The sequence below is a fragment of the Nocardiopsis oceanisediminis genome (assembly GCF_048595525.1).
Lineage (GTDB): Bacteria > Actinomycetota > Actinomycetes > Streptosporangiales > Streptosporangiaceae > Nocardiopsis_A > Nocardiopsis_A oceanisediminis.
The window spans coordinates 6425632-6653382 of record NZ_JAFMZJ010000001.1; the positions used below are offsets into that span (position 1 = coordinate 6425632).

Below are 227751 nucleotides of genomic sequence, written 5' to 3' on the forward strand. Positions count from 1 at the left end.
CTCGACCGCCATGACCGGCTCGAGGATGACCGGCTTCGCCTTGCGAGCGGCGTCCTTGAAGGCCATGGAGCCTGCGACCTTGAAGGCCAGCTCGGAGGAGTCCACGTCGTGGTAGGCGCCGTCCTGCAGGGTCACCTTGACCCCGACGATCGGGTACCCGGCGAGGACACCGAACTCGGCGGCCTCCTGGCAGCCGGCGTCCACGGACGGGATGTACTCCCGCGGGATGCGGCCGCCGCTGATGTTGTTGACGAACTCGTAACCGGCGCTGTCGCCGTCTTCCTCGGCCGCGAGCGGCTCAAGGTCGATGATGACGCGGCCGAACTGGCCCGAGCCACCGGTCTGCTTCTTGTGGGTGTACTCGACCTTCTCGACCTTCTTGCGAATGGTCTCGCGGTAGGCCACCTGGGGCTTGCCGATGTTCGCCTCGACCCGGAACTCGTCCCGCATGCGGTTGACGAGGACCTCGAGGTGCAGCTCGCCCATGCCGGAGATCACGGTCTGGCCGGTCTCCTCCGAGGAGGACACCTGGAAGGAGGGGTCCTCGTCGGCGAGCCGCTGGATCGCGATGGAGAGCTTCTCCTGGTCGCTCTTGGTCTTCGGCTCGATGGCGACCTCGATGACCGGGGCCGGGAAGGTCATGGACTCCAGGACGATCGGCGACGCGGGGTCGCACAGGGTCTCGCCCGTGGTGGTGTCCTTGAGACCCATGACGGCGACGATGTCGCCGGCGCCCACGCGCTGGATCTCCTCCCGCTTGTTGGAGTGCATCCGGTAGATCTTGCCGATGCGCTCCTTGCGGCCCTTGAGGCTGTTCAGCACCTGGGTGCCGGCCTCCAGGACACCGGAGTAGACGCGCACGTAGGTCAGCTTGCCCAGGTGCGGGTCGCTCATGATCTTGAAGACCAGGGCCGAGAGCGGCTCCTCCTCGCTGGGCTTGCGCTCCAGCTTGGTCTCCTCGGTCTCGTCCTTGGGGTCGTGGCCCTCGACGGCCTCGACGTCGGTCGGGGACGGGAGGTAGGCGACGATCGCGTCGAGCAGGGGCTGCACGCCCTTGTTCTTGAACGCGGTGCCGCACACGACCGGGATCGCGGTGCCGGCGATGCAGGCGCGGCGGATGGCCGGGACGATCTGCTCCTCGGAGGGCTCGTCGCCCTCCAGGTAGAGCTCCATGATCTCGTCGTCGGCCTCGGCCAGCGTCTCGATCATCTTGTCCCGGGCCTCGCGAGCGGCGTCGACGTGGGTGTCCGGGATGTCGATGGTCTCGTAGGCCTCGCCCATCTTGGCGTCTTCGGTCCAGACGTAGGCCTTCATCCGGACCAGGTCGATGACGCCCTTGAAGTCGCCCTCGGCACCGATCGGCAGCTGGATCGGCATCGGGTTGGCGCCAAGGCGCTCGGTGAACATGTCGACGCAGCGCTGGAACTCGGCGCCGACCTTGTCCATCTTGTTGACGAAGCAGATCCGCGGCACGTTGTACCGGTCGGCCTGGCGCCACACCTGCTCCGACTGCGGCTCGACGCCCTCCTTGGCGTCGAACACCGCCACCGCGCCGTCCAGCACGCGCAGCGACCGCTCGACCTCGACCGTGAAGTCGACGTGGCCGGGCGTGTCGATGATGTTGATGGTGGTGTCGCCCCAGTGGGTGGTGGTGGCAGCAGAGGTGATGGTGATACCCCTCTCCTGCTCCTCCTTCATCCAGTCCATCGTGGCGGCGCCGTCGTGGACCTCGCCCACCTTGTGGGTCACACCGGTGTAGAAGAGGATCCGCTCAGTCGTCGTGGTCTTGCCCGCGTCGATATGAGCCATGATCCCGATGTTGCGGACCTTGGCAAGGTCAAGAGCAGTGGTAGCCATGTGGCTCGTCTTCTCTCGGTCTCAGGTATCGATTCGCCCGCGGGGGTTACCAGCGGTAGTGGGCGAAGGCCTTGTTGGACTCCGCCATCTTGTGCGTGTCCTCGCGGCGCTTGACGCTGGCGCCGAGCCCGTTGCTCGCGTCGACCAGCTCGTTGAGGAGCCGCTCGGTCATGGTCTTCTCACGGCGCTGCCGCGAGTAGCCGACCAGCCAGCGCAGCGCGAGGGTGGTGCTCCGGGAGGCGCGGACCTCGACCGGGACCTGGTAGGTGGCGCCACCGACGCGGCGGCTGCGCACCTCCAGGGAGGGCTTGACGTTGTCGAGCGCGCGCTTGAGCACGACGAGCGGGTCCTGCCCGGTCTTCTCCCGGGCGCCCTCCAGCGCGCCGTACACGATGTTCTGCGCGATCGAGCGCTTGCCGTCCAGCAGCACCTTGTTGATGAGTGCGGTGACGAGCGGCGATCCGTAGACCGGGTCGGTGATCAGCTGGCGCTTCGGCGCCGGCCCCTTGCGCGGCATGCTTACTTCTCCTTCTTAGCGCCGTAACGGCTGCGCGCCTGCTTGCGGTTACGGACGCCCTGGGTGTCGAGTGAACCGCGGACGATCCGGTAGCGGACACCCGGCAGGTCCTTCACACGGCCGCCGCGCACGAGCACGATGGAGTGCTCCTGCAGGTTGTGGCCGATGCCGGGAATGTAGGCCGTGACCTCGATCCCGCTGCTCAGCTTCACACGGGCGACCTTGCGCAGCGCGGAGTTCGGCTTCTTCGGCGTAGTGGTGTAGACACGCGTGCACACACCACGACGCTGCGGACTCCCCTTCAGCGCCGGGGTCTTGTTCTTTGCGACCTTGTCCTGTCGGCCCTTGCGGACCAGCTGCTGGATGGTGGGCACCGCGTCTCCGTCTTCCTCGTGACCTACGCCGGTTCTGTAGCCGTTGTCGCTATCGACCTGCTGGATTTCCCGTTCCCCCCGACCCCCGCATCCGGGCGTGTCGCGCTCTATCCCGAGAGATGGCCGACAATCGAATGCGCCGACCTGACGGCCGGTCGTCCTGGGAGGAGGTGTCACGCGGCGCCGGATCCGCGAGGCGGGGGATCCCCGGATTGCGAATTGGGCGCGCACGTGTGACCCGTTGGCTCACGGGCACGAAGTTCAAGGGTACCGAAGGGGTCCTGCCCGGTCAAAACGGAAACCGACGCCCTCGGTACCGCCGCTTCGCGCCTTGATGCTGCCGTAGGCCTCTACCAGTGTACGACCTCTGAGCAGTGCTCGCGTTGAATATTCGAGCCCCCGGAGCACGGCGGACCGCCCGTTCCGCCCGGGAAACGCCGACGGCGCCCGCCCGCGGCCGGATGGTCCGCGAACGGGCGCCGCTTCCGGGGGCGGCGCGGCCGGAAAGCGTGTCCAAGGACACTCCGGCCGCGGCGCCCCGGGCGCCGCCGGAGCGGGCGGCGCCTCAGATGAGGAAGAGCACGGCCAGCACCGCCTCCACCACGAACAGCCCGATGCCGGCCCAGGCCAGCACCGTCCCGGTCCGGGCCAGGCCCTCGCCCTCCAGCTCCCCCTCGGAGTCGCGGATGGCGCGGATCGCCCCGGGCGCGGTGACCAGCGCGAGGACCGCGGTGACCAGGCCGACCACCGGGACCAGCGCGATGACGCCGAACCACAGCGCGCGCACCGCGCCCGGCTCGTTCTCCGGCCAGTCGTCGATGTTGTCGTAGCCGGGGTAGGCGTCCCCCGCCACGGCGCCGGGCGGGCGGTCGTCGAAGCCGGGGAAGTCCTCCTGGACCGGGTCCCGGCGCGCCCGGCGGCCGCGGGGCTCGCCGGGGCCGCCCGGACCGGCCGGGTCGTAGCCGTCCTCGCCGTAGGGCTCCCCGTAGGGGTCCCCGCCGTAGGAGTCCTCGGCGCCGTAGGGTCCGGCCGGACCGCGGCGGCCGGCGTCCCGGTCGTCCCACTCCTCCGGCCCGCCGGGCCCCTGGAGGTCGCCGTACCGGTCGTCCGGCCGGTGCTCCTCGTAGGGCCCGCCGTAGGGGGAGCCGTCCCCGGGGCCGCCGTAGGCCTGGTCGGGCCTCCGGTCGTAGCGCTCATCGTGGTCGCCGTCCCGGTGGCCGCCGCCGTAGTACTCGTCGTACCCGCCGTCGTAGCGGTCCCCGTACCGGTCGTCCTCGCCCCCGTCCGGCGGCGCCGTGCCGCCGATCGGGACGTCCTGCAGCGCCGGCATGGCCTGGGTCCCCTCGTAGGAGGGGCCCTGGGCGGCCTCCGACCCCCAGGCGCCCGGCGCCGGGCCGGCCTCCGGGGGCTCGGCCGGGAAGCGGTCCTGCCCGGAGGCCTGCTGCGCGGCGATCGCGCCGAGCGGCCCGAGCGGGTCCTCCTCGGCCGCGGCGGCCTTGCGGCGCTCGTCGGCGCGCTGCGCGGCCTCCCGGACGCTGTCCGGCAGCGCCGGATCGTCCCGGCTGAACGCCCAGGTGTTGCCACTGCCGCCGCCCAGGCCGCCGTCACCGGGGGCAGGAGCCTCCGGCGCAGGCGGAGCCGGCGGCTCCTCCCCCAGCGAGGGCCAGGCCCCGGTACCGGCCGGATCGGCCGGGCCGTCCTCGGTGACCGGGCTGAACATCGCGGTGGACTCGGCCGCGGCGGCCTTGCGGCGCTCGTCGGCGCGCTGCGCGGCCTCCCGGACGCTGTCCGGCAGCGCCGGGTCGTCCCGGCTGAACGCCCAGGTGTTCCCGCTGCCGGTGCCCAGGCCGCCGTCGCCCGAGGCCGGGGCCTCCGGCGCGGGCGGAGCCGGCCGCTCGTCCCCGAGGGACGGCCAGGCCCCGGTCCCGGCGGGTTCTCCGGAGGGCGGGGGGAAGTCCTGGAACGGTCCGCCGGCCGGCCGCTCCGGCTCGGAGCGGGCGGACGGGCCGAGCGGGTCCGCGTCGGAGCGCCCGCCCAGCGGGTCGGCGTCGGCACGGCCGCCGAGCGGCCCCAGCGGATCCGCGCCGGGGCGCCCGCCCAGCGGGTCCGGGGCGGGCCGGCCGGCCGGCGCCCCCTGCGGGCCGGTGTCGGGGCGCCCGCCGGCGGGGCCCAGCGGGTCCTCGTCCGAGCGCCCGCCCAGCGGGTCGGCGTCGGCACCGCCGCCGAGCGGCCCCAGCGGATCCGCGCCGGGACGCCCGCCCAGCGGATCCGGGCCGGCGTCCGGACGGCCGCCGCCCAGCGGGTCCGAGCCGAACGGGTCCGTACCGCCCGCCGAACCGGAGGACGGACCGAACGACGGCCACGCCCCGGAGACGGAGTCCGAGGGGCCCTGGCCGCCGGGGGCCGGTCCGGCGTCGGGCACGGGCCGCTCCGCGGAGAGCGGGTCGGGTCCGGGGCGGCCGAACGCCGGCTCCTGGCCCAGCGGGTCGGGTCCGGGGCGGCCGGCGGCGGGGCCCAGCGGGTCCTCGTCCGGGCGCCCGCCCAGCGGGTCCGAGCCGAACGGGTCCGTACCGCCCGCCGAACCGGAGGACGGACCGAACGACGGCCACGCCCCGGAGACGGAGTCGGAAGGGCCCTGGCCGCCGGGGGCGGCCGGGGGCGGGGCGGGCTGCGCCTCGAAGGATCCGGGGTCGGCGGGGGGCGCGGAGGGGGGCGGACCGCCTGCGGGGCGGGCGGCCGACGGGTCGGTTCCGGGCGCGCCGAAGGGGTCGCGGCCGGCGCCGGGGGCGGGCTCCTGGCTCTGCAGGCCGCTCTGCGGGGTCCCGGTGCCGCCGAACCGGTAGGGGCTGCCGTCCGGCGGGGACGGCGGCTCGGCGGCCGGCGGGCGGCCCGGGATGTCCACCGGCTCGGGGGCGTAGGGGCGGCTCAGCGGCGGCTGCGGCCCGCTCGGCTGCGCGGCGCCGGGCTGCGGCGCCGGGCCGGGACCGGGCTGCGGCGCCGCGGGACCGCCGAGGTCGCCCAGGGCGGAGGGGTAGGGCTCGGCCATCGGGGGGCGCTCGCCGCCCATCCCGGGGTAGCCCCCGGTGTTCGGGTATGCCGGACCGGCGCCGGGCTCGGCCGGACGCGGCGCTTCGCCGCCGGGCGGCGCTCCGTCCCCGGCCTCCTCCTCGCCCTCGTACGGGTCCTGGTACTCCGACTGCGTGCGGTACCGGTCGCCGCTGGGCCGGAACCACGAGCCCGCCCCAGAGGCGGGCCCGGGCTCGCTCCCCGGCCTTCCGTACCGGTCTCCCCCGTTTTCCGTCACTGCTTTCGCTCTCCAGACCGCGCCTGAGCGCTCGTTTCCCCTGACCGGTCCGGTTCCGCCGATCCGGTCAAAGCGAACGGCGGCAGCCCGCCCCCGCAGGGGCGGACCGCCGCCGTCACCGGATCAGTCAACCGATCGCACCGATCGTCCTCGGGCCCTACCTGTTGTAGGGACCGAAGTCGTACTCCTCCAGCGGAACCGCCTCGCCCGAGCCCTGGCCGAACGTGTACTCGCTCGGCTCCTCGTAACCCGAGACGGAGTACATGGAGGCCTTGGCCTCCTCGGTCGGCTCGACCCGGACGTTGCGGTACTGCGGCATGCCGGTACCGGCCGGGATGAGCTTACCGATGATGACGTTCTCCTTGAGGCCCAGCAGCGGGTCGCTCTTGCCGTGGATGGCGTTCTCGGTGAGCACCCGGGTGGTCTCCTGGAAGGAGGCCGCCGACAGCCACGACTCCGTGGCCAGCGACGCCTTGGTGATGCCCAGCAGGACCGGCCGGCCGGCGGCCGGCTGGCCGCCTTCGGCCACCACCTGGCGGTTGGTGGACTCGAACTTGGGCCGCTCCACCATCTCGCCCGGCAGCAGGTCGGTGTCGCCGGACTCCAGGATGTTCACCCGCTTGAGCATCTGCCGCACGATGATCTCGATGTGCTTGTCGTGGATCGAGACGCCCTGCGACTTGTAGACCTCCTGCACCTCGTTGACCAGGTGCTGCTGGACGGCGCGCGGACCCTGGATGCGGAGCACCTCGTGCGGGTTGATCGCACCGTCGATCAGCTGCTGGCCGACGGTGACCGAGGAGCCCTCCTCCACCAGGAGCCGGGCGCGCATCGGAACCGGGTAGGCGATCTCGTCGGAGCCGTCGTTCGGGATCAGGATGATCTTCCGGCTCTTCTCCGTCTCCTCGAGCCGGATCCGGCCGTCGAGCTCGGCGATGGGCGCCACGCCCTTGGGGATCCGGGCCTCGAAGAGCTCGGTGACACGCGGCAGACCGTGGGTGATGTCCTGGCCCGCCGAACCGCCCATGTGGAAGGTCCGCATGGTCAGCTGGGTGCCCGGCTCACCGATCGACTGCGCGGCGATGATGCCGATGGCCTCGCCGACGTCGACCGGCTTGCCGGTCGCCATGGACCGGCCGTAGCAGGTGGTGCAGACGCCGATCTTGGCCTCGCAGGTGAGCGAGGAGCGGATCCGGACCCGCTCGACGCCGGCCTCGACCAGCTTGTCGATGACGCCCTCGGAGGTGTCGGTGCCGGCCGGGAAGAGGACCTCCCCGTCCACCGCGACGTCCTCGGCGATGGTGCGGCCGAAACCGGTGTTCTCCACGTTGTGCTTGCGCACCACGGTGCCGGCGGCGTTCTTCTCGCCGATCTCGTGCCAGAGCGACCGGTCGGTGCCGCAGTCCACCTCGCGGACGATGACGTCCTGGGCGACGTCGACCAGGCGCCGGGTGAGGTAACCGGAGTCGGCGGTCCGCAGCGCGGTGTCCGCCAGGCCCTTCCGCTGGCCGTGGGTGGAGATGAAGTACTCCAGCACCGACAGGCCCTCGCGGTAGGAGGCCTTGATCGGCCGCGGGATGGTCTCGCCCTTGGTGTTGGAGACCAGGCCGCGGATACCGGCGATCTGCCGGACCTGCATCGGGTTGCCTCGGGCACCGGACTGGACCATCATCCACACCGGGTTGTCGGCCGGGAAGTTCTCCTCCATCTCCCGGGCGACCTCGTTGGTGGCCTTGGTCCAGATCTCGGTGAGCTCGCCGCGGCGCTCCTCGTCGGTGACCAGGCCGCGGTCGTACTGCCGCTGGATCTTGTCGGCCTGCTTCTCGTAGGCCTCCAGGATCTCGCCCTTGCGGGGCGGGGTGAGCACGTCGCCGATGCCGATGGTCAGGCCCGAGCGGGTGGCCCACTTGTACCCGGCGTCCTTGAGCGCGTCCAGCGTGGTCGCGACCTGGACCTTCGGGTAGTTCTCCGCCAGCTCGTTGACCAGGGCCGAGACCTGCTTCTTGCCGACCTGGTAGTTGACGAACGGGTAGTCCGTCGGGGTGGTCTCGTTGAAGAGGTACCGCCCCAGCGTGGTCTCCAGCACGTACGGCTCGCCCGGGGTGTGGCCCTCCGGCTCCACCCAGTCCCGCGGCGGGACGGTGTCGCCGGCGACCCGCAGCCGGATGGTGGCCTGCAGGTCCAGCTCGCCGCTGTCGTAGGCCATGATCGCCTCGGCGACGTCGCGGTAGGCGTGCCCCTCGCCCTTTCCGCCCTCCTTGAGGGTGGTCAGGTAGTACAGGCCGATGATCATGTCCTGGGTGGGCATGGTGACCGGCTTGCCGTCGGACGGCTTGAGGATGTTGTTGGTGGCCAGCATCAGCAGCCGCGCCTCGGCCTGGGCCTCGGCGGACAGCGGCAGGTGCACGGCCATCTGGTCGCCGTCGAAGTCGGCGTTGAACGCGGTGCAGACCAGCGGGTGGATCTGGATCGCCTTGCCCTCGACCAGCTGCGGCTCGAAGGCCTGGATGCCCAGGCGGTGCAGGGTCGGGGCGCGGTTGAGCAGCACCGGGTGCTCGGTGATGACCTCTTCCAGGACGTCCCAGACGACCGGGCGGGACCGCTCGACCATCCGCTTGGCGCTCTTGATGTTCTGCGCGTGGTTCAGGTCGACCAGGCGCTTCATCACGAACGGCTTGAACAGCTCCAGGGCCATCTGCTTGGGCAGGCCGCACTGGTGCAGCTTGAGGGTGGGGCCGACGACGATGACCGAGCGGCCGGAGTAGTCGACGCGCTTGCCCAGCAGGTTCTGCCGGAACCGGCCCTGCTTGCCCTTGAGCATGTCGGACAGCGACTTCAGCGGACGGTTGCCCGGCCCGGTGACCGGGCGGCCGCGGCGGCCGTTGTCGAACAGCGCGTCGACGGCCTCCTGCAGCATCCGCTTCTCGTTGTTGACGATGATCTCGGGCGCGCCCAGGTCGAGCAGGCGCTTGAGCCGGTTGTTCCGGTTGATGACCCGGCGGTACAGGTCGTTCAGGTCGGAGGTCGCGAAGCGGCCGCCGTCCAGCTGCACCATCGGACGCAGGTCCGGCGGGATGACCGGGACGCAGTCCAGGACCATGCCCATCGGGCTGTTCCGCGTGTTCAGGAACGCCGAGACGACCTTGAGCCGCTTGAGGGCGCGGGCCTTCTTCTGGCCCTTGCCGCTGCGGATGGTCTCGCGGAGCTTCTCCGCCTCCGCGTCCAGGTCGAAGTTGGCCAGCCGCTCCTGGATGGCCTGGGCGCCCATGCCGCCGCGGAAGTACTTCCCGAAGCGGTCCCGCATCTCGCGGTAGAGCATCTCGTCGCCCTCGAGGTCCTGGACCTTGAGGTTCTTGAACCGGTTCCAGACCTCTTCGAGGCGGTCGATCTCGCGCTGGGCCCGGTCGCGGAGCTGGCGCATCTCGCGCTCGGCCGACTCGCGGACCTTGCGCCGCGCGTCGCCCTTGGCGCCCTGCTCCTCCAGCTCGGCCAGGTCGGCCTCGAGCCTCTTGTGCCGCTCCTCCAGCTGGGAGTCCCGGCGCTGCTCCAGGTGCTGGCGCTCCACGGAGACGTGCGCCTCCAGGGAGGCCTGGTCCCGCTCGCGGGCCTCGGTGTCCACCCAGGTGACCATGTAGGCCGCGAAGTAGATGATCTTCTCGAGGTCCTTGGGGGCCAGGTCCAGCAGGTAGCCGAGCCGGCTGGGCACGCCCTTGAAGTACCAGATGTGGGTGACCGGGGCGGCCAGCTCGATGTGGCCCATCCGCTCGCGGCGCACCTTGGCGCGGGTCACCTCGACGCCGCAGCGCTCACAGATGATGCCCTTGAAGCGGACGCGCTTGTACTTGCCGCAGTAGCACTCCCAGTCCCGGGTGGGACCGAAGATCTTCTCGCAGAAGAGGCCGTCCTTCTCCGGCTTCAGGGTGCGGTAGTTGATGGTCTCCGGCTTCTTGACCTCGCCGTGCGACCACTGGCGGATGTCGTCGGCCGTGGCCAGGCCGATGCGCAGCTCGTCGAAGAAATTGACGTCGAGCACTTAATTCGTCCCCTGCTCTCGAAGCTTGCGGAAGTCAGACCTCTTCGACGCTGCTCGGCTCGCGCCGACCCAGGTCGATTCCCAGTTCTTCCGCGGCACGGAAGACGTCTTCGTCGGTGTCCCGCATTTCGATGGACATACCGTCACTCGACAGCACCTCCACGTTCAGACAGAGCGACTGCATCTCCTTGATGAGCACCTTGAACGACTCGGGGATGCCGGGCTCCGGGATGTTCTCGCCCTTGACGATGGCCTCGTAGACCTTGACCCGGCCCAGGACGTCGTCGGACTTGATGGTGAGCAGCTCCTGCAGGGCGTAGGCGGCCCCGTAGGCCTCCAGGGCCCAGACCTCCATCTCCCCGAACCGCTGGCCGCCGAACTGCGCCTTACCGCCCAGCGGCTGCTGGGTGATCATCGAGTAGGGGCCGGTGGAGCGGGCGTGGATCTTGTCGTCCACCAGGTGGTGCAGCTTGAGGAAGTAGGTGTAGCCCACCGCGATCGGCTCGTCGAACGGCTCGCCGGTGCGGCCGTCGAACAGCCGCGCCTTGCCCTCGGAGTTGATCAGCACCTGGCCGTCGGCGTTGGGCCGGATGGAGCCCAGCAGGCCGCTGATCTCGTCCTCGCGCAGGCCGTCGAAGACCGGGGTGGCGACCTTGGCGCCGCCCTCCACGGAGTCCGCTCCGATGTCGCGGAGGCGCTGCTTCCACTCCTCCGGTCCGCCGTCGACCTGCCAGCCGTTGGCCGCCATCCAGCCGAGGTGGATCTCCATGATCTGGCCGACGTTCATCCGGCCGGGCACGCCCAGCGGGTTGAGCACGATGTCGACCGGGGTGCCGTCCTCCATGAACGGCATGTCCTCCTGCGGCAGGATCTTGGCGATGACGCCCTTGTTCCCGTGCCGGCCGGCCAGCTTGTCGCCGTCGGTGATCTTCCGCTTCTGCGCGACGTAGACCCGGACCAGCTCGTTGACGCCGGGCGGGAGCTCGTCGCCGTCCTCGCGGCTGAACACGCGGACGCCGATGACCTTGCCGGACTCGCCGTGCGGCACCTTCAGCGAGGTGTCGCGGACCTCGCGCGCCTTCTCACCGAAGATCGCGCGGAGCAGCCGCTCCTCGGGGGTCAGCTCGGTCTCGCCCTTGGGGGTCACCTTGCCGACCAGGATGTCGCCGTCGACGACCTCCGCACCGATCCGGATGATGCCGCGGTCGTCCAGGTCGGCGAGGACCTCCTCGCTGACGTTGGGGATCTCGCGGGTGATCTCCTCCGGGCCGAGCTTGGTGTCGCGCGCGTCGACCTCGTGCTCCTCGATGTGGATCGAGGAGAGCACGTCGTCCTGGACCAGCCGCTGGGACAGCACGATGGCGTCCTCGTAGTTGTGGCCCTCCCAGGACATGTACGCCACGAGCAGGTTCTTGCCCAGCGACATCTCGCCCTGGTCGGTGGAGGGTCCGTCGGCCAGCACCGAGCCGGCCTCCACGCGCTGCCCCTCGGCCACCACCGGGCGCTGGTTGAAGCAGGTGCCCTGGTTGCTTCGGCGGAACTTGCCCAGCCGGTAGGTCTTCCGGGTGCCCTCGTCGGCGAGGACCGTGACGTAGTCCGCGGTGACGTCCTCGACCACGCCGGCCGCGTCGGCCAGCACCACGTCGCCGGCGTCGGTGGCGGCGCGGTACTCCATGCCGGTGCCCACGATCGGCGCCTCGGCGCGGAGCAGCGGCACCGCCTGGCGCTGCATGTTGGAGCCCATCAGCGCGCGGTTGGCGTCGTCGTGCTCGAGGAACGGGATCATGGCGGTGGCCACCGACACCATCTGGCGCGGGGACACGTCCATGTAGTCGACGCCGGAGGCGTCGACGGCCTCGAACTCGCCGCCCTTCATCCGGACCAGCACCCGGCTCTCGGAGAAGGTCCCGTCCGCCTCGACCGGGGTGTTGGCCTGGGCGATGACGAAGCGGTCCTCCTCGTCGGCGGTCAGGTACTCGACCTGGTCGGTGACGCGCCCCTCGACGACCTTGCGGTACGGCGTCTCGACGAAGCCGAAGGAGTTGACCCGGCCGTACCCGGCGAGCGAGCCGATCAGACCGATGTTGGGACCCTCAGGGGTCTCGATCGGGCACATCCGGCCGTAGTGCGACGGGTGCACGTCGCGGACCTCGAAGCCGGCGCGCTCACGGGACAGACCGCCCGGGCCCAGCGCGGACAGGCGCCGCTTGTGGGTCAGCCCGGCCAGCGGGTTGGTCTGGTCCATGAACTGGGACAGCTGGCTGGTGCCGAAGAACTCCTTGATGGAGGCGACGACCGGCCGGATGTTGATCAGCGTCTGCGGCGTGATGGCCTCGACGTCCTGGGTGGTCATCCGCTCGCGGACGACCCGCTCCATCCGGGCCAGGCCCAGCCGGACCTGGTTCTGGATCAGCTCGCCCACGGTGCGCAGCCGCCGGTTGCCGAAGTGGTCGATGTCATCGGTCTCGACCGGCCGCTCGCCGATCGCGGTCTCCATCGACTCCTCGCCGGCGTGCAGCCGGACCAGGTAGTCGATGGTGGAGACGATGTCCTCTTCGGTCAGCGTGCCCTGGGTGAAGGGGGCCTCCAGGCCCAGCTTCTTGTTGATCTTGTACCGGCCGACCTTGGCCAGGTCGTAGCGCTTCGGGTTGAAGTAGAGGTTCTCCAGCAGCGCCTGCGCCGACTCCTTGGTCGGCGGCTCCCCCGGGCGCAGCTTGCGGTAGATGTCCAGCAGCGCGTCGTCGGTGCCGGCGGTCGGGTCCTTCTCCAGCGTGTTGCGGATGGACTCGTAGTGGCCGAACCGCTCCAGGATCTGGTCGGTGGTCCAGCCCAGCGCCTTGAGCAGGACGGTGACGCCCTGCTTGCGCTTGCGGTCGATGCGGACGCCGACGAAGTCGCGCTTGTCGACCTCGAACTCCAGCCAGGCGCCCCGCGACGGGATGACCTTGCACCCGTACAGGTCCTTGTCGGAGCTCTTGTCGACCTGCCGGTCGAAGTAGACGCCCGGGGAGCGGACCAGCTGCGACACGACGACACGCTCGGTGCCGTTGATGATGAACGTGCCCTTGGCGGTCATGAGCGGGAAGTCACCCATGAACACCGTCTGGCTCTTGATCTCACCGGTGTCGTTGTTGATGAACTCCGCGGTCACGAACATCGGCGCGGAGTACGTCATGTCCTTGTCCTTGCACTCCTCTTCGGAGTACTTGGGCGGCTCGAACCGATGGTCGCGGAACGACAGCGACATCGTGCCCGAGAAGTCCTCGATGGGACTGATCTCCTCGAAGATCTCTTCGAGACCGGACTGCTCCGGGACGTCCTTGCGGCCGGCCGCGAAGGCCGCCTCGACTCGGGCGCGCCACTTCTCGTTGCCGAGGAGCCAGTCGAAGGACTCTGTCTGCAGGGCGAGAAGGTCGGGGACCTCGAGTGGTTCCTGAATGCGAGCGAAAGTAACGCGGTTCGGACCAAGGGCGTTAGCGGAGGCGTTGCGCGAGGCTGCCAACAGGGGTCCTTCCGAAGGCTTGTGGCGGTTGATGCGCGCGCACGCCGGACGACCCGAGATGTCCATTGGAGGGCCACCGGGCTCGGAGGCCTTCCCGACGTGGGGTACGTGCTGGTATGAGGGCCGCGACCAGGTGGGGTCGGGGCACGGAACGCACGGACACCGGAACAGGGATCGTCAAAGGGCAGCGCAAAAGGGCAGTGTAGCCGAATACTACACCGCTGTCCAACCGCATCCCCCGGAGCCGATCACGACACCACGCAGCATCGCCCCAACGGGCGGATCCGTCAAGCCCAGCGGGCTTCCGGGGGCCCTTTCCGGACCCGTGAGAGGTCCCACAGGACGTGCGGGGTGTGAGCGACCCTACAGCGGGGAAGACTCCTCCGTTCCGGCGGAGTCTCCCGGCAGGGCGGGCGCCAGAGGCGGGGGGTGCGGCGGCGGGGGATGCAGCGGCGGACGAACGACGACGAGCGGCGGCCGCCCCGAGCGGGGCGGCCGCCGCCGTCTGCGACCGGAGAACCGGTGCTACTTCAGGGTCACCGTGGCGCCGGCGCCCTCCAGGGCGGCCTTGGCCTTGTCGGCGGTCTCCTTGTTGACGCCCTCCATCAGCGGCTTCGGGGCGTTGTCGACGAGGTCCTTGGCCTCCTTGAGGCCCAGGCTGGTGAGGCTGCGGACCTCCTTGATGACCTGGATCTTCTTGTCGCCGGCACCCTCGAGGATGACGTCGAACTCGCTCTGCTCCTCCTCGGCCGCGGCGGCACCGCCGGCGGCACCCGGAGCAGCGGCGACGACGGCGGCCGGAGCCGCGGCCTCGACGTCGAACTTCTCCTCGAACAGCTTGACGAACTCGGAGAGCTCGAGCAGGGTCATCTCCTCGAAGGCGCCGAGGAGCTCTTCGGTGCTGAGCTTCGCCATGGTGCGTTCTCTCTTTCTGTGCGATCACGCGCGCCGCGCGGCGCCGTGCCGAGCCTTGCGTGGTCCGGCGCGCCCGCGCCGGCAAGGATCGTGGTCTTTTTAGGCCTCGTCCGACTTCTTCTCGTGCAGCGCCTGGGCGAGCCGCGCGAGCTTGGTCGGGAGAGCCTGGAACGTGGCGGCGGCCTGGCCCTGCTTGGCCTTGAGGACGCCGGCCATCTTCGCGAGGAGAACCTCGCGGGACTCAAGGTCGGCCAGCTTGATGATCTCGTCCGGGGTCATCGCCTTGCCGTCGATGACGCCGCCCTTGATCACCAGCGGCGAATTCGCCTTCGCGAAGTCACGAAGCCCCTTCGCGGCCTCGACGACGTCCCCGCGGACGAAGGCGACGGCCGAGGGGCCCTCGAAGAGGTCGAGGACCTTCTCGTCAAGGTCGGCCTCCTGGGCCGCGATCTTGCCGAGGGTGTTCTTCACGACGCGGAAACGCGCGTTCTGGCCGAGGCTGTTGCGCAGCTCACCGAGCTGGGCGACACTGAGCCCCCGGTATTCGGTCAGCACGGCGCCCTGCGAGCCCTGGAATTCCTCCTTGAGCTCGGCGACCGCGGCTGCCTTATCCGGCCTCGCCATGGGACTCCTTCCAACAGTGAACGCCGGTGGATGCCAAGGGTCGCCATGGACGGAGCGGCAGGGAATGAAAAAAGCCCCGGCGCGGGCGCACGGGACTTGTCGGGCCGCGGGCACCGGAAGGGCACCCCGCCTCGAAAGAGTTCTCGTCACACCTGCGCTGGCCGCCCATGTACATGGGACCTTGGGCCACCCGAAGGGTGGCGACCGGCGGTCTTCGGCAGTCCCCCATCCTACGGCATCGCCCGGACCGGGTCGAACGGATTCGGCCGGCCCCCGGCGTGACCCTCGGCACCGCTCCCCGCCACCGGCGGCCGGGCCCCTCGGGGCCCGGGGAAAGCGGGGCGCCCCGGACCGGGGGTCCGGGGCGCCGAGGCCGTGCTGGGACGGCGGGTCAGGCGGCGGCGCCGGAGCGCGCGGCGCTCGGGTCGACCGGGATGCCCGGGCCCATCGTGGTGGTCAGCGTCGCCTTCTTGACGTACCGGCCCTTGGCGGCGGACGGCTTGAGGCGCAGCACCTCGTCCAGCGCGGCGGCGTAGTTCTCCACCAGCTGCTCCTCGGTGAAGGAGAGCTTGCCGACGATGAAGTGCAGGTTGCCGTGGCGGTCGACGCGGAACTCGATCTTGCCGCCCTTGATGTCGGAGACCGCCTTGGCGACGTCCGGGGTGACGGTCCCGGTCTTCGGGTTCGGCATCAGGCCGCGGGGGCCCAGCACCCGGCCCAGCCGGCCGACCTTGCCCATCAGGTCGGGGGTGGCCACGACCGCGTCGAAGTCCAGGAAGCCCTTCTGGATCTCCTCGACCAGGTCGTCGTCGCCGACGAAGTCGGCGCCTGCGGCACGCGCCGCCTCGGCCTTCTCACCGGTGGCGAAGACCAGGACCCGAGCGGTCTTGCCGGTGCCGTGCGGGAGGTTGACGGTGCCGCGGACCATCTGGTCGGCCTTGCGCGGGTCGACGCCCAGGCGCAGGGCGACCTCGACGGTCGGGTCGAACTTGACCTTGGAGGTCTCCTTGGCGAGCTTGACGGCCTCGAGCGGGCTGTACAGCCGCTCGCGGTCGACCAGCTCGCTGGCCTTGCGGTGGTTCTTGCTGCGCTTCACGTGGATCTCCTCACGAGATTGTGGTGCTCGGGCCGGCGCAGGGCCCTGCCACGGTCGTCCGGGGGGCGCCTGGGCGCTACTTGACCTCGATGCCCATGGAGCGGGCGGTGCCGGCCACGATCTTCTCGGCGGCGTCCAGGTCGTTGGTGTTGAGGTCGGGCAGCTTGGTCTGCGCGATCTCGCGAACCTGGTCGCTGGTGATCGAGGCGGCGGTGCTGCGGCCCGGGTCGGTGGCGCCCTTGTCCACGCCGGCGGCCTTGAGGATCAGCTTCGGCGCCGGCGGCGTCTTGGTGATGAAGGTGAAGGAGCGGTCCTCGTAGATGGTGATCTCTACGGGGATGACGCTCCCGCGCTGGGCTTCCGTGGCAGCGTTGTACTGCTTGCAGAAGTCCATGATGTTGACGCCGTGCGGACCCAGCGCGGTACCGACCGGCGGGGCCGGGGTGGCCTGGCCGGCGGGCAGCTGAACCTTGACGAGCGCCGCGATCTTCTTCTTCGGAGGCATATCGGGTCCTTTGCCTGATCTGCGTTGGTCGTTGGTCCCGGGCTCCTGAGACGCCGCGCGTGCGGCACCACGCGGGCGCGCCCTGGGCGGGGCTGGTTCGGAGCCGGCCGCCCCGGTTCGGGGCGCCGGACCGCAGGGACCGGTGCGGACCGGGGCGCCCGTCCGCGGGCTGGGCCGGCGGGCAGGGCGCGGGTGGGCCCGCCCGAAGGCGGACCCACCAAGTCTACGTGCTCAGCGAAGCGCTCGGGCCTGGGCTCAGATCTTGGAGACCTGGTTGAACCCCAGCTCGACCGGGGTCTCCCGGCCGAAGATGGAGACCAGCACCTTGAGCTTCTGGGTGTCGGGGTTGATCTCGCTGACCGTCGCGGGCAGGGTCGCGAACGGCCCCTCCATGACGGTGACCGACTCGCCGACCTCGTAGGCCACGTCGCTGCGGACCTCGGTCTTCTCCCCGGTCCTGGCCTGCTCCGGCTCCTTCTCCGGGGCGGGCGCCAGCAGGTCGGCGACCTCCTGGATGCTCAGCGGGGCGGGCCGGTTGGAGAGCCCGACGAAGCCGGTGACGCCCGGGGTGTTCCGGATCGCCGACCAGGACTCGTCGGTGAGCTCCATGCGCACCAGGACGTAGCTGGGCAGGACCTTCTCGGTGACCTGCTGCCGCTTGCCGCCCTTGACCTCGGTGACCTCCTGGGTGGGCACCTCGACCTGGAAGATGTAGTCCTCCATGTTGAGCGACTGGGTGCGGCTCTCGACGTTGGCCTTGACCCGGTTCTCGTAGCCGGCGTAGGTGTGCACGACGTACCAGTCGCCGGGCAGCAGGCGGAGCTCGATCTTGAACTCCTCGACCGGGTCGAGCGCGGGGGCCGCGGGCTCTTCGGCCTGCGCCTCCTCGGCGCCCTCCTCCTCCGGGGCGTCCTCGGCGCCGTCGCCGGCGCCCTGCTCCGCCTCGGCGGTGGCGGCCTGCTCCTCCTCGGCGCGCTGGCCGGCCTCTTCCTCTGACGCCTGACCCAGGTCCTCGGTGGGGAGGTCGTCAGAGGTCAGTGGGGACTCGGACACGGCAGCTCTTTCTCTCGACGGTTGCACCGTAGGTGTTTCTCCCTGCGGACCGGCGCGGCCGCGGGCGGCCGAGGGCACCGGTGCCGGTCGTGCCAGCTTACGTTCTCAGCGGGCACGATGGGACCAGGCCGGACCGGCGGAGGGGAAGATCGGGGCGGGGCGCTCGGGCCGTTCGGCGGAGCGGAGGCTCCGCGGGAGGTCAGAAGGGCGGGGCCGCGCCGGCGCCGCTACCGCCGCCGAGGGTGCTGTAGAGCCAGGTGACGGCCTCACCGAAGCCGAAGTCGAGCAGCGTGACGTAGCCGACCATGATCACCACGAAGACGATGACGACCACGGTGTAGGTGAGCAGCTCGCGCCGGGTGGGCCAGCGGACCTTGCGGAGCTCCCCGACGACCTGCTTGGTGAAGGTCACCGGACCGGTACGACGCTGCGGGCCCTTCTCGGGCTTGGCGTCGGCGTCAGTCTGCGTCACCTGTGGTCCTTAAGGTCGTGGCTGGCAGGGACGGCCGGGCCGCACCGCCCGGCGCCGGTTCCGCTCGGCGAACGGCGCCGGCCTTTCGCCGCCGGACCCCCGGCCGACCGCCGCCGGGAGCGGTGCGCGTCTGTCACGTTCCTTGCAGGGCAGGAGGGACTCGAACCCCCAACCGCCGGTTTTGGAGACCGGTGCTCTACCAATTGAGCCACTGCCCTTCGCGGGTACCGCTTGCGTACCCACCATAGCCGGATTCCGCCGTGCTCGCGCCACCGGCGGCGCACTGCGGAGGATCCGGCTCCGGATCGAGGGCGAGTCTATGCCCTATCGGCTCCGGGGGCCAACCGGAAAACCGGGCCGGGGTGCCGTTCGCCCCCTTCCGGGGCGGTCCGGTGCGCCCCGTGAAACGATGGGCCCATGAGTGAGCGACCCCGTATCTCCGAACGCATCGGCGGCATCTCCGAGTCGGCGACGCTGGCCGTGGACGCCAAGGCCAAGGCGATGAAGGCGGAAGGGCGCCCCGTCATCGGCTTCGGCGCCGGCGAGCCGGACTTCCCGACCCCGGACTACATCGTCGAGGCCGCGATCAAGGCCTGCCGCGAGCCGCGCTTCCACCGCTACACCCCGGCGGGCGGCCTGCCCGAGCTCAAGGAGGCGCTGGCCGCCAAGACGCTGCGCGACTCCGGCTACCGGGTCGAGCCGTCCCAGATCCTCGTCACCAACGGCGGCAAGCAGGCCATCTACGAGGCCTTCGCCACCATGCTGGACCCGGGGGACGAGGTCATCGTGATCGCCCCCTACTGGACCACCTACCCCGAGTCGATCAAGCTGGCCGGCGGCGTGCCGCGGTACGTGGTGACCGACGAGTCCACCGGCTACCTGGCCACGGTCGAGCAGCTGGAGGCGGCCCGCACCGAGCGCACCAAGGTGCTGCTCTTCGTCTCGCCGTCCAACCCGACCGGCGCCGTCTACACCCCCGAGCAGGTCCGCGAGATCGGCCGCTGGGCCGCGGAGGCCGGGCTGTGGGTGCTCACCGACGAGATCTACGAGCACCTGGTCTACGGCGACGCCCGGTTCAGCTCGCTGCCGGTCGAGGTGCCCGAGCTGGCCGAGCGCACCGTGGTGGTGAACGGCGTGGCCAAGACCTACGCGATGACCGGCTGGCGGGTGGGCTGGGTGATCGGCCCCAAGGACGTGGTCAAGGCCGCGGGCAACCTGCAGTCGCACGCCACCTCCAACGTCGCCAACGTCTCCCAGGCCGCCGCGCTGGCAGCCGTCTCCGGCGACCTGTCCGCGGTGGCCGAGATGCGCACCGCCTTCGACCGGCGCCGCCGCACCATCGTGCGGATGCTCAATGACGTCCCGGGCGTGGTCTGCCCCGAGCCGCAGGGCGCGTTCTACGCCTACCCCTCGGTCAAGGGCGTGCTGGGCAAGGAGATCCGCGGCCGCCGCCCGCAGAGCTCCACCGAGCTGGCCGAGCTGATCCTGGAGCAGGCCGAGGTCGCGGTGGTCCCGGGCGAGGCCTTCGGCACCCCCGGCTACCTGCGGCTCTCCTACGCGCTGGGCGACGCCGACCTGGCCGAGGGCGTGGGCCGGATCCAGAAGCTGCTGGGCGAGGCCTCCTGAGGCACCGCCGCGCACCGCGCGGCCCGCGCGGGCCCGGTCTCCGGCTTCGGGGACCGGGCCCGCGCCGCATACGGCACCATTGGGTCATGGAACGCCCCATCGACCGGCTGCCCAAGGCCCATCTGCACCTGCACTTCACCGGTTCCATGCGGCACACCACCCTGGTGGAGCTCGCCGAGGAGCGCGGAGTCCACCTGCCGCAAGCCCTGGTGGACGACTGGCCGCCCCGGCTCAGCGCCGCCGACGAGCGGGGCTGGTTCCGGTTCCAGCGGCTCTACGACATCGCCCGCTCGGTGCTGCAGCGCCCCGAGGACATGTACCGGCTGCTGCGCGAGGCGGCCGAGGACGAGCGCGCCGCCGGGTCCGGCTGGCTGGAGATCCAGGTCGACCCGAGCGGCTACGCCTCCCGGTTCGACGGGCTCACCGCCACCCTTGAGCTGGTGCTGGACGCGGCGCGCGCCGCCGAGGCCGAGACCGGGGTCCGGATCGGGATCATGGTGGCGGCCAACCGCACCCGGCACCCGCTGGACGCCAAGGCGCTGGCCCGGCTGGCCAAGCAGTACGCCGGGCGGGGCGTGGTCTCCTTCGGGCTCAACAACGACGAGCGGCGCGGGCGGGCGCTGGACTTCGAGGGGGCGTTCCGGATCGCCGGGCGGGCCGGGCTGCTCTCCGCCCCGCACGGCGGCGAGCTGGCCGGGGCGCGCAGCGTCCGGGAGTGCCTGGACGAGCTGGGCGCCGACCGGGTCGGGCACGGCGTCCGCGCGGTGGACGACCCCTACCTGGTGGAGCGGATCGCCACCCAGGGCGTCACCCTGGAGGTCTGCCCGTCGTCCAACGTGAGCCTGGGCGTGGCCGGCCGCATAGAGCAGGTGCCGCTGCGCCGGCTCTTCGACGGCGGCGCCCCGATCGCGCTCGGCGCCGACGACCCGCTGCTGTTCGGGCCGCGGCTGGCCGAGCAGTACGAGATCGCCCGGACCGTGTTCGGCTTCACCGATCCGGAGCTGGCCGAGCTGGCCCGGATGTCGATCCGCGGCTCCGGCGCCCCGGAGTGGCTCCGCAAGGAGCTGCTGGCCGGGGTGGACGACTGGCTGGCCGCCGAGCCGGTGCAGCGGGCCGGCTGAGCCCGGCCGGGCCCGCCCCAGGCGATGATCTTGACGTTGCGGGGGTGTCAGAGCGCTCTGACACCCCCGCAACGTCAAGATCATCGGGGGAAGGCAGGGCGCCCCGCCTAGCCGGCCACCGCCAGCAGCCCCTGGAAGGTCATCACGGTGCCGGCCAGGAAGAACAGCACCGCCGCGCCGAGCTGCACCGCCCGCTCCGGGAGCCGCTTGCCGAGCAGCGAGCCGAGCCAGATGGCCAGTGCGTCGGCGGCGACCATGCCCACCGTGGAGCCGATCCAGATCGGCAGCCAGTGGTACTGGGTGCCGACGGTGATGGTGGCCAGCATGGTCTTGTCGCCGAGCTCGGCGACGAAGAAGACGGTGGCCACGGTGAGCAGCCCGGAGCGGATCCTGCGCGAGGCCGTGCGCTCCTCGTCCTTGTCGGTCAGCTCGTCGCCGCGGAGCGTCCACAGGCCGAAGCAGAGGAAGGCCAGGCCGGCGATGAGGGTCACCCAGTCGGTGGGGACCGCCAGGCCGAGCCCCTCGGCGATGAGCACGCTCAGCCCGTGCACCGCGACCGTGGCCAGGGTGATGCCGAGCAGGACGGTGCGCACCCGGTACCGGGTGGCCAGTGACATCGCGACGAGCTGGGTCTTGTCGCCCATCTCGGCCAGGAAGACCACCCCGGTCCCCGCCGCGAGTGCCATGAGGAATTCCACGCCTGCCGCCCCTTCGCCGTCGTCGGATCCGTCCGCCCCGCGGGCGGCGCCGGAACCGATGCGGGCCTTTTTCGGGCGCGGCGCTTCGGCCCGGCGTCTCCTGCCGGGCCGAAGGTCTCGTCCGCCCGGGACGTGCGCAGGGCCCGCCGGGCTCCTGCGGCCGGGCCGGGGGCCGGTGTGTCGACCGCAGGGATTGGGGACTACTCCCCTTCGACGGAGAAAACGGTAGCAGCGCGTTTTTTCGGAATGCAATTCATGGATACGGCGATCGTTTCGCCGAATTCCACCTAAAAATAGAGTTAGGCACACCTAATTCAAGAGATGAGAAAGGCGCCCCGCATTCGCCGCCGAGGCGAATGCGGGGCGCCTTTCCGGTGCGCCGGTCCGGGTCAGAGCGAGACGCCCACCATGACCGGTTCGTTGACCAGGGTGACACCGAACGCCGCGGCCACGCCGGAGCGCACCTCGCGGGCGAGTTCGAGCAGGTCGGCGGTGGTACCGCCGCCGGGGTTGGTCAGCGCCAGGGTGTGCTTGGTGGAGATGCGCACCGGGCCGCGGGCGTGCCCCTTGGCGAAGCCGGCCCGGTCGATGAGCCAGGCCGCCGAGGTCTTCACCCTGCCGTCGCCGGCCGGGTGGGCCGGCGGCTCGGTGTCCGGGCCGAGCCGCTCGGCGACCCGCTTGCGCAGGTCGGCGAAGTCCTCCTCGGTGAGCACCGGGTTGGTGAAGAACGAGCCGGCGCTGCGGGTGTCCGGGTCGGCCGGGTCGAGCACCATGCCCTTGCCCCGGCGCAGCTCCAGCACGGCCTCGCGGGCCCGCTCCGCCGGGACCCGCTCCCCCTGCGCCGCGCCGAGCCGGCGGGCCAGCTCGGCGTAGGCCACCGGGGCGCTCAGCCCGGACTCCTCCAGCTCGAAGACGACCTCGCAGACCACGTAGCGGCCGCGGTCGGCGCCCTCCCGCTTGAACACGCTGTCCCGGTAGGAGAAGCCGCAGTCGGCGTTGGAGAGCGCGCGGCGCTCGCCGGTGCGCCGGTCGTACACGACCACCTCGGCGATGGTCTGCGCGACCTCCTGGCCGTAGGCGCCGACGTTCTGGATCGGGGTGGAGCCGACCCGGCCGGGGATCCCGGAGAGGCACTCCACGCCGCTGAGGCCCTCGGCGACGCAGCGCGCCACGAACGGGTCCCACTCCACGCCGGCCTCGGCGCGCACCCGCACCGCCCCCGGGGCGCCGCCCGGCTCCCGGGCCGTCCCGGCCGCGGCGACCTGCACCACGGTGCCGGGGAACCCCTCGTCGGAGACGACCAGGTTGCTGCCGCCGCCCAGCACCAGCAGCGGCTCGCCGGCGGCGTCCGCCGCGGCCACCGCGGCGATCAGCTCATCGGTGCCGGCGGCGGCGGTGAACCGGGCGGCCGGGCCGCCCAGGCCCAGGGTGGTGTGGTCGGCCAGCCGGACTCCGGCGGCGGGAGCAGCGGTCATGGGGCGCCCTCCAGGGGACGTGCGGGGGACCGGACGGTCGGACTGCGTTCTCCCCGCCGCTCCCGGCCCCGCGCCCGGTCGGAGCGGCGGGGCGCCGGGGCCGGCGCGGGGAGGAGCGGGGGTTCTAGGCGAGGCGGACCAGCAGAGTGGGGCGGGCCAGCACCCGGGTCCCCGCGGCGCGCACGGTGAGCGCGACCAGGACCAGGTTGTCCTCGCGCTTCTCCTTGACCGTGCCGGAGACGGTGATCTCGGCGCCGGTGTCGTCGTCGGGGACCACCACCGGGGCGGAGAACCGGGTGCCGTACTCCACCACCGCGCCCGGGTCGCCGGCCCAGTCGGTGACCAGCCGGGCCGCCTCGGCCATGGTGAACATGCCGTGCGCGATGACCCCGGGCAGGCCGACCGCCTTGGCGGTCCGGTCGTTCCAGTGGATCGGGTTGAAGTCGCCGGAGGCCCCCGCGTAGCGGACCAGGTCCACCCGGCGCACCGGGAAGGTCCGCTCACCGATGGCGGTGCCGGCCTCGACGTCGTCGTAGCGGACGGTGGCGGTCATGCGGCGCTCCCCGCTTCCTCGGCCCCGCCCCGGACGACGAGCATGTTGACCGCGGTCACCACGTGCTCCCCGTCGAGGTCGGAGATCTCGCTCTCCAGTGTCACCAGCTCGTTGCCGGCCAGGCTCTTGATCTCGGTGATCCGGGTCACCGAGCGGACCAGGTCGCCGGCGGCCACCGGGCGGCTGTAGCGGAACCGCTGCTCCCCGTGGACCACCATGGAGAAGTCCAGACCCAGCTCGGGGTCGGTGACGGCCTGCCCGGCGCCGGCCATGCTCAGGATGATCGGGAAGGTGGGCGGGGCCACGACGTCGGGGTGGCCGGCCTTCCGGGCCGCCTCCGCGTCGGTGTAGACCGGGTTGGCATCGCCGATCGCCTCGGCGAACTCGCGGATCTTGCCGCGGGTCACCTCATAGGGCTCCGGCGACGGGTACTCCCGCCCGAGCAGCTCGCGGTTGATCGCCATGGAATCCCTTTCGAACCGTGTCCGATCCGCGCGGCCGGTTCCGCCGGCGCGGTCCGCGCATGGGTATGGCCCAGCGAGCCGGGGCTCACTGGGCCATGTGCGCTGCTTGCTCATCCGAGCGACCGCCGCGGGCGGTGCGCCGGGGACTAGCGGGTCTCGCGGTGCTCGTTGTGCCGGCGGCAGTTCGGGCAGTACTTCTGCAGCGAGAGACGGTCGGGGTTGTTCCGACGGTTCTTGCGCGTGATGTAGTTGCGGTGCTTGCACTCCTGGCAGGCCAGGGTGATCTTCGGCCTCACGTCAGTGGCAGCCACGTGGAGTGCCTTTCTGCTGGTGACGAACACTGAAAAAGACCCGCGTTGACCCCTGTCATCGCAGGGCAGGGGTCGCGCAGGTAGTAGCGGAGGCCGGACTTGAACCGACGACACAGCGATTATGAGCCGCTTGCTCTACCGACTGAGCTACTCCGCCGCGACGGTCCTCTTCGGAGCCGACGTATCCTTCTCCAGGATACCGCCCCGGGACCTGGGCACCGATTCTACCGGCACCCGGCCACCTGGTGGGTCGGGAACCTCATCAAGTGGTGGAGCCCCTTTACGGAATCGAACCGTAGACCTTCTCCTTACCATGGAGACGCTCTGCCGACTGAGCTAAAGGGGCACGCTCCTGCGGCTTCCCCCCTTCCGGGGTTCCGCCCTTCGCGTTGGTCATGACTATACAGGTCTTCGGGGGTGGTCTGCCAAATCGGAAACCCGCTCCCGCCCGTCACCCGCCACCCCCCTCAACGGAGACCCTCCGGGACCGGCACCTTCACCACGCCCGCCGGCGCCCTCCGCCCCGCTCAGGCGTCCTCTCCGCGGACGGCGGCGGCCGTCCGGGCCCCGGCTCCTCCCGCCGCGACCGGGCGGCCCTCCGGCCCGCTCAGGCCGCCGGGTCGGCGACCCGGACGTTGGACGACGCGTCCCGCTCGATGCCCCGCACGTCGGCCGGGAGGCCCAGCCGGTGCAGCGCCTCGGGCAGCCGGGTGTCGTGCGTGAACACGATGATCTGGCGGTGCGCGCCGACCTCGGCCAGCACCCCGGCCAGCCCTTCGACCGTCTCGGTGTCCATCGCCTGGACCGGGTCGTCCAGCACCAGGAACCCGAACGGGTTCCCGGCCGCCAGGGTGCGCGGCAGGCAGATGGAGAGCGCCAGGGCCTGGAACTCGCCCTGGCTGAGCAGCCCCGGGGCGTTCTGCTCCGCCTCGGCGCCGTCCACCGCCACGTCCACCTCGACCCGGCGCCGGGCGCCGCGCCCCACCAGCCGGAGCGACTCCAGGTCGATGTGGCGCTCCTGGCGGAGCCGGTGCCAGACGTGCTCGGTCTGCGCGGCCAGCGGGCCGAGCCGCTCGTCCCGCACCTCCTTGGCGAAGCCGGAGAACCACTCCAGCGCCTGCTCCGCGGCGCCCAGCCGCTCCCGGGCGGCCACCGCGGCGTGCGCGTCCTCCACCCAGGCGCCGAGCATCTCGGCCAGCCCGCCCCAGCCGTCGTCCGGGGCGTCCAGCCGCCGGCCCGCCTCCTTGCGGGCGGCGAGCGCGGCCGAGCGCAGCCGCCGGCCGACGCCTTCGATGTGCTCGGCCAGCTGCACCGGGTCGGTGATCTCCGCCCCGGACTCCCACTCGGCCCAGATCCGGCCCAGCTCGCTCTCCTCCGGCAGCCAGGAGGGCTTGGGGGCCATCAGGAAGCGGGCCTGGTCCCGGGCGTCCTCGACCCGCCGGTAGGCCGCCGAGGCGCTCTCCGCCACCGGTTCCAGCCGGGCGATCTCGGCCCGCGCCCGGCGCGACCAGTCCCCGCCCAGGGCGCCGCCGGTGCCGCAGGCCGGGCAGTCGGTCTCGGCCGGGTGCCGCTCGTGGTGCTCCAGCGCCTGGCGGAGCAGGAGCACGGTGCCGCGGGCCCGGTCGCCCTTGCTCCCGGCTGCCATCGCCAGCTCCATGGCGGCGCCGCGCAGCTCGTTGACCACATCGGTGATCAGGGCCCGCTCCGGGACCGCGAGCCGGCGCAGCCGGCGCAGCACCCGCTCGGCGGCCGGATCCGCGGGCCCGTCGTCCGCGGCGACCTCGGCCAGCCGGCCCAGGTCGAGGTCGCCGGAGCCGAGGACCTCCAGGGCCCGGGCGGCCCGGTGGTCGCTGGACTCGCGCAGCCGGGCGACGAGGTGGTCCAGGTCGTTGCGGGGGCGGTCGCGCAGCTTGGCCAGCCGGGCGCAGGCCCTGGCCAGGGCCCGCTCGGCGTCGGCCACCCCGGTCAGGCCGAGCAGGGTGGTGATGGTGTCGTAGAGCTCGGCGGCGCGGCCGTTCACCGCCCGGCCGAGTTCGTCGTAGGAGAGGAACGGCCGGTAGCGCTCCAGGTCCGGGCCCCAGCCCAGGGAGCGCAGCGGGCCGTCGGTGCCGTCCGGCGCGATGACCCGGCCGCGGGCGGAGCGGACGCTGTCGCCGGCCCAGTACCGGGTCACCCGGGTCGGGGCGGGGTCGCCCGCGTGCACGATGTCCACGCTGACCTCGGTGCGCTCGGTGTAGTGCAGGTTGCGCCACCCGTCGCGCCAGCCGGCGGGCAGCGCGTCCCAGCGCATGTTGCGCCCGGTCAGCGCGGCCTCGGCGGCCTCGGCGAAGCTGGACTTGCCCGAGCCGTTCCGGCCCACCACCACGGTCAGCCCCGGCCCCGGGCGCAGCCGCAGCTCGGCCGGGCGGCCGATGCCGCGGAAGCCCTGCACCTCGATCCGGGAGAGGTAGCCCTGGCGGCCGGGGTCGCGGTGCGCGGGACGCTCCTCGGCGCCGCGCAGCAGCGACGCCGGGTCGGGGGCGGGCTCGCCGCGGCGCAGCCCTTCCAGCGCCTCCTCGCCGTGCAGGGAGGCCACCACCCACTGGCGCGCCTCTCCGTCGAGCGGTGAGCGGGCCAGGCGGCCCAGCACGGTCCGGACGGTCCAGTCCGGGCCGGAGCCGCCCTCCTCTCCGGGGTCCCCGGCGATCGCCTCTGCCGTCGTCACGGTCGTCACCACACCCGCCTCATCAGTCGCCGCAGAGTTAGCAGATTAGGACAGCCCCGAAGAAAGCGGCACCTCCCCCGTCACACTCCGAGCAGGCGCCTGCGCGCCCCGTCCCAGCTGAAGTGCAGGGTGGCGATGCCGGGAACGGCCGGATCCCGCAGGCACTCGTAGATGTGCAGCCCCGGCACCGAGGCGAAGCAGCCCCACACCCGCTCGGAGGTGAGCACGAAGTCCAGGTCGAGCTGGACCAGCAGGCCCAGCAGCCGGCCGTGGGTGGGCTCGTCGACCTTGGCGAAGGCGTCGTCCAGCAGGATGAGCCGGGGCGCGGCCGGCGCGTTGGCCTGCACCGCGTCGAACTGGGCCGCCGCCGCGGCGAACAGCACCAGGTAGGCGACGACCCGCTGCTCGCCCTGGCTGAGGCCGGTGCGGTGGCTGAGCCTGCGCTCCCGCTCCGGGCGGGCCGCGTCGGTGATGTGCACGGTGAACGCGAACCAGGAGCGGTAGTCCAGCGCCGCGCGGAGCTGGGCGCCCCCGGTGGCGGTCGGGTCGAGCCGGCGGATCGCCTCGATGCAGCGGCGCAGCGCGTCGCGGAGCCGGGTGGTCTCCAGCCGGGTGCGCCGCTCCGCGGGCCGGGCGAGCAGCGGCACCACCGCGCGCACGTCCTCGTCGGCGTCGGGCGCCAGCCCCCACTCGATGCGCACCCCCAGCCCCTGGGAGGTGGTGACGTCGCCGAGCACCTCGTTCATGGTGGCGATGAGCGCGCGGGCCTCGTCGATCTGGCGGGCCAGGTGCCCGGCGAGCTCGCCGAGGAGGTGCCGCTCGTAGGCCTCCTCCTCGCGGAGCAGGGCCGCCTCCTCGGCGTCGGCCTCCGCCTCCGCCAGCCGGGCGGCGTAGGCGGTGACGTCGTGCGCGCCGGCGTCGTCGTGCACGGTGACCCGCTTGACCCCGGCGTGCTCGGTGAGCTCGGTGCGGGCCCCGACCGAGGAGCCTCCGGCCAGCAGCCGGTGCAGCGCCTCCCGGCGGCGCAGGATGCCGCTGTCGTCGACCTCCTCCTCGGGGGCCTCCGCGGCGCCCAGGCCGTCCTGGACCGCGGCGGTCAGCTCCTCCAGGGCGGCCAGCCGCTCGCCCTCCTCGGCGGCGTCCGCGGCGACCAGCCGGTCCAGCGGCTCCGCGGCGCCCTCCAGCCCGGCGGCGGCCAGCAGGTCCGGGTCGGGCGCCGCGTCGGCGCCGGTGAGCGCCGCGCGCAGCGCGGCGCCGGCCGCCAGCGCCCGGCGGGCCTGCTCGGCCCGCTCCGCGGCGGCCGACCCCAGCCGGGTCTCGGCGGCGACCCGCTCGTCGCGCGCCCGCTGCGCGGAGCGCTCCAGGTCGGGGACGCGGTCGGCGGCGGCCTCCATCCGCTCCCGGACCTCGGCGACGGCGGCGCCGATCCGGTCCGGGTCGGCGGCGCGCGCCCGGTCGGTGAGCTCGATGTCGCGGCGGACGGTGATCATGTCGCCGATGGCCGCGGTGCGGGCGTCCTCGGCGACCACCCGGTCGCCGCGGGCCTGCCGCCACTGCTCGGTGCCGTCGTGCGCCCGGTCCAGCAGGGCGGCCAGCGCCTGCAGGTCGCGCAGGGCGGCGGCGAGCCGGACCCGCAGGCCGTCCAGTGCGGCGGCGGTGGCGTCCAGCTCGGCGGCCTCGGCGGGCAGGGCGGCCCGCTCCGCCTCGGTCCGCACCGAGCGGCGCAGGGCCAGGGCCCGGGTGCGGGCCTCCTCGGCGGCGCGGGCGGCGGTGCGCTGCTCGGCCTCGGTGCCGGCCAGCCAGCCGCGGGCGTCCTCCAGTGCGGCCCAGGCGGCCGCGAGCCCGCCGGGGCCGGGCAGGCCCCTGGAGATCCCGACCAGTTCGTCCTGGGCGCGCTCGGCGTCGCCGCGGCGCTCCCCGGCCTCGGCGAGCAGCGCCTCGGCGATGTCGATCCGGCGTTTCACGTTGGCCAGCGACCGGTCCCGGGCGGTGTCGCGGGCGGCGGTGCCGATGTGCTCGACGGCGGTCTTGCGGTGCGCGCCGGAGAGGGCGCCCAGCCGCCAGCGGCCGTCCAGGGCGACCGCGCACGCGGGGCCGGCCTGCTCGCCGTCGCGGCGGCGGCGGTGCCTCGGCTCGGCCCCCGGGCCGCCGTCCGCGGGCAGCAGGGCGACGCCGGCCAGCAGGGCCTCCACCCGGTCCCGGCCGATCCCGGCGCGGTCCTCCTCGGCGCCGTCGGGGAGCGGGGCGAGCACGTCGAGCAGCGAGGGGCCGGGGGCGGGCCGGCCCGGGGAGAGCACGATGTCGGAGGTGTCGGCGGAGAGCGCGCTGCCGTCCGCGGCGACCCAGGCGTTGAGCAGGCCGGAGGCCTCCAGGGCGCCCTCCAGCCCGGCCTGCTCGGCGGCGCTGAGGCCGTCCGCGAAGTCGACCAGGGCGTACAGCGGGGCGCCGGCGCCGCGGTCGCGCACCGCGGCGGCCCAGGGCGGGGCGGGCGGGGCCGGGTCGGCCGCGCCGCCGGCCTTGCGCTCGGAGAGCTCGTCGAGCTCGGTGACCAGCTCGCGCTCTTCGCCGAGCGCGGTGTCCCGGCGGGACCGGAGTTCGCGCAGCAGCGGGTCGACCGCGGCGTGCGCCGCCTCGGCCACCCGGTCCGGAACGTCCGGGCCGAGCAGCCCGAGCGCATCGTCGTGCGGCGGCTCGACCAGCTGCTCCAGGGCGGCGGCCGCGGTGTCCAGGTCCGCGTCGGGGGCGGCTTCGCGCAGGTCGGAGAGCCAGGTGCGGACCCGGGCGGCGTAGGAGGCGCCGGCGGCGCGCACCGCCTCCACCGCGGTGCGCTCCCGGGTGCGGGCGCGCTCCAGCGCGGCGTCGGCGGACTCCGCCTCGCCGCGCAGCGCGGCCTCCCGCTCCTCGGCCCCGGCGCACTCGGCCGCGGCGGTGCGCAGCCGCTCGGCCAGTTCGGCGCGCTCCGCGGCGGCCTCGTCCGCGCGGCTGAGCCGGTCGTGCAGGTCGGCGAGGCCGTCGCGGAGCGCGTCCAGGTCGACGCCCGGGACCGGGTCGCGCTCCACGGCCCGCTCCAGGCCCTCGAAGTCGACGTGGGTGACGCTCTCCCGGGGCGCGAGCACGGTGCGCACCGGCTGCGGGACGGTGCCGAGCGGTTCGGGGTCGATCCCGGCGGCCCGGGCGGCCTCGGCGGCCTCGGCGTGCAGCGCGCGCAGCGCGGCGATCGCGTCGTCCACCGCGGCCAGGCCGCCGGCCAGGGTCTCCTTGGCCCGCTCTTCGGCGGTGAGCGCGTACCCGGCGGCGGTCCAGGCGGCCTCCGCGGCGCGGATGTAGGCGGTCACCGCGGCGTAGCGGGCCTGCAGCTCGTGGTCGGTGGCGGTGGGGGCGGCCTCGCCGGCGGCGGTCAGCGTCGCGGCGTCGGAGCCGGCGGTGTCCCGGGTGCGCCGGGCCCGGTCGCGCTCCTCCTGGACCGCGCTCTCCTCGGTGACCAGCCGGTCGAGCTCCTCTTCGAGGCGCTCGGCCTCTGCGGCGCGGCGGCCGTGCTCGTCCAGCCGGGTGCGGACCTCGGCGGCCCGGTCGCCGAGCACCCGGTGCAGGTAGCCCCGGTAGCCGGTGAGGAACTCCTCGACGTGGCCGCGGGCGCCGCGGAGCGCCTCCAGCCGGCCCCGGGCCTCCTCCAGGTCGGCGACGTTCCGGGCGACCTGGTCCAGCACCGACTCGTCCATCGGCGGCAGCGCCTCGGCGAGCACCGAGACCAGTTCGCCGGCCTCCAGCCGCTCGCCGATGGTCGGGCGGCGCAGCCGGTACAGCAGGTGCACCAGGTTGCGGTAGCGGACCGGGTCGTCCAGGCCGAACAGGTCGCGCATGACCCGGGTCCGGTAGGGGCCCGCGGTGTCGTAGCAGTTCTCGGCGCCGACCTCGGCGCGGAGCCGCTCGACCGGCATCGGCCGGCCGTCGCGGACCAGCTCCAGGTCGGTGCCGACGCGGCGCTCGGTGACGAAGTGGGTGCAGCGCACGTCCCGGCCGGGGGCGGCGGTGACCGCGGCGCCCAGGGTGACCGCCGGGGCGTCCTCGCCGTCCTGGGCGAACTCCACCCAGAGGTAGCCGATCCGGACCGCCTCGTCCGGCCCCTCCCCGGGGGCGGGGTCCTCTCCGTCCGGGGCCTCGGCGGCACCGTCCGGGCGGGCGGGGGCGGCGGCCCGGCCGTCGGCCATCAGCCAGCGGAAGCCGGTGCGCCCGGTGCCGGTGGTGTCCAGCCGCCGGGCGTCCCCGTCGAGCAGGAACGGCAGCAGCATCTCCAGCGCCTTGGACTTGCCGGCGCCGTTGCGGCCGCGCAGCAGCAGCCGCCCGTCGGCGAAGTCGAAGACCTGGTCGTCGTAGTGCCAGATGTTGTGGATCCCGGCGCGGTGCAACCGGTTTCGGTTGCGTCGCTCGACCGGTTCCGGTCGCTCTTCCCCGGAGTCCGGGGCGGTGGCCTCGCCGGTCCGGTCCCCGGCGGACTCCGCCGGGGCGTCCGGAGACGCGGCCGGAGCGTCGGCGCGCAGGCTCGGCTGCGCGCCGGTGGCCGTCCCCGCGGCGGAACCGGGCGGGTCGGCGCCGAGGGCCCGCTGCGGACCGGTGGACCCTTCGGCGGCGGGCTCTCCCGAATCGGCCTCAGCGGCCTCCGCAGGCTCACCGCCCTGGTCGGCGACGGGCGGCACCGGACGGCCGTCCTCCCGCCCCTGCACCGCACCGGCACCGGCGGAACCGAGCAGATCCGCGCCGAGAACCCGCTGCGGACCCGTGGATCCTTCGGCGGCGGGCTCTCCCGGAGCGGCCTCGGCGGCCTGGCCGTCCTCCGGACCCTGCACACCGAGCAGATCGGCGCCGAAGGCGCGCTGCGGGCCGGTGGCCCCTTCGGCGGCGGGCTCTCCCGAATCGGCCTCAGCGGCCTCAGCGGCCTCCACAGGCTCACCGCCCTGGTCGGCGACGGGCGGCACCGGGCGGCCGTCCTCCCGCCCCTGCACCGCACCGGCACCGGCGGAACCGAGCAGATCCGCGCCGAGAACCCGCTGCGGGCCCGTGGGCCGCTCGGCCTCCGGCCCGGCGCTGCGGGCCTCGGCCCGCGCGCCGCCCTGCTCCTCCGAGCGCTCCTCCGACGACGGCGCGGACCGGCCGCCGGGCACGCCCTCCCCGTCGGCGGGCGCGCCGAGCAGGTCGGCGCCGAGGGCCCGCTGCGGGCCGGTGGGCCGCTCGGCCGCGGGACCGGCGGAGGCCGCCCGCGCGGAGTCGGCGCCCTGCTCCGGGGCCTGCGCCTCGGGGCCCGCCGCGCTTCCGGCGGAGCCGAGCAGGTCCGCGCCGGGGCCGGGCTGCGGGCCGGTGGCCGGGGAGCGGGGGGCGAGCGGCTGCTGCGGACCGGTCAGGGCCGAGGGGAGCGCCCAGTCCTTTCCGGCGGCCGCCCCGGCGGAGCCGGCGCCGGGCTCCGGACGGGAGGCGGCCGGTTCCCCGCCCGCGGCTTCCGGGGCCTCCGCGGGCTCCGCCGCCCCGGGGGCTCCCCCGTCCGCGGCGCGCTCCCCGGCGGGCCGCTCCGGATCCCCGCCGTCCCGCTCCTCCGCGGCCTCGGGACCGGCCGGGTCCTCGCCGCCGGGCGCGTCCTGCGCATCGCCGACGACCGGGATGGGCGCGGTGACCTGCTCGTCGCCGACGGCCCCGGGCTCGGCGGGGGCGTCCCAGGGCCGGGGGCGGCCGGTCGGGATCGGGCGGGAGGCCAGCGGGCGGCCGGGCGGAACCGTCGGCGTGCGGGCCTCGGTCTGCCGGGTCGTGCTCGCGTCGCTCATCGACCGCCCTCCGGTTCTCTCGGTGCCGCTCGGATCGCCTTCCCGGGTGAGATTCAGGCGATCTGCGTCATTCTCCCGGATCCCCGGAGTGCGCCGGGCGCCCCCGGCCGACGTGCGCTCCTCGCGGAACGGATCCATCTCACACCCCGTCCCGGGTCTCCGCGGGCGCGAACCGGGCGGCGGCCGCCCGCAGCGCCCACCCTCCCCCGGCCCCCGCGCCGTCCGCCGCGCCGCGGTCGCGGACCAGGCCGGCCGCGGCGAGCAGTTCCAGCGCCCGCCGGCCGAGCGCGTCCTCGTCCGGCAGGTACTCGGCGGCGCCGAGCTCCCAGCGGCGGCGGTGCGCGGAGTCCGCGCCGACCACCGCCTCCAGCTCCTCGGCCAGCACCTCCGGGGGCACGGGGGCCTCGTGGGCGGGGGTGTTCTCCGGGCGGATCCGCGCGGCCAGCCTGCGGACGAGCAGCAGCGCCGCCTCGGCGGCCGGGCCGGCGGCCGGCAGCAGCGGGCCCGGCACCTCCCCGGCGCCGTCCGCCTCGTCCGGCAGGATCACCGCCATGCCCTCGGCGCGGACCTCCGCCTCGGAGCCGAGCAGGTCGGCCAGTTCCGCGGCGGCCCGCCACTGGTGCCGGGCCAGCCGCCCGCGCTGCCGCTCCGGCAGGTCCTCCCGGTAGACCACCGCCTCCTCGGCGAGCAGCCTGCGCAGCGCCACCTCGCCCGCGGCGTCGCCGTCGAAGTCGTCCGGCGCGGCGTCCCGGACGAAGGAGTCCGGGTCGGCGGCGGCGTGCGGCGGGTGGGCCACCGCGAGGGCGGCGAGTTCGCGGTCGACCATGAGCCGGACCTCCTCCCCCTCCCCCGCGGCGTACTCCGCCAAGGTGCCCTTGCTCTCCGCCAGCACGCCCCAGTCGGCGAGCAGGCGCAGCGCGGAGGCGAACGCGCGGCGCTCCGCGGCCCGCCCGGCCGGGTCCGCGCGCAGGCCGGCCTCGCGGGCGGCGTCCCGCACGCCGGCGGCCAGCCCGTCCAGCGGGACCTCCTCGTCCCCGCCCTCGGCCAGGACGGCCAGAACGAGCGCCAGGTAGGCGTAGCCGCGCGGGGTGAACGGGGCGCCGCTGGCCCGCCGGGCGGGCCCGGTGCCGCGGACCCGCCCGGCCTTGGCCAGCCGGGCGTACTCGGCGCCGACGGTCAGCTCGTAGCCGAGCACCCGGCGGAAGCGCTGGGTGAGCCAGTCGGAGTGCGCGCGGATCAGCGCGAACGCCTCGGGGTCGGTGCGGGCGGTGACGAACGGGGTGGCCAGCAGCCTGCGGGCGGCGGCCCGGCGCTCCCCGATCAGCGCCACGTCGTCGATCAGCACGGGCGGTCCTCCTCGCCGGCTCCGTCGGCCTCCGGTTCGGGCAGCGGCCCCTGCTCGGCGTGGTCGGTCACCCGCAGCCACACGTCGGCGAGGTCGAGGCCGCCGCCGGGGGAGGCGATCGCGATCCTGGTGCCGGGGGCGGAGCCCACGTGCAGCCGGACGCCGAGCTCCAGGTCGCCGGCGGTCACCTGGCGGGCCTCCGGGGAGCCGGAGCCCAGGGCGGCGGTGAGCAGCTCCATCAGCACGTCCAGCGCGGGGGTGGACAGCTCCAGCCGCTCCGCGCCGCCGGCCAGGGCGGTGCGCACCTCGGCCGCGGCCGAGCGGCGCCAGTGCGCCCGGGCCTCGGCCGCGTCGCGCAGCCTGGCCCGCTGGTCCGCGTGGTCCGGGACCGGGGCGGTGGGCAGCGGGCCGTCCGCGGGGGCCGCGGCCACGTGCGCGGGGGGCGAGTTCCACCAGCTCGCCGCGGCGGGGGCGGCCTCGTCCCCGGCGCCGCCGAGGAAGCGCGCCGGGTAGGCCGCGAAGGCGGCGGCGTAGACGTCGTGCGCGGCCGGCGCGTCGGCCTGGTCGAACCATCGGGCGAGGCGCAGCAGGGCCGCCCGGCCGCGCCGGTGCGCTCCCTGTCCGCCCGCGTCTTCAACTGCTGAGTCACCCACAACCCAGCAGACTAGAGACCCCTGGCCACCGCCGGGCCCGGATCGGCCGGTCCGACCGGCCCGGCATGCCCGAAATCACGGTCGTGAACTGGACCTTCCACGGTCCGTATCGGGGCGGTTTTTCTCCCGGCGGCCCCTCCCCGGGGGCGTCCTGCCGGGCGGCTCAGGGGCGGACCAGCATCCCCTGGTCGGCCTCCTCCATCGCGGTGCGGTCCGCCTTGCTGAGGCCCTCCGCCTCGGTCACCCGGTAGGTGGTGAAGTAGAGCGTCCCGCCGACGTTCTCCGGGTCGCCGAGCTCGACGGTGGCGGGGTAGGGGTCGTCCTGGCATTCCGGTAGGCACCAGGTGCCGGAGAGCCCCCCGCGGCCGACCGCGGAGTCGGTGCCCCACTCCTGCCACTCCAGGCCGGTGAAGGAGGTGAACTCCGAGGCGACCAGGTCCTCCGGCCGCTGCTGGGGCCGGCCCTGCTCGTCGCCGTGCGTGTTGAACACGTAGGCCCCCTCCCCGGTGCGCGCCTCCTCCTCCGCCGCGGCCCGGTCCTCTTCGGTCCTTCCTTCTCCGGCCCGCTCCTCCGCGCCGTCCTGCCGGTCGGTGCCCTCGGCGGGCGGCGGTGAGGACTCGGGGCCCGACGGGGCCGGGGCGGGGTCGGGCGAGCCTTGCGCGGAGCCTCCGGCCCCCGCCGAGCACCCGGCCGCCAGAACGGCGACGCACGCCGCTCCCAGGACCGCCGCCTGCGCAGTGCCTCCGGACATGGTCGCCTCCTCTCCGCGCGGCCGCCCCCCGGCGGACCGGCAGGGGGATCGTTCCCGCCATCGGCCCTGCTCAAGCAGGGCGTTCGGCGGCCGCGACCGGGGGAAAGCGCAGGTCCCCGGCGCGCACGCGGCGCGCCGGGGACCTGTTCGAGCGGTGCGTCCCGGTCCGGGCGGCGTCGTTCCGGCGGAGGCCTCCGCGCCCGGACCGCCGACCGGTGGCGGTCGGTCAGTAGCCGCCGTGCCCGTCGTCCTCGACGTTGGTCTGGACCGGGCCGTTGGTGCAGTCACCGGTGGTCTTCGGCGACAGGACCGGCACGTTGGCACCGAGCACCGCGACGTCGGCGTTGCAGACCTGGACCGGCAGGACCTGCAGGTTCTGGTTGAACTGCTGGTCGCTGCTGTCACCACTCGCCTGGGCGGGGCCCGCCATCAGGACGGAGCCCAGCGCGGCACCGGCGACCAGGCCGGCGACGGCGAACTTGCGCAGCATTCCCGGACCCCTAGTCGTCGACGTTGGTCTGGATCGGGCCGTTGGTGCAGTCGCCGGCGGTCTGCGGCGACAGGATCGGCACGTTGGCGCCGAGCACCGCGACGTTCGGGTTGCACAGCTGCACCGGGACCAGCTGCAGGTTCTGGTTGTACTGCTGGTCGCTGCTGTCGTGCGCCTGGGCGGGGCCGGCCATCAGGACGGAGCCCAGGGCGGCGCCGGCCACCAGGCCGGCGACGGCGAACTTGCGCATCATGGCTGCTGCTCCTAGTCGTCGACGTTGGTCTGGATGGCGCCGTTGGTGCAGTCGCCGGTGGTCTGCGGCGACAGGACCGGCACGTTGACGCCGATGACCGCGCCGATGTTGGCGTTGCAGACCTGGACCGGCACGCCCTGCAGGTTCTGGTTGTACTGCTGGTCGCTGCTGTCGTGCGCCTGGGCGGGGCCCGCCATCAGGACGGAGCCCAGCGCGGCGCCGGCCACCAGGCCGGCAACGGCGAACTTGCGCATCATTGAGATTCTCCCAAGTTATTGTTAAAGCCGATGAATGCCGTATTCGGGCGCGCGATGCCCGTTTTTTGGCGAAATCTAGTCGTCGACGTTGGTCTGGACCGGGCCGTTGGTGCAGTCGCCGGTGGTCTGCGGCGACAGGATCGGCACGTTGGCGCCGAGCACCGCGACGTTGGCGTTGCAGACCTGGACCGGGACCAGCTGCAGGTTCTGGTTGAACTGCTGGTCGCTGCTGTCGCCGGCGTGGGCCGGGGCGGCCATCAGCACGGAGCCCAGGGCGGCACCGACGAGCAGGCCGGCAGCGGTGATCTTCTTCATTGGGATTCCTCCGGAGAATTCCGCGGGAGGTTGATGAAAAAGCGCAGTGACGCGCCTTCTCGCGGTGGACTGCCGTAATCATCGGGCTACTCACCGTATTTTGTCAACGCCGAAACAGGGGAAGGAGAGTGCCTAATCCGGGCATTCCGGGGCCATCCATCGGCAAAGAAATTCCCGGCCGCCTGGATATCCCCGGATATTCCCCGCCGAACAGCCGAACCGGAAGAATCGGATCTCCTCCGTCGAGTCGGATACGCCGGGCGGCGGAGGCGTGGAGGGGCCCCTGCGGAGGCGGGGCGGCGGGAGCCGGCCGGGAGCGGCGGCGCCGCGGACGGCTGATCCGGCGGGCGCGGGCTTCGCGCGCCGCGGGCGGTCCGGCGGGGCGGGCAGGCGGCCCGCACGGCGCCCGGGTTTCGGTCACGCCCTATACGGTCACCCAGCGCACACAGCCCCTGCCCGGGAAGACCGCGGGGGCGCCGGGGGCGGTCCGAGCCTAGCCCGCTCCGGCGCGCACCGCCCGGTCATCGCCGAAAACGGGCGGAAGAGGACGGGGCGCTGCCGCCAGGGAGGGAGCGGGGCGGCCGGAGGGGGCCGTGGAAACGAGAACGCCCCCGGCCTCTCGGGCCGGGGGCGTCCCCCTGGTGTGGCAGGTCAAGGATTCGAACCTTGGAAGGCTGAGCCGGCAGATTTACAGTCTGCTCCCTTTGGCCGCTCGGGCAACCTGCCTGGGATTTCGCCGCTCTTGGCGGCGCACGAACGATGATAGCGGACCTGCCGGGCGGGCGCGAATCGATTGCGCGGGGCGGGCCGGGGGCCGCGCGGATAAGCTCGGTGCCTGCCGAGGACGGGGCCGCTCCGGGCGGGACGCCCGGGACCGGCCGCCGCGGCGATGAACGACTCCGAACCCGAAAGTGTGAGCGCACGTGGCCGCTGAATCCAGTTTCGACATCGTGTCCAAGCTCGACCGCCAGGAGGTCGACAACGCGCTGAACCAGGCCGCCAAGGAGCTCTCCCAGCGCTTCGACTTCCGCGGCACCGGTGCGCAGATCACCTGGTCCGGCGAGCAGGGCGTGGAGCTCAGGGCCAACTCCGAGGAGCGGGTGAACGCCGCCCTGGAGGTCTTCAAGGAGAAGCTGATCAAGCGGAACGTCTCCCTGAAGATCCTGGACGCCCCGGACGAGCCCAAGGTCTCCGGCAAGGAGTACCGGCTGCCGGTCGCGCTGAAGGAGGGCATCACCTCCGAGGACGCCAAGAAGATCTCCAAGATCATCCGGGACGAGGGCCCCAAGGGCGTCAAGGCGCAGATCCAGGGCGACGAGCTCCGGGTCAGCTCCAAGAAGAAGGACGACCTGCAGGCGGTGATGTCCCTGGTCAAGGGGAAGGACCTGGACGTGGCCCTGCAGTTCGTGAACTACCGCTAGCCCTTCGGGCGGCGGGGCCGCCATCGGGCCCGGTGGCCGGACTCCGGGGACCGGGCCCCGGCGGCGGATCCGCCGCTCAGCCGATCCGCCAGCGCTCGTCCAGGGCGCGCAGCCGGCGGATCCGCTCCGGGGTGGGCGGGTGCGCGTCGAACAGCCGGCACATGCCCCGGCGCGGGAACGGGTTGGCGATCATCTGGTGCCCGGCCGCGAGCAGCCGCCGCTCCATCGGCAGCGGGTGCGTCCGGGCGCCCACCTCGATCTTGCGCAGCGCCGAGGCCAGCGAGAGCGGGTCGCCGGTGAGCCGGGCGGCCGCCTCGTCGGCCCGGTACTCCCGGCCCCGGCCCGCCCCGCTCCGGATGACCAGCGCGGCCAGCGGCCCCAGCCCGAGGAAGAGCAGCCCCTCCAGCAGCCCCGGCCCCTCGTCGTCGGAGTCGCCCAGCGGCAGCAGCAGCGCCAGGGCGGTCAGCGAGACGATGATGGTGGCCAGCCCCACCGCGACCGAGGAGACCAGGGTGTCCCGGTTGCGCACGTGCGCGAGCTCGTGCGCGACCACCGCGCGCAGCTCCCGCTCGCTGAGCAGCCGCAGCAGGCCGGTGGTGCAGCACACCCCGGCGGAGCGCGGGCCGCGCCCCACCGCGAAGGCGTTCGGCGCCGGGGTCGGCGACAGGTAGAGCCGCGGCATCGGCTGCCGCGCCTCGGTGGCCAGCTCCCGGACCACCCGGTGCAGCTCGGGCTGCTCGAACTCGCCGACCGGGCGGGCCCGCATCGCGCGCAGCACCAGCGAGTCGCCGAAGAAGCAGACCAGGCCGACCACGCCGAGCACCAGCACCACGCCGGAGCGCAGCCCCTCGTCGCCCCAGATCAGCCAGGCGGCGAGCACGATCAGCGCCGACGGCACGGCGATCAGGGCCGCTGCCCGGAACGGGTTGCGCAGCACGGCTGTCCTCTGCCTCCTTCGAGATCCCGGCGGCGCCCCGACCGGGGCCGCCCACTGTTACGAACGCGCGGACGCCCGCGGCGCGTTCCCGGCCTCCGCGATCCCGGCCCGCCCCGACCGGACTGTGATTCCGCACACCCGCCCCGCGTCCGCCCGCGAGGGGGCACCTATAGTTGCGAGAGTGGCCGTTATCACTCCGCCCACCGCTCCGCCGGGTCCGCCCGGCGGGCGGCGGCACGTGGATCTCGCACACGACGACAGCGCCCTGTGTCGGCTCCGCCGGGCACCCGGGCGGGTCGGGCGTGCGGCGGCGGCGATCGTCCCCTGAGCCGGCGTGGCCACCTGGTCTCGGCCCCGAGGCGCGCGCCAGGCGCCCCCGGGCCGGCCGCCAGGTCCCCACTCAAGCGACAGCGGTCCGCCGCCGGCGCCGAGTCCGCGCTCGGCACCCCTCCGGCTGCGGGCCGAGGCAACCTGAGCCGCCGCAGGGCGCGGCGGTTCGTCGAGGAGGTCGGCGATCTCAGTGACCAAGAAGGTCGAACGTCTTGATCGGGTGATCATCCGATTCGCGGGCGACTCCGGCGACGGCATGCAGCTGACCGGCGATCGCTTCACCCAGGAAACCGCATCCTTCGGCAACGACCTCTCCACGCTGCCGAACTTCCCCGCCGAGATCCGGGCCCCGGCCGGCACGCTCCCCGGCGTCTCCAGCTTCCAGCTGCACTTCGCCGACCACGACATCATGACCCCCGGCGACGCCCCGGACGTCCTGGTGGCGATGAACCCGGCGGCGCTCAAGGCCAACATCGGCGACCTGCCCCGGGGCGCCACCGTCATCGCCAACACCGACGAGTTCACCAAGCGCAGCCTGGCCAAGGTCGGCTACACCGAGGACCCGCTCTCCGACGGCTCGCTGTCGGAGTACAAGGTGAGCCGGGTCCCGCTGACCTCGATGACGGTCAAGGCGGTGGAGGAGTTCGACGTCTCCAAGAAGGACGCCGAGCGGGCCAAGAACATGTTCGCGCTCGGGCTGCTGTCCTGGATGTACAACCGGCCCACCGAGGGCACCACGTCCTTCCTGAAGTCGAAGTTCGCCGCCAAGCCGGCGATCCTCGCCGCCAACCTGGCGGCGTTCCGGGCCGGGTGGAACTTCGGTGAGACCACCGAGGACTTCGCCGTCTCCTACGAGGTGCGGCCGGCCCGGCTGCCCTCGGGCACCTACCGGAACATCACCGGCAACCTGGCCGTCTCCTACGGCCTGGTGGCGGCCTCCCGGCTGACCGGGCTGCCGCTGTTCCTCGGCTCCTACCCGATCACCCCCGCCTCCGACATCCTGCACGAGCTCTCCCGGCACAAGCGGTTCGGCGTGCGGACCTTCCAGGCCGAGGACGAGATCGCCGGGGTCGGCGCGGCGCTGGGCGCCGCGTTCGGCGGGTCGCTGGGGGTCACCACCACCTCCGGGCCGGGCATGGTGCTCAAGGGCGAGACCCTGGGCCTGGCGGTGATGACCGAGCTCCCGCTGATCGTGATCGACGTGCAGCGGGCCGGGCCCAGCACCGGCATGCCCACCAAGACCGAGCAGGCCGACCTGCTGCTGGCGCTGTACGGGCGGAACGGCGAGTCGCCGCTGCCGGTGCTCGCCCCCCGCTCCCCCTCGGACTGCTTCGACATCGCGATCGAGGCGGCCCGGATCGCGGTGAAGTACCGCACCCCGGTCGTGGTGCTCTCCGACGGCTACCTGGCCAACGGCTCCGAGCCGTGGCGCGTCCCGGACACCGCCTCGCTGCCGGACCTGTCGGTGGAGTTCGCCGCCGAGGCCAACGGGGAGGACGGGGAGTTCCTGCCCTACCTGCGGGACCCCGAGACGCTGGCCCGGCCGTGGGCGGTACCGGGCACGGCCGGGCTGGAGCACCGGATCGGCGGGATCGAGAAGGCCGACGGCGCCGGGGGGATCTCCTACAGCCCCGCCAACCACGACCTGATGGTCCGCTCCCGGCAGGCCAAGGTCGACGGGATCGCCCGGGACGTCCCGCCGCTGGAGGTGGACGACCCGGACGGCGCCGACGTGCTGGTGCTCGGCTGGGGCGGCACCTACGGCTCGATCGCCGCCGCGGTGCGCCGGGTGCGCCGGGCCGGCTCCCGGGTCGCCCAGGCGCACCTGCGCCACCTCAACCCGTTCCCGGAGAACCTCGGCGAGGTGCTGCACCGCTACGAGCGGGTGCTGGTCCCCGAGATCAACCTCGGCCAGCTCTCGCTGCTGCTGCGCGGCAGGTTCCTCGTCGACGTCATCGGCTACACCAAGGTCCGCGGCCTGCCGTTCAAGGCCGAAGAGCTCGCGGGCGTGGTCCAGGAGGTCATCGATCGTGCCGAGTGAGAACGGCTCCGCCCGGGGCTTCGAGGGGCTCAAGCTGGTCCCGCGCTCCGAGGCCGCCTACAAGATGAAGGACTTCAAATCCGACCAGGAGGTCCGGTGGTGCCCGGGCTGCGGGGACTACGCGATCCTCGCCGCCTTCCAGGGATTCCTCCCCGAACTGGGGGTGCCCCGGGAGAACATCGTGGTGGTCTCGGGGATCGGCTGCTCCTCGCGGTTCCCCTACTACCTGAGCACCTACGGGATGCACTCGATCCACGGCCGGGCGCCGGCGATCGCCACCGGCCTGGCGGCCTCCCGCCCCGACCTGTCGGTCTGGGTGATCACCGGGGACGGCGACGGGCTGTCCATCGGCGGCAACCACCTGATCCACGCGCTGCGGCGGAACGTCAACATCAACGTCCTGCTGTTCAACAACCGGATCTACGGGCTGACCAAGGGGCAGTACTCGCCCACCTCCGAGCCCGGCAAGGTCACCAAGTCCTCGCCGATGGGGTCGCTGGACTCGCCGTTCAACCCGGTCTCGCTGGCGCTCGGCGCCGAGGCGGGGTTCGTGGCGCGCACCGTCGACTCCGACCGCAAGCACCTGACCGGGGTGCTGCGGGCCGCGGCCGACCACGAGGGCGCGTCGTTCGTGGAGATCTACCAGAACTGCCCGATCTTCAACGACGACGCGTTCGAGCCGCTGAAGGACCCCGCCGAGCGGGACCTGCGGCTGCTCCGCCTGGAGCACGGCGAGCCGCTGCGGGTCGGCCCGGAGCGCGGCGTGGTGGCGGGCGAGTACGGCGGGCTGCGGGTGGCCGACGTCGCCGAGACCGGTGAGGACGCGCTGCTCCGGCACGACGCGCACCGGGAGGACCCGGGGTACGCCTTCGCGCTGTCCCGGCTGGACTACCCCGCCTTCGAGCACGTGCCGATCGGGGTCTTCCGCGACGTGCGGCGGCCCGCCTACGACGCGCTGATGAACGAGCAGATCGCCGAGGCCCGCGCCGGGCAGGGCGAGGGCGACCTCGCCGCCCTGCTGGCCAGCGGCGACACCTGGACGGTGGAGTAGTCCCCCGGCGGGCGGGGCGCCGCGGCGCCCCGCCCGCGGCCGCGGACCCTCGGCGCGGTCGCGGACGATGGCCCGCGGCCGCGCCGAGGCGCTGGCACGGCGGGTCCGGCGCCCTCTAGGTTGGTGACATCGGTCACGCCGAGCGGCGGCGTGCGCGTTGTCTTCCAGGAGGAGCGATGAGCGGCCAGGTCCCTGCGGCGGTCTCGGCGAGCACGGTGGACGGCGTCCTGCGGCGCACCGCCGCGCGCATCCCGGACCGCACCGCGCTGGACTACGGCGACCGGCGGTGGAGCTACGGCGAGCTGGACCGCGGGGTGAGCAGAGTGGCCGCCTGGCTGCTCGGCCTGGGGCTGGCCCGCGGCGACCGGGTGGCGGCGTTCGGCGGTAACTCCGACGCCTACCTACTGTCCTACCTCGGCTGCGCGCGGGCCGGACTGGTGCACGTCCCGGTCAACCCGGCGCTCCGCCGCGACGAGCTCTCCTACGTGCTCGCCCAGTCCGGCGCGACCGTGGTGCTGGCCGACCCGCACCTGGCCGGCGCGGTGGAGGAGGTCCGCTCCGCCCTGCCCGCCCGGGACGTGCTGGCGCTCCGCGGCGCACTGGAGTCGCTGCTGGAGGTCGCCCGCGATCCGCACGCCCCGGTCGGCGAGGGCCCCGAGGCCGCCGACGGCGACCTGGTGCAGCTGCTCTACACCTCCGGGACGACCTCCTCGCCCAAGGGCGCCATGATGACCCACCGCGCCCTGGTGCACGAGTACGCCTCCTGCGTGCAGGCGCTGGACATCGGCTCCGGCGACCGCATCCTGCACGCCCTGCCGCTGTACCACTCCGCGCAGATGCACGTCTTCCTGCTGCCCGGGCTGGCGGTGGGCGCCCGGAACGTCCTGATCGACTCCCCCGACCCGGCGGAGGTGCTGCGCCGCGTCGAGGAGGACGGCGTCACCTCGTTCTTCGCGCCGCCCACGGTGTGGCTGGCGGTCAAGGACCACCCCGATTCCGCCTCCCGGGACCTGTCCGGGCTGGCCAAGGCGTACTACGGCGCCGCGGCCATGCCGGTGCAGGCGCTCACCGAGATCCGGGACCGCCACCCCGGGATCGGGTTCTACAACTGCTTCGGGCAGAGCGAGATCGGGCCGCTGGCCACCGTGCTCCGCCCGGAGGAGCACGTCCCCGGCCGGATGGACTCCTGCGGCCGGCCGGTGATGTTCGTGGAGGCCCGGGTGGTCCGCGAGGACGGCGCCGAGGTGCTGCCCGGGGAGACCGGCGAGGTGGTCTACCGGTCCCCGCAGCTGTGCACCGGCTACTGGGAGAAGCCGGAGGAGACCGCGGAGGCGTTCCGCGGCGGCTGGTTCCACTCCGGCGACCTGGCCCGGCGGGACGAGGAGGGCTACCTCACCATCGTCGACCGGCTGAAGGACGTGATCAACACCGGCGGGGTGCAGGTCGCCTCGCGCGAGGTGGAGGAGGTCCTCTACCGGCACCCGTCGGTGGCCGAGGCCGCGGTGATCGCGCTGCCCGACGAGAAGTGGGGCGAGGCGGTGACCGCGGTGGTGGTGCCCCGGGCCCGGGTGGCCGGGGACGAGCTGATCGCGTTCACCCGGCGCCACCTGGCCGGGTTCAAGGTGCCGAAGAGCGTGCACCTGGTCGAGGACCTGCCGCGCAACGCCAGCGGGAAGCTGCTCAAGCGGGTGCTGCGCGAGGAGCTCACCGGCGGGGGCGGGCAGGGCGGCTGAACCGGCCCCCGCCGCCCGGGGCGTAGCCTGCTCTCATGCGTATTGTCATTGCCGGAGGCCACGGCAAGATCGCGCTGCGCCTGGAGCGGCTGCTGGCCGCCAGGGGCGACACGCCGGTGGCCCTGATCCGCGACCCCGCCCAGGCCGACGACGTGCGCGCGGCCGGCGCCGAGCCCGTCGTGATCGACCTGGAGAAGGCGACCGTCACCGAGCTGTCCGAGAAGGTCATGGACGCCGACGCGGTGGTGTTCGCCGCCGGCGCCGGGCCGGGCAGCGGCGCCGAGCGCAAGCGGACGGTCGACCGGGACGGCGCGGTGCTGCTGGCCGACGCCGCCTCGCTGGCGGGGACGCGCCGCTACGTGCTGGTCTCGGCGATCGGCGTGGACGACGGCCCCGCCCCCGGCTCGGAGCCGGTCTGGGCCGCCTACGTGCAGGCCAAGAAGGAGGCCGACGACGACCTGCGGTCCCGCGGCGAGGTGCTGGACTGGACCATCCTGCGCCCGGGGCGGCTGACCGACGGGCCCGGCACCGGGCTGGTCCGGCTGGGGCCGTCGGTGCCCAAGGCCGAGGTGGCCCGGGACGACGTCGCCGCGGTCATCGCCGCCCTGCTGGCCGAGCCGGCCTCGTCCCGCTCGGCGGGCCGGGTCCTGGACCTGGTCGGCGGGGAGACCCCGGTCGCCGAAGCCGTGGAGGGCGCGCTGTCCTGACCGGTCGCGGCCTGTCGCGGCCACGTATGGCAGAGCCGCCCCTTTCCGGGCATCATGGGACGCGGACGGCCCGGCGGGGCCCTCCTCATCCGCGGCGCACGCGACGTGGACGACGGGCCGCGGCGAACACGGGCATGGCAGCGCCGCGAGAGCAGATAGGTACGGTTCATTCATGAGCGTCACGCAGGTCGTGAGAGACAGCACCGTCGTCGAGCACGCCAAGGTCGCCGCCCAGCAGAAGCGCAGGATGTTCATCGTGCGGCTGGACGTCAACGGCTATGACGAAGGCAGCAGCAAGGTCCGTCCGGGCCTGACCCGCATCCTCGAGGGCATCGAGGAGGCCGGCTGGCTGCTCGACCAGATGATCCCCGCCCAGGACGAGGAGGACGGGGCCACCCACCTGTGCCTCTTCCGGCCGGCCCCGGACAAGGGCGACTCCTCCGCCGCCGAGGCCCAGCAGGACTCCAACTCCGGCCAGCAGCAGTCCCACCAGCAGCCCACCGGCGGCCAGCAGCAGGACCCCTACGCCGCCGCGTACCAGCAGCAGTACGCCACCGGCCAGCAGCAGGGCTACGGCCAGCAGGGGTACGGGCAGCAGGGCTACGGCTACGGCCAGCAGCCCCAGCAGGGCTATGGCCAGCAGCAGGGGTACGGGCAGCAGCAGGGCTACGGCCAGCAGCAGCCCCAGCAGGGGTACGGCCAGCAGTACCCGGGCTACGGCCAGCAGCAGGGCTGGTAGCCCCCTCCCACTCCGGGCGGCCGCCGGCCGCCGCGACGGGCCCGTGCGCATCGTGCGCGCGGGCCCGTCGCCGTATGCCGGGAAGGGCGGCGCGGGGCTGAATCCGAGCGATCGGCGATCCGTTTCGCGGATCTGCCACACGAGGCGGAGCCGCTACGCTAAGTTACCAATCGCGGACAACGGGTTCGCCTAGATTCAGCCTGTCCGAAAGGAACGCAATGAAGCGCATCGCCGCCGTCTCCGGCCTCCTCGCCACCACCGCCCTCGCCCTGGGCGCCATGACCGGCACCGCCTCCGCCGACAACAACGCCGAGGTGCAGAACATCACCGTGCCGATCTGCGCCGACGTGCTCTCGGTCAGCGGCATCGACGCGGACGGCTGCTCCAAGGTCGACATCCACACCGAGAAGGGCGTCGGCGTCCAGTAGCCCGGCCGCGACCACGACCGCTCCATCCGCCCCGAACCCACCCGGAACCACCCGAAAGGAACGCAATGAAGCGCATCGCCGCCGTCTCCGGCCTCCTCGCCACCACCGCCCTCGCCCTGGGCGCCATGACCGGCACCGCCTCCGCCGACAACAACGCCGAGGTGCAGAACATCACCGTGCCGATCTGCCTCGAGGTGCTCTCCGCCGAGGGCAAGGCCCTCAACGGCTGCTCCAACTTCGACCTGCACACCGAGGAGGGCACCGGCGTCCAGTGACCCCGGCGCCTCCGAACGGCCCGGCGCCCCGGCGCCGGGCCGCCGCCGTGCCGGGGACGGAACCCGGCCTGCGGGACCCGGCCTCGGTGCCCCGCCCCCAGAAACGAAGGGACTTCTCCGATACCCGCGGGTAGCCGAGGCTCCGCGCGGAATACTGGCCGCCGTGAATACGAGGAGGCAGTATGTCTGTCATGAGCATCGGCAAGACGGAGCCCCGGCCGCTGACCGTCGACGACCTGGCACGCACCCCCGACGACGGGCGCCGCTACGAGCTGGTCGACGGGAGGCTTGACGTGTCGCCTGCGCCCGTTTTCCTGCACACGCTCGTCGATTCCCGGCTGACAACGCACCTGAACAACATCGGTCCAGATGACCATGTGGTCCTGACCGGCCCGGGGATCAACTTCAACGCGGACCGGACCCACCACCGGATCCCCGATCTGGCGGTGATCCGAGCGGAGGACGCGGAGAGCCCCTACCTCACCCGGCCGCCGCTGCTCGCGGTGGAGATCGTCTCCCCGGAGAGCGTCATCCGGGACAACCACACCAAGCGGCGGGAGTACGCCGAGTTCGGCATCGTGTCGTACTGGATCGTCAACCCCGCGCCGGACAAGACCGGCCTGGTCGAGTTCCGACTGGAGAACGGCGGCTACCGCGAGGTCACCCAGGCCTACGGGGAGGAGGTCTTCGAGACCGAGCTCCCCTTCCCCCTCCGGATCGTCCCGCACTGGCTGACCGCGGACGGCCCCTGGAAGAAGCAGATCGGCGGCGACTGAGGCCTGCGGCCCGCCCCTCGCGGCGGGCCCCGGGCGCGCATGCCGCCGACCGCCCGACGGCGGGAACGGCGGCGGGCGGTGCGGCGTCCTAACCGCCATGGCCGACTACTCCCCTGCCGAAGACCGCCGCTCCCCCGCTCCGGAAGCGGACCCGGAGAGCACCCTCGCGGAACTCCTCCGCATCGACGGAGCCGCCCGCGAGGAGTACGAGGACCTCGCCGAGGACCTGAACGGCTTCATCGACGACTACCCGACCGGGGACCCGTTCCTGGCCATCGACTGGCTGGCCGGCTGCACGGAGAGCGCCGCCCGGAGCGGCTCCGCGATCGTCCTCCCGCTGCTCGGACTGGCCGCCTCCACCCCCTACGCGGTCTGGCGCTCCGACAGCCGGCGGCTGATCCGCGAGGTCCGGGAGGCCCTGGGGGCGGCCGCGGACCGCCTCGCCCGAGCGGAGTGCCGGCACGAGTGCCCCGTGTACCCGGGGGAGACCGACCCCGACGACCTCACCAACCGGATCGAGCAGATCCTCGACCCCGAGGAGTACGAGGCGGCCGACCCGGAGACCGGGGAGTGGGCGGAGGAGGTCCGCGTCTGGCTGTGCGCGGAGAACCTGCGCCGGCTCGCCGCCGAGCACGCCGATTTCATGGACGAGGCCCTGGCCGAGGACGGCCCGGTCGCCGCAGAAGGGCTCGGGATCCACTCCCCCGAGCTGAAGGACCTCCCGGACCTGCACTTCCACAACCGGGTGTACTGGAAGGGGCGCGTCGTCCGCAGGCAGGGCGCCTTCCACACCGACTCCCTCTATTGGGGCCTGTCCAAGCTCGCCGCGGGCGGGTCCGCCTCCGACGACCCCGAGACGGACCCGCGCACGGAGCTGCTCTGGTGCGCCCGCGACCTGCGCGAGCACGGCGGCGGCTCCGCGGACTCCGCCGCGCAGGTGCTGCTGCTCTCGGCCTGCCACCGGACCGCGCTCTCCGACGAGACGCCGGAGCGGGTGCTGCGCGAGGAGGTGATCGAGGCGCTCTCCGAGGCGCACCGGGCCCGGGCGGACGCGGTCTGCACGCACCCCGGCCACCCGCTCGCCGAGGCGCTGGGGCCGCTGGACCGCGTCGCGACGGCGTTGCGCTCCTGGCGGCCGGACTTCACCCACAAGTGGCTGGAGGTCCCGCCGCCGACCGGTCCGGCCGCCGCCGAGCAGGCGCTCTGCCCGGTCTTCCTGCGCGGCGAGGCGCTGTCCGTGCTGGCCGCGCTCCGCGCCGACCTCGCCCGCCGCGCGCCGCTGCCCGCGGGGCCGGACGGCCTGGACGCCCGGTACCTGGACGGCGGCGCGCTCCGGCTCGACGTACTCGGCCGGGACGTGCGCTTCCACCGCACCGCGGCCGCCCCGGAGGGGACCCCGGCGGTGTGGTGCGCGCGCCGGCTGGCCGGCGCCTCGGCCCCGGAACCGGGGACCCCGGAGTACGCGGGCCTGGTCCTGGCGGTCGCCCACGCCGCCCGGCACCCGCTCTGGTACGCCGAGGTGCCCGGCGCCGCGGAGGAGCTCGCCCGCGCACTGGCTCCCATCGCCGAGGACGCTCCGCCCCTCGACCCCCGCTTCACCGACCTGGGCCGCCCCCGGCTCGCCTCGGCGATCCCGTTCCTCCGCGACGGCCGCGCCTCCCACCCGCTGATCCGCCGCTTCAACGGCAAGGAGTGGTCCGACCCGGCCCTCCTCGCGGCCTTCGCCCGCCTCGCCCTGGCCGAGGCCGCCGCCTGACCGAACCCGCCTGCGGCCCGGAGGACCCGGGCCGCAGGCGAACCGGGCCTCCCGGGCCGACTCAGGCACGCCGCCGGTGCCGCCGTACTTCCTCCATGCTCGCGAGGTAGGCCGGGTGCAGGCAGTTGTCCCAGTCGTCGGCGCTGCGCTGCTCCCATTCACGCCCTTCACCGCAGACGTCGGGCTCCGGTCGGGCCCTGCGCACCACTCGTCCGCGCCAGAGGAGCTCCACCCGCTCCACTCGGGGCTCTCCTCCGGCGTCCCGGTCGCCGTGCTCCAGCAGAGGGCGGAGTCCGTCCGGTTCCGACCGAACCGTCTCGGCGCGGTCGTAGGTGGGAGTCGTCGGCGTGACCAGACCACCGGGGGCGACCTCGGTGACCGGCGGATCCCACTCGACATCCATCGCGCACGGGCCCGCCTTCCCGATGTCGGTCCGGTCGTTGCCGGTCTGGTAGCGGCCGGCCACTCCGGCGCGCCAGAGACCGTCGCCGACCGGCTCCCAGGAGGCGGACGGCGCACCGAGACCGGGAAGGCGGTCGGCGGGTCCGGCCACGCGCACCTCGTCGAACCCGTACCAGACCGGACCGTGGTCGCCGCTCTCGCCGTCCTGCCCGTGACGGCTGATGACGTCCTGGGAGCCCCCCTCGTCGAAGAACCGCTCCCACACGCAGGCGTACCGGTCGGGATGGTCGTACCAGAAATCGTAGAAGTCCGGGTTCTTCCCGGGCCCGGCCTGGACGTCCAGGAGGCTCCCGTCGGCCGCCGGCCGGACCGCCACCGGCACGTTGTACGACCCGCGGTCGTTGAGGATCAGCCCGATGATCCGCTCGGCCTCGCCGCGGTCGATACTCCGCCCTGGAAGGGCGGGGATGCGCAGGAAGCTCGTATAGATGTTGGACACGTGCCTTCTTCCTGTTCACGGATGGAATCCGTGTCAGTCGAGCCCCGGCTCCCCGGTCATCGACGAGAGCTCATCGGCGGCCTCGCGCCGCCGCCGGTCGTCCCGGCGTTTGTAGTCGAGTAGGGAATCCGCCCGGACCCGGCGGTGGGTCCCCACCTTGCGGTAGTCGATCTCCCCTGCGTCCAGCAGGCCGATGAGGTGCGGCCGGGAGACGTTGAGCATGTCGGCCGCCTGCTGTGTGGTCAGCTCGGCATGTGCGGGGACGATCGAGACCCCTCTGCCCGCGGCCATGTGCGCGAGGATGCCCTCCAGGAGCTCCAGCGCCGCGCGCGGCAGTACGAGCCCCTGGCGGCCGTCCTCGTCCGCGACGGGGATCCCGGTCAGCCTGTCGGGGTGGTCCTGCAGGTAGCGCCGGATCTTCGGCAGGGCCTCCTCGGCCGCCTTCGCCTCATCTGCGGCGGGGGTGAATGCCTTCGGCGCCATGCCCGCTCCTCTCTGAAGCCGTCGCCCCTCTCAATCGAATTATCCGCAATGAACGCAGCAAACGCAAGAACGTGGCGCGTCGCCTCCGCGTTCCTCGCCGAACAGGGCGGGCGGCCGGTTCCGGTTCCGGCCATGGGAGGGCATTGCCGGAGTCGTCCGCCCCCGTTTGGATGGGGCCGTGGGCGATGGACGGGCGGAGAGGAGCGTGCCGTGAGCGGAGATGCCGCCGGGGCCGGGGGCGGGCGTGCCGCGCCCGGGATCGACGCCTCGGTGCCGCACCCGGCCCGGGTCTGGAACCACTGGCTGGGCGGCAAGGACAACTACCCCGTCGACCGGCGGGTGGGCGACGAGGTCCTGCGGGTCAACCCCGGCATCGTCGACATCGCCCGGCACTCCCGGGAGTTCCTCCGCCGCGTCGTGCACCATCTCGCCGCCGAGGAGGGGATCCGCCAGTTCCTGGACGTCGGCACCGGCCTGCCCACCGCCGACAACACGCACGAGGTGGCCCAGCGGGCGGCGCCGGAGGCCCGGGTGGTCTACGTGGACAACGACCCGCTGGTGCTGGCGCACGCCCGCGCGCTGCTGGTGGGCTCCCCCGAAGGGGCCACCGACTACGTCGACGCCGACGCCCGCGACCCCGGCCGCGTCCTCGCCGAGGCCGCCCGCACCCTCGACTTCTCCCGGCCGGTCGCGCTGATCATGATCGGCATCATGGGGAGCATCACCGACGACGTCACCGCGCACGGCGTCCGGGACCGGCTGGTCGGAGCGCTTCCCGGCGGCAGCCACCTGGTCGTCAGCGACGGCTCCAACGCCGTCCACCCGGAGCAGGCCGCCCGCTCCGAGAGGGCGCTCGCGGAGAGCGGCGAGCCCTACCGCCTGCGCAGCCCCGAGGAGCTGTCCCGCTTCTTCACCGGCCTGGAGCTGCTGGACCCCGGCGTGGTCTCGGTGTCCCGCTGGCGCCCGCCCGCAAGCCCCTGGGGCGAGCCGCCGGAGGTCGACGCCTTCTGCGGCGTGGCCCGCAAGCCCTGACCCGCGGCACCGCCCCTCCCTCCCCGCACAGGGGCGGAGGGGCGTCCGGGAGCGGTCAGCCCTGGGGGCCGTCGTCGGTGCGCGCGACGCCGATCGGGCAGGACGCGCCCGTGCGGACCGGTCCACCCCACCCACGCGCGCGAGACGCAGCATCTCACCCCCGTTAATGTTGACTTATCGGAGGCCAGACCCGGGCGATTCCGCCGGATGGCAACGGCTCCGGCGCCGCTCTCGCGAGGGCACCGGAGCCGTCTTCCTTCCCGCCCGAACGGCCGAGTCCACCGACCGCGGCCGCCCGTGCGGCTCCCCTTTCCCTCAGGTCATCGGGCGCAGCTCCGCGAGCGGACCGGCGAAGCCGCGCGGCGGGTCGCCCATCTGGGCCTCAAGCCGTTCGGGGGTGGTCTCGTGCAGCGTGGGCGCCGCGCCCGGGACGCCGAGGTTGGTCGCGACCCACGCGACCGGGCGCCCGAATTCGTTGGTGGAGCGCCACACGTGCCAGCGGCCGGCGTGCTCGGTGTTGAGCCGCCGCAGGGCCGCTTCGTCCTGGGGCACCGGAACCCGGCATTCGGCGGTGGCGTGGTCGGCACGCGCGGCGTAGACGTCGGCGTCGGGCGCCCGCTCGACCAGCTCGACGGGGGCGTCCATGGCGCGCGCCCAGTCTTCTAGGTCGGCGAAGTCGTCGAAGCGGAGCGGTTCGGGGACGGCGGTCATCGGACACTCACCGTCGCGGCGCCGCGCGGGCGCGGCCGGTTGGTCCGCCGCCATGCCAGCTGAGCGAGCGCGTCGAGCGTGGGGCGCTCGTGCAGGCCGGCGGCGTCCATCGCGTAGAAATGACCGGAGGTCTCGCCGAACCAGATCACCATGTGCGGGTACCGGGCTTGCAGCCGAGCGGCCCCGGCGTGGTGGTCGGCGTGCTCCGGCGAGCGCCCCCACAGCGTCGCACCCTGGCCGGCGTTCCGGCTAGTGTCTCCCATGTCATCAGCTCCCTGTAGCTGGTGGCCACGCCCCCGGACGCCTTGCCCGCGTCGCGGGGGTCTTCGTGTCCGCCAATGCTCGTGCGCTGAACAACCAGGCGGGAGTGTGACCGTGTTGCCTACTCTGGAGACGGCAACGGTCAACACCCCCTGGGAGCGCTGCCCTATGACCGATTTCGGAGACTTCGTCCGCCGCACCATGACCGAGCGGGGCCTGTCCCTGCGGGCGCTCTCCCGCGCGGTCAACTACGACCCGGGGTACGTCTCGCGCGTGCTCTCCGGAAAGCAGCGCCCCTCTCCGCTGCTGACCGAGCGGCTCGACCGGGAACTCAGAGCGGAAGGCGCCCTCACCGCACTGGCGAGCACGCTCACGCCCGATGACCGCGACCGGGTGAACGGCGCGCTCGACGCGCCTTCCCGCCTCGATCAGGCCACGGTCACCGCTCTGGCCGACGTGCTCGCGGCGCAGCGGCGGCTCGACGACGTGATGCCCGCGGTGGCGATGCTGCCCGCGACGACCGCGCAGTGGAAGCAGGTGAAGCGACTGGCGGGTGAGGCACGCGGCCCGCACGCCGGCGCGCTGCACCGGGTCGCGGCGGAGTGGGTGCAGTTCATCGGGTGGCTGCACGCGGAGGCCCGCAACGACCCGCAGGCGCTCACCTGGCTCAGCGAAGCCGAGGCCCGCGCCGACGACGTCGGAGACGGCGCCCTGGCCGCGCAGGCCGCCAACTTCAAGGGCTACCTCGCGCGCCAGCAGGAACGCCCGCACGCGGTGGTCCGCTGGTTCCTCGCGGCGTACCACACACCCGGCGCGACGCTGCTGCAACGGGTCGGCGACGCCGTTCAGGCCGCGCACGGGTACGCGCTGCTCGGCGAGCGGGACGCGGCCCGCCGGCTACTCGACGAAGCGACCGCACTGACCGACCGGGCGGCGACCAGCGAGCCGCCCGGCACCGCCTACTGGCTGTCGCCGACGTTCTCCCGGATGGGCATCGGGCTCGCTCTGCTCGCGCTCGCCGAGTACGCCGACGCCGCGGAGAACCTCCGGACCGGTCTCGACGGACTCCCCGCCGACCAGCGGGGAGCCGAGTGGGCGCGAGAGTACCGCGACGCGCTCGAATGCGCCCGGGAAGCGGCCTAGCCGTCGGTGCCGTCGTCGGTGCGCGCGACGCCGATCGGGCAGGTCGCGCCCGTGCCGCCGACGCCGCAGTAGCCGTTGGGGTTTTTGGCGTCGGAGAGGTACTGCTGGTGGTAGGCCTCGGCGAAGTAGAAAGGGCCGGCCGGGACGATCTCGGTGGTGATGGGGCCGTAGCCGGAGCGGGAGAGCACCGGCTGGAAGGCGTCCCGGGTCGCCTCGGCGGCGGCCTTCTGGGCGTCGGAGTGGTAGAGGATCATCGAGCGGTACTGGGTGCCGACGTCGTTGCCCTGGCGGAAGCCCTGGGTGGGGTCGTGGCCCTCCCAGAAGGCCTTGAGCAGCTCGGTGTAGGAGATCTTCTCCGGGTCGAAGACGACGCGGACCGCCTCGGTGTGGCCGGTGGCGCCGGTGCAGACCTCCTCGTAGGTCGGGTTGGGGGTGTACCCGCCCTGGTAGCCGACGGCGGTGGTGATGATGCCGCGCTCGGCGCCCAGCCGCCAGAAGGCGCGCTCCACGCCCCAGAAGCAGCCCATGCCGAAGTCGGCGGTCTCGCTGCCGGGCGGGTAGGGCGGTGCGAGCGGGGTGCCCAGCACCTCGTGGCGGTCCGGCACCGGCATCGGGGCGTCCCGGCCGGGGAGCGCCTGTTCCGGTCCGATCATGGTGGCCTTGCGCCCGAACGTGAACATGGCTCCAGCCTATCCGGCGGGGGAAGCGGCGGCCGGGGGCGGGCGGGGGCGGTCCCGGCGGGGGTTCAGCGGAGCTGAACCCCCGTCCTTAGCAGAACTCGCTACTCATTCATGGGATGAATCCCTTAGGGTGACGGCGTGTCCGAGCTGAACCGGGGCGTGCTCTACGGGGCGAGCGCCTACCTCATGTGGGGCCTGTCCACCCTGTACTGGCCGCTGCTCGCCTCCTCCGGGGCGCTGGAGATCCTCACCCACCGGATGGTCTGGTCGCTGGTGGCCGTGGCGGCCGTGCTCGCGGTCCGGCGGCACTGGCGCTGGCTGCTCGGCGTGCTGCGCTCGCCCCGGACGCTGCTGCTGCTCACCGCCGCGGCCCTGGTCATCTCGGTGAACTGGGGGCTGTTCATCCTGGCGGTGAACTCCGGGCAGACCTCCCAGGCGGCTCTGGGCTACTTCATCAACCCGCTGGTCAGCGTGGTGATGGGGGTCGTGGTGTTCGCCGAGCGGCTGCGCCCGGCGCAGTGGTGCGCGGTGGCGCTCGGCGCGGTGGCGGTGGCGGTGCTCACCTTCGCCTACGGCGGCGTGCCCTGGTTCTCGCTGGGGATGGCGTTCTCCTTCGCCACCTACGGCCTGGTGAAGCGGTTCGTCTCGCTGGACGGGCTGGAGAGCCTGGCCGTGGAGACGCTGCTGATGTTCGCGCCGGCCGCCGGGTACGTGGCGTACCTGGAGGCGACCGGCGCGGGAACGTTCGCCTCGGTGTCGCCGGGGCACACCCTGCTGCTGATCGGCAGCGGCGTGGTGACCGCGGTGCCGCTGCTCTGCTTCGGCATGGCCAACCGGCGCATCCCGCTGAGCATGATCGGCCTGCTCCAGTTCGTGGTGCCGGTGATGCAGTTCCTCTTCGCCTGGCTGGTGTTCCACGAGGACCTGCCGGCCAGCAGGTGGGCCGGGTTCGCGGTGGTCTGGGTGGCGCTGCTGGTCTTCGCCGCGGACATGCTGCGCAACGCGCGCCGGCCCGGTGAGAGGGCGGAGGCCTCCGCCGGCCCCGCGGCGCGGCCCGCCGGGGGCGGGCATGAGGAAGGGCACGGCGCCGGCGGGCGGCCCCGTGCCCTGGACACCGGGTCTCAGCCCGGCTGACGCTCGCTCTGCCCCTCCGGGTCCGGGCGGCGGTGCCGCCCGCGCGGGCGGGTCTCGGCCGGGCGCTGGGCCGGAACCCCGGGCTCCGGCGGCAGCCCGTAGTGGTGGTAGATCATGTCCTCCTGCTCGACCGATATGTGCTGGTCGATGTCGAAGCTGGGCGCGCTGCGGATCGTCTCCAGGTCGAAGGGCACCTGCACCCCGTCCCCGAGGGCCCGCGCGCCCCGCAGCGGGACGAAGCTCTCGCTGGTCCCGAACAGGCCGGTACGGACGGTGATCCATGTCGGGGCGTCGGTCTGGTCGTCGTAGAAGACCTGGCCGATCCGGCCCACTCCGGCTCCGTCGCGGTCGAACAGCCGGTGCCCGATCATTCGCCCTGCTCCCGTGTTCTCCCCCACGGCGGTTCACTCCCCCCTGTCACGCCGCAGCACTGCGGCGCTCGCCTGCGGCGATACCTGGTGGGTACCCACGATGTAGGCGAAGAGTAACCAATCTGCACATTTTGATTTCGGAGAGTGACGGTCATGGGGTTCCCGATCCTCCGGAAAACACGCAGGCCCGCCCCGGGCGGGGCGGGCCTGCGGGGGTCCGGCGGGTCAGCCGCTGCGCTCCACCACGTAGTCGCAGAGCGCCTCGAAGGCCTCCCGGGCCGCCCCTTCGGGCAGCGACGCCAGCTCGGCGCGGGCCTTGCCGGCCCAGCCCTGCAGGTCGGCGCGGGCCTCGGCCATCGCCGGGTGCGGGCGGAGCAGGGCCAGCGCCTCCTCGGCCTCGGCCTCGCTCAGCGGGCGGCCGAGCAGCGAGCGGAGCCGCTCGCCGCCCGGGTCGGTGCCGCGCAGCGCGTGGAACATCGGCAGGGTCAGCACGCCCTCGCGGAGGTCGGTGCCGGGCACCTTGCCGGACTCGGCCGACTCGCTGGCCACGTCCAGGATGTCGTCGGAGAGCTGGAAGGCGGTGCCCAGCGCGTCGCAGGCGCGGGTGAGCGTGGCGGTGACCTCCGGGGCGGCGCCGCCGAAGGTCGCGCCGAACTCCGCGGAGGAGGCGATCAGCGAGGCGGTCTTGTCCGCGATGACCTGCATGTAGTGGCCGAGCGGGTCGGCCCCCTCGGCCGGGCCGGAGGTCTCCAGGATCTGTCCCTGGACCAGCCGGCCGAAGGTGCGGGCCTGCATCCGGACCGCGTCGGTGCCCAGGTCGGCGAGCATCTCCGAGGCGCGGGCGAAGACGTAGTCGCCGGTGAGGATGGCCACGGTGTTGCCCCAGCGCTGGTTGGCGCTGGGCTCGCCGCGGCGCATCTCCGCCTCGTCCATGACGTCGTCGTGGTAGAGCGTGGCGACGTGGGTGAGCTCGACCACCGCGGCGGCCGGGATGAGCTCGGGCACACGGGGGTCGCCGAACCGGGCTGCGAGCAGCACCAGGGTGGCGCGGAAGCGCTTGCCGCCGGCCGCCAGCAGATGGCCGGCCGCGTCGGTCAGCAGCGGGTCGCTCGCCTCGACCGACTCGTGCAGCAGCGCCTCGACCTTCTCCAGGTCCTCCTGGACCTCCCGGGCGAGGGCCGCGTCGACACTCGGCAGAGCGAGGAAACCGCTCGGGACAGCACCGCTCACCTGAAAGCTCCACACGTCAACGGGCGCGCGTGACCCCATTTCCGGCGTATCGCGCGCTCTCGGGATGAACATCGACCGACTAGCCAAGTTATCGGACCCGGTTTCAACCGCCAAAGCCGCGGAGCGCACCCGCTCCGCGACTCGGAGGCAGGCGCCGGAAGGGCCGGCGGAACACGTCCCGCCGGCCCTCCGACGCCTTCGGTCGTACCTGAAAAGGTACCCCTACCTGGTGAATCCGTCGGCGGTGGCCGCCACTTCGGCGTCGGTGCCGCCGCCCGGCGCCGGGATCAGGTGGTCCAGCACCGGGGTGGGGTAGACGCCGAGCAGGAAGGTGGCCGCCACGCCGATCGAGATGACCGACCCGGTGAGCAGCCCGGCCGGGACCACCCGCGGCCCGCCCTTCTCGGCCGGCTCGGAGAAGTACATCAGCACGATGATGCGCACGTAGAAGAACGCGGTCACCGCGCTGCTCAGCACGCCGACCACCACCAGCGGCGCGGCGCCGGCCGCCAGCGCCGCCTCGAACACCGCGAACTTGCCGATGAACCCGCTGGTCAGCGGGATGCCGGCGAAGGCGAGCAGGAACAGCGAGAGCGCCCCGGCCAGCAGCGGCGAGGTGCGGCCCAGGCCGGCCCACTGCTCCAGGTCGCCCGCCTCGGCCCCGCTCTCGTGCGTGCGCACCAGGGTGACCACCGCGAACGCGCCGATCGTGGTGAACCCGTAGGCCGCCAGGTAGAACATGGCGCCGGCCAGGCCCGCGGAGTCGGCCGCGACGACCGCGGTCAGCACGAACCCGGCGTGCACCACCGAGGAGTAGGCCAGCAGCCGCTTGATGTCGCGCTGGGTGACCGCGACGATCGCGGCGACCACCATGGTGAGGATCGCGACGACCCACAGCATCGGCCGCCAGGACTCCACCGAGCCGCCGAAGGCGGTGAAGAACACCCGGAGCAGCGCGCCGAACGCGGCGACCAGGGTGCACGAGGCCATCAGCGCGGTGATCGGGGTGGGGGCGCCCTGGTAGACGTCGGGCTTCCAGTTGTGGAAGGGCACCGCGCCGACCTTGAACAGCAGGCCGACCGCGACCAGGCCGATGCCCAGGAGCAGCAGCGGCTCGCCGTTGCCGCCCTGGAAGATCTCCGCGCCGCCGGCCTGCACCGCCTCGTCGACCCGGGCGAAGTTCACCGAGCCGGCGTAGCCGTACACCAGGGCGATGCCGAACAGGAAGAACGCCGAGGAGAACGCGCCGAGCAGGAAGTACTTGACCGCGGCCTCCTGGGAGAACAGCCGGCGCCGCCGGGCGATCCCGCACAGCAGGTACAGCGGGAGGCTCATCACCTCCAGCGCGACGAACAGGGTGAGGAAGTCGTTGGCGGCGGGGAAGAGCAGCATGCCCAGCACCGCGAAGAGCACCAGCGGGTAGACCTCGGTGTGCTCGGACCCGGCGAGGACGTGCTCGCGCTCCTCCTCGCTGCCGGGCACCGCCGCGGCCTGCGCGGCGAACGCGTCCTCGCCGCCGTGCCGCTCGGCGATCAGCAGCAGGCTGATGAAGGCCAGCACCAGGATGGTGCCCTGGAGGAAGAGCGCGGGGCGGTCCACCGCGACGGCGCCGAGCGCCAGGGTGGTGCCGGCCTCCCCCTCGGGCAGGGTGAAGGCCTGGGCCAGGGTGAGCACGAACGCGGCGAGCACCCCGCCCAGGGCCAGCAGCAGCTGGACCGGGCGGCGCCGGGGGCGCGGGACGAAGGCCTCGGCCAGCACGGCCAGCACCCCCGCCGCGAAGACCACCAGCATCGGCGCGAGCAGCCAGTAGTCGATGGCGGGCGGGGAATCGGTGATGACCGGTGCGGCGAGCGCCGCACCCGGTACCGCCTGGGTCGCGGAGATCACTCGGAGGCTCCTTCCTGGCCGCCCGCCGTCGGACCGGTGCCGCCGACCGCGGGCGCGGGGTCGGTGGCGTCCAGCTGCTCCATGGTCCGCTCCACCGACGGCTCGACCGCGTCGAGCAGCGGCTGCGGGTAGACGCCGAACAGGATGATCAGCGCGACCAGCGGCGCGATCGCGCCGAGTTCGCGCCGGTCCAGGTCGGCCAGGCCGGAGAGCCGCTCCGGCAGCGGGCCGGTCATGGTCCGCTGGTACATCCAGAGGATGTAGAGGGCGGCCAGCACCACGCCCACCGCGGCGATGACCGCCGGCACCGGGTTGAACATGTAGGCGCCGATGAACACCAGGAACTCGCTGACGAACGGGGCCAGTCCGGGCAGCGAGAGCCCGGCCAGGCCGGCCACCAGGAAGGTGCCGGCCAGCACCGGGGCGGCCTTCTGCACGCCCTGGTAGTCGGCGATCAGCGAGGAGCCCCGGCGGGCGATGAGGAAGCCCACGATCAGGAAGAGCGCGCCGGTGGCGAAGCCGTGGTTGACCATGTACAGCGCCGCCCCGGAGTGCCCCTGGGTGGTCATCGCGAAGATGCCCAGGGTGATGAACCCGAAGTGGGAGACCGAGGTGAAGGCGACCAGGCGCAGCATGTCGCTCTGGCCGATCGCCAGGATCGCGCCGTAGACGATGCTGACCAGGCTGAGCGCCACCGCCGGCCAGACGAACCAGGCCGCCGCCGAGGGGAACAGCTCCAGGCAGTAGCGGAGCATCCCGTAGGTGCCGACCTTGTCCAGCACGCCGACCAGCAGCACCGCGGTGCCCGGCCGGGACGACCCGGCGGCGGTCGGCAGCCAGCTGTGCAGCGGCCACATCGGCGCCTTGATCGCGAACGCGATGAAGAAGCCGAGGAACAGCCAGCGCAGCACGGCCGGGTCCAGCTCGGCCAGGGCCCCACCGGAGACCAGGTCGCTCCAGAGGAACGTGCCGCCGTAGACGTAGACCCCGATCACCGCGACCAGCATCAGCAGGCCGCCGGCCAGGCTGTACAGCAGGAAGGTGATCGCGGCCCGGCGGCGCTGCTCGCCGCGGCCGTACCGCCCGATCATGAAGTAGACCGGGATCAGCATGGCCTCGAAGAAGACGTAGAACAGGAAGACGTCGGTCGCGGCGAAGACGCCGACGATCATCGCCTCCAGGGCCAGGATCAGCGCGAAGTAGCCCTTGCCCCGGTCGGGGGCGTCGTCGTTCTCCCGCCAGGCGGCCAGGATCACCAGCGGGACCAGCGCCGCCGACATCAGGATCAGCAGCAGCGCGATCCCGTCGACGCCCACCGCGTAGCTGACCCCGAACCGCGGGATCCACGGGTGGACCTCTTCGAACTGCAGCCCCGCCGCCGAGGTGTCGAACCGCGCCGCCATGACCCCGAGCAGGGCCAGCACGGCCACCGAGACGGCGAACGCCGCCCGCTTGGCCTGCTCGGCCCGCTCGACCGGGGTGAGCGCGACGCCCAGCGCGCCCAGCGCCGGCAGCGCGATGGCGAGTGTGAGCCAGGGGATGTCGGTCATCTAGATCCTCACAGCCAGCGTTGCGACGACGATGGCGGCGCCGAACAGCATGGTCAGCGCGTAGGTTCGGGCGAACCCGGTCTGTGCCCGGCGCAGCCGCGACGAGCCGTCCCGGACGCTGTCCGCCACCCCGTTCACCGCGCCGTTGACGACGTGCGTGTCGATCGCCACCAGCGCCTCGGTGACGACCTGGCCGGGGCGCATCAGCAGCCCTTCGTTGATCTCGTTGCCGTACAGCTCGTTGCGGGCGGCGGCGGTGATGAAGTTGCCCGCGGGGGCGGTCACCGGCACCGGGCGGCGGCCGTACATGAACCAGGCCACCGCGACGCCGCCGGCCATCAGCGCCAGCGCGGCCAGCGCGGACGGGGCGGTGAACATGGCGGCCAGGCTGAACTCGTGGTGCTCCGGCGGGGCGCCGACCGCGGGCTCCAGGAAGTGCGCGAACCGGTAGCCGAAGACCAGCGCCGCGCCGAGGAAGACCGATCCGATGGCCAGCACCACCATCGGCCCGGTCATCGAGGCCGGGGACTCGTGCGGGTGCACCCCGTCGTCCCAGCGCTTCTCGCCGAAGAAGGTCATGATCATCACGCGGGTCATGTAGAACGCGGTGAGCGCCGCGCCGACCAGCGCCGCGGTGCCGAGCAGCTGCCCGGTCAGCCCGCCGGCGCCGAACGCCGCCTCGATGATGCCCTCCTTGGTCCACCAGCCGCTGAGCAGCGGGAACCCGATGATCGCCAGGTAGCCCAGGCCGAAGGTGGCGAAGGTGACGGGCATGTACCGGCGCAGCGCGCCGTAGCGGCGCATGTCGACCTCGTCGTTCATGCCGTGCATCACCGAGCCGGCGCCGAGGAACAGCCCGGCCTTGAAGAAGCCGTGCGTGATCAGGTGCGCGATGGCCACCGCGTAGCCCGCGGGGCCCAGCCCGGCGGCCAGGGTCATGTAGCCGATCTGGCTCATGGTGGACCCGGCCAGCGCCTTCTTGATGTCGTCCTTGGCGCACCCGATGACCGCGCCGGCCAGCAGGGTGGCCGCGCCGACGACGGCCACCGCCGTCTGGGCGGCGGGGGCGGCCTCGAAGATCGGCCCGGCCCGCACGATCAGGTAGACGCCCGCGGTGACCATGGTCGCCGCGTGGATCAGCGCGGAGACCGGGGTGGGGCCCTCCATCGCGTCCAGCAGCCAGGACTGGAGCGGCAACTGGGCCGACTTGCCGCACGCGCCGAGCAGCAGGAGCAGCCCGATCGCGGTGAGCACGCCCTGCCCGGCGCCGTCCAGGCCGCCGAGCACCCCGCTGAACGCGACCGTGCCGAAGGTGGAGAACATCAGCATGATCGCGATCAGCAGGCCCAGGTCGCCGACCCGGTTGACCAGGAAGGCCTTCTTCGCGGCGACGGCCGCCGAGGGCTTGTGCTGCCAGAACCCGATGAGCAGGTAGGACGCCAGGCCGACGCCCTCCCAGCCGAGGAAGAGCAGCACGAAGTTGTCCGCCAGGACGAGCACCAGCATCGCCGCGACGAACAGGTTGAGGTAGGCGAAGAACCGGCGGCGCCGCTCGTCGTGGGCCATGTAGCCCACCGAGTAGATGTGGATGAGCGAGCCGACGCCGGTGATGAGCAGGACGAAGCTGATCGACAGCGGGTCGATCAGCAGGCTCGCCCCGACCTCCAGGTCGCCGGAGGAGAACCAGGTGTAGACGTCGACGCCGACGCTGCGGTGGTGGGCGTCCATCCCGAGGAGCCGGACGAGCGCGAGCACCGCCCAGGCGAAGCTCGCGAGGGGCAGCGCCGTCGCCAGCCAGTGTCCCCAGGCGTCGGTCCGCTTCCCGCCGATCAGCAGGACGGCCGCCCCGATCAGCGGGAGCGCGATGAGCAGCCAGGCGTTGCCCAGTACCGCCCCTTCGGCCGGGGCGGTGACCGCCGGTTGCGCGTCGGCGGCGAGGAGGGAGTCGGTCATAGACACGGCCACGTCGCCTTCTAGTACTTGAGCAGGTTGGCGTCATCGACCGACGCGGACCTGCGGGTGCGGAAGATCTGCATGATGATCGCGAGCCCCACCACGACCTCGGCGGCGGCCACGATCATCACGAAGAACGCGATGACCTGCCCCTCGATGTCGCCGTGCATCCGCGCGAAGGCGACGAACGCCAGGTTGCAGGCGTTGAGCATGAGCTCCACGCACATGAAGACGATGATCGCGTTCCGCCGGACCAGCACCCCCAGGGCGCCGATGGTGAACAGCAGCGCGGCCAGCGCGATGTAGTTCATCGGGTCCACGAGTGCTCGGCCTCCTCTCCTTCGGCCTCGCCGTTCCCGCCGTCCCCGCGGTCCTCGGCGTCCCCGCCGGTCCCGCGCTCTTCGGCGCCGGGGCCGGACTCGGGCGGCTCGCCCTCGGCGCGGCCCTCCTTGGACCGGGCCGAGTCGGAGGCGCCGCCGGGGCTGGGCACCGCGCCCAGCCGGATGTCCCGGGGGACCTGCGACTGCAGCTCGGGGTCGCGTGCGGTGAGCACCGGGTTGAGCGAGAGCCGGGAGACCGACCCGTCGGGCAGCAGCGCCGGCATGTCGATGGCGTTGTGCCGGGCGTAGGTGCCCGGTCCGGGCAGCGGCGTCGGGTGGTCGCCGAGGATCCGCTCCCTGGCCATCTCCCGCTGGGTCCGCCGCGGCTTGGTGCGGGCGCTGTGCGCCAGGACCAGCGCGCCGAGCACCGCGGTGATCAGCAGCGCGCCGGTGGCCTCGAAGGCGATGACGTAGCGGAAGATCACCTCTCCGGCGATCCACTGCACGCCGCCGCCGGCCGCCGCGACGCCCGCGGCCAGCCCGGCCGGGTCGCCGACGGAGATCCGGGTCAGGCCGAAGCCGAGGGCGAGCAGGAAGCAGAGCGCCACGGCACCGGCCAGCACCCGCTGCCCGCGGATCGTCTCCACCAGGGAGTCCGCCGAGCTGACGCCGACCAGCATCAGCACGAACAGGAAGAGCATCAGCACGGCGCCGGTGTAGACGACGATCTGCACCACCATCAGGAACGGCGCCTCGTTCATGCCGTAGAACACGGCGAGGCCGAGCATGACGGCGGCCATCATCATCGCGGAGTGCACGGCCTTGCGGGAGAGCACCACGCCGAGCGCGGCGAGCAGCACGATCCCGCCGAGCACCCAGAACGCGGCGGCCTCGGTGCCGGAGACCGGGGCGGCGAGCACGGTGCCCGCCGCGGTCGCGGGGGTCATCGGGCCACCTCCCCGCCGGCCGGCTCCCGCTCGGCGGCCGAGGAGCGGCCGGACCGGTAGTAGTCCTCCTCCGTCTCGCCGAGCCGCATCGGGTGCGGCGGCGCCTCCATGCCCTCGCGGAGCCCTGCGAGCAGCTGCTCCTTGGTCCAGATGAGGCTCTCGCGGTCGTCGTCGGCGAGCTCGTACTCGTTGGTCATGGTGAGTGCGCGGGTCGGGCAGGCCTCCACGCACAGCCCGCACAGGATGCACCGCAGGTAGTTGATCTGGTACACCCTGCCGTACCGCTCACCGGGCGAGTACCGCTCCTCCTCGGTGTTGTCGCCGCCCTCCACGTAGATGGCGTCGGCCGGGCAGGCCCAGGCGCACAGCTCGCACCCGATGCACTTCTCCAGGCCGTCCGGCCACCGGTTCAGCTGGTGCCTGCCGTGGAAGCGCGGCGCCGTGGGGCGCTTCACCTCCGGGTATTCGATGGTGGGCACCTTCTTGAACATGGTGTGGAAGGTGACGCCGAACCCCTTCACGGGGTTGAGCCAGTCAAGCACCGGTTACCTCCTCACGCTCGCCGCGCTTCTCGCCGGCCGGGGCCGGTGCGGGGTTTCGGGGCGGCTCGGCGGGGACGCTGCTGCCGTAGTGCGGTGCGCTCTGCGGCGGCACCGGGAACCCGCCGGCCGCCGGGTCGGCATGGATCCGGCGGGCCTCCTCGGCGCGCCGGGCCTCCTCCGCGGCCCTGCTCCGCCGGGCCGACCGGGCGTAGCCGGCGAAGGCCGCGATGGAGACCAGCGCGAACGCGGCGCCGGCCCCGGCGGTCGCGCCGAGCGGGGCGCCCTCGTTGACCATCAGCCTGAGCACCGCGACCGCGGTGATCCAGACCAGCTGCACCGGGATGAGCAGCTTCCAGCCCAGCTGCATCAGCTGGTCGTAGCGGATCCGGGGCACCGAGCCGCGCACCCAGATGAACAGGAACATCACGGCGAGGAACTTGAGCAGCCACCACAGGACGGGCCACCAGCCCTCGTTGGCCCCCGGCCAGAACGCCGTGATCGGCGGCGGCGCCAGCCAGCCGCCGAGGAAGAAGGTCACCGAGACCGCGGCGACCGTCACCATGTTCACGTACTCGGCGAGGAAGAACATGGTGAACTTCATCGACCCGTACTCGGTCATGAAGCCGCCGACGATCTCGCCCTCGCCCTCGGCCAGGTCGAAGGGGAGCCGGTTGGTCTCGCCGACCATGGTGACCAGGTAGATGAGGAAGGACGGCAGCAGGAGCACCGCGAACCAGAGCGACTGCTGCGCCTCCACGATGCCGGAGGTGGTCAGCGTCCCGGAGAACATGAACACCGCGACGAAGCTCAGCCCCATCGCGATCTCGTAGCTGATCACCTGGGCCGAGGCGCGCAGCCCGCCGAGGAGCGCGTAGGGCGACTGGGAGGCCCAGCCGCCGAGCACGATGCCGTACACGCCGACCGCCGCGGTGGCCAGCACCAGCAGCGCCGCGATCGGCAGGTCGGTGAGCTGCAGCGGGGTGGTGACCCCGAACATGTTCACCTCGGGCCCCACCGGGATGATGGAGAACGCGATGAACGCCGGGACCGCCGCGATCATCGGCGCCGCGATGTAGACCAGCCGGTCCACGTTGCGCGGGATCACGTCCTCCTTGAGCGACAGCTTGACGCCGTCGGCCAGCGACTGCAGCAGGCCCAGCGGGCCGAACCGGTTGGGGCCGTGGCGCTGCTGCATCCGCCCCATGACCTTGCGGTCGGCCATGATCATCATCAGCACGCAGACCATCAGGAAGACGAAGATGACCAGGGCCTTGATCAGGGTGATCCACCACGGGTCACCGCCGAAGGCCTCCAGTCCCGGCTCCCCGGCCGCCGCCTGCGCGGTGCCGGCCGCGGCGGCCGGCCATCCGGTGGGCATCACTTCGCGCTCCCAGCACTCGCGGTCTCGGCGGCGGCGCCCGCGGGGCGCAGCCGCACCGTGTCCCCGGCGGACGCCCCCAGGTCCCGGCGGACGTCGCAGTCGCGGGCGGCGGCGGGCAGCCACACCACCCCGTCCGGCATCCCGGCGGCGACCACGGCCGGCACCGAGACCGACCCGGCCGGGCCGGCGACCTCCAGCCGGCCGCCGTCGGCCAGCCCGATCCCGGCGGCGGTGGCCGCGGAGAGCCGGGCCAGCGCCGGCCGGGCGGTCCCGGCCAGGTAGGGCTCGCCGTCCTCCATCCGGCCCCGGCCGAGCAGCTGCTTCCAGGTGGCCAGCAGCGCCCGCCCCGGCCCCGGTTCGGCGACCGGCGCCGGCCCGGTCAGCGGGTCGGGCACCCGCTCGCCGGCCCAGGCGCCCAGCGCGGCCAGCTCGCGGCGGGCCGCGGCCGCGTCCGGCAGCCCCAGGTGGACGTCCATCTCGTCCGCGACGGCGGAGAGCACTCGCAGGTCGGACAGGGCGCCGGGGATCTTCAGCGCGTCGCCGAACGGCCGCTCGCGCCCCTCCCAGTCGACGAAGGTGCCGGACTTCTCCGCCACCGCCGCCACCGGCAGCACCACGTCGGCGCGGTCGGTCACCTCGCTGGCGCGCAGCTCCAGGGAGACGATGAACGGCACCTCGGCCAGTGCCGCGCGGGCCGCGTCCGGGTCGGGCAGGTCGTCCAGTTCCACACCGGCGATGACCAGGGCGTCCAGGTCGCCGGCGGCCGCGGCGGCGAGGATCTCCGCGGTGTCGCGGCCCTCCCGCTCGGGCAGCGAGGCGACCGACCAGGCGCGCGCGGCCTCGGCGCGGGCGTGCGCGTCGCCCACCGGCCGCCCGCCGGGCAGCAGGTTGGGCAGCGCCCCGGCCTCGATCGCGCCGCGCTCCCCGGCCCGGCGCGGGATCCAGCCGATCCGGGCGCCGGTCCGGTCGGCCAGCCGGGCCAGCGCGGAGAGCGCGCCCGGCGTCCGGGCCAGCCGCTCCCCGGCGAGCAGGACCGCGCCCTCGGCGCCGAGCGCGCGGAACGCCTCGGGGGACGCGTCGGCGAGCCCGTCCAGCACCCGCGCCTCGGCGCCGGGGGCCGCCGGGATCAGCGTCCCGTCGGCCTTGGCCAGTCCCCGGCTCGTGTAGGGCGCGACCGCGTACAGGTCGAGTCCGCGCTTGCGGGCGGCCTTGCGCAGGCGGAGGAAGACCGAGGGCGACTCGTCCTCGGGCTCCAGGCCGGCGAGGAGCACCGCGGGCGCCTTCTCCAGGTCGTCGTAGCTCACCTGGACGCCGGTTCCGGCGACCCGGGCGGCGATGAACTCGGCCTCCTCCTCGGAGTGCTCCCGGGCCCGCATGTCGATGTCGTTGGTGCGCAGCGCCACCCGGGCGAACTTGGCGTAGGCGTAGGCGTCCTCCAGGGTCAGCCTGCCGCCGGTGAGCACCGCGGTGCGGCGCGCCCCGCGCAGTCCGCGCGCCGCCTCGGCCAGCGCCTCCGGCCAGGAGGCGAACTCCAGGGCGCGGGTGTCGGCGCGGCGCAGCAGCGGCCGCTTGAGCCGGTCGCTCTGGGTGGCGTAGGTGAAGGCCCAGCGGCCCTTGTCGCAGTTCCACTCCTCGTTGACCCGGGGGTCGTCGCCGGCCAGCCGGCGGGTGACCTTGCCCCGGCGGTGGTCGGTGCGGAGCGCGCAGCCGGACGCGCAGTGCTCGCACACGCTGGGCGTGGAGACCAGGTCGAAGGGGCGGGAGCGGAACCGGTAGGCGGCGCCGGTCAGCGCGCCGACCGGGCAGATCTGCACGGTGTTGCCGGAGAAGTAGGACTGGAACGGCTCGCCCTCGGCGATGCCGACCTGCTCCTGGGCGCCGCGCTCCAGCAGCTCGATGAACGGGTCGCCGGCGATCTGCGCGGAGAACCGGGTGCACCGGGCGCACTGGATGCACCGCTCCCGGTCCAGCAGGATCTGGGTGGAGAGCGGGACCGGCTTGGGGAAGGTGCGCTTGGTGTCGGTGAAGCGCGTCTCCCCCTGCCCGTTGGACATCGCCTGGTTCTGCAGCGGGCACTCGCCGCCCTTGTCGCAGACCGGGCAGTCCAGCGGGTGGTTGATCAGCAGGAACTCCATGATGCCCTGCTGCGCCTTGTCCGCCACCGCCGAGGTCAGCTGGGTCTTGACGACCATGCCGTCCATCACGGTGATGGTGCAGGAGGCCTGCGGCTTGGGCATGCCCCGGCCGTTGCCCGCGTCGGGGATCTCCACCAGGCACTGGCGGCAGGCCCCGACCGGGTCCAGCAGCGGGTGGTCGCAGAACCGCGGGATCTGGATGCCCAGCAGCTCCGCGGCCCGGATCACCAGCGTCCCCTTGGGCACCCTGATCTGGAACCCGTCGATGGTGACGGTCACCAGGTCCTCCGGCGGGACCGCCGGGGCGCCGCCGGACGGGGTGTTGGTCGTGACGGTCACTTGCTCCCTCCCCACACGGTCGACTTCGAATGGTCGAACGGGCAGCCCCGCTGCTCCATGTGCGCCACGTATTCGTCCCGGAAGTACTTGATGGACGACATCACCGGGCTGGCCGCGCCGTCGCCGAGGGCGCAGAACGAGCGGCCCAGCAGGTTGTCGCAGATGTCCAGGAGCTTCTCCACGTCGGCCTCGGTGCCCTCGCCGTTCTCCAGCCGGTCCAGGACCTGGACCATCCAGAAGTTGCCCTCCCGGCAGGGGGTGCACTTGCCGCAGGACTCGTGGGCGTAGAAGGCGATCCACCGGCCGACCGCGCGGACCACGCAGGTGGTCTCGTCGAAGATCTGCAGCGCGCGGGTGCCGAGCATGGACCCGGCGGCGCCGACCGACTCGAAGTCGAGCGGGGTGTCCAGGTGCTCCTCGGTGAAGATCGGGGTGGAGGAGCCGCCCGGGGTCCAGAACTTGAGCCGGTGGCCGGCCCGGATGCCGCCCGCCATGTCGAGCAGTTCGCGCAGCGTGACGCCGAGCGGGGCCTCGTACTGGCCGGGCCGGGTGACGTGCCCGGAGAGCGAGAAGAAGCCGAACCCGGCGGACTTCTCGGTGCCCATCGAGGTGAACCACTCGGCGCCGTTGGCCACGATCGGCGGGACGCTGGCGATCGACTCGACGTTGTTCACCACGGTCGGCGAGGCGTACAGCCCGGCCACCGCGGGGAACGGCGGCTTGAGCCGGGGCTGGCCGCGGTAGCCCTCCAGGGAGTCCAGCAGCGCGGTCTCCTCGCCGCAGATGTAGGCCCCGGCGCCGGCGTGCACCACCACGTCCAGGTCGAACCCGCTGCCCAGGATGTCGGTGCCGAGCAGCCCGGCCTCGCGGGCCTCGTCCACCGCCTGCCGCAGCCGGCGGATGACGTGCAGCACCTCGCCGCGCACGTAGATGAAGGCGTGGCTGCTGCGGATCGCGTAGGCCGAGATGATCACCCCCTCCACCAGCGCGTGCGGGTTGGCCATCATCAGCGGGATGTCCTTGCAGGTGCCCGGCTCGGACTCGTCGGCGTTGACCACCAGGTAGCGCGGGTTGGGGTTGTCCGCGGGCAGGAAGCCCCACTTCATCCCGGTGGGGAACCCGGCGCCGCCGCGGCCGCGCAGGCCGGAGGCCTTCACCAGGTCGACCAGCGCGTCCGGCTCCATGGCCAGGGCCTTGCGCAGCGCGCCGTAGCCGCCGACCGCCCGGTAGCCGTCCAGGGTGTAGAGGTCTTCGCGGTCCCAGTGCGCGGAGAGCACCGGGGTGAGCGTCGTCCCGGTCATCGGTCGCCCCCTTCGGTCGGGGCGGGGCCGGACGCGCCGGGGGGCGGCGCCGTCCAGCCGCGCTCGCGGGCCAGCTTCAGGCCCTCCAGGGAGGGGCCGGCGGCCTGCGGGCCCTCGCCGGCCCGGCCGTCGGAGAACCCGGCCAGCACCCGGGAGGCCTGCTTCCAGGTGCAGACCGGCCCGGCGCCGCGGGTGGGCACCACGTCGTTGCCGAGCCGCAGGTCGTCGACGAGCCTCTTGGCGCTCTCCGGGGTCTGGTCGTCGAAGAACTCCCAGTTGACCATCACCACGGGGGCGAAGTCGCAGGCCGCGTTGCACTCCAGGTGCTCCAGCGTGACCTTGCCGTCCTCGGTGGTCTCGTCGTTGCCGACGCCCAGGTGCTCCTTGAGCCCGGCGAAGATCTCGTCGCCGCCCATCACCGCGCAGAGCGTGTTGGTGCAGACGCCCACGTGGTACTCGCCCATCGGGCGGCGCTTGTACATGGTGTAGAAGGTGGCCACCGCGGTGACCTCGGCGGCGGTCAGCCCCAGGGTCTCGGCGCAGAAGCCGATGCCCGCCCTGCTGACGTAGCCCTCCTCCGCCTGGACCAGGTGGAGCAGCGGCAGCAGCGCCGACCGCGACTTCGGGTAGCGGGCGATCACCTCCTTGGCGTCGACCTCCAGCCGCGTCCTGGTGGCGTCGTCGAAGCGCTCGCTCATGCCGGTGCTCCCCTCCTCGCTCGTTCCGTCACCGGTCCACGCCTCCCATCACGGGGTCGATGCTGGCCACCGCGGCGATGACGTCGGCCACCGTGCCGCCTTCGCACATCGCGGCGACCGTCTGCAGGTGGGTGAACGAGGGGTCGCGGAAGTGCACCCGGTGGGGCCGGGTGCCGCCGTCGCTGACCGCGTGGCAGCCCAGCTCGCCCTTGGCGCTCTCGACCGCGGCGTAGGCCTGGCCCGCCGGGACCCGGAAGCCCTCGGTGACCAGCTTGAAGTGGTGGATGAGCGCCTCCATGGAGCCGCCCATGATGTGCGCGATGTGGTCCGGGGAGTTGCCCAGGCCGTCCGGGCCCAGCGCCAGCTTGGCGGGCCAGCCGACCTTGGGGTCGTCCACCATGACCGGGCCGGGGGCCAGCTTGTCCAGGCACTGCTCGATGATCCGCAGGCTCTGCTCGACCTCGGCCATCCGCACCCGGTAGCGGGCGTACACGTCGCCGCCGTCGGAGACCGGGACGTCGAACTCGTAGTCCTCGTAGCCGCAGTACGGCTTGGCCTTGCGCAGGTCCCAGCCGAGCCCGGAGGCGCGCAGCAGCGGGCCGGTGACGCCCAGCGCCATGCAGCCGGCCAGGTTGAGGTGGGCCACGTCGCGGGTGCGCGCCAGGTACAGCGGGCTCTCGTCGAGGAGCTTGCGCATGATGGCGAGGCGCTTGGGCATCTCCTCCAGCAGCTCCTTGACCTTGCCGACCGCGCCGGAGGGCAGGTCCTGGGCGACGCCGCCCGGCCGGATGTAGGCGTGGTTCATCCGCAGCCCGGTGATCAGCTCGAAGATGTCGAGGACCATCTCGCGCTCGCGGAGGCCGTTGGTCATCACGGTGGTGGCGCCGAGCTCCATCCCGAACGTCGCCATCGCCACGAAGTGCGAGGACATCCGGTTGAGCTCCATCATCAGCACCCGGATGACGCTGGCCCGGTCGGGGATCCGGTCGGTGAGGCCGAGCAGCTTCTCCACCGCCAGGCAGTACGCCGTCTCATTGAAGATCGGCGTGAGGTAGTCCATCCGGGTCACGAACGTGGTCCCCTGGGTCCACGTCCGGTACTCCATGTTCTTCTCGATGCCGGTGTGCAGGTAGCCGATGCCCACCCGGGCCTCGGTGACCGTCTCGCCGTCGAGGGTGAGGATGAGCCGGAGCACGCCGTGCGTGGACGGGTGCTGCGGGCCCATGTTCACCACGAGCCGCTCGGCGCTGCTGGCCTGGGCGGCGGCGACGACCTCGTCCCAGTCGCCGCCGGCGGCGTCGATGTAGTCCTCGGTGGTCGGGGTGGTCACTGGTCTGTCCCCCTCGTCGCCCTGTTCCCCCGGCGCGCGGGCGCGCCGGCGCCCGCGGGTGCGGTGCGCGTCATGCGTAGGACCTCCGCTCGTCGGGCGGCGGGATCTTGGCGCCGCGGTACTCCACCGGGATGCCGCCCAGCGGGTAGTCCTTGCGCTGCGGGTGGCCGTGCCAGTCGTCGGGCATCTCGATCCGGGTCAGCGACGGGTGGCCGTCGAAGACGATGCCGAAGAAGTCCCAGGCCTCGCGCTCGTGCCAGTCGTTGGTGGGGTAGACCGCGACGAGCGAGGGGATGTGCGGGTCGGCGTCGGGGCAGGCCGTCTCCACCCGGATCTCGGTGTTGTGCGTGATGGACCGGAGCATGTAGACCGCGTGCAGCTCGCGCCCGGTGTCCTCGGGGTAGTGCACCCCGGTGACGCCCAGGCAGAGCTCGAAGCGGAGCGCCGGGTCGTCGCGGAGCCGGCGGGCGACCTCGGCCAGGTGCTCGCGGCGCAGGTGGAAGGTGATCTCGCCGCGGTCCACCACGACCCGCTCCACCGCCTCGCGGTAGCCGACCGGGGCGTCGCGGAGCGCCTCCTCCAGGGCGTCGGCGACCGCGTCGAACCGCTCGGTGCGCGGGTCGCCGGGGTCGGTGTAGGGCCGCTCCGCGGCGGGCGGTCCGGTGCGGCGGACGCGGAGGCCGCCGTACCCGGAGGTGTCGCCGCTGGTCTTCGCGCCGAACATGCCGGTCCGCTCGACCGGGGCGGCGAGCCGCTCCCGCCCGGCGACCTCGGGGAGGTTCTCCTCCTCGTGCCCGCCGCCGCTGCCGTTGCGCCCGGGCTCTCCCAGACTCATCGGGCCGCCCCCTCGTCCTGGCTCACCAGCGGCAGCGAGCGGCGGAGCGCGCGCTCCTCCAGCTCCTCGATCTCGCGCTGCCGGTGCGCGCCGAGCTTGGTGTTCTGCACCTTGTCGTGCAGCTTGAGCACGGCGTCCAGGAGCATCTCCGGCCGCGGCGGGCAGCCGGGCAGGTAGATGTCGACCGGGACGACGTGGTCCACGCCCTGCACGACGGCGTAGTTGTTGAACATGCCTCCGCTGGAGGCGCAGACGCCCATCGCGATGACCCACTTGGGCTCGGGCATCTGGTCGTAGATCTGCCGCAGCACCGGGGCCATCTTCTGGCTCACCCGTCCGGCGACGATCATCAGGTCGGCCTGGCGCGGCGTGGCGCCGAACTTCTCCATGCCGAACCGGGCCAGGTCGTAGTGCGGTCCGCCGACCGACATCATCTCGATGGCGCAGCAGGCCAGGCCGAAGGTGGCGGGCCACATCGAGCTCTTGCGGGCCAGGCCCGCGACCTGCTCGACGGTGCCCAGGATGACCCCGCTCGGGAGCTTCTCCTCAATCCCCATGCGTCGGCCCCCCTTTCCGTTCGCTCGATCCGTTGGCGGTGCATCCGCGGGCGGGGCGCCCGGGGCTCCTCGTCAGTCCCATTCCAGTCCTCCGCGGCGCCACTCGTAGGCGTAGGCGATCGACACGTTCACCAGGAAGAGGACCATCGCGATCAGGCCGAACAGGCCGAGTGCGTCGAAGTGCACGGCCCACGGGTAGAGGAAGATGATCTCGATGTCGAAGACGATGAAGAGCATCGCCGTCAGGTAGTACTTGATGGTGAACCTGCCGCCGCCGGCCGGCTGCGGGGTCGGCTCGATGCCGCATTCGTAGGCCTGCAGTTTCGCCCGGTTGTACCGCTTGGGGCCGGCGATGCTGCCGACGACCATCGATACGACGACGAACGCGGCGCCGATCGCACCGAGTACGAATACGGGCGTGTACAGCTCCATCGTGGGTCGTTCCCCTTCATTGCCTGGCGGGACCGCGGCGCCCGGCCGGGTGCGCCGCCGGGTCGGCCCGGGGGCTTGTGAACGCATTCACGTGCCCGGGGTGCGCGGTGCTCCGCTTCGCCGTCGCCATCGCCTCGCCGTCCTGCGCGTGCCCGGTCCGCCTATGCGGCGGGCGCCATCCGGGAGAGCCCGTTGATCACCCGGTCCATCGCATCGCCCCGGCTCGGCTCGGTGAGGTTGGCCAGCATCTTCAGCACGAACTTCATCAGGGTGCGCTGGGGCAGGCCGTACTTGGTCGCGTACTTCATGAAGTCCGGGTTGCCGATCACCTTCACGAAGTAGCGGCCCAGCGTGTAGTAGCCGCCGTAGACGTCGGAGAGGATGTCGGGGTAGCGGTGCAGCGCCCGCTCCCTGGTCTGCACGGTGGTCCGGGAGAGTGCCTGCACGGCCACCTCCGCGGCGATCGCCCCGGCCTCCATGGCGTAGGCGATGCCCTCGCCGTTGAACGGGTTGACCATGCCTCCGGCGTCGCCGACCAGCATCAGCCCGCGCGAGTAGTGCGGGGTGCGGTTGAAGCCCATCGGCAGGGCGGCGCCGCGGACCGGCCCGGTCCGGTTCTCCTCGGTGAACCCCCACTCCGCGGGCATGCTCTCGGTCCAGCGGCGGAGCAGCCGGCGGTAGTCGACGTCCTGGAAGGCCGCGGTGGAGTTGAGGATGCCCAGGCCGACGTTGGAGGTGCCGTCGCCGACCCCGAAGACCCAGCCGTAGCCGGGCAGCAGCACGTCCTTGCCGCTGCTGGAGTCCCACAGCTCCAGCCAGGACTCCAGGTAGTCGTCGTCGTGCCGGGGGCTGGTGAAGTAGGTGCGCACCGCGACGCCCATCGGGCGGTCGTCGCGCTTGCGGATGCCCAGTGCCACCGAGAGCCGGGAGGAGTTGCCGTCCGCCGCGATCACCAGCGGGGCCCGGTAGACGACCCGCTCGCCCGCGGGGTCCTTGGCCACCACGCCCTGCACCCGGTCGGTCCGCGGGTCCAGCAGCGGGGCCTGCACGGTGGTCCGCTCCAGGAGCTTGGCGCCCGCGGCGCGGGCGTGCTCGACCAGGATGCGGTCGAAGTCGTAGCGGGTGCGGACCAGGCCGTGGCCGGGGTACTCGGCCAGCTCGGGCCAGGGGAGCTCGAGGCGGACGCCGCCGCCGATGATGCGCAGCCCCTTGTTCGGGATCCAGCCGGGACCGTCGAAGGGGACGCCCAGCGCGGCCAGCTGCTTGACGGCGCGCGGGGTCAGGCCGTCGCCGCAGACCTTCTCCCGGGGGAACGAGGTCTTCTCCAGGACGAGGACGTCCAGACCGGAACGGGCCATGTGGCAGGCGGCGGTGGAGCCGGCCGGTCCGGCCCCGACGATGATGACGTCGGCTTCGAGGTCTGCGGTGCCCCGCTCGGTGGGCGGGGGCGGTGCTGTGGCGCTCACGAGTGGTTCCCTGCGGCTGTGGGGGTGCGCGGATAACGCTTTTCGGTTGTTCTTCAGGGGGTTCCGGCTATGTGGCTCAACGCCTTTTATCCGCCGCGGGCCGGCTCGGCGAGCCGGAACGGCGACGAATCGCACGTACGCTTGTGAAGGGCTTCACAAGGCTGCTGCCCCGAAGTCTAGACCTTTCGCGTTCCACGGGCGACCCCCAACCGCCATTCATCTTGTTAGGGCATTTTCGCCCCCAAACCGGACGTAGCACGCTTTACCTCGGTTAATAAGGTAAACCTACGTCCGTTTCATCCTCGTAAATCACTTTTCAGCCTTAACAAGAGTTAAAGGCACCGAAAAGTGCTCTTCGGTGCCTTTGTTGCTGAAGTGAATTGAGTTGTTCAGGGGGCGGGGGCGATCAGGACTCCCGGTAGCCGCGGTGCAGCGCGACCACCCCGAAGGTGAGGTTGCGCCACGCCACCCGGGACCACCCGGCGCGCTGCAGGCGCGCCGCCAGGGCCGGCTGGTCCGGCCACTCCGTGATGGATTCGGACAGGTACGCGTAGGCCCCGGTGTTCCGGGTGAACAGCCGCGCCACCCGGGGCAGCGCCGCCATCAGGTACCCCGAGTAGAGCCGGTCCACCGGCCGCACCGGGATATGGCTGAACTCGCAGACCACCAGGCGGCCGCCGACCTTGGTCACCCGGCGCAGCTCGCGCAGGGCCTGCTCCGGGTCCTGCACGTTGCGCAGCCCGAAGGAGATCGTCACCGCGTCGAAGGTCTCGTCCGCGAAGGGCAGCGCCAGCGCGTCGCCGGCCACGCAGGTGACCCCCTGCGCCGAGGCCCCGCCGCGCTGCTCGGCGCCGACCCGCAGCATGCCCTGCGAGAAGTCGCAGGCGACGACCTTCGCACCCTTGTCCGTGAAGGCGAGCGAGGAGGTCCCGGTGCCGGCCGCAAGGTCGAGCACCAGCTCTCCGCCGTAGGCCTCGACCGCGCGGACGACGGCGCGCCGCCACTGCCGGTCCTCGCCGAGCGAGAGGACGTCGTTGAGCAGGTCGTAGCGGGCCGCGATGCTGTCGAACATGGCGGCGACGTCCGCAGGCGACTTATCGAGTTCGGCACGGGTCATGCCCCCACCCTAAGGGCGGGGCGGCGCCCGGCCGACCGCCCCCCGCGCCCCCGCTCAGCGGGTTCCGGTCCGCACCCGACCGGGGAGGCGTTACGGTACGTAACCGACCGACCGCACCAGGAAACGATCTCCCCGAGGAGGTGGCCGCGTGCCGCCGACCCGCCGGCACCGGGCGCTCGCCGCGCTCGGCGCGCTCGCCCTCGCCGCCGCGCTGCACACCGCCGAGCGGCCCGCCGCGGCCGGCCCCCTCGGCCACCCCGCGGTGGTCGGCCGGGACCCCGCCGACTGGACCCCGCACGTGCTGGACGGGGCGGTGAAGTCGATCGTCCGGGTCGGCGGGACCGTCTACGCGGCCGGCTCCTTCGAGCGGGTGAGCCCTCCGGACCGCTCGCGCACCCTGCACCGGAGCGGCGTGTTCGCCTTCGAGCACGGCACCGGGCGGATCCTCGACTTCGCCCCGGAGGTGGACGGCACCGTGGCGAGCCTGGCCGCCGCGGACGGCGGGGTGTTCATCGGCGGCTCGTTCACCGAGGTGAACGGGGCGGAGCGGCGCGGCGCCGCGCTGCTCACCAGCGGCGGCCGGCTGCGCCCGGGGTTCGACGCCCGGCTGGACGGCGGGAGCGTCTACCGGCTGGCCCGGCACGGCGGCTCGCTCTACCTGGCCGGCTCGTTCCGCTCGGCGGGCGGCTCCTCCGGCCCCGGCCTGGCCCGGGTGGACGCCGGCACCGGCGCCGCCGACCCCTCGTTCGCGGTGCGGATCGCCGAACCCCGCCGGGGCACGCTGCGGGTGCAGGACATGGCGCTGAGCCCGGACGGCCGGCGGCTGGTCGCGGGCGGCACCTTCACCCGGGTGGACGGCGAGCCGCGGCCGCAGATCGCGATGGTCGACACGGCCGCCTCGCCCGCGCGGCTCGCCGACTGGTCGACCGAGGCCTACGCGGCACCGTGCGACCACTCCCGGATGCACACCTACATCCGGCAGATCGACTTCGCCCCGGACGGCTCCTACTTCGCGGTGGCCGCCACCGGCGGCCCGGATCCGAAGCCGGGGCTGTGCAAGGCGGTCGCCCGGTGGGAGAGCGACGGGGCGGCCGGGTCCGAGCCGACCTGGGTGAACCGCACCGGGGGCGACTCGCTGTACGCGGTGGCGGCCACCGGGGCCGCCGTCTACGTCGGCGGCCACCAGCGCTGGATGGACAACCCGGAGGGCCGGGGGGACGCCGGTCCGGGCGCGGTGCCGCGGGAGGGGATCGCCGCGGTCGACCCGGAGACCGGGAAGGCGCTGCCGTGGAACCCGGGGCGGGCCCGCGGGCACGGGGTGGAGGCGCTCACCGCCACCGAGGACGGCCTCTACGTGGGCAGCGACACCACCCGGCTGGGCGGCGAGCGCCGGGACCGGATCGGGATGTTCCCGCTGCCCTCCTGAGATCGTTGCTGGGAGAAGCCCGCCTCAGACGATGATCTTGACGTTGCGGGCCTATCAGAGCGCTCTGATAGGCCCGCAGCGTCAAGATCATCGGAGGAAGGGCAGGGGAGTGGGGTGTTCTTCTGCGCTCACCGCCTTTTCCCGTCAACCATCTGAGGGGCGGGGCCGGCTCCGGGAGGGCGGGCCGGAGGCGGCGCCGGAGAGGGCCCGGACGCGGCCGCGCCGACCCGGAATTCCAGCGGAGTCCCGGATCGGCGCGGAGGCGGGCCCGGGTCAGTCCCGGGAGGAGGCGCCGACGCTCCGGCCGGCGGAGGGCTCCTCCCCGGCGCCCTCCTCCGCCCCCTCGGCGCGCTTCGCGCCCTCGGCGCCCTCCGTCTCCCCGGCGCTCGCGGCCCCCTCGGCGGAGGCCTCGGCGCCCAGGTCCTTGAGCGGGGTCGGGGCGGCCGGGGCGGCGCCGGGGCGCTGGGCGCCGTCCTCGTGCGAGGCGCCCGACTCCAGCCGGCGGCCCATCCCGCGCATCCGGTCCATCCCGCCGGCCACGTGCACCGACATCGCGTCCCGCTGCTTGGACAGCAGGACGTAGCTGACCAGGCCGCTGATCAGGAAGGCCAGCGCGATCGCGAGGAAGCCGCGGGCGCCCAGAAGGTACAGGACGCCGTAGGCCACGGCGAAGAGCAGAAGGCGGGCGGAGGTGTAAGCGAGGACGCTACGCATGAAACTGCCTCACAACGGGTGGTCCATTTCACTATCGTGGGTGCGGCGGCTCCTTCGTCCCGCCCGGCCCGCACACGGCGGCCCGGGTGCCCTCGGAGGCGTCGACGCAGGTCCGGCCGGTGGCCGGGCCGCCCTTCAACAAGGGTAAGGGCGGTCCCGCGGGACCGCCGCGCACCCCTGCCGCAAGGGCGCGCCCGCGGTCGGGCGCCGGGCGCGGGAGGCCGGTGCGCGGATGATCGGACGTCTTGAAAACGACAGCCGACGCCGAAGGTCACGTTCCAATCACATATCACGCACTCTTCCCCCGACCCGGATGGTTTTTACGAAAACTAGGGATGAAACGGACTTACTCGTGCACACTAGGGGACCTAACGCCCGCCTCCCCCACAACGTCTCCGGCGGGCCCGAAGGGGGATTGTGAAGGTGGAAAGAGGAAGCGAACGTCTACTCACCCCCGGAGAGGTAGCGTCCCTCTTCCGGGTGGACCCCAAGACGGTGACCAGATGGGCGGCCTCCGGCCGAATCAGCAGCATCAGAACGCCCGGCGGGCACCGCCGGTTCCGTGAGTCCGAAGTCCGCGCACTGCTGCACGGGGAACCGACCGAACCGACCCCCTGACCCGGGCCCGGTCCCCCCGTACACCGCACCCCCGGCGCGGCCATGCCCGTCCGCGCGATCCCGCCTGCGCTCGACACCCTGCTCCCCCGCACGGACACGGCGGATCGCGGATAGGCTTGAAGCATGGTGTGGCTCGCTGGCCTAATCACGCTCCTGTCGATCGTGCTGTGGGTGTACGCGTTCTTCGACGCGCTCACCACTCCGGCTGAAGAGGTCCGGACGCTTCCCAAGCTGCTGTGGCTGATCGCGATCGTCGTCTTCACCCCGGTCGGTCCGCTGCTCTGGCTCTTCCTCGGCCGGCCGCGCGTCGCGGCCCCTCCCGCGGCGGCGCCGCCGGCGCAGGGTGTGCCCTCCTTCGAGCACATCGACCCGTCCGACATCACCGCGTCCCCCGGGAACCCGACGCCGATCGGCCCCGAGGACGACCCGGAGTTCCTGCGCGATCTGAACCGGCGGATCCGTCCCGAGGAGGACTAGCCGGCCCGGCCGCACCCGCGGGGGCGGCCGGACGGCGCGAGGGGCCGCCCCGATGGATCGGGGCGGCCCCTCGCGTCTGCGCGGGTGCGGGCTCAGGCGTAGCTGTGCAAGCCGCTGAACAGGTAGTTCACCGCGAAGAAGTTGAACATCAGGCAGGCGAAGCCGGCCACCCCGATCCAGGCGGTCCGGGTTCCGCGCCAGCCCGCGGTGGCCCGGGCGTGCAGGTAGGCCGCGTACACCACCCAGGTGATGAAGGACCAGACCTCCTTGGGGTCCCAGCCCCAGAACCGGCCCCAGGCCTCGTCCGCCCAGATGGCGCCGGCGATGATCGCGAAGGTCCAGAGCGGGAAGGCGATCACGATGAACCGGTGCGAGACCCGGTCCAGCAGCTCCGGCGCGGGCAGCTTGGCCGCGATGCCGGCCACCTTCTCGCCCGCGGCGCGCTTCATCTCGCTGCGGTGCGCGATCAGGTAGGTGATGCCGGCCGCCCCGGAGACCATGAACGCGCCGGTGGCGATGATCGCGGCGGAGACGTGGATGGCGATCCAGTAGGAGTGCAGCGCCGGGATGACCGGGCCGGCCTCGCTGTACAGCCAGCGGACCGCGATGCCCAGCAGCAGCACCACCGGGAGCAGTACGAAGGTGCCCAGGTAGCGGGCCTTGTAGCGGAACGCCGCGTACAGGAAGGCGCCCACCGAGCACAGGCAGATCGCCACCACGAACTCGAACATGTTGCCCCACGGCCAGCGGTCCGCCGCCAGGCCGCGGGTGGCGATCTGTCCCAGGTTGAGCAGGAAGCCGAGGACCGTCACGACCAGCGCCACCAGGCCGAGGCCGTTGCGCGCGGCCGAGGGGCGCGGCCCGGCGCCGCGCACGCTCACCTCGATGCCGTCGCCGCCGCCCGCGGCCGCCTCCTCCTCGGCGTCCAGGTCGACCGTGGAGGAGCCGCCGGCCGCCGCAGGGGCCGCCCCGCCCGCCCCCTTCGCGCCGGGCCCGGCGCCGGCGGTCGCGCCGACCGGGTCCATCCGGCCCGGCGCCAGCGCCTTGCGCCGGCCGTAGGCGGCCTCCAGGGCGAACAGGAACAGGGCGATCGCGTAGGCCACGATCATCGCGATGATCAGGCCGTCGCTGAACGCGGCCATCCCCTCGTCCACCGCCGCCTCCGCGGCGAGCTCGTACACCACCGGCTACTCCTCCGACTCTCTCGTGCCCTCGCCGCCCGGCCCGCCGCCGGTGCGCTCCGCGCCGCCGGTGCGGCGCAGCGTGTCCCTCAGTCCGGTCGCGATGCGGTGGAACTCCTGGCTGTTGGCGGCCGATTCGGTCTTGCCCAGGCCGGCCACCTCGACCACGGTACGCCCGTCCTCCCCGGCGGTGGCGCGCACCCAGGCCCGCCGCGGCCGGACGAACAGGGTGCCGAGCAGGCCGAGCACCGCCAGCGAGGAGAAGAGCAGCGCCGGCACCCGGCCGGGGTTGTGCGTCATCTGCAGGCTGACGAACTCCTTGTAGCCCTTGAACTTCAGGGTCCCGGCGCCGTCCGGCAGCTCCCAGGAGTCGCCGGGCCGCATCGGCTCCGACTCGCCGAGCTTCTCCATCCGCGAGGTGTAGAGCTGGTACACCGACTGGGGCTCGTTCATGCCCAGGTCGCCCTCGTAGGCGGTGAGCACCACCGTGGGGTCGGTGGCGTCGGGGAAGGTGGAGACGAGCTCGTCCGGGTCCTCCCGGCTCTCCCCCGGGGTCGGCAGGAACACCCCGCTGAACCCGAGGCCCTCGGGGAGCGCGTCGGGCGCCTTCACCACCCCGTCGGAGGTGAAGCCGGGGTCCTGGTCCCGCGGCAGGAACGGCACCGGCTGGTCGAAGACCACGTCGCCCTCGCCGTCGACCACCTCGAACTCCGGCGCGTAGCCGTGGCCGAGCAGGTACACCTGGACCCCGGCCACCGAGAGCGGGTGGTTGACCCGGAGCAGGTGCTCCTGCTCCTCCGCGCCGGGCTCGTCCCGGTAGGTGAGGTCGGCCTCGAAGGAGTCGGCCTGCCCGGCGAAGGCGCCCTCCTCCAGGAACCGGGCCCGGAAGTCCTCCACCGTGAAGGAGAACGGCTCCAGCCCTTCGCCGTCGACCGCCGCACCGGGGTGGAAGGCGTCGTAGGAGGGGAGCGTGTTGGCGAACGAGTCGCCCTCCACCACCAGCATGTTGCCCCGGTAGCCGAAGACGTAGCCGGCGGCCAGTGCGACCAGCAGCCCCAGCAGGGCGACGTGGAACAGCACGTTGCCGGTCTCGCGCAGGTAGCCGGACTCCCCGGAGACCGAGTCGGCGTGCCGGTCGGTCCGGTACCGCTTGAGCAGCTTCGCGCCCTCGTCCAGCGCCCGCTCCGGGGAGGCGTCGGTGGTGAACCGCGCCGAGTAGGGCATCCGGCCGAGGTTCCGCGGCGTCTTGGGCGGCCGGGAGCGCATCAGCCGGTAGTGCGCGGCGGCCCGCGGGATCACGCAGCCGATCAGCGAGGTGAACAGCAGCAGGAAGATCGCCGCGTACCAGGGCGAGGAGTAGACGTCGAACAGGTAGAACCGGTCCAGCCAGGGGGCCAGGTCCGGGTTCTCGGTGTAGTAGGCCCGGACCTCGTCCGGGTTGACCACGCGCTGCGGCAGCATCGACCCGGGGATCGCCCCGACGGCCAGCAGGAACAGCAGGATGAGCGCGGTCCGCATCGAGGTGAGGATCCGCCAGGCCCAGCGCGCCCAGCCGATCGGGGAGAGCCGGCCCGGGGCGGGCGCGTCCTCGGGGCCCTTGCCGGGCGCGGTCCCGGTGCTTCCGGTGGAGGTCGCCATGGTCCTAGATCACCGTCGCAAAGCCGTCGGTCCATCCCTGCATGACCGCCGTGATCTGCGTCCACACCCCGGTGACCAGCAGCAGCCCGAGGGCGACCAGCATCAGGCCGCCGATCATCGTGATCGCCCGGTAGTGCCGCTTCACCCAGCCGAACGCGCCCAGCGCCTTGCGGTACAGCAGCGAGGCGGCGACGAACGGCGCGCCCAGGCCGACGCAGTAGAAGAAGGAGAGGAGCGCCCCGCGCGCGGCGCTGCCCTCGGTGAAGGCCAGGGTCTGCACCGCGGCCAGGGTCGGGCCGATGCACGGCGTCCAGCCCAGCCCGAACAGGATGCCGAGCAGCGGGGCGCCGAGCAGGCCGGCCGCGGGCGTCCGGTGGATCCGGAACTGCCGGTCGAGCCCGGGGAGCACGCCCATGAAGGCCAGGCCGAGCACGATGGTCAGCACGCCGAGCACCCGGGTGATCGGGTCGGCGTAGTCGAGCAGCAGCCCGCCGATCCCGCCGACGAAGGCGCCCACCGCCACGAAGACGAAGGTGAACCCGGCGATGAAGAGCAGGCTCCCGGCGAGCATGGTCCACCGCCGGGTCTCCAGCTCCTGGTCGAGGGTGCGCACCGTGCCGCCCTCGGCGCGGGTCTCGGCGGCCGCCCGGTTGCGGGCCGCGATGTCCGCGCCGGACAGGCCGGTCACGTACGACAGGTAGCCGGGGACCAGCGGGAGCACGCAGGGCGAGAGGAAGGAGACCAGGCCTGCGGCGACCGCCAGCGGCACGGCGAGCAGCAGCGAGCCCTGCAGGACGGTTTCGGCGATCATTCCGTATCAGCGTCCTCGGCGACGACCTGCTCAACCAGCCCGGTGAGCTGGTCGTAATCGGTCTCGCCGATGACCCGGGCGGCGATGGCGCCGTCCCGGTCGATCACCAGCGTGGAGGGGATGGCCTGGGGCGGCACCGTGTCCCGGAACGCCTGGGCGACCTCGCCCGGCTGGTCGTAGAGGCTGGGGTAGGCCACCTTCTGCTTCTTCTCGAAGGCGAGGGCGGCGGTCTCGTCGTCCTTGATGTTGACGCCGAGGAAGTCGACCCCCTGGTCCTCGAACTCGCCGTGGACCTCGTTCAGCACCGGCGTCTCCGACCGGCACGGGCCGCACCAGCTGGCCCAGAAATTGAGCACCAGGACGCCGCCCCGGTAGTCGGCGAGGGCGACGTCCTCGCCGTCGAGCGTCTTCCCGGAGACCTCGGGGGCCCGGGTCCGCTCGCCCGCCTCGAAGACGGTGCTGGACCCGTCGCCGGAGACGTAGCGGTTCTCCGAGCCGGCGTTCTCGGTCTGCGCGGGGTCGGCGGCGCATCCCCCGAGCGCCGCTGCCGCGGTCAGCGCGGTCGCCGCAGCGGCGAACCGCCCGGCGCGACGGCGCGCACCGGTACTGGGAGAGGGCATCTGAACCTCGAAACGCACAGGTGAGGTGGGCACTATGTCAACGACGACAAAGTGTAGTAGATGCCCTCGCGTTCCCTTCCCCGGCCCGCACGAAGACCCACCCGAGGGCGGTGAGCGGGGGGAGGCACCGCCCCTCGGATGAACCGGTGGGCCCGCCGGGTCCTAGCCGGCCTCGACGAACGCCTCTCGGAGGTAGTCGTGCACGGCCCGCTCCGGCACCCGGTACGAGCGCCCCACCCGGATCGCGGGAAGCACACCCGAGTGGACCATCCGGTACACGGTCATCTTGGAGACGCGCATGATCGTGGCGACCTCGGCCACGGTCAGGAACCTGACCTCTTCCAGTGGAGCCTTACTCCCGTTCATGTTCGGAACGCCCTCGCTTCCGGACGTGCGCGTGGTTTCCCTGGCCTCTTGCCCACCGGGGCGTCGACCGGCGGCACGGGGCCCCGCCCCGCTCCGCCCGGCCCCACCACCGCCCCGGGTGTCGTTGACGTAACTGCTGACACGTCCGTTTTCAGGGTAGATCCGGGGTCACGCCATTGAAAGCCCGGTTTTGCTGTCCCTGCAGCTACACGGGGGAGGCGGGTCCCGTGAGGTTTAGGGGGTGGGTATAAAAAGGCGCCCCGGTCACCCTGCGTCGCCGCCGCCCGGGGCGAGCCCGGCGCGGTCCAGCACGTACTCCGACAGCGGCCGGTAGTCCTCGGTGCTGTAACCGTCGTCCAGCGGCACCGTGGCGTGCAGTTTTCCTTCGTCCTCGCCGAGGAAGAGTGCCGGATCGTTGCAGTCGGCGAACCCGACCACGGACAGGCCCGCCTCGCCGGCGGCACCGGCGAACCCGTGGTCGGCGATGACCAGCTGCGGCCACGGCTCGCCGCGCCGCTCCAGGTCCTCCAGCGCGGCCTCCATCGCGAACGGGTGGTGGCTGTGCCGCGGACCGCCGGCCGCGTCGGTGACCAGGCCGATCCCCTCGTCCCAGACCAGCGTCCGGCGGCCCTGCGCCGAGCCGGCCTCCACCTCGTAGGCGTACCCGGCGCCGCCGGTGACCACCGTGCAGCCGGCCCGCACCAGCGCCTCCTTCCAGGCGCGGTAGGTGGCGTGCAGGTTGATCGGGTGGCCGGTGGCGAACATGATCCGCTCGGCGCCGCGGGCGGCCCGCGCCATCCGGTCCGCCAGCGCCTCCAGCGCGTCGACGGTGCGGTCCGGGTCGATGGTGTCCACGCCGGAGGTGTGCTCGGGGTCGGCGACCACGCCGCAGCGCTTCGCCATCAGCGCCAGCACCTCGGAGTAGGTCCAGTCCCGGTCGAAGGAGAGGCCGAACCGGTGGTACGGGTCGCCCTCGGCGAGTCGGCGGTAGTGCCGGAGGTTGCCCTGCCTGGGCGTGTTCACGTGTCCGGCGATACCGGTGCGCACCAGGTGCGCGATCAGCTCGCTCCGTGAAGGCGGCGTCACCCGTGCTCCCCCTTCCCGGCCTCTCGGCCGCTCATGCGCTTTCCTCGTCCCTGCCCCCGATCCCGGGCCGGTTAACCGCTCCGGCGCCCGGTTCGCCGTCACAGGCTGGGGTCGATGCCCTGGCTGGGGAAGACCGCGCGCCGGGTGGCCTGGATGGCCTGGTCCACCGGGTCCGCCGGGTCGAACCCGGCCTCGAAGGGGGTGAACTCGGCGGTGCGCCCGTCGGTCATGTACAGCGGCGGGACGTCGTCGGTGCGCTCCCGGACGAAGCGCCGCCAGGCGTCGGGGGTGGCGGCCTCCGGGTCGAGCTCCGCGCCGCACGCCTCCGCCAGCAGGTGCGTCCAGGCCCTAGGGACGACCTGCACCAGCTCGTAGCCGCCGCCGCCGAGCACCACCCAGCGGCCGCCCGCGGTCTCCTGGGCCAGCCGGTGCAGCTCGGCGCCGATCCGGCGCTGCCCGTCCATGCTGAGCATCAGGTGGGCCAGCGGGTCGAGCGCGTGCGCGTCCGCGCCGTGCTGGGTGACCAGCACCTCCGGCTGGAACTCGCGGAGCAGCGGCGGGACGATCGCGTCGAAGGCGCGCAGCCACCGGGCGTCGTCGGTGCCGGCCGGGAGGGCGACGTTGACCGAGTAGCCCTCGGCGCCGGGCCCGCCGGTCTCGGCCGGGCGGCCGGTGCCGGGGAACAGGGTGAGCGGCGACTCGTGCAGGCTGATCGTCATCACCCGCGGGTCGTCGTAGAACATCGCCTGCACGCCGTCGCCGTGGTGCACGTCCACGTCGACGTAGGCGACCCGCTTGGCGCCCTGCTCCAGCAGCCAGGCGATGGCCAGCGAGGCGTCGTTGTAGACGCAGAACCCCCAGGCGTGGCCGGGCATGGCGTGGTGCAGGCCGCCGGCGATGTTCACCGCGTGCGGGGCCGCCCCGCTCCACACCGCGCGGGCGGCGGCCACCGACGCCCCGGAGACCAGCGCGGCCGCGTCGTGCATGTTCGGGAAGACGGGGTTGTCCGGGGTGCCGAGGTAGTACGCCTCGTCCGGTTCCAGGGTCTGCCCGGCCTTCTTGACCGCCTCGATGTAGGACGGCTCGTGGATCAGCTTGAGCAGCTCGTCGGAGGCCGGCTCGACCGGGGTGAACGCGACGCCGGGCGCGTCCAGCACGCCCGTCTCGCGGGCGAGCGCCATGGTCAGCTCCACCCGGACCGGGTTCAGCGGGTGCTCCGGCCCGAAGTCGTACGCGGTCAGCCCGTCGTCCCAGGCGACGTGCAGCGAGCAGGCCATGCGCTCTCCCGGAGGGGTCCGATCGGTCAGGGGCGTGTGCGGTGCGACACGTTCAACTCAAGCACACCCGGATCCGCCGCGCCGACGGGAGGTCCCGGATCCGGGCGCGGCCGGCTCAGCCCTCGGAGAGCGCCCTGCTCCGGTCCCGGGCGGCCTCGATCGCGTCGGTGAACGCGGTGCGCACCCCGTGCCGCTCCAGCTCGCGCACCGCGGCGGCGGTGGTCCCGCCGGGCGAGGTGACCGCCTCGCGCAGCACCACCGGGTGCTCGCCGGACTCGTTCAGCATCGCCGAGGCGCCGGCGATGGTCTGGTCGACGAGCCGCTGCGCGGTGGCGCGCGGCATGCCCATGGCCACGCCGGCCTCGATCATCGTCTCGGCGATGAAGTAGAAGTAGGCGGGCCCGCTGCCGGAGATCGCGGTGACGGTGTCCATGTGCCTCTCGTCCACCCGGACCACCTCGCCGACCGCGCTGAGCAGCCGCTCGGCGTGGTCCATCTGCTCGGCGGTGGTGGTGCGGCCCGCGGCGACCGCGGTCATGCCCTTGCCGACCAGTGCGGGCGTGTTCGGCATCGCGCGCACCACCGCGACGCCGTCGCCGAGGTGCTTCTCCAGCACCGAGGTGGTGATCCCGGCGGCGACCGACACCACCAGCCGCCCCTCGCCCAGGTGCGGTGCGACGGCGTCGAGCAGCTCCACCATGTCCTGCGGTTTGATCGCGAGCAGCAGGGTCCGCGCCCGGCGCGCCGCCTCGGCGGCGCCGGCCGTCTCGACCCCGTAGCGCTCGCGCAGCTCGGCCGCGTGCTCCTCGCGCGGCTCGGTCACCAGGACGTCGGCCGGGTCGTGCCCGGTGGCCAGCAGCCCGGCGAGCAGCGCCTCGCCCATCTTGCCCGCGCCGATGATCGCGATCATGCATCCACCCCTTCGAACCCTTTCCACGTTATAGCGGTCACGGAGCGGAGTGGACCCCGTCTCCCCCCTCCACGTTGATCTTGGACTTATCGACCGGCCGAGGAACGCTCACCGGTACCGGGCCGCGGGCCGGGACCGGTCGATAAGTCCAAGATCAACGGAGGGTGGGCGGGTCAGCCGCGGGTGGCCAGGGAGCGGGCCGCGAAGACGACGTTGGCGGGGCGCTCGGCCAGGCGGCGCAGCAGGTAGCCGTACCAGTCCCGGCCGTAGGGGAGGTAGATCCGCATCCGCTCCCCGGCGGCCGCCAGCCGGAGCTGCTCGTCGGGGCGGGCGCCGTAGATCATCTGCAGCTCGTAGCCCTTCCGGTCCCGGCCGTACCGGGCGGCCAGGGTGCGGGCGATGCCGATCAGCCGGGGGTCGTGCGTGGCGACCATCGGGTAGCCGTCGCCCGCCATCAGGGTGCGCAGGCAGCGGACATAGGAGGCGTCCACGTCGCGGCGGGCGGTGAACGCGCCGGGCGGCCCGGCCGCGTAGGCCCCCTTGACCAGGCGGACCCGGACCCGCTGCGCGGCCAGGGCGCGCACGTCCTCCTCGGTGCGGCGCAGCTGGCTCTGGACGGCGACGCCCAGCGAGGGGTGGCGCCCGCGCAGCTCGCGCAGGAGGTCCAGGGTGGGCTGCACCGCGGACTCGTCCTCCATGTCCAGGGTGACCGTGGTGCCGGCCTCGGCGGCCGCGGCGCAGATCCGGTCCAGCCCGCTCCGGGCCAGGGCCGCGCCCTCCGGGCCCAGGCCGAGCCCGACCGCGCTGGGCTTCACCGACACCTCGGCGGCGCCGGTCAGCCCGGCGTCGTCCAGGCGCTCCAGCAGCCCCAGGTAGCCGCGGACCGCCTCCTCCGCGCCGGCGGGGTGGCCGACGTCCTCCCCCAGCCGGTCCACGGTGGCCAGCAGTCCTTTCCCGGCCAGTTCGCCGACGGCGCGGACGGCGTCCCCGGGCTCCTCCCCGGCGATGAAGCGGCGCACCATCCCGCGGGCGGCCGCGCTCCGCTCGGCGGCCGACCGCAGCCGCCCGCTCCCCGACGCCGCCAGCAACGCGTTCCGAAGCACCATCCCGGCTCCCTGCATTCCGCCGCCCAGGCCTCCCCCGAGCCTACGTCGGCTCCCCCGCCCTGTCCCGGCCCCCGCGCAGAGTCGCGCGACGTCCTCCGGCGCCCGCTGTCCGGCGGTACCGCCTCCGGGGGCCGGAGGCGCGACCCCGTCCCCGGCTCCCCGGAGCGGGCGGCGCCGGCGGGCTCGGGCCCGCCGGCTCACCCCTCCGGGGGCCGCTCGGCCTCCGCCTCGGCCGAGGCCTTCTCCAGCGGGGTGCCGGCGCCGGCGGTGAACTCCGCGGTGAAGCGGTCCTCGCCGAGCAGGGCGCGGAGGGCGGTGCCGATCCGGTCGACGTCGAACCGCTCGGCCTCCGGCTGCGGGGCGCCGGCCGCGTCCCGGGCGGCCGCCGCGGCGCCGAGCAGCCGGGCGCCGCGGGCGGAGCGGGCGGTTCCGCCCTCCCCGGCGCCGTCCAGCGCGTCCGCGCCGGCGAGGCCTTCCAGCGCCTGGGCGACCGCCCGCGGGTCGTGCGCCTCCCAGGACGCCGCCAGCCCCCGCAGGTGCAGCCGGCGGGCGGCGGCCGCGTCGCCGCGCTGCTCCGCGGTGAAGCCCAGCTCGGCCAGGAGCGACGCCCGGCCCGCCGCGTACCCCTCGGCCTCGTGCACCTCCAGGACGGCGGTCAGCTCCCGCTCGGCCCGGTCCAGGTCGCCGCGGCGGCGCGCGGTCATGCCCAGACCGCCGCGGGCCATCGTCACCAGGCCGGTGAAGTGGTCGCCCCCGGCCCGGGCGAGCGCCTCGGCGTGCAGCCGCTCGGCCTCGGCGTAGTCCCGGACGGCCAGCGCGACCCGGCCGAGCCGGACCACCTCCTCCGCGGCCTGCGGCCAGAGCCCGATCTCCTCGGCCAGCCGCTGGGCGCTGCGGTGCAGCCGGGCCGCGCCCTCGTGGTCGCCGGCGATCCCGGCCAGCACCCCGAGCAGGTCGGCGGCGCGCGCCTCGCCCCACGGGTCGCCGGCCCGGCGGAACAGCTCCAGGCTCTCCTCCGCGTCCTCGCGCGCCGCGCCGAGGTCGCTGCGGCGCAGCTCCTCCCAGCCGCGCGCGTGCAGCGCCAGGGCCAGGCCCCAGTCGTCGCCCGAGCGGCGGAACGCGGCCTGGGCCGCCTCGGTGAGCGCGATCGCCGAAGGGAACCCCGTGCCCGTGCCGCGCGCCGCGGAGAGCAGCATCGCGAAGAGCGCCTGCGCCTCGGCGAGCCCGGCCGGGTCGTCCATCCGCCCGTAGGCCTCCAGGACCGCGCGGGCCTCCTCACCCGCCTCGACCGGGCGCCCCTGGAGGTACTCCATCGCGGCGAACCACATCCGGGCTCGGGCCCTGACCTGCGGCGGCGCGGCGCCGTCCACCCCCAGCGCGATCCGGAGCGACCGCTGCGCCTCGCCGTTGCGGCCGCGCAGGTACCAGTAGCGGCCCAGCGCTCCGGCGAGGCGGAGCGCCGACTCCGCGTCGCTCCGGGCGGCCGCCCGCTCCAGCGCCAGGCGCAGGTTGGCGCGCTCGGCGTCCAGCGCGGCCAGCGCCGCGGCCTGCTCCGGGCCGCGCAGTCGGCCCGCGTTCCGCTCGGCGAACCGGGTCCAGTGCCCGACGTGCAGCCCGAGCACCCGATCGGCGGCGCCGTCCTCCTCCAGCCGCTCCCAGCCGTAGGCCGCGACGCTCTCCAGCAGCCGGTAGCGGGTGCCGCCCTGCCCCGGTTCGGCGACCACCAGCGACCGGTCGACCAGCCGCGCCAGCACCTCCCAGACCTCGCCCTCCGCGACCGGGCCGCCGGAGCAGACCGCCTCGGCCGCGGCCAGCGGGAACCCGCCGGCGTGCACCGAGACCCGGGACAGCACGGTGCGCTCGCCGGCGCCGAGCAGCTCCCAGCTCCAGTCGATCACCGCGCGCAGCGTGCGGTGCCGGGCCGTGCCGCCGCCGCGCCCGGGCGCGGCGAGCAGCCGGAACCGGTCGCCGATCCGGTCGGCGAGCTCGGCCACGTCCATCGCGCGCAGCCGGGCCGCGGCCAGTTCCAGCGCCAGCGGGAGGCCGTCCAGCCGGGTGCAGATCGCCGCGACGGCGGCGGCGTTGCCCGCGTGGACGGTGAACCCGGGGACCGCGGCGGCGGCGCGGCCGGCGAACATCCGCACCGCCGGGGAGTCGAGCAGCCGCTCCGGGTCGTGCGGGGCGTCCGGGGCCGGCGGCTCCAGCGGCCGCACCGGGTGGAGCACCTCGCCGGGCACCCCCAGCGGCTCCCTGCTGGTGGCCAGGAGCCGCAGGCCGGGAGCGCCGCGCAGCAGGACCGCGGCCAGGCCGGCGACCGACTCCACCACCTGCTCGCAGTTGTCCAGCAGGATCAGGGCCTCCTTGCCGCGGAGCGCGCGCACCAGCCGGTCGCTGACCGCGCGCGGCCGGGCCGCGGCGCCGCCGCGCTCCTCCACGTCCTCGCGGAGCCCGACGGTGGCCGCGACGAACTGGGCGATGTCCTCGACGTCGCAGTGGCAGGCGTCGCGGGCGGTCAGCTCGGCGAACCAGACCCCGTCGGGGAAGCGCTCCCGGACGGCTCCCGCGGCGGCCACCGCCAGGGTCGTCTTGCCCACCCCGCCGGGCCCGGTCAGGGTGGCCAGCCGGCCGTCGGCGAGCGCCGCGCCGACCTCGGCGACCGCCTTCTCCCGGCCGACCGCCTCGACCAGCGGCGCCGGGAGGTTGCCGGGGGCGCCGTCCGGGGGGCCGGCCGGGTCCTGGCCCGCGCCGGGGCGGGGCCCCTCCCCGCCGGGCGGGGGGCCGGGCTCGCGCCACGGGTCCGCCCGGGCGGGCCGGGGCGCGTCCCCGGTGAGGATCGCGGTGTGCAGCCGCTCCAGCTCGGGGCCCGGGTCGACGCCGATCTCCTCGGCGAGCAGGGCGCGGAAGGAGCGGAAGCTCTCCAGCGCCTCCGCCTGCCGCCCGGCCCGGTAGAGGGCGCGCATGTGCGCGGCGCGGAGCCGCTCGCGGAGCGGGTACCGGGAGACCAGCTCGCCGAGCTCGCCGACGAGCGACGCGTGCTCGCCGGCGGCCAGCCGCGCCTCGGCGCGCTGCTCCAGCGCGGCCGCCCGCTGCTCCTCCAGCCGGGCGATCGCGGGGGCGGCGAAGGCGGCGTCGGCGTGGTCGGCCAGGGCGGGGCCGCGCCACAGCTGCAGGGCCTCGTCCAGCAGCGCGGCCGCCTCGCCCGGCGCCGGCGCGGTCCGGGCGCGGGCGAGCAGCGCGGCGAACCCCGCCGCGTCGACCGCCTCCTCCGGGGCGCGCAGCCGGTAGCCGGACGGCCCGGACTCCACCAGGGCCCGCGCGCCGGGCTCGGCCGCGTCCAGCGCCCGCCGCAGCCGGGAGGCGGCGGTCTGCAGCGCCGCGGCGCCGCGGGACGGCGGGTCCCCCTCCCACACCTCCTCCAGGAGCCGGTCGGCGGAGACCGGTTCGCCGTCGGCCACCAGGAGCGCCGCGAGCAGCGCCCGGACCTTCGCCCCCGGGACGGCGACCTCCGCCCCGGCATCGGTCCTGACCTCCAGCGGGCCGAGCACTCCGAATCTCATGCCGCCAACGCTAGACGACGCCCCTCCCCCGCCCCGCGAGAAGCCCCTCCAGGGGCCTCTCCGGACAGCCCGGAACCCGGCTCCCGGCGTCCACCGGGACCCGCGCCCCACGGAGCAGGGGTTCGAGCGGCGGCGGCGAAGGAGGGGACGGGGCTCAGCACCTCACCCGGGCGCGGCGCCCCGCAGGGCAGGGGTTCGCACGGACGGCAGCGGCCGAGGAGGGAACCGGGCCGAGTCGATCGCCCGAGCTCGCCGCCCCGCGGGGCAGGGGCCCGAACGGACGGGGCGGGCAGAGGCGGCGCGGGGACGGCCCGGTGGTGAGCGGGCGGTGAGTCGGCGGTGAGGGTCCGGCGAGGGGCGGGGCCGATGCTCGGTGCAGCGGCCGAGAAGGGCCGCCGAGGACCGGAAGGAGGCACCGCGATGGGAGTGGACCGCACGCCGGGCCGACTCCCGCTCGTCCTGGGGATCCCCGCGGACGGGCGGACCGGCTCGGCCGACCTGGCGGTGCTGCGCACCGCCGAGGAGCGGCTCTCCGGCTCCGCGCGGACCGCGCGCTTCCCGCTCTGCGCCGACCTGCCCGAGTGCCGGTCCGCCGACGGCCCGGTGCCGCCGCGGCTGGTCCGGGAGCTCTACCGGGCGGTGGCCGCCGCCGACGCGCTGCTGATCAGCGCGGCCGAGGACGGCGGTCCGCCGCCGCCCCGGCTGCTCTCCGCGCTCGACTGGGCCGGCTACCCGTTCGGCGGGGTGCTCACCGGGACGCCCGCCGCCGTCATCGGCGCCGGGGCGGAACCGGCCGGCGGGGGCGTCCGGGCCCGGCTGCGCGCGGTGCTGCGCGCCGCCGGCGCCCGGGTGCCCCGCTCCGGCGCGCTCCCCGGCGGCCTCCCCCGCCCCCTGCACTTCCTCTCCGACACCGCCACGACCTGTGAGGACGAAAGAACCATGACCGGATACTTCGAGCCCGTCTCCGTCGGCGCCCTGAAGCTGCCCAACCGCCTGCTGATGGCCCCGATGACCCGCTCCCGCGCCCCTCGCGGGATCGTCGGCCCGGCCACCGCCGAGTACTACGCCCAGCGCGCCGCGGCGGGGCTGATCATCGCCGAGGGCATCCAGCCCAGCGTGCGCGGCCAGGGCTACATCGACACCCCGGGTCTGCACTCCGCCGACCAGGTGGCCGCCTGGCGCGAGGTGACCGGGGCGGTGCACGCCGCCGGCGGGCGGATCTTCGCGCAGATCATGCACTCCGGCCGGATCGGGCACCCGGTGCTCTACCCGGACGGCGGGCTGCCGGTGGCGCCCTCCGCGATCGCCTCCGGCGAGCGCCTCTACACCCCGGACGGGCTGCTGGAGCACCCGGTGCCGCGCGCCCTGGCCACCGCGGAGATCGAGGAGGTGGTGGACGAGTTCACCGAGGCGTCCCGGAACGCGATCGACGCCGGCTTCGACGGGGTGGAGCTGCACGGCTCCAACGGCTACCTGATCCAGCAGTTCCTCGCGGACGGGACCAACCGGCGCACCGACCGCTACGGCGGGAGCCGGGCCAACCGGATCCGGTTCGCCGCCGAGGTCGCCGCCGCGGTGGCCGAGGCGATCGGCCCGGAGCGGACCGGCATGCGCATCGGCCCGGGGACGCCGAACAACGGGATCACCGAGAGCGACACCGCCGAGCTCTACCCGGAGCTGGCCCGCGCCCTGGCCCCGATCGACCTGGCCTACCTGCACATCGCCGAGGAGGGGCACCGCGAGGTGACCGAGGCGGTGCGCGCCGCGTGGCCGAACGCGCTGCTGCTCAACCCGCACCCGGACCCCGCCTCGGGGGCGCGGACCACCGAGTCGGGGGCGGAGGCGCTCGCCGCGGGGCTGGCCGACGCGATCACCATCGGCTCCGAGTGGCTGGCCAACCCCGACCTGGACGTCCGGGTCAAGGCCGGCGGGCCGTTCAACGACCCCGACCCCGCCACCTTCTACGGCGGCGGCGAGCAGGGCTACACCGACTACCCGCGGCTGGACGCCCTGCAGGCCTCCGGGGCCGGACGATGAGCCCGGCCCCGGCCGCGGCGCCCCGGGGGCCGGCCGCCCCCGGGGCCGCCGGCCCCGCCCCGGAAGAGCCGCCCGGGGTCCGGGCCGCTCCGCTGGCCCTGCTGCTGCTCGCCTCCACCCTGACCGTGATGGCCGGCGGCGTGCTCACCCCGATCGTGGAGCTGCTCCGCGGCGACCTCGGCCTCACCTCCACCCAGGCCGGGATGGTCGTCACCGCGCACACCGCGGTGATCGCGGTGAGCGCGCCGGCGGTGGGCTGGGCGATGGACCGCTGGGGGTACCGCACCCCGCTGGGGGCCGGGCTGGTCCTCTACGGGCTGGCCGGCGGCGCCGGCGCGCTCGCCGGCTCCTACCCGCTGCTGATCGCCACCCGGCTGGTGTTCGGGCTGGGTGCGGCGGCGGTGTTCGCCGCGAGCACGGTGGCCATGCTCTCGCTCTACCGGGGCGTGCTGCGGGACCGCGCGATGGGCTGGCGGTCCGCCGCGGTGAGCTTCGGCGGGGTGGTCTGCCCGCTGCTCGGCGGCGCGCTGGGCGCCCTGTCCTGGCACGCGCCGTTCGCGGTCTACCTGGTCGGCGTCCCGCTGGGGCTGGCCGTGCTGGCGCTGCTGCCCGACGCCCGGCCGGAGGCGCCCGCGCGCGGCACCCGGGGGCCGCGGTTCCGCCCGACCCCGGCCGTGCTCGGCTTCCTGCTGCTCACCGTGGCCACCTCGATGATGCTGTACACCCTGGTGGTGTTCGTGCCGCAGCTCCTGGCCGAGCTGGGCGTGACGCACCCGTCGCTGGTCTCGGTCTACCCCGTCAGCTGGTCCGGGGCGATGGGCCTGGTCGGGGTGGTGTACGCGCGGTTGCGCGCGCGGCTGGGCTACGGCTGGATGCTGCGGCTGGCCGCGGCGCTGTGGACCGCCTCGTTCGCGCTGCTCGCGCTGGGCGGCGGCCCGGTACCGGTGTGGGCCGCGGTGGTGCTGTTCGGCCTCGGCATGGGGATCGCGGTACCCGCGCTGACCGTCCTGGTCGGCGGGGGCGTCCCGGCCGCGCAGCGCGGGCGGGCCACCGCCCTGGTCACCACGGCGACCTTCGCCGGGCAGTTCCTGGCCCCGCTGGTGCTCGGCCCGGTGGTGGAGGCGCTCTCCATCGGCACCGCCTACCTGCTGGTCTCCGCCGGTGCGGCGGTCATCCTCGCGGTGCTCCTGGCGGTGCGCATCACCGACCCGGAGGCCTCCCCGGAGGAGGCCTGAGCCCGGCCGCCCGGCGCGGCGGCCGCGCCGCCGGGGCCACCGCACCGCCGCCGGGTCAGTCGCCCTCCTTGGCCGTCCCGCCCGCGTCGACGGTGAAGGTGCGCGGCGGGGGCGGCGGCGCGGAGCGGCGCAGCGCGATCCGCTCCCGCCGGTCGGCGCTCCCCTCCCCGGGGCCGCCGGCGCCCGCGCCCTGCCGGCGGACCTCGGCGAAGTGCAGCCGGGTGAAGGCCAGCGCCTCGGCCAGCTCCAGCTTGCGCGCCTCCCGGTCGGGGGCCTTGCGGGTGTTCACCTCCAGCACCAGCTGGCCCTCGTAGCCGTTGCCCGCCAGGTGCTCCAGCACCTCGGCGACCGGCTGCGAGCCGCGGCCGGGGATCAGGTGCTCGTCGAAGTTCTGCCCGCCGAAGCCGTCGGCGAGGTGCACGTGGGAGAGCCTGCCGCCGAGCCGCCGCGCCATGTCCATGGCGTCCGACCCCGACATCGCGGTGTGCGAGAGGTCCAGGGTGACGTCGGGGTAGTCGCGGTCCAGCGGGTTCCAGCTCGGGGCGTAGGGCACGACCTCCCGGTCGCCCATCCGCACCGGGTACATGTTCTCCACCGCGAAGACCACGTCGGTCTCGTCCTGCATCCGGGCGACGCCGGCCTCGAACTGCTTGGCGTACTCGCGCTGCCAGCGGAAGGCCGGGTGGACCACGATGGCGGTGGCGCCCAGCGCCTCGGCCATGTCCTTGGACCGGACCAGCTTCTCCCAGGGGTCCTTGCCCCACACCCGCTGGGTGAAGATGAGGCAGGGGGAGTGCACCGCGGTCACCGGGATGCCGTGGTAGTCGGAGAGCCTGCGCAGCATCTCGGCGTCCTGGCTGACCGGGTCGGAGGAGACCAGCACCTCGATGCCGTCGTAGCCCAGCTCGGCGGCGATCTCGAAAGCGGCCGGAGTCTTCTCCGGGTAGACCGAGGCGGTGGACAGGACGACGGGCGCGTCGGGAACCTCGATAGCGCTCACCCGAACAAGACTATGCGGTGCCGGGCGGATTGGCTCGGCGCATGCCGCTCCCGCTACCGTCCCCAGGGTGAGAGCAGCGCTGGACGGGGCGGTTCCCAGCCCCAACATCTGGAACAGTCCCCAGGTCTACGAGCTGGAGAACCGCGCGGTCGACCCGGACGGGGTGATCCGGGCCGCCATGGACCGGATCCGGCCGCCGTCCGGTGCGCACGTGCTGGACATCGGCTGCGGCACCGGCTTCCACCTGCCCGCCTTCGCCGCCGAGGCGGACCGGGTGACCGGGGTGGAGCCGCACGGCGAGCTCGCCGCCGCGGCGCGGGCACGCGCCGCCGGGCTGGGCAACGTCTCGGTGCGCACCGGGGTCGCCCAGCGGCTGCCGCTGCCCGACGCGTCGGTGGACGTGGCGCACGCGCGCTGGGCCTACTTCTTCGGCCGCGGCTGCGAGCCGGGGCTGCGCGAGCTCTCCCGGGTGATGCGGCGCGGCGGGGTCGCGTTCATCATCGACAACGACGCCTCCCGGAGCACCTTCGGCGGCTGGTTCCGCCGGTTCCTGCCCCGCTACGACCCGGAGGACGTGCGGCGGTTCTGGGCGGCGCAGGGGTTCCGCCGGGAGCCGCTGGACATGCGCTGGCGGTTCGAGCGGCGGGAGGACTTCGAGGCGGTGGTGCGGATCGAGTTCCCCGCCCGGCTGGCCGACGAGATCATCGCCGAGCACCCGGGCCTGGAGGTCGACTACGCCGTCGACCTGCACTGGCGCGAGTACTGAGCCCCCGGACCGGGGCGCCGCGCCGCCGCCCGGCGGCGGGCCGCCGCGCCCGCTCCGGGCGGTTCGGAACCGGACGTCCGGTTCCGGAGTCCTACCGGGCAGGCACCGGTTCCGCCCGGTGCGCCCCCCTGTTCATCCCCCGCGCGGAAGAGGAGACCGTGGAACCCCTGAACAGCAGATCTTCGCTCCGGCGCGCCGTGCTCGCATCGGTCTGCGCCGGCTCCCTGCTCGCCGTCGGGGCCTGCGGGATCATCCCGGCCCCGGTCCGGGAGGGGGAGCCGCCCCCCGGCCGCGGAGGCGCCTCCGCGGCGGAGCAGGCCACCGAGGCCCCGGAGCCCTCCCCGTCGGCCTCGGAGGCCCCGGAGGGCGAGTTCCGCACCGGCACCGTGCCCGCCGAGGAGCCCCGGTTCGACGAGAGCGTCCTCGGCCCGGCCCCCTCCGGCGACGACTTCACCGCGGCGGTGGAGTACGAGATCAACCGGTTCGTGAACATGTTCGCCATGGAGCACGACCCCGACTCCTCGGTCTCCTGCGAGGAGATGGAGGCGAGCAGCGGCTTCGAGGGCACCTGCACCGCCGGCTACGCCGACTACGAGGCCGAGTTCGTGGTGACCGTCACCGACGACGAGGGCTCGGTGGAGTACGAGACCGGGCGGCTCCCGGTCTCCCGGAACGCCCTGGAGGAGCGGTACCGCCACCACACCGGCGAGGAGGCGGTCCTCTGCGACATGGGCGAGTACAAGCTGGTCAGCTCGGGGGCCAGCGGCATCTCCTGCGAGACCTCCGGCGGGGAGTCGGCCGGCGTGGAGATCGCCGCCGACGGCAGCGGGGTCTCCTTCAGCGACCGCTGATCCCGGACCGCGGGGCGGCGGGCCGCGCGCCGCCGTCCCACTTCCCCGTTGATCTCGGCGTTGCGGGGGTATCAGGGCGCCCTGATACCCCCGCAACGCCGAGATCATCGGGACAGGGGCCGGCGGGCCGGGTGCTCCCCGCGCCCACCGCTCCCCCTCCCGCCGGCGCCCTCAGGCCTGCGGGGAGTGCTCCCGGACGCCCAGCGCCTCCAGGACCCGGTCGCCGACCTCGTCCATCCCGGAGCGGTTCGGGTGCACCGGGGCGGCCGGGCGGGTCGGGAAGATGCCCTCCACCCACTTCTCCGAGGCCGGGGCGCACATGTCCCGGCCGCGCTCGAAGACGTCGGCGAAGACCGCGCCGGCCTCGGCGGCGCGCGCCTCCAGCTCGGCGTTGAGCGCGGACTGCACCGAGTCGAGGTAGCCGACGTCGCCCTCGGCCACCGGGACCACCGGCCAGCACCCCTTCTTCTCCGGGAGCAGCTGCAGGTAGCCCACGACCACCACGGTCGCCCGCGGGCTGCGCTCGCGGATCCCCTCCAGCACCGCGGCCACCTTCTCCCCGGTCTCCGGGATCCGGCCGGCCAGCTCGTCGCTCCCGTCGTCCTGCTCGTAGTGGCGGCGGCACGGGTCGCCGCCCGGGTCGGTCACGCTCTCCTCGGCGCAGCGCAGCACCACCTCGCCGAAGCCCAGGTCGTTGCCGCCGATGCCGACGGTGACCAGGGTGGTGTCCGGGGTGAGCGCGTCGAACTGCGGCGCGTTGGACTGGCCGAGGGAGAGGTCCTGCCGTTCGGTCATGTGCTCGGTGACCGCGCCCGAGCAGCTGGCGTCGGTGAAGTCCGCGGCGCCCAGCGCCTCGGCGACCCGCTGCGGGTAGTTGTTGGTGGACCTCAGGCAGAGCAGCGGATCTCCGCTGGTCACCGGGATGAACGGGCCGGCGGTGAAGGAGTCGCCCAGGGCCACGTAGCGGTCGGCCGGGTCCGCCTCCTCGGCGGCGGCCGGCGCCGAGGCGAGCACCCCGGCCAGGCCGAAGGCGGCGGTGGCGGCGGCGATCCGGAGGGCGGCGCGGGATCCGGGGCGGGCGGGGGGCTCGGAGGCGGAGGGTGCGTCGGGGGATTCGAGCGACACGCGGTTCTCCTCGCGGTGCGGACGGACCTGCCGCCTTGAATGTGACCAGCGGGTAACACCCCGTCAACCGGCGCGGCCGTTTCCGGTCAGCGGCGTTTCCGCCACTCTAGGCGATCGGGCGGCTGCGCGCCGTGCGGACACCCAGGCCGGCCCCGCTTCGGCCGGCCCCGTCCACAGGCGCGCGGTCCGCGGTGCGGACTGTCCGCACCGGGCGCTAGCGTGCTTGGCATGGCCAAGAGTGCGAAGAGTTCCTTCCGGTGCACCGAATGCGGGTGGACCACCCTCAAGTGGGTGGGCCGCTGCGGTGAATGCCAGTCCTGGGGCACCGTGGAGGAGGCCGGCGCGCCCTCGGCGTCGATCACCCCCACCCGGGTCGCCACCTCGGCCCGGCCGATCACCGAGATCGACGTGGAGTCCGCGCACGCCTCGCCCACCGGCCTGGACGAGCTGGACCGGGTGCTCGGCGGCGGCGTGGTGCCCGGCGGGGTGATGCTGCTCGCCGGCGAGCCCGGCGTGGGCAAGTCGACCCTGCTGCTGGAGGTCGCCGCGATGTGCGCCGACGCCGGCCCGGTGCTCTACGTCACCGGTGAGGAGTCCACCGGCCAGGTGCGGCTGCGCGCCGAGCGGCTCGGCGCCCTCTCCCCCAAGCTCTTCCTCGCCGCGGAGACCACGGTCGGCGCGGTCGCCGCGCACGTGGAGTCGGTCGCGCCGTCCCTGCTGATCGTCGACTCGGTGCAGACCATGTCCGCCCCGGAGGTCTCCGGGGTGCCCGGCGGGGTGACCCAGGTCCGCGAGGTGGCCGGCGCGCTCATCCGGATCGCCAAGGAGCGCAACATCGCCACCGTGCTGGTCGGCCACGTCACCAAGGACGGCTCCATCGCCGGCCCCCGGATGCTGGAGCACCTGGTCGACGTGGTGCTCCAGTTCGAGGGCGACCGCCACTCCCAGCTGCGCATGCTGCGCGCGGTGAAGAACCGGTACGGCCCCACCGACGAGATCGGCTGCTTCGAGCTGAGCGACTCCGGGATCATCGGCCTGCCCGACCCCAGCGGGCTCTTCCTCACCCGCCGCAACGAGCCGGTGCCCGGCACCTGCGTGACGGTCACCCTGGAGGGCCGCCGGCCGCTCATCGCCGAGGTGCAGGCGCTGGCCGCCCCGACCAACCTGCCGCAGCCCAGGCGGGCCACCTCCGGGCTGGACACCGCCCGGGTCAACATGGTGATGGCGGTGCTGGAGCGGCGCGCCGGGGTGCACATCGCCAACGCCGACGTCTACGCCTCCACGGTGGGCGGGGTGCGGCTGGGCGAGCCCTCGGTCGACCTGGCGCTGGCGCTGGCGGTGGCCGGCTCCGCCAAGGACGTCGCGCTGCCCCGGGGGCTGATCGCGATCGGCGAGGTCGGCCTGGCCGGAGACGTCCGCGCGGTGAGCGGGGTGGAGCGGCGGCTGATGGAGGCGCAGCGGCTCGGATTCACCCGGGCCATCGTGCCCCGGCACAGCGAAGAGCCGGTCCCCGGCATCGAGGTGGTCGGGGTGGACGACGTCGCCGAGGCCCTCGCCCTGGCCCTGCCCGGCAAGCGCCGCCGGGCGAAGAAGGCCGCCGCGCCCGCGGCGGACGACGCCTGAGCCGCGCCGCCCCTCCCGCACGGCGGCCGGGCCCCGCCGGAGCGCTCCGGCGGGGCCCGGCCGCCGCGGGTCAGTTGAGCCGGAAGACCGCCTGCTCCTTCTTGCTGCCCGAGGCGTAGTCGCCCTTGAGCTGGGCCACGTAGGTGCCCGGCCGCTTGGCCTCCTGGTTCGACTCCCGGCAGTCCTTCCAGGAGCGGGTCCGGTCCCACTCGACCGTGGTCCGCCCGGGGACGCCGCGCTCCAGCTCGACCTTCTCCGCGTCCTCGGCCTCAGCGCAGTCCGCGGTGGAGTACACCCGGTCGTCGCCGGACTTGATGAGCAGCTCGACGGTGCCGGGGCCCAGGTCCACGGTGCAGGTCTGCTCGCCGAGGTTCACCGCGGAGATCTCCAGCTCCGGCTCGCCGTCCCAGGCGTAGTCGGAGCGGTCGCTCTCCAGGGTCAGCACCACGTCGGAGGGGCGGCAGGCGTCGCTCGCCTTCTTCGGCGCCGGGAACTCCTCAGAGGAGGAGCCGGAGTCCTTGCCGCCCTTCTCCCCCTCGTCCTTCCCGCCGTCGCCGCCGGAACCGCCTTCTCCGCCGCCGGAGCCCGCTTCGCCGGATTCACCGGGTTCGGGGGAGGCGCTGGGGCTGGGCGAGGGCGAGGCCGAGGGTGGCACACTGGTGGGGTCCTCGGAGTCCGGCGAGGCGGAGGGGTCCGCGGGGGCGGACGCGCCGGTCGGCTCCTCCTCGGAGGAGGACGGCCCGCACGCGTAGACGATCAGCGTCACGATCGCCAGCAGACCAACGAGGACGAAGACCCTGCGCTTCCAATACGTCCCGGGGCTGACCGGGCCCGGGTGTCCAGCACTTGACGCCATGCGCGTAGTATTCCGGGTTCCTCCGCCCGGCACATACTCAACCCGCCGTTAACCGACCACGATTGCCCATGATCGACAACCCTTATTCCTCGGCCGTTATCGCCTGGTTCGGGACACACGCCCGAGACCTGCCCTGGCGCGCCGTCGACGCCTCGCCCTGGTCCATCCTGGTGAGCGAGATCATGCTGCAGCAGACCCCGGTGGTGCGGGTGCTGCCCGCCTGGGAGGCGTGGATGCGCCGCTGGCCCACCCCGTCCGCGCTGGCAGAAGAGCCCGCGGGCGAGGCGGTGCGGATGTGGAACCGGCTCGGCTACCCCCGCCGCGCGCTCAACCTGCACGCCTGCGCCCGGGAGATCACCGAGCGGCACGGCGGCGAGGTCCCCTCCGACCACGGCGAGCTGCTCGCGCTGCCGGGCGTCGGCTCCTACACCGCGGCGGCGGTGGCGGGCTTCGCCTTCGGCGGCCGGCACGCAATTCTGGACACCAATGTGCGCCGGGTTCTGGCCCGCGCGCACACCGGGATCGAGTACCCGCCGAAGGCGCCCACCCGCGCCGAGACCCGGCTGGCCGAATCCCTGCTGCCCGAGGACCCCGCCACCGCGGTCCGCTGGGGCGCGGCGGTGATGGAGCTCGGCGCGCTGGTCTGCACCGCCCGCTCCCCCGAGTGCTCCGCCTGCCCCATCGCCGACCGGTGCGCCTGGCGGGCGGCCGGCCACCCGCCGCACTCCGGCCCGCCCCGGGTCGGCCAGAAGTACGCCGGCACCGACCGCCAGGTCCGCGGCCGCCTGCTGGCCGTGCTGCGCGCCTCGGACGCCCCGGTGCACAAGCCCGCCCTCGACGCGGTCTGGGACGACCCGGTCCAGCGCGAGCGCGCCCTGGACGCCCTGGTCGCCGACGGCCTGGTCGACCCGCTGGACGACGGCCGCTACGCGCTGCCGGGCTGAACGGCCGCGCGGAACCGCCTCGGAAACCCGGCGCCGCGCCACGCAAGCGGGGTATGGCTTCAAGTATGGCAACAAAGAAGATAACCGTGACGGTGCCGGAAGAGCTCCTTGAGGAGATCCGTGACGATGCGACAGAGCGGGGCATCTCCGCGTACGTGACCGAGGCCATCCGGCAGAAGCGCGAGCATGACTTGTTCGTCGAACTGTCCGACTGGCTTCAGGAAGAGCACGGACCGGTCACCGATGAGGAGCTCGCCGCTGGACGTGCCGAGCTGGAGGAGCTCGCCGCCGAGCATGAGCGCAGGCGCGGCCAGCGCTCGGGAGAAGCAGCGTGAGGAAGAAAGAAGAAAAGGCTGCGAAGTCGCCGCCTTTCTACGTACTCGACAGTGAGGCGCTGTCCCTGGCGGTGCGCGGCGACCGCAGGATGCTCATCCGCTTTGAACTCGCCGCCCGCCGGGAGGCCGCGATCGTGACCTCCCCCATGGCGCTCATCGGGGCCTACGACGGCAGAACGACCGAGCAGCGCTGGGACTGGATCCTCTCCCGCATCCACGTCATCGGCATCGGCAAGGACGAGGCGCGTGCAGCCCGCCGCCTCTTGGCCGACGCCGGGCTGCACGGCCACGAGCACGCCATCGACGCGGTCCTGGCCGTCATCGCCCGATCTTTGAAAGGCGAGGTCACGGTTCTCACCTCGGACGTCGGCGACCTGGAGAAGCTGGTCCCGAAGCGCATCCTCGTCCGGCGCGTATGACGCGTACCGCCCCCGCCCCAGCCGATGATCTCGACGTTGCGGGAAGGGGCCGCTACCCCCGGTCGGTGAGGAGCCGGTCCCGGAACAGGTCGAGCACCCGGTCGAGCGCGTCCCGGGTCGGCTGGCCCGGCTCGTCGATCAGATGCTCGGTCAGGACCGAGTGCGGCGGGATGAGCCCTTCCGGGGCGGCGTCGGCTCCGTCCAGCTCGACGGCGGTGAACGCATCGCCGAGTTCCCGGCGGAGCGCGGCGAACCGGTCCCCGGGAACGAGCCGGTCGCCGCGGAACCGCATGCCGAGCACCCGCAGGCCGCCGCGCGCGCAGCGGTCCTTGACCGCGGCGAGCTCCTCGGCGGAGATGTCGGTGGTTCCGCGCCGGCTCGCGGTGACGGCCAGCGGCAGCGACGGCTGGGAGAGCACCGGGGCGAGCAGCCGCTCGTCGGTGGCCATCGCCAGGGCGAACCCGCCGGTGAGGCACATGCCGACCGCTCCCACGCCGGGCCCGCCGCACCGCTCGTGCTCCGCAGCGGCCAGCGCCCGCAGCCAGCCGACCACCGGGGAGCTGCGGCCGGTGGCGAGCACCGTGAACTCCCGGCTGACGCAGACCTTCGCCATGCTCGACGCCATGTAGGCCGCGGTCCGCAGCCGCCCGTGCGCCGCCGGGTCGGGGTCGCGCCCGGGCGCGCCGAACAGCACGGGCAGCACCGCGGTGCACCCGATGGCGGCCACCCGCTCGGCGAACTCCAGCACCTTGGGCGTGATCCCGGGGATCTCTGCCATGACGACGACGGCCGGCCCGGTCCCGCGCCTCAGGACGTCGCGGGTGGTGCCGCCGTGGGTGAAAGCGCCGCGCTCGAAGCCTGACAGGTCATGGTCGGCCATGGCCGCTCCCGTCCGATTCCGCTGCCGGTCCTCCGGACCCGGTTTCCGAATCCGGTTCTGCCGGGGCAGTCTCTCACCTCGCCTCCCCGACCCCCGGCCCGGCCACCGGCGTTCCGGCGACCGGCGGGCGTACGGCGGGTGCGGCGGGTCGGGCGGGCGGACGGGCGGACGGTCGGATACGGCGCCCCGCGGGGCCGGGGTTCAGGCGGGCGGCGACGGCAAAGGCGGGAGTGGGAGCGAGGGCGATCACCCGGGCGCGGCGCCCCACGGGGCCGGGGTTCAGGCAGGCGGCGAGGGCAAGAGCGGGACCGGCCAGTCGGTCAAGCGCGGCACCCCACAGGGCCGGGGACTCAAACCAGCGGCAACGGCAGCGGTAGGGGCAGGGCGGAACCGGTCGCCCGAGCGCGGCACCCCACGGGGCCGGGGACTCAAACCAGCGGCGACGGCAGAAGCGGGCGCAGGGCTGGGCGTCTCACCCGGGCGCGGCACTCCACGGGGCGGGGGTCCAGGCAGACAGCGACGGCAGGAGAGGAACCGGCCAGTCGGTCAAGCGCGGCGCCCCACGGGGCCGGGGTTCGAGCAGGCAGCGACGGCAGAGGGGGAACGGGACAGAGGTGGTCGCCCGGCTGCGGCGCCTCGCGGGGCGAGGTCGAGGCGGGCCGAGGCGATGGGATCGCCGCGTCCGTATCTCCCGAGCGCCGTGGCCGGCTGCCGGGAAACGGCCACCCCCTCCTCAACCTGGGCGAATACGCAGGGTAATGGCGAGAGGGGGCGCCCTGCACACCGCGAGAGCACCCCGGTGATTTCCGAGCGCGCATCCCGGGCCGGAACAGGCCCCCAGAGGCCCGAACGGCCCCGATCAGGCCGGTGATGAGGGGTTGGAACCGGCCCGCAAGGCCGCAGACCCGGGGGCCGAAACCCGGGAGGGGCAGGAGCGGGGGCGACATGCCGCTTTCCCCTCTTACAGGGCCTCGCTTGACCACTCTGGGTAACCGACAAGGGGGCGGCAGGGGCCGCAGGGTCTGCTACTCGCTGGTAGATGTCAGCGGGCCTGCTGCGGAGATGCGCAGGGCGCCCCCGCCCTGCCCGATCCCCGCCACCGGCCCGGCCCGGCCTATGAGACATAACCCCTGCTCGGTACGGGCGCGCCCGCCCCCTTCGCCAGGGCGCCCCTTACTTCCCGCCGGAAGCGGGCGCCGGGCCGGTGAACGCGGCACCCGCCCACTCCTGCCCTCGCCGCCCGCCTGAACCCCGACCCCATGGGACGCCGCACCCGGGCGACCACCCCCGCCCCGCCCCCACCACCGCCGTCGCCGCCCGCCTGAACCCCGACCCCGCGAGGCGCCGCACCCGACCAGCCAACCGGTCCCCCTCCCGCCCTCGCCGCCCGCCTGAACCCTCACTCCGTGGGAGCGTCACCGCGCGGAGCCGACCGCATACCCGGCAGTCTCTCGGGGCCTTCCGGCATGGTCCGCCGCCGGTTCAGTCGAGGTCCTCGGCGACGCGGGCCCAGACCGCATCGCGGAGCAGGGCGGGGGTGTCCGGCGCCTCCGGACCGGCGAGCAGCTCCTCCCGGGCCAGGGCGGCGCGCCGGGCCCGTCGGCGGAAATCCGGAAGAACCAGCAGCTCGCCCGGCTCAGGACCTCTGTTGAGCGGCCACCCCCACCCGGTCAGGTAGGCGTAGGAGAGCACCCGGTGCTCACCCGAGCAGCTGAGCGCGTTCGCCGCCCACATCCGCATGATCTCCGGGGAGGCGGCGAAGACGAGCACCCCGCCGGTGCGCCGCACACCGAAGTCCAGGGGCCTGCGGTACAGCCGGTCCTCCTGCGGACCGTCGAAACCGCTCCTCTCCCGCCTCCTCACGGCGTAGGGCTCCAGGCCGGGCGTGTGCCAGCGGACCGTGCCGTCGCCCGGGCCGGACGGGTCCCGTCGGCGCAGCCCGCGGGCGGCCGCGGCGGTCAGCGCGGTCGCGGGCACCGGGGCCAGCACCACCGGGTCGGAGGGCTCGGCCCCGAACGGGGCGGGCAGCAGGAACCCCGGCCCGAGGAAGACCAGCGTCCCCGGTCTGCGCTGGTAGGAGAGCCCCCACAGCAGCCGGGCGAGGAACACCGCGCCGCGCGGGTCGGTGACCAGGTGCCACATGCCGTGCATCCGGTCGGTGGCGAACCGGACGTCGGTCCCGGGCCGGGGCGTGACGGCGGTGTAGTCCCGCCCGTCCAGCCGGATCCGGTGCCGGTGCAGCTTCATCCGGTCCGCGCTCCCGCGCCGGGCGGCGGGGCGCTGGGCTCTCCGTGTCAGCGGCGGCCTCCTCCCGAGCCGTGTCCTGCGCTCATCGCCCGCCAGTATGGCCGCGCCCCGACCGCCGGGGAACCGCTTTTCGGCCGGGCCGCCCGGCCTGCGCCGCTTCTACCCGGCCGGGACCGCTTCGGCCTTGAACTCCTCGTAGCGGACGGCGTGGTGCCAGGCCGCGTCGCGGATCTGGCAGGCCCGCAGCACCTCGGCCGGGTCGGTGATCAGTTCCATTCCGGCCGTCCGATCACCGTCGAAGTGGAACCGGGCCAGGGTCCGGGAGTCGAACAGCCAGAAGTCGGTCAGGTCCACCCCGTGCCGCTGGGCGTCGGAGCGCCACATGTAGCGGATGTCCTCCCCGGCGGCGATGTTGACCCGGGCGTTCGACAGCAGGTAGCGCTGCCCCTCGGTCGGCGGATCGTCCACGAGCCGCACCCGTTCGTAGCGCTTGCCCTCGGCGACCATCCGCCGGACATCGGCGAACCAGGGATTATCGCTGTCGTCGGGCGTCTCTCCGGTGCGGAGGAAGTCCTGGTAGTCCGGCTCGGCCTTGTCCGAGGCGTAGCCGGTCCGGGTCTCCAGCCGCCAGGCGGTGTGCTCGAACCCGCCGTCGAAGAAATAGTCGATCTCATCGAAAGGAACAAGCTCCGGCATGTGTCCGTGACTCCTTTTCTTTTCGTGTCGCGCCTCGCGCGATCATGGATCGGATACCGGTCCCCGGCCAGGGTCCCCTCCCCGGTCCCCGGCCGGGGACCGGCGCTCATCCCCTCCCAGCGGCGGGCGACTGCCGCCCGCTCGTCGGGCAGAGGTTGCCCTCCCACCGGTTCGGGCAGCAGACCAGGGTCGCGCTGAACGCGTTCCCGCCCCGGAGCCAGTGCCCGCACACCACATCGGTGCCCTGCTCCAGTGAGTCGCGCCAGAAGGGCTTCCGCGCCTCCGGGGCCATCAGCTCCGGCCAGTCGGTTCGGAGCTGCGGCAGGACCTTGCGGTACTCGCCGGTGAGCCAGGCCAGGGCCCCGTCCGCACCGTCCCAGGTGCCGCGGACCGCCGAGGCGGGCTTCCGCAGCCACCAGCACATCCGCTGCGGCGGCAGCGGTGAGGAGGGGAAGGCCGGGTGGTCGGGGTAGGTCTCGGGCGTCCCCCGGTACCGCTCCTCCCCGGAGCCCTGCCAGAGGTAGCCGTGGAAGTGCGGCCGGTCGTCGGGGAGGTCCCCGGCGCGCCGGGGACCTCGGTCCGGTTCGCGGTGGATCACGCGGTCAGCCCGGCCTTCTCGGTGTAGCCGCGCACGAACGCCGCCACCTCTTCCGGGGTGAACCGGAGCGCGGGCAGTTCGGGGCGCTTGGTGTCGCGGATGGCGACCAGGGAGTCGGTGACGGCCACCGCCACGCAGGTCTCCATGTCCTCTTCCTCGTTGTTGCCGCCACAGAAGGCCGTCCAGCCCTCCTCGGGCAGTTCGGCCGTGTAGAGGTCCCTGCCGTTCAGCATGTGCTCTCCCTCGCTCATCGGGGGCCGGACCCGGGCGCCGGGCCCGCGCGGGCCCTGGATGGGGAAGCCGGCGGTCGCCGCCGTCCAGGACCCACGCGGACCAGTACTTCGGGGCGCTTGATGGCGCACGGAAACGATAGAAGGATGGGGAGTCCTCCACCCGGAAAATTCTTCCGGGATCGGTTCGGCAGAGAGGCCAGGCTGGGGGTATGCAGCGAAACCCGGAAGGGCTCGGCATAGGAGAACGCATCGCCTGGTATCGGCGCCGTCGGGGTATTTCACAAGAAGCCCTCGCAGGCCTCGTAGGCCGGACCACCGACTGGCTGAGCAAGGTAGAGAACGGACGTATCGGCCTTGACCGGCTATCCGTGCTCAGAGCACTCGCCGAGGCACTCGGCGTCAGACTCGATGCCCTGCTTGCTGAGCCGACCGCCCACGCCTCCTCTTCGAAAGGTCTCGGCGACTCGGTTTCACGGCTCCGCGAAACCCTCACCGACTACCAACAGATCTCGGCCTTTCTCACCGTCGACGAGAAGGGGGCGGCCATGGACCTCTGCCGTCTGCGGGCCGATGTCGGAGATGCGTGGTCTGCTTACCAGCACGGCAGGTACGGCCATGCAGCCCGATTGCTCTCCGGCACGCTGACCGAAACCCAGCAGGCCGTCCGTCTACTCGAGGGAGACCGACGGCGACGGGCCAAAGCCCTCCTGGCCTTGTCCTACCAAGGAGCAGCCATGGTGCTGACCAAGGTCGGTGAAACGGGGCTGGCCTGGATGGCCGCCGACCGCGGCCTGAACGCTGCGCAGGAGTCCGGAGACCCCATGGTCTTGGGCTCCCTTTCCCGTTCGGTTTCCCACTGCCTCCTCGCCAATGACCGGATCGCCTCGGCATGTGATCTCGTCACCGCTTCCGCCGACTTCTTAGAAGGTGGTGCCGCCGATGCATCACCGACCCGCCTTTCGCTCTACGGGACCCTTCTCCTGGTCGGTGCCATGGCCGCGGCCCGCCTTGAAGACCGATCTGCGGTGGACGACTTCCTGGCCGAAGCGGATCGAACGGCCGTCCGACTCGGCCAGGACGCCAATCACATGTGGACCGCCTTCGGCCCCACCAACGTCGCCATCCACCGTGTTTCCACCTCAATGGAACTCGGGGATGTCCAACTCGCCGCCGCTCAAGGATCACACGTCAACGCATCCGCTCTTCCCCTTGAACGCCGCGTACGCCATGCCCTTGAGGTCGCCCGGGCCTACAACGCCGTGAATCGCTCGGAAGAGGCGCTCTCCCTCCTTTTGGATGCCGAGAAGCTGGCGCCCGAACAGGTTCGCCACCATTTCATCCCGCGAGCGCTGGTGACCACCTGGCTCCGTCGGAGACGTGGAAAACCGAGCCATCTTCTGGCCGGGGTCGCTCAGCGATTAGGCGTCGTCGGCTGACCTGGACGACGGAGACTAGAGTCGAGTCCATGAGCGACTCCGAGGGCCCCGGGCCCATCGCCCGGCCCCGTACAGCGGCCGGAGTACTGTTCTTCGACGCGGTCGGCCGCGTGCTGCTCGTCCACCCCACGTACAAGCCCGGCTGGGAGATCCCAGGCGGCTACCTCCACCCCGGCGAGTCCCCCAGCGAGGGCGCCGCCCGCGAGGTGAAAGAGGAACTCGGGATCACACCGCCCATCGGACGCCTGCTCGTCGCCGACTGGGCTCCGCATCCGAAGGAAGGCGACAAGCTGCTGTTCGTCTTCGACGGCGACGTGCTGAACGATACCGACCGGGCGCTGATCCGGCCGGACGGGGCCGAGATCGACCGGTTCGAGTTCCACTCCGCAGAAGACGCGGACACGCTCCTCATCCCTCGCTTGGCGCGCAGAGTACGCGCGGCGATCGAAGCGCGGGAGAACCGGGAGACCCGCTATCTCGAATCCGGGCTTCTAAAAGACGCTTAGCCGCTCTCCCGAAAGGGCCGCCGCCGACCGACTACTTGTTCTTGGAGGCGGCGGTCGCCCCGCCCTGCGGGGTCTCCGGGACCGCGCCGGGCTTGGGGATGCCGGTGAAGGTGAACTTCGCGTCAGCGCCCCATGACGTCACGCCTGGGTGTCCCCGTCCTCTCCCCATTCCGCGCGGGCGCCGGCGAGGTCGCTCAGGGCCTCCCGGGCGAGGGCGGCCAGGTGGCCCGGGCAGCGCGCGCCCTCCCAGGTTCCCCGGCCCTCGTCTCCGGCGCCGGCCATCTCCTCGTGCCATTCCTCCCAGGCGGCCTCGTCCTGGAGGGCCGCCACGAACCCGGCGTCCTGCTCCGGGTCCGCCCAGTCGTCGAAGACCGGGTGCGCGCCTTCATCCTCGGCGTGCGGGCACGGGAGGCCGGACAGCTCCGCCTCCGCCGCCGCGAGCGCCCCGGTCATCGCCTCCAGCACCTCCGCGTCGCGCAGCCGGTGGACCGCGTACCAGCGGGCCGCGTAGAGCGCGGTGAGCAGCGCGGGGGCCTCCCCCTCCGGCGCCTGCCCGCGCAGCCGCGCGGCCAGCCAGACCAGCAGCCCGTCGGGGTCCCCGGGCGGGAGGTCGGAGACCATGCCCGCCACGGCGTCGGCGACCTCTGCGGCGTTCAGTCGGTCGCCGTCCAGCAGGTAGTCGTCCTGGTCGGCGAATTCAGTGAGAGCGCTCATGAGCGAACCGACGCGGCGGCCGCGCCGCCGGTTCCACCGGAGACCGGGAGGTCACTCCTCGAAGGCGCCCAGGCGCAGGGAGCCGGTGAAGGCCGCCCACTCGGCCGCATCGACGGGCAGGTACCCCAGCTCCGGGTGCTTGGAATCGCGGACCGCCGCACCGGTGGCCAGCTCGGCGACCTCGACGCAGTTGTCTCCGCCCGAGGAGTAGGAGGACTTGCGGAACACCGGGGCCACCCGGGCCACCTCGACGCAGTTCTCCCCGCTCGTCGAGTAGGAGGACTTGCGGAACTCCACGATCATGATCAGGCTCGCTTGTCGTGCTCGGCGGCGATGGACCCGATCAGGTCGAGCGACCCCTGCGGGTCCAGCGCCAGGTTCTGGACGGCGTCGAAGATCAGCACATGCCGGTCGAAGTATTCCTGATCCTCAACGTACAGCGCCTCGACGGCGGTCGGGACGGAAACGATCCCCGGCTCCGGCCGGGGGAAGTCGAACAGGGTGAACGCGCCGTCGACGGCCGGATGCGCGCCGGCCTCGTCCGGGAGCACCAGCACGGTCACCTTGTAGTGCGCGGCCATTCCGGCGAGGAAGCGCAGCTGCTCGGCCATGACCGCGTGCGAGCCGACCGCCTTGCGGAGCGCCGGCTCATCGACGACCGCGGTCAGCCGCGGCCCGTTCGGGGCGTCGAGCACGCCCCTCCTGAGCATCCGGGATTCGACCTTGCGCTCGATCTGCTCCGCGGGAACGATCTGACTCGCACGGGAGACCGCCGCCGCGTAATCCGGGGTCTGGAGCAGACCGGGGATCAGCACCGACTCATAGGTCCGGATCCGGACGGCTTCGGCTTCGAGCTCCGGCAGGGGGCCGGTATAGAGATCGGCGTACTGGTGCCAATCGCTGCGCCCGCGCGCCTCTTCCACCAGACTGAGGAGATGCGCGCGATCCGCTCCCTCCACCTCGTAGAGGTCGAGCAGCGCTTCCACATCCCCAGGCTTGGGATATCTCCACTCGTTCCGCTCCGCCCGCGTCACCTTGGTGGCCGACGACCACTTCAGCCGCTTGGCCACATCGGCGGCGGACATGCCGCTCTCGGCACGCAGCCTCTTGAGCGCGGCGGACAGGCGGCGGCGCCGCACGCCGGGCGAGTGGCTCTGAGTCACGGATCCCCTATCTCCGGTAGACGCCTGCCTCGATCGTAGCCACCCATACGAGATCTTAATTTTTTGTCCAAACTCAGAAAGCTATTGTGATTGAGTTCAGACTCAATCATACTGAAGGTGGTCGAGCACCCTCCGTGGTGCTTCCCTCACGACAAGGAGCCACCTCCATGTCCTTCTCTCTTCTCGACGCCGGTGAGGCCACGACCACGATCGTCCAGCTCGTCAAGGGCGGCGAGCCGGACGACGACGGGACGTCCCTGGCCGGCCTGCTCTCCCCCTACCGGCCCGTGCTGGACGGCCGGCGCTGCGCCTGCGGCTGCGTTCCCCTGCTCTCCACGCTCTGGGAAGCGCTGGAGCACTACCGCCCCTATGCCTCCGGCACCGACCTGTGGGTGCGCACCTGCGAGCCGAACGGGGTCCCTCCCCTGCCCGAAGGCGCTTCCGTGGTCGCCGCCTGGACCGTCTCCTGCGCCGTCGCCTGAACGGCGAGCGAGGATCAGAAAGAGGTACCGCCCATGTCCCGCTCGCATGTCCCCCCGGCAGCAGGTACGCACGTGCGCGCCGTTCTGGCCGCACCGCGAGGGCGGCGGTTCAACCGCGCCCGGCGCTATACCGAGCTGCGCCCGCCCACTCCCCCCGACCGCCCGGCGGGCGTGCGCTCCTCCGCTCCCCCTCCGGGTGAGCGCGGGGCCCTGCCCGCCTGGCTCACCCGGTTCCAGGACGAGCTCGCACCGTCCGCCTGCGCTGCGCCCCCCGCCGAGGGAGGGGCCTCCCCTCCCCCCTCCGGGGAGCCCGGCCGAGCGAGGGGGCAGGGTCCCGCCGCTCTCCTGGAGCCCCGCGTCCGCAGCAGGCGCGGAGCCCTGTTCTTCCGCTTCGGCACCGACCCCTTCGACAGCGGGGGCAGGCGCCTCGAATGCACTCTCCTCGGCATGGTGCTGCTCGCCTACGCCCTGGGCCTCATCGGCTGAGACCCCGTATCGGCCGCAGCTCGGCGGTCTCCGGGGGAGGGGGCGGGGCGCAGACGAACGGCGGCCCCGCACCGGGTGGTGCGGGGCCGCCGTTCGCGGGTGGTGCGGTGCGGGCGCCGGACTACTCGCCCTTGGAGGCCGCGGTCTCCTCGACCTGCGGGGTCTCCGGGACGGCGTCGGGCTTGGGGATGCCGGTGAAGGTGAACTTCGCGTCGGCACCCTCGCCCTCGACGTCGATCACGACGATCTGGCCCGGGCGGAGCTCCTGGTAGAGGATCTTCTCCGACAGGGTGTCCTCGATCTCGCGCTGGATGGTCCGGCGCAGCGGCCGGGCCCCCAGCACCGGGTCGTAGCCGCGGGAGGCGAGCACCTTCTTGGCGCTCGGCCGCAGCTCCAGACCCATGTCGCGGTCCTTGAGCCGGTTGTCGACGCTGTTGATCATCAGGTCGACGATGTCGATGATCTCCTTCTCCGTCAGCTGGTGGAAGACGATGACGTCGTCGACGCGGTTGAGGAACTCGGGCCGGAAGTTGGTCTTCAGCTCTTCCTGGACCTTGGCCTTCATCCGGTCGTAGTTGGTCTTCTCGTCGTCCTCCTTGGCGAAGCCCATGGCCGCGCCCTTGGAGATGTCCCGGGTGCCCAGGTTGGTGGTCATGATGATGACCGTGTTCTTGAAGTCGACGTTGCGACCCTGGGCGTCGGTGAGACGGCCCTCCTCCAGAACCTGGAGCAGCGAGTTGAAGATGTCGGTGTGGGCCTTCTCGATCTCGTCGAACAGGACCACGGAGAACGGCTTGCGGCGGACCTTCTCGGTGAGCTGGCCGCCCTCCTCGTAGCCGACGTAGCCGGGAGGCGAGCCGAACAGCCGGGAGACCGTGTGCTTCTCCATGAACTCGCTCATGTCGAGCTGGATCAGCGCGTCCTCGTCGCCGAACAGGAACTCCGCCAGCGTCTTGGAGAGCTCGGTCTTACCGACACCGGACGGGCCGGCGAAGATGAACGAGCCGCCGGGGCGCTTGGGGTCCTTCAGGCCCGCGCGGGTGCGCCGGATCGCCTGGGAGAGCGCCTTGATCGCGTCCTCCTGGCCGATGACCCGCTTGTGCAGCTCGTCCTCCATGCGCAGCAGCCGGGAGGACTCCTCCTCGGTCAGCTTGACCACGGGGATGCCGGTGGAGGCGGCCAGGACCTCGGCGATGAGCTCCTCGTTGACCTCGGCGACGACGTCCATGTCGCCGGCCTTCCACTCCTTCTCCCGCTGCGCCTTCTTGTTCAGCAGCTGCTTCTCGTCGTCCCGCAGCGAGGCCGCCTTCTCGAAGTCCTGCGCGTCGATCGCGGACTCCTTGTCCCGGCGCACGTCGGCGATCTTCTCGTCGAAGTCGCGCAGGTCCGGCGGGGCGGTCATGCGGCGGATCCGCATCCGGGAGCCGGCCTCGTCGATCAGGTCGATGGCCTTGTCCGGGAGGAACCGGTCGCTGATGTAGCGGTCGGCCAGCTGGGCGGAGGCGACCAGCGCCGAGTCGGTGATGGAGACCCGGTGGTGCGCCTCGTACCGGTCGCGCAGACCCTTGAGGATCTCGATGGTGTGCGCGATGGTCGGCTCGTCGACCTGGATCGGCTGGAAGCGGCGCTCCAGCGCGGCGTCCTTCTCCAGGTGCTTGCGGTACTCGTCCAGCGTGGTGGCGCCGATGGTCTGCAGCTCACCGCGGGCCAGCATCGGCTTGAGGATGGAGGCGGCGTCTATGGCGCCCTCCGCCGCGCCCGCTCCGACCAGGGTGTGCAGCTCGTCGATGAACAGGATGATGTCGCCGCGGGTGCGGATCTCCTTGAGCACCTTCTTCAGGCGCTCTTCGAAGTCGCCCCGGTAGCGGCTGCCTGCGACCAGCGCGCCCAGGTCGAGCGTGTAGAGCTGCTTGTCCTTGAGCGTCTCGGGGATCTCCCCCTTGACGATCTTCTGCGCCAGGCCCTCGACGACGGCCGTCTTGCCGACGCCCGGCTCGCCGATGAGCACCGGGTTGTTCTTGGTCCTGCGGGACAGGACCTGCATGACCCGCTCGATCTCCTTGTCCCGGCCGATCACCGGGTCGAGCTTGCTCTCCCGCGCGGCCTGCGTGAGGTTGCGGCCGAACTGGTCGAGCACCAGAGAGGTGGAGGGGGCCGACTCCGAGGACGCACCGGTGGCCTGGGGCTCCTTGCCCTGGTAGCCGTGGAGCAGCTGGATCACCTGCTGGCGGACCCGGTTCAGGTCGGCGCCCAGCTTCACCAGCACCTGGGCGGCGACGCCCTCGCCCTCGCGGATGAGGCCGAGCAGGATGTGCTCGGTGCCGATGTAGTTGTGCCCGAGCTGGAGCGCCTCGCGCAGCGAGAGCTCCAGGACCTTCTTCGCCCGCGGGGTGAAGGGGATGTGCCCGGACGGGGCCTGCTGGCCCTGGCCGATGATCTCCTCCACCTGCTGCCGAACCGCTTCGAGGCTGATCCCCAGGCTCTCCAGAGCCTTCGCGGCGACGCCCTCACCCTCATGGATGAGACCGAGCAGGATGTGCTCCGTACCGATGTAGTTGTGGTTGAGCATCCTGGCCTCTTCCTGGGCCAGGACCACCACGCGCCGTGCGCGGTCGGTGAACCTCTCGAACATGTCGTCGCTCCTCACAGAGCGGTCAGGCAGGGACGGGAGTTCCGACCCTCACGCTTTTCCGCTTTTCGGCCCTTCGGGGGGTGAAAGCCCTCGGAGGGCGCTGCCGCACCCGGTCACCGCTCCGCCGGCGCCCCGGCGGACCGATGGCCACATCCCGCTTCATCCGGTTGCCTCCGACCATCGTCAGCCAGAGACTTTCCCCGACGATAGGGCGTTCACCCTCATCCAACTACCAATCGGGCCTTCAGTGTTCCAAGTACGCCGCAAGCGAACGGTCCGCGCGCCCCGTCTTTGCCGGGGCATGCGGACCGTGCAGTGCATTCATGTGGAATTCACTCTGAGCGAACACGGCCGGCGCGGGCCTTGACGGCCCGCGCCGGGAGGTGCCTGGAGCGTGCCGCTAACGCTGGGCGGCCTCGTACTCGGCCACGATGGCGGCCGGAATGCGGCCGCGCTCGTTCACCTGCTTGCCCTGGGCCTTGGCCCAGGCGCGGATCTCCGCGCTGCGCTCGCGGCTGGGGGCGCTGCGCTGCTGGCGGCGCCCGCGGGCGGCCTTACCCGGAGCCTTGCGCGCGGCCTGGACGAACGGTGCCAGGGCGTCGCGCAGCTGGGAGGCGTTGCCCGCGCTGAGGTCGATTTCATAAGTGGTGCCGTCTACGCCGAACGAAACGGTCTCGTCGGCCTCGCCGCCGTCGAGATCGTCGACGAGAAGCACCTGAACCTTTTGTGCCATGGATGCGAACCTTTCAGCAGTCGGTGCGTTCGGCACCTGAATATAAAGCTAGCCGGATACCGAGCGGAAGACAATTCTCCGCGCGTCGGAAATCGCCGCGATCCGGCGTCGGGCCGCAAAAGACCGCCGCGCGCGGATACGGAGCGGCCGCTCGGGCGGCTCACCGTTACCGCAGGCGCCGCGCTTTCAGGCCTCCTCCGCCCGCCGATCGCCGGAGGCTTCCGCAGAAGTACCCGAAGACGACTTTGCCCCGTCCCCCGCGCTCGCGGCGGATCCGTCGGCGGAGGAACCGGCGGAGCCCCCGCCATTCCCGGCCGCTTCCGCGCGCACCTCGCTGACCAGCCGCCCGTCCGACGTCCTCGGCGCCATCTCCTTGCGGAGCAGCTTGATGACGAAGGTACAGAAGACCGCCGCGACAACAGCGGGGGGGATCAGCGCCGACAAAACATCACCCATCAGGCGCACACCCTTCCTTGTTGTTACTTTATGCAGCAATTACCCCACGGAGAGGGTTGGTCGGCCGCCTCGGCGGCCACCGGCGCGGCAGCGGCGATCGGCCCTGCGAAACCCGCGATTGAGGGTGGGGACCCCGACATCATAGACACCTTCGCAACCCGTCCCGTCCCCCGCGGGCCCCGTGCCCGCATTACGGCCACCGCTATGGATCCGCTATGGCTGCGTTCCGTTAAGCGTCCGGGAGGCCCCTCAGAGTTCCCGATCTCCCTTAGCTACGGGCTTCCCGGCCGATTCGGCGCCGATAAAGAGCTGCGGGAGCCGGCCCCGGATGCCCCGGGCCGGCGACTTATCGGCGCCCTGGCCCTCCCCTCCCGGACGGGCCGGGACCGATCGGGGAGTTCTCCATGGCACCGCCAGATTACCCCTCCCTTTAAGCAGAGCACGCTCGGGTTCGCATATGCTTCGATCCGGCCTGAGAGTTGTGGGATCGTGTCTTCTACAGACCGGTGCGCCGGAACGCCCCCCGCGCCGGCGGCACGAGCGCCCCACGAGTCGCCCGCTTCCCTTCTCCGCGGGCTTTGGAAGGACTCAGACGTGGAGTTCCGCGCGGATCTGCATATTCACTCCAAGTACTCGCGGGCTTGCAGCAGGGATTGCGACCTGGAGCACCTCGCCTGGTGGGCGGCGCGCAAGGGCATCGGGCTGGTGGGGACCGGTGATTTCACTCACCCGGCGTGGCGCGAGGAGATCGGCTCCCGCCTGGTCCCGGCCGAGCCGGGGCTGTTCCGGCTGGCCCCCGGGACCGAGGCGCGGGTGCTGCGCTCGCTCCCCCCGTCCTGCCGCCGCGCCCCGCGCTTCATGCTCTCCGTGGAGATCTCCACCATCTACAAGCGCGGCGACCGCACCCGGAAGGTGCACCACCTGCTGTACGCGCCCTCGCTGGAGGCGGCCGACGCGATCACCGCGGCCCTGGGGCGGATCGGCAACCTCGCCTCCGACGGGCGGCCCATCCTCGGCCTGGACTCCCGGGACCTGCTGGAGATCACCCTGGCCAGCGACCCGGGCTCCTACCTCGTCCCGGCGCACGTGTGGACCCCGTGGTTCGCGGTGCTCGGGTCGAAATCGGGTTTCGACCGGATCGAGGACTGCTATGCGGACCTGGCCGGGCACGTCTTCGCCATCGAGACCGGGCTCTCCACCGACCCGGCGATGAATTGGACCGTCTCCTCCTTGGACCGCTACACCAAGGTGAGCAACTCCGACGCGCACTCGCCGCCGATGCTCGCCCGGGAGGCGACCCGTTTCGACACCGCGATGGACTACTTCGCGGTCCGCCGCGCGCTGGAGGGCGGCGCGGGATTCCGCGGAACCCTGGAATTCTTCCCCGAACACGGGAAATACCACTCCGACGGGCACCGGAAATGCGGTGTCCGGACCGACCCGGAGGGCACCCGCGCGCACGGCGGCCGCTGCCCGGTCTGCGGCGGCCCGCTCACCGTGGGCACCGCCAACCGGGTCTCGGTGCTCGCCGACCGCGAGCCGGGGCGCCGGCCGGACGGCGAGGCCTCCTTCACCAGCCTGGTGCCGCTGCCGGAGATCGTCAGCGAGATCACCGGGGTCGGCCCGAAGAGCAAGCGGGTGCAGCGCGAGTGCGACCGGCTCGCCGCCGAGCTCGGCCCCGAGCTGGACATCCTGCTCGACGCGCCGCTGGACGACGTGCGGCGGCACGGCGGCGAGCTGCTCGGCGAGGCCGTGGCCCGGCTGCGCCGCGGCGAGGTGATCCGGGAGGCCGGCTTCGACGGCGAGTACGGCACCATCCGGATGTTCCGGCCCGAGGAACTGGCCGCCCCCGCCCATGAGGCCGCCCTCTTCGACCTCCCGGACGCCCCGGAACCGGCGGAGCCCGCGGGGCCCGGCGCGGTGCAGCGCCCTCGGCAGGGCGGCCCCTCCCCGGCCGGCTCCGGCGACGGTGCGGCCGCGGCGAACCGCGGAGGCGCGGCCCCCGGGGCCGCGGACCCGGCGGAGGGAGGCGCGCCCCGGACGGCCTCCGGCGAGGGCGGCGGGCGGCGCGGCGCCCCGGCCGCGGGGAGCCCTGCGGCCCCCGGAGGCGGCCCGGCCGCGCCCCGGCCGGGCAAGGGCGGGCGGCGCGGCACGCCGCCGCCCGCGATGGACGCGCTCTTCTCCGACCCCGCGGACCCGGCGCCGGCCGGTGCGCCGTCCCCCGGAGAGCCGGTCCCCGGTGAAGGAAGCGGGCACGCCCCGGACGGCCGGGACGACCCGCTGCTCTTCCCGGACACCCCGGCGGGCCCGGCGCGCCCGCAGGGCCTGCTCGACGGCCTCGACCCGGAGCAGCGCTCCGCCGCGGAGCTGCCCGCCGGGCCGCTGCTGGTCGTCGCCGGCCCCGGGACCGGCAAGACCCGGACGCTGACCCGCCGGATCGCGCACCTGGTCGCCGAGCGCGGCGTGCCCGCCGAGCGCTGCCTGGCGATCACCTTCACCCGGCGCGCCGCGGCCGAGCTCCGCGAGCGGCTGGAGGAGCTGCTCGGCGGCGAGGCGCGCGGCCTGACCGTGACCACCTTCCACGGCCTGGGCCTCTCCCTCCTCCGCGAGCAGCACGGGCGGGCCGGGCTGAGCGCCCGGTTCGGCGTCGCCGACGCGGCCCGGGCGCTGGAGGTCGCCGCCGAGGTGAGCGGCTCCGAGGCGGACGGCCGCAAGCTGCTGGCCGAGCGCGACCGGGAGCGCGGGGCGGGCCCCGCGGACGCCCCGGCCGCGCTGGACGCCTACCGGGCCCGCCTCCGCGAGCTGGACCTGGTGGACTTCGGCGACCTGGTGGAGCTGCCGGTGCGGCTGCTCTCCGAGGACGCCGGGCTGGCCGCGTCCTACCGGGAGCAGTGGCCGTGGATCAGCGTGGACGAGTACCAGGACGTCGACGGCGTCCAGTACGAGCTGCTCCGGCTGCTCGGCGGGGACGGCTCCGGACTGACCGCGATCGGCGACCCGGACCAGGCGATCTACCGGTTCCGCGGCGCCGACGTGCGGTACTTCCTGCGCTTCGCCGAGGACTTCCCGGGCGCCGCCGAGGTGCGGCTGACCCGCAACTACCGGTCCAACGCCACCATCGTCGACGCGGCGGTGCAGGCGATCGCACCGGGGACGCTGGTCCCCGGCCGGGAGCTGCGGGCGGTGGGCGACTTCCGCGACCCGCCCCGGATCGGCCTGCACACCGCCGCCGACGAGCAGGCCGAGGCCTCCTTCGCGGCCCGCGCCGTGGACCGGCTGCTCGGCGGCACCTCGCTGCACTCGATCGACAGCGGCCGGGCCACCGGCGCCGAGCCCGGCCTCTCCGGGGAGGAGTCCTTCTCCTTCTCCGATTTCTGCGTGCTCTACCGGACCGCCGCGCAGGCGGAGGCGGTGATGGCCGCCTTCGACGCGGCCGGGGTGCCGTTCCAGCGGCGCACGCACGACCCGCTGGCCTCCAGACCCGGGGTGCGCGAGCTGGCGGCGGAGCTGCCGCTCCGCTCCGAGGAGGGGATGTCCGACCGGGTCCGGGCGGCCGCCGCCGCGCTGGCCGGCCGGCACCCGGAGGGGTCGGAGCAGGCGGTGGCGCTGCGCACCGCCGGGGAGCTGCTCGGCCCGCTCGCCGCGCGGTGCGGTGCCGATCTGGAGGCGCTCCTCGCCGAACTGGCGCTGGGCGCCGAGGTGGACGCGCTGGACCCGCGCGCGGACCGGGTCTCGCTGCTCACCCTGCACGCCGCCAAGGGGCTGGAGTTCCCCGTGGTGTTCCTGGTCGGCTGCGAGGACGGGCTGCTCCCGTTCCGGCTGCCCGGCGGGCGGGAGGGCGCCGAGGAGGCGGCGGAGCAGGAGGCCGAGGAGCGCAGGCTCTTCTTCGTCGGGATGACCCGGGCCCGGCACCGGCTCTACCTCTCCCGGGCCCGGCGCCGCACCCGGCGCGGCACGGCGGCGGACGGTGCCCCCTCGCCGTTCCTGTCCGCCATCGCCCCCGCCCTGACCATGCCGGTCGACGAGGAGTCCGCGGCCCGCCGCCGCCCCAGGGACCGCCAGCTCCGGCTCATCTGACCGGCAGGCGACCGAGGCTTCCCCCGCCCTGCTCAGGGCGGCCCTGGAACGGGTCCGCCTGCACATCAGGTATGAACGCCTCGCGGACGTCCTCGGCACGTTCGGCGTTCTTCTCCACGGTGCTCCTTCCTCCGGTCCCATGGTGTGTCCGGTAGTACGGAATTCGAACTTTCCCGTTGGCCGAACCACTGGACACCGCCCGGGAGGGAACCGGGTCTTCGGGCGGCCCCGGAAGGCCGCGGTCATCGCGGAACGGGATCGCAAAGCGGTCAGACCGCGCGCGGGGTGCCCGGTTCGTTGAGATGGACGAGCATCCGGGTGTTGCCGAGGGTGTTCGGCTTGACCCGCTCCAGGTCGAGGAATTCGGCGACGCCCTCGTCGTAGGAGCGGAGCAGCTCCTCGTAGACCTTGGGCGAGACCGGGGTGCCCTGGATCGGCTGGAAGCCGTGCCGGCCGAAGAAGGCGGTCTCGAAGGTGAGGCAGAAGACCCGGCGGACGCCGAGTTCCCGGGCGCGGCCGAGGAGTTCGGAGACGATCCCGTGGCCCACCCCGCGGCCCTGGACGGCCGGGTCGACGGCGACGGTGCGCACCTCGGCCAGGTCCTCCCAGAGCACGTGCAGCGCGCCGCAGCCGACCACCCGGCGCTCCGCGCCGGACTGCTCGGCGACGCAGAACTCCTGGATGTCCTCGTAGAGGGTGACGGTGCTCTTGGAGAGCACGCGCCGCTCGCCGCTGTAGGCGTCGACGAGGCGGCGGATCGAGGCGACGTCGCGGGTGCGGGCGCGGCGCACGGCGATCTCCGGTCGGATCTCCTGGTGGCCCATGGTGCGAAAGGCTAGCGCCCGCCCGGGGGCCGAACGCGCGGCGCCCCGCCCCGGGGCCTGGCTTCCCCCGGGCGGGGCGCACTGCGCGAGGACCTCGCGCGGGGCTCAGATGAGCTGCTTGCGGGCGGCCCAGACGACCGCCTCTATCGGTGTGTTCACGCCCAGCTGGTCGCAGATGGAGCGCAGCCGCCGGCGCAGGGTGCGGGCGCTGAGCTCCAGCCGGCGGGCCGCGACATCGGTGGTGACACCGGTGGCGATCTCGGCGAGCAGCTGGATCTCGTCCTCGGTCAGACCGCCGTTGGGGGAAACGGTCGGGGCCGGTTCGCGCGGCATCGCGGGCGGCGGCACCATGCCGCCGTCGCGCAGCGGGTGGGCCGCGGGGTCCTTCACAGCACGTCGAATCAGTGTGGCCTGTTCCACTCCGTCCTCCCTCATCCGTAATGAGTGCGGAACATCGACCCTGCGCAGCGGAGTCCGGGGCGCGCGGAGGCGGTGAGGCCTCCCGGCGGGCGCGACGGGTCCCCGTGTCGGGGGTCCGGGAACCGGGTCATGCGCTCTCCTGGCACTCGGAGCGCATGTCCGGCGCACCGGCCCGTGTTCGGCGGCCTGGGACGGACAGGCCGCGCGGGCGCGCACGCCGCGGGATGGAGGTCGACCGAGAAGGGCCTGACCCGACCACCCCGACTCGCCATCGGATGATTCTGCTGCTCGGGGCGCGCGGATAACTCCGCTCGCCTGGAAAACGCTAAGCGGAGTGGGTGAGGGCGTCAAGGTCGAAGGTGTCACAGTAGGTGACACTGTGAATTTATAGCGTCATAACGCCCGGCTGCACATATTTTCGAGATCTCGACTGACCTGCGCAAAGAACCTTCATCGCGGGCATCGGACACGGCGGCGCCGCACAACCCCCACCCCGACCGGCATCGATGACGAAACCGCAGGTCAGACCGGCACATTCGACCTGTTACATCACGATCCGGCAACACTCGCCCCTTCGGGGCCCGCGGACCGCCCGATGAAGCGGGCCGCCGGGGCGCTCTCGGCGCCCCGGCGGCCCGTCCGTTCACTCCGGCTTGACCAGGGGGAACAGGATGGTGTCCCGGATCCCCTTGCCGGTGAAGGCCATCAGCAGCCGGTCGATGCCGACCCCCACCCCGCCGCTCGGCGGCATGCCGTACTCCAGCGAGCGGAGGAAGTCCTCGTCCAGCTGCATCGCCTCCGGGTCGCCCCCGGCGGCCAGCAGCGACTGCTCGGTGAGCCGTCGCCGCTCTTCGACCGGGTCCACCAGCTCGGAGTAGCCGGTGCCCATCTCCATGCCGAAGCCGATCAGGTCCCACTTCTCGGTGAGCAGCGGGTCCTCGCGGTGCTGCCGGGTGAGCGGGCTGGTCTCCACCGGGAAGTCCCGGACGAAGGTGGGCTGCACGATGGTGTGCTCCACCAGCTCCTCGAAGAGGTGCTCGACCAGCTTGCCCTGGCCCCAGTCCGGGCTCCACTCCACGCCGCGGCCGTCGGCCAGCTTGCGCACCGCCTCGATCGGGGTGCGCGGCGTGACCTCCTCGCCCAGCGCCTCGGAGACCGTGCCGTACAGGGTCACGTGCGGCCACTCGCCGCCGAGGTCGAACTCCTCGCCCTCGCCGCCGCGCGGGACCACCGTGGAGCCGAACGCCGCCCGCGCGGCGTCCTGGATGAGCTCCCTGGTGATCTCGGCCATGTCGTTGTAGTCGGCGTAGGCCTGGTAGAACTCCAGCATCGTGAACTCGGGGTTGTGCGTGGAGTCCGCGCCCTCGTTCCGGAAGTTCCGGTTGATCTCGAAGACCTTCTCGATCCCGCCCACGACCAGCCGCTTCAGGTAGAGCTCCGGTGCGATGCGCAGGTAGAGGTCGAGGCCGTAGGCGTTGATGTGGGTGCTGAACGGCCGGGCCGTGGCCCCGCCGTGCACCCGCTGCAGCATCGGGGTCTCCACCTCGATGTAGCCGCGCCGGTCCAGGGTGTCGCGGACCGACTTGATCGCGGCCGAGCGCCGCCGCACCATCTCCCGGGACTCCGGGTTGACGATGAGGTCGACGTAGCGCCGGCGGACCCGCGCCTCCGGGTCGGTCAGGCCCTTGTGCTTGTCCGGCAGCGGCCGCAGGCACTTGGCGGTCAGCGTCCAGGAGTCGGCCATGATGGAGAGCTCGCCGCGGCGGGAGGTGATGACCTCGCCCTCGATGCCGACGTGGTCGCCCAGGTCGACGTCGCTCTTCCAGCGGGCCAGCTCATCGGCGCCCAGCCGGTCCAGGGACATCATGACCTGCACGGAACCGCTGTCGTCGCGCAGCGTGGCGAAGCAGAGCTTGCCGCCGGTGCGGTACAGCATCACCCGGCCGGCGATCCCGACGCGCTCCCCGGTCGCGGTGTCCGGCTCCAGGTCCCCGTGTTTCTCGCGGACGGCGCCGATACCGGTGGTGCGGGGAAAGCCGACCGGGAAGGGGTCGATGCCCTCCTCGCGCATGCGGTCCAGCTTCTCTCGCCGGACCCGCATCTGCTCGGGCAGGTCGTCGTAGGAATCGTCCAGCACGTCACTCACAGCGTCGATCCTAACCGCTGCGGAGCAGCGCGAAGTCCCGTCCGGCCTGGGGGTTCACCGCCGGTCGCGTGCGCTGTGCGCACACGCCTCGTCACCGCGGGGGTCAGCCGGTGTTCCGCTCGAAGACCATCCGCAGCCCGATCAGGGTCAGCCACGGCTCGTGCACGTCGACCGTCTCGCACTCCTCGACCACCAGCGGGGCCAGGCCGCCGGTGGCGACCACCGTCACGTCGTCCGCGTCCGCCCCCTCCCCGGCCAGCTCGGCGGCCATCCGGTCGACCAGGCCGTCGACCTGGCCGGCGAAGCCGTAGATGATGCCGGAGCGGAGCGCCTCCGCGGTGTTCTTCGCGATCACCGACCGGGGCCGGGTGATCTCCACCATGTGCAGCTGCGCGCCGCGCCGGGAGAGCGCCTCCACCGAGATGTCGATGCCCGGCGCGATCGCGCCGCCGACGTACTCGCCCTTGGCGCTCACCGCGTCGAAGGTGGTGGCGGTGCCGAAGTCGACCACCACCGCCGGGCCTCCGTACAGCCCCACCGCGGCCAGCGCGTTGATGATCCGGTCGCTGCCGACCTCCTTGGGGTTGTCCATCCGCACCGGGATCCCGGTGCGCACCCCCGGCTCCACGATCACCGCCGGCACGTCGCCGTAGCCGCGCCGGAACATCTCCCGCATCTCGTGCTGCACGCTCGGCACCGAGCAGCACATCGCGATCCCGCTCACGTCGGCGCCGCCCACCGAGCCGCCGATCAGGCCGTTGAGCATCACCGCCCACTCGTCGGCGGTGCGCCGGGACTCGGTGGCGACCCGCCAGTGCTCGGCCAGGTCCTCACCGTCGAACAGCCCCAGGACCGTATGGGAGTTGCCGACATCGATGGCGAGCAGCATCGGATTCCTCGTTCGTCTCTGCTGGGAGGGTCGGGTGGCGGGCCCGCGCGGGCGCCGGAGCCGGCCCCGCGCGGGCCGGGCTCAGCGCGCCGCGGGCGCGACGGGGCGCAGGTCGAGCGCGATGTCCAGGGCCGGGCTGGAGTGGGTGAGCGCGCCCGCCGCGAGGAAGTCGACACCGGTGGCGGCGACCTCCGCGGCGGTGTCCAGGGTGAGGCCGCCGCTGGACTCCAGCCGGGCCCGCCCGGCGACCAGGGCGACCGCCTCGCGGAGCCGCTCCGGGGTGAAGTTGTCCAGCAGGATCTCCTCCGCGCCGGCCTTGAGCGCGGGCTCGATCTGGTCGATCCGGTCGACCTCGACCTCCAGCGGCGCGTCCGGGAAGGCCGCCCGGACGGCGCGCACCGCCTCCTCCACGCCGCCGGCCGCGACGACGTGGTTGTCCTTGATCAGCGCGGCGTCGGAGAGGCCGAACCGGTGGTTCTCGCCGCCGCCGCAGCGCACCGCGTACTTCTCCAGGGCGCGCAGCCCGGCGTGGGTCTTGCGGCTGTCCCGGATCCGCGCGCCGGTCCCGGCGACCGCGTCCACCCAGGCGCGGGTGGCGGTGGCGATCCCGGACAGGTGGGTGAGCAGGTTGAGCGCGGTGCGCTCGGCGGTGAGCAGGTCGCGGGTGCGGCCGGTGACGGTCATCAGCACGTCGCCGCGGGACGCCCGGTCGCCGTCGGCGGCCTCCCGGCGCACCTGCACCGCGCCCTCGGCGACGATCCAGAACACCAGCTCGGCCAGGGCCAGGCCGGCCACCGTGCCGTCCGCGCGGGCCACCACGTCGGCGGTGCTCAGCTGGGCGGCGGGCACGGTGGCCACCGTGGTGACGTCCACCTGCTCGTCGGCGGCCAGGTCCTCCGAGAGCGCCGCGACGACCGTCCCGACGTGCTCGTCGACCGGGTGGAAGACCCGTCTGAGCAGCTCCGGGCGGGAGGCCCGGCGGAACCCGGTGAGCCGCTGCCCGCCGATCTCCTCCAGTTCGGCGGCGAGGCGCTCCGGCACCGCCGGGTCCCAGTCCGAGACGGAGGCGTGCACGCCCTCCCCGTCCAGCTCCAGCAGGATCGGGCGGCGCCGGCTGACCGCGCGGGACCGGGGCAGGTCGGAGCGGCGGTGCGAGCCGCGGCTCTCCGACCGGCGCCGCGCCGCGGCGGTGATCAGCGCGGCGACGGTGAGCAGGTTGGCCGCCTCCCAGGCCTCGGTGCCGGGTTCGGCGGAGCCGGCCCCGGCCAGCCGGGCCAGCCCGCGGCGCGCCTCGTCCAGCCCCGCCCGGTCCCGCACCACCCCGACGTGCCGGGACATCAGCGCGCGCAGCTCGGGCACGGCCGCCGGGTCGACCAGGCCGGGGATCCGGTCGTCGGGGCCGTCCCCCGGGCCGGCCGGCGCGGGCGGCTCGGCGGCGATGGAGGCCGCGGTCCGCTCGGCGAAGACCAGCGCCTCCAGCAGCGAGTTGGAGGCCAGCCGGTTGGCGCCGTGCACGCCGGTCCGGGCGGTCTCGCCGACCGCGTACAGGCCGCGCACCGAGGTCCGGCCGGACAGGTCCACCTGGACGCCGCCGGAGGAGTAGTGCGCCGCCGGGGCGACCGGGATCGGCTCGGTGACCGGGTCGATGCCGTGCGCCCGGCAGGACGCCAGGATGGTCGGGAAGCGCCGCCGCCACTTCTCCTCGCCGAAGTGCCGGGCGTCCAGCAGCACGTGGTCGGCGCCGGTGCCGGCCATGGCGGAGGCGATCGCGGAGGCGACCACGTCGCGCGGGGCCAGGTCGCCCAGTTCGTGCACGCCCTCCATGATCCGCCGGCCCGCCGTGTCCAGCAGGAACGCGCCTTCGCCGCGGACCGCCTCGGAGACCAGCGGCTGCTGGCCGCGGCTCTCCGGGCCCAGCCACAGCACGGTCGGATGGAACTGGACGAACTCCATGTCGGCCAGGACCGCGCCGGCGCGCGCGGCCAGCGCGGTGCCGTCGCCGGTGGAGACCGCCGGGTTGGTGGTGGCGGCGTAGACCTGGCCCACGCCGCCGGCGGCCAGCACCACCGCCGGGGCGAGCACGGCGCCCACGCCGTCCCGCTCGCCCTCGCCCATCACGTGCAGGGTGATGCCGCGGACCGCGTCGTGCCCGCCGTCCTCGGTGGCGCCGAGGACCGCGTCCAGCGCCAGGGCGTGCTCGATCACCTCGATCCGCGGCTCGGCCCGGACCGCGGCGATCAGCGCGCGCTCGATCTCGGCCCCGGTGGCGTCGCCGCCGGCGTGCGCGATCCGGTCCGCCCGGTGGCCGCCCTCGCGGGTCAGCGCCAGCTCCCCGCCGGGGGCGCGGTCGAACTCGGCGCCCAGCCCGATGAGCCGGCGCAGCGCGGCCGGCCCCTCGGTGGCCAGCACGTGCACCGCCAGCGGGTCGCACATGCCGGCGCCGGCCTCCAGGGTGTCCGCCATGTGCGCGACCGGTTCGTCGCCGGGGGCGACCGCCGCGGCGATGCCGCCCTGGGCCCACCTGGTCGACCCGGTGTCCAGGACGTCCTTGGTGACCAGGACCGCGCGGGCGCCGGGGGCGTGCCGCACGTAGGCCAGCGCGGTGCTGAGCCCGGCGATGCCGGACCCGACGATCACCGCTTCGGCCTCGATGGTCCAGCCCGGTTCGGGGGCGGTCAGCCGCCCCGGCGGTACGGGGGTAGCGGAGGTGTCCACCACTGCTCCTCGGTCGCGTCAGAGTGTGAGCGGCACGTTATCAATGAGCCTGGTCGAGCCGACCTTCGCGGCCACCGCGAGCACCGCTTCGCCGCGGTGGCCGGCCGGCACCTCGGCGAAGGTGTGCGCGTCGATCAGGGCGAGGTAGTCCAGCTCCACCGGCGGGTCGGCGGCGGCCGCCCGGTCCAGCACCTCGCGGGCGGCGCCGATGATGCCGACCGGTCCGGTGACGGCGGCGTCCGCGCCGGCCAGCAGCGCCCGGGAGAGCGCGCGGGCGCTGGCCCGCTCCGTCTCGGAGAGGTAGACGTTGCGGCTGGAGACCGCCAGCCCGTCCGGGTCGCGCATGGTGGGCACCGCCTCCACCGCGACCGGGAAGGCGAGGTCGCGGACCATCCGGCGGACGACCGCGAGCTGCTGGGCGTCCTTCTGCCCGAACAGCGCGGTGTCCGGGCGGACCATGTTGAAGAGCTTGGCGACCACGGTGAGCACGCCGCGGAAGTGGCCGGGGCGGCTGGCGCCCTCCAGCACGTCGCCCATCGGCCCGGGGTCGACGGTGGCCAGCTGCTCGCCCGGGTACATGGTCTCCGCCTCGGGGGCGTAGACCGCGGCGACGCCCTCCTCGGCGCAGACCCGCAGGTCCGCCTCGAAGGTGCGCGGGTAGCGGTCCAGGTCCTCCCCCGGCCCGAACTGGAGGGGGTTGACGAAGATGCTCACCACCACCGAGTCGGCCCGCCCCCGGGCGGCGGCGATCAGCCCGCGGTGCCCGGAGTGCAGCGCGCCCATCGTCGGGACGAGGGCGATCCGGCCCAGTCCGGGGCGGATCCGGTCCAGTTCGGCGGGGGTGCGGACGACCACCGGCTCGGTGCGCGGGGCGGGTTCGCTCATCGGGGATGTCCTCTTCGTCGGTTCGGGGTGCGTGCTCACGCCTGGAGGACGTCCAGCAGGCGCTCGGCGTCGTGCGGCTTGAGCAGGCCGGCGTCGAGCGCCCGGCCGGCGGTGAGCCGGGCGAGGGCGATGTAGGCGTCGACGCTCTCCGGGGAGTGGGCGCGCAGCTCGGACAGGTGCCCGGCGACGGTCTCGGCGTCGCCGCGCAGCACCGGGCCGCTGAGTCCGTCGATGCCCAGCCGCAGCGCGTTGTCCAGGGCCGCGCCGAGCAGCGGGCCGAGCATCCGGCCGGGGTCGGCGACCCCGGCGGTGCGCAGCTGCTCCGCGCTCTGCGCGACCAGGGTGACCAGGTGGTTCGCGCCGCCGGCCAGGGCCGCGTGGTAGAGGGTGCGGTACTCCTCGGCGATCCACACCGGTTCGGCGCCCATCTCCACCACCAGCGCCTCGGCGATGGGCCGCAGCGGCTCCGGGGCGGTGACGCCGAAGGTGCAGCTGGCCAGGCGGTCCAGGTCCTCGTCGCGGCCGGTGAAGGTCATCACCGGGTGCAGCGCGAGCGGGAGCGCCCCGGCCGCGGTGGCGCTGCACAGCACGCCGTGGCCGTGGCTGCCGCTGGTGTGCACCAGGAGCTTGCCCTCCACCGGGGCGCCGGTCTCGACCAGGCCGCGCACCAGCGGGGCCAGCGCGTCGTCGGGGACGGTGAGCAGCACCAGGTCGGAGGCGTCCACCAGGGCGGCGGGCTCCATGATCCGGGCGTCGGGCAGCCGCTCGGCCACCCGCCACTTGGACTCCTCGGAGACCGCGGTCGCCGCGACCGCCCTGTGCCCGGCGCGCTCCAGCGCCGCCCCCACCGCCGAACCGACCCGGCCCGGCCCGATCACGCCGATGGCGAGCCGCGCCGGCCTGTTCCGCGTGTCGTCGTCCGCTACGCCCATGAACGGTCCTTCTCCCCGTGCCCGCGGGCACGGTCGTTCCCCGCCGCCCCGCCGCAGGGGGCGGTCGGCCGCCGAGCCGCGGGGGACGGTGCACGCCGTGGTTCCGGTCCCTGGCCGGGTACCGGACGCTGTCGGCACAGCTTACTGCGGGTGACCCCGCCCCCGCCCCCGGGGGCGCGCCCGCCCTGCGCGGCCCCGGCGCCGCCCGGCGGAGGCCTCCCCCTCCCCCGCCCCGCGAGGCCGGCGCGGCCGGCCGCGGCATGTCCGCGGAAGAACCGCCGCTCAGGGCCCCGTCGGCGGCCGCTTTCCCCGGCCGCCCCGGGGTGCCCGACCGTGCCCGGCCCGCCCGAACCGTCCCGCGGAACACGTTCGGCGAACGCCCCCGCCCGCCGGGGCGGCGGCCGCCCTCCGATCGCCGAAGCGGCCCGCGGGCCGGGCCGGCCCCGGCCGGGGCGGCGCTCCGGTTCGGGCGGGCCGGCCCCGGGGAGGGACGCGCCGACCGGGGTCAGCCCGGCGGAGGAGCCGTCCGCTCCGGTGCGTCGCCGCGGGTGGCCCAGCGCTCGGGGCCGCCGCCGGCCATCCGGGCCTCCTGGCCCAGGGCGGCGAGGCGGTCGACCGCGGACCGGGCCTCGGCGGCGCCGTGCCCGGCGGCGCGCGCCCGGACCGGGCCGGGCGGGGTGTCCACCCCGATGACCGCGGTCCCGCGGAGCCGGTCCAGGGGGCCCATCGCCATCCGCAGGCTCTGCGTCCGGGCGTGCGGCACGAACTCCGTCACGTGGCAGAGGCGGCCCCGGCGGGTGACGAAGAGCCGGTCGCCGATGCCCATCGCCTCCGGGCCGCCCCGCCCCGGCGCGTACAGCGGCACCTGCGCCGCGCCGCCCTCCGGGAACAGCTCGTCGATCAGCGCGAAGGCGAGCCGCCGGGGCGCCACCGGGAGCAGCGTGGAGGAGTCCATCTGGCGCTCCCCCACGTAGCCGGCGACGTTGGCCTCCACCCGCACCACGCCCAGCGCCCGCCAGAGCAGCGGCTCGACGATCCGGACCGCCTGCACCCGCCCCGGGGGCACCGTCTGCATCCGGGCCTGGAAGGCGCCGTAGCGCAGCCGCAGGCCGTCCGGGGAGAGCGAGGCGTAGAAGTCGGTGTAGCGGACCAGCGGGCCGATGAAGCCGCGGAAGAGGCCGAGCAGCACCGGGACCGCGCCGCCCAGCACGCCCGGCTCGGCGAACGCGAACCCGGCCGCCATCAGCGCCATGAAGAGCAGGAACGCCCCCATGACCGGCAGCCGGAAGGCGAGCGCGCCGAGCAGCAGGCCGAACGGCAGCCGGTACAGCGGCCACTCCGGCGCCTCCGGGGTGCTCCCGGCGAGCCCGGCGGCGTGCGCCAGCAGCGCGGCGCGCAGCCGCTCCGCCTGCCCCCGGGACAGGTAGCGGAGCCGGATCTCGCCGGCGTCCCCGCCGGCCAGTTCGATGCGGAGCTCGGCCAGGCCGACCGCCTGCGCCGGGACCGGCCGCACCACGTCGACCGCCTGGAGCCGGCTGAGCGGGATCTCCCGGGTGGTGCGGCGCAGCAGGCCGCCGTAGACCACCAGGTGGTCCCCGTTCAGCTCGTAGCCGGAGTTCCACCAGGCCACCAGGGCGTAGGCGGTGGCTCCGGAGGCCACGGCCAGGGTCAGCAGCAGCACCCAGGCCAGGCCGAGGGAGGTCAGCATCGGTCCGGGCAGCGCGACGAAGAGCAGGGTGGCGAGGGCGGCCTGGAACGCCGCCGTCGCCCCGTGCGGCCGGTGCAGGCCGCGGATGGCGTCATCCGGCGGCGGCCCGGCGGGCGGCGGCGCCGGCGGTGCGGGCGGCGGCGCGGCCGCCCCGTTCGGCGGCAGGAACCGGACGCTCCCGCCGTACGGGCCGGGCCCCGGCGGCGGTCCCGGCGGCGGGCCTCCGGCCGGCCCTCCGGGGTGCGCCGCCGCGGGTCCCCCCGGCACGGCCGTCCGCCCCGGCGGCCCGGCGGGCGGACCGGCCGCGCCGGACGGCGCACCGGTCCGGGGGACGGGACCGGCCGCGCCGGCCGCCCCCTGCGGTGCCGCACCGGACGGCGCGGCGCCCGGGGCCCGGCCGCCGCTGCGCAACCGCTCCGGATCGACCGGCGGCGGGGCGACCTCCCGGGCCGCACGCCCCTGCGTCGGCCCGGTCACCTCCCGCAACCCGGGCAGCCCGTCCGGCCCGACGGCCCCCTGCGGAGCCCCGGTGCCCTCCGGCCCCGCACCGGTGCGCGCGGCCGGGCCCGCGCCGCCCTCCCCGGCTCCGGGCTTCCCCACGACGGGCGGGTCCTGCTCTCCGCAGGACGGGCCGGCGGAGGCGGCCGTCCGCCCGGTTCCCTCTGCTCCGTGCTCCCCTCCACTGCCCTGCGACGGGCCCGCGGCGCCGGCGTCCGCCGGGCCGACGCGGCCGGGGCGCTCCCCGGCGGGCGGTTCGGATCCGGGCTCCGCCCCGGCTCCGGGCGGCTCGGGAACCGCGCCGGTGCGCACCGCCGCGGTCGCCCGGTCAGGCCGGCCGCCGACCGGGGGCACGACCCCGGGGGCCGCTCCCGGGCCGGACGGCCGCCCGGTCTCGGCGGCGCCCTCTCCGGAGGGGTCCTCGGCGCCCGGCGCCTCTCCGCTCGCGGGCGCCTCCGGGGCCGCGCCGCTGCGTGTCTCCGGGTCCGCGGCCTCCGGGCCCTCGGGGGCCCCTGGGGCGTCCTGGCCGGGCCCGGTCCCGGACGGCGGCGCGGGCTGCGGCGGGGGTCCCTCCGGTGCGGGCGGGGACGCGGGGCGCGGTTCCTCCGCGGAGGCGCCGGACCGCTCGGGCGGGCTGGCCGCGGGGCGGCTCCGGGTGTCGTCGGGTTCGGTCACGCTCACAGTCCTGTGGAGAAGGTCTCGCTGCGGGCGGCGAGGCGGTCGCGGAGGCCGACCGCGGTGTCCAGGTCGAGGCCGGGGATGCGGGTGTCCGCGGTGGTCGCCGCGGTGCGCACCCGGACCGTGGCGATGCCCAGCGCCTGCTCCAGCAGGTTCGCCGTCACGTCCACCACCTGCATCCGCCCGTAGGGGACGACGACCAGCTGGCGGACGGCCAGGCCGTAGGTGAGGCAGAGGTCGGTGCGCCCCTCCGCGTAGCCCCAGGAGCGGCGGACCCGGCCCGCGGTGAACCAGGCGGCCGGCACCGAGGCGAGTGCGAGCGCGGCCGCGGCCAGCGCCCACACCGGCCCCAGCCAGACCCAGCACAGCGCGCTCAGCGGCACCCCCGCTACGACGGCCACGGCGATGCCGGTGAACCGCAGGTAGTGGTCGAGCGCCGGGGAGACCCGGACCCACGACCCCCCGTCGGGCGGCGCGAAGGCCGCCTCCACCGTGCCGGGCGCCGGCCCGGCCCGCACGGCGTCGGGCTGCGCGGACGGCTCCGGACCGGGCGGCGCCTCTCCGCCCCGCCCGGTCCCCTCGCCCTGCTGCTCCGGAGCGGCGGCCCCGTCGGTGCCCGCACGGCCCTCCGGGGGCGCTCCCCCGTCGGCCCCGGGCTCCGCGGCGCGGTGCTCTGCGTCAGACGCGGCGTATTCCACGATTCCAGTCAATCATCCCCGGGCGCCCTGCGTCGGAACGCGCCCGCGCGCCGCGTCCCAGGGCACCGCCCGGAGCCCGGTCCCGGCGGGACGTGAACCCGGCCCGCGGCACCGGATCCGCGCGGGAGGGGACGCCCGGGATTCGCAGACCGCGCGAGGGTCCGCCCCGCACCGCCCGGCCGGACCGCTCACCGGGCGGCCCCCGCTCCGCGGAGGTTCAGAGGGCTCAAAGGGCTCAGAGACTGTTGGGTATGCGGCTGGTCGCCCGAAGTGTCCGGCCGCGGGTCGGCAGAGGCGGGGATCAGAGGCTCGAGGTCGCCGCGGCCGCCGCGGGCCACGCGCCGCCGTCCCGCTTCCCCGTTGATCTTGGAGTTGCGGGGGTATCAGGGCGCCCTGATACCCCCGCAACTCCAAGATCAACGGCCCCTGCGAGGCGGTCCGCTGCCGAGCACTCCAGGCGACCACCCGCATACCCAACACTCCCTCAGCCAGACGGGAACCACCGCCCTCCGCTCCCGCCGGGGACACCCGGAGCCCGCAGACCGCGCGAGGCCGCCGCGCACCGCCCGGCCGAAGCGCTCTCTCCCGAGCGGCAGGCCCGGCCGGCCCCTCCGGGAGGCGGGGGCCATCGGACGGGGGCCGCCCCTCCGCTGCGGCGGGGCGGCCGGTTCCGGTCACCGGGCGGTGCGCCGCTCCGGCCCTCCCGGGACCGGGCCGGCGCGGGGTCCGGGTTCAGGCCGGGCCGGGGCCGTTCTCGCCGTCCTCGTCGTCGGGGACGCGGCAGGACCATTCCAGGAGGTAGGCGGCGATCAGCAGGACGGCCGCCGCGGCCAGGCTGCCGGTCGCGACGGTGAAGTCCTGCCGGGGCAGCGGGGCGGTCAGCCGGCCGGCCAGGAAGAGCGCGGTGCCGGCGAAGGCGCCGCCGGCGAAGGCCGCGACCAGGATGCTCGCCTTGGCCAGGGCGACCAGGCGGGCGGCGCTGAGCGGCTCGACCGGCTCGGTGCCCGGGGCGCGGCGGATCCGGCGGCGGGTGTGGAAGGCCGCGATCCCCTCGCCCGCGGCGAGCAGCAGCAGGGTCGGGATCGCCGTCCAGGGCAGCGGCGGGATCCCGCCGTAGACCTGCCCCACCAGCAGGTAGCAGAGGGCCCCGGCGACGGCCGCGACGGCCAGCGGCACCCGCCAGCCGCTCGGCCGCATCCGGCCCTCGGTCTCCTCGTTCGCCATCGCCGCGCTCCTCTCAGCCGGCGCTGCCCGGCGCGTGCAGCTCCAGGTCGTCGCGGCGCCGCACGCCCTGGTCGCCGAGGGCGCGGAGCAGGTCGGCCACGGGCCCGCGGCCCGGCAGGACCGCCCCCGGGTCGGCCTCGGACCACGGGCGCAGCACGAACTCGCGCCGGTGGGCGCGGGGGTGCGGCAGGGTGAGGTCCGGGTCGTCGCTGATCTCCCCGCCCAGCGCGATCACGTCCACGTCCAGGGTGCGCGGCCCCCAGCGGACCTCGCGCACCCGGTGGAAGTCCTGCTCGGTGCGCTGGGTGAGGGCGAGCAGCTCCCCGGGCTCCAGGGAGCAGTCGGCCACCGCCACCGCGTTGAGGTAGCGGCCCTGCTCCGGGCCGCCGACCGGCTCCGTCTCGTAGACCGGGGAGATCGCGACCGGCCGCAGCCCGGTGCCGGCGCCGAACAGCGCGTCGACCGCGCCCTGCAGCACCGCCATCCGGTCCCCGATGTTGCCGCCCAGCGCCAGCACGGCGCGCCGGGTGCCCGCGGGGCCCATCAGCGGGACCGCACGATCGTCACGGAGACGTCGTCGAACTCGTGCGGGATCGGCGCGCCGGGCTTGTGCACGGTCACCTGGGCGCGGCGGACCCCGCGCTCGGCCAGGCAGACCCCGGCCAGCCGCTCGGCGAGCCTCTCCAGCAGGTTCACCGGCTCCCCGGTGACCACCTCCACCAGGCGGGAGGCGAGCTCGCCGTAGTGCACCGTGTCGGCGACGTCGTCGCTGGCGGCGGCGGGCGCGGTGTCCACGTCGAGGACGGCGTCCACCGTGAAGTACTGCCCGTCGCGGCGCTCCTCGGCGAAGACCCCGTGGTAGCCGTAGGCCCGCAGCCCGCGCAGGGCGATCCGGTCGCCCCGCAGGTCCGTCCCGATGTCGGTGGTCATGCCTCGGCCGCGCTCCCCTGCTCGTCTTCCTCGTCCTCGTCGGGCATCACCGGGGAGGCGTGGTGCGACCACATCCTCCACCCCGCAGCAGTGTGCACGAACATGTTGGTGGTGACGACCTGGCCCCCCGCGATGAAGCCGGGGCTGTCGTCCTCCGCGGTGAGGACGTTCTCCTCGCAGGTCACCATCGCCACGTCGCCGCTGACCCCGATGTGGGTGTCGGTGAGGACGTACTGGATGTAGGGCACGTTCGCCATGATCAGCGCCCAGGCGCGGAGGATCTCCGCGCGGCCGCGCAGCAGCGGCCAGCCGGGGTTGACGCAGACCAGGTCCGGGGCGTCGTCCTCCTCGGCCCACACCCGGTGCATCGCGTCGATGTCGCCGTTCTCGATGGCCCCGTAGAACTGCGCGTTGGCCTCCGCCACGCGCTCCATGACCTCCTGGCGGGACCTCACAGGCCGCTCCGGGGCTCGGTGGGGGCGGCGCCGTTCTCCAGGGAGCCGACCGGCTCGCCGCGGCCGGCCTTCAGGGAGGCCCCGCCGTCCTGCCAGGCGGCGGCCACCCGGACCGCGTCGGCGTTGGGCCGCACGTCGTGCACGCGGACCGCCCAGGCGCCGGCGGCGGCGGACAGGGTGGTCAGGGCCAGGGTCGCGTCGTCGGATTCGGTGAAGGGGCGGTCGGCGCCGTGCTCGTCGGCGAGGAGCCGTCCGAGGAAGCGCTTGCGTGAGCCGGCGATCAGCAATGGGCGTCCCAGATCGTCGAAGCGGTCGAGGTGCGCGAGGAGCCGCCAGTTGTGCGCGTGCTCGGGCCTCTTGGCGAACCCGAGTCCGGGGTCGAGCACGATCTGGCCGGGGTCCACGCCCTCGCCGACCACGGACTCCATGCGCATGCGCAGTTCGTCGTGGACCTCTCCGGCGACGTCGGCGTAGACCGCGCGCTTCTCCATGTCGTTACTGTGCCCGCGCCAGTGCATGAGTACGTAGGCGACCCCGGTATCGGCCACCATCCGGGCCATGGACGGGTCGGCCAGTCCGCCGCTGACGTCGTTGACGAGCACCGCTCCCGCCTGGACGGCCTGGTCGGCGACGCGGGAGCGCATGGTGTCGATACTGACCGGGACGCCCTGCCGGGCGAGCTCCCGCACCACCGGGACGGTGCGGCGCAGCTCCTCCTCCTCGGGGACCCGCTGCGCGCCGGGGCGGGTGGACTCCCCGCCGACGTCGACCAGGTCGGCGCCGTCCGCGGCGAGGCGCAGGCCGTGCTCGACCGCGCGGCCGCGGTCGAACCACTCCCCTCCGTCGGAGAAGGAGTCCGGGGTGACGTTGACCACCCCCATGACCAGGCACCGCCCCTTGGCGGGGAGGCCGGGCAGATCGCAATGCGGTGACACCATGCCGTCAACCCTATGAGAGAGACGCCCCCGGCGTCGCATCGGCGCTGGATGTCGTCGCGACGCGCGAGCGCCCGCGCCGTCGGGGACGGCGCGGGCGCTCGGTGCCCATGGCCCCGGTCAGCCGCGGCCGAGGATGAGGCTCATCGCCTCGGCCCGGGTCCGGTCCCGGTTGCGGAAGTCGCCGCGCACCGCGGAGGTGACCGTCTTCGCGCCGGGCTTGCGCACCCCGCGCATGGTCATGCAGAGGTGCTCGGCCTCGATCACCACGATGACGCCGCGCGGCTCCAGGTGGGTCATGACCGCGTCGGCCACCTGGGAGGTGAGCCGCTCCTGGACCTGCGGGCGGCGGGCGAACACGTCGACCAGCCGGGCCAGCTTGGACAGCCCGGTGATCTGCCCCTTGGCGTTGGGGATGTAGCCGACGTGCGCGCTGCCGTAGAACGGCACCAGGTGGTGCTCGCAGGTGGAGTACAGCTCGATGTCCTTGACCAGCACCATCTCCTCGTGCTGGGCCTCGAACACCGTGGTGAGCACGTCCTCGGGCGTCTGCTGCAGACCGCTGAACTGCTCGGCGTAGGCGCGGGCCACCCGGGCCGGGGTGTCCTGCAGCCCGTCCCGGTCGGGGTCCTCCCCGACGGCCAGGAGGATCTCCCGGACCGCCTTTTCGATCCGCGCCTGGTCGACACCGGTCTCCGGCGCCTCCTCGGGGATCAACGGGACTCCTCTCCGCGGTCGCCGTCCGCGCCCTGCCCGTCGGCGTCCGGCTCCGCGTCCGGCGCCTGCTGCCCGGCGTGCTCGCCGGTGTAGCCGCTGCGGCCGTTGGCGGAGGCCAGGCCCTCCACGTCCTTCGGGCCGATCAGCGCCAGCTCCTTGGGCGTCTTGACCGGCGGCTGGGTGGACGGCTGGCGCTTGCCGTAGCCGGTGAACGAGCCGCGGGAGGCCCGCTTGCGCACCGGGGCGAAGATCTCCAGCACCTGCTCCTTGGAGAGGGTCTCCTTGTCCAGCAGGTGCAGCACCAGGTCGTCGAGGACCTCCCGGTACTCGACCAGGACCTCGTAGGCCTCGTCGTGCGCGGACTCGATGAGGCGGCGGACCTCCTCGTCGATGAGCGAGGCGATCTCCTCGGAGTACTCGCGGGCGTGCGACATCTCGCGGCCCAGGAACGGCTCGGTGTTGCCGGAGCCGAACTTGCGGGCGCCCAGCCGCTCGCTCATCCCGTACTCGGTGACCATGTTGCGGGCCAGCGTGGTGGCCTTGTCGATGTCGTTGCTCGCACCGGTGGTGGGCTCGTGGAAGACCAGCTCCTCGGCGGCGCGGCCGCCGAGCATCATGGCGAGCTGGTCCATCATCTCCGAGCGCGAGGTGAGGAACTTGTCCTCGGTCGGCAGGGACATGGTGTAGCCCAGCGCGCGGCCGCGCGGCAGGATGGTGATCTTGTGCACCGGGTCGGCGTTGGGCAGTGCGTGCCCGACCAGTGCGTGCCCGCCCTCGTGGTAGGCGATGACCTTCTTCTCCGCGTCGCTCATCACCCGGGTCTTGCGCTCCGGGCCCGCCATGACGCGGTCGATGGCCTCCTCCAGGGTGGCCATGTCGATCTGGCTCCGGCCCCCGCGGGCGGAGAGCAGCGCGCCCTCGTTGACCACGTTCTGCAGGTCGGCGCCGGTCATGCCGGGGGTGCGGCGGGCGACCACGTCCAGGTCGACGTCGTCGGCCATCGGCTTGCCCTTGGCGTGCACCTTGAGGATGCCCTTGCGGCCCTCCATGTCGGGGCGGTCGACCACGATCTGGCGGTCGAACCGGCCCGGGCGGAGCAGCGCCGGGTCCAGGATGTCCGGGCGGTTGGTGGCGGCGATCAGGATGACCCCGGTCTTCACGTCGAAGCCGTCCATCTCGACCAGCATCTGGTTGAGCGTCTGCTCGCGCTCGTCGTGGCCGCCGCCCATGCCGGCGCCGCGGTGCCGGCCCACGGCGTCGATCTCGTCGATGAAGATGATCGCCGGGGCGTTCGCCTTGGCCTGCTCGAACAGGTCGCGCACCCGGGAGGCGCCGACGCCGACGAACATCTCCACGAAGTCGGAGCCGGAGATGGAGTAGAAGGGCACCCCGGCCTCGCCGGCGACGGCCCGGGCGAGCAGCGTCTTACCGGTTCCGGGCGGGCCGAACAGCAGCACGCCCTTGGGGATCTTGGCGCCCATCGCCTGGAACTTCGACGGGGTCTGCAGGAAGTCCTTGATCTCCTGCAGCTCCTCGATGGCCTCATCGGCCCCGGCGACGTCGGCGAAGGTGGCCTTGGGCGTGTCCTTGCTGATCAGCTTCGCCTTGGACTTGCCGAAGTTCATCACCCGGGAGCCGCCGCCCTGCATCTGGTTCATGATGAACAGGAAGATGGCGATGATGATGATCAGCGGGAGGAAGCTGAACAGGAGCGAGGCGAAGATGCTCTCCTGCGGCACCTCGACGTCGTAGGACGAGAGGTTGCCGTCCTGCTCCAGCTCGGCGAGCTTGGAGGCGATCTGGTCGCCCTGCCCCTCGACCCAGTAGGCCTCGTAGACCTTGCCGTCGGTCGTGGTCAGCTCGATCCGCTGTTCCTTGTCGACCAGCTTGGCGTTGTCGACCTGGTCCTTCTCGATGACCTCCAGGGCCTTCGAGGTGTCGACCTTTTCCGGGCCGGAGCCGCCGCCGAGGCCGGTGAACTGGAAAACGGCGAAGAGTATGAGACCGATGGCCAGAATCCACAGCCACGGCCCGCGGTACAAGCGCTTGAGATTCATCTATACGGAACCCCGCTGGGTCCGTCCCTCCTGACCAGGCGGCCTCTGCCCCGACACGGCATTGCGGGCACCGGGCCGGAAACGGGACCTATCGGACACGTAATTCCCCATATTGATGCCGGGATAATCGACGGTACACCCCGCTTCTCACCGGCCGCACTGGCCAGTCCGGGCGCGGTGCTCGGCACCGGACCGTCAAGAGGGCAACGCCTCCGCCGCCCCCGATTGTTCCCGGTGCCCCGATCCCCCGTCAGGCGTGGACGTGCGGCGCGAGCGTGCCGATGAACGGCAGGTTCCGGTACTTCTCCGCGTAGTCCAGGCCGTACCCGACGATGAACTCGTTGGGCAGGTCGAACCCGATGTACTTGACGTCCAGGTCGACGTCGAAGGCCAGCGGCTTGCGCACCATCGTGCACACCTCCACCGACGCCGGGCCGCGCGACCGCAGGTTGCCCACCAGCCAGGAGAGGGTCAGCCCGGAGTCGATCACGTCCTCCACGATGAGCACGTGCCGGTCCTTGAGGTCGGCGTCCAGGTCCTTGAGGATCCGCACGACCCCCGAGGACGTGGTGCCCGCGCCGTAGGACGACACCGCCATCCAGTCCATCTCCGCCGGGTGGTGAAGCTCCCGGGCGAGGTCGGCCATGACCATGACCGCCCCCTTCAGAACCCCGACGAGCAGCAGGTCCTTCCCGGCGTAGCCGGCGTCGATCTCCGCCGCCAGCTCCCGCAGGCGGGCTTTGATCTGCTCCTCGGTGACCAGGACCTTCTCCAGGTCGTCACCCATGTCCTTGGCGTCCACGCTTCTCGGCCCTCGCTGCTCGGCTCGCGATCCATCGGAACCCAACCAGGATAAAGGCGCCGGAACCCCCCGCGGCGCCCCCGACATCCGCGGTGACCACCGCGGACGCGCGCGGTCGCGCTCGGTGACCGCCCGCCCCGCGATGATCTTGGAGTTGCGGGGCCATCAGAGCGCTCTGATACCCCCGCAACTCCAAGACCATCGGAAACGGGGACGGGGCGCGGAGGCGCGTGGAGGCGTCAGCGGCCGATCCGCACCGCGCCGTCCTCGCGCCGGCCGCGCAGGCCGCCCGGCAGGTCGACGTGGGCCTGCCCGCGCCACTCGGTGACCAGGCGCTCCAGCTCGGCGACGTGCCCCGCGTTCAGTGCGCCCGCCGGGGCCCCCGCGTCCAGCGCGGCGCGGCGCAGCACCCGGGTGCGCACCGCGCGCGGCAGCCCGGCCAGCGCCCCGGCGTCCAGCAGGCCCGGCCCCAGCGCGGCCGCCCCGGCGGCCCGCTCGGCCCACCCGTCCAGCGCGTCGGCGTCGTCGCGGAGCAGCCCCGCGGTGCGGGCCAGCGCCTCGGCGACGCCGGGGCCGAGCACCCGCTCCAGGGCGGGCAGCGCCTCGTGCCGGACCCGGGACCGGGCGTAGGCCGGGTCGGTGTTGTGCGGGTCCTCCCAGTGCTCCAGCCCCATCGCCGCGCACGCCGCGCGGACCCGGTCCCGCCCCAGGCCCAGGAAGGGGCGGAGGTAGCGGCCGGAGCGCGGGGCCATCCCGGAGAGCGAGCGGGCCCCGGAGCCGCGGGCCAGCCCGAGCAGGACCGTCTCCGCCTGGTCGTCCCTGGTGTGCCCGAGCAGCACCGCGGCGGCGCCCAGCAGGTCGGCCCGGGCGTCCAGCGCGGCGTAGCGGGCGGTCCGGGCCGCCGCCTCCGGGCCGCCGGAGCGGCCCACCTCGACGGCGACCGGCACCGCGGGCTCCAGGCCGAGTCCGCGCATCGCGGCGGCGGTCCGCTCGGCGCGCTCCGCGGACCCCGGCTGCAGTCCGTGGTCGACGGTGACCCCGCCGGCCCGCAGGCCCATCCGGGGCGCGGCGAACGCCGCCGCGCCGGCCAGCGCCAGCGAGTCGGCGCCGCCGCTGCACGCGACCAGGACCAGGGAGCCGGCGGGCAGGCCGGACAGCGCCCGGCGCACCGCCCGCCGGACGTCGGCGACCGGCGGCGGCGGACCGGTCACGCGCCCTCTGCGGTGCCCCGCGGCGGGGTGTCGTCCGTACCGTCCGCGGCGTCCTCCGGCGGAGCGGCCCCGCCGTCGTCCGCCGCCGGGGCCGCGCTCTCCGATGCCGGAGCGGCGCCGTCCGATGCCGGAGCGCTCCCGCCCCCCTCGACCGCGGTGTCTGCCGCGCCCGGGGCGAGGGCGGCCGGGCGGACCACCCGGGCGATCCAGGCGTCGGGGTCGCGGATCTCGGCGAGGGTGGGCAGGGTCTCCGGGGACTCCCAGACCCGGTTGAAGTCGGCCATGCCGACCTGGGCGACGACCGTGCGGACGAACGCCGCGCCCTCCTCGTACTGCTTCATCTTGAGGTCGAGGCCGAGCAGCTGCCGGATGACCCGGTCGATCCGGTTGGCCCCCTCGCGGCGGCGCTGGAACCGGCGGCGGATCTCCGCGACCGAGGGCACCACCTCGGGGCCGACCGCGTCCATCACGTAGTCGCCGTGCCCCTCGGCGAGCGACATGACCGCGGTGATGCGGTCCATGATCTCGCTCTGCTCCTCGCTCTGGAAGGCCTGCAGCAGGCTGCCCTCGCCGCCCCGGACCACCTCGGCGACGGCCTCCCCGGCGGCGCGCAGCCGGTCCAGGAACGCGGCGGCGTCCATCTCGGAGGAGAGCAGCATCTCCTGCATGAGCCCCTGCACGTGGCCGCGGAGCCAGGTGCTGGAGCTGAACTGCATCCGGTGCGTCTCCTCGTGCAGGCAGACCCAGAGCCGGAAGTCCCGCGGGTCCACGTCGAGCTCGCGCTCGGCCTGCACGATGTTGGGCGCCACCAGGGTGAGCCGGCCGGTCGGCGCGTTGCCGTCCGGGTCCGGCGGCAGGAAGAGCTCGTACTGGCCGAGCACCCGCCCCGCGAGGTAGGAGAGGACCGCGCCCAGCTGCGCACCGGTGATGCGCGAGCCGACCGCGGTGGTGATGGACCCGGCGGCGCCGGCGCCCGCGGCGATCCGCTTGGCCCCGAGCCGGTCCAGGATGGGCTCCAGGACCACGCGGAACCCGTCCACGTTGGACCTGATCCAGCCGGGGCGGTCGACGATGACCGCCGGTCCGGCCGGTTCGAGGAGGGTCATTCCGGTGAAGTCCTGCACGTGCCCCTGGGCGGTCACCGACAGCTCTCGCAGCTGGGCGACGGCCTGCCGGGCATCGGCCAGGTCCACCTGGGGGCCGGGGCGCGCGAGGCGGATCCCGGTGTTGACGGCTACGTCCCAGTCGATCACAGTCACGCCCTCACCGTACCCACGCGTACCCCGCCGGAGGCGGGACCGCGCCGATTTTCCGGGTTTCCTCAGGGTTCGTCAGGGTCCCGGGGGCGGGCCGGGCGCGGCGGCGCGCCGGAACCGCCGCTCCGGCCGGGGTCAGGCGCAGCCGCAGCCGGCGACCTCGGCGGCCAGGGTGTCCAGCAGCGCCCCGGTGGCGGCCTCGTCGTTGGCCATGAAGACGAAGTCCAGCAGCCGCCCGTCGGCGTCGCGGACGGTGCCGGCGAGGGTGCTCACCCCGTTCAGCGTGCCGGTCTTGGCCCGGACCACACCGGCGCCCTGCCCGGAGTCCCCGTCCGGGCCGTACCGGTAGGCGAGGGTGCCGGTGAAGTGGGCGGTGGGCAGGCCGCTGATGGTGAAGCTCCGGTCCGGGTGCTCCGGGTCGCCCGCCAGCCGCAGCATCGTGCCCAGGGCCCGCGGCGAGATGCGGTTCTTCACCGACAGCCCGCTGCCGTCCTCCACGTGGACGTCCTCCACGCCGAGCCGGCCGAGCACCGCCTGCATGGCCGCGGCGCCGCCGGCGAAGGACGGCTCCTCGCCCTCGGCCAGGGCGACCTGGCGGGCCAGGGCCTCGGCGATGTTGTTGTCGCTGGCCAGCATCATCCACTCGACCAGCGCGGACATCGGGGAGGAGGCGACCGTGGCGACCCGCTCGGCCCCGTCCGGGGCCTCCTTCGGCTCCGGGTCGCCCTCGACCCGCACGCCCTCGTCGCGGAGCAGGCCGGCGAAGGCCTCCGCGGCGGTGCGCGGCGGGTCGCCCACCCGCTCGCTGTAGTTCTCGTCCTTGTTCACCCGGCCGCCGTCGAGCATGAGGGCGTGCACCGGGGCGACGCTGCCCTCGTGGACGTAGTTCTCCTTCCACCCGGGGCCGGTGTCCGGGCCGGGGTAGAGCGAGTCGTCGTAGCCCAGCTCGACGGAGTCCACGCCGGCCTGCTCCAGGGCCGCGGCGGTCCGCTCGGCGAGCAGGGCCAGCGTCGCGGGGACCGGGTAGTCGTCCGGGCCGGACTCGGCGGTCAGCGTCGGGTCGCCGCCGCCGACCAGGATCAGCCGGCCGTCGCCGTCCAGCACGGCGTCGGTGTGCAGCCGCTTCTCCGGGCCCGTGGACTCCAGAACGGCCAGCGCGGTGGCGATCTTGGTGGTCGAGGCGGGGGTGAACGCCTTGTCCGCGTCCCGCTCGTAGAGCGGCTCGCCCGTCGTGCCGTCCGCCACATACCCGGAGAGCCCGTCACCGAGACCGGTGTCCGACATGCGATCATCGAGCTGATCCGCCAGGCGGTCGGGGTCGATCGGCTTCGCGTCCGGAAGCTCCGCCTCAGCCTTCTCCTCAGCGAGCGCGACAGGATAAGGCAGGGGCTCCCCGGGGCGGGACTCGATCACGTCCAGCGAGGTGAAGCCCGCCGCCAGCACGAATATGTTGAGCATGGCCAAGGCCAGGAGCATCCGGACCCGTTTCGTCCGCACCCCGCCACCCGCCTTCCTCCTGGCTCTGCCACAGCGAGACTTTTGCAGATGAAGCGACACTAGTCGTCGTAAGGGAAGCCGAGAACAGCATGGAATTCGACGTCACCATCGAGATCCCCAAGGGCGAGCGCAACAAGTATGAGATGGATCACGAGACGGGCCGGATCCGTCTCGACCGCATGCTGTTCACCTCGACCAGTTACCCCGCAGACTACGGCTTCATCGAGGGGACCCTCGGTGACGACGGCGACCCGCTGGACGCCCTGGTCCTGCTCAAGCAGCCGACCTTCCCGGGCTGCCTGATCCGCTGCCGCGCCATCGGCATGTTCCGGATGCGCGACGAGGCCGGCGGCGACGACAAGCTGCTCTGCGTGCCCGCCACGGACCCGCGCATGGAGCACCTCCGTGACATTCACCACGTGAACGAGTTCGAGCGGCTGGAGATCGAGCACTTCTTCACCGTCTACAAGGACCTGGAGCCCGGCAAGTCGGTCGAGGGCGCCACCTGGGGCGGTCGGCACGACGCCGAGCAGGAGGTCATCGCCTCGGTGAAGCGCGCCGAGGAGGCGGGCGTGCACGGCGACCGCTCGCACATCTCCCTGGGCGGCGAGGAGTAAGGCCGGCCCCGGATCCCGGCGGGGCCCGGTGCGCACGCGGCGCACCGGGCCCCGCCGCGTTCCGCCCCGCCGCTCCGGCGGCCGCACCGCTCATCCGGTCCGCCCGGTTCAGCGGTGCAGCGAGACCGAGGGCAGGCCGCTCCAGGAGGACGGTTCCTGCTGCGGTCCGGTCCTGGTGAAGACGTAGACCGCCAGCATCACCAGGAGCAGCGCGCAGGCCGCGACGGCCGCCGCGGGCAGCAGCGTGCGGAGCAGGCCGGGCCGGCCGCGCTCCGGGGCGGGCAGCGGGAAGCCGTCCCGGTCGAAGCCGGCGGCCCGGTCCGCGACGTGCTCCCGGTGCCCCTCCAGGTCGGGGCCGACCAGCCCGCTGAGCACCCGCAGCCTGACCCCGACCGGGCACTTCTCCGGGGCGCGCGCCTCCGGCCCGCAGGGCTGCGGGGCGGCCGCGGCCCGGTCGCCCGCGGCCGCGCCCCGGCCGGTTCCGTCCGGCGGCAGGTGGTATTCGCACTCGGCTCGGGCGATGGCCGCGAGCCACTCCCGCAGGCGGCCGGAATCGGCCAGGCGGTGGATGTGCGCGCCGGCGACGATGAAGGTGTCGCGCAGGACGGCCTGGGCTTTGTCGGGATCGCCGAGCCGGCGCAGGCAGAGGCGGTAGAGCTCGTCGCCGTAGGCGTCGTAGAGGCGTTCGTAGGCCAGAGTCGGGCACGGGCGGCTGGATCGCAGGGCGAGGGCAAGGTCCCGGTCCATCATGTGACAAGAATCTACGGTCATCGGGTGAGGAACGGGAGTCTTTCCCCGAAATACACCGCGAACGCCCGTCTTGCACTCACTTCACACGCTTCGGGCGTGGCGCGATTCCGGATCGACGGCCCCGACCCGGCCTCCGCCCGGCTTCCGGGACGATCCCCCTCCTGCTCCCGGTACCGCCCCTCCGACCTGCCGTTCCCATCCCGAGGATGCACGTCGCGGAACCGCCCCCGCCCGCCGCCGATCCGCTCGCCCCGGCACCGGAACCCGCACCGCCGGGCGAGCGGAGAGCGGGCACGCGGCCCGGCCGGTGCGGGCCGGACCCCGCCGAGGGGCACCGGCGCTCGGCGGGCGGAGGCCGGTGTTCCGTTCAGCGCGGGGCGAGGGCCCGCCGGGCCGCCGCGGTCAGCGCGTCCACCTCGGCGGGCGCCAGCACCTCCGGGCGGTCCAGGATGAACCGGAGCACCGCGCGGGGGCGGGCGATCACCGCCCGGTCGGCGCGCATCACCGGCTCGGGCAGGCGCCCGGAGGCCACGATCACCGGGACGACCACGGGCTCCGGCAGCCCCCGGGCGCGCGCGGTCCTGGCCAGCGCCCGCTCCACCCGGGCGGCCGCCGCCGCGATCCGGTCCACCACCCGCTCGGCCGGGCGGTCGCCGATCCGCCACCCGCCCTCCGCGCGCGACACCGCGTTCCGGGCGGCCCGGCTCTCCAGCAGGAACGCCCCGCCCGGACCGATCAGCACGTGCCGGCCGGCCGGATCGGCGGCCAAGCGGTAGCCGTGCCGCTGGAGTGCGCGCAGCAGCCGCCCCCGCCCCCAGGGGGCCGGGAGGTGCGCGGCGGAGCCGCCGAGGAGCAGGTGGCTGACCACCACCAGCCCGGCCACCAGCAGTCCGGCCCGCCAGTTGAGGAAGCCGGCGGCCATCACCCCGGCCGCCGCGGCGACCGCGGCGCGGACCGCGAACCGCACCACGGCTCCGGCGCGCCCCTCCCCGAGCGCACCGGTCCCCCTCCCGGCGGCATCACCGGGACGGATCGGCCCTCCGTCCGCCAACGCGCACCGCACTTTCGCTTGTTTCGGTCACGCCAACCCACCCGCGATCTCCTTCATGGCATCACCGAAACGCGGCACCCCGCAACGGCTTCAGCGGAAAACCGGTGGTTCTCCCAGGGGGGCACGAGCGGCCCTCCCGGCGGCCATCCCTCCCATTTCCATCCCGACCTGGACCGATAACCCGCACTGACGGTCACCTCCCGGTCCCCTCCCCTGCCTTCCGCCCTCTCCCGACACGCCGGGCGGCCGCGGCCGCCGCCCGGCCGCACGCCCCCGGTGCCGCCCCCTCGTGTCCGTCCGCCCACCCCGCGCGCCCGTGAGCAGCGCTTCGGGCGGACCTCCGGGGAGCCCGGCGGCCCCGGGCCGGAGCCGTTCCGCCCGCTCTCGGACACCGCCGCCCCCGGCCCCCGGCGGGCGCCCCCGCGCCCGGGGCGGCGGACCGGGCGGCCCGACCGCGAGCGGCCGCCTCGATCGTCGATGGGAGAAGCCCGCCCCGGGCGATGGTCTCGGCGTTGCGGGGCCATCGGCGGAAGGGGGAGGGCGCGGGGTGTTCTTCTGCGCCCGCCGCCCTTTCCCGCCAACGATCCCGGCCCGGGGCGGCGGACGAAGCACGCCCCCGCGCCTCCGCCGGCCCGGCGCCCCCGTCGGTGCGGGCGGAATGCCGGGAAGGCCGGGGATGCGGCCGGGCACGTGACGCAGGCGACTCCCCGGTTCCCCCGAACTCCTTGACAGGGCGGCCCGGCGTTGGTGTCCTTGACCCCATGCACCCGCGTACGCAGCCGATTCGACCGGTCATGGCCGGCCGCGCCTCCGCGGCCCTTCGCCGTATGGCCGCCGTGTCGTGTCCGCAGCCGTGTACGCGCCCTTCGTGTTGCTGAGCGCGCGTTCTCTCCCGCAGTGACGCCTGAGCATTCCGCTCTTCTCCCGCGCTGACCGCCGTGTCCGCCGGCCGACGCCGGCGCCCGGTCCCGCGCATCCGTCGGAGGCCGCCGAGGCCGCTCCCGGCCCGTTCCCGCGCCCGCGGCCGTGCCGCCTCCGTCCCGCAGCCCGCACACGTCGGATCCAAGGACTCGCACCGGTGTCGAACCGAACCACCGCCTCCGCCCTCCGCTCCCCGGCCGCCCGGCACGCTCCGCAGCAGGCCGAGCGCGCCCCGCAGCCCGACCTCGACCCCTCCGGCCTGGACGGGATCGGCGACATCGTGGACGCCGGGCGCCCTTCCGGCTACGCCCATCTGGCCGCCGCCCCGCGCACCGCGCCCACCGCGGGGCGGCTGGCCGCCGCCGCGGCCGCCGCGGCCGACGCGCTCGCCCGGACCCCCGCGGCCGCGGACCGCTCCGGGCGCTGGCGCCCCGCACCGCGCCCGGCCCGGCGCGGCGCCGCCGGCCGGATGCGGATCAGCGGCGCGACCCTGGCGCCCGACGGCTCCACCGCGCTCCCCCCGGCCCCTTCCGGCTCGGCGACCGCGCTCCGCCTGGTCTCCGGCCGCGCCCACGTGCTCTCCGCCGGCCCCGGCGGCGAGCTCCGCTCGGTCCGCGAGCTACTTCCCGGACGGACCCTGCTGCTCGCCGCGGGCACCGGGAACTGGCTGGTCAACACCGGTGACGGCACGGCGGTGGCGGTCCGCGCCACCGCCTGACCCGGGAGCGGCGCCCGTGCCACCACCGGGACCCCGGCTCTCCGGACGGCCCCGGTCCCCGTTCCGTCCGGCTCGGGCGCCCTGCGGCGCGGCGGCGCCGCCCGCGCGGACGGGGGCGCCCCTCCGCCGGCCCCGCCTTCTCGCGTGCGGCCCGATCGGTCGCGGCGATGGGGCCGTGCGAGCGGGACAGGGACGGCTCCCACTCCGGCCGCCCGCGATGGCCCGGGAGGCGGGACCCCCTGTCCCGTACCTTCTCCCACACCGCTGATCAGGATCCGCGGACCATCACCGTGCGGGGCGGGGACGGGCGGGAGGAGCCGCGCCCCGTACCCCGGACCGCCGGGAGGAGCGCCCTGAGCGCCCGGGCCGGATTCGACATCGCCCAGGACTTCCCCTGGCCGGCCGCCGTCGACGACCGCGGCGGCCTCACCACCGGCATCGACGTCATGGGCGGCATCGCCCGGCTGCTCCAGGCCGTCCCGGCCGAGGCCGGCCTGGACTGCGTGCACGTGCCCGGCCCGGCCGTCGACCGGGCACGGCGCGCCACCCGGGGCGGGGAGAACAGGTCCGACCCCCGCGACGCCCGGGTCATCGCCGAGCAGGCCATGCTCCGCGCCGGCGAACTGCGGCCCGTCGAGGTGCCTGAGGAGCTCCAGGTCGAGATCCGGCTGCTGGTCGGCCACCGCCGCGGGCCTGGTCACCGACGCCACCCGCCGCGCCACGCGGCTCCGCGGCCTGCCGGCGGGCATCCGCCCCGGCCTGGTCCTGCCGACCCGTCCGCCGGCAGGTCAGAAATCGGCCGCTGCGGCGCGGCCGCCGCGGGCCTGGGAGCGGAGCGCCCCGTCGACCGCCTCGACCTCGCGGAGCAGGGCCGACAGCCGCCGCCCCTCCTCCATGTAGGCCTGCATCACCTGGTCCAGCGCGTGCGGGGCGAGGTGGTCGCGCAGGTCGACCCGGGCGGTGCGGTAGCCCTCGCGAGCGGCCTCCAGGCAGGCGGCGACGTGCCGCACGGCGAGCCGGGAGAGCGCCACCGGATGGCGGCGGAGCACGCCGTGCAGCCGGTAGTCGGCGGGGACGTGGTCGAACAGCCACGTCGCGGCGGTCTCTTCGAAGGACTCCGTTCCCGGCGGGTGGACGCCCGCCGGCCATTCCGCGGGCACGTGCTGGTCGGGCATGCTCCGAAGCATACCCGACCGGCTAGAACACGTGTTCGACCGGCCCCGGCGGTCAGCCGCCGGCGCCCTTGGCCTCCTCGGACTCCTCCGCCTTCCGGCGCTCCTCCAGCGCGACCCTGATCGCGTACTCGGCCGCGTCCACGGCGGCCCGCGCGGTGATGGCGTTGGTGTGCGACCGCTCCAGGTCGTCCAGCGCGATGCAGTCGAACGACACCCGCGCGTCGTGGATCGCCGCTTCGAGCTGGCGCTGCGCTTCCTCCAGGCTCATTCGCCACTCCCCTTCCCAGAGACGACAGGCCGTCGCGGGGCGCGCCCCGCGCTCCCCTGCTCCCTACCCGCCGTTCCGGGCCCCATGTTTCCCTCGGCGCACTGCGGCCCCACCCCGCCCTCTTCCCCGGGGGCCCGGGGGTCAGGTGCGCAGGCCGATGGTGGCGCTGGCCCGGCGGCGGTCGGTCGGCCGCCACGGCATCGGCACCAGGCCGTCGAGGAACTCGTAGTCGGCGCCCAGGCCGGCCCGGCCCGCCTCGGCCCTGGTCCGCACCCACCACGAGGCGATGTCGGCCCAGCCGGGGGCGGCCAGCGACCCGCCGGTGTGCTGCACCGACAGCGCCGCGCACAGGTTCGCGAAGCGCAGCCGCCGGCTCAGCGGCCAGCCGGCCAGGGTGCCCACGATGAACGCCGCGCCGAACACGTCGCCGGCGCCGGTGGTGTCCACCGCCTCCAGCACCACGCCCTCCGCCTCCGCGCTCTCCCCGGTGAGCTGGTCCACCGCGATGGCGCCGCGCGGACCGTCGGTGACCACCGCGATCGGCACCCGCTCGGCCAGCACGGACAGCGCCGAGGCGGGGCTGCCGGTACGGGTGTAGGACATCGCCTCGATGGCGTTGGGCATGAAGGCGTGGCAGTGGCCGAGCCGCTCCAGCACCGCCCCGGACCAGGTCTCGCTGTCGTCCCAGCCGACGTCGGCGAAGAGCTTCGCACCGCCCTCGGCCTGGCGCACCGCCCACTCCGGCATCGGCTGGTCCGGGTGCAGGCCGATGAAGGCCGCCCGGGCCTGCGGCAGCTTCGCCGCCAGGCCGTCCAGCGGCTCCGGCGGCGGGTGCTCGTGGGTGACCATCTCCCGGTCGCCCTTCCAGGCGAGCGAGACGGTGAACGGCGAGTGCCAGTCCGGGAAGCGCCGGGACGCCGACAGGTCCACCATCTCCTGGCGCTCCAGCGTCTCCCAGGAGAAGTCTCCGTAGACGTCCTCGCCGAAGGCCGCGGCGACCGCGGTGCGCAGCCCCAGCCGGGACGCGGCCACCGCCATGTTCGCCACCCCTCCCGGGCAGGACCCCATCCCGTCCGCGCCGACCTCGGTGCCGGGCGCCGGCGGCGCGGCCAGCCCGGTGAGCACGATGTCGAAGAAGACCGTGCCGCTGAGGGCGAGGTCGACCGCGGGACCGCCGCAGCCCTCCCCGGCGCGCTCCTCTGCGAGTACGTCCGCGGGCTCCCCGACCAGTGGCGCGGACTCCAGCGCGCGCGTCCGGTCCTCCATCAGCGTCCTCCTCCCCCTGGCCGGCCTGCGGCCGTCCGCCGCGCCCCCCGTACCGGGTGCGTCCTTGAAGGCTACGCAACCGCCTCTGAACCCGCCCGCCCGTCACCCACCCCCACCCTCAACCGAAGCCCTCCGGGCCCCCTCTCTCCGCCCGTCACCCACCCCCACCCTCAACCGAAGCCCTCCGGGCCCCCTCTCTCCGCCCGTCACCCACCCCCACCCTCAACCGAGACCCTCCGGGCCCCGCCCCCTACGCCTCTCCCCCCCTTGAACGAGACCCTCCAGGCCACCGGTCCGCCCGCCGGGCCCGCGAGTAGCGTGGGAGCCGGCGGAGCGGAAGGCGGCCGGAAAGGGCGGGCGTGATGCGGCTGACGATCCTCGGCGGGGGCGGGTTCCGGGTGCCGCTGGTGCACCGGGCGCTGCTGGACGACGCGGCCCGGGGCGACGCGGTCATCGACGAGCTGGTGCTGCACGACACCGACCCGTCCCGGGTGCGCGCGATCGAGGCGGTGCTGGCCGCGCAGGCGGAGCGGTCCCCCGCGGTGCTGCCGGTCCGCGCCGAGCCGGACCGGCGCACCGCGCTGCGCGGGGCCGGGATGGTCTTCTCCGCGATGCGGGTCGGCGGCCTGCCCGGCCGGGCGCTCGACGAGCGGGTGGCGCTGGAGGCCGGCGTCATCGGCCAGGAGACGGTCGGCGCCGGCGGGATCTCCTACGGGCTGCGCACCCTGCCGGTCGCGCTGGCCGCGGCCCGGGACATCGCCGAGGCCGCGCCGGAGGCCTGGACGGTCAACTTCACCAACCCCGCCGGGATGGTCACCGAGGCGATGGCCGGCGTGCTGGGCGAGCGGGTGCTCGGCATCTGCGACTCCCCGGTGGGGCTGGGCCGGCGCGCCGCGCGCGCCCTCGGCCTGGACCCGGCGCGGGTCCGGGTGGACTACGCGGGCCTGAACCACCTGGGCTGGCTGCGCGGGCTGCACGCGGACGGCCGGGACCGGCTGCCCGGCCTGCTCGCCGACGACGGGGCGCTGGCCTCGTTCGAGGAGGGGCGGCTGTTCGGCGCCGAGTGGCTGCGCGCGATCGGCGCGCTGCCCAACGAGTACCTGCACTACTACTACATGTCCCGGGAGGCGCTGGCCGCCGCCGGCCGGGCGGAGCGGACCCGCGGCGAGCAGATCATCGGGCAGCAGGCCGGGTTCTACGCCGGGGCCGCCGCGGACCCGGCCGGCGCCGGGGAGCTGTGGGAGCGGGCCCGGCTGGCCCGCGAGGAGAGCTACATGGCGGACAACCGGAGCGCCGCGGGCGGGTTCCGGCGCGACGCCGCCGACCTGGCCGGGGGCGGCTACGAGGAGGTCGCGCTGGCGGTGATGCGCGCCATCGCCCGGGACGAGCCGGCCCGGCTGATCGTGAACACCGCCGGCCGCGGGGCACTGCCCGGGATCGACCCCGGCGCGGTGGTCGAGCTGCCCTGCACGGTGGACGCCTCCGGTGCCCGACCGGAGCCGGCCGCGCCGCTCGCCCCGCACCAGGCCGCCCTGGTGCTGGCGGTCAAGTCGGTGGAGCGCGACGTGATCGAGGCGGTGCGCACCGGTTCGCGGACCGCGGCGCTGCGCGCGCTGGGCACCCACCCGCTGGTCGGCTCGGTGCCGACCGCGCGGGTCCTGCTGGCGGAATATCTCAAGGCGTTCCCGGAGCTGGAGCAGGTGCTGCCGCATCAGTGAGCGGCCGCAGCGACGACGAGGAGTGGGCATGGACGACGTGCTGGTCAGGACGGAGCTGGAGACCGGGGAGGCGGAGCGGGTGCTCGCGCTCGCCGAGGAGGCCCGCGCGCTGGACGGCGCCGAGGCGCTCTCCGAGCAGACCCTGCTGCGGGTCCGGCACGGCTCCGAGGGCGGCACGGCCCGCTTCCACCTGCGCTACGAGGAGGGGGTGCTGGCCGGGTTCGCCCTCGCCGAGCGGTCCGAGGGCGAGCCGGACTCGGCGGAGCTGGTGGTGGCACCGGGTCGGCGCCGCCGCGGGCACGGCACCGCGCTGGTCCGCTCGCTGCTGCGCGACGCGAGCGTGCCGGCGCCCGGGGAGGGGTCCGCCGGGGGAGCGCCCGGGCTGCGGGTGTGGGCGCACGGGCGGCTGCCGGCCGCCGCGGGCATGGCCGAGGCGCTGGGCTGGCGCCGGGTGCGCGGGCTGCTGAAGATGCGGATGGCGCTGCGCGGCGCGGACGGCGCCCCGGTGGAGCTGCCCGAGGCGGCCCCGTCGGCGAAGGTCGCCGAGGCGCTCTCGGTGCGCGCCTTCCGGGTCGGCGCGGACGAGGAGGCCTGGCTGCGGGCCAACGCCGCGGCCTTCGCCGACCACCCGGAGCAGGGCGGGGTGACCCTCTCCGACCTGCGGCAGCGCCAGGCCGAGCCGTGGTTCGACCCGGAGGGCTTCTTCGTCGCCGAGGAGCGCGGCGGCGCGCTGGCCGGGTTCCACTGGACCAAGGTGCACGCCGACGGCGCCGGCCTGACCGACGGGGAGCCGGTGGGCGAGGTCTACGTGGTGGGCGTGCACCCGTCCTGGCAGGGCACCGGCCTGGGCCGGCTGCTCACCCTGGCCGGCGTCCGGCACCTGCGCGACCGGGGCCTGCCCTGGGTGCTGCTCTACGTCGACGAGGAGAACCGCCCCGCGGTCCGGCTCTACGAGTCCCTCGGCTTCGAGGTCTGGGACGGCGACGTGATGTACGCCCCGACCGCCTGAGGTCGTTGATGGGAGATTCCGCCCCAGAGCGATGATCTTGACGTTGCGGGGCCATCAGAGCGCTCTGATGGCCCCGCAACGTCAAGATCATCGCGGGGGGGAGGGGCGGGGGGTTCTTCTGCGCCCGCCGCCTTCTCCCGTCAACGGTCTGACAAGCTGTCGGGTACGCGGCCGGCCGCCCGGTCCCTTCGCCCCGAGCCGCCCCGTCCGACCTGCGCGGACGGGTGCGCCGGGGCCGCCCGGCCCAGGGCGGACCGCGTTCGGCCGCGGCCCCCTTCCCGGTACGGCGGAAGGAGCGGGCCAACGCGCGGAGACGTGCGGAGTCGCAGGGCGGCGCGGGCCCGGCGGGCGCCGGCCGGCCCCTCACCGGCGCGGACCGGGTGTGCGTGCAGGGAGCACGGTTATGGTGGGCGGGTGGCACGGGAACGGTACGGGGCCGAAGTGGCCGAGGCGCTCGGGGCGCTGCTGCGCAGGGAGAGCCGGGCCCGGATCTACGCGGCGCTGACCCGCGGCGCGGACGGGGTGGACGAGGCGTCCTACCCGGTGATCAGCGGCCTGGCCCGGCGCGGGCCGTGCACCGCCGCCGAGCTCGCGTCCGACGTCGGCCTGGACCGCTCGGTGGTCAGCCGGCGCGCGACGGCCCTGCAGTCGGCCGGGCTGCTCGCCCGCTCGCCCGACCCGCGCGACCGGCGGGGCACCCTGCTGGAGCTCACCCCCGCAGGCCGGGAGGCGGTGGCCGCCATGCGCGACCGGCTGGCCGCGGAGATCGACGCGCACCTGGCCGGGGTGCCCGCGGAGGACGCGGCCGCCTTCGCCCGGGTGCTCCGCGGGTTCGTCGGGCACGGCCCGTTCTCCGATGGCGGCGCCCCGGGCTGACCCCGGCGGGGCCTCCGGGGCGCTCCGGAGAGGGAGGCAGGGCCCGGCCGTGGTTCCGGCGGCCGCCGCGCACCGGAGCCTCGGGGCCGCCGGCCCCGCTCCCTTCCCCCCGCTCCCCCTGCCCGGCTCGGGCCCCCCGCCTCCGCTCCCGCCCTCTGCTCCGGGGGATCCGCCTGCGGGCCGGGGTTCCGCCGGCGGTCCGGCGCGGCGGCACCGGTTCCGGCCCGGCCGGAAGGAGGGAAGCGGCCCTTCTGTTTCCGCAGTGCGATTCCGGAATCACCGCCGGTCGCAGGCCGAATCCACCGGAACCGGGCCCCGGCGGCGGTCCGGCCGGAGGCTCCTCCGGCGCCGCTCGCCCCCCTGCACATCCGCCCTGATCAGGGGCGATAGCGTGGGCGTGGCGCCTTGGCGCGCGCGGCGCGCCGTGGTTAACCTCACGTCCACATGTTCTCCCTCCCGTCTTCCGGCAATCTCGGCCCCTCGTTCACTCCCCGTTCACCCTGCCTGGGACAGCTGGTCACCTCGTCTCCCTAACGTCGCATTCGACGAGGTCAACGGAGGTTGGCGGAACAATCCGGACAAAGGTCCGCATGGACGGGCAATCTCCACCCCGCTCCTCGTCGCACGACGACACGTTCGGACGTCCAGAGAGAGGACACCGGGGCTGTGAAGCTCTTCAAGTACGGCCGGTTCGCCGGTTACGCCGGGGTCGCGCTCGCCGGGGCCGTGGCCCTCTCCGCGTGCGGCAGCGACGCGGCGGTCGACCCGGAAGCGACCGGCGGCGCCGCCGCGAACGCGGACTGCGTCGAGGGCGGCGGGACGCTCTCCGGGGCCGGGGCCAGCTCCCAGGAGAACGCCATGGCCACCTGGATCGCCGGGTACCAGGGCGCCTGCTCCGACACCACCGTCGAGTACGACGCGGTCGGCTCCGGCGCGGGGCGCTCCCAGTTCATCGACGGCTCGGTCGCCTTCGCCGGCTCCGACGCCGCGCTGGACGAGGAGGAGACCAAGCAGGCCACCGAGCGCTGCGGCTCCGAGGTGGTCAACCTCCCCGCCTACATCTCCCCCATCGCGGTCGCCTTCAACCTGGAGGGCGTCGACTCCCTCAACCTCACCCCCGAGGTCATCGCCGACATCTTCAACCAGGAGATCACCTCCTGGGACGACGAGGCGATCAAGGAGGCCAACCCCGACGCCGACCTCCCCTCCACCAAGATCGTCCCGGTGAACCGCTCCGACGAGTCGGGCACCACCGAGAACTTCGTCGCCTACCTCGCCGAGGCCGCGGGCGACGCCTGGCCGCACGAGGTCAGCGGCGACTGGCCGATCGAGCCGGTCGAGGCCGCGCAGGGCTCCTCCGGTGTGGTCTCCGCCATCGAGGGCGGCGAGGGCACCATCGGCTACGTGGACGCCTCGCACGCCGGCGACCTGGGCACCGCCTCGGTCGGCGTCGGAGAGGAGTTCGTCGCCTACAGCCCCGAGGCCGCGGCCGCCATCGTGGACGCCTCCCCGGCCCGGGAGGCCAACACCGAGAACGACCACGCGATCGAGCTCGACTACACCACCGACCAGGCCGACGCCTACCCGATCGTGCTGGTCAGCTACGAGGTGGCGTGCATGGAGTACGAGGAGCAGGCCGACGCCGACCTCGCCAAGAGCTTCCTCTCCTACGTGGTCAGCGAGGAGGGCCAGAAGGCCGCGTCCGACGAGGCCGGCTCCGCCCCGCTGAGCACCGACACCAGGGAGGCCCTGAAGGCCACCATCGACAAGATCGCCGTGGCGGGTGCCTGATCACCCGGCCTCGGCCCCGTCTCCGGGCGGGGGCCGCACCGACCGGTGCGGCCCCCGCCCCGGCGGCGTTTCCGGCGGACTCGGAGCGGCATGGCCGAAGCTCTCGTCCGGAGACCTCAGAATGTAAACGGCCCTGTCATGGCATGTCCCGAGGACAACCCATGTTCGCCCGGGGGCGAATCTTGACCCATTTCGACCGGAGTCTCACATGAGCACCACGGACTCGTCTACGGCGACCCCGATATCCCGGGGGAAGCGCCGTATCGGCGACGTCGTATTCGCCAACACGGCACGCGGATCGGGGGTGCTGATCCTCCTGATCCTCGCCGGAGTCGCGGCCTTCCTGCTGATCCAGTCCTTCGACTCCCTCTCCGCGAACACGGCGAACTTCCTCACCACCGAGGAGTGGGACGCCAACACCCGGGAGAACCCCGCGTTCGGCGTCGCGGCGCTGGCCTTCGGCACCGTGCTGGCCGCGGCGATCGCGCTGCTGATCGCCACCCCGGTCGCCATCGGCATCGCGCTGTTCATCGTCTACTACGCCCCGCGCCGGCTGGCCGCGGTGCTCGGCTACATCGTGGACCTGCTGGCGGCGATCCCCAGCGTGGTCTACGGCCTGTGGGGCATCGGGTACCTCGTCTTCCAGCTGCAGGGCTTCTACGAGCTGCTGGAGCGCTACCTGGGCTGGATCCCGCTGTTCGCCGGCCCGATCTCCACCACCGGCCGCACCATGCTCAGCGCGGGCATCGTGCTGGCGGTGATGATCCTGCCGATCATCACCGCGATGTCCCGGGACGTCTTCCGGCAGGTGCCGCAGGGCCACCGGGAGGCCGCGCTGGCGCTGGGCTCCACCCGCTGGGAGATGATCCGGATGGCGGTGCTGCCGTTCGGCCGCCCCGGCGTCATCGGCGGCGCCATGCTGGGCCTGGGCCGGGCCCTCGGCGAGACCATGGCGGTCGCGATGATCCTCTCCCCCTCCCTGGTCATCTCCCCCTTCCTGCTGCAGAGCGGAAACCAGACCATCGCGGCGCACATCGCGCTGCAGTACCCCGAGGCAACCGGCTACGGCGTGTCCGCCCTGATCGCCGCGGGCCTGGTCCTCTTCGCCATCACCTTGGTCGTCAACATGGGTGCGCGGTTCGTCGTCGCGCGGCGCAAGGAGTTCTCCTAAATGACCACCACGACCCGAACCCCGTCCACCGGCGCCTCCGGCGACGGTCCGGCGCAGCGCCAGCCCCGGCTGCTCAGCGGTTCGCTGCCGCGGTTCGCCCCGCCGGCCGTGCTGGTCGCCGCCGCCCTGGCCTCGGCCGGCGTCCTCGCCGCGCTGGGCGCGTTCAGCTGGCCCGGGACCGCGGTACTGACCGCGGTGCTCTACATCGTCGCCATCGGCGCCCTCTCGACCGCGGTGGAGAACGGCCGCAAGGCCAAGGACCGCATGGTCACCGGCATCGTCTACGTCTGCTTCGCGCTGGCCATGCTGCCGCTGGTGTCGCTGCTGTCCACGGTGCTGATCAACGGCCTGGAGCGGCTGGACGGCTACTTCCTCACCGTCTCCATGAACGGCGTGACGCCGAGCATGGACGCCGGCGGCGTCTACCACGCCATCGTCGGCACCGTGGCGATCACCCTGCTGGCCGCGGTCATCTCCATCCCGATCGGCCTGTTCACCGCGATCTACCTGGTCGAGTACGGCAAAGGCCGGCTGGCCAAGGGGATCACCTTCTTCGTCGACGTGATGACCGGCATCCCCTCCATCGTGGCCGGGCTGTTCGTCGTCGCGCTCTGGATGATGCTCTTCGGCCCCGGCGAGACCAACGGCGCGGCCGGCGCGGTCGCGCTGGCGGTGCTGATGATCCCGGTCGTGGTCCGGTCCAGCGAGGAGATGCTCCGGCTGGTCCCCAACGAGCTGCGCGAGGCCTCCTACGCGCTGGGCGTGCCCAAGTGGCTGACCATCGTGAAGGTGGTACTGCCCACCGCCATCGCCGGGCTCACCACGGGAATCATGCTCGCCCTGGCCCGCGTTATCGGAGAGACGGCGCCGCTGGTCCTCACCGCGGGGTCCTCGGCGGTCGCGATCAACTGGAACCTGTTCGACGGGCAGATGATGAGCCTCCCGGTGTTCATCTACGCGCAGGTGCGGATGGGCGGCGCGATCAACATGGAGCGCGCCTGGGCCGCCGCACTGACGCTGATCGTCATCGTGATGCTGCTCTTCCTCGCCGCCCGGCTGATCTCCCGCTTCTTCGCCCCCAAGCTCGGCCGCTGACCGGCACCCGACGACCCACCACGAACTTCACGGAACATCTGAGGACATCCAGTGGCCAAACGAATCGACGTCTCCGGGCTGCACGTGTACTACGGCGACTTCCTCGCCGTCGAGGACGTCTCCATGACCATCGAGCCGCGGTCGGTGACCGCCTTCATCGGCTCCTCCGGATGCGGCAAGTCGACCTTCCTGCGCACCCTGAACCGGATGCACGAGGTGACCCCCGGCGCCCGGGCCGAGGGCAAGGTCCTCCTCGACGACATGGACATCTACGGGCCCGACGTGGACCCGGTCCAGGTCCGGCGGGAGATCGGCATGGTCTTCCAGAAGGCCAACCCCTTCCCCACCATGTCGATCTACGACAACGTCATCGCCGGCGCCAAGCTGAACAACCAGCGGATGAGCAAGGCCCAGGCCGACGACCTGGTGGAGCGCTCGCTGCGCGGGGCCAACCTGTGGGAAGAGGTCAAGGACCGGCTGAACAAGCCGGGCGCCGGCCTCTCCGGCGGCCAGCAGCAGCGGCTGTGCATCGCCCGCGCCACCGCGGTCGAGCCGACCGTGCTGCTGATGGACGAGCCCTGCTCGGCGCTGGACCCGATCTCCACGCTGGCCATCGAGGACCTGATCCACAAGCTCAAGGAGAACTACACGATCGTCATCGTCACCCACAACATGCAGCAGGCCGCGCGGGTGAGCGACCGGACGGCGTTCTTCAACCTGGCCGGCACCGGCAAGCCGGGCAGGCTGATCGAGATGGACGAGACCAACAAGATCTTCACCAAGCCGGAGAAGCAGGAGACCGAGAACTACATCACCGGCCGGTTCGGCTGAGCCGCCGGAAGGCTCGGAACGGCCGAGGGCGCCCCGGATCGGATCCGGGGCGCCCTCGCCGCGCTTCGGGGGGGTGCGCGCCCCGCCGGGGGCGCACGGTGCCGCTCAGGGGCGCGCGGCGGCGGCCGCGCGCCCGGGGCGGTCAGGACTTCTTCACCACGATGCTCTCCACCGTGTTGGCGACGTGCTCGAAGGCGTCCGCGGCCGTCTCCAGCTCCTCCACCACGTCCTTGAGCTTCATCACGGTCAGCGCGTCGTACTCGCCGCTGAACAGGTGCGCCAGCAGCCGGCGGTAGATCTGGTCGGCCTGGTTCTCCAGCTGGTTGATCTCGATCCAGTACCGGGCCAGGTCGTCCATGGTGCGCAGCCGGGGCATCGCCTCGGCGGTCAGCTCCGCGGCCCGCTCCAGCACCTCCACCTGGGCGATGATGCCCTTGGGCAGCCGCTCCAGGCGGTACAGGCCGATCAGGTCGACCGCGGCGTCCATCGAGTCCATGACGTCGTCCAGGGACGACGCCAGCCGGTAGATGTCCTCCCGGTCGAACGGCGTCGCCGACTTGCCGTTGAGGCGCCGCATGATGGCATGGGTGCGCTCGTCGCCGGCGTGCTCGCAGGCGCGCATCCGCTCGCCCACGGCCTCCCGATCGGCGTCCTCGCTGATCAGCTCGGTCAGCAGGCGTGCCCCGGTGACCAGGTTGTTCGCCGAGTCGGCGAACATCTCGTAGTAGCTGTCGTCGCGCGGTCTCAAGCGCAGGCGCACATCTATCTCCCGAAGTGCGGTGAGTCGTCCGTGAGGGATGGTACGGGCACTATTCGGACAAATGGGTCGCACTTGCGGCGCGGGGGCGGCCGAGCGGCCCCGCGCGTCGGTCAGGAAGGCGCGTCACTCCCCGTTCATCGTCCGGCCAGGGGGGCGCCGAGAGCCGCCCAGGAGCCCGCTCATCTTATCCACCCAGGCATTTGCACTCCTCACCACGCACACCCCGCACAACGTTCCGAGAACACGACGGAGTCCCCCGAACGGGACATGAATCACAGTAGAACACCGCCCGGCCGAGGCCCGGCAACCCCTGCTCCATACCCTCGCCCTCCGGTGTTCACCGGCGCGTCGGGACCCGTTCGCTCCGCGCCCAGTGTCCTCCCGGGCGACACTTCGGACAAGTGTCGCGGAAGCGACCTGTGGACGACCGCCCGGCACCCTTACCCCCGGCCCAGAACCCCGCCCCTCCCGGCCCTTCGGCGCTAGGGTCGGGGCATGCCCGCCCGTTCCACCGCGGCGCAGCGCCGGCGGGCCGCGCTGCGCACCGCGCTCGACGCCCAGCTGGCCGCCCTGGGCCGCCCGCCCTACGACGGCCCCGAGACCCCCTCCGCCGCGCTCGCGGCCTGCGCCGCGGCGGTGCTCGACGCGCACGCCGCCGGCCTGCGCCCGGAGCGCGCCGCGGTGCGCGCCGCCGTCCGGGGCACCCTGGACGAGCTGGCCGCCCGCGCCCCCGGGCACAGCCTGGAGGTGCGGGTGCCGCCGTTCGGCGCGGTGCAGGTGATCGAGGGCCCCCGGCACACCCGGGGCACCCCGCCCGGCGTGGTGGAGACCTCCCCGGAGGTCTGGCTCGGCCTCGCGCTGGGCCGCGCGGAGTGGGCGGAGGCGGTGGCCGCGCACCGCGTCTCGGCCAGCGGCGAGCGCGCCGACCTCTCCCCCTACCTGCCGCTCCGGCCCGGGGCCTGACCCCCGCCGGGCGCGGCGGCACCGGGCAGGCACTAAGCTGATGGTGTGTCGCATCCCGACGGCCGGCTCAGCATGGACATCGATCCGCTCGAACGACCCGCACAGGACGCGTGCGGCGTCTTCGGCGTCTGGGCGCCCGGCGAAGAAGTCAGCAAGCTCACCTATTTCGGCCTCTACGCGCTGCAGCACCGCGGGCAGGAATCCGCCGGCATCGCGCTGAGCGACGGCGAGCGCATCGTCGTCTACAAGGACATGGGACTGGTCTCCCAGGTCTTCAACGAGGCCACCCTGGACTCGTTGAAGGGGCACCTGGCGATCGGCCACTGCCGCTACTCCACCACCGGCTCGCCGGTCTGGGAGAACGCGCAGCCGACGTTCTACACCGCCCGCGACGGCGGGCTGGCCCTGGGCCACAACGGCAACCTGATCAACACCTCCGAGCTCGCGGCGATGCTGCCGGGCGACCGGCTGGGGGCCACCACCGACACCGAGGTGCTGACCAACCTGCTGGCCTCCAGCTCCGGCCGGACCACCGAGGAGGCCGCACTCGACGTGCTGCCCAAGGTGGAGGGCGCCTTCTCCCTGGTGTTCATGGACGAGCAGACCCTCTACGCCGCCCGGGACCCGCAGGGCATCCGCCCGTTCGTGCTCGGCCGGCTGGACGGCGGCGGCTGGGCCGTGGCCAGCGAGACGGCCGCCCTGGACATCGTCGGCGCCTCCTTCGTCCGCGAGATCGAGCCGGGCGAGATGATCACCGTGGACGAGCGCGGCATCCGCTCGCTCCGCTTCGCCCAGGCCGAGCCGAAGGGCTGCCTCTTCGAGTACGTCTACCTGGCCCGCCCGGACACCACCATCGCGGGCCGCAACGTCAACTCCACCCGGGTGGAGGTGGGCCGCCGGCTGGCCGCCGAGCACCCGGCCGACGCCGACCTGGTCATCCCGGTCCCCGAGTCGGGCACCCCGGCCGCGGTCGGCTACGCCCGCGGCAGCGGCATCCCGTTCGCCCAGGGCCTGGTGAAGAACTCCTACGTCGGGCGGACCTTCATCCAGCCCAGCCAGACCCTGCGCCAGCTGGGCATCCGGCTCAAGCTCAACCCGCTGCGCGACGTCATCGAGGGCAAGCGGCTGGTGGTGGTGGACGACTCCATCGTCCGCGGCAACACCCAGCGCGCCCTGGTCCGGATGCTCCGCGAGGCCGGCGCGGCCGAGGTGCACGTGCGCATCTCCAGCCCGCCGGTGATGTGGCCCTGCTACTACGGGGTGGACTTCGCCAGCAAGGCCGAGCTGATCGCGGGCAACCTGAGCACCGAGGAGATCCGCGCCTCGATCGGCGCCGACTCGCTGGCCTACATCGGGCTGGAGGAGCTCACCGCCGCGACCCGGGTCCCCGCCGACCGGCTCTGCCGCGCCTGCTTCGACGGGGTGTACCCGATCGAGGTGGACGAGGCCAACCGCGGCAAGTACCTGCTGGAGAAGGCCTGCGGCGCGCCGAAGGCCGGCTCCCCGGCCTAGCCCGGCCCCCGGCGGCGGCAGGCGCCGCCGCCCGCGCCCGCCTTCCCGGGCGCCGAGTCGAATGCGAGTGAGAGGTTTCCCCGTGGCAGAGGCTGCCAAGCCCACCTCGGCCTATGCGGCCGCCGGTGTCGACATCGCGGCCGGCGAGCGCGCCGTCGACCTGATGAAGCGGCACGTGGCCCGCACCGCCCGACCGGAGCTCGTCGCCGACGCGAGCGGCTTCGCCGGGCTGTTCCGGCTGGACACGTCGAAGTACACCGCGCCGGTGCTGGCCACCTCCACCGACGGCGTCGGCACCAAGGTGCTGCTGGCCCAGCGGATGGACAAGCACGACACGATCGGCATCGACCTGGTCGGCATGGTCGTCGACGACCTGGTGGTCTCCGGCGCCGAGCCGCTGTTCATGACCGACTACATCGCCACCGGCGCGGTGGTGCCGGAGAAGATCGCGGAGATCGTCGGCGGCATCGCCGAGGGCTGCGCCCAGGCCGGCTGCGCGCTGATCGGCGGGGAGACAGCCGAGCACCCCGGTGCGATGCGCCCCGACGAGTACGACCTGGCGGGCGCGGGCACCGGCGTGGTGGAGGAGGACGCGATCCTCGGCCCGGAGCGGGTGCGCGACGGCGACGCGGTCATCGCGATGGCCTCCTCCGGTCCGCACTCCAACGGCTACTCGCTGATCCGCCGGGTGGTGGACCAGACCGGGCTGGAGCTCACCGAGGAGGTGCCCGAGCTCGGCGGGGTCCTCGGCGAGGTGCTGCTCACCCCGACCCGGGTCTACGCCCGGGACTGCATCGAGCTGGCCGCGCGGGTCCCGGTGCACGCCTACGCGCACATCACCGGCGGCGGGCTCGCCGCCAACCTGGAGCGCTCGCTGCCCGGCGGGCTCGGCGCGGAGCTGGACCGGTCCACCTGGTCGCCGCAGCCGGTCTTCCGGTTCATCGCCGAGCGCGGCGGCGTCTCCCGGGAGGACATGGAGGCCACGTTCAACATGGGCGCGGGCATGGTGGCGCTGGTGGCCGAGGACGACGCCGAGCGGGCCCTGGCCGTGCTGGCCGAGCGGGGCGTTCCCGCCTGGCGCGCGGGGACGGTGCACTCCGGCGCCGACGGGGTCCGGCTGAGCGGCGAGTACGCCTGAGGGCCACGGTCTGTGACGGTGTCCGGAAACAGTGAGCAGGGGCGGGTGTCCGGGGCCCGGACGCCCGCCCCTGCCCGGCGGTCGGGCATGGCCGGCAGGAACCACCTGGGTGGATCGCACCGGCTATGCCCGACCGCGCCACCGGCTCAGGCGGAGATCGGCGGAGACCTGGGTCTTCAGCCGTCCCTATCCGACGGTGCTAGCGGAGGCTGTCCGAGCGATCGGACTCGTCCTCCGCGGGCTCGTCGGGCGAGGAGTAATTCTCCGCCAGGTCCGCGTAGCGGTCGACCAGGTCGTCGTACGGGTCCGGTTCGGACCCGCTGTCCTCAGCGACACCCAGCTCTGACCGCAGCCGGTCAAGATCGGTCCCCCCGGAGCTGTACTTCAGCCTCCGTGCGACCTTCTGCTGCTTGGCCTTGGCTCGGCCGCGCCCCATTGGCTCGACCCCCTCAACGATTGGGTTTGACGAAAACCCCAGATCACTAGCAAAACCGCAATGCCGGGCTGACGGCCGTCAGCGCACTGACGTTTGGCGCCAGCTTACGTACGGATACAACCGTACCCGGTTTGGAACCGACCTGCCTACGCCGCCCACGCCTAACGGGCGGGCCGACAGGCGGGCCGACCGCCGGGGCGGCGCCCCGCCCTGCCCTGCTCCGGCCCGATCCGCCCGTGCACGGCGGGCTTCCGGGCGCCGCCCGCGCGGCGGCCCGGCGGGTGCCCGGCAGGGTGATCTGTGCCAGGATTTCGAGCGTGCTGCCCTACACCGCCTATCTCCGCGTATACCAGCCCTTGACCGCCTTCCCCAGTGCCGAGCGCGCGTACTGGCTGGAGTACGCCGAGTCGCCGGAGCGGCCGCGCAGGGCCGGCGCGGTCGCCGCGGAGCACCGGGAGAGCCTGCGCCGGCTGGTGGCGGCCCCGCCGCGGCCGGCCCCCGAGGAGGAGAGCGGCGACGCCTACGTCCGCCGGATGGGCGGGCGCACCTACATCTGCCCCTGGCAGACCCGGCTCCGCTCCTGGCTGGGGCTGCGCGAGTTCCGCACCGACACGCCCGCCGCGCTGAGCCCGGCCTACCTGCCCGAGGCGGTGGCCCGCTCCGCCGAGGACGCGTTCCGCCGCTGGCGGGACCGGGGCGAGCCGCTCCGCACCCACATCCTCGGCAGCAACTGGACCGTACCGCTTCCGTGGTTCGCCCCGTTCACCGCCGAGGAGCGCTGCCTGGTGCTGGACGGCGGCGCCGACCCGGCGGCCGAGCGGGAGGAGGCCGGCCCGGCGGGGGCGGCCGGCGCGCCCCGGCGGACCGCGCCGCGGGTGCTGCTCTACGTCACCGAGGCCTCGCTGGCCCGGGAGCGGCTGGAGCGGGCGGTCGCCGCGCTCCAGGAGAACATCGGCGACGGGCCGCTGCTGGCCGCCGCCGAGCACCTGGAGGACTGGCTGGCCGGCGTCGCGCACCCGGACGCGCTGCTGGAGCTGGACTACGGCGGCCTGGTGCACCTGCTCGACGACGAGCGGCTGCGCGAGGACGAGTCGGCCGCGGAGATCTCCGCCGCGGTGGCCGGGCTGGAGCGCGGCGAGGACGAGCTGGCGGTGGCCATGTACCGGCGGGCCGCGCAGCGCTGGAAGTCGGTGCGGGCCCTGGAGCGGGCCAACTGAGAGTCACGGCTTCACCTGGGATTTCATGAGCCGGTTTCGGGTTCGTCATGGCCGCGCCACGCCGAACCGCAACCTGGTGTACCAGGTTTCTCACTCAGCGCCACAAATTTCTTCCCACGTCGATGCAGGTGAAGTGGGGACGAGCTTCCCAGTCCGCATCAAGATCCACCAAAGTGGGCATACCAGTCGATAGATAACCACATAGACTGTGTTCAGCTCGTCACCGAGTGCACTCTGTGTAACCGGAACCCGGTGCTGCACTGCGGATCCGGCGCCATCGCTTCCGCGTCGTCGAGGGGAGATGCCCTATCCACCGGTCCCCTGCCGTCCAGCCGCGGACGACCCCGCCCGCCAGGGCGTACGAGTGCGCACCTCATCCTCCGCCCCCGGTTCCGCCCGGAGCGCCGTAGCACTTTCGGTCCGCCGCATCGAGAAAAACAGGGCCGGAGAACGAAGTTTTGACCGAATACGCCACATGCCACTAAACGTGTCGCTAGAATCACTCAGCGTGACGCAGCACTTGCACGGCTTTGCGACCTCTCATCAAACAAAGTCGCGTTAAGTGTTTGTTCAATCACCTCGGGTGATGCCAATATGGGCCTACGGGCAAATATTGGACATCCGGGCCAAGTGCCAGGATCAAGGCTCAGGATCGGCACACAGATCCAGGAGGAGAGGCCGTACACATGTCGACTCGCACGCCCGAGGCGGAGCCCCTGCTGACCCCTGCCGAGGTCGCCACCATGTTCCGCGTGGACCCCAAGACCGTGACCCGCTGGGCCAAGGCGGGCAAGCTGACCTCGATCCGGACACTGGGCGGCCACCGCCGCTACCGCGAGACGGAAGTCCGCGCCCTGCTGTCCGGCATCCCCAGCCAGCGCTCGGAGTGACCTCCCCGGCGCGTGCCGGTTTCCGGGGGGAGGCAGCACCCGGGAGGGTTCCGGCCCTTCCGGTCCGCTCGAGGCGGGCCGCCGTACGCGGCGGCCCGCCTTTCCCGTGCCCGGGGCGGACCGGGCGCTCACGGCGTCGCCCCGATCAGCCGGGCCAGCTCCGGTGAGCGCTCCCGGGCCTCCTCCGGGCCGATGCCGGCCGGGACGTCGGCGGCGACCCGGCCCCGGTCCAGCACCACCATCCGGTCCGCCATCCGGCGGGCCACCCGCAGGTCGTGGGTGACCAGGAGCAGGGTGCGGCCGCGCGCCTCGGCGGCCAGCACGTCCAGCACCCGCTCCTGGGCCAGCACGTCCAGCCCGGTGGTGGGCTCGTCGGCGATCAGCACCTCGGGGCGGACCGCCAGCGCCCGGGCGACCGCCACCCGCTGCCGCTCGCCCCCGGACAGGGTCGCCGGCCACCTCCCGGCCGCCGCCGGGTCCAGGCCGACCCGGCGCAGCAGCTCCGCCACCCGCCCGGCGGCGGCCCCGCCCCGGGCCTCCCCCCGGGGCAGCGCCTCGGCCACCACCTCGCCCGCCGTGAACCGCGGGTCGAAGGAGGAGAGCGCGTCCTGGGGGATCCAGCCGATCCGGCGCCGCAGCCGGCGCAGCTCCCGGCCGGGCAGCGCCCAGACGTCCGGCACTCCGCCCACCGCGACCCGGCCCCGGTCCGGCCGGTCCAGCAGGGCCGCCACCCCCACCAGCGTCGACTTGCCGGACCCGCTCTCCCCGACCACGGCCACCGACGCGCCCTCGGCGATCTCCAGGTCGACGCCGCTCAGCGCCTCGACGCGGCGCCGCCGCCCGCCGAGGCTGCGCACCACCCCGGCGCAGCCGATCGCGGCGCTCACCGTGCGGCTCCGGGCGCCTCGGCGGGCTCCTCCGGGCAGGGCGGAGATCCCGGCGGACCGGCGGCGCGCACCAGCGCGGCGGTGAACGGGTGCCGGGGACCGGCCAGCACCGCGCGGGCCGGCCCCTCCTCGACGATCCGGCCGCCGTCCAGCACCGCGATCCGGTCCGCCCACCGGCCGGCCACCGCCAGGTCGTGCGTGACCAGCAGCAGCGCCCGCCCGGTGCCGTCCGGCGCGGCGACGTCGGCGCGCAGCACGTCCAGCACCCCCGCCTGGGTCACCGGGTCCAGCGCCGAGGTCACCTCGTCGGCGATGAGCAGCCGCGGGCGCAGCGCGCGGGCCAGCGCCAGCGCGACCCGCTGCGCCTGCCCGCCGGAGAGCTCGAACGGGTAGGCCCGGAGCAGTGCGGCCGGGCCGTCCAGCCCGGCGCCGCGCAGCGCCGCCAGGCCCTGCTCGCGCCGGTGCCGGCGCGGCACCCCGTGCGCCCTGAGCGTCTCGGCGAGGTGCGCGCCGACGGTGATCGTCGGGTTGAGGCTGGCCTGGGCCTCCTGGAAGACGTAGCCGACCTCCCGGCCTCGCAGCGCGCGCAGCCGGTCCGGCGGTGCGGCGAGGAGGTCGGCGCAGCGGCCGCCGCCCAGGTCCAGCAGGGCCTCGCCGGAGCGCTCCGCGCCGCGCGGCGCCAGCCCGATCAGCGAGCGCGCGGTCAGGCTCTTGCCGCTGCCGCTCCGCCCGACCAGCGCGGTCACCCGCCCCGGGGGCAGCACCAGGTCGAGGCCGTCGACCACGGTCCGCCCGCCGAGGCGGATCCGCAGCCCGGCCACGGTCAGCACCGCCCCGCTCACCAGGCCCTCCCCTCTCCGGCGCCGCGCCGCTCCAGGCCGGTGGCGACGGCGTTGACCGCGATGATCAGCAGCACGATCGCCCCGGCGGGCAGGGCGACCGTGTACCACTGGCCGGTGAGCAGCAGGGCGCGTGCGTCGGTGAGCATGTTCCCCCAGCTGGGCGTGTTCGGCGGAATCCCCACTCCGAGGAAGCTCAGGGTGGACTCGGTGAGCACCGCGTGGCCGACCTCGAACGCGGCGACCGCGGCGATCGGCGGCAGCGCGTTGGGCACCAGGTGGCGCAGGAAGATCCGGGTCCGGGTCAGGCCCAGCGAGCGGGCGGCCCGGACGAAGGGGCGGCCGCGCACCGCTTTGACCTCGGCGCGGGCGATCAGCGCCACCGGCATCCAGCCGGTCGCCGCGATGGCCGCGACCACGGTCGCCGGGGACGGCCCGGCGACCGCCGCCAGGGTCAGCGCGACCAGGATCATCGGCAGCGCGAGCAGCGCGTCGGCGGTCCGCGCCACCGCGGCGTCCAGCCAGCGCGGCGCGACCGCGGCCAGCGCCCCCACCGCGGTGCCGAGCAGCACCGCGGCGGCGCTCGCCGCGACACCGACCGCCAGCGAGTAGCGCGCGCCGTACAGCATCCGCGCGAGCAGGTCCCGGCCCAGCCGGTCGGTGCCGAGCGGGTGGCCCGGCGACCCCGGGGGCAGCGAGGTCGCCGCGGTGTCGGTGGCCACCGGGTCGTGCCCGGCCAGCACCGGCGCCAGCAGCGCGGCCAGGGCCATCGCGCCGAGCACGCCCAGCGCCGCCACCGCCCCGGCCCGCCCGCCGGGCCCGCGCGGCAGCAGCCGCGCGGTCCAGGGCGCGGTCCTTTTCGGCGCCGGGAGCGCCCCCGCGCCCCCGGTGCCCTCCTCCGCGCCTCCCGCCCCGATCACCTGCCGGTCCACCGCGCCTCCTCTCCGTCCGTCCGCTCCGGGGCTCCCTGCCACCGGATCCCCTCCGGGGCGCCGCCCCGGCGCTCCACCCGGTCCTCGGGCGATCTCCCCGGCGAGCCGGGCGGTGTCGGCCCCCGCGCCTCGGCCGGAGGCCCGGAATGCGGTTCCCCGCCCCTCGGCCCCGGGAGCCGCCGCCGGGAGCGGTCCCGGGAGACCGGGGCGGGTCCCGGGGCTGCGCTCGGCGGTCCGGAGGCACCGGCCCCTCGGGCGGCGAGCGGTGCGGCCCCCGAAGCGGAGGAGCCGCGGCGGAGAGCACCCGGACCGGTCATCTCAGACCTCCCGGAGCAGCCGGATGCGGGGGTCGAGGCGGGCGGTGGCCAGTTCGCCGGCCAGGTTGGCAGCGACCACGATCGCGCCGGTGACCAGGACGACCGCGAGCAGCACCGGGTAGTCCTGGGCCCGGGCGGCGTCCAGGGCGAGCCGGCCCATGCCCGGCCAGGCGAAGACCACCTCGACCGCGTAGGCCCCGGCCAGCAGCTGGGCGACGCCGACGCCGAACCGCGCGGCGAACGGCACCAGGCCGGGGCGGAGCACGTGGCGCAGCCGGACCGCGCCCGGCGGCAGCCCGCGGGCCTCGGCGTTGAGCACGTGCGGCGCCGAGCGGACCCGGCGCACCCCGGTCTCCACCAAGCGGACGTAGACGCCGAAGTGGTGGCCGAGGGTGAGGGCCAGGGCCGGCAGCACCACCGCGGAGGCGACGGCGGCCGCGTCCGGTTCGACGCCGGGGCGGCCCAGCCCGCCGGAGGGGAACCAGCCCAGCCAGACCGATCCGGCGAAGAGCAGCAGCAGCGCCGAGACGAACCCGGGCAGGCCGCCGAGGGCGAACACGCCCAGCCCGATCGCCCGGGGCACGGCGGCGCTGCGGGCCGTCCCCGCGACCAGGCCCAGCGCCACCGCCCCGACCAGGCTGAACACGGTGGCGACGGCGGCCAGCAGCAGCGTCCACGGCAGCGCGGCCGCGATCTCCCCGGCCACCTGGCGGCCGGTCATGTAGGAGGTGCCCAGGTCGCCGCGGAGCAGGCCGCCGAGCCAGTCGGCGTAGCGGGCCGGGAGCGGCTCGTCCAGCCCCATCGCCGCGCGCTGCGCCTCCACGGCGGCGTCGGGGACCGGGCGGCCGCCGGACCGGGCCTCCAGCACCGACCGGGCCGGGTCCCCCGGCGCCAGGTCGAGCATCAGGAAGCAGAACACCGACAGGGCGGCCAGCACGGCCAGCGCCGCCCCCGCCCTGCGCACCGCGTATCCGGCGATGGCCGGCCTCCTTTCCGATTCGCGTTCCGGAGCACCCCGCCCCTTCCGGGGACCCCGGCTCCTCGGGGCACCGGGGCGCCCCCGCTCCGAACGGCCCCTGGGATCAGGCGTTCCGGTCCGAGGGGGCGGGTCCTGCACCGCCCCGCGCGCCGCAGGAAGACCCCGCGCCGGAGGGCGACCGGAGCGCCGCCGCCCCGAACGGCCCCTGCGACGGGAGGCTCCGCCGCCCCGCGCCGCCGGGCTCCGGCCCCGCGCGCTCCCGGAGGGGCGAGGGCCCCGACTTCCGGACCCGGGCCCGCCCAGGCCCGCTCCGGCGGCCGGACGCCCCGCCCGCTCTGAAGACCACCGGGCCCGCCCCGGCGCGGGGGGGCGCCGGAACCCCTTCGCCGCGCCCGGCGAGACACCCGACCGAAACCACCCGCCCGGACGGGGCACCGGGCCGGGCCCGCTCCGGCGGCCGTGCGCGCCCCCGCCCGTTCCGACGACCACCGGAACCGCCCCGCCGCACCCCGGCGCGGCGGGACGCCGGAACCGGCCGCCCGGACAGGGCCCCGGAAGCCGGCGCCCGCCCGGCGGCCACACGCTCCGCAGGCCACCGGAACCGCCCCGCCGCGCCCGGCGAGACACCCGACCGAAACCACCCGCCCGAACGGGCACCGGACCGGAGCCCGCTCCGGCGGCCGGCCGGAACCATCCGCCCGGACGGGGCACCGGGCCGGGCCCGCTCCGGCGGCCGCACGCGCTCCCGCCCGTTCCGGCGGCCGCACGCGCTCCCGCCCGTTCCGGCGGCCGCACGCGCTCCCGCCCGTTCCGGCGGTCGTCGGAACCGCCCCGCCCCGCCGCACCCCGGCGCGGCGGCCGGGCGGAGCCGCCCGCCCGGGCAGGGCTCCGGTGCCAGGTCATCGGGGGCCGGGGCCCGTGCCGGCCGGCTGCAGCAGGTCCCAGCGGTTGCCGTACAGGTCGCGGAAGACCGCGACCGTGCCGTACGGCTCGTGCCGGGGCTCCTCCTCAAAGTGCACCCCGGCGTCGAGCATCCGCCGGCGGTCGGCCTCGAAGTCCTCGGTGTACAGGAAGAACGCGACGCGGCCGCCGGTCTGGTCGCCGACCCGGGCGGCCTGGTCCTCCCCCGCCGCCCGGGCCAGGAGGAGTCCGGTCCCTCCCCCGCCCGGCGCCACCACCACCCACCGCTTGCCGCCACCGAGCGGGGCGTCCTCGGCCAGCGTGAAGCCGAGCGGCCCGGTGAAGAAGGCGATCGCCTCGTCGTAGTCGGCGACGACCAGCGTGGTCAGGCCCAGCAGGGCGCGGGGCGGGGGCGTCTCCATGCTCTCCTCCTCTTCCTTTCCTCCTGCTCCGCTACTCCCGGTGGCTCCACTCCTCGGCGTTCCAGAAGAAGCCGTAGCCGTGGTGGGCCAGGGTCCGCTCGGTGATCCCGTCCAGCCCTTCGGGCACGGCGTTCACCGCGTCCAGGTAGGACACGAAGACGTAGGGCGGGTCGTCGGCCAGGGCCTCCTGGAAGTCGGCGTAGGCCTCGGCGCGCTCGTCCTCGTCGCTGGTGCTCCGGCCCGCGTCCAGCGCCTCGTCCGCGGCGTCGTCGGCATAGCTTCCGTAGTTGGATCCGCCCTCGTCCAGCGCCTCGGAGGAGTGGAACGGCCCGTACAGCGAGCCGTCCGGGTCGTAGGGGGTGCCCCAGCCGATGAGGAAGCCCTCCAGCTCCGCCCAGTCGACGGAGTCCCTCGGCTTGGGCTCGGCGGTGACGTCGAAGCCCTCCTCGCGCAGCTGGGTGGCGAGCACCTCGATCATCGCGGCGCGCACGCCGTCCTCGGCGAAGGTGGTGAGCTCGAAGGAGTACGGCTCGCCGTCGCGCTCCCAGATCCCGTCGCCGTTCTTCTCGTAGCCGGCCTTCTCCATGATCTCGGCGGCCTCGGCCGGGTCGTGGGTGTAGCCGGCGGCGTCGGTGCCGAACGGGCTGAGGTCGAGCGGGCCGGTGGCGGGCCTGCCGTGGCCGTGCAGCACGCTCTCGATGACCGCGTCCCGGTCGATCGCGTAGTTCATCGCGCGGCGCGGGGCGGGGTCCTCGAACCGCTCGTCCTCCATGTTGAACATGATTCCGCGGTAGTCGGCGGTGGGGGCGGTCTCCAGCCGCACCCCGTCGATCCCGCCGGCCTGCTCGACCTGGCCGGGCTCCAGGTAGGCGGCGTCGACCTCGCCGTTGGTCAGCCGGATCAGCCGGGAGGCGGCGTCCGGCACGTAGGCGATGGTGATCGCGTCCAGGCCCGGGGCGCCGCCGTAGTAGTCCTCGAAGGCGGTGACCTTGGCGTACTCGCCGTGCTTCCAGGTGTCCAGCCGGAACGGGCCGGTGCCCACCGGGTGCTCGCCGAAGTCGGGGTCGTCCAGGCCCTTCTCCTTGAGCAGGTGCTCGGGGAGCATCCCGTTGGAGAGGGTGTCCAGCAGGGCCGGGGTGGGCTCGGTGAGCCGGATGACGACGCCGTGCTCGCCCTCCGCCTCGACCTCCTTCACGTTGGCGAACTTGTTGCTGGTGGGGAGGTCCCCGTCGCGCACGCCCTCGATGGTGAACACCACGTCGCCGGCGGTGAACGGCTCCCCGTCGTGCCAGGTGGCGTCCTTGCGCAGGGCGAAGGTGTAGGTCTTCCCGTCGTCGCTGATCTTCCAGCTCTCGGCGAGCGCCGGGACCGGCTCGTTGTCGGCGTCGTGCGCGGTGAGCCCGCGGAAGACCATCTCCGTGACGGGGTCGAGGTGCTCGTCGACGAGGACCGGGTTGAGCTGCTCCGGCTCGTCGCCGAGGGCGTAGGTCAGGGTGTCGCCGGCCGCCCCGCCCTGCGTCCCGCCGGTGGAGCAGGCGGTGAGCAGGAGGACGAGGCCGGTGCCGGCGGCGATCGCGGATCGCGAACGGATCATTGTTCCCCACTAGTTGCGAACGATTTGCAATAGTGAAGATACGCCTGCGCGGTCCCCGGTGGCCGCGCGGGGCCTCCCGCCTCCGCGCACACGGCCGACCCCCGCCCTGGGCCAGGGCGGGGGCCGGCGGAAGTCGGCGCGGGGGTCAGTCCACGACGTGCCCCTGCACGTACTCCTGCCCGTCCCCGTGCGGCACTCCGGTGCGCTCCCACTCCAGGAACCGCTCGGTCTCGTTCATCAGCCCGGAGACCAGCCACACCGCGACGAACGCGTCGTCGGCGACGCCGAGCAGCGGGATGAACAGCTCCGGGACCAGGTCGATCGGGCTCACGATGTAGAGCAGTGCGGCGATGAAGAGCAGCAGCCGCGAGGACGACAGCCCGGTGTAGCGGCCGCGCATCCGCGCGCCCATCATCCGCGGGACGGATCCGGCCCGCTCCCAGACCGAGGGCCTGCCGGGCCGGGCCCCTTCGTACACCGCCTGCCACGCGGCGGCGCCCGCCGCCGCCCGGTTGGACTTGCGCATCTGACCACCTCGTCGGGGTATTCGGGGGCGGGAGGCTCCCACCACCCCTTCTCTCACGATATGACGCGAACCCGGCCCGTAGTGTTCCCCGGAACGGCTAGGTTGATGGGGCCTTCGCTCCCCGATCCCCTCCCAGGACGGCGCCGACCGACCATGCCGAACGGATCCTCCTCCGCACGCCCCGCCCTTCTCCTCCCCGCCTCGCTGGCCTGCGCCGCCGTGCTCGCGCTCACCGGCTGCTCGGGCTCGGGCCCGGGGGGCGACCCCTCCGCGGCCCCCACCGCACTGCTCCCGCTCCCCGGCCCCGGTGACGGGGACGGCGGGGACGGCTCCGGAAAGGACGGCGGGAAGGGCGGCGCGGACGGCTCCGGCGAGCCCGGGAAGGAGGAGGGGGAGCGGGACGGCGGCCCCCTCGCCGGCACCACCGTGCTCATCGACCCCGGCCACAACGGCGGCAACGCCGAGGCCCCGGAGGAGATCAACGAGCAGGTCCCCTCCGGCCCCGGGGAGGAGAAGGCCTGCGACACCGTCGGCGCGGAGAGCGCGAGCGGCTACCCCGAGCACGCGTTCACCCTGGACCTGTCGCTCCTCCTCCGCGACCGGCTGGAGGCCGAGGGCGCGGAGGTCGTGATGACCCGCTCCGACGGCGACGGGGTCGGCCCGTGCGTGAACGAGCGGGCCGAGATCGGCAACGAGGCAGGGGCCGACGCGGCGATCTCGGTGCACGCCGACGGCGGTCCGGAGTCCGGCAGCGGCTTCCACGTCATCGCCCCCGGCGAGGTCGAGGGGAACGAGGACATCGTGGTGCCCTCCGCCCGGCTGGCCGGGCTGCTCCGCGACGCCTACGCCGAGGGCACCGGGATGGATCCGGCCGACTACATCGCCGAGGAGGGACTGGACGAGCGGACCGACCTGGGCGGGCTCAACCTGTCCACCGTCCCCAAGGTGTTCCTGGAGGCCGGGAACATGCGCAACCCCGGCGACGCGGAGCTGCTGGAGGACGGGGAGTGGCGCGAGCGGGCGGCCGACGCGATCACCGGGGCGGTCGTCGACTTCCTCACCGGGGCCGAGGGCGAGAGGCCCTGACCCGGGGCGCCCCGATCGGCGGATGATCCGCGGCCGGGACGTCTGTCCTGTTCCGGCCACCCCCCGGTGGCGATCATGAGTGATCTTCACGACATACTTGCCCCATGCTCGATCCCCTCTTCAGCCCCTCCTCCCGTCCCGAGTTCGACGTCGTGCTCCGCGGCTACCACCGCGGCCAGGTGGACGAGTGGTTCGACGCCCTCCTCTCGCCCACCGCCGAGGCCGACCCCCGGCCCGAGTTCGACGTCGTGCTCCGCGGCTACGACCGGGACCAGGTCGAAGCGGCGATCCGGCAGGCCCTCCAGGACGCCGCCGAGCAGGGGGGTCCGGCCTGAGCCCCCGACCCGCGCAGGTGTCGCCGCGTGTCCGCGGAGACCGGGGTCGGCACAATGGAGGAATGCCGCTCACCCCTGCCGACATCAGAAAGAAGCGCTTCAGCACGGTCCGCTTCCGCCCCGGCTACCACGAGGACGACGTCGACGCCCTGCTCGACCGGGTCGAGGAGACCCTCTCCGCGCTGAACAGCGGCGACCCCGACGGCCCCCTCATCACCGCGCAGGAGATCGAGGAGTCCCGCTTCCGCGGCACCCGGCTCTCCTCCGGCTACAACGAGGAGGAGGTCGACGACTTCCTCGACGAGATCGCCGCCGAGCTGCGCTCCCGCGGACTGGTCCGCAAGGGCGACGTGCCCCCGCCGAAGACCCCGTCCAGCGGCCCGGTCACCTGGACCGGCCCGCAGCCCCGGGTGCCGGCCGCCCCGCCCCCGGTGGAGCGGCCCGCCTCGCCGCCGCCCCCGCCGTCGCGCGCGGGCGCGCACGCCCGCGCCGAACCGCGCGGTTCGATGTCCCCGGAGCACATCCGCGGCAAGCGCTTCGCCACCACCCGGCTGACCACCGGCTACAACGAGGACGAGGTGGACGACTTCCTGGACGCGGCGGAGGCCACCCTGGACGCGCTGATCAAGAGGCGCCCGGAAGGGGTGCTGATCACCGCCTCCGAAGTGGAGCGGGTCCGCTTCTCCACCACCAGGGCCCGCCCCGGCTACGATCCGGGGCAGGTGGACGCGTTCCTCGACGAGCTGGCCGCCGAGTTCCGGCTCTACGAGGGCGGCGAGTAGCCCGGGGCCGGAACGCCCCGGCCCGGGCCCGTCGGACTGTCGCCCGCCGACCACCGACCGTATTGTGGAAAAGCACGATGCCGACTATCACGCGCCGCTACCCTCCGGTTCCAGGAGGTGGCGCGGTATGGGGATCGCCGTGATCGAGGAGAAGCCCGGGGAGACGGCCGTCGACGACCGCTGGGAGACCCTGCTGCACGCCTGGCGAGAAGTCGACATGCCCGACGGATGGCGGGCTGAGATCCGCAAGGAAGGCATCGTCTTGGTTCCCCCACCCGCAGCGAAGCACAACGACGTCCCGGACTGGATCGCCCGGCAGCTCTACCCGGTCCTGCCCAAGGAGATCGCTTTCCACCAAGGGAGCGGCGTGGTCATCGCCGACCAGGCCCGGCTCCGCTCACCCGACATCGTCCTGTTCAACCGCGCCGCCATGCCCGAGCGGCGGGGCGAGGGGATCGACCCCGACGAGGTGCTCCTCGTCGCCGAGATCGCTTCGAAGGACAACGCCCGCGACGACCGGGAGGCCAAGCGGGTCGAGTACGCCACCGCCGGCATCCCGCTCTACCTGCTGATCGACGGCTACGACCCGCGCGGCCCCCGGATCACCCTCTTCTCCAACCCGCGCGGAACGGACTACTCCGACAGCCACGCCGTCGAATGGGGCGAGCCGGTCGACCTCCCGGAGCCGTTCGACGTCAAGCTCGACACCTCGGAGTTCACGGTCCCCTCCGACTGACGCCGCCGGCTTCCGCCCCGCCGCCGCCCCCGGCCCGGCGGGGTGCCGCCGCGCACGCTGCCTCCCCCGGCCCCGGCGCCCCGACCCCTCGCGGAGACACGCCCCGACCTGCCCGGACACGATTGATACGGAAAGTAATATGTGATTACTTGACGTGATCGTCGCGTGTCGGAGCGCGTGCTGGGCCCCCTGGGGAGGCACTACTGATGACTTTTGCGATGAGACCACAGGGCCGCGCGGGGGCGGGAGGGGCGCCCGGGTCCGCGCCGACCGGGTCCGTGCCGCCCCAGCACCCGTGGACGCCGGACGGCGGGGCCGCCGCCGAGTGGACCCAGGCCGAGCGGCACCCGTGGGAGCGGCCGCTGCTCGCCGCGGCGGCGGCGGCGACGCTGGCCGCGCTCGCCCTCGCCGTCCACATGCTGTGGACGGGCGGCGCGCAGGCCTGGACCGCGGCCGTGCTGCTCGCCCTCCCGGGCGCCTGCTGGGCGGTGCGCGGGATGCGCCACGCCGAGCAGCGGGCCCAGGCGGTCCGCGTCTCGCCCACCCAGTTCCCCCAGGTGCACGCCGAGATCTCCCGGCTCGCCACCGAGATGGGCCTGAACACCACCCCGGACGCCTACGTGCGGGCCGAAGCGCGGCGGCCGCGGTCCGCGGCGGCGGGCGGGCACGGGGCGCGCCGGTTCATCGTCGTCCCCGGCGAGCTGTTCGAGCCGGACGCCCGGCTGCGCGACCCGGAGGCGCTCCGCTTCGTCCTCGCCCACCAGCTGGGGCACATCGCCGCCGGGCACACCTCGTTCTGGCTGCGCGCCGGCACCTCGATCGGGCGGCTGGTCCCGGTGCTGGGCCCGGCGCTGTCCCGGGCGATGGAGTACACCGCGGACAACCACGCGCACGCGCACTGCCCGGAGGGGGCGCACGCGATCCGGATGCTGGCCGCGGGAAGGGCACTCTACCGGCAGGTCGGCATGGGCGAGATGGCCGAGCGCGGCCGCCGGGACCGGGGCGGCTTCGTCTTCCTGTACAACCTGCTGTCCAGCCGCCCGGTGAACATCAAGCGCATCGCCGCGATCCGGGACCGCAGCCGCCCGGGCCGGCTCTTCCTCTGACCCGCCTCCCGATGATCGTGGCGTTGCGGGGGCATCGACGCGCGTCGATGCCCCCGCAACGCCACGATCATCGCCGGGGGCGGGCAGGCGGGCGGCTCAGCCCCGGGCGAGCAGGCCGGACATCAGCAGCCCGGCGAAGTGGTCGCCGAGTTCGGCGCCGCCGAGGCCGCCGCCGCGCCGGTACCACATGCCCAGGTGGTGGACGGCGCCGAAGAACTGGGTGGCGACGATGTTCAGCGGGACCTCGGAGCGGAACACGCCCTCGCGCCGCCCCTCCTCCACCATCGCCAGGAAGCGCTCCTGGTAGTCGCGGCGCTCGGCGCGGATGGCGCGCTGCCGCTCCGGGGAGAGCATGTGCAGCGAGCGGGAGACGATGACCGCCTCGTCCGTGTTCTCGATGCTGGTGCGGACCAGGTCCGCCGCCGCCGCGCGGAGCCGGTCGGCGACCGGGCCGGGGGCCTTGGCGTAGCCGTCCAGCCGCTCCCGCTGCATGGCGAGCAGCCGCTGGAAGATCGCGTACAGCAGGTCGTCCTTGGAGTCGAAGTAGTGGTACATCGCCCCCTTGGTCACCCCGGCGGCGCCCACCAGCTCCTGGACCGAGGTGCGCTCGAAGCCGCGCTCGGCGAACATCCGGGTCGCCTCGGCCAGCAGCCGGTCCGGAACGGCCTGGGACCGCTCTCCCCGGTCCGCGTCGTCCCCCATGGGCCGTCCTCCCCTCGTCGGTCCGCGCGCCCGCCGCGCAGCCCACCAAGGATAGGCAGACCGCCCGGTCTGCCGCACCGCGGCGCCCGCCGCGACACGCCCGCCGCGGCGGAGCGGTTCCGCCCGCCCCCGGCCCTAGGCTGGGGCCGTACCGGATTCGGCGCGGGAAACCGGCGGAAATCGAACCGGTGTTCGATATCCTTCCCCGGTGAGTCTGTACAACGAACGGATCGACGTCCGATCGACCACCGGCGGCCACCCGGCGCTGTTCTCCTGGCGCGGCCGCATGTACCGGGTCCGCCGCGTGATCGGCAGCTGGAACGGCGCCGCCGGCGAGGCCGACGTCCGCCTCGTCCGGGTCGCCGCCGAGTCCGACCGCGGCGAGCCGAGCATCGCCGACATCGCGGTCGACGACGCCACCGACCGCTGGACCATGCGCCGCCTCTGGGAGTGACCCGGGCCTCCGCCGGGGCCGCGGAGCGGCGGCCCCGGTGGAGGGGCGGTAACGGCACGGGCGCGCCCTCACATCGATATCGCTCTGCGCTGGGGCGTTGCCGGGAAAGCGGTGGAAACCGTGCGATCCTGGAAATCATGCGCGCTGACCTGATCCACTCCCGCCCCCTGCGCGGGTCCGGCGCCCGCGCGAGCGGCCGCCGCACACCCCTCGCCGCGGCGCGCCGGGGCGGCCCGGTGCGCCGGAGGGCGTGCCGATGAACTTCTTCGACTACCTCGCGGGCAACTACGCCGAGGTGCTGGCGCTCACCGGAGAGCACATCGTGCTGGTGCTGCAGGGCCTGGTGCTGGCCTCGCTGATCGGGATCCCGCTGGCCGTGCTCACCTACCGGGCCGAGCTGCCGCGCAGCGTGGTGCTGGCCATCGCCGGGGTGTTCCTCACCATCCCCTCCTACGCCCTGTTCGGCCTGCTCATCGCCCCGCTCGGGCTGGGCACCGCGCCGGCCGTCACCGCGCTCACCATGTACGCGCTGCTGCCGGTGGTCCGCAACACCGTGGTGGGGCTGCGCGGGGTCGACCCCGCCGTCATCGAGTCGGCCCGCGGCATGGGGCTGAGCCGCCGGCAGATCCTCCGGCAGATCGAGCTCCCGCTGGCCTGGCCGGTCATCGTCACCGGGCTGCGGGTCGCCACCCAGCTGCTGCTGGGCATCGCGGCGATCTCCGCCGCGGTCAACGGCCCCGGCCTGGGGAACCTGATCTTCCAAGGGCTGTCCAGCGCGGGCACGCCGTTCGCGGTGTACCTCGCCCTCGAAGGCATCCTCGGGATCGTCGTGCTGGCGGTCCTGGCCGACCTCGCCTTCGCCGCCCTGAACCGCGTTTCGACCTCCAGAGGACTCCGAGTTGACTGACGCCTCCGCCACCGCCGCGCCCGACGCCATGATCCGGCTGGAGCACCTCACCAAGGCCTACCCGGGGCAGGCCGAGCCCGCCATCGACGGCCTCAGCCTGGAGATCCCGCGCGGCGAGATCGTGGTCTTCGTCGGCCCGTCCGGGTGCGGCAAGACCACCCTGATGAAGCTGATCAACCGGCTCATCGAGCCCACGTCCGGCCGGATCGTGATCGACGGGCGGGACGTCACCGAGATGAACCCGGACGAGCTGCGCCGGGGCATCGGGTACGCGATCCAGCAGACCGGGCTCTTCCCGCACCGCACCGTCGCGCAGAACATCGCCACCGTGCCCAGGCTGCTCGGCTGGCCCGCGGAGAAGGTCGCCGCCCGGGTGGACGAGCTGCTCACCATGGTCGGCCTGGCCCCGGAGACCTACCGGGACCGCTACCCCCGGCAGCTCTCCGGCGGGCAGCAGCAGCGGGTCGGGGTGGCCCGCGCGCTGGCCGCCGACCCCGAGGTGATGCTGATGGACGAGCCGTTCGGCGCCATCGACCCGATCACCCGGGAGGCGCTGCAGAACGAGTTCCTCCGCATCCAGCGGGACATCCGCAAGACGATCGTCTTCGTCACGCACGACATCGACGAGGCGGTGAAGCTGGGCGACCGGATCGCGGTGTTCGGCCCCGGCGGCCGGATCGCCCAGTACGACACCCCGGAGGCGGTGCTCAGCGACCCCGCCGACGACTACGTCGCCGAGTTCATCGGCTCCGGCGCCTACGTCAAGCGGCTCACCCTCACCCGGCTGTCCCGGGTGGGCGCCGCCGCCGACTGGCCGACGGTGCCCTCCTCGGCCGGCCGGGAGGCGCGGGTCGCCGCGCTGCGCTCCGCCGACCGCGACTTCGTGCTGGTGCTCGACGGCGACCGGCGCCCGGTCGGCTGGCTCGGCCGCGACCTGGCCCCCGACGACGACCGGCTGACCGGCGACGGCCTGCCGCTGCTCTCCTCGCTCGGCCCGGACGACACCCTGTACGACGCGCTCAACGCGATGCTGGCGAGCAACGCCGACGTCGTGGTGGTCACCGACGAGGACGGCCGCTACCGGGGGACCCTGGGCATGGCCGCGATCCAGGAGCTCATCCACACCGCCTCCCCGGCGGCGGGGGCGCGCCCGGAGCGCGCCGCCGGCCGGGCCCCCGGCGGGCCCGACTCGCCCGGCACCGACTCCCCCGGCAAGGAGGTGCGCTGAGAGATGGCGCTCGCCCCGGCTCCCGCGGAGCCCACCGGCGGCACGGGGGCCGCCGGACCCGCACCCCGCCCCGGCGGCGCACGCCGGCTGCTGCGCTACGCCGGCGCGCCGGCCGCGCTGCTCGCCGTGCTGGCCGCGCTCTACCTCTACGTCGGCGCGCACGACCTGGACCGGATCGAGCGGCGCAGCCTCAACGCCGAGTACCTGCTCAGCCGGACCTGGCAGCACCTCGGCCTGAGCCTGGTCGTGGTGGTGCTGATCCTGGCCGTCGCGGTGCCGCTGGGCGTGGCCCTCACCCGCCCCGGCGCGCGCCGGTTCTCCGGCCCGGTGCTGGCCCTGGCCAACATCGGGCAGGCCGTCCCCACCATCGGCCTGATCGTGCTGTTCGCGGTGGCCTTCGTCTCCTGGGGGATCCACACCATCGCGATCACCGCGATCGTGCTCTACGGGATCCTTCCGGTGCTGCGCAACACCATGGTCGGCCTGGACCAGGTGAGCCCGGCGGTGATCGAGTCCGCCCGCGGCATGGGGCTGGGCCGGGCCCAGGTGCTGTGGCGGGTCGAGCTGCCGCTGGCCGTCCCGGTGATGCTGGCCGGCATCCGCACCGCCCTGGTGCTGACCGTGGGCACGGTGGCGCTGGCGACCTTCATCGGCGCCGGAGGCCTGGGCGACGTCATCTCCAACGGGATCTCCTCCAACCGCACCGTGGTGCTGGTGACCGGGAGCGTCCTGGTGGCCGTGCTGGCCCTGGCCGTCGACTGGCTGGCGGGCATCGTCGAGGACGTGCTGCGCCCGCGCGGGATCTGAGAGGAGCCTCCCGTGGAAACCCCCGAACCGAGCGCCGTGCGGCGCGCCGCCGCCCGGACCCCGGTCCGCGCGGCGGTGCTGGCGCTGTGCGGAGCGATGCTGGCCGGCTGCGGCGGCGGGCCCGACACGGCCGAGTCGCTGCCGCAGGCCGCCGACGTGGACCTGGCGGGCGGCTCGCTCGCCTCCGGCATCGACCTGTCCGGCGCCTCCTTCCGGGTCTCCTCCAAGGAGTTCACCGAGAGCGTGATCCTCGGCAAGATCACCGTGTACGCGCTGCGCGCGTCCGGTGCGGAGGCCGAGGACATGACCGGCCTGATGGGCTCCAACATCCTGCGCAGCGCGCTGGAGACCGGGGAGGTCGACCTGTACTGGGAGTACTCCGGCACCGGGTGGACCCAGTACCTGCAGCGCGACGAGCGGATCACCGACTCCGAGGAGCAGTTCGAGGCCACCGCCGAGGCGGATCTGGAGGAGAACGGCGTGGAGTGGATGGGCCCCGCGCGGTTCGGCAACCAGTACGGCATCGCCCGCGCCGCCGACGCCGAGGGGCCCGCCGGCGAGGTGGACACCCTCGCCGACCTGGGCCCGATGGTCCGCGAGCACCCGGACGAGGCGTCGTTCTGCGGCGCCGCGGAGTTCATGGACCGCGAGTGGGAGGCCTTCCAGGAGTACTACGGGGCGCCGTTCCCGGTGGACGGCGTCTACCAGATGGACCTGGCGCTGAACTACGTCAACGTGGCCAAGGGCGACCCGTGCGGCTTCGCCGAGGTCTTCACCACCGATGCCCGGCTCAAATCGCTCGACCTGCAGGTGCTGGAGGACCCGGAGGGCTACTTCACCACCCAGCCGGCCGCGCTGACCGCCCGCGAGGAGACCGTCGAGGACCACCCGGAGCTGCGCGACCTCGCCGCCGAGCTGGGCGACGCGCTCACCGAGGACGCGATCATCGAGCTCAACGGGATGGTCGACCTGGAGGGCGCCTCCGCCGACCAGGCCGCGCTCCACTTCCTGCGGGAGAACGGCTTCATCGGATGACACCGATCGGATGACACTGATCGGGTGACACCGACCGGATGACGCGGACCGGCCGCCCGCCCCCGCCGGGAGGGGCCGGCCGGCCGCGGGACTCTACGATGGGGCGCGATGCGCATTCTGGTGGTCGAGGACGACGACCGGGTGGCGCGCGGCCTGGTCACGGCGCTGCGCAACGCCCGGTACGAGGTGGAGCGCGCGGCGACGGCGCAGCGGGCGCTGAGCGCCGCCCCCGCCGACGTCGTCCTGCTCGACCTGGGCCTGCCCGACGCGGACGGGTTCGAGGTGCTGCGCCGGCTGCGCGACCGCCCGCACACCGCGATCATCGCGGTGACCGCGCGCGCCGAGGAGCGCGAGCGGGTGCGCGGCCTGCGCGCGGGCGCCGACGACTACGTGGTGAAGCCGTTCGGCATCGCCGAGCTGCTCGCCCGGATCGAGGCGGTGCTGCGCCGCACCCGCCCCGCCCGCGCCGAGGCGCCGCCGGAGCCGCGGCTGGAGATCGGCCCGCTCTCCCTCGACCCCGGGCTGCGCGAGGCGCTGCTCGGCGGCGAGCCGGTGCAGCTCACCCGCAAGGAGTTCGACCTGCTGGCGCTGCTCGCGGCGCGCTCGCCGGAGGTGGTGGCCCGGGACGCCATCCTGGACCAGGTGTGGGGCGCCTCCTGGGAGTCGTCCTCGCGGACCCTGGACACCCACGTCGCCGCGCTCCGCGGCAAGCTGAGCGGCCCGGTGCGGATCCACACCGTGCGCGGCGTCGGCTACCGGCTCTCCGCCGACGCCGAGTCGGCCTGAGCGGGGCCGGACCGTGCTGCGCAGGCTGCTCGCCATCCTCGTCCCGCTGGCGTTCCTGCTGATGGCCTCGCTCGCCGTGCCGCTGGCCACGGTGGTCGCCCAGCAGCAGACCCAGGAGGTCTACGTGGACCGGCTGAACGACGCCGGCCGGTTCGCCTCGCTCGGCGCGACCGCCCTGGTCACCGGGAGGGACGAGGCGCTCCGCGTGGAGCTGCAGCGGTACCGGGAGCTGTACGGCGGGCACGTCGCCATCGTCGGGACCACCGGGGAGCCGCTGCTGGAGTCGGGCTCCGGCGGCGGCCCCGGGGACGGCCCCCCGGAGGCCCACCCGTCGGTGCAGGACGAGGCGGTGCGGCGGGCGCTGGCCGGGTTCCGCCCCGAGCCGCCCACCGCGGTGTGGCCGTGGGAGGGCGCCGACCTGGTGATCGCCGAACCGGTCGGCCGGGACAGCATGGTGGAGGGCGCGGTGGTGCTCTCGGTGCCCACCGGCGACCTGCGCTCCGCGATCCTCGCCGACTGGGGGCTGATGGCGCTGCTGGGCACGGTGCCGCTGGCGCTGCTGTGCGCGGTGGCCTGGCCGCTGTCCCGCTGGGTGCTGCGGCCGGTGCACCGGCTGGACGAGGCGACCGCCGCCATCGCCGGGGGCGACCTGTCGGTGCGCGCCGACGACGAGGGCGGGCCGCCGGAGCTGCGCCGGCTCGCCGGGTCGTTCAACGCGATGGTGGACGTGGTGGAGCGCGCCCTGCACCGGCAGCGCGCGTTCGTCTCCGACGCCTCCCACCAGCTGCGCAACCCGCTGGCCAGCCTCCGGCTCGCGGTGGAGAACCTCCAGCCCTACCTGGGCGACCCGGAGGCCCGGGAGATCCACGGCGACGCGGTGGAGGAGACCAGGGCGATGAGCAGGCTGCTCAACTCGCTGCTGGCGGCGACCCGGTTGGAGAGCTTCAGCCGCGCCGAGCCGGTGGACCTGGACGAGCTGCTGGCCACCCGGCTGCCGCGGTGGCGGGCGCTGGCCGAGGGGCACGGCATCGGGGTGGAGAACGCGGTGCCGGAGGGGCTGCGGGTGCTGGCCCCGCCCGGCGGGCTGGGCAGCGTGCTGGACGAGCTGATGAGCAACGCCACCCGGCTGTCCGGGGCGTCGGCGATCCGGCTGAGCGCGTCCGCCGACCGGCCGGTCGGGGAGGGCCCGCCGATGGTGGTGCTGCACGTCGCCGACGACGGCACCGGGCTCACCCCGGAGGAGCGGGAGAAGGCCCTGCAGCGGTTCTGGCGCGGCGCCGGCCAGCAGAACACCGAGGGCACCGGGCTGGGCCTGGCCATCTGCGCCGACCTGGTGGAGTCGGCCGGCGGCGGGCTGCGGCTGCTGCCGGGCCTGCCCGACGGCGGCGGCGGCTTCGGCCTGGACGTCGCGATCCGGCTGCCCGCCGCCCCGGAGAGCGCGCCCGAGTAGCCCCGCGCCCCTCCCCCGATGATCTTGGCGTTGCGGGGGTGACGGCGCGCGTTGACACCCCCGCAACGCCGAGATCATCGGGGGCGACGGATCGGGGGAATACGGCTAGGGCTTCTGGCTCCGGAACCAGCGGGCGGCGCCGGGGTGCATCGGGACGGCGCCGGTGGCGATGCCGGTCCGTACGTTGATCTGCGCGGCCTCGGGGCGGGTGCGGGCCATGGCCGGGGCCCGGTCGAAGACGGTCCCGGTGACGGCCTCGGCGATGTCGTCGGGGAGGTCGGCGCGGGCCAGCAGCACGTTGGGCACGCTCAGCGTGCGGACCGGCCGGACGCCCCGGTAGGCGGTGCCCGACAGGGTGCCCGGGTAGTAGACCTCCGGGCGGGCGTCGGCCATCCGGTCGGCCTCCCGGTGCAGCTCGACGGCGCGCAGCGGCAGCCGCTCGGCCAGGCCGACGATGGCCGGGGTGGGCACCCCGGTCAGCGAGAACATGGCGTCGATCCGGCCGGCCTCCAGCTCCTCGGCGGAGCCCGCCTGGTTCAGCAGGAGCGGCTCGATCTCCACACCGGTCAGCTCGGCCAGCCGGCGCACCGTGTACTCGGTCCCGGAGTCCTCCGCGCCCAGGGACGCCCGGCCGCCGTCCAGGTCGGCCAGCTCCCGGATGCCGGACTCGGCCGGGACCATGAGGTGCAGGTAGCTGTCGTAGAGCCGGCACAGCGCGGCCACGCCGGCGGTGTCGGGGTCGAACGCGTCCAGGCTGGTGGGGCCGATGTCGACCTCGCCCCGGGCGAGCAGCCGCAGGTTGTCGCTGGAGGCGTGCGTCGCCAGCGTCTCGATCTCGGTGCCGGGCAGCACGTCGCGGAGGTACCCGGCGAGGGCGCCGCCGATCTCCCGGAACACCGCGCCGCGCGGGCCGGTGGCGATGGTCAGCCGCTCGGCCTTGGCCGTGCCCCGGCGGGCGCACCCCTCCGCCCCCGCGGCCACTCCCGCCGCGCCCGCCAGCGCGCCGAGCAGGACCGCCCTCCGCGGGAGGCCTCCCGCACGCTCAGCTGACCCCATCCGGCCAGGATAGACGCCCGCCCGGGGCCGGACCGGGCCCAGATCACCCTCCCCGGGGAGACAGGTCACATGCGCACGAGCGGATGCGCCGGGGAACCGGCCGACCACCCTCCGGAGTGGAATGTCAGGAGAATCCCAAGTTCCCGACCGATGTTTGCCCTCCGGCGCGCCCGTGACGAGCATCACGGCAGGTTGTGACGGAGCACCGGCCCCCTGCGGCGCTCCGCTCCGGCCCCGCACCCCACACGGAAGAAGGCAGACGAACATGTCCCCCAGCAGCAGAGACCCGGGCTCCCCCCGCCCCGGATCCGCGGGCCCGACGGACGCGCCGGCCCCCGCCGAGCAGGCCGGCGCCGAGACGCGCGGCGGCGGGGAGGGGCGGCTGATCATCAAGGTCGCCTCCCTGCTCGGCGGCGTCCTGGCGGCCGCACTGCTCGTCCTGGTGCTGCCCGACTCGCTGTCCACCGAGGGCAAGATGACCGCCGCCGTCGCCCTGCTGATGGCGGTCTGGTGGGCGACCGAGGCGATCCCGCTCCCGGCCACCGCGCTGGTCCCGCTGGTGCTCTTCCCGGTCCTGATCGGGGCCGACATCGGCGACGTGGCCGCCCCCTACGCCAGCGACATCATCTTCCTGTTCATGGGCGGGTTCATGCTCGCGCTGGCGATGCAGCGGTGGAACCTGCACCGGCGCATCGCGCTGACCATCGTCGCGGCCGTGGGCACCAGCCCCACCATGCTCATCGCCGGGTTCATGATCGCCACCGGCTTCATCACCATGTGGGTGTCGAACACCTCCACCGCGGTGATGATGCTGCCGATCGGCGTGGCCGTGGTCGGCATGGTCGCCCAGCTGCGGGACGGGAAGACCGACCCGAACTTCGCCACCGCGCTGATGCTCGGCATCGCCTACTCCTCCTCGATCGGCTCGGTCGCCACCCTGATCGGCACCCCGCCGAACGCGCTGATGGTCGGCTACCTCGCCGAGGAGCAGGGCATCGAGATCGGCTTCGGCCAGTGGATGATGGTCGGCCTGCCGCTCGCCGCGGTGTTCATGCTGATCGCCTGGTTCGTGCTGACCAAGATCGCCTTCCCGCCCGCGATCAAGAAGCTGGAGGGCGGCCGCGAGCTGATCCGCGGCGAGCTGCGCGCGATGGGGCCGGCCTCCACCGCGGAGAAGCTGGTGCTGCTGGTCTTCGTCTCCGCCGCCGCGGCCTGGGTCGGCGTCCCGCTGCTGGCGGACGGCTCGGTCGGCGAGGCGCTGCCCTGGCTGGCCAACGTCAGCGACGCCGGGATCGCGATGACCGTCGCGGTGGTGCTGTTCATCATCCCGGCCGGCGGCGGGGAGCGGAAGCGGCTGCTCGACTGGGAGACCGCGGTGCAGCTGCCGTGGGGCATCCTGCTGCTGTTCGGCGGCGGCCTGAGCCTGTCCAAGCAGTTCAGCGAGACCGGGCTGAGCTCGTGGATCGGCGAGATGGTCGGCGGGCTGGCCGGGATCCCGGTGTGGCTGCTGATCCTGATCGTGGCCGCCCTGGTCCTCTTCCTCACCGAGCTGACCAGCAACACCGCCACCGCCGCGACGTTCCTGCCGGTGATGGGCGGCGTCGCGGTCGGGATGGACATGGACGTGATGGTGCTGATCCTGCCCGCGGTCATCGCGGCGACTATGGCGTTCATGCTCCCGGTCGGCACCCCGCCGAACGCGATCGTGTTCGGCTCGGGCAACGTGACGATCCAGCAGATGATGCGCGGCGGCCTGATCCTCAACCTGACCGCGCTGGTGCTGATCATGGTGGTGATGTACACCATCGCCGGGCAGGTGCTGGGCTTCAGCCTGTAGCCCCGGCACCGGCCTTCCCCGACCACAGAACGGGCCACCCCCTCCCGGCCCTTCCCGGAGCGGCACCCGCGCGCCCCCTCCTGATCCCTGCGCGCGGGTGCCGCCTTCTCCCCCGCCCCGTCCGCCGGTTCCCGGCGGGCGGGGCGGTCTTCAGTCGGTGCGGATGCAGTCGATGTAGGGGCGGGCGTAGGCCGGGGCGGGGAAGGAGGCCAGGGCGCGGGCCAGGGCCTGCAGGGTGGTGGCGGCCAGGGCGATGTCGGGGTCGATGCGGTTGCCGGCCTGGTAGGGCTTGTCGGACTCCTCGCGGTAGGTCAGCAGCCAGGTGGCCCGGTGCTCGGTGTGCAGCGCGAGGAAGGCGTTGTAGTCCGGGGCCACCCCGGGGACGCACCGCGACGGCGGAACCGCAGGCGGGTCCTCCCGCAGGGGCGGGGGCTCGGGCAGGCGGCGGGCCCCGCGCGCGTGGCGCGGGCCGGGCCCGGGGTTGGGCAGCACGCCCAGCACCGGGACCACGAGCAGGATCAGTACGGACAGCAGGTTCCACAGGGTCGGGAAGCGCTCCCCATCGCGATGGTGGATACCCTGGCACATGTCGTCACCTCGGACACTTCGGGTGATGGCCACGCCCTCGGACGGCTGCCACCGTCGCGGGGGCCTTGCTATGCCAGAAGACTTCCACCTGCATAAACACTGTTCCAGTGGCAGTGGATTAAGTAAGAAAAGAGATGACGCAGGAGCGAAACATCGCGAACCCTGTGGACCCTCTGTGGATTTCTGTGGATAACCGGATTCGGCGGCATCCAGCATGCGACACTCTGCGACATGAACAAGGTCAGCCCCGAGATCGCCGAGCGCTGGGGTCGTGCCCTGCAAGAACGCCGCACCATGCGCGGTATGACCCAGTCCGCCCTGGGGCGCGCACTCGGCATACGAGGTACCGCCATCTCCAACATGGAACGCGGTATCCGGGCCCCCTCCCCTGAGAACCTTCGCCTACTGGACTCCACGCTTCAGGCGGGAGGCCGACTCGAGCGCCTGTGGAAAGAGCTCAAGAACAACGGCCAACTCGCCTGGCTGGGAAAGCTCTCCGAACTGGAAAGGGATGCGGTCTCCCTTCTGGAATACCAGCCGCTCCTCTTCCCTTCACTACTGCAAACCGAGCAATACGCACGCATGGTCATGCGGGCCATCTCCCCGTGGGTGAGCCAAGAGGAGATCGACTCCAGCGCGGACGCCCGCATGGCGCGCGCCCGCCGTTTCCTCGACTCGACATCACCGGTCCTCGTCACCGTCCTCAGCGAGCAGATCCTCACCACTCCGATCGATCGGAGCAAGGCAATGGTCGAGCAGTTGGAGCATGTCCTCCAGCTCGCTCAGGGCGGCAGGGTGACACTGCAGGTCGTCCCGGTCGGCAAGCACCCCGGACTGGTCGGTCCGTTCAAGATCTTCGCCCCATCAGAGGGGCCAGAGGTGGTGTACGTGGAGTCAGCGGCCCGAGGGCAGTTCGTCGATGCTTCACCGGCGGTTGCAGACTTCAAGCTAAGGTTCGGGCATCTGCAGGCAGAAGCGCTGTCGCCCGGCCAATCGGTCGATCGCCTTAAGGAGACACTGGAAGGATTGACTGATGACTGAATCCCTCTGGCACAAGAGCAGCTACAGCGGCGGCACCCACCAGGACTGCGTCGAGGTCGCCGAAGGCCGGACCACCGCCGTGCGCGACACCCGCCACCGCCACCTCGGCCACCTCGAATTCCCCGCAACCGAGTGGGCCGCCTTCATCGACGCAGTCAGGGCCGACCGCGCCTGACCCGCCCCTCCCCCTCCCTCGGCCGTCCCGTCCTGGCGGCCCGAGGCCCGGCCGCACCCGCACCGGGCTTCGGGGCGCCGGTATGTCGGGGGGCCGTTCGTCGGCGCCTTGCCGGAGAATGCCGGGCATGGCAGCTCCCCGGCACCACGCCCTGAACTACGTGGAGATCACCGTCACCGACCTGGACGAGGCCAAGCGCTTCTACACCAAGGCGTTCGGGTGGCGGTTCAACGACTACGGCCCCGGCTACGCCGGCATCCGGGACCCGGACGGCGGCGAGGCCGGCGGCCTGGCCCTCGGGGGCGAGGTGCGCGGCGGCGGGCCGTTCGTGCTGCTCTTCTCCGAGGACCTGGACCGCTCGGTGGAGGAGGTGACCGCCGCCGGCGGGCGGGTGGTCAACGGGCCCTACGCCTTCCCGGGCGGCCGCCGGTTCCACTTCACCGACCCGAGCGGCAACGAGCTCGGCGTCTGGGCCGAGTCCTAGGCCCGGTCGGCGGTCCCGGGCGGCGGGACGAACCAGGCGTCGGTCTCCCCGGCGGCCGCCTGCGCGTGCCGGATGCGGCGGAGCACCCGCTCGCTCATCCGCGGCAGGCCGCCGGGGGCGAACCAGCCGGCGTCCAGCGACTCGTCCTCGTCCAGGCGGATCTCGCCGCCCACCGGGCGGCACCGGAACGCCACGTCCATGAACTGCACGACGTCGCCGTTGGCGTAGGTGAACGGCGGCTCGGTGACCACGCTGACGATCCGCTCCGGCACCGCGCGGATCCCGGTCTCCTCCCGGATCTCCCGGGCGAGCGCCTGCGCGGGCTGCTCGCCCGGCTCCAGGATGCCGCCCGGCGGCGCCCACGACCCGTCGTCGGCCCGCTGGTGCAGCAGGACCGAGCCGTCCTCGGCGATGACCACGCCGGTCACCCCCATCAGCCACAGCGGGGCGTGCCCGACGTGCTCGCGCAGCTCGCGGATGAACTCAGGGGTCGGCATGGCGCCGACACTATCCGCCGCGGGCCGCCCGCCGGACCGCCGAGCGGCGCGGGGCGGCGCGGAGGGAGGCGGGTGTGACGCACGGCATATCACCGCCTCCCATCCGCGGCATCCGCCGCCGCACAGGGGCTCCCGGGGCGCACCCCGGGAAAAATTGGTCTAGACCCTGTGAACATGTGTTGTACAGGCACACCCGCCGGCTGTATCCAGGTACCCATGACCGAATACGGCGGCACCTCGCAGCACAGGCGGGTCATCGACGGCCTGGTGCGGCGCATCTCCACCGGGGAGCTGGGCCCCGGCACCCGGCTGCCCGGGGAGAACCGGCTGGCCGAGGAGTTCTCGGTGAGCCGCGGCACGGTCCGCAGGGCCCTGGCCGAGCTGCAGCGGCAGCGGCGGATCGAGACCCGCACCGGGATCGGCTCCTTCGTCGCCTTCGACGGCGCCGACCTGGACTTCTCGATGGGCTGGACGGCCGCGCTCACCCAGGCCGGCGTCCCCACCGAGACCGAGGTGGTGCTGCTGGAGCGGCGGGACGACCCCGGCTTCGCCCGCGAGCACGGCCTGGGCACCGCCGCCTTCGTCGCGGTGGACCGGGTCCGGCGGATCATCGGCGGCCCCGCGGTCTCCCTGGAGCGCAGCCTGGTCCCGGCCACCCCCGACCTCGCCGACCTGCCGGAGACCGGGCTGGCCGGCGGGTCGCTCGGCACCGAGCTGGAGCGCGCCGGGCTGGTCCCGCACCACGGCGAGTCCTGGGCCGGCGCCCGGCCGCTCCCCGCCGGCGACGCCGAGCTGCTCGGCCGCCCGCCCGGCACCGTCTTCCTGCACACCGCCCGGCTCTCCTTCGCCGCCGACGGCGCCTTCGTCGAGCACGTCACCAGCCTCCTCGACCCCGACCGCTTCCGCCTGCACCACACCTTCGGAGCGGCGCGATGACCGCCGCCGCCCCCGCCCTCCACGCCTCGGAGACCGCGCCGGACACCCGCGACCGCGCGCTCGGCGCGCTGTACGGCCTCGCCATCGGCGACGCCCTCGGCATGCCGACCCAGGGCATGCCGCGCGCGGAGATCGCCCGCCGCTGGGGCCTGCTCTCCGGCTTCGAGCCCGGCCCCGCCGACCAGCCGATCGCCCCCGGCATGCCGGCCGCCTCGGTCACCGACGACACCGAGCAGGCGCTGCTCGTCGCCCGGCTGCTGGTCGACGGCGGCGGGCACATCGCCCCGCTCGCCTTCGCCCGAGCGCTCAGCGACTGGGAGCGCGGCATGGCCGAGCGCGGCTCCGCCGACCTGCTCGGCCCGTCCACCAAGCACGCCATCGAGGTGATCAACGCCGGCGGGCCGGTGGAGGAGGCCGGCCGCACCGGCACCACCAACGGCGCCGCGATGCGGGTCGCCCCGGTCGGCGTCGCCGCGCCGCCCGGGCCGGGCCTGCTCGACCTGGTCGTGGAGTCCTGCCTGGTCACCCATAACACGACGGTGGGCATCTCGGCCGCCGCCGCGGTCGCCGCGGCGGTGAGCGCCGGCGTCGGCGGCGCCGGGACCGCCGAGGCGCTCGCGGCCGCCGCCGGCGCGGCCCGGGACGGCGCCCGGCGCGGCCACTGGGTCGCCGGCGGCGACATCGCCGCCCGGATCGGCTGGGCCCGCCGGCACGTGGCCGGGCTGGACGACGAGCGGCTCTGCACCGAGCTGTACGAGGTGGTCGGCACCAGCGTGGCCTCGCAGGAGTCGGTGGTCGCGGTGTTCGCGCTGGCCGCGGCGCGCGGCGACCGGCCGTGGGCCGCGCTGCGCCTGGCCGCCTCGCTGGGCGGCGACACCGACACCGTCGCCGCGGTCCTCGGCGCGGTCCTCGGCGCCTGCCACGGCACCGCGGCCTGGCCCGCCGAGGCCGTCGCCGCCGTCCGCGCCGCCAACGACCTGCCGTTCGAAGAGCTCGCCGACGGCCTGCTGGCGCTGCGCCGCGGCGCCCCCGAGACCACCTGACCCGCGCCGCCCCGGCGCGGGGCGGCTCCCCGGGCGCACCGTCCGCCCCCGGAGGGCCGCCGCGGCCGGGCGCCCCGGCACCGTCCGCCGGGGCGCCCGGCCCGCCCTCCCCCTCCCCGTTCACCTCCGCACCCCAAGGGGGCAGCCATGTCCGCACCCTCCCCGCCCGCGCCCGCCGCCGGCGCCCCGCCGGCCGGGGCCGCCGGGACCGACTCCGGCGCGCTGGAGACCCGCGGCATCGAACCGGTGCCGCCGCACGAGCGCTCCGGCTCCCCGATGCAGCTCTTCTGGGTCTGGTTCGCGGCGAACATCTCGATCCTCGGGCTGCCGCTGGGCGCCGCGCTGATCGTGTTCAACGGGCTCAACCTGTGGCAGGCGCTGCTCGCCGCGGCGCTGGGCGCGGTCGGCTCGTTCGCCGTGGTCGGGCTGGTCTCGATCGCCGGGCGCCGCGGGGGCGCGCCCAGCCTCACCCTGTCCCGGGCGGTGTTCGGGGTGCGCGGCAACGCCGGCCCGACCGTGGTCTCGCTGCTGTCCCGGCTGGGCTGGGAGACCGTCAACACCACCACGGCGGCGTTCGCCCTGCTCAGCCTCTTCGGCATCGTGCTGGGCACCGAGGGCGGCGCCAAGGAGCACCCGGTGCTCACCCTGGTCTCCATCGCCGTCTTCGTCGGCCTGACCCTGCTCGTCTCCGGGCTCGGCCACAAGGTCCTCGTCACCGTGCAGAAGTGGGCGACCTGGGGGTTCGGCGCGCTGAACATCGCGGTGGCCGCGTTCCTGGTGGCCAGCGTCGACTGGGACGCGGTCGCCGCCGCCCCGGCCGGGCCGGTGAGCGCGGTGGTCGTCGGCGTCGGCGTGATCGCCGCGGGCACCGGCATCGGCTGGGCCAACTCCGGCGCGGACATGTCCCGGTACCAGCCGGTGACGGTGCGCTCCAGGGCGCTGGTGCTCAGCGCGGCGGCCGGCGCGGGCGTCCCGCTGGTGCTGCTGATCGGGCTGGGCTCGCTGGTCTCCGCCGGCGACGCCTCGCTGGCCTCGGCCTCCGACCCGGTGGCCGCCATCCGCGAGATGCTGCCCGCCTGGATGGCGGTGCCCTACCTGGTCGCGGCGTTCGGCGGGCTGCTGCTCTCCAACCACCTGTCGGTCTACTCCGCCGGGCTGACCACCCTCACCCTGGGGCTGCGGGTGCCGCGCGCCGCCGCGGTGCTGCTGGACGTGCTGGTCACCTTCGCCGGCGCGATCTACTTCATGCTCGTCTCGGACGGCTTCTACGGGCCGTTCCTGACCTTCCTCACCCTGCTCGCGGTGCCGATCACCGCGTGGACCGCGGTCTTCCTCACCGACATGCTCGTCCGCCGCGACTACGACGACGCGGCGCTGATGGACACCGCCCCCACCAGCGGCTACTGGTACACCGGCGGGGTACGGTGGCCGGCGCTGGGCGCGTGGGCGACCGGTATCGCCGGCGGGTACCTGTTCACCGTCGCCGCCGCCGGGGAGGACGTCTGGTTCGCCGGGCCGCTCGCCGGGACCTGGGTCGGCGAGAACGGACTGGGCTGGGTCGCCGCCTTCGTGCTGGCGGCCGGGGTGTACGCGGCGTGCGGCGGGGTCCGGCGCGCCCCCGCCCGGAACCGGTCCGGCCGCACCGAGTGAGAGGAGCACCGACCATGGCCGCACGGCCACGCCTGTTCCACGTGGGCGCGGTGATCGCCGACGTCGTGCTGGACGTCGACGCGCTGCCCGAGCCCGGCGGGGACGTCTTCGCGACCTCGTCGCGGACCCTGCCCGGCGGCGGGTTCAACGTGATGGCCGCCGCCGCGCGGGCCGGGATGCCGGTCGTCTACGGCGGCGCGCACGGCACCGGGCCCTACGGCGACATGGCCCGGGAGGCGCTGCGCGCCGAGGGCGTCGCCGTGGCGCACCCGCCGAAGCCCGGCCGCGACACCGGTTTCTGCGTGGCGCTGGTGGACTCCTCGGCGGAGCGCACCTTCGTCACCAGCCTGGGCGCGGAGGGCGAGCTGACCCTCGGCGAGCTGCGCGCGCTCCGCCCGGCCGCGGGGGACTTCGCCTACGCGGTCGGCTACGCGCTGATGTCCGGGCCGCGCACCGGCGACCTGCTCACCTGGATCGGCGGGCTGCCGGCGGAGGTGCGCCTGGTCTTCGACCCCGCCCCGGTGGTCGGCGAGATCCCCGGGGAGGCGCTGGCGGCGGTGCTCGGCCGGACCGACGTGCTCAGCCTGAACGCCCGCGAGGCAGCGATCACCACCGGCGCCTGGGACGCCGAGCGGGCCGCCGCGCTGCTCGCCGGGCGGATCCGGTCGGGCGGGACCGTGGTGCTGCGCGACTCGGCGGACGGCTGCCTGGTGGCCGGGGCGGGCTCCGCCCCGGTCCGGGTACCCGGGTTCCCGGTGCGCGCGGTGGACACCAACGGCGCGGGCGACGCGCACGTCGGGGTCTTCACCGCGGCGCTGGCCGGCGGCCTGGACCCGGTCCGGGCGGCCCGCCGGGCCAACGCCGCCGCGGCGGTCGCCGTCACCCGCCGCGGCCCGGCCACCGCGCCGGGCGCGGCGGAACTCGACCGCTTCCTCGCCGAGCACGCCGCCCCGGCCCTGTGATCCCGGAGCGGTCCGCGCCATGATGGCCCGATGGCCGAACCGACCGTGATCCGCACCGCCCGCCCCGAGGACCACGCCCGCATCACCGCCGTCGCCGACGCCTGGTGGGGGCGGCCGGTCACCGGGATCCTGCCCCGGCTCTTCCTGGACCACTTCCACCCGAGCAGCCTGGTCGCCGACGCCGGGGAGGACCTGGCCGGCTTCGTCATCGGGTTCTTCTCCCCCGGCGACGGGCGGACCGCCTACATCCACTTCACCGGGGTCGCCCCGGACCAGCGCCGCACCGGGCTGGCCCGCGAGCTCTACCGGCGGTTCTTCGCCCTGGCGAAGGCGGACGGCCGGACCCGCGTGCACGCGGTCACCGCGCCGTTCAACACCGGCTCCATCGCCTTCCACACCGCGATGGGCTTCACCGCCTCCGACCCGGTCCCCGACTACGACGGCCCCGGCCTGGACCGGGTCCGCTTCGAGCGCCCGCTGTAGCGGCCGGGCGGGGGCGCAGGCCGATCACGCCCCCGGCCTCTTCTCCGCCTCCCGGCGCACGCGCCACCCCTCGTAGTCCCAGCCGGATCCGAGGTCGGCATAGTGCTCCAGGCACTCCAGCGCGGCCCTGCGCCGCCGTGCCGCGTACTCCCGCAGAGCCAGGTCCACGGCCTCCTTCTCCGTCGCGCAGCCGGACAGCCGCACGGCCTCGGCCAGCGCCTCGGCGTCGATGCCGCTCCGCTCCATCCGCATCCGAACCTCCCTCTCTTCGACATCGGGCAGGCGGTCGGCGCCTCTCCGGCGGTGTCCGCGGCCGCCTCAGGGCCGGACGTGGACCAGCGAGTACCGCCAGTACAGGCGGCGGCGGATCCGGGCGCCCGGGAGGGTGCGGCCGGTCTCGGCGGCGATCTCGTGCAGGGTGGACTGCGGGTCGGTGACGCGCATGTCCGACAGGGAGGCGGGGTCGGGCACCCCGGTGAGCAGGCGGCCGAGTTTGAGGCCGGCGGCCGTGGCCCACTGGCCGGGGAGCGCGGCCAGGCCGGCCGCCCGGTCGGTGGCGGTGTCCTCGCGGTACAGGCCGAGGACGGCGAGCACCCCGCCCGGGGCGAGCGCCGCGTCCAGCCGGCGCAGCGCGTCGCCGAGCGGCATGTGGTGCAGCGAGGCGATGGCGGAGATGAAGTCGTAGGCGCCCGGCTCCAGATCGATCCCGGAGAGCGGGGCCGCCGTGTAGCGCACGTCCAGCCGGGCGGGGGTGCGCTCCCGGGCCAGGCCGAGGGCGGCGGCGTCGGGGTCGATCGCGTCGACCTCCAGGCCGCGCAGGGCGAGCCGCCGGGCGAACCGGCCGTCGCCGCAGCCGACGTCCAGCGCCCGCCGCGCCCCCGGCGGGACGTGCCGGAGCAGCGTGTCGTGGTAGTGCGCGTTGTGGTTCCAGGCGAAGTCCCGGTAGCGCAGACCGTACATCCGGGGAGCGGCCACGGGGGTGCCGTCCTCTCGTTCGCGTCGTCGGCCGAGTCGGGAGGCCGGCGGTCCGCGCGGGCGGGTCCGGGGCGCCCCGGAGCGCGTCGGGCGGGGCGGACCCCGCGCGGCGCGGGAACGGCGGCCCTGAACCGGCAGGGTAGGCGATCGGCGGCCGGGACCGGTACCCGGGGCGGCCGCGGCGCACCGGCCTCAGGACAGCACCGGACTCCGGCCCGCGGCGGACGGCGAGGGCGGACCGGGGTTGCGGAGCGGCCTCAGCCGGCCTGCTTGGCCTCCAGGGCCTCCATGGCGCTGACCGCGACCTGCACGGTGCGGTGCACCGGGACCTGCCGGTGCAGGCCGACCAGTCGGACGACCTTCGTCACCCGGTCGTTCGGGGCGGCCAGCGCGAGGCTGCCGCCGCGCTCCTTGACCGCGCGGTAGATGTGGATGACCGCGTTCAGCCCGCTGGAGTCCATGAACTCCAGCGAGGAGAGGTCGAGGACCAGCCACGGGCCGTGCTCCTGCACGGCCGCCAGGACATGCTCCTGGAGGTCGCCGGCGGTCGCTATGTCGAGGTCGCCTTCGACCGTGACGATCACGGTGCGGTCGTCGACCCGGGTGTCCAGCCCAAGCCTGTGCACGTTGTCTCCTCCCAGCCCCACACGACGTGAGGGGTCCCCGACGCACGCATCGCGCCCCGGGGAGCGGTCTTGTACGGCGCCCTGCCGGAGCGGATTCGAGGGGCCGCTTCCGGTGTCCCGCCGTCGATGGTGCGTCAATCCCTGACCACCCACGGTATTAGCCGAGCGGCCTCTCGGGAATGCCGATGCTCAAGATATTTTCGACCATGAGTCGCGAAACAAACCGGAGAACGGATGTGGCCTGTGCCATCCCGCCTCGTCAGGGCGGGTCCGACCGGTCCGCTCCGCGGCCTTCGCCGGTCTCCGCCCACTTCTCGGAGAAGGTCCGGAGCAGCTTTTCGGCCCCCAGCGTCGCGGTGAGCGATCCGGTCCGCACCGCCTCCTCCAGCTCCGGGAGCCCGGCGCGGACCCCGGGGTCGCGCAGCAGCCGGTCGAAGAGGCGCTCCCGCACCTGCGACCACATCCAGTCCACCTGCTGGCGGCTGCGCTGCTCGTCGAAGGCGCCGGTGCGCTCCAGCGCGGCCCGGTGCTCCTGGACCGCCCCCCACACCCCGTCCAGCCCGGTCCCGGTGAGGGCGCTGCAGGTGAGCACCTTGGGCCGCCACTCCTCGTGCACCGGGCGGAGCAGCCGCAGCGCCCGGGAGAGCTCCCGGGCGGCCTTGCGCGCGTCGGCCTCGTGCGGGCCGTCGGCCTTGTTCACCGCGACCACGTCGACCAGCTCCAGCACGCCCTTCTTGATGCCCTGCAGCTGGTCGCCGGTGCGGGCCAGGGTGAGGAAGCAGAAGCAGTCGACCATGCCGGCCACGGTCACCTCGGACTGGCCGACGCCGACCGTCTCCACCAGCACCACGTCGAACCCGGCGGCCTCCATCAGCACCATCGTCTCCCGGGTGGCCCGGGCGACCCCGCCCAGCGTGCCCGCGGTGGGCGAGGGGCGGACGAACGCGGCCGGGTCCACCGACAGCCGCTCCATCCGGGTCTTGTCGCCCAGTATGGAGCCGCCGGTGCGGGTCGAGGAGGGGTCCACCGCCAGCACCGCGACCCGGTGGCCGCCCGCGGTCAGCCGCGACCCCAGCGCGTCGATGAAGGTCGACTTGCCGACCCCGGGCACCCCGGTGATGCCGACCCGGTGCGCCTTCCCGGCGTGCGGCAGCAGCCGGACCAGCAGCTCCTGGGCCCGCTCGGCGTGGTCGGGCCGCCGCGACTCGACCAGGGTGATGGCGCGCGCCAGCGTCGGCCGGTGCCCGGCGAGCACCCCCTCGGCCAGCGCGTCCACGTCGATCTCGCGCCGCACCCCGATCAGCCCCCGGCCGCCGCGTCCGCGGCGGACGGCTCGTGGCCCAGGCTCTCGGCGAGCCGGGCCAGCAGCTCCACCGCGGCCTCGGCGATGACCGTGCCGGGCGGGAAGATCGCCGCGGCGCCCGCCTCGTACAGCGCGTCGAAGTCGGCCGGCGGGATCACCCCGCCGACCACCACCATGATGTCCTCCCGCCCCTGGGCGGCCAGCGCCTCGCGCAGCGCCGGGACCAGGGTGAGGTGCCCGGCGGCCAGCGAGGAGACCCCGATGATGTGCACGTCGGCCTCGGCGGCCTGCGCGGCGACCTCGTCGGGGGTCTGGAACAGCGGGCCGACGTCGACGTCGAAGCCGAGGTCGGCGAAGGCGGTCGCGATGACCTTCTGGCCGCGGTCGTGGCCGTCCTGGCCCATCTTGGCCACCAGGATGCGGGGGCGGCGGCCCTCCTGCTCCTCGAAGGCCCCGACCCGCTCGGCGACGGCGTCCATCGCGCGCACGCCCCCCTTCGACCCGGCGGCCTCGTCCCGGTACACCCCCTGGATGGTACGGATCTGGCCGGAGTGCCGGCCGAAGACCCGCTCCATCGCGTCGGAGATCTCCCCCACGGTGGCCTTGGCGCGGGCCGCGTCCACCGCGGCGGCGAGCAGGTTGTGCTCCAGGGTGTCGCCGCCGGAGGCGCGGGACGCCGCCTCGGTGAGCCGGTCCAGCGCGGCCCGGGTCTCGCCCTCGTCCCGCTCCTCGCGGAGCCGGCGGAGCTTCTCCAGCTGCTCGGCGCGGACCTTGCTGTTGTCCACCTTGAGCACGTCGATCTCGTCCGGGGTGTCCGGCCGGTACTTGTTCACCCCGATCACCGGCTGGCGCCCGGAGTCGATCCGCGCCTGGGTGCGCGCCGCCGCCTCCTCGATCCGCATCTTGGGGATGCCGGCGTCGATGGCGGCCGCCATCCCGCCGGCCTCCTCCACCTCGCGGATGTGCGCGCGGGCGCGCAGCGCCAGGTCGGCGGTGAGCCGCTCGACGTAGTGGCTGCCGCCCCACGGGTCGATCGCGCGGGTGGTGCCGGACTCCTGCTGGAGCAGGAGCTGGGTGTTGCGGGCGATGCGCGCGGAGAAGTCGGTGGGCAGCGCCAGCGCCTCGTCCAGCGCGTTGGTGTGCAGCGACTGGGTGTGGCCCTGGGTGGCGGCCATCGCCTCCACGCAGGTGCGCACCACGTTGTTGAACACGTCCTGGGCGGTCAGCGACCACCCGGAGGTCTGGGAGTGGGTGCGCAGCGAGAGCGACTTGGGGTTCTGCGCGCCGAAGCCGTCCACCAGCTCGGCCCAGAGCAGCCGGGCCGCGCGGAGCTTGGCGACCTCCATGAAGAAGTTCATCCCGATCGCCCAGAAGAAGGAGAGGCGGGGGGCGAACCGGTCCACGTCCAGCCCGGCGTCCCGGCCGGCCCGGATGTACTCGGCGCCGTCGGCCAGGGTGTAGGCCAGCTCCAGGTCGGCCGTGGCCCCGGCCTCCTGCATGTGGTAGCCGGAGATGGAGATCGAGTTGAACCGGGGCATCCGCTGCGAGGTATAAGCGAAGATGTCGGAGATGATCCGCATCGACGGCCGCGGCGGGTAGATGTAGGTGTTGCGGACCATGAACTCCTTGAGGATGTCGTTCTGGATGGTCCCGGCCAGCTTCTCCGGCGGCACCCCCTGCTCCTCGGCGGCGACGATGTAGAGCGCCATCACCGGCAGCACCGCGCCGTTCATGGTCATCGACACGCTCATCCGGTCCAGCGGGATGCCGTCGAACAGCTGCCGCATGTCGAGGATGGAGTCGATCGCCACCCCGGCCATGCCCACGTCGCCGGCGACCCGAGGGTGGTCGGAGTCGTAGCCGCGGTGGGTGGCCAGGTCGAAGGCGACCGACAGGCCCTTCTGCCCGGCCGCGAGGTTGCGCCGGTAGAAGGCGTTGGACTCGGCCGCGGTGGAGAACCCGGCGTACTGCCGGACGGTCCACGGCTGGTTGACGTACATGGTGGGGTAGGGCCCGCGCAGGTAGGGGGCGATGCCCGGGTAGCCGGCGGGGAAGTCCAGCCCGGCCCGGTCGGCCGGGGTGTACAGCGGCTTGACCCCGATCCCTTCGGGCGTCTCCCAGACCAGCGCGTCCGGCCCCTTCCCGGTCGCCGCGGCCAGCGCCTCGGCCCACTCGGCGGCGGAGCCGTCCCCGGCGGCCGCGGTGCCCGGGTCGACCGTGCTGAAGTCCGGGATCTCCCCGCGGCGGCTCATCTGCCCACCCCCAGTGCGTCGTGCAGCCCGGCCAGCAGGCCGAGCGCGTCGGATCCGGTGTGCAGGAAGGCGTCCACACCGGCGGCGGCGTACTCCTCGACCGGGCGGCCGGCCAGCAGCACCCGGGAGGCACCGGCCTTCTTCAGCGCGGCGGCCGCCCGCGCCGCCTCCTCCGCGTAGACCGCGTCGCCGGAGCAGAGGCAGGCGACGCCGGTCCCGCTGCCGGCGAACGCGCGGGCCGCCTCTTCGGCGCCGCCGGTGCTCTCCCCGCCGACCGGCTCGATCCCGCCGGCCCGGAGCAGGTTGGCGGCGAACGAGGCGCGCGCGGTGTGCGCCGCGACCGGGCCCAGCGTCGCCAGGAACACCCGGGGGCGGGCGCCGGTCGCCTCCAGGTGGGCGTCGGAGCGGTCCCGCAGCTCCTCGTACTCCTGGGCGTAGCGGCGGGCGGGCAGCGCGGTGGCCGGGTCGGCGGCGGGCGGGGCGGCCGGCGCCGGGCGGCGGGCCGGCGGCACCGCGTCGGCCTCGGGGAACTCGCTGACCCCGGTGATCGGGTCGGTGCGGTGCGCGATGGCGCCGCGGCGGCGCTCCCAGACCTCGTCGACCCGCTCCCGGAGCAGCCCGGAGGAGAGCGCGGCGGCCATCCCTCCGGCGGCCTCCAGCTCCTGGAAGAACGCCCAGCCGCGGTCGTACAGGTCGGCGGTGAGCCGCTCGACGAAGAACGAGCCGCCCGCCGGGTCGATCACCCGGGCCAGGTTGGACTCCTCGATCAGCAGCGACTGGGTGTTGCGCGCGATGCGCCGGGCGAAGTCGTCCGGCAGGCCCAGCGCCGCGTCGAACGGGCGGACGGTGACCGCGTCGGCGCCGCCCACCCCGGCGCCGAAGCAGGCCAGGGTGGTGCGGAGCATGTTCACGTAGGGGTCGCGGCGGGTCATCATCGCCGCGGAGGTGACCGCGTGCAGCCGCATCGACCGGTGCTCGCCGCCCAGCCCGCAGACCTCGGTGACCCGGGCCCACATGGCGCGGGCGGCGCGCAGCTTGGCGATGGTGAGGAACTGGTCGGCGGAGGCGGCCAGCCGGAACTCCAGGCGCCCGGCGGCCTCGGCCAGGTCCAGCCCGGCTCCGGTGAGCGCGCGCAGGTAGGCGACGCCGGCGGCCATCGCCGCGCCGAGCTCCTGGGCCTCCGAGCCGCCGGCGTCGTGCACCGGGGAGGCGTCCGCGGTCATCAGCCGGAGCCGCGGGTGGCGGGCGGCGCGGCCGGCGGCGTACTCGGCGGCGGCCTCCGTCTCCGCCGGGGCGCCGGTGCGCGCGGCGGTGCCCAGCGGGTCGATGCCCAGGGCGCCGGCGACCGCCGAGTCCGGGGCGTCCCGCTCCGCCCAGAGCGCGAGCAGCTCGCCGGCGGCCTCCCGGTACTCGGCGCCGGCGTCCAGCGCCACCGGGGCGAAGTCGAGGTAGACGTCGGTGAGGGCCTCGCGGATGCCGGAGACCGGGAGGCCGCCCTCGCCGACCCGCAGCCACAGCGCCCCGACCCCGTTCTCCAGGTCGGCCAGGATCGCCTTGCGGGCGGCGGGCGGATCGGGGTCGGCGTGCAGCTGGCGGATCTCCCACCCGTCGGGCAGGGGCCCCTGCGGACGGCCGCCGCGGGTGAACGGGGCGAGCCCGGGGAACCCGGAGTCGAGGCCGTCCTCCGCGGTGTAGAGCGGGCTGATCGCGATCCCGTCATAGGTCGCCGAGGCCAGCAGCGCCTCGGGTTCGGACCCGGCGCCGTCCGGATCGATCCCGCTCTTCTTCAGCACCCCCGCGACCAGCGTCCGCCACTGCTCCCGCGACGCGGCGGGGAACCCGTCGCCCAGCGGCCGACCCTCGCCGCCGGGGCCCTGACTCTCCGGCTTGTCCATACCTCGAGATGCTATAGACCCCGGCACCGCCCATCGGAGACCGGGGTCACCCCCTGTGTCCCGCGCCACGTCCCCCGAAGCGCTCCGCCGGCCCGGCGGACACGGGCGTCCGGGCGTCCGGAACCGGCACCGCGCCGCCGGTCCGCCCGCCGGGGTCCTCCGCCCTTCCGCAGCGCACGGCGGGGCGCTCCGCTCCGCCGGCGCCCCGGGCGAGCGCGCGGGGGCGGCCGGTCCGCGGCGCTCCCCCGATGGCCGGACCGGTGCGAGCGGCGCGGCGGCCGCGGGGGCGGGACGCCTCGCGCTATCCGCCGTCCGGGCCGGGGGCGAAGACGAAGCGCTGGCGGTCGCGGACCACCATGGCGTACCCGTCGTCGGTGACCGCCTCCACGTAGGAGTCGAGGCCCTCGGCGGCCACGTCCATGGTGGCGGCCTCCAGCACCACCTGGGCGGAGTCCGCGTCGTCGGCGCCGCGCGCGTCGCCGTAGACGTAGCCGCCGGCGGCGAAGGCGGGCGACAGCCCTGCCTCGTCCTCGCGGAACTCCCACAGCTCCTCGCCGTCGGCGACGTCCACCGCGATCAGCGGGACCTCCCCGCTGGCCTGCGGGAGGAGCAGGGTGCCGGTCTCCGCGTCGAAGCGGTCGCCGGCCGCGTCCGGCGGGGCGAAGTCGCCGGGGGCGGGGTTGGCGCCGGGCTCGGGGAGGGTCCAGGCGATCTCCCCGGTGCGCGCGTCGTGCATGGCCAGCAGGGACGGCTCCTCCGGCAGGGACCAGCGGACCAGGACCGCGTCCCGCTCCGGGGCGTCCTCGGCGCCGTCCCCGGAGGCCTCCGCCCCTTCCGGGGAGGCCTCATCGCCGCCCTCCTCGGCCGGGATCGCGTAGGCCCCGAGGACCTGCGGGCGGGGGCGCGGCACGGTGTCCGCGCCGAGCAGCTCGGGGTCGTCCCCGGCGAAGCTCCACAGCAGGTCGCCGGGTTCGGGGGCGCCGTCCTCCCCCTCCGGGGCGTCCGCTGCGGCGCGGGCCTGGAGCAGCCCGGCGCCGTCGTCGAGCAGGACCGCGCCCCCGGCCGCGGCGACCGGGACCCCGTGCCGGCCCGGGCCGGCGCCGCCCTCGGGCGGCGGCCCGGTGTCGCCGTTGCCCTCCTCCGCGCCGCCGCCCGGCGCCTCCTCCGGGGCCCCGCCGGGCTCGGTGAACTCGTACTCCCAGAGCCGCTCGCCGTCCGGGTCCTCCACCTCGAAGCCGCCGTAGGGGTCGTCCGGGGTCCACCCCTCGGGGCGCCGGACCACCAGGCCGGAGAGGTAGACCTCGCGCTCGCCGCCCTCCCAGAGCACCTCGCCGCCATCGTCCAGGACGGTGCCCCCGGCGTCGCCGGTGCCGCCGGTACGCAGCACGGGCGGCCCGCCCGGCTCGGGGCCGGGCGCGAAGCCGTCGACGCGCGCCTCCCCCTCCCACAGCACCGCGCCGTCGGAGGCGCGCTGCACCATGTGCCGGTCCTCGGTGTTCGAGCTGACCAGGAAGGAGCCGCCGAAGGCGGTGATGCGCACCCCGCCCGGCTCGCCGAGGATCCCGGGGGCCTGCCCTCCGGGGCCGTGCAGGTAGCGGACGGGCTCGGGGCCGACACCGGGCGGCCGCTCCCCCTCGAAGGAGGTGGGCAGCGGCGCCGGGGAGGGGTCCGGCGCAGGCTCGTCGCCCCCGGTCGTGCACGCGCCCGCCGACGCGGCCAGCACGGCCCCGGCGACCAGCACCGGCGCCGACCGCCGCGTGGTGCGCATGGCGACTCCCTCGGACGACTCTCCGTAGGAGGAATCCTAGATCGCCGCCGCCGCACTGAACACGCCCCGGACGCAGCTCCCCCGCCCCGCTCCTGGGCGTTGATCCCGACGCCGTTGCCGTCTGACCGGCTGACCGGTCGGGCGCGGCACCCCATGGGGTGAAGGTTCAAGCAGGCAGCGAAGGCGGAAGGGGGACCGGCCGGTCGGTCCAGCGCGGCGCCCCGCGGAGCGAAGGTCCAAGCGGGCAGCGACGGCGCGGGCAGGGACGGGGCCGGGCGCCTCACCCGAGCGCGGCGCCTCACAGGGCGGGGTTCAGACCAGCGGCGACGGCAAAGGAAGGAGCGAGGCCGGGCGCCCCAGCCGGGCGCGGCGCCCCGCAGAGCGAAGGTTCAAGCGGGCAGCGAGGGCAGCGGTGGGGACCGGCCGGTCGGTCGGGCGCGGTACCCCACGGGGTGGCGGTTCAAGCCAGCGGCGACGGTGGCGGTAGGGGCGGGGTGCAGGTGGTCGCCCGGGCGCGGCGCCTCACGGGGCGGGGGTTCAAGCCGGCAGCGAGGGCGGGGAGGGGAACCGGCTGGTCGGTCGGGTGCGGCGGGGCGGGTCGGGGCGGCAGGGGTGGGGTAGGGGCGGGATCGCCGTTCCCGTGCCGCCCCGGGCGCCGGGGCCGGCCGCCTTCGAAACCGCCACACTCCTCTGGCCTGGGCGAATACGCACGGTGATGGCGGGGTGGGGTGCCCTGCGCACCGCGAGAGCACCCCGGTGATTCCCGGGCGCGCATCCCGGCCCGGATCGGCCCCCGGGAGGCCCGAATCGCCCTGACCGGGCCGGCGATCGGGGGTTCGAGCCACCCGCAAGGCCGCAAAGCAGAGGGCCGGAACCCGGGAAGGGCAGAGGCGAGGGCGAGATGTCGCTTTTGCCCTGCGAGGAGGGTCCAGCTTGGCCACTCTGGGTAACCGGAGAGGGGGCGGTGGGGGCTTCAGGGCTTACTACTCGCTGGTAGATGTAATCGGGGTGCCGCCGAGGTGCGCAGGGCGCCCGGCCCCTGCCCGATTCCCGCCGCAAACCCGGCATATGGGATACGGCCCCTGGTCGGCGCGGGCGGGCGGGCGGCCCGCCGCCGTCGCCGCCTGCTTGGACCTGCACCCCGCGAGACGCCGCGCCCGACCGACCGGCCGGTGCCCCTGCCCGCCCTCGCCGCCCGCCTGAACCTGCACCCCACGAGACGCCGCGCCCGGGTGAGGCCCTGGCCCCGCCCCTACCGCCGCCGTCGCCGCCTGCTTGGACCTGCACTCCACGGGGCGCCGCACCCGGGTGAGGCCTCCGCCCGGCTCTGCCCTCGCCGTCGCCGCCGGTTTGCACCTCCGCTCCGCGAGACGCCGCACTCGGGTGAGGCCCTGGCCCCGCCCCTACCGCTGCCACCGCTGCCTGCTCGAACCTGCACTCCACGGGGCGCCGCACCCAACCGGCCGGCCGGTCCCCCTCCCCGCCTTCGCTGCCCGCCTTGACCTTCGCTCCGCGGGGCGCCGCGCCCGACCGACCGGCCGGTCCCCCTCCCCGCCTTCGCTGCCTGCTTGAACCTTCGCTCCGCGGGGCGCCGCACCCGACCGACCTGTCGGCCTCTCCTGTCCTCCGTCCTCTGCTCTGTCCTCTGTTGAGAGAGCACCAGCGTCAAGATCAACAGGGCAGAGGGAGGAGAGAGGGTCAGGCGCCGGGGTCCGGTTCCACTTCGACTTCGGCGGTGCCGACGACCTCGCTGACCGCCTGCCCGGCGGTCGCCTCGGCCAGCCAGGCCTCGAAACCGGCCAGCCCGCCCTCCGGCAGGGCGACGTCGATCCGGACGTCGGCGCCGTACTCCACCGAGCGCACCGTGTAGGGCGAGGACCTCAGGTCGCTTTCGAGCCGGCCGGCCTGCAGGTAGTCGGCCATCACCGCGACCACGAGCAGCCGGCGCCGCTCCAGCACGCCCAGTCCGTCCACGGCGGCGGAGACCGCGCCGCCGTAGGCGCGGATCAGCCCGCCCGCGCCCAGTTTGACCCCGCCGAAGTAGCGGGTGACCACGGCGACGGCGTCGGTGATCCCCCGGTGCCGCAGCACCTCCAGCATGGGGACCCCGGCGGTGCCGGACGGCTCCCCGTCGTCGCTGGAGCGCTGCACGCCCCCGTCGGGGCCGAGCACGTAGGCGGTGCAGTTGTGCGCGGCGCTCCAGTGCAGCCGGCGCCGCTCCGCGATGAACGCGCGGGCCTGCTCCTCGTCGCCCACCCGCGCCATGGCGCAGATGAACCGGGACTTCTTGATCTCGAGCTCGTGCTCGCCATCGCGGCTGATCGTCCTCATATCCGGGACCGATCGTACGCGCCGCCGGGCGGCGGGGCCGCGCGCCTCCGCGGCGACCTGTCGGAACCGGCCGCGCCACCTGGGCGAACAGGGGTCCGAGGGCGGAACCTGAGAGGCATGGAACCCGCGTTCATCATCGCCGCGTTCGCGGGCGGCCTCGCCGCCCTCGCGCTCCGCCTGCCCCCGCTGGTGGGCTTCCTCGTCGCGGGCTTCGCGCTCAACGCGCTGGGCCATGAGTCCACCCCCGCCCTGGAGGCCGTCGCCGACCTCGGCGTCGCCCTGCTGCTGTTCACCATCGGGCTGAAGCTGGACGTGCGCGCGCTGCTCCGCCGCGAGGTGTGCGGGACGGCCTCGGCGCACCTGGCGCTCAGCATGCCGCTGCTGGTCCTGCTGCTCAGCGGGTTGAAGGCGGCCGGGCTGGTGCTGCTGCAGGGGACGGGGTGGGCGGCCCCGCTGCTGCTCGGCTTCGCGCTCTCCTTCTCCAGCACCGTCTTCGCGGTGAAGGTGCTGGACGCGCGGAGCGAGGCCAGGTCGCTCTACGGCCGGCTGGCCATCGGCGTCCTGGTGGTGCAGGACGTCTTCGCCGTCGTGTTCATCACCGCCGCGGGCACCGGGCGGCCCGAGGTGTGGGCGCCGGCGCTGCTGCTGCTCCTGCCGCTGGCGCCGCTGCTGCGCCGGCTGCTGGACCGGATCGGCCACGGCGAGATGCAGGTGCTGTTCGGGGTGTTCGCCGCCCTGGTGCTCGGGTACGCGCTGTTCGCCCTGGCCGGGATCAAGGGCGATCTGGGCGCGCTGGTGCTGGGGGCGCTGCTCGCCCCGGCGGCCAACTCGGTGCCGCTGGCCAAGGCGGTCTTCGCGCTCAAGGACCTCTTCCTGGTGGGGTTCTTCCTCGCCATCGGCCTGTCCGCGATGCCGGAGCCGGGCTCGCTCGGCCTGGCGCTGGGCCTGCTGCTGCTGGCACCGCTGAAGGGCGCCCTGTTCACCGCGCTGTTCCTGGCCTTCCGGCTGCGCGGGCGCACCGCGCTGCTGGCCGGTGCGGCGCTGGGCAACTTCTCGGAGTTCGGGCTGATCGTCGGGGCGGGCGCGGTCGCCCGGGGCTGGCTGCCCGAGGAGTGGCTGGCGGTGCTGGCGCTGACGGTGGCGCTGAGCTTCATCGCCTCGGCGCCGCTGAACGCGCGCGGCGAGGCGGTGTACCACCGGCTCGCCCCCTGGCTGCAGCGCTGGGAGCGCGCCGTGCCGCTGCCCGGGGACCGCCCGATCGACATCACCGGTGCCCGGGCCGTGGTGCTGGGCATGGGCCGGGTGGGCTGCGGCGCCTACGAGCGGCTGCACGACGCCCACGGCCTGCCCACGGTGGGCGTGGAGCACGACCCGGCCGCGGTGCGGCGGCTGGCCGCGCGGGGGTACCGGGTGGTGGAGGGGGACGCCGCCGACCCGGGCTTCTGGGCCCGGCTGGAGCTCTCCACCGAGGTGGAGCTGATCGTGCTGGCCATGCCGAGCGGGAAGGGCAACCTCGCCGCGCTGGACGGCCTGCGCCGGGTCGGCCACCGGGCGGTGGTGGCGGGCGTGGTCGCGCACGCCGAGGAGCTGGACGAACTGCGCCGGCGCGGGGTGGACGAGGTGCACCACATGCACGCCGAGGCGGGCCGGGCGATCGCCGACGACGCCGTGCGGCGGAGAATGGGCCGATGACCGACGATTCCGTGATCGACGCCGCCGGGCTGCTGGCCGACCCGACCCGGCGCCGGCTCTACCGCTACGTCGCCGAGCAGGGCGAGGCCGGCCGGGCCGAGGCCGCCGACGCCCTGGGCATCCGGCGCACCCTGGCCGCCTTCCACCTGGACCGGCTGGCCGAGGCGGGGCTGCTCACCGTGGAGCTGCGCAAAGTGTCCGGGCGCGAGGGGCCGGGGTCGGGCCGCCCGGCCAAGCTGTACCGGCGGGCCGACCGGGAGTTCGGCCTGCACCTGCCGCCGCGCGACTACGCGTCGGCGGCGCACCTGCTGGCGGAGGCGGTGGAGCGGTCCGGGGCGGAGGAGGCGCTGTACGCCGCGGCCCGGGAGGAGGGGGCGCGCCGGGCCGCGGAGCGGGGCGCCGATGCGCCGCGGACCCGCGAGGAGCTGGCCGAGGTGCTGCGCGGGTGCGGCTACGAGCCCGCGGCGGAGGGCGGGGAGGGCTGCCGGGGGTCGCTCCGGCTGCGCAACTGCCCGTTCCACTCGCTGGCCGCCGCCCACCCGCCGCTGGCCTGCGGGATGAACCTGGAGCTGCTGCGGGCCCTGGTGGCGGGGTACGGCACCGGGTTCACCGCGCGGATGGCCCCGCGCTCCGGGGAGGGGTGCTGCGTCGAGATCGTTCCGGACCCCGCCCCCGACTCTAAAAACAATGAGGATTGACATAGAAGCCGGGGGCGTGCTCTGCTTGGGCGCCATGAGCGCCTTCCACCTCGCCCAGATCAACCTCGGACTCCTCAAGGCACCACTGGACGACCCGGCCATGGCCGAGTTCACCGCGGCCTTCGCCCCGATCAACGCACTGGCCGACGCGAGCCCCGGCTTCGTGTGGCGCTACACCGACGAGGGGCGCGACGACGCCACGCTCACCCGCCCCTTCGGCCCCGACCTGCTGATCAACTTCTCGGTCTGGCGGGACCTGGAGTCGCTGTGGAACTTCAGCTACCGCACCGACCACCTGGACCTGCTGCGCCGCCGCCGGGAGTGGTTCGACCACCTGGACGGGGTGCGGCTGGTGATGTGGTGGATCCCCGCCGGCACCGTCCCCACCCTCGGCGAGGCCGGCGAGCGGATGGAGCTGCTCCGCGCGCAGGGCCCCACCGCCGAGGCGTTCACCTTCCGGACCCCCTTCGACCCGCCCGCCGCCGCCCCGGATCCGGCCGCCCCCGGGGTGCGCACCTGACGCATCCACCCGTTCACTTTGGGTAGCGTTGGATCCGACCGCCGCTCCGCCGACCCGGGGGTGACCCACCGTGACCCTGAAGCGCACACTCGCCGCACTGGCCCTGCCGCTGCTGCTGGCCGCAGGCTGCGGCGGAACCGACGACGAGGACACCGGCGGGGGCGAACCCGGGGTGCCCTCGCCGACCGAGCCCGGTGCCGCCGACGGAGGCGGCGGGGAGGACGGCGGGGGCGGCGAGCGCACCATCGCCCAGGTCGCGGAGGTCTTCGAGCCCTACTCCGAGGGCGCGGCCGCGGTCACCTACGACGAGGAGATGGTCCCCGAGGGCTCCCGCGTCGAACTCACCATCGCCTCCGGCGACGAGGACGGCGAGGAGGCCCCGGGCACCGAGTTCGACCTGGAGGTGTCCGGCCTCCAGGGCGACCACGACTTCGGCGCGCACATGCACACCGAGCCGTGCGGCGCCGAACCGGACGACTCCGGACCGCACTACCAGGACCGCAAGGACCCCGAGCAGCCCTCCACCGACCCGCGGTACGCCAACGACGACAACGAGGTCTGGCTCGACCTGCGCACCGACTCCCGGGGCGACGGCGACTCCGACACCGACGTCGACTGGTCCCCGCGCCCGGAGGAGATGCGCTCCCTGGTCATCCACGCCGAGCACACCAAGACCGCCGAGGGCGAGGCCGGCATGGCCGGCGACCGCCTGGCCTGCGTCAACGTCGAACTGAAGTAGACCGCCGGTGCGGCCCCGCCCCGGCCGGTCGCCGGGGCGGGGCCGCACCGCGGCACGGCGACCGATTCCCGCCGAGGCGCGGTAGGGGCGCGGGGCGGGGCCCGGGCGCGCGGCCGGACGTCCGGCGGCGCGCCCGGCGGCCGCTCAGACCTCGACCACGCGGCGCAGCACCAGCCGCTCGGCCACCGTCCAGGTGCTGCTCACCGCCAAGTAGAGCCCGGCGGCCAGCGGGACGAACCCCACCGCCGCGACGGTCATGAACGGCAGGTAGCCGATCAGGCCCGCCCCCGGCAGGGCGGGGGCCGCCCCGCCGGCCGCCTCCGCGGCGGCCGCGTTCTCCCGCATCGCGGGCAGGGTGAGGAAGCGCCGGGTCGCCCACGCGGCACCGGCCGCGACCAGCATCAGCACCGCGAACACGGCGACCGCGACCGGCCCGGCGGAGAACGCGTCGGACAGGGTCGAGCCGAGCGGGGTGCCGCCCAGCTCGTGGCCGAGCAGCCCGCTCTCCGCACCGCCCGCCCCGAAGCCGGCGAACAGCCCGTAGAGCACGATGAACACCGGGGTCTGGGCGAGCATCGGCAGGCAGCCGGCCAGCGGCGAGGTGCCCTCCCGCTGGAACAGCCGCTGCTGCTCCTCGGCGAGCCGCTGCGGGTTCTTCCCGTGCTTCGCGTGCAGTTCCCGGATGCGCGGCGCGAGCCGGGCCCGCTGCTTCTCGCCGCGGACCGCGGCCCGGCTGAGCGGCAGCAGCGCCAGCCGGACCAGGACGGTGAGGGCGACGACGGCGGCGGCCGCCGCGGCGCCGCCGAAGATCGGGGTGAGTGCGCCGGTCAGCGCGGTGACGACGGTCGATGCCAGAGCGATGGCGGCCGCGATCGGGCCGAAGCTGTACATGGTCGGTGGAGCCCCTTCGGACGGGTCGGACACGGGTCGGACCTGAAGAGGCCGCCGGACCGCACCGGTGGGCGCGGAGGCGCGGAGGAGAAGAGGACCGGAGCGCGCGGTCAGGCGGCCGCCGGGGCGGCGCCGGGCGCTCGGGGCCGGGGTTTGCCCGGTGTGTCGGGTGCGACCGCGGGGGCGACCGGGGTGCGCTCGGCGCGCCGCCGCAGGGCGTCGCCGAGGGGTCCGGCCCCGTCCAGCGGGGGCCAGGTCGCGATACCGCGCACCGCGGCCCAGGCCAGGGCGGCGCCGACCGCGACCACCGCCAGCAGCGCGACCCCGCCGAGCGCGGGCGCGGTGCCGGTGAACAGCTCCGGAGCGGAGTCGGTGCCGAGCAGGGCGGGGAGCAGCGTGTAGAGGAGCGCGTGCAGCAGTGCCATCGCGTCCCCCTCTTCCGTCCCTGACCGGAGCCGCACTCCGCGGCCCCGCATCCTCCGACGCGGAACCGGCCGCAGAAGTTCCCGCCGGGGGCGGCGCCCCGGATCCCGGGGCCGGAAGACCACCCCCGCCGATCCCCGGACCGGGCCGCCCTCCGCTGGGGACGGAAGGCCCTCCCCCATCGGGCCGCCCGGGACCGGGATCCGGGCCGTACCCGCCCCTGCACCGCACGCCCCGGGTGCGCACCGGCGCCGGAGCCCGGACGGGAGCGGACCGCCGGCTCGGTCAAGGGCGGTGCGGCGGGGCCGGTCCGAAGCCCGGTGGAGGAGAGTCCGTGCAGGTGGATCCGGCGACACGCCTCTACCTGAGCACCCCGATCACAGTCCGGTGTCAATAATGACATTGAGTGATTATCGTCCCCGCGACCAGAGGACTCCCACCGTGCCCATCCGCCCTGAGCACCTCGCGACCATGTCCGCCAGCCTCGCCGGCGCGCGGATCGGCAGGAACACCGGCGACGGCCCCACCCGGACCGTGGCCGTCGTCTTCGAGAGCGGCCACCGGCAGGAGCTGGAGGAGGGCGGCTGCCGGATGCTCGACTCCGGGCAGGGCGGGGTCGTCGCGCTGGAGGCCGACGGCGGCACCCGGTTCGCCCTGTACGCCGGCACCAGCTGCCAGGGGGCCAGGGCCATCGCCACCGGAACCGGGGCGGCCTCCTTCGGCACCCCGGTCTTCGCCGGGGCCGTCGTCCTCGGCTGACCTCCCGCCCGCTCCGCCGCCCCGCCTCCGTCCTGCGGGGCGGCGGTCCCCTGTCCGGGCCCGGTCAGGGCCCCGGCGGGCCCGCTCCGTCCGCCGCCGGGAAGGAGAGCCGGACCAGGGTGCCGCCGCCCTCCGGGCGCTCGGCCCGCACCGACGCGCCGCAGGCCTCGGCGACCTGGGCGACGATGGCCAGCCCCAGCCCGGAGCCGGGCAGCGAGCGGGCCGACGGCGAGCGGTAGAACCGGTCGAACACGTGCGGCAGGTCCTCGTCGGGGATGCCGGGGCCGCGGTCCCGGACGGTCAGCTCGGCGCCGGCCGGCGCGTCCGGGCCCTCCGGGGCGGGGCCGCGCAGCCGCACCTCGATCGGCCCGGCGCCGGAGCCGAACTTCGCCGCGTTGTCCAGCAGGTTGGTGACGGCGCGGGCCAGCCGCTCGGGCACCGCCTCCACCACGGCCGGCTCCAGCCCGAGGTCGAATTCGGCCCCGGGGCGGTTCCGGCGCTGCTCCCCGGCGCAGTGCCGGACCAGCTCGTCCAGCCGGACCGCCTCGGCGGGACGGTCCGGGCTCTCCCCCCGGGCCAGCTCGATCAGGTCGTTGACCAGGCCGGTCATCGACGCGGTCTGGCCGCGCAGGGTCCGCACCAGCCGGGCGCGGCGCTCCGGCGGCAGGTCGCGGGCGAGCAGGTCGATGTTGGCGCGCAGCCCGGTCAGCGGGGTGCGCAGCTCGTGCGAGGCGTCGGCGACCAGCCGGCGCTGCGCCTCCGCCGAGGCCTCCAGCTCGGCGAGCATCGTGTCGAAGCTCTGCGCCAGCCGGGAGAGCTCGTCCCGGCCGGGCAGGCCGATCCGGTGCCGGGGGTCGCGGGTGGCGGCGATCGTCTCGGCGGTGCGGGTGAGCCGCTCCACCGGGCGCAGCCCGGTGCGGGCCACCGCGTAGCCGAGCAGCCCGGCCAGCGCCACCCCGCCGGCGCCCGCCGCGGCCAGCCGGATCCCCACGTCGGCCACCGAGCGCTCCACCTGGTCGGCGCGGACCGAGACCTGCACCGCCCCGCCCCCGTCGAGCGGGGCGACATAGCCGCGGATCGGGATCTCCCCGATCCCGGACTCGGTGTAGAACGGGCCGGACTCGCCGCGGGCCGCCGCGAAGGCGCGCTGCGGGATCCACGGCGTGTCCGGGCCCGGCCGCGGGTCGACCCCGCCGTCGGCGCCGATGATCTGCACGCAGCTGGGCGCGGTCAGGTAGAGGCATTCGGCGGAGCCGATCCAGTCGGCCTCGCCGATCTGCCGCTCCACCCGGGTCGCCTCGCGGCGCAGGCTCAGGTCGAGCGAGTCGTAGAGCTGGTCCCGGACGATCAGGTAGCCGACCACCGCCCCGGCGACCACCGCCGCGGCCACCGCGCCCGCGGTCGCCGCGGCCAGCCGGACCCGCAGCGGCCACCGCAGCCAGAACGCCCTGCGGGCCGGCTCCGGGGCCGGCGGCTCAGCCACCGCCGCCCTCCCGCTCCGCGGAGCGCTCCTCCAGCACGTAGCCGACGCCGCGGACGGTGTGCACCAGCCGGGGTTCGCCGCCCGCCTCCAGCTTGCGGCGCAGGTAGCCGATGTAGACCTCGATGGAGTTGGAGCCGGGGCCGAAGTCGTAGCCCCACACGTGGTCGCTGATGGCGGACCGGGGCACCACCCGCCCGGCGTTCCGGGCCAGCACCTCCAGCAGCGCGAACTCGGTGCGGCTGAGCTCGATCAGCCGGCCGCCGCGCCAGGCCCGGCCGCCGCCGGCGTCCACCTCCAGGTCGGCGTAGCCGATGGAGGACGGCTCCTCGGGGTAGGCGCGGCGCAGCAGCGCCCGCAGCCGGGCCAGCAGCTCGTCCAGGTCGAACGGCTTGACCAGGTAGTCGTCGGCTCCGGCGTCCAGGCCGGCGACCCGGTCGCCGACCGAGTCGCGGGCGGTCAGGATCAGCACCGGGGTGCGGTCGCCGCGGTCGCGCAGCCGCCGGCACATGGTGATGCCGTCCATGAACGGCATCAGCACGTCCAGCACGATCGCGTCGGGCGGCCAGGCCGCCACCGCCTCCAGGCCGGTGCCGCCGTCGGTGGCGCACCGCACCCGGTGGCCCTCCAGCTCCAGCGCCTCCGCGACCGCCTCGCGGACCGCGGGCTCGTCCTCGACCACCAGCACCCGTGCCCCGCTCCCGGCGGGGGCCGTCCCCTTCTTCACACCCACCGACGTTACTAGGCCCTGACCTGGGAGGACGCCGCCGCGGCGGTTTCTCTCAGCAAGCTCTCATCCGCCGGGGGCCGGTTTTCTCACCGCTCTCTCAGCCTGTGACCCGATCGTGACCCGCATGGCTGACACCACCGACGCCGGCCGGACCGGCGACACCGCGGCGCCCTGCGTGCTCATCGGCGCGGGCGGCACCGGCGGGCACATCTACCCCGGGCTGGCCCTGGCCCGCGCCGTGCGGCGGGCCGCCCCCGGCGCCCGGGTCGCGTTCTTCGGCACCGGCCGGGGGCTGGAGACCCGGCTGGTGCCCGAGGCCGGGTTCGAGCTGCACACCGTCGACATGGTGCCGATGTCCCGCGGGCACCTGATGCGCTTCCCGTTCGCGCTGGCCGCCTCGGTCCGGCAGGCCGGGGAGATCATCGCGGCCACCCGCGCCGGGGCGGCCGTCGGCATGGGCGGCTACAGCAGCGCCCCGCTGATCGCCGCGGCCCGGCTGGCCGGGGTGCCCGCGCTGATCCACGAGTCCAACGCGGTGCCGGGCCGGGCCAACCGGTTCTCCGCCCGGTTCACCCGGAACGTGGCGCTGGCCTTCGCCGAGGCCGCCGAGTACTTCCCCGGCGCGCGGCACTGCCGCGCCGTGGGCATGCCGCTCGCCCCGGAGCTGGCCGCGTTCGACCGGGACGCGCTGCGCGCCGGGGCCCGCGAGCGGTTCGGCGTCCCGGACGGCGCCGCCCTGGTGCTGGTGAACGGGGGCAGCCAGGGCGCCACCCGGATCAACGCGGCCGCGGTGGAGCTGGCCGGGCGCTGGCGGCACCGGGAGGACGTGCGGTTCCTGATCAAGGCCGGCGCGGAGGGCGCGGAGGAGCTGGCGCGCCGGCTGCGGGCGTGCGGCGGCGACCGGATCGCCCGAGCCGTCGGCTACCTGGACCGGATGGACCTGGCCTACGCCGCGGCCGACGTCGCCCTGGGCCGGGCCGGTTCGGCGACCGTCGCCGAGCTGGCCCGGGTGGGGCTGCCGTCGGTGCTGGTGCCCTACCCGCACGCCCCGCTGGACCACCAGACCCGCAACGCGCGGGCGCTGGCCGACCGCGGCGCCGCCGTGCTGCTGCCCGACGCCGGGGCCGGCGCCGAGCGGCTCGGGCCGCTCCTGCACGACCTGGTGACCGACGCCGGGCGGCGGGAGCGGATGGCCGCCGCGGCCCGGGACGGCTCGAACGCCGGCGCCGCGGACGAGCTGGCCGCCTGGGTGCTCGACCTGTGCCCGGCGGCGGCCGGCCGGGCCGCCTGACCCCGGCCGGCCGGTCCGGCGCGCCCTGCCCCCGCGCGCCGGCCGCCCCCTCCCCCGAAGACGGCGCACATCGAGACGGACACGAGACGACGAGACGGAAGAGAAGAGGACGGACATGGACTTCAGCGGACGCAGGGTCCTGGTCACCGGGGCCGAGGGCTTCATCGGCAGCACCCTGGTGGACCTGCTGCTGGCCGAGGGCGCCGAGGTGCGCGCCCTGGCGCACTACAAGCCGTACGGCTCGGCCGGGAACCTGGCCGGCCGGGAGGACGACGTGGAGATCATCGCGGGCGACGTCCGCGACCCGGGGACGGTGGACGCCGCGGTGGCCGACCGGGAGGCGGTGTTCCACCTGGCCGCGCTGATCGGCATCCCCTACAGCTACCGGGCGCCCGATTCCTACGTGCAGACCAACGTGGCCGGCACGCACGCGGTGGCCGCCGCCTGCCTGCGGCACGGCGCCCGCCTGGTGCACACCTCCACCAGCGAGGTGTACGGGACGGCGCGCACCGCGCCGATCTCCGAGGAGCACCCGCTGCAGCCGCAGTCGCCCTACTCGGCCTCCAAGATCGGCGCGGACATGATGGCGCTCTCCTACCGGCACGCCTTCGGCCTCCCGGTGTCGGTGGTGCGGCCGTTCAACGCCTACGGGCCCCGGCAGTCGGCGCGGGCGATCATCCCGGCGATCCTGCGCCAGCTGCACGCCGGCGCCCGCGAGCTGCGGCTGGGGTCGCTCACCCCGACCCGCGACTTCACCTACGCCGAGGACACCGCGCGCGGCTTCCTCGCGGTGGCCGGCAGCGACCGCACCCTCGGCGAGGTGGTCAACATCGGCAGCGGCAAGGAGATCTCCATCGGCGCGCTGGCGGAGCTGCTGATCGAGATCACCGGGTCCGATGCGGCCGTGGTCGCCGACCCGGAGCGGATGCGCCCGGCCGGAAGCGAGGTGGAGCGGCTGCTGGCCGACTCCGCCAAGGCCCGCGAGCTGACCGGCTGGGAGCCGCGGGTGGGCCTGCGCGAGGGCCTGGCCCGCACCTGCGCCTGGATCCGCGAGCAGGACCGCGCCCCGGTCCGCTACGAGGTCTGACCCGGCCCCCGGCCGGCCCCGCCGCCGGGCCGGACCGGGCGCCCGGTCCGGTACCCGCCCGGACGGGCCGGGCGCCCCGGCCCGTCCGGGGCCGCCCGCCGGCTCTCATCGGCCTCTCAGCTTCACCGCGGAGACTGCCCATCGGGCCGCCCGCCCGGCCCGGGGTGTCCGCGGGGGTGGACTCCGGGCCGGGCGGCGGTTCTCCGGCCGATGCCGTTTCGGCGCCGGTGCCGGGGTGCCGCGCCCGGGGCTCGGCGGGAAGGGCGGTTCCGCCGCTCCCCTGGTTTCGGACAGTCGATATCCACGCCCCGGAACGCGGCCCAGAGCTCATGGGATCCGTCTGGCGCCGGTGAAGTGCGCATCGAAGTAATCGGCCATCCGGACCACCTGGATTTTCTTTCCGGAACTGGGCGCGTGCACCATTCGCCCGTCACCGAGAGCGATACCCACGTGCGACGGACCCGAATAGAAGAAGACCAGGTCGCCTTTTCGCAGCCGGCTCCGCTTCACCCCGTTCCCCTTCGCGTACTGGTCGTGGGTGGTGCGCCCGACGGACCGGCCGGCCTTCTTGAAGGACCACTGCACCAGGCCGGAGCAGTCGAAGCCGTCCGGCCCCCGGCCGCCGTACCGGTAGGGCTTCCCGACCTGGTCGAGGGCGTGCTCGGCGGCCTTCTCCGCCACCGCCGAGGCCGAGGCCTCCGGAGCGGCGACCGCCTCCGCGGCGCACAGCGCCAGCACCGCGGATAAGACGATGCAGGTGCGCACGGGCACCCCGGGTTTCCCTTTCCAGTGGATACCCTTGTCCGGATTTCTCCGCTTGATGCCCGCTTCTTCGGCGATCGGCTGCATTTCTCCTCCTGAATACCGGCGAGACGGCCCGCCCTTTGCGGACCGGCCCGCTTGGCTCCACAGCGAAACACAGCGCGAACCCGATTTCGGAAAAGCACTAACGCAGGGCGTGTCTTTTCGATTCTTGGAAAGAAGAACGGAAAGGAAGGGTCAAGGAGCAGGGAACGGCCTGGCGCCCGGCCCCCGCTCCGGCGAGGATCGGAAGGTTTCCGCCGCTCCCGGACCCGGCGGCGCCGGCTCAGGCCGCGCCCTCCTCCGGGTCCTCTTCCAGGCAGGCCTCGATGATCCGGGTCAGCCGGCGGACCAACCGCCCGGTGTCGTACTCGGCGAGCGAGCCCGCCCCCTCGATCCGGCGCACCAGCCCGACGCCGAGCAGCAGCGACGCCGCCAGCGAGGCGCGCGCCCGGGCGTCCGGGCCGCCGACCGCCGCGGCCAGCGGGCCGATGATCGCGTTGCGCAGCCGCTCCTGGTGGACCGAGACCAGGTCGGGGTCGCCCGCGGAGTGCTCCAGCGCGCGGGAGAGCGGGGTGCCGCCGGCCAGGATGCGGTTGACCACGTGCTCGGCGAGCCTGCGGGGCAGCCCGGCGCGGTCGCCCTCGATGATCCCGGGGAAGGCCGCCTCTTCGGCGATGACCTCGGCGAGCAGCCCGCGCTTGGCCCCGAAGTAGCGGTTGATCAGAGCGACGTTGACCCCGGCGTGCGCGGCGATCCGGCGCGAGGAGACCTGGGCGTAGCCCTCGGTGGTGAACAGCTCGCGTGCGCTGTCCAGGATGCGCTTGCGGGTGGCCTCCCGGTCGCGCGGCCGCCCGGGGCACCTCTCCCCGGCGTCCGCCTGGTCCATCGCACGCTCCCTCTGCTCCGGCGGCGCGGCCGCACCGGCCGGGCCGCCCTGGTCACCCCCCATGGAACCACGCCGGGGCAACCGATCCATAACACCCGGACTTGACAAGTCAACAGTGTTTACTTATACCGGATGGGGACAATCGGCCCTTCTCTTCCCGTTTCACCCGACCGCTCTCCGGCGGCCCTTCAGTGTGCCCGGGGACGGGCGACCGCCCGGGGCCGTGTCCGCAGAGCCGTTTTCCATCCATCCGTGTCGAGGGGGACGCACGTGACAGAACAGGTGGCCGCGGGCCGGGCGGAACAGGGGCCCCGCCCGTCGGGGGCCCCGGCCGAGCCGCCCGCACCGAACTACTCCAAGCGCCAGGTCATCGAGATCCTCGCCGGGCTGATGCTGGCGATGCTCACCTCGATGCTGACCACCTCGATCGTGGGCACCGCGCTGCCCACGATCGTCGGCGACCTGGGCGGCCAGGACAAGCTCTCCTGGGTGGCAAGCGCGACCCTGCTGACGATGACCGCCTCCACCCCGCTCTGGGGCAGGCTGTCCGACATCTGGGGCCGCAAGCTGCTGTTCCAGACCGCCCTGGTGATCTTCATCGGCTCCTCGGTCGCGGCCGGCTTCGCCCAGGACATGACCTGGCTCATCGCCGCCCGCTTCGTGCAGGGCATCGGCGCCGGCGGCCTGGCGACGCTGCCCCAGGTGATCCTGGGCGACGTGGTCGAGCCCCGGGAGCGCGGCCGCTACTCCGGCTTCCTCGGCGCGGTCTTCGGCGTGTCCACGGTGGCCGGCCCGCTGCTCGGCGGGTTCCTGGTGGACAGCCCGCTCGGCTGGCGCTGGTGCTTCTTCATCACCGTCCCGGTCGCGGTGGCCGCGTTCATCACCATCCAGCGGCTGCTGCGCCTGCCGGTCCGGCCGCGCGGCGGGGCCCGGGTGGACTGGTGGGGCGCGACCTGCATCGTCGGCGCGGCCAGCGCGGTGATGCTGGTGCTCAGCCTGGGCGGCAAGGAGTTCGCCTGGAACTCGGTGCCCACCTACCTGTTCGTCGCCGCCGCGGTGCTGCTCACCGCGCTGGCGGTGGCCGCCGAGCGCCGCGCCTCCGACCCGATCCTGCCGCCCCGGCTGTTCCGCAACCGGACCTTCCTGGTCGCCTCGGCCGCCTCCGCCGCGGTCGGCATGGCGATGTTCGGCGTGATGATCTACTTCCCGCAGTACCTGCAGATCGTCAAGGGCATGAGCCCGACCGCCTCGGGCCTGATGACGCTGCCGATGGTGCTCGGCATGCTGACCGCCTCGATCAGCTCCGGGATGCTGGTCAGCCGGACCGGCAAGTGGAAGGCCTACCCGGTCGCCGGGATGGTGCTGGTGGTCGCCGGTTACCTGGTGCTCTCCCGGCTCCAGGTCGACTCCGCCCTGCCGATGGTCGGCCTCGGCGTACTGCTGATCGGGCTCGGCCTGGGGCTGTCCATGCAGATCCTCATCCTGGCCACGCAGAACGCGCTGGCCCGCGCGGACATGGCCGCCGCGACCTCGGCGGTCTCCTTCTTCCGCAACCTCGGCGGCGCGGTGGGGGTGGCCGCGTTCGGCGCGGTGATGACCAACCGGCTCCACTCCGAGCTGGGGCGGCTGGCCGAGCAGGCGGCGCAGCGGGCCGAGCAGGCCGCGGCCGCCGGGCGGCCGGTCCCCGCGGCGCCGGACGTCTCCGAGTCGGCGCTGGGCTCCCCCGACGCGATCCACGCGCTGCCCGCCGCCGCCCAGGACGCGGTGGTGACCGCGTTCAACAACTCGATGCACACCGTGTTCCAGCTGGGCGTGCCGATCGCGGTGGTCGGGTTCGTGCTGGTGCTGTTCTTCAAGCAGGTCCCGCTCCGCTCCGGGCGCTGACCCCGGTCGGCGGCCCCGGGCCCCGTGCCGTCCCCCGATGATCTTGACGTTGCGGGGGTATCAGAGCGCTCTGATGCCCCCGCAACGTCAAGATCATCGCGAGGGAAGGATGGGGGCGGTTCGGAGGGCGGGTGCCCCGGGGCTCACAGGTAGCGGCGGACGACCTCGCCGGATCCCTCGAAGCCGACGGAGCGGTAGAACTCGGGGGCGGCGTGCCCGCTCTCGTGCGAGACCAGCTCGACCTTGTAGCAGCCGGCCCGGGAGGCGCGGTCCACCGCGTCCTCCAGCAGCGCCCGGCCGACGCCGTTGCGCCGCGAGGCGGGGTCGACGACCAGGTTGTCCACCACGCACCAGGGCTGGGCGTCGTGCGTCAGGTTGGCGACGACCAGCAGGTCCAGGGTGCCGATGATCTGCCCGCGCCGCTCGGCGACCAGCACGGAGCGGTCCGGATCGGCCTCGATCCGGGTCCAGGCGCGCACCGCGGCCGAGGACATGCGGACGGTGCCGCTCTGCTCCGGCGCCCCGTCGCCGAGTTCACGCAGGAGGCGCAGGATGGCACCGAGGTCAGACCTAATGGCCGCGCGGATAATCATGGCTTCCGGAATCGTAGCCGACCGGGCGTGACATGGCCGACGCAGCCCTATAAGTCGGGACACGGACCGGGCCGCCCCGGTCCGGGGGGCCGCCGGGGCCGGGACGGATCCGTCCCGGCCCCGGCGTCCGACATGCCCCCGGGTCGCCGCTGCCGCGGCCGTCCGCCCCTCAGGGCTTGATGATGCGGACGCCCTCGGTCTGCTCGTGCGCCTGCGGCTTCTGCGGAGCCGCGGGGCGCTGGTGAACGGAGGTGACCCCCGGGTCGTTCGCGGGCTGCTGCTGGGCCGGCTTCGGAGCCTGCTGCTGAGGCGCTTCCGGCGGGGCCGGAATGGTGTAGCGGGCGCCCTGCGGCTGCGGCATCGCAGCGGCGGAGTTCTCCTGCTCCGCCGGCTTCTGCACGCTCTGCGGGTTGATCCGGATGGTGGCCTCGTCCGGGGCCGGCTCCGCCTGGGCGGGCTTGGCCTGCTGCGCGGGCTGAGCCGACTGGGCGGGCTGCGCGGGCTTGGCCTGCTGCGCGGGCTGGGCGGGCTGCGTGGGCTTGGCCGGCTGCGCCGGCCGGGCCTGCGGGCCGGTGCCCTGGGCCTTCGCAGGCTCCTGCGGACCGGTCCCCTGGGCCTTCGCCGGGGCCTGCGGACCGGTGCCCGGAGCGGCGGCCGGCTGCGCCTTCGCGGGCTCCTGCGGACCGGTCCCCTGCGCCTTGGCCGGAGCCTGCGGACCGGTGCCCTGCCCCTGCACCTTGGCCGGAGCCTGCGGGCCGGTGCCCTGGGCCTTCGCCGGGGCCTGCGGACCCGTCCCCTGCCCCTGCGCCTTGGCCGGGGCCTGCGGCCCCGTACCCGGAGCGGCGGCCGGCTGCGCCTTCGCGGGCTCCTGCGGGCCGGTCCCCTGCGCCTTGGCCGGAGCCTGCGGGCCGGTGCCCGGCGCGGCGGCCGGCTTGATCTGCGGCTTGCTGCCCGGGGTGGTGGTCTCCTCCCGGGACAGGCCCGCCTCCAGCGGACCGGAGTCCGTCTCCGCCTGGAGCAGCTCGGCGAGGGTCTGGTGCATGTCGCCGAGGCGGCGCACCGCCTCGCCGTGCGTGGCGGTCAGCGTGGCGAGGCGGCGGTCGGCCGTCTCGTGGATCCTGGTGGCGCGGGTCTCCGCCTCCTCGATCCGCCGCTCGGCCTCCTTCTCGGCCTGGCCGCGCAGCTGCTCGGACTCCTGCTTGGCGGTGGCGACCAGGTCGTTGGCCTCGGAGCGGGCGCTGGAGAGCACGCGCTCGGCGTGCTCCTCGGCGTCCTTGCGGGCCTTGGCGGCCTCCTCCTCGGCCCTGGACCGGATGGCCTCCACGTCGCTGTCGACCTTGGAGCGCTTCTCCTTGGCCTCCTCCTCCGCTATCCGGAGGATGGTGGCCATGCGCTCGCTGATCTGCTCGTGCTCGGGCTTGGTCGCGGCCTTCTCGCGGGCCTCGGCGAGCTCCCGGCGGAGCTGCTCCAGCTCGTCGTGCGCACGGGCCAGCCGCTCCTGGAGGTCGCGGATGTGGTTGTGGTTGCGCACGATGAAGTCGTCGACCTGGCGCTTGTCGTAGCCCTTGCGGACACTCGGGAACGCCTCCTCGCGGAGGAGGTTCGACACGATCTCTGAGTTCTGCTCGTTCATGTCCTAATCAACCGGGTTGGCGGCATGTCGGGGAAGGTGATCCGTTCCCTCCGCCCATCATTCCCATAACAACCCGAATACGCATCAGCGACTCTCAAGTCTCACGAATCGGAATCATCGGGGATGCCGGGCGGGCGGACCCGGGTCGCACGCGAGGCGCGGCCGCGCAGGGCCGGAAGGCCGCCTGCTCGCCTTCCCGCCGCTCGACCGATTACTAAGGTATGCGGGATCGGGGGTGCGCGGGGCCCTCGGAGGGTATTCCTTCCGCCACGGAAGCGTCCTCCCGCCCCCATGGCCGCACCCGCCGCGCAGGCGGGCGCGGCCGCGTCCGGACAGCGAGCACGAGGAGCGGCAGAGATGACGGGTCCCCTGGTGGGCGATGCCCCGTTCGGCAGCCCGGAGATCCACCCGGAGGCGTGGATCGCGCCGGGCGCGGTGGTGGTCGGCCGGGTCAGGATCGGCGCGGGCAGCAGCGTCTGGTACGGCTCGGTGCTGCGCGCCGACACCGAGGACATCGTCGTCGGCGAGCGGTGCAACGTGCAGGACCAGTGCGGGCTCCACTCCGACCCGGGGGAGCCGGCGGTGCTGGAGGACCGGGTCAGCCTGGGCCACCAGGCGATGGTGCACGGCGCGGTGGTCGAGGAGGGCGCGCTGATCGGCATCGGCGCGCGGGTGCTGGGCGGCGCCCGGGTCGGCCGGGGCGCGCTGGTCGCCGCGGGGGCGCTGGTGCCGCCGGGAAAGGCGGTGCCGCCGGGGACGCTCTGGGCCGGGGTGCCCGGCCGGGTGGTCCGCGAGCTGACCGACGCCGACCGCGCCCTGTTCGCCGAGACGCCGGAGAAGTACGCGGGCTACGCGGAGCTGCACCGGTCGGTGACCTGGCGCGGAGAGCGCTGAGCGCCCGGTCCCTGATGACTACCCGGGGCGGCTCCGAATGGTCCTAACGGGTCATGTTCACCGACGCTACCCGGGCGTAACCTGAGTCGACATCCGGGTCTCCCCGCCCGGTGGCCGGTCCGGCGCCGCCTCTCGGCGCCCCCGGCCGGCTCGACGGAGGTGCGCGCTTGGAACCCGACATCGACGCGCGCCTGCACGACCGCGAGGCGATGGAGGAGATCGAGCTCTACGCCGACGTGCTGATCGCGGTGGCCGACGTGGAGCACTCGCTGAGCACCGCCGAGCTCGACCGCGTCCTGGGCGTCGCCTCCCGGCACGAGCGCCGCGAACGGCACGACCGGCACGAGGGCCCCGGCCCGCGCGCCGGCCGGCCGCGCCGCCGCACCGCCCGCGGCAGGCGCCGCCGGTAGCGCGGCGGCCCCGCCGCCCCGGGCCGGGCGGAAGAGCGGCGGGGAGGGCGCGCCCGCGGCGCGCCCTCCCCGTCCGGTGCCGGCTCCCCGGCCGGAGCGCTAGGCGTTCTCCTTCTCCTGCTCCCCCGGCTTCGGGGCGTCGCCCTTGACCGAGCGGAGCAGCAGCTGGGAGACGTCGACGACCTCCAGGGTCTCCTTCGCCTCGCCCTTGGACTTCTTCTCGTTGATCGCGTCACCGAGCATGACCTGGCAGAACGGGCAGGCCGTGGAGACGGTGTCGGGATCGGTGGTCAGCGCCTCGTCCACCCGCTCGGTGTTGATGCGCTTGCCGATCCGCTCCTCCATCCACATCCGCGCGCCGCCGGCGCCGCAGCAGAAGCCGCGCTCCTTGTGCCGGTGCATCTCCTGGGTCTTCACCCCGGGGACCTGCGCCATGATGTCGCGCGGCGGGGTGTAGACCTTGTTGTGCCGGCCCAGGAAGCAGGGGTCGTGGTAGGTGATCTTCTCGTCGATCGGCTGCACCGGGGTGAGCCGGCCGTCGTCCACCAGCTTGGAGAGCAGCTGGCTGTGGTGGACCACCTCGTACTCGCCGCCCAGCTGCGGGTACTCGTTGCCGAGCGTGTTGAAGCAGTGCGGGCAGCTGGCCACGATCTTGGTCGCGCCGATCTCGTTGAGCGTCTCCACGTTCTGCTGCGCGAGCATCTGGAAGACGTACTCCATGCCGAGCCGGCGGGCCGGGTCGCCGGTGCAGGCCTCCATGCCGCCCAGCACGGCGAACTTGACGCCGGCCATGTGCAGCAGCTCCGCGATGGCCTTGGTGGTCTTCTTCGCGCGGTCCTCCAGGGCGCCGGCGCAGCCCACCCAGAACAGGTACTCGGTGCCCTCGGGGAGCTTCTCCTCCACCACGGGGACCTCGAAGTCGACCTCGGAGATCCAGTCGAGGCGCTTGTCCTCGGCCATGCCCCAGGGGTTGCCCTTGTTCTCCAGGTTCTTCAGCAGCGTGTTGGCCTCGGAGGGGAAGCTCGACTCGATCATCACCTGGTAGCGGCGCATGTCCAGGATGTGGTCGATGTGCTCGATGTCCACCGGGCACTGCTCGACGCAGGCGCCGCAGTTAGTGCAGGACCAGAGCACGTCGGGGTCGATGACCCCGCCCTCCTCCTCGGTGCCCACCAGCGGCTTCTGCAGCAGGGCCAGCACGTCGACGCCGGCGTGCGACTCGTCCTGCTTCTCCGCCAGGGTCTCCTCGGTGATGCCCTGGAGCAGGTACGGGGCCTTCTCGTAGGCGTGCTCCCGCAGGTCCATGACCAGCTTCTTGGGCGAGAGCGGCTTGCCGGTGTTCCACGCCGGGCACTGCGACTGGCACCGGCCGCACTCGGTGCAGGTGGTGAAGTCGAGCAGGCCCTTCCAGGTGAAGTCCTCGATCTTGCCGACGCCGAACGGGTCCTCGTCCGGGTCGGCCTCCTCGAAGTCGAGCGGCTTCTCGCCCTTGGCGTCCATCATCGGCTTGGCCGCGCCGAGCGCGGGGGCGCCGTCGGCGTTCCGCTTGAAGTAGATGTTGACCGGGGCGGTGAACCGGTGCCAGCCCACGCCCATGGTCAGGATGGCCGCCAGGGCCATGAAGAACAGCCAGGAGATGATCAGCTTGAAGGCCGCGATGACGGCCAGCAGCGGCTCGCTGGCCGGCATGACCGCGCCCAGCGCGTGCGAGACCGGGGTGGCCCACACCGGGAACGCGAAGTCGTCCATCGCGACCTTGATCCCGCGGATCAGGAAGATCGAGACCAGCAGCAGGAAGATGTAGGCCTCGACGTAGTAGGCCTGCCAGGACCGGGAGTTGGCGAACCGGGAGGCCCGCCCCAGCCGCTTGGGGTTCTTCACCTGGCGGTAGGCGGCCAGCCCGACCAGCGCGACGAGGCTGAGCGCGGTGATCACCTCGATGGCCAGGCCGTAGACGGTCCAGTCGTGGATGACCGGCAGGTGGAAGTGCGGGTCCCAGACCTCGCCGTGCGCCTCCGCGACGGTGAACGCCAGCAGCGGGAACGACACCATGACGAACCAGTGCGCGACGCCGATCCAGCGCCACTTGAGCATGCGCGTGTGCCCGAGCGTCTCGATCAGCGTGTTCGTCAAACGCCGCCCGAAGGGGCCCTTGCGCTCTTTCTCCACCGGGCGGCCGACGCCCACGATGCGCACCATCCGGCTGACGCCGACGGCGAACATCCCGAGCCCGACCACGGCGAAGAGGGTCGTGATGACCCCCAGAACGATGTACAGCATCGCCCGCGGCCTCCCATCCTGCAGTTTCGTCGGGTCCGGTGCGCCACACACCGGATCCCCCCAGCATGTTACTAGCGGGTAATACCACGCCGGGCCCCCGGCCCGCCCCGTACGCCGCGGCGCGCACCGGGGCGCGACCGCCGCCCCGCCCCGGTGATCCTCTCGAATCCCCGGGTCAGGGGTTCGGCCGGGTTCGCCCAATCATCCTGGAAAAGTTCGCCCCCTCGGGAACATCCTCCCCCCGCGCCGCGTTGAAGCGCATGACACCGACATTGAGTCGGGTCGACTCAAGTCATTTGACAGCCCGCTGCGGACGAAGCAAACTTACGCCCGAAGCACTCAACCTTGACGGAGGACGTACTCATGGCACGTGCGGTCGGTATCGACCTGGGAACGACGAACTCGGTCGTCTCGGTGCTGGAGGGCGGGGAGCCCACGGTCATCGCCAATGCCGAAGGCGCGCGGACCACGCCGTCCGTCGTCGCGTTCGCCAAGAACGGCGAGGTCCTGGTGGGCGAGGTCGCCAAGCGGCAGGCGGTGACCAACGTCGACCGGACCATCCGCTCGGTCAAGCGCCACATCGGCACCGACTGGAGCACCGAGGTCGACGGCAAGACCTTCAACCCGCAGCAGATCAGCGCGTTCGTGCTGCAGAAGCTCAAGCGGGACGCCGAGGCCTACCTCGGCGAGGAGGTCACCGACGCGGTCGTCACCGTCCCGGCGTACTTCAGCGACTCGCAGCGGCAGGCCACCAAGGAGGCCGGCACCATCGCGGGCCTCAACGTCCTGCGCATCATCAACGAGCCGACCTCGGCGGCGCTCGCCTACCACCTGGAGAAGGAGGACGAGGCCACCATCCTCGTCTACGACCTGGGCGGCGGCACCTTCGACGTGTCCCTGCTGGAGGTCGGCGACGGCGTCGTGGAGGTCAAGGCCACCAACGGCGACAACCACCTCGGCGGCGACGACTGGGACCAGGCCGTGGTCGACTGGCTGGTCGAGCGGTTCAAGAACGCCAACGGCGTCGACCTGGCCAAGGACAAGATGGCGCTGCAGCGGCTCCGCGAGGCCGCCGAGAAGGCCAAGATCGAGCTCTCCAGCTCCAGCGAGTCCACCATCAACCTGCCCTACATCACGGCCTCGGCCGAGGGCCCGCTGCACCTGGACGAGAAGCTCACCCGCGCCGAGTTCCAGCGCCTCACCGCCGACCTGCTGGAGCGGACCAAGGCCCCGTTCCACCAGGTGATCAAGGACGCCGGCTTCGGCGTCGACAAGATCGACCACGTGGTCATGGTCGGCGGCTCCACCCGGATGCCGGCCGTGGTCGAGCTGGTCAAGGAGCTGACCGGCGGCAAGGAGCCGAACAAGGG

General features: G+C 74.1%; 207 protein-coding genes, 4 tRNA genes and 2 pseudogenes (2 of these 213 cut by a window edge). 78 read left to right on the forward strand and 135 right to left on the reverse strand.

The genetic code is table 11. From position 1 onward, the window contains the following. The 13 genes from fusA to J0910_RS28100 form a co-directional block, all read right to left on the reverse strand. Positions 1-1857 carry the 5' portion of an elongation factor G gene (gene fusA, locus J0910_RS28040; RefSeq protein WP_420161515.1) on the reverse strand. Its footprint begins 258 nt before the window's first position, so only the first 1857 of its 2115 coding nucleotides appear in the window; the start codon lies at positions 1855-1857; its stop codon lies off the left edge, out of view. A gap of 46 nt (positions 1858-1903) precedes the next feature. Then, the gene (gene rpsG, locus J0910_RS28045) at positions 1904-2374 is read right to left on the reverse strand and encodes a 30S ribosomal protein S7 (protein WP_017593347.1); all 471 of its coding nucleotides are present in this window, start codon (positions 2372-2374) and stop codon (positions 1904-1906) included. A gap of 2 nt (positions 2375-2376) precedes the next feature. Then, complete coding sequence (gene rpsL / locus J0910_RS28050; protein ID WP_017538026.1) at positions 2377-2748, reverse strand: 30S ribosomal protein S12; 372 nt, start codon at positions 2746-2748, stop codon at positions 2377-2379. A gap of 565 nt (positions 2749-3313) precedes the next feature. Continuing rightward, the gene (locus J0910_RS28055) at positions 3314-5794 is read right to left on the reverse strand and encodes a hypothetical protein (RefSeq protein WP_420161516.1); all 2481 of its coding nucleotides are present in this window, start codon (positions 5792-5794) and stop codon (positions 3314-3316) included. A 415-nt stretch (positions 5795-6209) separates the two neighbouring features. Beyond that, positions 6210-10085: a DNA-directed RNA polymerase subunit beta' gene (locus tag J0910_RS28060; protein WP_420161517.1), complete on the reverse strand. Its 3876-nt coding sequence runs from the start codon at positions 10083-10085 to the stop codon at positions 6210-6212. Positions 10086-10119: 34 nt separating this feature from the next. Further along, entirely contained in the window at positions 10120-13587 is a 3468-nt protein-coding gene (gene rpoB / locus J0910_RS28065; RefSeq protein ID WP_420161518.1) for a DNA-directed RNA polymerase subunit beta, read from the reverse strand. A gap of 525 nt (positions 13588-14112) precedes the next feature. Next, complete coding sequence (gene rplL, locus J0910_RS28070; protein ID WP_420161519.1) at positions 14113-14502, reverse strand: 50S ribosomal protein L7/L12; 390 nt, start codon at positions 14500-14502, stop codon at positions 14113-14115. Between the two features lie 99 nt (positions 14503-14601). Further along, positions 14602-15126, reverse strand: coding sequence for a 50S ribosomal protein L10 (gene rplJ, locus J0910_RS28075; RefSeq protein ID WP_420161520.1), 525 nt, complete (start codon positions 15124-15126; stop codon positions 14602-14604). 391 nt (positions 15127-15517) lie between these two features. Next, entirely contained in the window at positions 15518-16222 is a 705-nt protein-coding gene (gene rplA / locus J0910_RS28080) for a 50S ribosomal protein L1 (RefSeq protein WP_420161521.1), read from the reverse strand. 76 nt (positions 16223-16298) lie between these two features. Beyond that, complete coding sequence (gene rplK, locus J0910_RS28085) at positions 16299-16727, reverse strand: 50S ribosomal protein L11 (protein WP_420161522.1); 429 nt, start codon at positions 16725-16727, stop codon at positions 16299-16301. 255 nt (positions 16728-16982) lie between these two features. Further along, a complete protein-coding gene (gene nusG / locus J0910_RS28090) occupies positions 16983-17780 on the reverse strand; it encodes a transcription termination/antitermination protein NusG (RefSeq protein ID WP_420161523.1) in 798 nt (265 codons plus the stop codon). 199 nt (positions 17781-17979) lie between these two features. Beyond that, a complete protein-coding gene (secE, locus tag J0910_RS28095; RefSeq protein WP_420161524.1) occupies positions 17980-18252 on the reverse strand; it encodes a preprotein translocase subunit SecE in 273 nt (90 codons plus the stop codon). A 145-nt stretch (positions 18253-18397) separates the two neighbouring features. Next, positions 18398-18470, reverse strand: a tRNA-Trp gene (locus J0910_RS28100). Positions 18471-18669: 199 nt separating this feature from the next. Here J0910_RS28100 and J0910_RS28105 point away from each other — a divergent pair. Then, complete coding sequence (locus J0910_RS28105) at positions 18670-19878, forward strand: pyridoxal phosphate-dependent aminotransferase (protein WP_420161525.1); 1209 nt, start codon at positions 18670-18672, stop codon at positions 19876-19878. An 86-nt stretch (positions 19879-19964) separates the two neighbouring features. Next, on the forward strand, positions 19965-20999 hold the full coding sequence (locus J0910_RS28110) for an adenosine deaminase (RefSeq protein WP_420161526.1): 1035 nt from the start codon (positions 19965-19967) through the stop codon (positions 20997-20999). A 107-nt stretch (positions 21000-21106) separates the two neighbouring features. On the opposite strand, the gene J0910_RS28115 is transcribed toward J0910_RS28110, so the two are convergent. The 17 genes from J0910_RS28115 to J0910_RS28195 form a co-directional block, all read right to left on the reverse strand. After that, entirely contained in the window at positions 21107-21685 is a 579-nt protein-coding gene (locus J0910_RS28115) for a TMEM165/GDT1 family protein (RefSeq protein WP_420162113.1), read from the reverse strand. A gap of 401 nt (positions 21686-22086) precedes the next feature. Continuing rightward, complete coding sequence (locus J0910_RS28120) at positions 22087-23172, reverse strand: UDP-N-acetylmuramate dehydrogenase (RefSeq protein WP_420161527.1); 1086 nt, start codon at positions 23170-23172, stop codon at positions 22087-22089. Positions 23173-23296: 124 nt separating this feature from the next. Continuing rightward, a complete protein-coding gene (locus J0910_RS28125) occupies positions 23297-23725 on the reverse strand; it encodes a MaoC family dehydratase (RefSeq protein WP_420161528.1) in 429 nt (142 codons plus the stop codon). Then, positions 23722-24189: a MaoC family dehydratase N-terminal domain-containing protein gene (locus tag J0910_RS28130; protein WP_420161529.1), complete on the reverse strand. Its 468-nt coding sequence runs from the start codon at positions 24187-24189 to the stop codon at positions 23722-23724. Before J0910_RS28130 ends, J0910_RS28125 begins: the two co-directional genes overlap by 4 nt. Positions 24190-24335: 146 nt before the next feature. Next, positions 24336-24500, reverse strand: coding sequence for a 50S ribosomal protein L33 (rpmG, locus tag J0910_RS28135; protein ID WP_081620547.1), 165 nt, complete (start codon positions 24498-24500; stop codon positions 24336-24338). 84 nt (positions 24501-24584) lie between these two features. Beyond that, positions 24585-24657, reverse strand: a tRNA-Met gene (locus tag J0910_RS28140). Positions 24658-24770: 113 nt separating this feature from the next. Then, positions 24771-24846, reverse strand: a tRNA-Thr gene (locus J0910_RS28145). Between the two features lie 261 nt (positions 24847-25107). Then, positions 25108-27216 (reverse strand): AAA family ATPase, encoded by a 2109-nt coding sequence (locus J0910_RS28150; protein ID WP_420161530.1) that lies wholly within the window; start codon positions 27214-27216, stop codon positions 25108-25110. Between the two features lie 68 nt (positions 27217-27284). Then, the gene (locus tag J0910_RS28155) at positions 27285-33014 is read right to left on the reverse strand and encodes a TIGR02680 family protein (protein WP_420161531.1); all 5730 of its coding nucleotides are present in this window, start codon (positions 33012-33014) and stop codon (positions 27285-27287) included. A 139-nt stretch (positions 33015-33153) separates the two neighbouring features. Next, positions 33154-34359, reverse strand: a complete 1206-nt coding sequence (locus J0910_RS28160) for a DUF2398 family protein (RefSeq protein WP_420161532.1) — start codon at positions 34357-34359, stop codon at positions 33154-33156. Then, the gene (locus J0910_RS28165; protein WP_420161533.1) at positions 34353-35012 is read right to left on the reverse strand and encodes a DUF2397 family protein; all 660 of its coding nucleotides are present in this window, start codon (positions 35010-35012) and stop codon (positions 34353-34355) included. The genes J0910_RS28160 and J0910_RS28165 overlap by 7 nt, the downstream gene beginning before the upstream one ends. Before the next feature lie 163 nt (positions 35013-35175). Continuing rightward, on the reverse strand, positions 35176-35763 hold the full coding sequence (locus tag J0910_RS28170) for a hypothetical protein (protein WP_420161534.1): 588 nt from the start codon (positions 35761-35763) through the stop codon (positions 35176-35178). 226 nt (positions 35764-35989) lie between these two features. Next, positions 35990-36253: a hypothetical protein gene (locus tag J0910_RS28175; RefSeq protein ID WP_420161535.1), complete on the reverse strand. Its 264-nt coding sequence runs from the start codon at positions 36251-36253 to the stop codon at positions 35990-35992. A gap of 10 nt (positions 36254-36263) precedes the next feature. Then, positions 36264-36506: a hypothetical protein gene (locus J0910_RS28180; RefSeq protein WP_420161536.1), complete on the reverse strand. Its 243-nt coding sequence runs from the start codon at positions 36504-36506 to the stop codon at positions 36264-36266. A gap of 11 nt (positions 36507-36517) precedes the next feature. Then, positions 36518-36763, reverse strand: coding sequence for a hypothetical protein (locus J0910_RS28185; RefSeq protein WP_420161537.1), 246 nt, complete (start codon positions 36761-36763; stop codon positions 36518-36520). A gap of 75 nt (positions 36764-36838) precedes the next feature. Beyond that, positions 36839-37078 carry a hypothetical protein gene (locus J0910_RS28190; RefSeq protein WP_420161538.1) on the reverse strand — a complete coding sequence of 80 codons (240 nt, stop codon included), beginning with the start codon at positions 37076-37078 and terminating at the stop codon, positions 36839-36841. Positions 37079-37722: 644 nt separating this feature from the next. Continuing rightward, positions 37723-37804: transfer RNA gene (locus J0910_RS28195), tRNA-Tyr, on the reverse strand. 197 nt (positions 37805-38001) lie between these two features. Here J0910_RS28195 and J0910_RS28200 point away from each other — a divergent pair. After that, on the forward strand, positions 38002-38499 hold the full coding sequence (locus tag J0910_RS28200) for a YajQ family cyclic di-GMP-binding protein (protein WP_420161539.1): 498 nt from the start codon (positions 38002-38004) through the stop codon (positions 38497-38499). A 76-nt stretch (positions 38500-38575) separates the two neighbouring features. Here J0910_RS28200 and J0910_RS28205 read toward each other — a convergent pair whose 3' ends face one another. Then, on the reverse strand, positions 38576-39436 hold the full coding sequence (locus J0910_RS28205; RefSeq protein WP_420161540.1) for a M48 family metalloprotease: 861 nt from the start codon (positions 39434-39436) through the stop codon (positions 38576-38578). A 520-nt stretch (positions 39437-39956) separates the two neighbouring features. On the opposite strand from J0910_RS28205, the gene J0910_RS28210 reads away from it, so the two are divergent. The 9 genes from J0910_RS28210 (at position 39957) to J0910_RS28250 (ending at position 49272) form a co-directional block, all read left to right on the forward strand. Further along, positions 39957-41807 (forward strand): 2-oxoacid:acceptor oxidoreductase subunit alpha, encoded by a 1851-nt coding sequence (locus tag J0910_RS28210; RefSeq protein WP_420161541.1) that lies wholly within the window; start codon positions 39957-39959, stop codon positions 41805-41807. Next, positions 41797-42858, forward strand: a complete 1062-nt coding sequence (locus tag J0910_RS28215; RefSeq protein WP_420161542.1) for a 2-oxoacid:ferredoxin oxidoreductase subunit beta — start codon at positions 41797-41799, stop codon at positions 42856-42858. Before J0910_RS28210 ends, J0910_RS28215 begins: the two co-directional genes overlap by 11 nt. A gap of 176 nt (positions 42859-43034) precedes the next feature. Beyond that, positions 43035-44591, forward strand: a complete 1557-nt coding sequence (locus J0910_RS28220; protein WP_420161543.1) for a fatty acyl-CoA synthetase — start codon at positions 43035-43037, stop codon at positions 44589-44591. Between the two features lie 35 nt (positions 44592-44626). Continuing rightward, the gene (locus tag J0910_RS28225) at positions 44627-45298 is read left to right on the forward strand and encodes an NAD(P)H-binding protein (protein WP_420161544.1); all 672 of its coding nucleotides are present in this window, start codon (positions 44627-44629) and stop codon (positions 45296-45298) included. A 172-nt stretch (positions 45299-45470) separates the two neighbouring features. Then, positions 45471-46037, forward strand: coding sequence for a hypothetical protein (locus J0910_RS28230; RefSeq protein ID WP_420161545.1), 567 nt, complete (start codon positions 45471-45473; stop codon positions 46035-46037). Positions 46038-46255: 218 nt separating this feature from the next. Beyond that, positions 46256-46465, forward strand: a complete 210-nt coding sequence (locus J0910_RS28235; RefSeq protein WP_420161546.1) for a hypothetical protein — start codon at positions 46256-46258, stop codon at positions 46463-46465. A 65-nt stretch (positions 46466-46530) separates the two neighbouring features. After that, complete coding sequence (locus J0910_RS28240) at positions 46531-46740, forward strand: hypothetical protein (protein WP_420161547.1); 210 nt, start codon at positions 46531-46533, stop codon at positions 46738-46740. A gap of 191 nt (positions 46741-46931) precedes the next feature. Next, positions 46932-47516 carry a Uma2 family endonuclease gene (locus J0910_RS28245; RefSeq protein ID WP_420162114.1) on the forward strand — a complete coding sequence of 195 codons (585 nt, stop codon included), beginning with the start codon at positions 46932-46934 and terminating at the stop codon, positions 47514-47516. A 97-nt stretch (positions 47517-47613) separates the two neighbouring features. Beyond that, the gene (locus J0910_RS28250) at positions 47614-49272 is read left to right on the forward strand and encodes a hypothetical protein (protein ID WP_420161548.1); all 1659 of its coding nucleotides are present in this window, start codon (positions 47614-47616) and stop codon (positions 49270-49272) included. Between the two features lie 61 nt (positions 49273-49333). On the opposite strand, the gene J0910_RS28255 is transcribed toward J0910_RS28250, so the two are convergent. Together J0910_RS28255 and J0910_RS28260 are read right to left on the reverse strand one after the other, a co-directional pair. After that, entirely contained in the window at positions 49334-50173 is an 840-nt protein-coding gene (locus J0910_RS28255; RefSeq protein ID WP_420161549.1) for a hypothetical protein, read from the reverse strand. Between the two features lie 33 nt (positions 50174-50206). Continuing rightward, a complete protein-coding gene (locus tag J0910_RS28260) occupies positions 50207-50656 on the reverse strand; it encodes a helix-turn-helix domain-containing protein (protein WP_420161550.1) in 450 nt (149 codons plus the stop codon). 210 nt (positions 50657-50866) lie between these two features. Between J0910_RS28260 and J0910_RS28265 the strand changes: the two genes are divergently transcribed. Then, complete coding sequence (locus J0910_RS28265; protein WP_420161551.1) at positions 50867-51688, forward strand: SAM-dependent methyltransferase; 822 nt, start codon at positions 50867-50869, stop codon at positions 51686-51688. 315 nt (positions 51689-52003) lie between these two features. Here the strand turns inward: J0910_RS28265 and J0910_RS28270 are convergent, their stop codons facing one another. Both J0910_RS28270 and J0910_RS28275 read right to left on the reverse strand, forming a co-directional pair. Beyond that, positions 52004-52399: a hypothetical protein gene (locus tag J0910_RS28270; protein ID WP_420161552.1), complete on the reverse strand. Its 396-nt coding sequence runs from the start codon at positions 52397-52399 to the stop codon at positions 52004-52006. Then, positions 52396-52662 (reverse strand): hypothetical protein, encoded by a 267-nt coding sequence (locus J0910_RS28275; protein WP_420161553.1) that lies wholly within the window; start codon positions 52660-52662, stop codon positions 52396-52398. The genes J0910_RS28270 and J0910_RS28275 overlap by 4 nt, the downstream gene beginning before the upstream one ends. A 166-nt stretch (positions 52663-52828) precedes the next feature. Between J0910_RS28275 and J0910_RS28280 the strand changes: the two genes are divergently transcribed. After that, complete coding sequence (locus J0910_RS28280) at positions 52829-53803, forward strand: helix-turn-helix domain-containing protein (protein ID WP_420161554.1); 975 nt, start codon at positions 52829-52831, stop codon at positions 53801-53803. On the opposite strand, the gene msrA is transcribed toward J0910_RS28280, so the two are convergent. Beyond that, a complete protein-coding gene (gene msrA / locus J0910_RS28285) occupies positions 53800-54483 on the reverse strand; it encodes a peptide-methionine (S)-S-oxide reductase MsrA (RefSeq protein WP_420161555.1) in 684 nt (227 codons plus the stop codon). The two genes, J0910_RS28280 and msrA, sit on opposite strands and share 4 nt — an antisense overlap. A 138-nt stretch (positions 54484-54621) precedes the next feature. On the opposite strand from msrA, the gene rarD reads away from it, so the two are divergent. Next, positions 54622-55617, forward strand: a complete 996-nt coding sequence (rarD, locus tag J0910_RS28290; RefSeq protein WP_420161556.1) for an EamA family transporter RarD — start codon at positions 54622-54624, stop codon at positions 55615-55617. On the opposite strand, the gene J0910_RS28295 is transcribed toward rarD, so the two are convergent. From J0910_RS28295 to J0910_RS28380, 18 genes are all read right to left on the reverse strand, one after another. Then, positions 55605-55988, reverse strand: a complete 384-nt coding sequence (locus J0910_RS28295) for a PRC-barrel domain containing protein (protein WP_420161557.1) — start codon at positions 55986-55988, stop codon at positions 55605-55607. The two genes, rarD and J0910_RS28295, sit on opposite strands and share 13 nt — an antisense overlap. A 225-nt stretch (positions 55989-56213) precedes the next feature. Continuing rightward, on the reverse strand, positions 56214-57218 hold the full coding sequence (locus J0910_RS28300; RefSeq protein ID WP_420161558.1) for a polyprenyl synthetase family protein: 1005 nt from the start codon (positions 57216-57218) through the stop codon (positions 56214-56216). Positions 57219-57440: 222 nt separating this feature from the next. Next, positions 57441-59105 carry an NADH-quinone oxidoreductase subunit NuoN gene (gene nuoN / locus J0910_RS28305; RefSeq protein WP_420161559.1) on the reverse strand — a complete coding sequence of 555 codons (1665 nt, stop codon included), beginning with the start codon at positions 59103-59105 and terminating at the stop codon, positions 57441-57443. Then, positions 59102-60655 carry an NADH-quinone oxidoreductase subunit M gene (locus J0910_RS28310; protein ID WP_420161560.1) on the reverse strand — a complete coding sequence of 518 codons (1554 nt, stop codon included), beginning with the start codon at positions 60653-60655 and terminating at the stop codon, positions 59102-59104. Before J0910_RS28310 ends, nuoN begins: the two co-directional genes overlap by 4 nt. Continuing rightward, complete coding sequence (gene nuoL / locus J0910_RS28315) at positions 60656-62608, reverse strand: NADH-quinone oxidoreductase subunit L (RefSeq protein ID WP_420162115.1); 1953 nt, start codon at positions 62606-62608, stop codon at positions 60656-60658. It lies immediately after the preceding gene. A 20-nt stretch (positions 62609-62628) separates the two neighbouring features. Then, positions 62629-62928, reverse strand: a complete 300-nt coding sequence (gene nuoK, locus J0910_RS28320; RefSeq protein ID WP_420161561.1) for an NADH-quinone oxidoreductase subunit NuoK — start codon at positions 62926-62928, stop codon at positions 62629-62631. Beyond that, positions 62916-63875, reverse strand: a complete 960-nt coding sequence (locus J0910_RS28325) for an NADH-quinone oxidoreductase subunit J (protein ID WP_420161562.1) — start codon at positions 63873-63875, stop codon at positions 62916-62918. The genes nuoK and J0910_RS28325 overlap by 13 nt, the downstream gene beginning before the upstream one ends. Further along, on the reverse strand, positions 63872-64417 hold the full coding sequence (gene nuoI / locus J0910_RS28330) for an NADH-quinone oxidoreductase subunit NuoI (protein ID WP_420161563.1): 546 nt from the start codon (positions 64415-64417) through the stop codon (positions 63872-63874). The genes J0910_RS28325 and nuoI overlap by 4 nt, the downstream gene beginning before the upstream one ends. After that, on the reverse strand, positions 64410-65795 hold the full coding sequence (nuoH, locus tag J0910_RS28335; protein ID WP_420161564.1) for an NADH-quinone oxidoreductase subunit NuoH: 1386 nt from the start codon (positions 65793-65795) through the stop codon (positions 64410-64412). Before nuoH ends, nuoI begins: the two co-directional genes overlap by 8 nt. Continuing rightward, positions 65795-68272, reverse strand: coding sequence for an NADH-quinone oxidoreductase subunit G (locus J0910_RS28340; RefSeq protein WP_420161565.1), 2478 nt, complete (start codon positions 68270-68272; stop codon positions 65795-65797). Before J0910_RS28340 ends, nuoH begins: the two co-directional genes overlap by 1 nt. Then, positions 68269-69573, reverse strand: a complete 1305-nt coding sequence (nuoF, locus tag J0910_RS28345) for an NADH-quinone oxidoreductase subunit NuoF (RefSeq protein WP_420161566.1) — start codon at positions 69571-69573, stop codon at positions 68269-68271. The genes J0910_RS28340 and nuoF overlap by 4 nt, the downstream gene beginning before the upstream one ends. Next, a complete protein-coding gene (gene nuoE / locus J0910_RS28350; RefSeq protein WP_420161567.1) occupies positions 69570-70271 on the reverse strand; it encodes an NADH-quinone oxidoreductase subunit NuoE in 702 nt (233 codons plus the stop codon). The genes nuoF and nuoE overlap by 4 nt, the downstream gene beginning before the upstream one ends. Positions 70272-70299: 28 nt before the next feature. Beyond that, complete coding sequence (locus J0910_RS28355; RefSeq protein WP_420161568.1) at positions 70300-71601, reverse strand: NADH-quinone oxidoreductase subunit D; 1302 nt, start codon at positions 71599-71601, stop codon at positions 70300-70302. A 70-nt stretch (positions 71602-71671) separates the two neighbouring features. After that, positions 71672-72436 (reverse strand): NADH-quinone oxidoreductase subunit C, encoded by a 765-nt coding sequence (locus J0910_RS28360; protein WP_420161569.1) that lies wholly within the window; start codon positions 72434-72436, stop codon positions 71672-71674. Further along, positions 72433-72993, reverse strand: coding sequence for a NuoB/complex I 20 kDa subunit family protein (locus J0910_RS28365; RefSeq protein ID WP_420161570.1), 561 nt, complete (start codon positions 72991-72993; stop codon positions 72433-72435). Before J0910_RS28365 ends, J0910_RS28360 begins: the two co-directional genes overlap by 4 nt. Positions 72994-73065: 72 nt before the next feature. Beyond that, entirely contained in the window at positions 73066-73425 is a 360-nt protein-coding gene (locus J0910_RS28370) for an NADH-quinone oxidoreductase subunit A (protein WP_017593294.1), read from the reverse strand. 161 nt (positions 73426-73586) lie between these two features. Beyond that, complete coding sequence (locus J0910_RS28375; RefSeq protein ID WP_420161571.1) at positions 73587-74891, reverse strand: geranylgeranyl reductase family protein; 1305 nt, start codon at positions 74889-74891, stop codon at positions 73587-73589. Positions 74892-75297: 406 nt separating this feature from the next. Further along, positions 75298-76008: a demethylmenaquinone methyltransferase gene (locus J0910_RS28380; protein ID WP_420161572.1), complete on the reverse strand. Its 711-nt coding sequence runs from the start codon at positions 76006-76008 to the stop codon at positions 75298-75300. Positions 76009-76156: 148 nt separating this feature from the next. On the opposite strand from J0910_RS28380, the gene J0910_RS28385 reads away from it, so the two are divergent. Then, on the forward strand, positions 76157-77434 hold the full coding sequence (locus J0910_RS28385) for a hypothetical protein (RefSeq protein WP_420161573.1): 1278 nt from the start codon (positions 76157-76159) through the stop codon (positions 77432-77434). Positions 77435-77707: 273 nt separating this feature from the next. On the opposite strand, the gene J0910_RS28390 is transcribed toward J0910_RS28385, so the two are convergent. Beyond that, a complete protein-coding gene (locus tag J0910_RS28390; RefSeq protein WP_420161574.1) occupies positions 77708-78148 on the reverse strand; it encodes a DUF4229 domain-containing protein in 441 nt (146 codons plus the stop codon). A 417-nt stretch (positions 78149-78565) separates the two neighbouring features. Between J0910_RS28390 and J0910_RS28395 the strand changes: the two genes are divergently transcribed. Together J0910_RS28395 and J0910_RS28400 are read left to right on the forward strand one after the other, a co-directional pair. Then, positions 78566-78766 carry a BldC family transcriptional regulator gene (locus J0910_RS28395; RefSeq protein ID WP_026120317.1) on the forward strand — a complete coding sequence of 67 codons (201 nt, stop codon included), beginning with the start codon at positions 78566-78568 and terminating at the stop codon, positions 78764-78766. A 123-nt stretch (positions 78767-78889) separates the two neighbouring features. Then, the gene (locus J0910_RS28400) at positions 78890-79243 is read left to right on the forward strand and encodes a PLD nuclease N-terminal domain-containing protein (protein WP_420161575.1); all 354 of its coding nucleotides are present in this window, start codon (positions 78890-78892) and stop codon (positions 79241-79243) included. A 92-nt stretch (positions 79244-79335) separates the two neighbouring features. Here J0910_RS28400 and ccsB read toward each other — a convergent pair whose 3' ends face one another. The 10 genes from ccsB to J0910_RS28450 form a co-directional block, all read right to left on the reverse strand. Further along, positions 79336-80427: a c-type cytochrome biogenesis protein CcsB gene (ccsB, locus tag J0910_RS28405; protein WP_420161576.1), complete on the reverse strand. Its 1092-nt coding sequence runs from the start codon at positions 80425-80427 to the stop codon at positions 79336-79338. A gap of 3 nt (positions 80428-80430) precedes the next feature. Next, complete coding sequence (gene resB, locus J0910_RS28410; RefSeq protein WP_420161577.1) at positions 80431-82062, reverse strand: cytochrome c biogenesis protein ResB; 1632 nt, start codon at positions 82060-82062, stop codon at positions 80431-80433. A gap of 4 nt (positions 82063-82066) precedes the next feature. After that, entirely contained in the window at positions 82067-82873 is an 807-nt protein-coding gene (locus J0910_RS28415; protein WP_420161578.1) for a cytochrome c biogenesis CcdA family protein, read from the reverse strand. Further along, entirely contained in the window at positions 82870-83493 is a 624-nt protein-coding gene (locus J0910_RS28420) for a TlpA family protein disulfide reductase (RefSeq protein ID WP_420161579.1), read from the reverse strand. The genes J0910_RS28415 and J0910_RS28420 overlap by 4 nt, the downstream gene beginning before the upstream one ends. Positions 83494-83655: 162 nt before the next feature. After that, the gene (locus J0910_RS28425) at positions 83656-83859 is read right to left on the reverse strand and encodes a helix-turn-helix domain-containing protein (RefSeq protein ID WP_017593285.1); all 204 of its coding nucleotides are present in this window, start codon (positions 83857-83859) and stop codon (positions 83656-83658) included. A gap of 264 nt (positions 83860-84123) precedes the next feature. Beyond that, positions 84124-84945: a phosphatase gene (locus J0910_RS28430; protein WP_420161580.1), complete on the reverse strand. Its 822-nt coding sequence runs from the start codon at positions 84943-84945 to the stop codon at positions 84124-84126. A gap of 98 nt (positions 84946-85043) precedes the next feature. Further along, positions 85044-86222, reverse strand: a complete 1179-nt coding sequence (locus tag J0910_RS28435) for an acetoin utilization protein AcuC (protein WP_420161581.1) — start codon at positions 86220-86222, stop codon at positions 85044-85046. A 115-nt stretch (positions 86223-86337) separates the two neighbouring features. After that, positions 86338-87132 carry a pyrroline-5-carboxylate reductase gene (gene proC / locus J0910_RS28440; RefSeq protein WP_420161582.1) on the reverse strand — a complete coding sequence of 265 codons (795 nt, stop codon included), beginning with the start codon at positions 87130-87132 and terminating at the stop codon, positions 86338-86340. A 173-nt stretch (positions 87133-87305) separates the two neighbouring features. Further along, the gene (locus tag J0910_RS28445) at positions 87306-88238 is read right to left on the reverse strand and encodes a proline dehydrogenase family protein (RefSeq protein ID WP_420161583.1); all 933 of its coding nucleotides are present in this window, start codon (positions 88236-88238) and stop codon (positions 87306-87308) included. Between the two features lie 197 nt (positions 88239-88435). Beyond that, positions 88436-91795, reverse strand: a complete 3360-nt coding sequence (locus tag J0910_RS28450) for an ATP-binding protein (RefSeq protein WP_420161584.1) — start codon at positions 91793-91795, stop codon at positions 88436-88438. 420 nt (positions 91796-92215) lie between these two features. Between J0910_RS28450 and J0910_RS28455 the strand changes: the two genes are divergently transcribed. Both J0910_RS28455 and J0910_RS28460 read left to right on the forward strand, forming a co-directional pair. After that, on the forward strand, positions 92216-93832 hold the full coding sequence (locus J0910_RS28455; RefSeq protein WP_420161585.1) for an oxidoreductase: 1617 nt from the start codon (positions 92216-92218) through the stop codon (positions 93830-93832). Beyond that, positions 93829-95067 (forward strand): MFS transporter, encoded by a 1239-nt coding sequence (locus J0910_RS28460; protein ID WP_420161586.1) that lies wholly within the window; start codon positions 93829-93831, stop codon positions 95065-95067. The genes J0910_RS28455 and J0910_RS28460 overlap by 4 nt, the downstream gene beginning before the upstream one ends. A 55-nt stretch (positions 95068-95122) precedes the next feature. On the opposite strand, the gene J0910_RS28465 is transcribed toward J0910_RS28460, so the two are convergent. Continuing rightward, positions 95123-96067, reverse strand: coding sequence for a sugar phosphate isomerase/epimerase family protein (locus J0910_RS28465; protein WP_420161587.1), 945 nt, complete (start codon positions 96065-96067; stop codon positions 95123-95125). A 67-nt stretch (positions 96068-96134) separates the two neighbouring features. Here J0910_RS28465 and J0910_RS28470 point away from each other — a divergent pair, with 67 nt between their 5' ends. Together J0910_RS28470 and J0910_RS28475 are read left to right on the forward strand one after the other, a co-directional pair. Further along, positions 96135-96833 (forward strand): class I SAM-dependent methyltransferase, encoded by a 699-nt coding sequence (locus J0910_RS28470; protein WP_420161588.1) that lies wholly within the window; start codon positions 96135-96137, stop codon positions 96831-96833. 158 nt (positions 96834-96991) lie between these two features. Next, entirely contained in the window at positions 96992-97684 is a 693-nt protein-coding gene (locus J0910_RS28475) for a hypothetical protein (RefSeq protein WP_420161589.1), read from the forward strand. Between the two features lie 171 nt (positions 97685-97855). Here the strand turns inward: J0910_RS28475 and J0910_RS28480 are convergent, their stop codons facing one another. After that, complete coding sequence (locus tag J0910_RS28480) at positions 97856-98809, reverse strand: SGNH/GDSL hydrolase family protein (protein ID WP_420161590.1); 954 nt, start codon at positions 98807-98809, stop codon at positions 97856-97858. Between the two features lie 228 nt (positions 98810-99037). Here J0910_RS28480 and radA point away from each other — a divergent pair, with 228 nt between their 5' ends. Further along, entirely contained in the window at positions 99038-100432 is a 1395-nt protein-coding gene (gene radA, locus J0910_RS28485) for a DNA repair protein RadA (protein WP_420161591.1), read from the forward strand. Between the two features lie 70 nt (positions 100433-100502). On the opposite strand, the gene J0910_RS28490 is transcribed toward radA, so the two are convergent. Next, positions 100503-101288, reverse strand: a complete 786-nt coding sequence (locus J0910_RS28490) for a hypothetical protein (protein ID WP_420161592.1) — start codon at positions 101286-101288, stop codon at positions 100503-100505. A 68-nt stretch (positions 101289-101356) separates the two neighbouring features. Between J0910_RS28490 and J0910_RS28495 the strand changes: the two genes are divergently transcribed. The 3 genes from J0910_RS28495 to J0910_RS28505 all read left to right on the forward strand — a co-directional run bounded on the left by J0910_RS28495 (position 101357) and on the right by J0910_RS28505 (position 102986). Next, on the forward strand, positions 101357-102232 hold the full coding sequence (locus J0910_RS28495) for an HhH-GPD family protein (RefSeq protein ID WP_420161593.1): 876 nt from the start codon (positions 101357-101359) through the stop codon (positions 102230-102232). A 65-nt stretch (positions 102233-102297) separates the two neighbouring features. After that, positions 102298-102567, forward strand: coding sequence for a ribbon-helix-helix domain-containing protein (locus tag J0910_RS28500; RefSeq protein WP_420161594.1), 270 nt, complete (start codon positions 102298-102300; stop codon positions 102565-102567). Then, a complete protein-coding gene (locus tag J0910_RS28505) occupies positions 102564-102986 on the forward strand; it encodes a hypothetical protein (RefSeq protein ID WP_420161595.1) in 423 nt (140 codons plus the stop codon). Before J0910_RS28500 ends, J0910_RS28505 begins: the two co-directional genes overlap by 4 nt. Before the next feature lie 52 nt (positions 102987-103038). Here the strand turns inward: J0910_RS28505 and J0910_RS28510 are convergent, their stop codons facing one another. From J0910_RS28510 to J0910_RS28530, 5 genes are all read right to left on the reverse strand, one after another. After that, on the reverse strand, positions 103039-103866 hold the full coding sequence (locus J0910_RS28510) for a dienelactone hydrolase family protein (protein ID WP_420161596.1): 828 nt from the start codon (positions 103864-103866) through the stop codon (positions 103039-103041). A gap of 1482 nt (positions 103867-105348) precedes the next feature. Beyond that, a complete protein-coding gene (locus tag J0910_RS28515) occupies positions 105349-106113 on the reverse strand; it encodes a hypothetical protein (protein WP_420161597.1) in 765 nt (254 codons plus the stop codon). 159 nt (positions 106114-106272) lie between these two features. Next, a complete protein-coding gene (locus J0910_RS28520) occupies positions 106273-106809 on the reverse strand; it encodes a DUF6879 family protein (protein ID WP_420161598.1) in 537 nt (178 codons plus the stop codon). 106 nt (positions 106810-106915) lie between these two features. Beyond that, complete coding sequence (locus J0910_RS28525; protein WP_420161599.1) at positions 106916-107407, reverse strand: hypothetical protein; 492 nt, start codon at positions 107405-107407, stop codon at positions 106916-106918. Beyond that, on the reverse strand, positions 107404-107640 hold the full coding sequence (locus J0910_RS28530) for a DUF397 domain-containing protein (RefSeq protein WP_420161600.1): 237 nt from the start codon (positions 107638-107640) through the stop codon (positions 107404-107406). The genes J0910_RS28525 and J0910_RS28530 overlap by 4 nt, the downstream gene beginning before the upstream one ends. 209 nt (positions 107641-107849) lie before the next feature. On the opposite strand from J0910_RS28530, the gene J0910_RS28535 reads away from it, so the two are divergent. Together J0910_RS28535 and J0910_RS28540 are read left to right on the forward strand one after the other, a co-directional pair. Continuing rightward, entirely contained in the window at positions 107850-109076 is a 1227-nt protein-coding gene (locus J0910_RS28535; RefSeq protein WP_420161601.1) for a helix-turn-helix domain-containing protein, read from the forward strand. 29 nt (positions 109077-109105) lie between these two features. After that, positions 109106-109582, forward strand: a complete 477-nt coding sequence (locus J0910_RS28540; RefSeq protein ID WP_420161602.1) for an NUDIX domain-containing protein — start codon at positions 109106-109108, stop codon at positions 109580-109582. A gap of 138 nt (positions 109583-109720) precedes the next feature. Here J0910_RS28540 and J0910_RS28545 read toward each other — a convergent pair whose 3' ends face one another. The 3 genes from J0910_RS28545 to J0910_RS28555 are packed head-to-tail and all read right to left on the reverse strand — an operon-like array spanning position 109721 to position 111459. Then, positions 109721-110296, reverse strand: a complete 576-nt coding sequence (locus J0910_RS28545; protein ID WP_420161603.1) for a hypothetical protein — start codon at positions 110294-110296, stop codon at positions 109721-109723. A gap of 51 nt (positions 110297-110347) precedes the next feature. Continuing rightward, positions 110348-110599 carry a DUF397 domain-containing protein gene (locus J0910_RS28550; protein WP_420161604.1) on the reverse strand — a complete coding sequence of 84 codons (252 nt, stop codon included), beginning with the start codon at positions 110597-110599 and terminating at the stop codon, positions 110348-110350. 2 nt (positions 110600-110601) lie between these two features. After that, positions 110602-111459, reverse strand: a complete 858-nt coding sequence (locus tag J0910_RS28555; RefSeq protein WP_420161605.1) for a helix-turn-helix domain-containing protein — start codon at positions 111457-111459, stop codon at positions 110602-110604. Positions 111460-111626: 167 nt separating this feature from the next. On the opposite strand from J0910_RS28555, the gene J0910_RS28560 reads away from it, so the two are divergent. Both J0910_RS28560 and J0910_RS28565 read left to right on the forward strand, forming a co-directional pair. Then, entirely contained in the window at positions 111627-111941 is a 315-nt protein-coding gene (locus J0910_RS28560) for a hypothetical protein (protein WP_420161606.1), read from the forward strand. A gap of 33 nt (positions 111942-111974) precedes the next feature. Continuing rightward, a complete protein-coding gene (locus J0910_RS28565) occupies positions 111975-112427 on the forward strand; it encodes a hypothetical protein (RefSeq protein ID WP_420161607.1) in 453 nt (150 codons plus the stop codon). A gap of 121 nt (positions 112428-112548) precedes the next feature. Here the strand turns inward: J0910_RS28565 and J0910_RS28570 are convergent, their stop codons facing one another. The 3 genes from J0910_RS28570 to J0910_RS28580 form a co-directional block, all read right to left on the reverse strand. Continuing rightward, a complete protein-coding gene (locus tag J0910_RS28570; RefSeq protein ID WP_420161608.1) occupies positions 112549-115059 on the reverse strand; it encodes an ATP-dependent Clp protease ATP-binding subunit in 2511 nt (836 codons plus the stop codon). A 400-nt stretch (positions 115060-115459) separates the two neighbouring features. Then, on the reverse strand, positions 115460-115792 hold the full coding sequence (locus J0910_RS28575) for a histone-like nucleoid-structuring protein Lsr2 (protein ID WP_420161609.1): 333 nt from the start codon (positions 115790-115792) through the stop codon (positions 115460-115462). Between the two features lie 186 nt (positions 115793-115978). After that, positions 115979-116248: a hypothetical protein gene (locus J0910_RS28580; protein ID WP_420161610.1), complete on the reverse strand. Its 270-nt coding sequence runs from the start codon at positions 116246-116248 to the stop codon at positions 115979-115981. A 594-nt stretch (positions 116249-116842) separates the two neighbouring features. Between J0910_RS28580 and J0910_RS28585 the strand changes: the two genes are divergently transcribed. Continuing rightward, positions 116843-120325, forward strand: a complete 3483-nt coding sequence (locus tag J0910_RS28585) for a UvrD-helicase domain-containing protein (RefSeq protein WP_420161611.1) — start codon at positions 116843-116845, stop codon at positions 120323-120325. Here the strand turns inward: J0910_RS28585 and J0910_RS28590 are convergent. The 21 genes and pseudogenes from J0910_RS28590 to dacB form a co-directional block, all read right to left on the reverse strand. Continuing rightward, entirely contained in the window at positions 120318-120443 is a 126-nt protein-coding gene (locus J0910_RS28590; protein WP_420161612.1) for a hypothetical protein, read from the reverse strand. The two genes, J0910_RS28585 and J0910_RS28590, sit on opposite strands and share 8 nt — an antisense overlap. A 151-nt stretch (positions 120444-120594) precedes the next feature. Then, positions 120595-121149, reverse strand: coding sequence for an amino-acid N-acetyltransferase (locus tag J0910_RS28595; protein WP_420161613.1), 555 nt, complete (start codon positions 121147-121149; stop codon positions 120595-120597). A 105-nt stretch (positions 121150-121254) separates the two neighbouring features. Next, positions 121255-121539 carry a LuxR C-terminal-related transcriptional regulator gene (locus tag J0910_RS28600; protein ID WP_017593249.1) on the reverse strand — a complete coding sequence of 95 codons (285 nt, stop codon included), beginning with the start codon at positions 121537-121539 and terminating at the stop codon, positions 121255-121257. A 673-nt stretch (positions 121540-122212) separates the two neighbouring features. Then, complete coding sequence (gene lysX / locus J0910_RS28605; RefSeq protein ID WP_420161614.1) at positions 122213-123715, reverse strand: bifunctional lysylphosphatidylglycerol synthetase/lysine--tRNA ligase LysX; 1503 nt, start codon at positions 123713-123715, stop codon at positions 122213-122215. A 103-nt stretch (positions 123716-123818) separates the two neighbouring features. After that, positions 123819-124604: a type III pantothenate kinase gene (locus J0910_RS28610; protein WP_420161615.1), complete on the reverse strand. Its 786-nt coding sequence runs from the start codon at positions 124602-124604 to the stop codon at positions 123819-123821. Positions 124605-124685: 81 nt separating this feature from the next. Beyond that, positions 124686-127319 carry an L-aspartate oxidase gene (locus tag J0910_RS28615; protein WP_420161616.1) on the reverse strand — a complete coding sequence of 878 codons (2634 nt, stop codon included), beginning with the start codon at positions 127317-127319 and terminating at the stop codon, positions 124686-124688. A gap of 18 nt (positions 127320-127337) precedes the next feature. Further along, positions 127338-128204, reverse strand: coding sequence for a pantoate--beta-alanine ligase (gene panC / locus J0910_RS28620; protein WP_420161617.1), 867 nt, complete (start codon positions 128202-128204; stop codon positions 127338-127340). Positions 128205-128239: 35 nt separating this feature from the next. Next, positions 128240-129136 carry a Rossmann-like and DUF2520 domain-containing protein gene (locus J0910_RS28625; protein WP_420161618.1) on the reverse strand — a complete coding sequence of 299 codons (897 nt, stop codon included), beginning with the start codon at positions 129134-129136 and terminating at the stop codon, positions 128240-128242. Between the two features lie 505 nt (positions 129137-129641). Beyond that, positions 129642-131111, reverse strand: coding sequence for a PH domain-containing protein (locus J0910_RS28630; RefSeq protein ID WP_420161619.1), 1470 nt, complete (start codon positions 131109-131111; stop codon positions 129642-129644). Positions 131112-132019: 908 nt separating this feature from the next. Next, positions 132020-132718 (reverse strand): PH domain-containing protein, encoded by a 699-nt coding sequence (locus tag J0910_RS28635; protein ID WP_420161620.1) that lies wholly within the window; start codon positions 132716-132718, stop codon positions 132020-132022. A gap of 732 nt (positions 132719-133450) precedes the next feature. Continuing rightward, a complete protein-coding gene (locus tag J0910_RS28640; protein ID WP_420161621.1) occupies positions 133451-133942 on the reverse strand; it encodes a DUF3180 domain-containing protein in 492 nt (163 codons plus the stop codon). A gap of 13 nt (positions 133943-133955) precedes the next feature. After that, on the reverse strand, positions 133956-134486 hold the full coding sequence (gene folK / locus J0910_RS28645) for a 2-amino-4-hydroxy-6-hydroxymethyldihydropteridine diphosphokinase (protein WP_420161622.1): 531 nt from the start codon (positions 134484-134486) through the stop codon (positions 133956-133958). Beyond that, positions 134486-134872 carry a dihydroneopterin aldolase gene (folB, locus tag J0910_RS28650; protein ID WP_420161623.1) on the reverse strand — a complete coding sequence of 129 codons (387 nt, stop codon included), beginning with the start codon at positions 134870-134872 and terminating at the stop codon, positions 134486-134488. Before folB ends, folK begins: the two co-directional genes overlap by 1 nt. After that, on the reverse strand, positions 134869-135327 hold the full coding sequence (locus J0910_RS28655) for a nuclear transport factor 2 family protein (protein WP_026120307.1): 459 nt from the start codon (positions 135325-135327) through the stop codon (positions 134869-134871). Before J0910_RS28655 ends, folB begins: the two co-directional genes overlap by 4 nt. Next, on the reverse strand, positions 135324-136265 hold the full coding sequence (gene folP, locus J0910_RS28660; protein ID WP_420161624.1) for a dihydropteroate synthase: 942 nt from the start codon (positions 136263-136265) through the stop codon (positions 135324-135326). Before folP ends, J0910_RS28655 begins: the two co-directional genes overlap by 4 nt. Positions 136266-136382: 117 nt before the next feature. Then, a complete protein-coding gene (gene folE, locus J0910_RS28665; RefSeq protein WP_420161625.1) occupies positions 136383-136979 on the reverse strand; it encodes a GTP cyclohydrolase I FolE in 597 nt (198 codons plus the stop codon). Continuing rightward, the gene (ftsH, locus tag J0910_RS28670; protein WP_420161626.1) at positions 136976-139036 is read right to left on the reverse strand and encodes an ATP-dependent zinc metalloprotease FtsH; all 2061 of its coding nucleotides are present in this window, start codon (positions 139034-139036) and stop codon (positions 136976-136978) included. The genes folE and ftsH overlap by 4 nt, the downstream gene beginning before the upstream one ends. A gap of 250 nt (positions 139037-139286) precedes the next feature. Further along, complete coding sequence (gene hpt, locus J0910_RS28675) at positions 139287-139838, reverse strand: hypoxanthine phosphoribosyltransferase (RefSeq protein ID WP_420161627.1); 552 nt, start codon at positions 139836-139838, stop codon at positions 139287-139289. A 239-nt stretch (positions 139839-140077) separates the two neighbouring features. Beyond that, positions 140078-141049 (reverse strand): tRNA lysidine(34) synthetase TilS, encoded by a 972-nt coding sequence (tilS, locus tag J0910_RS28680; protein ID WP_420161628.1) that lies wholly within the window; start codon positions 141047-141049, stop codon positions 140078-140080. A gap of 176 nt (positions 141050-141225) precedes the next feature. Further along, positions 141226-142302, reverse strand: a pseudogene (locus tag J0910_RS28685) (zinc-dependent metalloprotease); the annotation flags it as partial. A gap of 138 nt (positions 142303-142440) precedes the next feature. After that, positions 142441-143781 carry a D-alanyl-D-alanine carboxypeptidase/D-alanyl-D-alanine endopeptidase gene (gene dacB, locus J0910_RS28690; protein ID WP_420162116.1) on the reverse strand — a complete coding sequence of 447 codons (1341 nt, stop codon included), beginning with the start codon at positions 143779-143781 and terminating at the stop codon, positions 142441-142443. 110 nt (positions 143782-143891) lie between these two features. Here dacB and J0910_RS28695 point away from each other — a divergent pair, with 110 nt between their 5' ends. After that, complete coding sequence (locus J0910_RS28695; protein WP_017593230.1) at positions 143892-144419, forward strand: inorganic diphosphatase; 528 nt, start codon at positions 143892-143894, stop codon at positions 144417-144419. Between the two features lie 108 nt (positions 144420-144527). Here J0910_RS28695 and J0910_RS28700 read toward each other — a convergent pair whose 3' ends face one another. Together J0910_RS28700 and J0910_RS28705 are read right to left on the reverse strand one after the other, a co-directional pair. Then, entirely contained in the window at positions 144528-145169 is a 642-nt protein-coding gene (locus J0910_RS28700; RefSeq protein ID WP_420161629.1) for an RNA polymerase sigma factor, read from the reverse strand. A gap of 367 nt (positions 145170-145536) precedes the next feature. Continuing rightward, complete coding sequence (locus tag J0910_RS28705) at positions 145537-146139, reverse strand: hypothetical protein (protein WP_420161630.1); 603 nt, start codon at positions 146137-146139, stop codon at positions 145537-145539. Positions 146140-147298: 1159 nt separating this feature from the next. Between J0910_RS28705 and J0910_RS28710 the strand changes: the two genes are divergently transcribed. Both J0910_RS28710 and J0910_RS28715 read left to right on the forward strand, forming a co-directional pair. Then, positions 147299-147859 (forward strand): hypothetical protein, encoded by a 561-nt coding sequence (locus J0910_RS28710; RefSeq protein WP_420161631.1) that lies wholly within the window; start codon positions 147299-147301, stop codon positions 147857-147859. 167 nt (positions 147860-148026) lie between these two features. Further along, positions 148027-148536, forward strand: a pseudogene (locus tag J0910_RS28715) (IS110 family transposase); the annotation flags it as partial. 111 nt (positions 148537-148647) lie between these two features. Here J0910_RS28715 and J0910_RS28720 read toward each other — a convergent pair. The 3 genes from J0910_RS28720 to J0910_RS28730 all read right to left on the reverse strand — a co-directional run bounded on the left by J0910_RS28720 (position 148648) and on the right by J0910_RS28730 (position 150568). After that, positions 148648-149034 (reverse strand): hypothetical protein, encoded by a 387-nt coding sequence (locus J0910_RS28720; RefSeq protein WP_420161632.1) that lies wholly within the window; start codon positions 149032-149034, stop codon positions 148648-148650. A gap of 52 nt (positions 149035-149086) precedes the next feature. Continuing rightward, positions 149087-149302 carry a hypothetical protein gene (locus J0910_RS28725; RefSeq protein ID WP_420161633.1) on the reverse strand — a complete coding sequence of 72 codons (216 nt, stop codon included), beginning with the start codon at positions 149300-149302 and terminating at the stop codon, positions 149087-149089. Positions 149303-149443: 141 nt separating this feature from the next. Further along, positions 149444-150568, reverse strand: coding sequence for a carbohydrate kinase family protein (locus J0910_RS28730; RefSeq protein WP_420161634.1), 1125 nt, complete (start codon positions 150566-150568; stop codon positions 149444-149446). Between the two features lie 362 nt (positions 150569-150930). Between J0910_RS28730 and J0910_RS28735 the strand changes: the two genes are divergently transcribed. From J0910_RS28735 to pstB, 7 genes are all read left to right on the forward strand, one after another. Continuing rightward, positions 150931-152286: a 6-phospho-beta-glucosidase gene (locus J0910_RS28735; RefSeq protein WP_420161635.1), complete on the forward strand. Its 1356-nt coding sequence runs from the start codon at positions 150931-150933 to the stop codon at positions 152284-152286. 28 nt (positions 152287-152314) lie between these two features. Continuing rightward, on the forward strand, positions 152315-153295 hold the full coding sequence (gene mshD / locus J0910_RS28740) for a mycothiol synthase (RefSeq protein WP_420161636.1): 981 nt from the start codon (positions 152315-152317) through the stop codon (positions 153293-153295). Between the two features lie 414 nt (positions 153296-153709). After that, entirely contained in the window at positions 153710-154171 is a 462-nt protein-coding gene (locus J0910_RS28745) for a MarR family winged helix-turn-helix transcriptional regulator (protein WP_420161637.1), read from the forward strand. A gap of 666 nt (positions 154172-154837) precedes the next feature. Further along, the gene (pstS, locus tag J0910_RS28750) at positions 154838-155962 is read left to right on the forward strand and encodes a phosphate ABC transporter substrate-binding protein PstS (protein ID WP_420161638.1); all 1125 of its coding nucleotides are present in this window, start codon (positions 154838-154840) and stop codon (positions 155960-155962) included. A 208-nt stretch (positions 155963-156170) separates the two neighbouring features. Further along, the gene (gene pstC / locus J0910_RS28755; RefSeq protein WP_420161639.1) at positions 156171-157133 is read left to right on the forward strand and encodes a phosphate ABC transporter permease subunit PstC; all 963 of its coding nucleotides are present in this window, start codon (positions 156171-156173) and stop codon (positions 157131-157133) included. Then, a complete protein-coding gene (gene pstA / locus J0910_RS28760) occupies positions 157134-158228 on the forward strand; it encodes a phosphate ABC transporter permease PstA (protein WP_420161640.1) in 1095 nt (364 codons plus the stop codon). 51 nt (positions 158229-158279) lie between these two features. Next, the gene (gene pstB, locus J0910_RS28765; protein ID WP_420161641.1) at positions 158280-159059 is read left to right on the forward strand and encodes a phosphate ABC transporter ATP-binding protein PstB; all 780 of its coding nucleotides are present in this window, start codon (positions 158280-158282) and stop codon (positions 159057-159059) included. 142 nt (positions 159060-159201) lie between these two features. Here pstB and J0910_RS28770 read toward each other — a convergent pair whose 3' ends face one another. Then, positions 159202-159819, reverse strand: coding sequence for a DUF47 domain-containing protein (locus J0910_RS28770; protein ID WP_420161642.1), 618 nt, complete (start codon positions 159817-159819; stop codon positions 159202-159204). Positions 159820-160314: 495 nt separating this feature from the next. Between J0910_RS28770 and J0910_RS28775 the strand changes: the two genes are divergently transcribed. The 3 genes from J0910_RS28775 to purM all read left to right on the forward strand — a co-directional run bounded on the left by J0910_RS28775 (position 160315) and on the right by purM (position 163432). Beyond that, entirely contained in the window at positions 160315-160782 is a 468-nt protein-coding gene (locus J0910_RS28775) for a sterol carrier family protein (protein ID WP_420161643.1), read from the forward strand. Positions 160783-160827: 45 nt separating this feature from the next. Continuing rightward, complete coding sequence (purF, locus tag J0910_RS28780) at positions 160828-162294, forward strand: amidophosphoribosyltransferase (protein WP_420161644.1); 1467 nt, start codon at positions 160828-160830, stop codon at positions 162292-162294. Positions 162295-162355: 61 nt separating this feature from the next. Continuing rightward, the gene (gene purM / locus J0910_RS28785; protein ID WP_420161645.1) at positions 162356-163432 is read left to right on the forward strand and encodes a phosphoribosylformylglycinamidine cyclo-ligase; all 1077 of its coding nucleotides are present in this window, start codon (positions 162356-162358) and stop codon (positions 163430-163432) included. Positions 163433-163631: 199 nt separating this feature from the next. On the opposite strand, the gene J0910_RS28790 is transcribed toward purM, so the two are convergent. Further along, a complete protein-coding gene (locus J0910_RS28790; RefSeq protein ID WP_420161646.1) occupies positions 163632-163868 on the reverse strand; it encodes a DUF3073 domain-containing protein in 237 nt (78 codons plus the stop codon). 317 nt (positions 163869-164185) lie between these two features. Between J0910_RS28790 and J0910_RS28795 the strand changes: the two genes are divergently transcribed. Next, positions 164186-165085, forward strand: a complete 900-nt coding sequence (locus tag J0910_RS28795; RefSeq protein WP_420161647.1) for a DUF8083 family protein — start codon at positions 164186-164188, stop codon at positions 165083-165085. A 686-nt stretch (positions 165086-165771) separates the two neighbouring features. Next, the gene (gene bldC / locus J0910_RS28800) at positions 165772-165975 is read left to right on the forward strand and encodes a developmental transcriptional regulator BldC (RefSeq protein ID WP_017593211.1); all 204 of its coding nucleotides are present in this window, start codon (positions 165772-165774) and stop codon (positions 165973-165975) included. 128 nt (positions 165976-166103) lie between these two features. On the opposite strand, the gene J0910_RS28805 is transcribed toward bldC, so the two are convergent. The 7 genes from J0910_RS28805 to J0910_RS28835 form a co-directional block, all read right to left on the reverse strand. Then, positions 166104-166862, reverse strand: a complete 759-nt coding sequence (locus J0910_RS28805; RefSeq protein ID WP_420161648.1) for an ABC transporter ATP-binding protein — start codon at positions 166860-166862, stop codon at positions 166104-166106. Further along, positions 166859-167704: an ABC transporter ATP-binding protein gene (locus tag J0910_RS28810; protein ID WP_420161649.1), complete on the reverse strand. Its 846-nt coding sequence runs from the start codon at positions 167702-167704 to the stop codon at positions 166859-166861. Before J0910_RS28810 ends, J0910_RS28805 begins: the two co-directional genes overlap by 4 nt. After that, complete coding sequence (locus tag J0910_RS28815; protein ID WP_420161650.1) at positions 167701-168633, reverse strand: ABC transporter permease; 933 nt, start codon at positions 168631-168633, stop codon at positions 167701-167703. The genes J0910_RS28810 and J0910_RS28815 overlap by 4 nt, the downstream gene beginning before the upstream one ends. Before the next feature lie 318 nt (positions 168634-168951). After that, entirely contained in the window at positions 168952-169914 is a 963-nt protein-coding gene (locus J0910_RS28820) for an ABC transporter permease (protein WP_420161651.1), read from the reverse strand. A 914-nt stretch (positions 169915-170828) separates the two neighbouring features. Continuing rightward, a complete protein-coding gene (locus tag J0910_RS28825; protein ID WP_420161652.1) occupies positions 170829-171251 on the reverse strand; it encodes a VOC family protein in 423 nt (140 codons plus the stop codon). A 31-nt stretch (positions 171252-171282) separates the two neighbouring features. Continuing rightward, the gene (locus J0910_RS28830; RefSeq protein ID WP_420161653.1) at positions 171283-172845 is read right to left on the reverse strand and encodes an ABC transporter substrate-binding protein; all 1563 of its coding nucleotides are present in this window, start codon (positions 172843-172845) and stop codon (positions 171283-171285) included. Positions 172846-172990: 145 nt separating this feature from the next. Continuing rightward, the gene (locus J0910_RS28835; protein ID WP_420161654.1) at positions 172991-173371 is read right to left on the reverse strand and encodes a YkvA family protein; all 381 of its coding nucleotides are present in this window, start codon (positions 173369-173371) and stop codon (positions 172991-172993) included. A gap of 153 nt (positions 173372-173524) precedes the next feature. Here J0910_RS28835 and J0910_RS28840 point away from each other — a divergent pair, with 153 nt between their 5' ends. The 5 genes from J0910_RS28840 to J0910_RS28860 all read left to right on the forward strand — a co-directional run bounded on the left by J0910_RS28840 (position 173525) and on the right by J0910_RS28860 (position 177416). Next, positions 173525-174457 carry an N-acetylmuramoyl-L-alanine amidase gene (locus tag J0910_RS28840; RefSeq protein ID WP_420161655.1) on the forward strand — a complete coding sequence of 311 codons (933 nt, stop codon included), beginning with the start codon at positions 173525-173527 and terminating at the stop codon, positions 174455-174457. Positions 174458-174561: 104 nt separating this feature from the next. After that, a complete protein-coding gene (locus J0910_RS28845; protein WP_420161656.1) occupies positions 174562-174792 on the forward strand; it encodes a hypothetical protein in 231 nt (76 codons plus the stop codon). Positions 174793-174854: 62 nt separating this feature from the next. After that, positions 174855-175574 carry a DivIVA domain-containing protein gene (locus J0910_RS28850; protein WP_420161657.1) on the forward strand — a complete coding sequence of 240 codons (720 nt, stop codon included), beginning with the start codon at positions 174855-174857 and terminating at the stop codon, positions 175572-175574. Between the two features lie 127 nt (positions 175575-175701). After that, positions 175702-176310, forward strand: a complete 609-nt coding sequence (locus tag J0910_RS28855; RefSeq protein WP_420161658.1) for a Uma2 family endonuclease — start codon at positions 175702-175704, stop codon at positions 176308-176310. A gap of 278 nt (positions 176311-176588) precedes the next feature. Continuing rightward, a complete protein-coding gene (locus J0910_RS28860; RefSeq protein ID WP_420161659.1) occupies positions 176589-177416 on the forward strand; it encodes a M48 family metallopeptidase in 828 nt (275 codons plus the stop codon). Positions 177417-177512: 96 nt separating this feature from the next. Here J0910_RS28860 and J0910_RS28865 read toward each other — a convergent pair whose 3' ends face one another. Further along, positions 177513-178118 carry a TetR/AcrR family transcriptional regulator gene (locus tag J0910_RS28865; protein ID WP_420161660.1) on the reverse strand — a complete coding sequence of 202 codons (606 nt, stop codon included), beginning with the start codon at positions 178116-178118 and terminating at the stop codon, positions 177513-177515. A gap of 208 nt (positions 178119-178326) precedes the next feature. Here J0910_RS28865 and J0910_RS28870 point away from each other — a divergent pair, with 208 nt between their 5' ends. The 7 genes from J0910_RS28870 to J0910_RS28900 all read left to right on the forward strand — a co-directional run bounded on the left by J0910_RS28870 (position 178327) and on the right by J0910_RS28900 (position 184785). Next, positions 178327-178572, forward strand: a complete 246-nt coding sequence (locus J0910_RS28870) for a DUF6504 family protein (protein WP_420161661.1) — start codon at positions 178327-178329, stop codon at positions 178570-178572. Positions 178573-178828: 256 nt separating this feature from the next. Further along, positions 178829-179479, forward strand: coding sequence for an ABC transporter permease (locus J0910_RS28875; protein WP_420161662.1), 651 nt, complete (start codon positions 178829-178831; stop codon positions 179477-179479). Further along, positions 179472-180707: an ABC transporter ATP-binding protein gene (locus tag J0910_RS28880; protein WP_420161663.1), complete on the forward strand. Its 1236-nt coding sequence runs from the start codon at positions 179472-179474 to the stop codon at positions 180705-180707. Before J0910_RS28875 ends, J0910_RS28880 begins: the two co-directional genes overlap by 8 nt. Positions 180708-180710: 3 nt before the next feature. Further along, complete coding sequence (locus J0910_RS28885) at positions 180711-181514, forward strand: ABC transporter permease (RefSeq protein WP_420161664.1); 804 nt, start codon at positions 180711-180713, stop codon at positions 181512-181514. 12 nt (positions 181515-181526) lie between these two features. Further along, positions 181527-182549, forward strand: coding sequence for a glycine betaine ABC transporter substrate-binding protein (locus tag J0910_RS28890; protein ID WP_420161665.1), 1023 nt, complete (start codon positions 181527-181529; stop codon positions 182547-182549). Positions 182550-182657: 108 nt separating this feature from the next. Further along, the gene (locus J0910_RS28895; RefSeq protein ID WP_420161666.1) at positions 182658-183335 is read left to right on the forward strand and encodes a response regulator transcription factor; all 678 of its coding nucleotides are present in this window, start codon (positions 182658-182660) and stop codon (positions 183333-183335) included. Positions 183336-183348: 13 nt separating this feature from the next. Next, the gene (locus tag J0910_RS28900) at positions 183349-184785 is read left to right on the forward strand and encodes a sensor histidine kinase (protein WP_420161667.1); all 1437 of its coding nucleotides are present in this window, start codon (positions 183349-183351) and stop codon (positions 184783-184785) included. 105 nt (positions 184786-184890) lie between these two features. Here J0910_RS28900 and J0910_RS28905 read toward each other — a convergent pair whose 3' ends face one another. Continuing rightward, a complete protein-coding gene (locus J0910_RS28905; protein WP_420161668.1) occupies positions 184891-185841 on the reverse strand; it encodes a TAXI family TRAP transporter solute-binding subunit in 951 nt (316 codons plus the stop codon). A 265-nt stretch (positions 185842-186106) separates the two neighbouring features. Here J0910_RS28905 and J0910_RS28910 point away from each other — a divergent pair, with 265 nt between their 5' ends. Next, positions 186107-187678: an SLC13 family permease gene (locus J0910_RS28910; RefSeq protein ID WP_420161669.1), complete on the forward strand. Its 1572-nt coding sequence runs from the start codon at positions 186107-186109 to the stop codon at positions 187676-187678. A 150-nt stretch (positions 187679-187828) separates the two neighbouring features. Here the strand turns inward: J0910_RS28910 and J0910_RS28915 are convergent, their stop codons facing one another. Next, the gene (locus J0910_RS28915; protein ID WP_420161670.1) at positions 187829-188266 is read right to left on the reverse strand and encodes a hypothetical protein; all 438 of its coding nucleotides are present in this window, start codon (positions 188264-188266) and stop codon (positions 187829-187831) included. Between the two features lie 231 nt (positions 188267-188497). On the opposite strand from J0910_RS28915, the gene J0910_RS28920 reads away from it, so the two are divergent. The 3 genes from J0910_RS28920 (at position 188498) to J0910_RS28930 (ending at position 189966) form a co-directional block, all read left to right on the forward strand. Continuing rightward, positions 188498-189307, forward strand: a complete 810-nt coding sequence (locus tag J0910_RS28920) for a helix-turn-helix domain-containing protein (RefSeq protein WP_420161671.1) — start codon at positions 188498-188500, stop codon at positions 189305-189307. Next, positions 189300-189482 carry a DUF397 domain-containing protein gene (locus J0910_RS28925; RefSeq protein WP_420161672.1) on the forward strand — a complete coding sequence of 61 codons (183 nt, stop codon included), beginning with the start codon at positions 189300-189302 and terminating at the stop codon, positions 189480-189482. Before J0910_RS28920 ends, J0910_RS28925 begins: the two co-directional genes overlap by 8 nt. A 127-nt stretch (positions 189483-189609) precedes the next feature. Continuing rightward, positions 189610-189966, forward strand: coding sequence for a VOC family protein (locus J0910_RS28930; RefSeq protein ID WP_420161673.1), 357 nt, complete (start codon positions 189610-189612; stop codon positions 189964-189966). Here J0910_RS28930 and J0910_RS28935 read toward each other — a convergent pair. Next, positions 189963-190463, reverse strand: coding sequence for an NUDIX hydrolase (locus J0910_RS28935; protein WP_420161674.1), 501 nt, complete (start codon positions 190461-190463; stop codon positions 189963-189965). The genes J0910_RS28930 and J0910_RS28935 overlap by 4 nt on opposite strands. A gap of 216 nt (positions 190464-190679) precedes the next feature. Between J0910_RS28935 and J0910_RS28940 the strand changes: the two genes are divergently transcribed. The 5 genes from J0910_RS28940 (at position 190680) to J0910_RS28960 (ending at position 195537) form a co-directional block, all read left to right on the forward strand. Next, positions 190680-191399: a GntR family transcriptional regulator gene (locus J0910_RS28940; protein ID WP_420161675.1), complete on the forward strand. Its 720-nt coding sequence runs from the start codon at positions 190680-190682 to the stop codon at positions 191397-191399. Further along, complete coding sequence (locus J0910_RS28945) at positions 191396-192442, forward strand: ADP-ribosylglycohydrolase family protein (protein ID WP_420161676.1); 1047 nt, start codon at positions 191396-191398, stop codon at positions 192440-192442. Before J0910_RS28940 ends, J0910_RS28945 begins: the two co-directional genes overlap by 4 nt. A 147-nt stretch (positions 192443-192589) precedes the next feature. Further along, the gene (locus J0910_RS28950; protein WP_420161677.1) at positions 192590-194092 is read left to right on the forward strand and encodes a purine-cytosine permease family protein; all 1503 of its coding nucleotides are present in this window, start codon (positions 192590-192592) and stop codon (positions 194090-194092) included. Between the two features lie 14 nt (positions 194093-194106). After that, a complete protein-coding gene (locus J0910_RS28955; protein WP_420161678.1) occupies positions 194107-195054 on the forward strand; it encodes a PfkB family carbohydrate kinase in 948 nt (315 codons plus the stop codon). 30 nt (positions 195055-195084) lie between these two features. Continuing rightward, positions 195085-195537: a GNAT family N-acetyltransferase gene (locus J0910_RS28960; protein WP_420161679.1), complete on the forward strand. Its 453-nt coding sequence runs from the start codon at positions 195085-195087 to the stop codon at positions 195535-195537. Positions 195538-195561: 24 nt separating this feature from the next. Here the strand turns inward: J0910_RS28960 and J0910_RS28965 are convergent, their stop codons facing one another. The 8 genes from J0910_RS28965 to J0910_RS29000 all read right to left on the reverse strand — a co-directional run bounded on the left by J0910_RS28965 (position 195562) and on the right by J0910_RS29000 (position 206687). Then, complete coding sequence (locus J0910_RS28965; RefSeq protein ID WP_420161680.1) at positions 195562-195789, reverse strand: type II toxin-antitoxin system VapB family antitoxin; 228 nt, start codon at positions 195787-195789, stop codon at positions 195562-195564. Between the two features lie 66 nt (positions 195790-195855). Beyond that, positions 195856-196497 carry a class I SAM-dependent methyltransferase gene (locus J0910_RS28970; protein ID WP_420162117.1) on the reverse strand — a complete coding sequence of 214 codons (642 nt, stop codon included), beginning with the start codon at positions 196495-196497 and terminating at the stop codon, positions 195856-195858. Positions 196498-196769: 272 nt separating this feature from the next. After that, positions 196770-197138, reverse strand: a complete 369-nt coding sequence (locus J0910_RS28975) for an STAS domain-containing protein (RefSeq protein ID WP_420161681.1) — start codon at positions 197136-197138, stop codon at positions 196770-196772. 259 nt (positions 197139-197397) lie between these two features. Next, positions 197398-198432 carry a methylmalonyl Co-A mutase-associated GTPase MeaB gene (gene meaB, locus J0910_RS28980; RefSeq protein WP_420161682.1) on the reverse strand — a complete coding sequence of 345 codons (1035 nt, stop codon included), beginning with the start codon at positions 198430-198432 and terminating at the stop codon, positions 197398-197400. A gap of 5 nt (positions 198433-198437) precedes the next feature. Then, positions 198438-200693, reverse strand: coding sequence for a methylmalonyl-CoA mutase (gene scpA / locus J0910_RS28985; RefSeq protein ID WP_420161683.1), 2256 nt, complete (start codon positions 200691-200693; stop codon positions 198438-198440). Next, positions 200690-202588, reverse strand: coding sequence for a methylmalonyl-CoA mutase family protein (locus J0910_RS28990; protein WP_420161684.1), 1899 nt, complete (start codon positions 202586-202588; stop codon positions 200690-200692). Before J0910_RS28990 ends, scpA begins: the two co-directional genes overlap by 4 nt. A 301-nt stretch (positions 202589-202889) precedes the next feature. Then, entirely contained in the window at positions 202890-204356 is a 1467-nt protein-coding gene (locus J0910_RS28995; RefSeq protein ID WP_420161685.1) for a PQQ-binding-like beta-propeller repeat protein, read from the reverse strand. A 1698-nt stretch (positions 204357-206054) separates the two neighbouring features. After that, positions 206055-206687, reverse strand: a complete 633-nt coding sequence (locus J0910_RS29000; protein WP_420161686.1) for a YigZ family protein — start codon at positions 206685-206687, stop codon at positions 206055-206057. A 117-nt stretch (positions 206688-206804) separates the two neighbouring features. On the opposite strand from J0910_RS29000, the gene J0910_RS29005 reads away from it, so the two are divergent. The 4 genes from J0910_RS29005 to J0910_RS29020 all read left to right on the forward strand — a co-directional run bounded on the left by J0910_RS29005 (position 206805) and on the right by J0910_RS29020 (position 210336). Continuing rightward, positions 206805-208379, forward strand: a complete 1575-nt coding sequence (locus tag J0910_RS29005; protein ID WP_420161687.1) for a cation:proton antiporter domain-containing protein — start codon at positions 206805-206807, stop codon at positions 208377-208379. Then, the gene (locus J0910_RS29010) at positions 208376-209077 is read left to right on the forward strand and encodes a helix-turn-helix transcriptional regulator (protein ID WP_420161688.1); all 702 of its coding nucleotides are present in this window, start codon (positions 208376-208378) and stop codon (positions 209075-209077) included. Before J0910_RS29005 ends, J0910_RS29010 begins: the two co-directional genes overlap by 4 nt. A 34-nt stretch (positions 209078-209111) precedes the next feature. Further along, positions 209112-209597, forward strand: coding sequence for a DUF3291 domain-containing protein (locus J0910_RS29015; RefSeq protein WP_420162118.1), 486 nt, complete (start codon positions 209112-209114; stop codon positions 209595-209597). Positions 209598-209667: 70 nt separating this feature from the next. Further along, the gene (locus J0910_RS29020) at positions 209668-210336 is read left to right on the forward strand and encodes a superoxide dismutase family protein (RefSeq protein ID WP_420161689.1); all 669 of its coding nucleotides are present in this window, start codon (positions 209668-209670) and stop codon (positions 210334-210336) included. 144 nt (positions 210337-210480) lie between these two features. Here J0910_RS29020 and J0910_RS29025 read toward each other — a convergent pair whose 3' ends face one another. After that, positions 210481-211227 (reverse strand): YidC/Oxa1 family membrane protein insertase, encoded by a 747-nt coding sequence (locus tag J0910_RS29025; protein ID WP_420162119.1) that lies wholly within the window; start codon positions 211225-211227, stop codon positions 210481-210483. Positions 211228-211337: 110 nt separating this feature from the next. Beyond that, the gene (locus J0910_RS29030) at positions 211338-211652 is read right to left on the reverse strand and encodes a DUF6412 domain-containing protein (RefSeq protein ID WP_420161690.1); all 315 of its coding nucleotides are present in this window, start codon (positions 211650-211652) and stop codon (positions 211338-211340) included. 439 nt (positions 211653-212091) lie between these two features. On the opposite strand from J0910_RS29030, the gene J0910_RS29035 reads away from it, so the two are divergent. Further along, positions 212092-212409, forward strand: a complete 318-nt coding sequence (locus tag J0910_RS29035) for a phosphatase (protein ID WP_420161691.1) — start codon at positions 212092-212094, stop codon at positions 212407-212409. A gap of 64 nt (positions 212410-212473) precedes the next feature. Here the strand turns inward: J0910_RS29035 and J0910_RS29040 are convergent, their stop codons facing one another. Both J0910_RS29040 and J0910_RS29045 read right to left on the reverse strand, forming a co-directional pair. Beyond that, entirely contained in the window at positions 212474-213892 is a 1419-nt protein-coding gene (locus J0910_RS29040) for a HAMP domain-containing sensor histidine kinase (RefSeq protein ID WP_420161692.1), read from the reverse strand. Next, positions 213885-214616, reverse strand: coding sequence for a response regulator transcription factor (locus J0910_RS29045; RefSeq protein ID WP_420161693.1), 732 nt, complete (start codon positions 214614-214616; stop codon positions 213885-213887). Before J0910_RS29045 ends, J0910_RS29040 begins: the two co-directional genes overlap by 8 nt. 127 nt (positions 214617-214743) lie before the next feature. Between J0910_RS29045 and J0910_RS29050 the strand changes: the two genes are divergently transcribed. Together J0910_RS29050 and J0910_RS29055 are read left to right on the forward strand one after the other, a co-directional pair. Further along, entirely contained in the window at positions 214744-215910 is a 1167-nt protein-coding gene (locus J0910_RS29050) for a UDP-N-acetylglucosamine--N-acetylmuramyl-(pentapeptide) pyrophosphoryl-undecaprenol N-acetylglucosamine transferase (protein WP_420161694.1), read from the forward strand. 115 nt (positions 215911-216025) lie between these two features. Beyond that, complete coding sequence (locus tag J0910_RS29055; protein WP_420161695.1) at positions 216026-216997, forward strand: SDR family NAD(P)-dependent oxidoreductase; 972 nt, start codon at positions 216026-216028, stop codon at positions 216995-216997. A gap of 327 nt (positions 216998-217324) precedes the next feature. Here J0910_RS29055 and J0910_RS29060 read toward each other — a convergent pair whose 3' ends face one another. Both J0910_RS29060 and J0910_RS29065 read right to left on the reverse strand, forming a co-directional pair. Then, a complete protein-coding gene (locus tag J0910_RS29060) occupies positions 217325-217846 on the reverse strand; it encodes a C40 family peptidase (RefSeq protein ID WP_420161696.1) in 522 nt (173 codons plus the stop codon). 238 nt (positions 217847-218084) lie between these two features. After that, positions 218085-218687 (reverse strand): TetR/AcrR family transcriptional regulator, encoded by a 603-nt coding sequence (locus tag J0910_RS29065; protein WP_420161697.1) that lies wholly within the window; start codon positions 218685-218687, stop codon positions 218085-218087. A gap of 270 nt (positions 218688-218957) precedes the next feature. Here J0910_RS29065 and J0910_RS29070 point away from each other — a divergent pair, with 270 nt between their 5' ends. After that, positions 218958-220571, forward strand: a complete 1614-nt coding sequence (locus tag J0910_RS29070; protein WP_420161698.1) for an MDR family MFS transporter — start codon at positions 218958-218960, stop codon at positions 220569-220571. Between the two features lie 143 nt (positions 220572-220714). Here the strand turns inward: J0910_RS29070 and J0910_RS29075 are convergent, their stop codons facing one another. Beyond that, positions 220715-221164 (reverse strand): GNAT family N-acetyltransferase, encoded by a 450-nt coding sequence (locus J0910_RS29075; protein ID WP_420161699.1) that lies wholly within the window; start codon positions 221162-221164, stop codon positions 220715-220717. Positions 221165-221333: 169 nt separating this feature from the next. Next, a complete protein-coding gene (locus J0910_RS29080; protein WP_420161700.1) occupies positions 221334-222797 on the reverse strand; it encodes a hypothetical protein in 1464 nt (487 codons plus the stop codon). A gap of 357 nt (positions 222798-223154) precedes the next feature. Between J0910_RS29080 and J0910_RS29085 the strand changes: the two genes are divergently transcribed. After that, positions 223155-223691 carry a gamma carbonic anhydrase family protein gene (locus tag J0910_RS29085; RefSeq protein WP_420161701.1) on the forward strand — a complete coding sequence of 179 codons (537 nt, stop codon included), beginning with the start codon at positions 223155-223157 and terminating at the stop codon, positions 223689-223691. 167 nt (positions 223692-223858) lie between these two features. Further along, entirely contained in the window at positions 223859-224101 is a 243-nt protein-coding gene (locus J0910_RS29090) for a hypothetical protein (protein WP_420161702.1), read from the forward strand. A gap of 99 nt (positions 224102-224200) precedes the next feature. Here J0910_RS29090 and J0910_RS29095 read toward each other — a convergent pair whose 3' ends face one another. Then, positions 224201-226381, reverse strand: coding sequence for a (Fe-S)-binding protein (locus J0910_RS29095; protein WP_420161703.1), 2181 nt, complete (start codon positions 226379-226381; stop codon positions 224201-224203). Between the two features lie 363 nt (positions 226382-226744). Here J0910_RS29095 and dnaK point away from each other — a divergent pair, with 363 nt between their 5' ends. After that, positions 226745-227751: the 5' portion of a molecular chaperone DnaK gene (gene dnaK, locus J0910_RS29100; RefSeq protein WP_420161704.1), read on the forward strand. 841 nt of this gene lie beyond the right edge of the window; the window shows 1007 of its 1848 coding nt (coding positions 1-1007); it begins with the start codon at positions 226745-226747; its stop codon lies beyond the right edge, outside the window.

What these genes read in the sequence shown, in the direction of transcription:
- J0910_RS28990 (WP_420161684.1), bottom strand. Translation starts at nt 202,588, where the DNA reads ATGGACAAGCCGGAGAGTCAGGGCCCCGGCGGCGAGGGTCGGCCGCTG.
- J0910_RS28425 (WP_017593285.1), bottom strand. Translation starts at nt 83,859, where the DNA reads ATGAACGGGAGTAAGGCTCCACTGGAAGAGGTCAGGTTCCTGACCGTG.
- J0910_RS28965 (WP_420161680.1), bottom strand. Translation starts at nt 195,789, where the DNA reads ATGCGGATGGAGCGGAGCGGCATCGACGCCGAGGCGCTGGCCGAGGCC.
- J0910_RS28885 (WP_420161664.1), top strand. Translation starts at nt 180,711, where the DNA reads ATGGCGCTCGCCCCGGCTCCCGCGGAGCCCACCGGCGGCACGGGGGCC.
- nuoL (WP_420162115.1), bottom strand. Translation starts at nt 62,608, where the DNA reads ATGACCGACTCCCTCCTCGCCGCCGACGCGCAACCGGCGGTCACCGCC.
- J0910_RS28695 (WP_017593230.1), top strand. Translation starts at nt 143,892, where the DNA reads ATGGAATTCGACGTCACCATCGAGATCCCCAAGGGCGAGCGCAACAAG.
- J0910_RS28435 (WP_420161581.1), bottom strand. Translation starts at nt 86,222, where the DNA reads ATGGCCTGCTCGCTGCACGTCGCCTGGGACGACGGGCTGACCGCGTAC.
- J0910_RS29010 (WP_420161688.1), top strand. Translation starts at nt 208,376, where the DNA reads ATGACCGACGATTCCGTGATCGACGCCGCCGGGCTGCTGGCCGACCCG.
- J0910_RS28960 (WP_420161679.1), top strand. Translation starts at nt 195,085, where the DNA reads ATGGCCGAACCGACCGTGATCCGCACCGCCCGCCCCGAGGACCACGCC.
- J0910_RS28580 (WP_420161610.1), bottom strand. Translation starts at nt 116,248, where the DNA reads ATGGGTGATGTTTTGTCGGCGCTGATCCCCCCCGCTGTTGTCGCGGCG.
- folK (WP_420161622.1), bottom strand. Translation starts at nt 134,486, where the DNA reads ATGGGCCCCGCGGGCACCCGGCGCGCCGTGCTGGCGCTGGGCGGCAAC.
- J0910_RS28875 (WP_420161662.1), top strand. Translation starts at nt 178,829, where the DNA reads ATGAACTTCTTCGACTACCTCGCGGGCAACTACGCCGAGGTGCTGGCG.
- J0910_RS28905 (WP_420161668.1), bottom strand. Translation starts at nt 185,841, where the DNA reads ATGGGGTCAGCTGAGCGTGCGGGAGGCCTCCCGCGGAGGGCGGTCCTG.
- J0910_RS28190 (WP_420161538.1), bottom strand. Translation starts at nt 37,078, where the DNA reads ATGAAGAAGATCACCGCTGCCGGCCTGCTCGTCGGTGCCGCCCTGGGC.
- J0910_RS28370 (WP_017593294.1), bottom strand. Translation starts at nt 73,425, where the DNA reads ATGGAGCTGTACACGCCCGTATTCGTACTCGGTGCGATCGGCGCCGCG.
- J0910_RS28250 (WP_420161548.1), top strand. Translation starts at nt 47,614, where the DNA reads ATGGCCGACTACTCCCCTGCCGAAGACCGCCGCTCCCCCGCTCCGGAA.
- J0910_RS28390 (WP_420161574.1), bottom strand. Translation starts at nt 78,148, where the DNA reads ATGCGTAGCGTCCTCGCTTACACCTCCGCCCGCCTTCTGCTCTTCGCC.
- J0910_RS28915 (WP_420161670.1), bottom strand. Translation starts at nt 188,266, where the DNA reads ATGTGCCAGGGTATCCACCATCGCGATGGGGAGCGCTTCCCGACCCTG.
- J0910_RS28105 (WP_420161525.1), top strand. Translation starts at nt 18,670, where the DNA reads ATGAGTGAGCGACCCCGTATCTCCGAACGCATCGGCGGCATCTCCGAG.
- rplL (WP_420161519.1), bottom strand. Translation starts at nt 14,502, where the DNA reads ATGGCGAAGCTCAGCACCGAAGAGCTCCTCGGCGCCTTCGAGGAGATG.
- J0910_RS28955 (WP_420161678.1), top strand. Translation starts at nt 194,107, where the DNA reads ATGGCCGCACGGCCACGCCTGTTCCACGTGGGCGCGGTGATCGCCGAC.
- J0910_RS28855 (WP_420161658.1), top strand. Translation starts at nt 175,702, where the DNA reads ATGGGGATCGCCGTGATCGAGGAGAAGCCCGGGGAGACGGCCGTCGAC.
- J0910_RS28500 (WP_420161594.1), top strand. Translation starts at nt 102,298, where the DNA reads ATGGCAACAAAGAAGATAACCGTGACGGTGCCGGAAGAGCTCCTTGAG.
- J0910_RS28240 (WP_420161547.1), top strand. Translation starts at nt 46,531, where the DNA reads ATGAAGCGCATCGCCGCCGTCTCCGGCCTCCTCGCCACCACCGCCCTC.
- J0910_RS28930 (WP_420161673.1), top strand. Translation starts at nt 189,610, where the DNA reads ATGGCAGCTCCCCGGCACCACGCCCTGAACTACGTGGAGATCACCGTC.
- J0910_RS28310 (WP_420161560.1), bottom strand. Translation starts at nt 60,655, where the DNA reads ATGACCGACATCCCCTGGCTCACACTCGCCATCGCGCTGCCGGCGCTG.
- J0910_RS28935 (WP_420161674.1), bottom strand. Translation starts at nt 190,463, where the DNA reads ATGCCGACCCCTGAGTTCATCCGCGAGCTGCGCGAGCACGTCGGGCAC.
- J0910_RS28945 (WP_420161676.1), top strand. Translation starts at nt 191,396, where the DNA reads ATGACCGCCGCCGCCCCCGCCCTCCACGCCTCGGAGACCGCGCCGGAC.
- panC (WP_420161617.1), bottom strand. Translation starts at nt 128,204, where the DNA reads ATGAGCGAACCCGCCCCGCGCACCGAGCCGGTGGTCGTCCGCACCCCC.
- J0910_RS29065 (WP_420161697.1), bottom strand. Translation starts at nt 218,687, where the DNA reads ATGGACCAGGCGGACGCCGGGGAGAGGTGCCCCGGGCGGCCGCGCGAC.
- J0910_RS28920 (WP_420161671.1), top strand. Translation starts at nt 188,498, where the DNA reads ATGAACAAGGTCAGCCCCGAGATCGCCGAGCGCTGGGGTCGTGCCCTG.
- J0910_RS28230 (WP_420161545.1), top strand. Translation starts at nt 45,471, where the DNA reads ATGAGCGTCACGCAGGTCGTGAGAGACAGCACCGTCGTCGAGCACGCC.
- J0910_RS28845 (WP_420161656.1), top strand. Translation starts at nt 174,562, where the DNA reads ATGCTCGATCCCCTCTTCAGCCCCTCCTCCCGTCCCGAGTTCGACGTC.
- J0910_RS28570 (WP_420161608.1), bottom strand. Translation starts at nt 115,059, where the DNA reads ATGTTCGAGAGGTTCACCGACCGCGCACGGCGCGTGGTGGTCCTGGCC.
- J0910_RS28640 (WP_420161621.1), bottom strand. Translation starts at nt 133,942, where the DNA reads ATGGCGAACGAGGAGACCGAGGGCCGGATGCGGCCGAGCGGCTGGCGG.
- J0910_RS28400 (WP_420161575.1), top strand. Translation starts at nt 78,890, where the DNA reads ATGGTGTGGCTCGCTGGCCTAATCACGCTCCTGTCGATCGTGCTGTGG.
- J0910_RS28790 (WP_420161646.1), bottom strand. Translation starts at nt 163,868, where the DNA reads ATGGGGCGCGGCCGAGCCAAGGCCAAGCAGCAGAAGGTCGCACGGAGG.
- J0910_RS28910 (WP_420161669.1), top strand. Translation starts at nt 186,107, where the DNA reads ATGTCCCCCAGCAGCAGAGACCCGGGCTCCCCCCGCCCCGGATCCGCG.
- J0910_RS28940 (WP_420161675.1), top strand. Translation starts at nt 190,680, where the DNA reads ATGACCGAATACGGCGGCACCTCGCAGCACAGGCGGGTCATCGACGGC.
- proC (WP_420161582.1), bottom strand. Translation starts at nt 87,132, where the DNA reads ATGATCGCGATCATCGGCGCGGGCAAGATGGGCGAGGCGCTGCTCGCC.
- J0910_RS28550 (WP_420161604.1), bottom strand. Translation starts at nt 110,599, where the DNA reads ATGATCGTGGAGTTCCGCAAGTCCTCCTACTCGACGAGCGGGGAGAAC.
- J0910_RS28180 (WP_420161536.1), bottom strand. Translation starts at nt 36,506, where the DNA reads ATGATGCGCAAGTTCGCCGTCGCCGGCCTGGTGGCCGGCGCCGCCCTG.
- J0910_RS28515 (WP_420161597.1), bottom strand. Translation starts at nt 106,113, where the DNA reads ATGAAGCTGCACCGGCACCGGATCCGGCTGGACGGGCGGGACTACACC.
- purM (WP_420161645.1), top strand. Translation starts at nt 162,356, where the DNA reads ATGCGAGTGAGAGGTTTCCCCGTGGCAGAGGCTGCCAAGCCCACCTCG.
- J0910_RS29075 (WP_420161699.1), bottom strand. Translation starts at nt 221,164, where the DNA reads ATGATTATCCGCGCGGCCATTAGGTCTGACCTCGGTGCCATCCTGCGC.
- J0910_RS28325 (WP_420161562.1), bottom strand. Translation starts at nt 63,875, where the DNA reads ATGACCCCCGCGACCGCGGCGGGCACCGTGCTCGCCGCCCCGGTCTCC.
- J0910_RS28725 (WP_420161633.1), bottom strand. Translation starts at nt 149,302, where the DNA reads ATGAGCCTGGAGGAAGCGCAGCGCCAGCTCGAAGCGGCGATCCACGAC.
- J0910_RS28950 (WP_420161677.1), top strand. Translation starts at nt 192,590, where the DNA reads ATGTCCGCACCCTCCCCGCCCGCGCCCGCCGCCGGCGCCCCGCCGGCC.
- J0910_RS28365 (WP_420161570.1), bottom strand. Translation starts at nt 72,993, where the DNA reads ATGGGGATTGAGGAGAAGCTCCCGAGCGGGGTCATCCTGGGCACCGTC.
- J0910_RS28260 (WP_420161550.1), bottom strand. Translation starts at nt 50,656, where the DNA reads ATGGCGCCGAAGGCATTCACCCCCGCCGCAGATGAGGCGAAGGCGGCC.
- nuoF (WP_420161566.1), bottom strand. Translation starts at nt 69,573, where the DNA reads ATGACCGGGACGACGCTCACCCCGGTGCTCTCCGCGCACTGGGACCGC.
- J0910_RS28175 (WP_420161535.1), bottom strand. Translation starts at nt 36,253, where the DNA reads ATGCTGCGCAAGTTCGCCGTCGCCGGCCTGGTCGCCGGTGCCGCGCTG.
- folP (WP_420161624.1), bottom strand. Translation starts at nt 136,265, where the DNA reads ATGGTGTCACCGCATTGCGATCTGCCCGGCCTCCCCGCCAAGGGGCGG.
- J0910_RS28295 (WP_420161557.1), bottom strand. Translation starts at nt 55,988, where the DNA reads ATGATCGGGCACCGGCTGTTCGACCGCGACGGAGCCGGAGTGGGCCGG.
- J0910_RS28565 (WP_420161607.1), top strand. Translation starts at nt 111,975, where the DNA reads ATGTCCCGCTCGCATGTCCCCCCGGCAGCAGGTACGCACGTGCGCGCC.
- J0910_RS28595 (WP_420161613.1), bottom strand. Translation starts at nt 121,149, where the DNA reads ATGGGCCACCAGGAGATCCGACCGGAGATCGCCGTGCGCCGCGCCCGC.
- J0910_RS28155 (WP_420161531.1), bottom strand. Translation starts at nt 33,014, where the DNA reads ATGAGCGACGCGAGCACGACCCGGCAGACCGAGGCCCGCACGCCGACG.
- J0910_RS28610 (WP_420161615.1), bottom strand. Translation starts at nt 124,604, where the DNA reads ATGCTGCTCGCCATCGATGTCGGCAACTCCCATACGGTCCTGGGGCTG.
- folB (WP_420161623.1), bottom strand. Translation starts at nt 134,872, where the DNA reads ATGACCACCGACATCGGGACGGACCTGCGGGGCGACCGGATCGCCCTG.
- nuoE (WP_420161567.1), bottom strand. Translation starts at nt 70,271, where the DNA reads ATGAGCGAGCGCTTCGACGACGCCACCAGGACGCGGCTGGAGGTCGAC.
- ftsH (WP_420161626.1), bottom strand. Translation starts at nt 139,036, where the DNA reads ATGAATCTCAAGCGCTTGTACCGCGGGCCGTGGCTGTGGATTCTGGCC.
- J0910_RS28245 (WP_420162114.1), top strand. Translation starts at nt 46,932, where the DNA reads ATGAGCATCGGCAAGACGGAGCCCCGGCCGCTGACCGTCGACGACCTG.
- J0910_RS28360 (WP_420161569.1), bottom strand. Translation starts at nt 72,436, where the DNA reads ATGAGTCTGGGAGAGCCCGGGCGCAACGGCAGCGGCGGCGGGCACGAG.
- J0910_RS28775 (WP_420161643.1), top strand. Translation starts at nt 160,315, where the DNA reads ATGCCCGCCCGTTCCACCGCGGCGCAGCGCCGGCGGGCCGCGCTGCGC.
- J0910_RS28925 (WP_420161672.1), top strand. Translation starts at nt 189,300, where the DNA reads ATGACTGAATCCCTCTGGCACAAGAGCAGCTACAGCGGCGGCACCCAC.
- mshD (WP_420161636.1), top strand. Translation starts at nt 152,315, where the DNA reads ATGGACGACGTGCTGGTCAGGACGGAGCTGGAGACCGGGGAGGCGGAG.
- J0910_RS28225 (WP_420161544.1), top strand. Translation starts at nt 44,627, where the DNA reads ATGCGTATTGTCATTGCCGGAGGCCACGGCAAGATCGCGCTGCGCCTG.
- J0910_RS28835 (WP_420161654.1), bottom strand. Translation starts at nt 173,371, where the DNA reads ATGCGCAAGTCCAACCGGGCGGCGGCGGGCGCCGCCGCGTGGCAGGCG.
- J0910_RS28130 (WP_420161529.1), bottom strand. Translation starts at nt 24,189, where the DNA reads ATGGCGATCAACCGCGAGCTGCTCGGGCGGGAGTACCCGTCGCCGGAG.
- J0910_RS28415 (WP_420161578.1), bottom strand. Translation starts at nt 82,873, where the DNA reads ATGATCGCCGAAACCGTCCTGCAGGGCTCGCTGCTGCTCGCCGTGCCG.
- J0910_RS28530 (WP_420161600.1), bottom strand. Translation starts at nt 107,640, where the DNA reads ATGCTGAACGGCAGGGACCTCTACACGGCCGAACTGCCCGAGGAGGGC.
- J0910_RS28120 (WP_420161527.1), bottom strand. Translation starts at nt 23,172, where the DNA reads ATGACCGCTGCTCCCGCCGCCGGAGTCCGGCTGGCCGACCACACCACC.
- J0910_RS29000 (WP_420161686.1), bottom strand. Translation starts at nt 206,687, where the DNA reads ATGAGGACGATCAGCCGCGATGGCGAGCACGAGCTCGAGATCAAGAAG.
- J0910_RS29085 (WP_420161701.1), top strand. Translation starts at nt 223,155, where the DNA reads ATGACGGGTCCCCTGGTGGGCGATGCCCCGTTCGGCAGCCCGGAGATC.
- rpsG (WP_017593347.1), bottom strand. Translation starts at nt 2,374, where the DNA reads ATGCCGCGCAAGGGGCCGGCGCCGAAGCGCCAGCTGATCACCGACCCG.
- J0910_RS28720 (WP_420161632.1), bottom strand. Translation starts at nt 149,034, where the DNA reads ATGCCCGACCAGCACGTGCCCGCGGAATGGCCGGCGGGCGTCCACCCG.
- J0910_RS28235 (WP_420161546.1), top strand. Translation starts at nt 46,256, where the DNA reads ATGAAGCGCATCGCCGCCGTCTCCGGCCTCCTCGCCACCACCGCCCTC.
- J0910_RS28455 (WP_420161585.1), top strand. Translation starts at nt 92,216, where the DNA reads ATGGGAGTGGACCGCACGCCGGGCCGACTCCCGCTCGTCCTGGGGATC.
- J0910_RS28490 (WP_420161592.1), bottom strand. Translation starts at nt 101,288, where the DNA reads ATGGCGTCAAGTGCTGGACACCCGGGCCCGGTCAGCCCCGGGACGTAT.
- J0910_RS28280 (WP_420161554.1), top strand. Translation starts at nt 52,829, where the DNA reads ATGACCGATTTCGGAGACTTCGTCCGCCGCACCATGACCGAGCGGGGC.
- J0910_RS28380 (WP_420161572.1), bottom strand. Translation starts at nt 76,008, where the DNA reads ATGACCCGTGCCGAACTCGATAAGTCGCCTGCGGACGTCGCCGCCATG.
- J0910_RS29030 (WP_420161690.1), bottom strand. Translation starts at nt 211,652, where the DNA reads ATGGCACTGCTGCACGCGCTCCTCTACACGCTGCTCCCCGCCCTGCTC.
- J0910_RS28625 (WP_420161618.1), bottom strand. Translation starts at nt 129,136, where the DNA reads ATGGGCGTAGCGGACGACGACACGCGGAACAGGCCGGCGCGGCTCGCC.
- radA (WP_420161591.1), top strand. Translation starts at nt 99,038, where the DNA reads ATGGCCAAGAGTGCGAAGAGTTCCTTCCGGTGCACCGAATGCGGGTGG.
- J0910_RS28445 (WP_420161583.1), bottom strand. Translation starts at nt 88,238, where the DNA reads ATGGTGCTTCGGAACGCGTTGCTGGCGGCGTCGGGGAGCGGGCGGCTG.
- J0910_RS28115 (WP_420162113.1), bottom strand. Translation starts at nt 21,685, where the DNA reads ATGGCACTCGCGGCGGGGACCGGGGTGGTCTTCCTGGCCGAGATGGGC.
- J0910_RS29015 (WP_420162118.1), top strand. Translation starts at nt 209,112, where the DNA reads ATGAGCGCCTTCCACCTCGCCCAGATCAACCTCGGACTCCTCAAGGCA.
- J0910_RS28460 (WP_420161586.1), top strand. Translation starts at nt 93,829, where the DNA reads ATGAGCCCGGCCCCGGCCGCGGCGCCCCGGGGGCCGGCCGCCCCCGGG.
- J0910_RS28220 (WP_420161543.1), top strand. Translation starts at nt 43,035, where the DNA reads ATGAGCGGCCAGGTCCCTGCGGCGGTCTCGGCGAGCACGGTGGACGGC.
- J0910_RS28055 (WP_420161516.1), bottom strand. Translation starts at nt 5,794, where the DNA reads ATGGCCGAGCCCTACCCCTCCGCCCTGGGCGACCTCGGCGGTCCCGCG.
- J0910_RS29055 (WP_420161695.1), top strand. Translation starts at nt 216,026, where the DNA reads ATGGACTTCAGCGGACGCAGGGTCCTGGTCACCGGGGCCGAGGGCTTC.
- J0910_RS28575 (WP_420161609.1), bottom strand. Translation starts at nt 115,792, where the DNA reads ATGGCACAAAAGGTTCAGGTGCTTCTCGTCGACGATCTCGACGGCGGC.
- J0910_RS28450 (WP_420161584.1), bottom strand. Translation starts at nt 91,795, where the DNA reads ATGAGATTCGGAGTGCTCGGCCCGCTGGAGGTCAGGACCGATGCCGGG.
- J0910_RS29025 (WP_420162119.1), bottom strand. Translation starts at nt 211,227, where the DNA reads ATGTACAGCTTCGGCCCGATCGCGGCCGCCATCGCTCTGGCATCGACC.
- J0910_RS28510 (WP_420161596.1), bottom strand. Translation starts at nt 103,866, where the DNA reads ATGGCCGACCATGACCTGTCAGGCTTCGAGCGCGGCGCTTTCACCCAC.
- rplK (WP_420161522.1), bottom strand. Translation starts at nt 16,727, where the DNA reads ATGCCTCCGAAGAAGAAGATCGCGGCGCTCGTCAAGGTTCAGCTGCCC.
- J0910_RS28125 (WP_420161528.1), bottom strand. Translation starts at nt 23,725, where the DNA reads ATGACCGCCACCGTCCGCTACGACGACGTCGAGGCCGGCACCGCCATC.
- msrA (WP_420161555.1), bottom strand. Translation starts at nt 54,483, where the DNA reads ATGTTCACGTTCGGGCGCAAGGCCACCATGATCGGACCGGAACAGGCG.
- J0910_RS28275 (WP_420161553.1), bottom strand. Translation starts at nt 52,662, where the DNA reads ATGGGAGACACTAGCCGGAACGCCGGCCAGGGTGCGACGCTGTGGGGG.
- scpA (WP_420161683.1), bottom strand. Translation starts at nt 200,693, where the DNA reads ATGAGCCGCCGCGGGGAGATCCCGGACTTCAGCACGGTCGACCCGGGC.
- J0910_RS28895 (WP_420161666.1), top strand. Translation starts at nt 182,658, where the DNA reads ATGCGCATTCTGGTGGTCGAGGACGACGACCGGGTGGCGCGCGGCCTG.
- J0910_RS28865 (WP_420161660.1), bottom strand. Translation starts at nt 178,118, where the DNA reads ATGGGGGACGACGCGGACCGGGGAGAGCGGTCCCAGGCCGTTCCGGAC.
- J0910_RS29050 (WP_420161694.1), top strand. Translation starts at nt 214,744, where the DNA reads ATGGCTGACACCACCGACGCCGGCCGGACCGGCGACACCGCGGCGCCC.
- J0910_RS28185 (WP_420161537.1), bottom strand. Translation starts at nt 36,763, where the DNA reads ATGATGCGCAAGTTCGCCGTTGCCGGCCTGGTGGCCGGCGCCGCGCTG.
- resB (WP_420161577.1), bottom strand. Translation starts at nt 82,062, where the DNA reads ATGGCGACCTCCACCGGAAGCACCGGGACCGCGCCCGGCAAGGGCCCC.
- J0910_RS28535 (WP_420161601.1), top strand. Translation starts at nt 107,850, where the DNA reads ATGCAGCGAAACCCGGAAGGGCTCGGCATAGGAGAACGCATCGCCTGG.
- pstC (WP_420161639.1), top strand. Translation starts at nt 156,171, where the DNA reads ATGAGCACCACGGACTCGTCTACGGCGACCCCGATATCCCGGGGGAAG.
- nuoH (WP_420161564.1), bottom strand. Translation starts at nt 65,795, where the DNA reads ATGCCCACCGGATGGCCGGCCGCCGCGGCCGGCACCGCGCAGGCGGCG.
- J0910_RS28730 (WP_420161634.1), bottom strand. Translation starts at nt 150,568, where the DNA reads ATGGAGGACCGGACGCGCGCGCTGGAGTCCGCGCCACTGGTCGGGGAG.
- J0910_RS28850 (WP_420161657.1), top strand. Translation starts at nt 174,855, where the DNA reads ATGCCGCTCACCCCTGCCGACATCAGAAAGAAGCGCTTCAGCACGGTC.
- J0910_RS28825 (WP_420161652.1), bottom strand. Translation starts at nt 171,251, where the DNA reads ATGGAGACGCCCCCGCCCCGCGCCCTGCTGGGCCTGACCACGCTGGTC.
- J0910_RS28270 (WP_420161552.1), bottom strand. Translation starts at nt 52,399, where the DNA reads ATGACCGCCGTCCCCGAACCGCTCCGCTTCGACGACTTCGCCGACCTA.
- bldC (WP_017593211.1), top strand. Translation starts at nt 165,772, where the DNA reads ATGTCGACTCGCACGCCCGAGGCGGAGCCCCTGCTGACCCCTGCCGAG.
- J0910_RS28970 (WP_420162117.1), bottom strand. Translation starts at nt 196,497, where the DNA reads ATGTACGGTCTGCGCTACCGGGACTTCGCCTGGAACCACAACGCGCAC.
- dacB (WP_420162116.1), bottom strand. Translation starts at nt 143,781, where the DNA reads ATGCTCCTGGCCTTGGCCATGCTCAACATATTCGTGCTGGCGGCGGGC.
- J0910_RS29080 (WP_420161700.1), bottom strand. Translation starts at nt 222,797, where the DNA reads ATGAACGAGCAGAACTCAGAGATCGTGTCGAACCTCCTCCGCGAGGAG.
- J0910_RS28545 (WP_420161603.1), bottom strand. Translation starts at nt 110,296, where the DNA reads ATGAGCGCTCTCACTGAATTCGCCGACCAGGACGACTACCTGCTGGAC.
- J0910_RS29005 (WP_420161687.1), top strand. Translation starts at nt 206,805, where the DNA reads ATGGAACCCGCGTTCATCATCGCCGCGTTCGCGGGCGGCCTCGCCGCC.
- J0910_RS28420 (WP_420161579.1), bottom strand. Translation starts at nt 83,493, where the DNA reads ATGCCCTCTCCCAGTACCGGTGCGCGCCGTCGCGCCGGGCGGTTCGCC.
- J0910_RS28560 (WP_420161606.1), top strand. Translation starts at nt 111,627, where the DNA reads ATGTCCTTCTCTCTTCTCGACGCCGGTGAGGCCACGACCACGATCGTC.
- J0910_RS28840 (WP_420161655.1), top strand. Translation starts at nt 173,525, where the DNA reads ATGCCGAACGGATCCTCCTCCGCACGCCCCGCCCTTCTCCTCCCCGCC.
- J0910_RS28700 (WP_420161629.1), bottom strand. Translation starts at nt 145,169, where the DNA reads ATGATGGACCGGGACCTTGCCCTCGCCCTGCGATCCAGCCGCCCGTGC.
- J0910_RS29095 (WP_420161703.1), bottom strand. Translation starts at nt 226,381, where the DNA reads ATGCTGTACATCGTTCTGGGGGTCATCACGACCCTCTTCGCCGTGGTC.
- J0910_RS28735 (WP_420161635.1), top strand. Translation starts at nt 150,931, where the DNA reads ATGCGGCTGACGATCCTCGGCGGGGGCGGGTTCCGGGTGCCGCTGGTG.
- J0910_RS28170 (WP_420161534.1), bottom strand. Translation starts at nt 35,763, where the DNA reads ATGTCCGGAGGCACTGCGCAGGCGGCGGTCCTGGGAGCGGCGTGCGTC.
- J0910_RS28995 (WP_420161685.1), bottom strand. Translation starts at nt 204,356, where the DNA reads ATGCGCACCACGCGGCGGTCGGCGCCGGTGCTGGTCGCCGGGGCCGTG.
- J0910_RS28540 (WP_420161602.1), top strand. Translation starts at nt 109,106, where the DNA reads ATGAGCGACTCCGAGGGCCCCGGGCCCATCGCCCGGCCCCGTACAGCG.
- J0910_RS28520 (WP_420161598.1), bottom strand. Translation starts at nt 106,809, where the DNA reads ATGCCGGAGCTTGTTCCTTTCGATGAGATCGACTATTTCTTCGACGGC.
- pstA (WP_420161640.1), top strand. Translation starts at nt 157,134, where the DNA reads ATGACCACCACGACCCGAACCCCGTCCACCGGCGCCTCCGGCGACGGT.
- J0910_RS28495 (WP_420161593.1), top strand. Translation starts at nt 101,357, where the DNA reads ATGATCGACAACCCTTATTCCTCGGCCGTTATCGCCTGGTTCGGGACA.
- J0910_RS28110 (WP_420161526.1), top strand. Translation starts at nt 19,965, where the DNA reads ATGGAACGCCCCATCGACCGGCTGCCCAAGGCCCATCTGCACCTGCAC.
- rplJ (WP_420161520.1), bottom strand. Translation starts at nt 15,126, where the DNA reads ATGGCGAGGCCGGATAAGGCAGCCGCGGTCGCCGAGCTCAAGGAGGAA.
- J0910_RS29060 (WP_420161696.1), bottom strand. Translation starts at nt 217,846, where the DNA reads ATGCAGCCGATCGCCGAAGAAGCGGGCATCAAGCGGAGAAATCCGGAC.
- J0910_RS28830 (WP_420161653.1), bottom strand. Translation starts at nt 172,845, where the DNA reads ATGATCCGTTCGCGATCCGCGATCGCCGCCGGCACCGGCCTCGTCCTC.